Source organism: Microbispora cellulosiformans (assembly GCF_008728085.1).
GTDB classification, from domain to species: domain Bacteria; phylum Actinomycetota; class Actinomycetes; order Streptosporangiales; family Streptosporangiaceae; genus Microbispora; species Microbispora amethystogenes.
Genome location: NZ_VYTZ01000003.1, coordinates 165,878 through 395,704, shown reverse-complemented (window position 1 = coordinate 395,704; position 229,827 = coordinate 165,878). Strand labels below are relative to the sequence as shown.

214 protein-coding genes and 3 riboswitches (2 of these 217 only partly in view) are annotated in these 229,827 nt (G+C 72.5%); of the genes, 75 read left to right on the top strand and 139 right to left on the bottom strand.

The window, feature by feature from the left end; genetic code table 11:
• The 3 genes in view from F5972_RS09845 to F5972_RS09835 are tightly spaced (each overlapping or abutting the next) and all read right to left on the bottom strand, a layout consistent with a single transcriptional unit that may run on beyond the window.
• Positions 1-709 carry the 5' portion of an RluA family pseudouridine synthase gene (locus tag F5972_RS09845; protein WP_117410369.1) on the bottom strand. It extends 221 nt beyond the left edge of the window, so 709 of the gene's 930 nt are visible here — the first part of the coding sequence; its start codon is at positions 707-709; its stop codon lies off the left edge, out of view.
• Complete coding sequence (gene lspA / locus F5972_RS09840) at positions 702-1,451, bottom strand: signal peptidase II (protein ID WP_225311309.1); 750 nt, start codon at positions 1,449-1,451, stop codon at positions 702-704. The genes F5972_RS09845 and lspA overlap by 8 nt, the downstream gene beginning before the upstream one ends.
• Positions 1,424-1,819, bottom strand: coding sequence for a TraR/DksA family transcriptional regulator (locus F5972_RS09835; RefSeq protein ID WP_150933097.1), 396 nt, complete (start codon positions 1,817-1,819; stop codon positions 1,424-1,426). Before F5972_RS09835 ends, lspA begins: the two co-directional genes overlap by 28 nt.
• Before the next feature lie 535 nt (positions 1,820-2,354).
• On the opposite strand from F5972_RS09835, the gene ileS reads away from it, so the two are divergent.
• On the top strand, positions 2,355-5,528 hold the full coding sequence (ileS, locus tag F5972_RS09830; protein WP_150933096.1) for an isoleucine--tRNA ligase: 3,174 nt from the start codon (positions 2,355-2,357) through the stop codon (positions 5,526-5,528).
• Positions 5,529-5,857: 329 nt separating this feature from the next.
• On the opposite strand, the gene F5972_RS09825 is transcribed toward ileS, so the two are convergent.
• The 18 genes from F5972_RS09825 to mraZ all read right to left on the bottom strand — a co-directional run bounded on the left by F5972_RS09825 (position 5,858) and on the right by mraZ (position 28,109).
• Positions 5,858-8,020, bottom strand: coding sequence for a hypothetical protein (locus F5972_RS09825; RefSeq protein ID WP_150933095.1), 2,163 nt, complete (start codon positions 8,018-8,020; stop codon positions 5,858-5,860).
• 45 nt (positions 8,021-8,065) lie between these two features.
• Positions 8,066-8,929 (bottom strand): DivIVA domain-containing protein, encoded by an 864-nt coding sequence (locus F5972_RS09820; RefSeq protein WP_150933094.1) that lies wholly within the window; start codon positions 8,927-8,929, stop codon positions 8,066-8,068.
• Between the two features lie 49 nt (positions 8,930-8,978).
• Complete coding sequence (locus F5972_RS09815; protein ID WP_150933093.1) at positions 8,979-9,269, bottom strand: YggT family protein; 291 nt, start codon at positions 9,267-9,269, stop codon at positions 8,979-8,981.
• An 83-nt stretch (positions 9,270-9,352) separates the two neighbouring features.
• A complete protein-coding gene (locus tag F5972_RS09810; RefSeq protein WP_150933092.1) occupies positions 9,353-9,880 on the bottom strand; it encodes a cell division protein SepF in 528 nt (175 codons plus the stop codon).
• A gap of 136 nt (positions 9,881-10,016) precedes the next feature.
• A complete protein-coding gene (locus tag F5972_RS09805) occupies positions 10,017-10,715 on the bottom strand; it encodes a YggS family pyridoxal phosphate-dependent enzyme (RefSeq protein ID WP_150933091.1) in 699 nt (232 codons plus the stop codon).
• Between the two features lie 81 nt (positions 10,716-10,796).
• Entirely contained in the window at positions 10,797-12,275 is a 1,479-nt protein-coding gene (gene ftsZ / locus F5972_RS09800) for a cell division protein FtsZ (protein WP_150933090.1), read from the bottom strand.
• 252 nt (positions 12,276-12,527) lie between these two features.
• Positions 12,528-13,199 carry a cell division protein FtsQ/DivIB gene (locus tag F5972_RS09795; RefSeq protein ID WP_150933089.1) on the bottom strand — a complete coding sequence of 224 codons (672 nt, stop codon included), beginning with the start codon at positions 13,197-13,199 and terminating at the stop codon, positions 12,528-12,530.
• Entirely contained in the window at positions 13,196-14,620 is a 1,425-nt protein-coding gene (murC, locus tag F5972_RS09790) for a UDP-N-acetylmuramate--L-alanine ligase (RefSeq protein ID WP_150933088.1), read from the bottom strand. The genes F5972_RS09795 and murC overlap by 4 nt, the downstream gene beginning before the upstream one ends.
• Positions 14,617-15,696: an undecaprenyldiphospho-muramoylpentapeptide beta-N-acetylglucosaminyltransferase gene (gene murG, locus F5972_RS09785; protein ID WP_150933087.1), complete on the bottom strand. Its 1,080-nt coding sequence runs from the start codon at positions 15,694-15,696 to the stop codon at positions 14,617-14,619. The genes murC and murG overlap by 4 nt, the downstream gene beginning before the upstream one ends.
• A 1-nt stretch (position 15,697) precedes the next feature.
• Complete coding sequence (gene ftsW, locus F5972_RS09780; RefSeq protein WP_225311353.1) at positions 15,698-17,020, bottom strand: putative lipid II flippase FtsW; 1,323 nt, start codon at positions 17,018-17,020, stop codon at positions 15,698-15,700.
• A gap of 149 nt (positions 17,021-17,169) precedes the next feature.
• Positions 17,170-18,546, bottom strand: a complete 1,377-nt coding sequence (gene murD / locus F5972_RS09775; RefSeq protein ID WP_150933086.1) for a UDP-N-acetylmuramoyl-L-alanine--D-glutamate ligase — start codon at positions 18,544-18,546, stop codon at positions 17,170-17,172.
• Entirely contained in the window at positions 18,528-19,604 is a 1,077-nt protein-coding gene (gene mraY, locus F5972_RS09770; protein WP_150933085.1) for a phospho-N-acetylmuramoyl-pentapeptide-transferase, read from the bottom strand. Before mraY ends, murD begins: the two co-directional genes overlap by 19 nt.
• Positions 19,601-20,968: a UDP-N-acetylmuramoyl-tripeptide--D-alanyl-D-alanine ligase gene (locus F5972_RS09765; protein WP_150933084.1), complete on the bottom strand. Its 1,368-nt coding sequence runs from the start codon at positions 20,966-20,968 to the stop codon at positions 19,601-19,603. Before F5972_RS09765 ends, mraY begins: the two co-directional genes overlap by 4 nt.
• A gap of 153 nt (positions 20,969-21,121) precedes the next feature.
• Complete coding sequence (locus F5972_RS09760; protein ID WP_150933380.1) at positions 21,122-22,744, bottom strand: UDP-N-acetylmuramoyl-L-alanyl-D-glutamate--2,6-diaminopimelate ligase; 1,623 nt, start codon at positions 22,742-22,744, stop codon at positions 21,122-21,124.
• 113 nt (positions 22,745-22,857) lie between these two features.
• The gene (locus F5972_RS38785; protein ID WP_449843638.1) at positions 22,858-24,588 is read right to left on the bottom strand and encodes a peptidoglycan D,D-transpeptidase FtsI family protein; all 1,731 of its coding nucleotides are present in this window, start codon (positions 24,586-24,588) and stop codon (positions 22,858-22,860) included.
• A gap of 872 nt (positions 24,589-25,460) precedes the next feature.
• Entirely contained in the window at positions 25,461-26,468 is a 1,008-nt protein-coding gene (locus F5972_RS09750) for a hypothetical protein (protein ID WP_150933083.1), read from the bottom strand.
• Entirely contained in the window at positions 26,465-27,388 is a 924-nt protein-coding gene (gene rsmH / locus F5972_RS09745; RefSeq protein ID WP_150933082.1) for a 16S rRNA (cytosine(1402)-N(4))-methyltransferase RsmH, read from the bottom strand. Before rsmH ends, F5972_RS09750 begins: the two co-directional genes overlap by 4 nt.
• A gap of 289 nt (positions 27,389-27,677) precedes the next feature.
• Positions 27,678-28,109, bottom strand: coding sequence for a division/cell wall cluster transcriptional repressor MraZ (gene mraZ / locus F5972_RS09740; protein WP_117409747.1), 432 nt, complete (start codon positions 28,107-28,109; stop codon positions 27,678-27,680).
• A 494-nt stretch (positions 28,110-28,603) separates the two neighbouring features.
• On the opposite strand from mraZ, the gene F5972_RS09735 reads away from it, so the two are divergent.
• The 3 genes from F5972_RS09735 to F5972_RS09725 all read left to right on the top strand — a co-directional run bounded on the left by F5972_RS09735 (position 28,604) and on the right by F5972_RS09725 (position 33,411).
• On the top strand, positions 28,604-29,584 hold the full coding sequence (locus F5972_RS09735; RefSeq protein WP_150933081.1) for an AAA family ATPase: 981 nt from the start codon (positions 28,604-28,606) through the stop codon (positions 29,582-29,584).
• A gap of 73 nt (positions 29,585-29,657) precedes the next feature.
• Complete coding sequence (locus F5972_RS09730) at positions 29,658-30,884, top strand: DUF58 domain-containing protein (protein WP_150933080.1); 1,227 nt, start codon at positions 29,658-29,660, stop codon at positions 30,882-30,884.
• A 34-nt stretch (positions 30,885-30,918) separates the two neighbouring features.
• Positions 30,919-33,411 carry a DUF3488 and transglutaminase-like domain-containing protein gene (locus tag F5972_RS09725; RefSeq protein WP_150933079.1) on the top strand — a complete coding sequence of 831 codons (2,493 nt, stop codon included), beginning with the start codon at positions 30,919-30,921 and terminating at the stop codon, positions 33,409-33,411.
• 122 nt (positions 33,412-33,533) lie between these two features.
• On the opposite strand, the gene F5972_RS09720 is transcribed toward F5972_RS09725, so the two are convergent.
• The 12 genes from F5972_RS09720 to F5972_RS09665 all read right to left on the bottom strand — a co-directional run bounded on the left by F5972_RS09720 (position 33,534) and on the right by F5972_RS09665 (position 44,197).
• Positions 33,534-33,911, bottom strand: coding sequence for a DUF3040 domain-containing protein (locus F5972_RS09720; protein ID WP_117409750.1), 378 nt, complete (start codon positions 33,909-33,911; stop codon positions 33,534-33,536).
• 147 nt (positions 33,912-34,058) lie between these two features.
• The gene (locus F5972_RS09715; protein WP_150933078.1) at positions 34,059-35,303 is read right to left on the bottom strand and encodes a DNA polymerase IV; all 1,245 of its coding nucleotides are present in this window, start codon (positions 35,301-35,303) and stop codon (positions 34,059-34,061) included.
• 56 nt (positions 35,304-35,359) lie between these two features.
• Positions 35,360-36,112, bottom strand: a complete 753-nt coding sequence (locus tag F5972_RS09710; protein WP_150933077.1) for a methyltransferase domain-containing protein — start codon at positions 36,110-36,112, stop codon at positions 35,360-35,362.
• An 18-nt stretch (positions 36,113-36,130) separates the two neighbouring features.
• Positions 36,131-36,541, bottom strand: a complete 411-nt coding sequence (nusB, locus tag F5972_RS09705; protein ID WP_150933076.1) for a transcription antitermination factor NusB — start codon at positions 36,539-36,541, stop codon at positions 36,131-36,133.
• A gap of 1 nt (position 36,542) precedes the next feature.
• Positions 36,543-37,103: an elongation factor P gene (gene efp / locus F5972_RS09700; protein ID WP_150933075.1), complete on the bottom strand. Its 561-nt coding sequence runs from the start codon at positions 37,101-37,103 to the stop codon at positions 36,543-36,545.
• A gap of 24 nt (positions 37,104-37,127) precedes the next feature.
• Positions 37,128-38,276 carry a M24 family metallopeptidase gene (locus F5972_RS09695; protein WP_150933074.1) on the bottom strand — a complete coding sequence of 383 codons (1,149 nt, stop codon included), beginning with the start codon at positions 38,274-38,276 and terminating at the stop codon, positions 37,128-37,130.
• Between the two features lie 35 nt (positions 38,277-38,311).
• Positions 38,312-39,346: an LLM class F420-dependent oxidoreductase gene (locus F5972_RS09690; RefSeq protein ID WP_150933073.1), complete on the bottom strand. Its 1,035-nt coding sequence runs from the start codon at positions 39,344-39,346 to the stop codon at positions 38,312-38,314.
• Between the two features lie 149 nt (positions 39,347-39,495).
• Positions 39,496-40,296 (bottom strand): SAM-dependent methyltransferase, encoded by an 801-nt coding sequence (locus F5972_RS09685; protein WP_150933072.1) that lies wholly within the window; start codon positions 40,294-40,296, stop codon positions 39,496-39,498.
• A 35-nt stretch (positions 40,297-40,331) separates the two neighbouring features.
• Positions 40,332-40,958: a nucleotidyltransferase family protein gene (locus tag F5972_RS09680; RefSeq protein ID WP_225311308.1), complete on the bottom strand. Its 627-nt coding sequence runs from the start codon at positions 40,956-40,958 to the stop codon at positions 40,332-40,334.
• Between the two features lie 6 nt (positions 40,959-40,964).
• The gene (locus F5972_RS09675) at positions 40,965-42,062 is read right to left on the bottom strand and encodes an XdhC family protein (RefSeq protein ID WP_150933071.1); all 1,098 of its coding nucleotides are present in this window, start codon (positions 42,060-42,062) and stop codon (positions 40,965-40,967) included.
• Positions 42,055-43,302, bottom strand: coding sequence for a vWA domain-containing protein (locus F5972_RS09670; RefSeq protein WP_225311307.1), 1,248 nt, complete (start codon positions 43,300-43,302; stop codon positions 42,055-42,057). The genes F5972_RS09675 and F5972_RS09670 overlap by 8 nt, the downstream gene beginning before the upstream one ends.
• Positions 43,295-44,197 (bottom strand): AAA family ATPase, encoded by a 903-nt coding sequence (locus tag F5972_RS09665; RefSeq protein WP_150933070.1) that lies wholly within the window; start codon positions 44,195-44,197, stop codon positions 43,295-43,297. The genes F5972_RS09670 and F5972_RS09665 overlap by 8 nt, the downstream gene beginning before the upstream one ends.
• Before the next feature lie 121 nt (positions 44,198-44,318).
• Here F5972_RS09665 and F5972_RS09660 point away from each other — a divergent pair, with 121 nt between their 5' ends.
• Complete coding sequence (locus tag F5972_RS09660) at positions 44,319-44,933, top strand: HD domain-containing protein (RefSeq protein WP_150933069.1); 615 nt, start codon at positions 44,319-44,321, stop codon at positions 44,931-44,933.
• A gap of 11 nt (positions 44,934-44,944) precedes the next feature.
• On the opposite strand, the gene F5972_RS09655 is transcribed toward F5972_RS09660, so the two are convergent.
• A complete protein-coding gene (locus F5972_RS09655) occupies positions 44,945-45,223 on the bottom strand; it encodes a DUF4031 domain-containing protein (RefSeq protein ID WP_150933068.1) in 279 nt (92 codons plus the stop codon).
• A 129-nt stretch (positions 45,224-45,352) separates the two neighbouring features.
• Here F5972_RS09655 and F5972_RS09650 point away from each other — a divergent pair, with 129 nt between their 5' ends.
• The 3 genes from F5972_RS09650 (at position 45,353) to F5972_RS37940 (ending at position 48,992) form a co-directional block, all read left to right on the top strand.
• Complete coding sequence (locus tag F5972_RS09650; protein ID WP_076437939.1) at positions 45,353-45,622, top strand: metal-sensitive transcriptional regulator; 270 nt, start codon at positions 45,353-45,355, stop codon at positions 45,620-45,622.
• A 455-nt stretch (positions 45,623-46,077) separates the two neighbouring features.
• Positions 46,078-46,617, top strand: coding sequence for a rhodanese-like domain-containing protein (locus F5972_RS09645; RefSeq protein WP_150933376.1), 540 nt, complete (start codon positions 46,078-46,080; stop codon positions 46,615-46,617).
• Between the two features lie 17 nt (positions 46,618-46,634).
• Positions 46,635-48,992 carry a TSUP family transporter gene (locus F5972_RS37940; RefSeq protein ID WP_150933067.1) on the top strand — a complete coding sequence of 786 codons (2,358 nt, stop codon included), beginning with the start codon at positions 46,635-46,637 and terminating at the stop codon, positions 48,990-48,992.
• A 191-nt stretch (positions 48,993-49,183) separates the two neighbouring features.
• On the opposite strand, the gene F5972_RS09635 is transcribed toward F5972_RS37940, so the two are convergent.
• A complete protein-coding gene (locus tag F5972_RS09635; protein ID WP_150933066.1) occupies positions 49,184-49,423 on the bottom strand; it encodes a hypothetical protein in 240 nt (79 codons plus the stop codon).
• Positions 49,424-49,805: 382 nt separating this feature from the next.
• Here F5972_RS09635 and F5972_RS09630 point away from each other — a divergent pair, with 382 nt between their 5' ends.
• From F5972_RS09630 to F5972_RS09610, 5 genes are all read left to right on the top strand, one after another.
• Positions 49,806-50,396, top strand: a complete 591-nt coding sequence (locus F5972_RS09630) for a hypothetical protein (RefSeq protein ID WP_150933065.1) — start codon at positions 49,806-49,808, stop codon at positions 50,394-50,396.
• A gap of 108 nt (positions 50,397-50,504) precedes the next feature.
• Entirely contained in the window at positions 50,505-51,356 is an 852-nt protein-coding gene (locus F5972_RS09625; protein WP_150933064.1) for an ABC transporter permease, read from the top strand.
• Positions 51,329-52,084: an ABC transporter ATP-binding protein gene (locus F5972_RS09620; protein WP_150933063.1), complete on the top strand. Its 756-nt coding sequence runs from the start codon at positions 51,329-51,331 to the stop codon at positions 52,082-52,084. The genes F5972_RS09625 and F5972_RS09620 overlap by 28 nt, the downstream gene beginning before the upstream one ends.
• The gene (locus F5972_RS09615; RefSeq protein ID WP_150933062.1) at positions 52,081-53,064 is read left to right on the top strand and encodes an ABC transporter substrate-binding protein; all 984 of its coding nucleotides are present in this window, start codon (positions 52,081-52,083) and stop codon (positions 53,062-53,064) included. Before F5972_RS09620 ends, F5972_RS09615 begins: the two co-directional genes overlap by 4 nt.
• Positions 53,061-54,191, top strand: a complete 1,131-nt coding sequence (locus tag F5972_RS09610) for an LLM class flavin-dependent oxidoreductase (protein ID WP_150933061.1) — start codon at positions 53,061-53,063, stop codon at positions 54,189-54,191. Before F5972_RS09615 ends, F5972_RS09610 begins: the two co-directional genes overlap by 4 nt.
• An 11-nt stretch (positions 54,192-54,202) precedes the next feature.
• Here F5972_RS09610 and F5972_RS09605 read toward each other — a convergent pair whose 3' ends face one another.
• The 8 genes from F5972_RS09605 to ribD all read right to left on the bottom strand — a co-directional run bounded on the left by F5972_RS09605 (position 54,203) and on the right by ribD (position 60,210).
• Positions 54,203-54,847: a hypothetical protein gene (locus F5972_RS09605; protein WP_150933060.1), complete on the bottom strand. Its 645-nt coding sequence runs from the start codon at positions 54,845-54,847 to the stop codon at positions 54,203-54,205.
• A complete protein-coding gene (locus F5972_RS09600; protein WP_150933059.1) occupies positions 54,814-55,308 on the bottom strand; it encodes a helix-turn-helix domain-containing protein in 495 nt (164 codons plus the stop codon). The genes F5972_RS09605 and F5972_RS09600 overlap by 34 nt, the downstream gene beginning before the upstream one ends.
• Positions 55,309-55,398: 90 nt before the next feature.
• Positions 55,399-55,848: a PH domain-containing protein gene (locus F5972_RS09595; protein ID WP_150933058.1), complete on the bottom strand. Its 450-nt coding sequence runs from the start codon at positions 55,846-55,848 to the stop codon at positions 55,399-55,401.
• A gap of 108 nt (positions 55,849-55,956) precedes the next feature.
• Positions 55,957-56,427 (bottom strand): 6,7-dimethyl-8-ribityllumazine synthase, encoded by a 471-nt coding sequence (gene ribH, locus F5972_RS09590; RefSeq protein ID WP_150933057.1) that lies wholly within the window; start codon positions 56,425-56,427, stop codon positions 55,957-55,959.
• A gap of 76 nt (positions 56,428-56,503) precedes the next feature.
• On the bottom strand, positions 56,504-57,763 hold the full coding sequence (locus tag F5972_RS09585) for a bifunctional 3,4-dihydroxy-2-butanone-4-phosphate synthase/GTP cyclohydrolase II (RefSeq protein WP_150933056.1): 1,260 nt from the start codon (positions 57,761-57,763) through the stop codon (positions 56,504-56,506).
• Positions 57,760-58,392 carry a nicotinamide mononucleotide transporter family protein gene (locus tag F5972_RS09580; protein WP_150933055.1) on the bottom strand — a complete coding sequence of 211 codons (633 nt, stop codon included), beginning with the start codon at positions 58,390-58,392 and terminating at the stop codon, positions 57,760-57,762. Before F5972_RS09580 ends, F5972_RS09585 begins: the two co-directional genes overlap by 4 nt.
• Positions 58,389-58,997 carry a riboflavin synthase gene (locus F5972_RS09575; RefSeq protein WP_150933054.1) on the bottom strand — a complete coding sequence of 203 codons (609 nt, stop codon included), beginning with the start codon at positions 58,995-58,997 and terminating at the stop codon, positions 58,389-58,391. Before F5972_RS09575 ends, F5972_RS09580 begins: the two co-directional genes overlap by 4 nt.
• Position 58,998: 1 nt before the next feature.
• Entirely contained in the window at positions 58,999-60,210 is a 1,212-nt protein-coding gene (gene ribD, locus F5972_RS09570) for a bifunctional diaminohydroxyphosphoribosylaminopyrimidine deaminase/5-amino-6-(5-phosphoribosylamino)uracil reductase RibD (protein ID WP_225311306.1), read from the bottom strand.
• 131 nt (positions 60,211-60,341) lie between these two features.
• A riboswitch (FMN riboswitch) is annotated at positions 60,342-60,492 on the bottom strand.
• Positions 60,493-60,842: 350 nt separating this feature from the next.
• Here ribD and F5972_RS09565 point away from each other — a divergent pair.
• From F5972_RS09565 to F5972_RS09545, 5 genes are all read left to right on the top strand, one after another.
• Positions 60,843-61,862, top strand: a complete 1,020-nt coding sequence (locus F5972_RS09565; protein WP_150933053.1) for an ABC transporter permease — start codon at positions 60,843-60,845, stop codon at positions 61,860-61,862.
• A gap of 33 nt (positions 61,863-61,895) precedes the next feature.
• On the top strand, positions 61,896-63,689 hold the full coding sequence (locus tag F5972_RS09560) for an ABC transporter substrate-binding protein (protein WP_150933052.1): 1,794 nt from the start codon (positions 61,896-61,898) through the stop codon (positions 63,687-63,689).
• 84 nt (positions 63,690-63,773) lie between these two features.
• Positions 63,774-64,754, top strand: coding sequence for an ABC transporter permease (locus tag F5972_RS09555; RefSeq protein WP_150933051.1), 981 nt, complete (start codon positions 63,774-63,776; stop codon positions 64,752-64,754).
• Positions 64,755-64,803: 49 nt separating this feature from the next.
• Entirely contained in the window at positions 64,804-65,889 is a 1,086-nt protein-coding gene (locus F5972_RS09550; RefSeq protein WP_150933050.1) for an ABC transporter ATP-binding protein, read from the top strand.
• A complete protein-coding gene (locus F5972_RS09545; protein ID WP_150933049.1) occupies positions 65,886-66,917 on the top strand; it encodes an ABC transporter ATP-binding protein in 1,032 nt (343 codons plus the stop codon). Before F5972_RS09550 ends, F5972_RS09545 begins: the two co-directional genes overlap by 4 nt.
• Before the next feature lie 108 nt (positions 66,918-67,025).
• On the opposite strand, the gene rpe is transcribed toward F5972_RS09545, so the two are convergent.
• The 21 genes from rpe to pyrR all read right to left on the bottom strand — a co-directional run bounded on the left by rpe (position 67,026) and on the right by pyrR (position 91,392).
• A complete protein-coding gene (rpe, locus tag F5972_RS09540) occupies positions 67,026-67,697 on the bottom strand; it encodes a ribulose-phosphate 3-epimerase (protein WP_150933048.1) in 672 nt (223 codons plus the stop codon).
• 196 nt (positions 67,698-67,893) lie between these two features.
• Positions 67,894-69,177 (bottom strand): RsmB/NOP family class I SAM-dependent RNA methyltransferase, encoded by a 1,284-nt coding sequence (locus F5972_RS09535; RefSeq protein WP_404803048.1) that lies wholly within the window; start codon positions 69,175-69,177, stop codon positions 67,894-67,896.
• A gap of 432 nt (positions 69,178-69,609) precedes the next feature.
• Positions 69,610-70,539, bottom strand: a complete 930-nt coding sequence (gene fmt / locus F5972_RS09530; RefSeq protein ID WP_150933046.1) for a methionyl-tRNA formyltransferase — start codon at positions 70,537-70,539, stop codon at positions 69,610-69,612.
• Complete coding sequence (def, locus tag F5972_RS09525; RefSeq protein ID WP_150933045.1) at positions 70,539-71,087, bottom strand: peptide deformylase; 549 nt, start codon at positions 71,085-71,087, stop codon at positions 70,539-70,541. The genes fmt and def overlap by 1 nt, the downstream gene beginning before the upstream one ends.
• Before the next feature lie 112 nt (positions 71,088-71,199).
• Positions 71,200-72,441 carry a hypothetical protein gene (locus F5972_RS09520; RefSeq protein WP_150933044.1) on the bottom strand — a complete coding sequence of 414 codons (1,242 nt, stop codon included), beginning with the start codon at positions 72,439-72,441 and terminating at the stop codon, positions 71,200-71,202.
• Between the two features lie 23 nt (positions 72,442-72,464).
• Positions 72,465-74,129 carry a hypothetical protein gene (locus tag F5972_RS09515; protein ID WP_150933043.1) on the bottom strand — a complete coding sequence of 555 codons (1,665 nt, stop codon included), beginning with the start codon at positions 74,127-74,129 and terminating at the stop codon, positions 72,465-72,467.
• A gap of 40 nt (positions 74,130-74,169) precedes the next feature.
• On the bottom strand, positions 74,170-76,560 hold the full coding sequence (locus F5972_RS09510; RefSeq protein ID WP_150933042.1) for a primosomal protein N': 2,391 nt from the start codon (positions 76,558-76,560) through the stop codon (positions 74,170-74,172).
• Positions 76,561-76,755: 195 nt separating this feature from the next.
• Positions 76,756-77,943 carry a methionine adenosyltransferase gene (gene metK / locus F5972_RS09505; RefSeq protein ID WP_150933041.1) on the bottom strand — a complete coding sequence of 396 codons (1,188 nt, stop codon included), beginning with the start codon at positions 77,941-77,943 and terminating at the stop codon, positions 76,756-76,758.
• A 193-nt stretch (positions 77,944-78,136) separates the two neighbouring features.
• Positions 78,137-78,505, bottom strand: coding sequence for a hypothetical protein (locus F5972_RS09500; protein ID WP_117408574.1), 369 nt, complete (start codon positions 78,503-78,505; stop codon positions 78,137-78,139).
• Positions 78,506-78,598: 93 nt separating this feature from the next.
• Positions 78,599-79,798 (bottom strand): bifunctional phosphopantothenoylcysteine decarboxylase/phosphopantothenate--cysteine ligase CoaBC, encoded by a 1,200-nt coding sequence (gene coaBC / locus F5972_RS09495; protein ID WP_150933040.1) that lies wholly within the window; start codon positions 79,796-79,798, stop codon positions 78,599-78,601.
• 152 nt (positions 79,799-79,950) lie between these two features.
• Positions 79,951-80,214, bottom strand: coding sequence for a DNA-directed RNA polymerase subunit omega (gene rpoZ / locus F5972_RS09490; RefSeq protein ID WP_117408572.1), 264 nt, complete (start codon positions 80,212-80,214; stop codon positions 79,951-79,953).
• Positions 80,215-80,227: 13 nt separating this feature from the next.
• The gene (gmk, locus tag F5972_RS09485) at positions 80,228-80,773 is read right to left on the bottom strand and encodes a guanylate kinase (RefSeq protein ID WP_150933374.1); all 546 of its coding nucleotides are present in this window, start codon (positions 80,771-80,773) and stop codon (positions 80,228-80,230) included.
• A 136-nt stretch (positions 80,774-80,909) separates the two neighbouring features.
• Complete coding sequence (gene mihF / locus F5972_RS09480; protein ID WP_030450375.1) at positions 80,910-81,233, bottom strand: integration host factor, actinobacterial type; 324 nt, start codon at positions 81,231-81,233, stop codon at positions 80,910-80,912.
• 229 nt (positions 81,234-81,462) lie between these two features.
• Positions 81,463-82,173, bottom strand: a complete 711-nt coding sequence (gene pyrF, locus F5972_RS09475; protein WP_150933039.1) for an orotidine-5'-phosphate decarboxylase — start codon at positions 82,171-82,173, stop codon at positions 81,463-81,465.
• Positions 82,170-83,144 carry a dihydroorotate dehydrogenase gene (locus tag F5972_RS09470; protein WP_150933038.1) on the bottom strand — a complete coding sequence of 325 codons (975 nt, stop codon included), beginning with the start codon at positions 83,142-83,144 and terminating at the stop codon, positions 82,170-82,172. The genes pyrF and F5972_RS09470 overlap by 4 nt, the downstream gene beginning before the upstream one ends.
• 21 nt (positions 83,145-83,165) lie before the next feature.
• Positions 83,166-84,023: a dihydroorotate dehydrogenase electron transfer subunit gene (locus F5972_RS09465; protein ID WP_150933037.1), complete on the bottom strand. Its 858-nt coding sequence runs from the start codon at positions 84,021-84,023 to the stop codon at positions 83,166-83,168.
• Between the two features lie 165 nt (positions 84,024-84,188).
• Entirely contained in the window at positions 84,189-87,467 is a 3,279-nt protein-coding gene (gene carB / locus F5972_RS09460) for a carbamoyl-phosphate synthase large subunit (protein WP_150933036.1), read from the bottom strand.
• Complete coding sequence (gene carA, locus F5972_RS09455; RefSeq protein WP_150933035.1) at positions 87,460-88,578, bottom strand: glutamine-hydrolyzing carbamoyl-phosphate synthase small subunit; 1,119 nt, start codon at positions 88,576-88,578, stop codon at positions 87,460-87,462. Before carA ends, carB begins: the two co-directional genes overlap by 8 nt.
• Positions 88,575-89,876, bottom strand: a complete 1,302-nt coding sequence (locus F5972_RS09450) for a dihydroorotase (RefSeq protein WP_150933034.1) — start codon at positions 89,874-89,876, stop codon at positions 88,575-88,577. Before F5972_RS09450 ends, carA begins: the two co-directional genes overlap by 4 nt.
• 26 nt (positions 89,877-89,902) lie before the next feature.
• Positions 89,903-90,838 (bottom strand): aspartate carbamoyltransferase catalytic subunit, encoded by a 936-nt coding sequence (locus F5972_RS09445; RefSeq protein ID WP_150933033.1) that lies wholly within the window; start codon positions 90,836-90,838, stop codon positions 89,903-89,905.
• Positions 90,835-91,392: a bifunctional pyr operon transcriptional regulator/uracil phosphoribosyltransferase PyrR gene (gene pyrR, locus F5972_RS09440; protein ID WP_150933032.1), complete on the bottom strand. Its 558-nt coding sequence runs from the start codon at positions 91,390-91,392 to the stop codon at positions 90,835-90,837. Before pyrR ends, F5972_RS09445 begins: the two co-directional genes overlap by 4 nt.
• 415 nt (positions 91,393-91,807) lie before the next feature.
• Between pyrR and bldD the strand changes: the two genes are divergently transcribed.
• Both bldD and F5972_RS09430 read left to right on the top strand, forming a co-directional pair.
• Positions 91,808-92,302, top strand: coding sequence for a transcriptional regulator BldD (gene bldD, locus F5972_RS09435; protein WP_117408562.1), 495 nt, complete (start codon positions 91,808-91,810; stop codon positions 92,300-92,302).
• Between the two features lie 118 nt (positions 92,303-92,420).
• On the top strand, positions 92,421-93,665 hold the full coding sequence (locus F5972_RS09430; RefSeq protein ID WP_150933031.1) for an arginine deiminase: 1,245 nt from the start codon (positions 92,421-92,423) through the stop codon (positions 93,663-93,665).
• 4 nt (positions 93,666-93,669) lie between these two features.
• Here the strand turns inward: F5972_RS09430 and F5972_RS09425 are convergent, their stop codons facing one another.
• Both F5972_RS09425 and F5972_RS09420 read right to left on the bottom strand, forming a co-directional pair.
• Positions 93,670-94,107 (bottom strand): SAV_6107 family HEPN domain-containing protein, encoded by a 438-nt coding sequence (locus F5972_RS09425; RefSeq protein ID WP_150933030.1) that lies wholly within the window; start codon positions 94,105-94,107, stop codon positions 93,670-93,672.
• A gap of 390 nt (positions 94,108-94,497) precedes the next feature.
• Complete coding sequence (locus F5972_RS09420; protein WP_225311304.1) at positions 94,498-95,379, bottom strand: L,D-transpeptidase family protein; 882 nt, start codon at positions 95,377-95,379, stop codon at positions 94,498-94,500.
• A 124-nt stretch (positions 95,380-95,503) separates the two neighbouring features.
• Here F5972_RS09420 and F5972_RS09415 point away from each other — a divergent pair, with 124 nt between their 5' ends.
• Together F5972_RS09415 and F5972_RS09410 are read left to right on the top strand one after the other, a co-directional pair.
• Positions 95,504-95,980, top strand: coding sequence for a YbaK/EbsC family protein (locus F5972_RS09415; protein ID WP_150933029.1), 477 nt, complete (start codon positions 95,504-95,506; stop codon positions 95,978-95,980).
• Between the two features lie 42 nt (positions 95,981-96,022).
• Entirely contained in the window at positions 96,023-96,595 is a 573-nt protein-coding gene (locus F5972_RS09410) for a GNAT family N-acetyltransferase (RefSeq protein ID WP_150933028.1), read from the top strand.
• A 9-nt stretch (positions 96,596-96,604) separates the two neighbouring features.
• Here F5972_RS09410 and metF read toward each other — a convergent pair whose 3' ends face one another.
• Complete coding sequence (gene metF, locus F5972_RS09405; RefSeq protein WP_150933027.1) at positions 96,605-97,531, bottom strand: methylenetetrahydrofolate reductase [NAD(P)H]; 927 nt, start codon at positions 97,529-97,531, stop codon at positions 96,605-96,607.
• 166 nt (positions 97,532-97,697) lie between these two features.
• Here metF and F5972_RS09400 point away from each other — a divergent pair, with 166 nt between their 5' ends.
• On the top strand, positions 97,698-98,765 hold the full coding sequence (locus F5972_RS09400; RefSeq protein WP_150933026.1) for a polyprenyl synthetase family protein: 1,068 nt from the start codon (positions 97,698-97,700) through the stop codon (positions 98,763-98,765).
• 10 nt (positions 98,766-98,775) lie between these two features.
• Here the strand turns inward: F5972_RS09400 and thiE are convergent, their stop codons facing one another.
• Genes thiE through F5972_RS09385 form a run of 3 tightly spaced genes read right to left on the bottom strand, consistent with a single transcriptional unit; the run spans position 98,776 to position 101,054 of the window.
• Positions 98,776-99,426 carry a thiamine phosphate synthase gene (gene thiE / locus F5972_RS09395; RefSeq protein ID WP_150933025.1) on the bottom strand — a complete coding sequence of 217 codons (651 nt, stop codon included), beginning with the start codon at positions 99,424-99,426 and terminating at the stop codon, positions 98,776-98,778.
• A 28-nt stretch (positions 99,427-99,454) separates the two neighbouring features.
• Positions 99,455-99,832 carry an Rv2175c family DNA-binding protein gene (locus tag F5972_RS09390; protein ID WP_150933024.1) on the bottom strand — a complete coding sequence of 126 codons (378 nt, stop codon included), beginning with the start codon at positions 99,830-99,832 and terminating at the stop codon, positions 99,455-99,457.
• A gap of 43 nt (positions 99,833-99,875) precedes the next feature.
• Complete coding sequence (locus F5972_RS09385) at positions 99,876-101,054, bottom strand: NAD(P)/FAD-dependent oxidoreductase (protein ID WP_191910036.1); 1,179 nt, start codon at positions 101,052-101,054, stop codon at positions 99,876-99,878.
• A gap of 173 nt (positions 101,055-101,227) precedes the next feature.
• A riboswitch (TPP riboswitch) is annotated at positions 101,228-101,337 on the top strand.
• Here F5972_RS09385 and thiO point away from each other — a divergent pair.
• From thiO to pknB, 4 genes are all read left to right on the top strand, one after another.
• Positions 101,326-102,462, top strand: a complete 1,137-nt coding sequence (thiO, locus tag F5972_RS09380) for a glycine oxidase ThiO (protein WP_150933023.1) — start codon at positions 101,326-101,328, stop codon at positions 102,460-102,462. (Overlaps the previous riboswitch by 12 nt.)
• A complete protein-coding gene (thiS, locus tag F5972_RS09375) occupies positions 102,459-102,659 on the top strand; it encodes a sulfur carrier protein ThiS (protein WP_150933022.1) in 201 nt (66 codons plus the stop codon). Before thiO ends, thiS begins: the two co-directional genes overlap by 4 nt.
• Positions 102,660-102,666: 7 nt before the next feature.
• A complete protein-coding gene (locus F5972_RS09370) occupies positions 102,667-103,455 on the top strand; it encodes a thiazole synthase (protein ID WP_404803046.1) in 789 nt (262 codons plus the stop codon).
• Between the two features lie 145 nt (positions 103,456-103,600).
• Complete coding sequence (gene pknB / locus F5972_RS09365; RefSeq protein WP_150933020.1) at positions 103,601-105,613, top strand: Stk1 family PASTA domain-containing Ser/Thr kinase; 2,013 nt, start codon at positions 103,601-103,603, stop codon at positions 105,611-105,613.
• Positions 105,614-106,086: 473 nt separating this feature from the next.
• Here pknB and alc read toward each other — a convergent pair whose 3' ends face one another.
• The 9 genes from alc to uraD all read right to left on the bottom strand — a co-directional run bounded on the left by alc (position 106,087) and on the right by uraD (position 114,404).
• Positions 106,087-107,160, bottom strand: coding sequence for an allantoicase (gene alc / locus F5972_RS09360; RefSeq protein WP_150933019.1), 1,074 nt, complete (start codon positions 107,158-107,160; stop codon positions 106,087-106,089).
• Entirely contained in the window at positions 107,157-108,518 is a 1,362-nt protein-coding gene (gene allB / locus F5972_RS09355) for an allantoinase AllB (protein WP_404803045.1), read from the bottom strand. Before allB ends, alc begins: the two co-directional genes overlap by 4 nt.
• Positions 108,519-108,567: 49 nt before the next feature.
• A complete protein-coding gene (locus F5972_RS09350) occupies positions 108,568-109,725 on the bottom strand; it encodes a glycerate kinase (RefSeq protein ID WP_150933017.1) in 1,158 nt (385 codons plus the stop codon).
• Between the two features lie 81 nt (positions 109,726-109,806).
• Positions 109,807-111,174, bottom strand: coding sequence for an 8-oxoguanine deaminase (locus F5972_RS09345; RefSeq protein ID WP_225311303.1), 1,368 nt, complete (start codon positions 111,172-111,174; stop codon positions 109,807-109,809).
• Between the two features lie 99 nt (positions 111,175-111,273).
• Positions 111,274-111,798: a (2Fe-2S)-binding protein gene (locus tag F5972_RS09340; protein ID WP_150933016.1), complete on the bottom strand. Its 525-nt coding sequence runs from the start codon at positions 111,796-111,798 to the stop codon at positions 111,274-111,276.
• Positions 111,795-112,715, bottom strand: coding sequence for an FAD binding domain-containing protein (locus tag F5972_RS09335; RefSeq protein ID WP_150933015.1), 921 nt, complete (start codon positions 112,713-112,715; stop codon positions 111,795-111,797). Before F5972_RS09335 ends, F5972_RS09340 begins: the two co-directional genes overlap by 4 nt.
• Positions 112,716-112,717: 2 nt before the next feature.
• Positions 112,718-113,584 carry a factor-independent urate hydroxylase gene (gene pucL, locus F5972_RS09330; protein ID WP_150933014.1) on the bottom strand — a complete coding sequence of 289 codons (867 nt, stop codon included), beginning with the start codon at positions 113,582-113,584 and terminating at the stop codon, positions 112,718-112,720.
• Positions 113,585-113,586: 2 nt separating this feature from the next.
• Entirely contained in the window at positions 113,587-113,934 is a 348-nt protein-coding gene (gene uraH, locus F5972_RS09325) for a hydroxyisourate hydrolase (RefSeq protein ID WP_150933013.1), read from the bottom strand.
• The gene (uraD, locus tag F5972_RS09320) at positions 113,931-114,404 is read right to left on the bottom strand and encodes a 2-oxo-4-hydroxy-4-carboxy-5-ureidoimidazoline decarboxylase (RefSeq protein ID WP_150933012.1); all 474 of its coding nucleotides are present in this window, start codon (positions 114,402-114,404) and stop codon (positions 113,931-113,933) included. Before uraD ends, uraH begins: the two co-directional genes overlap by 4 nt.
• Positions 114,405-114,587: 183 nt before the next feature.
• Here uraD and F5972_RS09315 point away from each other — a divergent pair, with 183 nt between their 5' ends.
• Positions 114,588-115,427 (top strand): deoxyribonuclease IV, encoded by an 840-nt coding sequence (locus F5972_RS09315; protein ID WP_150933011.1) that lies wholly within the window; start codon positions 114,588-114,590, stop codon positions 115,425-115,427.
• A gap of 424 nt (positions 115,428-115,851) precedes the next feature.
• On the opposite strand, the gene F5972_RS09310 is transcribed toward F5972_RS09315, so the two are convergent.
• Together F5972_RS09310 and F5972_RS09305 are read right to left on the bottom strand one after the other, a co-directional pair.
• Positions 115,852-116,346 (bottom strand): hypothetical protein, encoded by a 495-nt coding sequence (locus F5972_RS09310; protein WP_150933010.1) that lies wholly within the window; start codon positions 116,344-116,346, stop codon positions 115,852-115,854.
• A 220-nt stretch (positions 116,347-116,566) separates the two neighbouring features.
• On the bottom strand, positions 116,567-117,295 hold the full coding sequence (locus tag F5972_RS09305) for a LytR/AlgR family response regulator transcription factor (RefSeq protein WP_150933009.1): 729 nt from the start codon (positions 117,293-117,295) through the stop codon (positions 116,567-116,569).
• Positions 117,296-117,517: 222 nt separating this feature from the next.
• Here F5972_RS09305 and F5972_RS09300 point away from each other — a divergent pair, with 222 nt between their 5' ends.
• Positions 117,518-118,927, top strand: coding sequence for a sensor histidine kinase (locus F5972_RS09300; protein WP_150933008.1), 1,410 nt, complete (start codon positions 117,518-117,520; stop codon positions 118,925-118,927).
• 19 nt (positions 118,928-118,946) lie between these two features.
• Here F5972_RS09300 and F5972_RS09295 read toward each other — a convergent pair whose 3' ends face one another.
• Together F5972_RS09295 and F5972_RS09290 are read right to left on the bottom strand one after the other, a co-directional pair.
• Positions 118,947-120,125, bottom strand: coding sequence for a sensor histidine kinase (locus F5972_RS09295; protein WP_225311302.1), 1,179 nt, complete (start codon positions 120,123-120,125; stop codon positions 118,947-118,949).
• A gap of 27 nt (positions 120,126-120,152) precedes the next feature.
• Positions 120,153-120,773 (bottom strand): sulfite oxidase-like oxidoreductase, encoded by a 621-nt coding sequence (locus F5972_RS09290; protein ID WP_150933006.1) that lies wholly within the window; start codon positions 120,771-120,773, stop codon positions 120,153-120,155.
• Positions 120,774-121,145: 372 nt separating this feature from the next.
• Between F5972_RS09290 and aroF the strand changes: the two genes are divergently transcribed.
• The gene (gene aroF, locus F5972_RS09285; RefSeq protein ID WP_150933005.1) at positions 121,146-122,213 is read left to right on the top strand and encodes a 3-deoxy-7-phosphoheptulonate synthase; all 1,068 of its coding nucleotides are present in this window, start codon (positions 121,146-121,148) and stop codon (positions 122,211-122,213) included.
• A 46-nt stretch (positions 122,214-122,259) separates the two neighbouring features.
• Here the strand turns inward: aroF and thiI are convergent, their stop codons facing one another.
• The 4 genes from thiI to F5972_RS09265 all read right to left on the bottom strand — a co-directional run bounded on the left by thiI (position 122,260) and on the right by F5972_RS09265 (position 126,832).
• Complete coding sequence (thiI, locus tag F5972_RS09280; protein WP_150933004.1) at positions 122,260-123,456, bottom strand: tRNA uracil 4-sulfurtransferase ThiI; 1,197 nt, start codon at positions 123,454-123,456, stop codon at positions 122,260-122,262.
• A 138-nt stretch (positions 123,457-123,594) separates the two neighbouring features.
• Entirely contained in the window at positions 123,595-124,245 is a 651-nt protein-coding gene (locus tag F5972_RS09275) for a response regulator (protein WP_150933370.1), read from the bottom strand.
• A 125-nt stretch (positions 124,246-124,370) separates the two neighbouring features.
• On the bottom strand, positions 124,371-125,606 hold the full coding sequence (gene macS / locus F5972_RS09270; protein ID WP_150933003.1) for a MacS family sensor histidine kinase: 1,236 nt from the start codon (positions 125,604-125,606) through the stop codon (positions 124,371-124,373).
• A gap of 200 nt (positions 125,607-125,806) precedes the next feature.
• Positions 125,807-126,832 carry a 6-phosphofructokinase gene (locus F5972_RS09265; protein ID WP_117409215.1) on the bottom strand — a complete coding sequence of 342 codons (1,026 nt, stop codon included), beginning with the start codon at positions 126,830-126,832 and terminating at the stop codon, positions 125,807-125,809.
• A gap of 259 nt (positions 126,833-127,091) precedes the next feature.
• Between F5972_RS09265 and F5972_RS09260 the strand changes: the two genes are divergently transcribed.
• Positions 127,092-128,006, top strand: a complete 915-nt coding sequence (locus F5972_RS09260) for a bifunctional helix-turn-helix transcriptional regulator/GNAT family N-acetyltransferase (RefSeq protein WP_150933002.1) — start codon at positions 127,092-127,094, stop codon at positions 128,004-128,006.
• A gap of 24 nt (positions 128,007-128,030) precedes the next feature.
• Here F5972_RS09260 and F5972_RS09255 read toward each other — a convergent pair whose 3' ends face one another.
• Positions 128,031-129,242, bottom strand: coding sequence for an alkaline phosphatase PhoX (locus F5972_RS09255; protein ID WP_225311301.1), 1,212 nt, complete (start codon positions 129,240-129,242; stop codon positions 128,031-128,033).
• Positions 129,243-129,645: 403 nt separating this feature from the next.
• Here F5972_RS09255 and F5972_RS37080 point away from each other — a divergent pair, with 403 nt between their 5' ends.
• The 3 genes from F5972_RS37080 (at position 129,646) to mmuM (ending at position 134,544) form a co-directional block, all read left to right on the top strand.
• Complete coding sequence (locus F5972_RS37080; RefSeq protein ID WP_191910035.1) at positions 129,646-130,500, top strand: helix-turn-helix domain-containing protein; 855 nt, start codon at positions 129,646-129,648, stop codon at positions 130,498-130,500.
• Entirely contained in the window at positions 130,497-133,151 is a 2,655-nt protein-coding gene (locus F5972_RS09245) for a VIT domain-containing protein (RefSeq protein ID WP_225311300.1), read from the top strand. Before F5972_RS37080 ends, F5972_RS09245 begins: the two co-directional genes overlap by 4 nt.
• A 538-nt stretch (positions 133,152-133,689) precedes the next feature.
• Entirely contained in the window at positions 133,690-134,544 is an 855-nt protein-coding gene (mmuM, locus tag F5972_RS09240) for a homocysteine S-methyltransferase (RefSeq protein ID WP_150933001.1), read from the top strand.
• Between the two features lie 70 nt (positions 134,545-134,614).
• Here mmuM and F5972_RS09235 read toward each other — a convergent pair whose 3' ends face one another.
• Entirely contained in the window at positions 134,615-136,159 is a 1,545-nt protein-coding gene (locus F5972_RS09235) for an MDR family MFS transporter (RefSeq protein ID WP_150933000.1), read from the bottom strand.
• A 136-nt stretch (positions 136,160-136,295) separates the two neighbouring features.
• Entirely contained in the window at positions 136,296-136,994 is a 699-nt protein-coding gene (locus tag F5972_RS09230) for a lysophospholipid acyltransferase family protein (protein WP_150932999.1), read from the bottom strand.
• A gap of 116 nt (positions 136,995-137,110) precedes the next feature.
• Between F5972_RS09230 and F5972_RS09225 the strand changes: the two genes are divergently transcribed.
• Both F5972_RS09225 and F5972_RS09220 read left to right on the top strand, forming a co-directional pair.
• Complete coding sequence (locus tag F5972_RS09225) at positions 137,111-137,875, top strand: alpha/beta hydrolase (protein WP_150932998.1); 765 nt, start codon at positions 137,111-137,113, stop codon at positions 137,873-137,875.
• Positions 137,876-137,887: 12 nt separating this feature from the next.
• The gene (locus F5972_RS09220; RefSeq protein WP_150932997.1) at positions 137,888-138,409 is read left to right on the top strand and encodes a hypothetical protein; all 522 of its coding nucleotides are present in this window, start codon (positions 137,888-137,890) and stop codon (positions 138,407-138,409) included.
• Between the two features lie 51 nt (positions 138,410-138,460).
• Here the strand turns inward: F5972_RS09220 and F5972_RS09215 are convergent, their stop codons facing one another.
• From F5972_RS09215 to F5972_RS09185, 7 genes are all read right to left on the bottom strand, one after another.
• On the bottom strand, positions 138,461-139,687 hold the full coding sequence (locus F5972_RS09215) for a hypothetical protein (RefSeq protein WP_150932996.1): 1,227 nt from the start codon (positions 139,685-139,687) through the stop codon (positions 138,461-138,463).
• Between the two features lie 59 nt (positions 139,688-139,746).
• Complete coding sequence (locus tag F5972_RS09210) at positions 139,747-140,589, bottom strand: endonuclease/exonuclease/phosphatase family protein (RefSeq protein WP_225311299.1); 843 nt, start codon at positions 140,587-140,589, stop codon at positions 139,747-139,749.
• On the bottom strand, positions 140,567-141,508 hold the full coding sequence (locus F5972_RS09205; protein ID WP_150932995.1) for an ROK family glucokinase: 942 nt from the start codon (positions 141,506-141,508) through the stop codon (positions 140,567-140,569). The genes F5972_RS09210 and F5972_RS09205 overlap by 23 nt, the downstream gene beginning before the upstream one ends.
• 97 nt (positions 141,509-141,605) lie before the next feature.
• Positions 141,606-142,097 carry a DUF5304 family protein gene (locus tag F5972_RS09200; RefSeq protein WP_150932994.1) on the bottom strand — a complete coding sequence of 164 codons (492 nt, stop codon included), beginning with the start codon at positions 142,095-142,097 and terminating at the stop codon, positions 141,606-141,608.
• Positions 142,094-143,254 carry an ArsA family ATPase gene (locus F5972_RS09195; RefSeq protein ID WP_150932993.1) on the bottom strand — a complete coding sequence of 387 codons (1,161 nt, stop codon included), beginning with the start codon at positions 143,252-143,254 and terminating at the stop codon, positions 142,094-142,096. The genes F5972_RS09200 and F5972_RS09195 overlap by 4 nt, the downstream gene beginning before the upstream one ends.
• Entirely contained in the window at positions 143,251-143,688 is a 438-nt protein-coding gene (locus F5972_RS09190; protein WP_150932992.1) for an SRPBCC family protein, read from the bottom strand. Before F5972_RS09190 ends, F5972_RS09195 begins: the two co-directional genes overlap by 4 nt.
• Positions 143,689-143,703: 15 nt before the next feature.
• Positions 143,704-144,471: a metallophosphoesterase family protein gene (locus F5972_RS09185; protein ID WP_150932991.1), complete on the bottom strand. Its 768-nt coding sequence runs from the start codon at positions 144,469-144,471 to the stop codon at positions 143,704-143,706.
• Between the two features lie 271 nt (positions 144,472-144,742).
• On the opposite strand from F5972_RS09185, the gene F5972_RS09180 reads away from it, so the two are divergent.
• The 3 genes from F5972_RS09180 (at position 144,743) to F5972_RS09170 (ending at position 149,131) form a co-directional block, all read left to right on the top strand.
• Complete coding sequence (locus F5972_RS09180) at positions 144,743-146,533, top strand: AMP-dependent synthetase/ligase (RefSeq protein ID WP_150932990.1); 1,791 nt, start codon at positions 144,743-144,745, stop codon at positions 146,531-146,533.
• 173 nt (positions 146,534-146,706) lie between these two features.
• Positions 146,707-147,606 carry a manganese catalase family protein gene (locus F5972_RS09175; protein WP_150932989.1) on the top strand — a complete coding sequence of 300 codons (900 nt, stop codon included), beginning with the start codon at positions 146,707-146,709 and terminating at the stop codon, positions 147,604-147,606.
• 124 nt (positions 147,607-147,730) lie between these two features.
• The gene (locus F5972_RS09170; RefSeq protein ID WP_225311298.1) at positions 147,731-149,131 is read left to right on the top strand and encodes an Nramp family divalent metal transporter; all 1,401 of its coding nucleotides are present in this window, start codon (positions 147,731-147,733) and stop codon (positions 149,129-149,131) included.
• A 117-nt stretch (positions 149,132-149,248) separates the two neighbouring features.
• On the opposite strand, the gene F5972_RS09165 is transcribed toward F5972_RS09170, so the two are convergent.
• The 5 genes from F5972_RS09165 to F5972_RS09145 form a co-directional block, all read right to left on the bottom strand.
• The gene (locus tag F5972_RS09165; RefSeq protein ID WP_150932987.1) at positions 149,249-150,358 is read right to left on the bottom strand and encodes a glycosyltransferase family 4 protein; all 1,110 of its coding nucleotides are present in this window, start codon (positions 150,356-150,358) and stop codon (positions 149,249-149,251) included.
• Between the two features lie 123 nt (positions 150,359-150,481).
• Entirely contained in the window at positions 150,482-151,360 is an 879-nt protein-coding gene (locus tag F5972_RS09160; protein ID WP_150932986.1) for a hypothetical protein, read from the bottom strand.
• Positions 151,361-151,698: 338 nt separating this feature from the next.
• Complete coding sequence (locus F5972_RS09155) at positions 151,699-152,250, bottom strand: C40 family peptidase (protein WP_225311297.1); 552 nt, start codon at positions 152,248-152,250, stop codon at positions 151,699-151,701.
• A gap of 70 nt (positions 152,251-152,320) precedes the next feature.
• A riboswitch (cyclic di-AMP (ydaO/yuaA leader) is annotated at positions 152,321-152,481 on the bottom strand.
• A 306-nt stretch (positions 152,482-152,787) separates the two neighbouring features.
• Positions 152,788-153,729 (bottom strand): C40 family peptidase, encoded by a 942-nt coding sequence (locus tag F5972_RS09150; protein ID WP_225311296.1) that lies wholly within the window; start codon positions 153,727-153,729, stop codon positions 152,788-152,790.
• 163 nt (positions 153,730-153,892) lie between these two features.
• Complete coding sequence (locus F5972_RS09145; RefSeq protein ID WP_150932984.1) at positions 153,893-155,209, bottom strand: NYN domain-containing protein; 1,317 nt, start codon at positions 155,207-155,209, stop codon at positions 153,893-153,895.
• 299 nt (positions 155,210-155,508) lie between these two features.
• Between F5972_RS09145 and F5972_RS09140 the strand changes: the two genes are divergently transcribed.
• The 5 genes from F5972_RS09140 to F5972_RS09125 all read left to right on the top strand — a co-directional run bounded on the left by F5972_RS09140 (position 155,509) and on the right by F5972_RS09125 (position 162,304).
• Positions 155,509-156,093: a GNAT family N-acetyltransferase gene (locus tag F5972_RS09140; RefSeq protein WP_150932983.1), complete on the top strand. Its 585-nt coding sequence runs from the start codon at positions 155,509-155,511 to the stop codon at positions 156,091-156,093.
• A 263-nt stretch (positions 156,094-156,356) separates the two neighbouring features.
• Positions 156,357-157,958, top strand: a complete 1,602-nt coding sequence (locus F5972_RS09135; RefSeq protein ID WP_150932982.1) for a cellulose-binding domain-containing protein — start codon at positions 156,357-156,359, stop codon at positions 157,956-157,958.
• A gap of 76 nt (positions 157,959-158,034) precedes the next feature.
• A complete protein-coding gene (locus F5972_RS09130) occupies positions 158,035-159,756 on the top strand; it encodes a DEDD exonuclease domain-containing protein (protein WP_150932981.1) in 1,722 nt (573 codons plus the stop codon).
• 267 nt (positions 159,757-160,023) lie between these two features.
• The gene (locus F5972_RS37075; RefSeq protein WP_191910034.1) at positions 160,024-160,383 is read left to right on the top strand and encodes an effector-associated constant component EACC1; all 360 of its coding nucleotides are present in this window, start codon (positions 160,024-160,026) and stop codon (positions 160,381-160,383) included.
• Positions 160,370-162,304, top strand: a complete 1,935-nt coding sequence (locus F5972_RS09125) for a caspase, EACC1-associated type (protein WP_449843637.1) — start codon at positions 160,370-160,372, stop codon at positions 162,302-162,304. The genes F5972_RS37075 and F5972_RS09125 overlap by 14 nt, the downstream gene beginning before the upstream one ends.
• A 67-nt stretch (positions 162,305-162,371) precedes the next feature.
• Here the strand turns inward: F5972_RS09125 and F5972_RS09120 are convergent, their stop codons facing one another.
• Positions 162,372-162,566: a helix-hairpin-helix domain-containing protein gene (locus F5972_RS09120; protein ID WP_150932979.1), complete on the bottom strand. Its 195-nt coding sequence runs from the start codon at positions 162,564-162,566 to the stop codon at positions 162,372-162,374.
• A gap of 134 nt (positions 162,567-162,700) precedes the next feature.
• On the opposite strand from F5972_RS09120, the gene F5972_RS09115 reads away from it, so the two are divergent.
• Complete coding sequence (locus F5972_RS09115) at positions 162,701-162,988, top strand: Lrp/AsnC family transcriptional regulator (RefSeq protein ID WP_150932978.1); 288 nt, start codon at positions 162,701-162,703, stop codon at positions 162,986-162,988.
• 23 nt (positions 162,989-163,011) lie between these two features.
• Here the strand turns inward: F5972_RS09115 and F5972_RS09110 are convergent, their stop codons facing one another.
• From F5972_RS09110 to F5972_RS09100, 3 genes are all read right to left on the bottom strand, one after another.
• Positions 163,012-163,644, bottom strand: a complete 633-nt coding sequence (locus F5972_RS09110) for a sensor histidine kinase (RefSeq protein ID WP_191910032.1) — start codon at positions 163,642-163,644, stop codon at positions 163,012-163,014.
• Positions 163,645-163,906: 262 nt separating this feature from the next.
• The gene (gene trpD / locus F5972_RS09105; protein ID WP_150932976.1) at positions 163,907-164,959 is read right to left on the bottom strand and encodes an anthranilate phosphoribosyltransferase; all 1,053 of its coding nucleotides are present in this window, start codon (positions 164,957-164,959) and stop codon (positions 163,907-163,909) included.
• A gap of 113 nt (positions 164,960-165,072) precedes the next feature.
• The gene (locus F5972_RS09100) at positions 165,073-165,468 is read right to left on the bottom strand and encodes a response regulator transcription factor (RefSeq protein ID WP_150932975.1); all 396 of its coding nucleotides are present in this window, start codon (positions 165,466-165,468) and stop codon (positions 165,073-165,075) included.
• A gap of 162 nt (positions 165,469-165,630) precedes the next feature.
• Here F5972_RS09100 and ctaE point away from each other — a divergent pair, with 162 nt between their 5' ends.
• Genes ctaE through qcrB form a run of 4 tightly spaced genes read left to right on the top strand, consistent with a single transcriptional unit; the run spans position 165,631 to position 169,782 of the window.
• Entirely contained in the window at positions 165,631-166,248 is a 618-nt protein-coding gene (ctaE, locus tag F5972_RS09095; RefSeq protein WP_150932974.1) for an aa3-type cytochrome oxidase subunit III, read from the top strand.
• 17 nt (positions 166,249-166,265) lie between these two features.
• Positions 166,266-167,078 (top strand): cytochrome bc1 complex diheme cytochrome c subunit, encoded by an 813-nt coding sequence (gene qcrC / locus F5972_RS09090; RefSeq protein ID WP_150932973.1) that lies wholly within the window; start codon positions 166,266-166,268, stop codon positions 167,076-167,078.
• Positions 167,075-168,151, top strand: coding sequence for a cytochrome bc1 complex Rieske iron-sulfur subunit (gene qcrA / locus F5972_RS09085; protein WP_150932972.1), 1,077 nt, complete (start codon positions 167,075-167,077; stop codon positions 168,149-168,151). Before qcrC ends, qcrA begins: the two co-directional genes overlap by 4 nt.
• The gene (gene qcrB / locus F5972_RS09080; protein ID WP_150932971.1) at positions 168,151-169,782 is read left to right on the top strand and encodes a cytochrome bc1 complex cytochrome b subunit; all 1,632 of its coding nucleotides are present in this window, start codon (positions 168,151-168,153) and stop codon (positions 169,780-169,782) included. Before qcrA ends, qcrB begins: the two co-directional genes overlap by 1 nt.
• 233 nt (positions 169,783-170,015) lie before the next feature.
• Here qcrB and F5972_RS09075 read toward each other — a convergent pair whose 3' ends face one another.
• From F5972_RS09075 to F5972_RS37930, 3 genes are read right to left on the bottom strand one after another with little or no spacing between them, the layout of a single operon-like run.
• Positions 170,016-170,693 carry a response regulator gene (locus tag F5972_RS09075; protein WP_150932970.1) on the bottom strand — a complete coding sequence of 226 codons (678 nt, stop codon included), beginning with the start codon at positions 170,691-170,693 and terminating at the stop codon, positions 170,016-170,018.
• Positions 170,690-171,472, bottom strand: coding sequence for a sensor histidine kinase (locus F5972_RS37935; RefSeq protein ID WP_225311294.1), 783 nt, complete (start codon positions 171,470-171,472; stop codon positions 170,690-170,692). The genes F5972_RS09075 and F5972_RS37935 overlap by 4 nt, the downstream gene beginning before the upstream one ends.
• Complete coding sequence (locus F5972_RS37930; RefSeq protein WP_225311293.1) at positions 171,414-171,932, bottom strand: hypothetical protein; 519 nt, start codon at positions 171,930-171,932, stop codon at positions 171,414-171,416. The genes F5972_RS37935 and F5972_RS37930 overlap by 59 nt, the downstream gene beginning before the upstream one ends.
• 435 nt (positions 171,933-172,367) lie before the next feature.
• Here F5972_RS37930 and F5972_RS09065 point away from each other — a divergent pair, with 435 nt between their 5' ends.
• Both F5972_RS09065 and F5972_RS09060 read left to right on the top strand, forming a co-directional pair.
• Complete coding sequence (locus F5972_RS09065) at positions 172,368-173,252, top strand: alpha/beta hydrolase (protein WP_225311292.1); 885 nt, start codon at positions 172,368-172,370, stop codon at positions 173,250-173,252.
• Positions 173,249-174,436, top strand: a complete 1,188-nt coding sequence (locus F5972_RS09060) for an acyltransferase family protein (protein ID WP_225311291.1) — start codon at positions 173,249-173,251, stop codon at positions 174,434-174,436. The genes F5972_RS09065 and F5972_RS09060 overlap by 4 nt, the downstream gene beginning before the upstream one ends.
• Before the next feature lie 55 nt (positions 174,437-174,491).
• On the opposite strand, the gene F5972_RS09055 is transcribed toward F5972_RS09060, so the two are convergent.
• The 4 genes from F5972_RS09055 to ctaC all read right to left on the bottom strand — a co-directional run bounded on the left by F5972_RS09055 (position 174,492) and on the right by ctaC (position 178,707).
• Positions 174,492-175,661 (bottom strand): L,D-transpeptidase, encoded by a 1,170-nt coding sequence (locus tag F5972_RS09055; protein ID WP_150932968.1) that lies wholly within the window; start codon positions 175,659-175,661, stop codon positions 174,492-174,494.
• Positions 175,662-175,823: 162 nt separating this feature from the next.
• Complete coding sequence (locus F5972_RS09050; RefSeq protein ID WP_117409181.1) at positions 175,824-176,219, bottom strand: cytochrome c oxidase subunit 4; 396 nt, start codon at positions 176,217-176,219, stop codon at positions 175,824-175,826.
• Positions 176,216-177,880, bottom strand: coding sequence for an aa3-type cytochrome oxidase subunit I (gene ctaD, locus F5972_RS09045; RefSeq protein ID WP_225311290.1), 1,665 nt, complete (start codon positions 177,878-177,880; stop codon positions 176,216-176,218). The genes F5972_RS09050 and ctaD overlap by 4 nt, the downstream gene beginning before the upstream one ends.
• Positions 177,877-178,707 (bottom strand): aa3-type cytochrome oxidase subunit II, encoded by an 831-nt coding sequence (ctaC, locus tag F5972_RS09040; RefSeq protein WP_150932966.1) that lies wholly within the window; start codon positions 178,705-178,707, stop codon positions 177,877-177,879. The genes ctaD and ctaC overlap by 4 nt, the downstream gene beginning before the upstream one ends.
• Positions 178,708-178,895: 188 nt before the next feature.
• Here ctaC and F5972_RS09035 point away from each other — a divergent pair, with 188 nt between their 5' ends.
• Together F5972_RS09035 and F5972_RS09030 are read left to right on the top strand one after the other, a co-directional pair.
• The gene (locus F5972_RS09035) at positions 178,896-180,029 is read left to right on the top strand and encodes a cysteine desulfurase family protein (RefSeq protein WP_150932965.1); all 1,134 of its coding nucleotides are present in this window, start codon (positions 178,896-178,898) and stop codon (positions 180,027-180,029) included.
• Positions 180,029-180,349, top strand: a complete 321-nt coding sequence (locus F5972_RS09030; RefSeq protein ID WP_150932964.1) for a sulfurtransferase TusA family protein — start codon at positions 180,029-180,031, stop codon at positions 180,347-180,349. The genes F5972_RS09035 and F5972_RS09030 overlap by 1 nt, the downstream gene beginning before the upstream one ends.
• 84 nt (positions 180,350-180,433) lie before the next feature.
• Here the strand turns inward: F5972_RS09030 and F5972_RS09025 are convergent, their stop codons facing one another.
• Both F5972_RS09025 and F5972_RS09020 read right to left on the bottom strand, forming a co-directional pair.
• Positions 180,434-181,420: a carbohydrate kinase family protein gene (locus F5972_RS09025; protein WP_150932963.1), complete on the bottom strand. Its 987-nt coding sequence runs from the start codon at positions 181,418-181,420 to the stop codon at positions 180,434-180,436.
• Positions 181,421-181,597: 177 nt separating this feature from the next.
• Positions 181,598-181,951, bottom strand: coding sequence for a HesB/IscA family protein (locus F5972_RS09020; RefSeq protein WP_150932962.1), 354 nt, complete (start codon positions 181,949-181,951; stop codon positions 181,598-181,600).
• Positions 181,952-182,147: 196 nt separating this feature from the next.
• Here F5972_RS09020 and nadA point away from each other — a divergent pair, with 196 nt between their 5' ends.
• A complete protein-coding gene (gene nadA, locus F5972_RS09015; RefSeq protein WP_150932961.1) occupies positions 182,148-183,302 on the top strand; it encodes a quinolinate synthase NadA in 1,155 nt (384 codons plus the stop codon).
• Between the two features lie 137 nt (positions 183,303-183,439).
• Here the strand turns inward: nadA and F5972_RS09010 are convergent, their stop codons facing one another.
• Genes F5972_RS09010 through F5972_RS08990 form a run of 5 tightly spaced genes read right to left on the bottom strand, consistent with a single transcriptional unit; the run spans position 183,440 to position 186,753 of the window.
• Complete coding sequence (locus F5972_RS09010; protein WP_150932960.1) at positions 183,440-184,186, bottom strand: maleylpyruvate isomerase family mycothiol-dependent enzyme; 747 nt, start codon at positions 184,184-184,186, stop codon at positions 183,440-183,442.
• A gap of 21 nt (positions 184,187-184,207) precedes the next feature.
• On the bottom strand, positions 184,208-184,756 hold the full coding sequence (gene pspAB / locus F5972_RS09005) for a PspA-associated protein PspAB (protein WP_150932959.1): 549 nt from the start codon (positions 184,754-184,756) through the stop codon (positions 184,208-184,210).
• Positions 184,757-184,787: 31 nt separating this feature from the next.
• The gene (gene htpX / locus F5972_RS09000) at positions 184,788-185,678 is read right to left on the bottom strand and encodes a zinc metalloprotease HtpX (RefSeq protein ID WP_150932958.1); all 891 of its coding nucleotides are present in this window, start codon (positions 185,676-185,678) and stop codon (positions 184,788-184,790) included.
• Positions 185,678-185,956: a PspA-associated protein PspAA gene (gene pspAA / locus F5972_RS08995; protein WP_117409171.1), complete on the bottom strand. Its 279-nt coding sequence runs from the start codon at positions 185,954-185,956 to the stop codon at positions 185,678-185,680. Before pspAA ends, htpX begins: the two co-directional genes overlap by 1 nt.
• Complete coding sequence (locus F5972_RS08990; RefSeq protein WP_150932957.1) at positions 185,953-186,753, bottom strand: PspA/IM30 family protein; 801 nt, start codon at positions 186,751-186,753, stop codon at positions 185,953-185,955. Before F5972_RS08990 ends, pspAA begins: the two co-directional genes overlap by 4 nt.
• 148 nt (positions 186,754-186,901) lie before the next feature.
• Here F5972_RS08990 and F5972_RS08985 point away from each other — a divergent pair, with 148 nt between their 5' ends.
• Positions 186,902-187,519, top strand: a complete 618-nt coding sequence (locus tag F5972_RS08985; protein WP_150932956.1) for a DUF3043 domain-containing protein — start codon at positions 186,902-186,904, stop codon at positions 187,517-187,519.
• 87 nt (positions 187,520-187,606) lie between these two features.
• Here F5972_RS08985 and F5972_RS08980 read toward each other — a convergent pair whose 3' ends face one another.
• Positions 187,607-188,779: an SMI1/KNR4 family protein gene (locus F5972_RS08980; RefSeq protein WP_150932955.1), complete on the bottom strand. Its 1,173-nt coding sequence runs from the start codon at positions 188,777-188,779 to the stop codon at positions 187,607-187,609.
• Between the two features lie 63 nt (positions 188,780-188,842).
• Here F5972_RS08980 and F5972_RS08975 point away from each other — a divergent pair, with 63 nt between their 5' ends.
• On the top strand, positions 188,843-189,841 hold the full coding sequence (locus F5972_RS08975) for an aldo/keto reductase family protein (protein WP_150932954.1): 999 nt from the start codon (positions 188,843-188,845) through the stop codon (positions 189,839-189,841).
• 74 nt (positions 189,842-189,915) lie between these two features.
• Here the strand turns inward: F5972_RS08975 and F5972_RS08970 are convergent, their stop codons facing one another.
• Positions 189,916-190,122 carry a hypothetical protein gene (locus F5972_RS08970; RefSeq protein WP_117409166.1) on the bottom strand — a complete coding sequence of 69 codons (207 nt, stop codon included), beginning with the start codon at positions 190,120-190,122 and terminating at the stop codon, positions 189,916-189,918.
• A gap of 167 nt (positions 190,123-190,289) precedes the next feature.
• Here F5972_RS08970 and F5972_RS08965 point away from each other — a divergent pair, with 167 nt between their 5' ends.
• Positions 190,290-191,648, top strand: coding sequence for a bifunctional adenosylcobinamide kinase/adenosylcobinamide-phosphate guanylyltransferase (locus F5972_RS08965; RefSeq protein ID WP_150932953.1), 1,359 nt, complete (start codon positions 190,290-190,292; stop codon positions 191,646-191,648).
• A gap of 124 nt (positions 191,649-191,772) precedes the next feature.
• The gene (locus F5972_RS08960) at positions 191,773-192,714 is read left to right on the top strand and encodes an adenosylcobinamide-GDP ribazoletransferase (protein WP_191910030.1); all 942 of its coding nucleotides are present in this window, start codon (positions 191,773-191,775) and stop codon (positions 192,712-192,714) included.
• Between the two features lie 22 nt (positions 192,715-192,736).
• On the opposite strand, the gene F5972_RS08955 is transcribed toward F5972_RS08960, so the two are convergent.
• From F5972_RS08955 to F5972_RS08945, 3 genes are all read right to left on the bottom strand, one after another.
• Positions 192,737-193,777: a CPBP family intramembrane glutamic endopeptidase gene (locus F5972_RS08955; protein WP_404803044.1), complete on the bottom strand. Its 1,041-nt coding sequence runs from the start codon at positions 193,775-193,777 to the stop codon at positions 192,737-192,739.
• Positions 193,778-193,857: 80 nt separating this feature from the next.
• Positions 193,858-194,859: a DUF1648 domain-containing protein gene (locus tag F5972_RS37925; RefSeq protein ID WP_150932951.1), complete on the bottom strand. Its 1,002-nt coding sequence runs from the start codon at positions 194,857-194,859 to the stop codon at positions 193,858-193,860.
• The gene (locus F5972_RS08945) at positions 194,856-195,215 is read right to left on the bottom strand and encodes a GntR family transcriptional regulator (protein ID WP_150932950.1); all 360 of its coding nucleotides are present in this window, start codon (positions 195,213-195,215) and stop codon (positions 194,856-194,858) included. The genes F5972_RS37925 and F5972_RS08945 overlap by 4 nt, the downstream gene beginning before the upstream one ends.
• 126 nt (positions 195,216-195,341) lie before the next feature.
• Here F5972_RS08945 and F5972_RS08940 point away from each other — a divergent pair, with 126 nt between their 5' ends.
• The 6 genes from F5972_RS08940 to lipB all read left to right on the top strand — a co-directional run bounded on the left by F5972_RS08940 (position 195,342) and on the right by lipB (position 202,393).
• Entirely contained in the window at positions 195,342-196,850 is a 1,509-nt protein-coding gene (locus F5972_RS08940; protein WP_150932949.1) for a leucyl aminopeptidase, read from the top strand.
• Between the two features lie 142 nt (positions 196,851-196,992).
• A complete protein-coding gene (gene lpdA / locus F5972_RS08935) occupies positions 196,993-198,372 on the top strand; it encodes a dihydrolipoyl dehydrogenase (protein WP_150932948.1) in 1,380 nt (459 codons plus the stop codon).
• A 31-nt stretch (positions 198,373-198,403) separates the two neighbouring features.
• Complete coding sequence (gene sucB, locus F5972_RS08930) at positions 198,404-199,906, top strand: 2-oxoglutarate dehydrogenase, E2 component, dihydrolipoamide succinyltransferase (RefSeq protein WP_150932947.1); 1,503 nt, start codon at positions 198,404-198,406, stop codon at positions 199,904-199,906.
• Between the two features lie 146 nt (positions 199,907-200,052).
• Complete coding sequence (locus F5972_RS08925; protein ID WP_150933363.1) at positions 200,053-200,946, top strand: TIGR01777 family oxidoreductase; 894 nt, start codon at positions 200,053-200,055, stop codon at positions 200,944-200,946.
• Between the two features lie 35 nt (positions 200,947-200,981).
• Positions 200,982-201,731, top strand: a complete 750-nt coding sequence (locus tag F5972_RS08920) for a Type 1 glutamine amidotransferase-like domain-containing protein (protein ID WP_150932946.1) — start codon at positions 200,982-200,984, stop codon at positions 201,729-201,731.
• Positions 201,728-202,393 carry a lipoyl(octanoyl) transferase LipB gene (lipB, locus tag F5972_RS08915; RefSeq protein ID WP_150932945.1) on the top strand — a complete coding sequence of 222 codons (666 nt, stop codon included), beginning with the start codon at positions 201,728-201,730 and terminating at the stop codon, positions 202,391-202,393. The genes F5972_RS08920 and lipB overlap by 4 nt, the downstream gene beginning before the upstream one ends.
• A gap of 3 nt (positions 202,394-202,396) precedes the next feature.
• Here the strand turns inward: lipB and F5972_RS08910 are convergent, their stop codons facing one another.
• Both F5972_RS08910 and F5972_RS08905 read right to left on the bottom strand, forming a co-directional pair.
• Positions 202,397-202,684 (bottom strand): DUF6204 family protein, encoded by a 288-nt coding sequence (locus F5972_RS08910; protein WP_263641807.1) that lies wholly within the window; start codon positions 202,682-202,684, stop codon positions 202,397-202,399.
• An 11-nt stretch (positions 202,685-202,695) separates the two neighbouring features.
• Positions 202,696-203,334 (bottom strand): TetR/AcrR family transcriptional regulator, encoded by a 639-nt coding sequence (locus F5972_RS08905; protein WP_150932944.1) that lies wholly within the window; start codon positions 203,332-203,334, stop codon positions 202,696-202,698.
• A 379-nt stretch (positions 203,335-203,713) separates the two neighbouring features.
• On the opposite strand from F5972_RS08905, the gene lipA reads away from it, so the two are divergent.
• Genes lipA through F5972_RS08890 form a run of 3 tightly spaced genes read left to right on the top strand, consistent with a single transcriptional unit; the run spans position 203,714 to position 206,169 of the window.
• On the top strand, positions 203,714-204,637 hold the full coding sequence (gene lipA / locus F5972_RS08900) for a lipoyl synthase (RefSeq protein ID WP_150932943.1): 924 nt from the start codon (positions 203,714-203,716) through the stop codon (positions 204,635-204,637).
• Between the two features lie 45 nt (positions 204,638-204,682).
• Positions 204,683-205,354 (top strand): DUF4191 domain-containing protein, encoded by a 672-nt coding sequence (locus F5972_RS08895; RefSeq protein WP_150932942.1) that lies wholly within the window; start codon positions 204,683-204,685, stop codon positions 205,352-205,354.
• 26 nt (positions 205,355-205,380) lie between these two features.
• Complete coding sequence (locus F5972_RS08890) at positions 205,381-206,169, top strand: class I SAM-dependent methyltransferase (RefSeq protein WP_150932941.1); 789 nt, start codon at positions 205,381-205,383, stop codon at positions 206,167-206,169.
• 10 nt (positions 206,170-206,179) lie between these two features.
• Here the strand turns inward: F5972_RS08890 and F5972_RS08885 are convergent, their stop codons facing one another.
• The 3 genes from F5972_RS08885 to F5972_RS08875 form a co-directional block, all read right to left on the bottom strand.
• Positions 206,180-207,466, bottom strand: coding sequence for an ArsB/NhaD family transporter (locus F5972_RS08885; RefSeq protein ID WP_150932940.1), 1,287 nt, complete (start codon positions 207,464-207,466; stop codon positions 206,180-206,182).
• A gap of 393 nt (positions 207,467-207,859) precedes the next feature.
• Positions 207,860-208,318: a CBS domain-containing protein gene (locus tag F5972_RS08880; RefSeq protein WP_150932939.1), complete on the bottom strand. Its 459-nt coding sequence runs from the start codon at positions 208,316-208,318 to the stop codon at positions 207,860-207,862.
• A 44-nt stretch (positions 208,319-208,362) separates the two neighbouring features.
• Positions 208,363-208,650, bottom strand: a complete 288-nt coding sequence (locus F5972_RS08875; RefSeq protein ID WP_150932938.1) for a hypothetical protein — start codon at positions 208,648-208,650, stop codon at positions 208,363-208,365.
• 171 nt (positions 208,651-208,821) lie between these two features.
• Between F5972_RS08875 and F5972_RS08870 the strand changes: the two genes are divergently transcribed.
• Positions 208,822-209,913 (top strand): HAMP domain-containing sensor histidine kinase, encoded by a 1,092-nt coding sequence (locus tag F5972_RS08870; RefSeq protein WP_225311287.1) that lies wholly within the window; start codon positions 208,822-208,824, stop codon positions 209,911-209,913.
• A 14-nt stretch (positions 209,914-209,927) separates the two neighbouring features.
• Complete coding sequence (locus F5972_RS08865; protein WP_150932936.1) at positions 209,928-210,584, top strand: response regulator; 657 nt, start codon at positions 209,928-209,930, stop codon at positions 210,582-210,584.
• 61 nt (positions 210,585-210,645) lie between these two features.
• Here the strand turns inward: F5972_RS08865 and F5972_RS08860 are convergent, their stop codons facing one another.
• Positions 210,646-211,107 carry an RDD family protein gene (locus F5972_RS08860; RefSeq protein ID WP_150932935.1) on the bottom strand — a complete coding sequence of 154 codons (462 nt, stop codon included), beginning with the start codon at positions 211,105-211,107 and terminating at the stop codon, positions 210,646-210,648.
• 130 nt (positions 211,108-211,237) lie between these two features.
• Between F5972_RS08860 and F5972_RS08855 the strand changes: the two genes are divergently transcribed.
• From F5972_RS08855 to F5972_RS08845, 3 genes are all read left to right on the top strand, one after another.
• The gene (locus F5972_RS08855; protein ID WP_150932934.1) at positions 211,238-212,269 is read left to right on the top strand and encodes a hypothetical protein; all 1,032 of its coding nucleotides are present in this window, start codon (positions 211,238-211,240) and stop codon (positions 212,267-212,269) included.
• A 172-nt stretch (positions 212,270-212,441) separates the two neighbouring features.
• The gene (glnA, locus tag F5972_RS08850) at positions 212,442-213,866 is read left to right on the top strand and encodes a type I glutamate--ammonia ligase (protein WP_150932933.1); all 1,425 of its coding nucleotides are present in this window, start codon (positions 212,442-212,444) and stop codon (positions 213,864-213,866) included.
• Between the two features lie 143 nt (positions 213,867-214,009).
• Positions 214,010-214,609: a VanZ family protein gene (locus tag F5972_RS08845; protein ID WP_150932932.1), complete on the top strand. Its 600-nt coding sequence runs from the start codon at positions 214,010-214,012 to the stop codon at positions 214,607-214,609.
• On the opposite strand, the gene F5972_RS08840 is transcribed toward F5972_RS08845, so the two are convergent.
• Positions 214,548-215,297 carry a class I SAM-dependent methyltransferase gene (locus F5972_RS08840; protein WP_150932931.1) on the bottom strand — a complete coding sequence of 250 codons (750 nt, stop codon included), beginning with the start codon at positions 215,295-215,297 and terminating at the stop codon, positions 214,548-214,550. The two genes, F5972_RS08845 and F5972_RS08840, sit on opposite strands and share 62 nt — an antisense overlap.
• Before the next feature lie 182 nt (positions 215,298-215,479).
• Between F5972_RS08840 and F5972_RS08835 the strand changes: the two genes are divergently transcribed.
• Positions 215,480-215,947, top strand: a complete 468-nt coding sequence (locus F5972_RS08835; RefSeq protein ID WP_150932930.1) for a hypothetical protein — start codon at positions 215,480-215,482, stop codon at positions 215,945-215,947.
• 19 nt (positions 215,948-215,966) lie between these two features.
• Here F5972_RS08835 and F5972_RS08830 read toward each other — a convergent pair whose 3' ends face one another.
• The 5 genes from F5972_RS08830 to F5972_RS08810 form a co-directional block, all read right to left on the bottom strand.
• Entirely contained in the window at positions 215,967-216,668 is a 702-nt protein-coding gene (locus tag F5972_RS08830) for an SDR family oxidoreductase (protein ID WP_150932929.1), read from the bottom strand.
• A gap of 171 nt (positions 216,669-216,839) precedes the next feature.
• Positions 216,840-218,345: a hypothetical protein gene (locus tag F5972_RS37070; protein ID WP_191910029.1), complete on the bottom strand. Its 1,506-nt coding sequence runs from the start codon at positions 218,343-218,345 to the stop codon at positions 216,840-216,842.
• A gap of 340 nt (positions 218,346-218,685) precedes the next feature.
• A complete protein-coding gene (locus F5972_RS08820) occupies positions 218,686-221,121 on the bottom strand; it encodes a cellulose-binding domain-containing protein (protein ID WP_225311285.1) in 2,436 nt (811 codons plus the stop codon).
• 611 nt (positions 221,122-221,732) lie between these two features.
• Positions 221,733-224,786 (bottom strand): bifunctional [glutamine synthetase] adenylyltransferase/[glutamine synthetase]-adenylyl-L-tyrosine phosphorylase, encoded by a 3,054-nt coding sequence (locus F5972_RS08815; protein WP_150932928.1) that lies wholly within the window; start codon positions 224,784-224,786, stop codon positions 221,733-221,735.
• Between the two features lie 255 nt (positions 224,787-225,041).
• A complete protein-coding gene (locus F5972_RS08810) occupies positions 225,042-225,779 on the bottom strand; it encodes a type 1 glutamine amidotransferase (protein ID WP_150932927.1) in 738 nt (245 codons plus the stop codon).
• Between the two features lie 68 nt (positions 225,780-225,847).
• Between F5972_RS08810 and F5972_RS08805 the strand changes: the two genes are divergently transcribed.
• The gene (locus tag F5972_RS08805; RefSeq protein WP_150932926.1) at positions 225,848-226,726 is read left to right on the top strand and encodes an alpha/beta hydrolase; all 879 of its coding nucleotides are present in this window, start codon (positions 225,848-225,850) and stop codon (positions 226,724-226,726) included.
• Positions 226,727-226,743: 17 nt separating this feature from the next.
• Here F5972_RS08805 and F5972_RS08800 read toward each other — a convergent pair whose 3' ends face one another.
• Positions 226,744-227,499: a hotdog fold domain-containing protein gene (locus tag F5972_RS08800; protein ID WP_150932925.1), complete on the bottom strand. Its 756-nt coding sequence runs from the start codon at positions 227,497-227,499 to the stop codon at positions 226,744-226,746.
• 162 nt (positions 227,500-227,661) lie between these two features.
• The gene (gene glnA, locus F5972_RS08795; protein ID WP_150933360.1) at positions 227,662-229,023 is read right to left on the bottom strand and encodes a type I glutamate--ammonia ligase; all 1,362 of its coding nucleotides are present in this window, start codon (positions 229,021-229,023) and stop codon (positions 227,662-227,664) included.
• A gap of 178 nt (positions 229,024-229,201) precedes the next feature.
• Here glnA (F5972_RS08795) and F5972_RS08790 point away from each other — a divergent pair, with 178 nt between their 5' ends.
• On the top strand, positions 229,202-229,827 hold the start of the coding sequence (locus F5972_RS08790; RefSeq protein WP_150932924.1) for a sensor histidine kinase. It continues 1,459 nt past the right edge of the window; the window shows 626 of its 2,085 coding nt (coding positions 1-626); it begins with the start codon at positions 229,202-229,204; its stop codon lies off the right edge, out of view.

Here is a 229,827-nt window from a genome sequence, read left to right as displayed (position 1 = left end):
GGTGGGTCCGGCCGGTCTCCAGCTTGATGTCGAGCAGCGACGCCGCCCGGAACGCCTCGATCGTGTCGTAGTGCGTCACCGAGTCCTTGCCCCCCGCCACCACCGCGAAGCGTCCGTCGCCTGAGGGGTGCCTGTCGATCGGGGCGTCCACCGTGCCCCGCAGCGGGTCCATGTGCCCCTGGACGAGCGCGTGGTAGCGCTTGTCGACCGTTCGTTCCTTGAAGGCCCGCTTGAGGTGCGTGTAGGCCCGCTCGCTCTTGGCGACGACCATGACGCCGGTGGTGTTGGCGTCGAGCCGGTGGACGATGCCCTGCCGCTCGGCCGCGCCGCTGGTGGAGACGCGATGGCCGCCGCCGAGCAGGCCGCCGATCACGGTGGGGCCGGTCCAGCCGACGGTGGGGTGCGCCGCCACCCCGATCGGCTTGCTCACCACGACGACGTCGTCGTCCTCGTACAGGATCGTCATGCCGGGCACGGGCTCGGCCACGGGCATCGGGGCGGCGGGGGGCGGCGGGATCGTGACGTCCAGCCAGGCCCCGGCGTGGACGCGGTCGGACTTCGCCGGGACCGCGCCGTCGACCAGCACCTCCCCGGCGGCGATCAACTCGGCCGCGCGGGTGCGGGAGAAGCCGAACAACCGGGCCAGGGCGGCGTCGAGGCGCTCGCCCTCCAGCCCGTCGGGCACCGGCAGACTGCGGCGGTCACCCATCGGCCCGCTCCCTCGACCGGTCCCCCGCCTGCTCCCGGGCCTGTTCGCGGGCCTGTTCGCGGGTGTCCGCGAGGACCTCGCCCCGGCTCTCGCCCTGGGTCGCCGCACGGACCTCTTCACGGCTCTCGTTCCCGGACGGCTCCGCGGCGGTGCGCTCCGCGGCCCCCTGCTCCGCGCCGCTCCCGGAGGTCTCCTCCTCGATCTGGCGGGTGCCGTCGATCTGGTAGCCGCGCCAGGCCAGGAACACCGCGAGGACGCCGCCGCAGACGATCGCCGAGTCCGCGACGTTGAACACGGGGAACCGGGTGACCGGGAACACCTGGATGAAGTCGACCACGTGCCCCTGGAACGGCGCCGGCGACCGGAAGATGCGGTCGGTCAGGTTGCCGACGGCCCCGCCGAGCAGCAGCCCGAGCGTGATCGCCCAGGGCAGGCTGCGCAACTGCCGGGCCGTACGGACGATCGCGACGACGACGGTAAGCGCGATCACCGTGAACACGATCGTCATGCCGGTGCCGATGCTGAAGGCGGCGCCGGCGTTGCGGATCACGGTCAGGACGAGCGCGCCGGGAACGACGGTCAGGGGCTCCTCGTGCTCCAGGAACTTCACCACGAGAAACTTGCTGACCTGGTCGAGCGTGTAGATCACCGTGGCCACGACGACGAGGAGGGCGATCCTCCGCGCCCGGTTGGGCCTCGCCGGGTCGGCGCCGCTCAGCGGCGCTCCTCCCGCTGCTTGCACGCTACGCACAGCGTCGCCCTCGGGAACGCCCGCAGGCGCTCCTTGCCGATCGGCTTGTGGCACGATTCGCACTCTCCGTATGTCCCTGCGTCGACGCGGGCGATCGCCCGCTCGTTCTGCGCGAGCAGGTCGCGCGCATTCAGGGTAAGGGCGATCTCGCGCTCACGCTCATAGGTCTTGGCCCCGGCGTCCGCCGGATCGTCTCCCGCGCCCTGGCTCACGTCCCCCGAGGCGAGCTGCTCCTCTGCCCTGGCGATGTCGGCGCGCAGCTCCTCGATCTCGTGCCGCAGCCGCTCCCGGACCCCGGCGAGCTCCTCGGCGGACCAGACGTCGTCACTGATGGCGGTTCTCGCCGTGCGGGTCGTCATTGCGGGCCTCCCCTTCGCACAGGAGCACTTCGACCAGGTTTGGGAAGCATAGGTCGCCGATAACGAATCGGCAACGGGCTCGCCGAGGCTTTTACCCCATCCGTACCCGAATGGCACGTTCGGCCAGTTCCTCCCGGTGTCCGCGTATGTTCCTCCGACGTATTCCCCCCACACGCCGGATCTCACCCGGCTCTCGCCCGCCGTCGCCGGCCTCCGCCCGTATATCGGGAAGCCCGCACGGCCGGTCCGCGTTATCCTCGTAGTCTGCAAGGCGTTGATGGGGACGAGTACCTCCGCATCCGCCCGCTCAGCGACCCGGGGACGGTGTGAGCCCGGGGCGGGCCGCGGTGGGAAGATCACCCCGGAGCCGCCGGAGGAAAGGCCATCGGCCGAGTAGAACCGGCAGCGGCAACGAAACGAGAGGGCGTCCGGCAGCGGGCGTCAAGAAGGGTGGTACCGCGGAGCCGTCCCCGGCTTCGTCCCTTCACGCGTGAACCAGCTCTGTCAGCCACCGCGTGGAGGGTCACACCCGACGATGTCTTCCCACTACTTCCGCTCACTTCCCGCGCAGGTCGACCTGCCGGCCCTCGAACGAGAGGTCCTCGAACGCTGGCGGGACGGGAAGATCTTCGAGCGATCCCTGGAACAGAACGCCGACGGCCCGTCCTGGGTGTTCTACGAGGGCCCGCCCACACTGAACGGCATGCCGGGCGTCCACCACGTCGAGGCCCGCGTCTTCAAGGACGTCTTCCCCCGCTACAAGTCGATGCGCGGCTACCACGTCCCCCGTAAGGCGGGCTGGGACTGCCATGGACTGCCCGTCGAGGTCTCGGTCGAAAAGGAGCTCGGCCTGTCGGGCAAGCCCCAGATCGAGTCGTACGGCATCGCCGACTTCAACCGGCGCTGCCGCGAGTCGGTGCTGCAGCACGTGGCCGCGTTCGAAGAGATGACCGAGCGAATGGGCTACTGGGTCGACATGTCCCAGGCCTACTTCACCATGGACCCCGAGTACGTCCAGGCGGTTTGGTGGTCGCTGAAGACGATCTGGGACAAGGGTCTGCTGTTCCGCGACCACCGGATCACGCCCTACTGCCCCCGGTGCGGCACCGGCCTGTCCGACCATGAGCTCGGCCAGCCCGGCGGCTACGAGACCGTCTCCAGCCCGTCGGTCTACGTCCGGATGCCCGTCGTCTCCGGCCCCCTGGCCGACCTGGGCGCCACTCTGCTGATCTGGACGACCACCCCCTGGACCCTGGTGTCCAACACCGCCGTCGCCGTGCACCCCGACGTGACGTACGTCGCGGCCCGGCGCGGTGACGAGGTGCTCGTGGTGGCCGAGCCGCTGCTGCGGCGGGTCCTCGGCGAGGACGCCGAGGTGCTGGCCACCTACCAGGGCGCGGAGCTGGAGCACACCGCCTACCGGCGCCCCTTCGACCTGGTGGACATCGAGAACGCCCACTACGTCGTGCTCGGCACGTACGTCACGGTCGAGGACGGCACCGGCCTGGTCCACCAGGCGCCCGCCTTCGGCGCCGACGACATGGCCGTCTGCAAGCAGTACGGCCTGCCGGTCGTCAACCCGATCGGCCCCGACGGGCGCTTCGCGCCGGATGTGCCGTTCGTGGGCGGGCTGTTCTTCAAGGACGCCGACGAGCCGCTGACGGAGAACCTGCGCGAGCGCGGCCTGCTGTTCCGCGGCGAGCACTTCGAGCACAGCTACCCGCACTGCTGGCGCTGCCACACCCCGCTGCTCTACTACGCGCTCCCCTCCTGGTACATCAGGACCACCGCGATCAAGGACCGGCTCCTCGCCGAGAACGAGCGCACGAACTGGTTCCCCGAGACGATCAAGCACGGCCGGTACGGCGAGTGGCTCCGCGGCAACGTCGACTGGGCGCTGTCGCGGTCCCGCTACTGGGGCACGCCGCTGCCGCTGTGGGTGTGCTCGCAGGACGAGGACCACGTCACCTGTGTCGGCTCGCTGAAGGAGCTGGGCGAGCTGGCGGGCCGCGACCTCACTGCCCTCGACCCGCACCGCCCGTTCGTCGACGACGTCACCTTCCCCTGCCCGGCGTGTCAGGCGGAGGCGCGCCGGGTGCCGGACGTGGTCGACGTCTGGTACGACTCGGGTGCCATGCCGTTCGCCCAGTGGGGCGCGCCGCTCGTCAACCAGGACGTCTTCGAGAAGTCCTACCCGGGTCAGTTCATCTGCGAGGCGATCGACCAGACCCGCGGCTGGTTCTACTCGATGATGGCCGTCGGCACGCTGGTCTTCGACCGCTCGTCGTACGAGAACGTGCTGTGCCTCGGACTGATCCTCGCCGAGGACGGCCGCAAGATGAGCAAGCACCTCGGCAACGTGCTGCGGCCGATGCCGCTGATGGACCAGCACGGCGCCGACTCCCTGCGCTGGTACATGGCCACCTCCGGCTCCCCCTGGGCGCCCCGGCGGATCGGCCACGCCGCGCTGGAGGAGATCGTCCGCAAGGTTCTGCTGACCTACTGGAACACCGCGTCGTTCTTCACCCTCTACGCCAACGCCGAGTCGTGGTCGCCCGCCCGGATGGCCGACGCGCCGGCGTACGCCGACCGGCCGCTGATCGACCGGTGGGCGCTGGCGGAGCTGCACCGCACGGTGACGGAGGTCACCGCCTCGCTGGAGGAGTTCGACACGGCCCGGGCCGGGCGACGGCTCGCCGAGTTCCTGGACGACCTGTCCAACTGGTACGTCCGCCGCTCGCGCCGCCGCTTCTGGACGGGCGAGGCCGCGGCCTTCGCGACGCTGTACGAGTGCCTGGAGACGGTCACCCGGCTCATGGCCCCGCTCGTGCCGTTCCTCACGGACTACCTGTGGGACGCGCTGCGCGGCCCGGACGCCCCGCCCTCGGTGCACCTGGCGTCCTGGCCGGAGGCGAACACGGCGCTGCTCGACCCCGAGCTGTCGGAGCGGATGGCGCTGGTGCGCCGGCTCGTGGAGCTGGGCCGGTCGGCCCGTGCCTCCTCCTCGGTCAAGACCCGCCAGCCCCTCGGGCGGGCCCTGGTCGGGGCTCCGGGCTGGGCCGCGCTCCCCGGCGAGCTGCGCGACCTGATCGCCGACGAGCTGAACGTCCAGCGGCTGGAGGACCTGTCCGGCTTCTCCGCCGACCTGGTGACGTTCACGGTCAAGCCGAACTTCCGCAGCCTCGGCAAGCGGTTCGGGTCGCAGACGAAGCTCGTGGCCTCCGCCGTGTCGGCCGCCGACCCGGCGGAGCTGGCCCGTGCGCTGCGCTCGGGCGGATCGGCCGTGGTCGAGGCCGGAGCGCTGGGCACGGTGGAGCTGGGCGCGGACGACGTGATCGTCACCGAGCAGCCGAAGTCGGGCTGGGCCGTGGAGACCGGGGCGGTCGACACCGGCACCGGCGAGACCGTGGCCCTCGACCTGGCGATCACCGACGAGCTGCGCCGGGCGGGCCTGGTGCGCGACGTGATCCGGCTCGTCCAGGAGGCCCGCAAGTCCACCGGCCTGTCCATCACCGACCGTATCGACCTGTGGTGGTCGGCGGACGGCGAGCTGGCCGGGGCGCTGCGCGAGAGCGGGGCGGCCGTCGCCGAGGAGGTCCTGGCGGCGAGCATGACCGAGATCACCGGCGGCGAGGGCGGCCCGGACGAGGACCTGCCGGTCCACGAGGACACCGACCTCGGCCTGTCCTTCCGGCTCCGCAAGGCCTGAACGAGCTGGGCGGTGTCCGGCGACCTGCCGGGCACCGCCCGCCTCTCCCCGCCCCCGATGGCCGGTCACCCGACCGGCCCCATCGCGCTTTCAGTCGGGATGTGGGAGCACGCCGCCCTCGCCGCGCCTCCGGGTGGAGGGAGAACGGCGCGGGACCGGTGGTCGACCCTCAGACGTCCACCGCACGCGTCATTCCCGTGCGACCAGACGTGCACGCACGCGCTCGACCGCCTGGACGAGGAGGACGGCGGAGGCCGGCCCACCATGGGTGGCAGCAGAGATGGGCGGGGGTGGCAGGAGCCGTCTCCGGCCCGATCGGGCCGCGAGGATCAGTCGTTCCGGCAGACCGAGCAGGGGGTGAGGCCGGACGCGTCGGCCTCGGCCCGCGTCATGGTCTCCACACCGCTGTCGTCGATTCCGCTGACCAGGGGGCATTCGGCGTTGTGGTAGCGCCGTGTGCCGATCATCACCCGCACCCGCGCGTCCCCGTCCCGGTCCGCCTCCCGGTCCTCGTCCGTGGACGGCCCGGCGGGCTGACCGGCGCCTTCGGCGTCGCCGACCTCATCGGCGTCGTTGGTGCTGTTGGCGTCAGCGGCACTATCGGCGCTGCCGACTCGCTCGGCCACCGCGCCGCTCTTCCCTGCGCCGCCGCTCTTACCCGCACCGCTCTTACCCGCACCGCCTGTACCGCCGTCGTCGTCCGCGGCTGACCCGACGCCCGCGTCGCCACCGGACATGGCGAGGGCGGGCTTTGAGGTGGTGGGGCCGGCGGATGCCTCGAACCCGGCGCGCCCGGATTCGGTGGTCTCCGCCGGCTCCACCGGCTTCTTGCCCGGTGCCTTGGTCTCGCCGGGCGTGGCGGAACGGGAGGAAGCGCTCTCCCCCGGGTCCTCGCCTCCAGCGGCGTTGGCCGGCGCCGGGTCCCAGGGCCGGACCTTGCCGGGCCTGAACCAGTCGTGTTCCGCCGTGTCGGTGATCGACTCGTCCGTCTCGTCGTCGGCCCGGCCGGCTTCGTCCCCGGTGCCGGACGGCGACCAGGACCGCACGGACCAGGACGACACAGAAGAGGCCGAGGACCCGGCCGCTCCGGACGATGTGGATGATGTGGATGATGCGGACGACCCTGACGGTTCCGACGACCCAGTCGACCGGGTACCGGACGCCGGGCTCCCGGCTCCGGACGGCTTCGACGCGCTCCGGCCGAACCAGTCCACCGGCGTGTGACCATCGCCCTCGTCATCGGTCCCGCCGGACGACTTCTCACGCTTTTCGTCCGTCGTGTCCGGCCCTGCCGACGAACCGGCCGCGGACGGCCCGGACGCGGGCGACGAGGTGGCCGGCGACCCAATGCCAGACGAGGCCGAACCGGACATGCCGGCGCCAGAAGACGCGATGCTGGAGGACGCGATGCCGGAGGTCTTGGTGGTGGACGTCCCAGCGCCGGAAGTCGTGCTGCCGGATGCCGTGATGCCGGAGGAGGCGGCGCCCGATGCCGCAGCCCCTGATGCCGCAGCCCCGGATGTCGCGGCCTTGAACGCCGAGGTGCCGGACGGGCGGGCGGGCCCGGACGGGCGTGATCCCTGCACGCCGGTCTCGGGAAGCCCGGCAACGGCCGGCTTGGGGTCGGCGGGCGCGGAACGGGACGGCTCCGGGTCGGTGGCCGCGGAGGCCCCTGCGGGGCGGGGGGTCGTCGTGGGTCCGGCTTCGGCGCCAGGAGCGTCGGCGCGGAGAGCGGCGTCACTCACCGCCTTGTCACCAGGGGTTGCGTCACCAGAGGCTGTGTCGCCGGGGGCCGCGTCGGCCCGGGCCTTGTCGTCGCCGGGGGCGCTGTCGCGGGGTGTGGGCTCCTCCGGCCCCGCCGTACGGGCGGAGATCTCGGGGAGGCAGGTGGTGCAGGGGGTGAAGCCCTCCTCGCGAGCCTCCTCGTAGGTGAGCTCCTCGGTCTCGCGCCCCGCGAGCTGGCGGCAGGTGGCCAGGTGGAAACGCCGGCGTCCGGGGATCACCAGGACGATCGCGTCGGGGGCGAGGCCGCGGCCGGAGGTGGCGGGCGGCCGGGAGACCGGCGCCGTCCGCTGGGATGGCTGCGGCGGGAAGGGCTGCGCGGGGAACGCCTGGGAGGGGAAGGGCTGTCCTGGGAAAGGCTGGGGCGGCACAGCCCCGTGATGCGTGACCGGTGGTGCCGCCACCATGGGCGTGGCCACCGGGTGCGCCGGTGCCCCGGCGAGGGTTCCGCCGTACGCCCCGCTCATGGCGCCCACGGGGGCGAGCTGGGACGCGGTCGAACCCTGGGGGGTGGGAGCGGTCCCCTGGGCGGCACGCCCGCCGGACGGGAACAGCTCGTGGCGCCTCAGCAGTGCCCCGATCAGCAGACAGACCGCCGACAGCACGCTGACGACGATCGACCACATCACTAGGGTGGGCGTCCCCAGCACGACGCCCGCGATGAGCAGGACGATGGCGGCGAGGACGAGTGCGGCACTGATGAGGATCACGGGGGTTCTCCGAGCTACCGGGTCCCTTCTGGGACCCGCCACTGCTTACCGGCGGTCGTTGTGGGGGCCGTCGGGACCGGGGAAGGCGCCGGAGTGCTGGGGAGGCTCCTGGGCGAACGGGTTGGGCGCGCCCGCGGCCTGCTGCGGTCCCGGCGCGGCGGCGTGGGCCATGGCCGGACCGCCACCGAGGATCGGGAAGGGCCCGCTGCCCTCGGCGGACACGTTCAGCTTGCTGAGCTGGTCCTCCAGGAACAGCTTGAGGCGGCTGCGGTACTCGCGCTCGATGATCCGCAGGTCCTCCACCTTGCGCTCGATCTCGTCGCGGGTCTGCACCAGCGTGCCCATGGCCTGGCGGTGCCGCTCCTGGGCGTCGCGCTCCAGCGTCTCGGCCCGGGCGCGGGCGTCGCCGATGATCTGCTCGGCCTGGCGGCGGGCCTTGCCGAGGATGTCGTCGGCCTCACGGCGGGCGCGGGTCACCGTCTCGTCCGCCTCGCGGCGGGCGTCGGCGATCGCCTGGTCGGCCGTCTGCTGCGCGAGGGCGAGCACACGGGCCGCGGTGTCCATGTTGTCCTCGGCGGGCGGCAGGCCCATGCCGACCGGCACCGGCTCGGGGCGCACCGGCTCCGGAGGCTTGATCGGCTCCGGCTGGGGGGCCATCATCTCGGGCTTGGGCTCGGCCACGGGAGCGGACGCCATCTGCATCTGGCCCGGCATGCCCATGCCGCCGGGGACCTTGCCCCTGAGGCACTCGGCCAGCTTCGCGCGGAGTTCCTCGTTCTCCTGGATGAGACGGTCAAGCTCGGCCTCGACCTCGTCGAGGAACGCGTCGACCTCCTCCTCGTCGTACCCCGGCCTCAGCCGGGTGGTACTGAACTGCTTGTTCCGCACATCAGCGGGCGTCAACGGCATTTGGGTCTCCTTGGCGCGCTTGGAGTCTGTCCGGTAGAGCGGTACCCGATCAACGTGGAAGCGCGTTCACGACTTGGATCAAGACCAAAACCACAATGAACAGCACTGTGAAGCTCAGGTCAAAGGCCACCGTACCCAACCTGAGGGGCGGAATGAAACGGCGGAGGAACTTGAGGGGTGGGTCGGTCGCCGTATAGGTGACCTCCGCCAGCACCAGGACGACCCCCGTGGGCCGCCAGGCGCGGGCGAACGCCTGCACCGTATCTATGATCATTCTGCCGATCAGCAGAACCAGGTAGAGGGTCAGGGCGATGACCAAGATCTCGCTAATGATCCCCACGGTCGAGCCCCGCCTCCCCTCGGTTCCGCCGCCTGCGGGCCGCACGGGCACCGCTCAGCTCTGCACTGTTCATGTATGGAACTCTAGCTCTGGTTGAAGAAGCCGCGTTCCGCGATTCTGGCCTTGTCCTCGGCGGTCACCTCAACGTTGGCGGGGGACAACAGGAACACCTTGTTGGTAACACGTTCGATGCTGCCGTGTAGGCCAAAGACGAGACCTGCCGCGAAATCGACAAGGCGCTTGGCGTCGCTGTCGACCATCTCTGTCAGATTCATGATGACCGGCGTGCCCTCGCGGAAGTGCTCGCCGATCGTGCGCGCCTCGTTGTACGTGCGCGGATGCAGGGTGGTGATCCGCGCCAGATCGGTCGTACGGCGCTCCAGCACGGCCGTGGGGGGACGCGGGGCCGGGACGGACGTCTCGGTGTCCTCATCGCGCTCCGGAGCCCCGGCGTGCGCACCGGAGGATGCGGCGAAGCCGCGCCGCGGCGACTCGTACTCCTCGTCGCCGTAGTCCTCGTCGGTGCCGTACTCCGCCGTGTACCTGTCTTCGTAGCGGTCGTCCTCCACGAGACCGAGGTAGACCGCCATCTTGCGCATCGCGCCGGCCATCGCTCGTCGTCCTCCGCGTTTCTGGGTGCCTACAAGGTCCCTGGGGAAGGCCAGGGCGGTAGCCGTACCCCCCTTGGAGCTCACCGCTGATCGACCTCTACCTGGAGCGCGGACACCATGGTCCACTTGGGGGACATTACCTGACGAAGGGCTTCCTGCGGCCGAGCAACGCCGTACCGACTCTCAGGTGTGTCGCGCCGTTCGCGATGGCTTGGGGGATGTCTCCGCTCATTCCGGCCGATATCACGTCCGCGTCGGGGTGGTCCTCGCGGAGACGCCCGGAGACGGCCCGCAGCCTGGCGAACGCCGGCGCCGGGTCCTCCCCCAGCGGTGCGACCGCCATGACCCCCCGCAGCCGCAGCCCCCCGGTCTTCGCGACGAGTTCCGCGAGGGCGGGCACCTCCTCCGGCCGCGCGCCGCCCCGCCCGGCCCCCTCGTCGAGGGAGACCTGGATGAGGCAGTCCACCTCGCGCCCGGCCCGTACGGCCTCGCGGCCGAGCGCCTCCACCAGGCGGGGACGGTCGACCGAGTGGACCATGTGCGCGTAGGCGACGACTGAGCGGACCTTGTTCGACTGCAGCTGGCCGATGAAGTGCCAGGTGAGGCCGAGGTCCGCGCAGGCGGCGGCCTTGCCCGCCGCCTCCTGGTCGCGGTTCTCACCGACGTGCGAGACGCCGAGACCGGCGAGCAGCCGGACGTCGGAGGCCGGGTAGGTCTTGGTCACCGCGATGAGGGTGAGCTCCTTCCGCGACCGGCCGGCCGCCCGGCACGCCTCCTCGACGCGCCTTTCGACCTCGGTTAAGGCGGCGGCCAGCTCCTCGCGCCGGTCACTCACGGACCACGCCCGCGGGCGTCCGCCCCGTCGCGCCCCTCACCCCGGCCACGCCGGGCGGGCCGGGCGGGCCGGGCGGGAACGTCACTTGAGGAAGTCCGGCACGTCGAGCTCCTCCTCCTGCTCCTCGAACACCACCGGACGCCGGGGGCCCGGCTGGGAGGTGCGGGAGGTGATCGGAGTCGGCGGCTCGGGTGTGGGCCTCGGGATCGACACCGGGCCGGTGACGCCCTGGTCACGCCCGCCGTCGGCCGCGTCCCGGGGGAACGGCGTGACTCCCTCGGCCTGCTGTGCCTGCGGCGCGGCCGCCTGCTGGGCGGGCTGGCCCACCGGCTGGGCCGGCGGCGGCACGGCGCTCGCCTGCGGCTGGGCCGCGGCGTTCATGGCGGCCTGTGCCGTGGCCGGCTGCACAGTGCTTGCCTGGATGGGGGCGGGCGGCGGCGTGGGCGCCGAGGTGGGCGGCGTCGCGGAGCCGACCGGCCGTACGGAGGGCTGGGCCGGCTCCGGGCGCGGCTCCGGCCTGACCGGCGCCGGGGTGGCGGGGCGCGCGGGCTGGGCCGGCGCCGGGCGGGCCTGCTGCGGTCGCGCCACCGGAGCGGCCACCGGCTTGACCGGGGCGGGCTCGTCGAACCCGGCCGCGATGACCGTCACCCGCACCTCGTCGCCGAGCGCGTCGTCGATGACCGTGCCGAAGATGATGTTGGCGTCGATCGCGGCGGCGTTGCTGACGAGCTGGGCCGCCTCGTTGATCTCGAAGAGGCCGAGGTCGGAGCCGCCGGCGATGGACAGGAGCACGCCGTGGGCGCCGTCGATGCTCGCCTCCAGCAGCGGGCTGGAGACGGCCATCTCGGCGGCGGCGACCGACCGGTCGTCGCCGCGCGCGTGGCCGATACCCATGAGGGCCGAACCCGCGCCGGACATGACCGACTTGACGTCGGCGAAGTCCAGGTTGATCAGACCGGGCGTGGTGATGAGGTCGGTGATGCCCTGCACACCGGACAGCAGCACCTGGTCGGCGGCCTTGAAGGCGTCGAGCACGCTCACCTGGCGGTCGGAGATCGAAAGCAGCCGGTCGTTCGGAATGACGATCAGCGTGTCGACCTCCTCGCGGAGAGTCTCGATGCCGGCCTCGGCCTGCATGGCCCGGCGCTTGCCCTCGAAGCTGAAGGGCCGGGTGACGACTCCTATGGTGAGCGCGCCGAGCGATCGGGCGATGCTGGCCACGACCGGCGCGCCGCCGGTTCCGGTGCCGCCGCCCTCGCCGGCGGTCACGAAGACCATGTCGGCCCCCTTGAGGACCTCCTCGATCTCCTCCCGGTGGTCCTCGGCCGCCTTGCGGCCCACCTCCGGGTTGGCGCCCGCGCCGAGGCCTCGCGTGAGCTCGCGCCCCACGTCGAGTTTCACGTCGGCGTCACTCATCAGCAGCGCCTGGGCGTCAGTGTTGATGGCGATGAACTCGACGCCCTTGAGTCCCTCCTCGATCATCCGGTTGACGGCGTTCACTCCGCCGCCGCCGATGCCGACGACCTTGATGACCGCGAGGTAGTTCTGCGGTGCTGCCACGACGAGGGGCCTTTCCGCTCGTTTGCGTTTCATGCGGGCAGGGCCCGCCGTCTCTTCTCTTGAACTCTCACCCTCAAGTTGAGATTTAGAGTTATGTCAACCTGAGGATTGATACGGACAGTAGGGTTGCGCCTCCCCCAGGGTCAACTAACCGCGCCGCAAGGCAGTCCGGCGTGTCGCGCGCTGTCCTATTCGCACGATGCCCCGTTCCAGGGCGGCTTCGGCCGGTCCGAGCACGGTCAGTGAGATTTGTCACCTGACCGTCACCACCCCGGGGGAGCTGACGTCGTAGCTCTTCCCCGGCTTGGCCAGGGCGGCGAGCAGCACCCGCCCCTTGCGGGCCGAGTCGCGCGCGTCTCCCCAGGTCACGGAGCGGCCGTCGGTGAGCTTGAGGGTGATCGACCGGGGCGAGGGGGCGCGCAGTTCCCGCAGCCGGTCGAGGAGGTCGCCCGGCAGCGCCCGGAGCACGGTGAGGCCCGCCCGGGTGGCAGGGTCGTCGGCGGCGGCCCGCTCGACGCGCAGCACCGGAAGCCGCGGCGGGGCGACCGTCACCTGCTGGAGGACGACGCCATACCGGTCGATCACCGCGGTCTCGGCGCCCAGGGGGACCGCCGCCGCGGGGACGCGCTCGACCACGCTGATCCGCAGCGTGCCCGGCCAGACGCGGCCGACCGTGGCCGACTCGACGGCGCGCAGCGCCCGCACCCGCGCCTCGACGCCGGCGAGGTCCACGGTGGCGAGCGGCGTGCCCGTCCGCACTCCCGCCGCCTGGCGCAGCTCCTCGGCCGGGACGCGGCCGTTGCCGGTGATCTCGACCTCCCGCACGCCGAGGACGGGCGAGAAGAACACGACCCAGGTGGCGACGCCCACGACCCCGCCGGTCAGCAGGGTGGCGAGCGCCGAGCGCCGGACGGCCCGCCTCACCGGGCGGACAGCTCCGCGACGATTCGCGGGCCGAGCTCGGTGACGTCCCCCGCGCCCATCGTGAGGACGATGTCCCCGGCGTGTGCCCGGCCGGCGACGAGGGAGGGCACGGCCGCGCGGTCGGGGGCGTAGACCACCCGCTCGGCCGGCAGCGGCACCTTCCCGGCGACGAGCGCCCCGGAGACCCCGGGCTCGGGGTCCTCCCGCGCGCCGTACACGTCGAGCACGACGACCTCGTCGGCCAGGCCGAGCGCGGCGCCGAACTCGTCGGCGAAGAACCGGGTGCGCGAGTAGAGATGCGGCTGGAAGACCGCGATGACCCGGCCGTCGCCGCCGACCACGTCGCGGGCGGCGCGCAGGTCGGCGGTCAGCTCGGTCGGGTGGTGGGCGTAGCTGTCGAAGACCGTCACGCCGCCGGCCTCGCCCTTGGACTCGAACCGCCGCTTGGCACCGGTGAAGGCGGCGAGGCCCTCCTTGACGTCGTCGAAGCGCAGGCCGAGGTGCAGCGCCACGGCGATCACCGCGGTGGCGTTGACCGCGTTGTGCCGGCCGGGCACGGCCAGGCGCACCTCTCCGCGTCCCGGCCCGCCGGGCGCCCCCGGGCCGAGCTCCACGCGGAACTCCACGCCGAGGCCGCGCGGGGCCACGTCGGTCGTGCGCAGGTCCACCCCGGCGCTCTCGCCGTACGTGACGACGGCGAGGCCCCGCTCACGGGCGATCGGCACGAGGGCGGCGGCCCCGGGGTCGTCGGCGCAGACGACCAGCAGCGACCCGACGTGCTCGACGAAGCGGGCGAAGCCGTCGTGCACGGCCTGGGGGTCTCCGTAGTTGTCGAGGTGGTCGGCCTCGACGTTGGTCACGACGGCGATCCGCGGCGCGAGCATGAGGAAGGAGCCGTCGCTCTCGTCGGCCTCCGCCACGAACACCTCGCCCGTGCCGTCGTCGGCGCCGAGACCGGTCGTGACGAGCTGACCTCCGACGCAGTACGACGGGTCCTCGCCGCACTTCTGCAGCGCCACGGTGAGCATCGAGGTGGTCGTGGTCTTGCCGTGGGTGCCGGCGACGGCGATGCCGGTGCGGCCGGACATCACCGAGGCCAGCGCCGCGGCGCGCGGGATCACCCGCAGGTTCTGGCGCAGCGCCTCGCCCAGCTCGGGGTTGGAGTCGCGGATCGCGGTGGAGACGACGACGGTGTCGACGTCCTTGATGTGGGAGGCGGCGTGGCCGACGTGGACGGTGGCCCCCAGCTCGCGCAGCTCGGTCAGCTGCGCGGACGGGCGCGCGTCGCTGCCCGACACCGGCACTCCCCGCTTGAGGAGGATCCGGGCGATGCCGGACATCCCGGAGCCGCCGATGCCGATGAAGTGCACCCGCCCCAGGTCGGCCGCCGGGACGGGATCCACGAGCTTGACGAGACTCATCGGTGAGCGATCTCCAGCACCTTGCGGGCGAGCGTCGTGTCGGCGTCCTTGCGGCCCATCCGGCTGGCCGCCTCGGACATCGCGACCACGCGCTCGGGGTCGTTCAGGATCGGCAGCAGCGTCTGGACGATCCAGGCCGCCGACAGGTCCGCGTCGTCGACCATCAGGCCGCCCCCGGCCCGGACGATCGGCTCGGCGTTGAGGCGCTGCTCGCCGTTGCCGTGCGGCAGCGGCACGAACGCCGCGGGCAGCCCCACGGCGGTCAGCTCGGCGCAGGTCATCGCGCCCGCGCGGGACAGGACGAGGTCGGCCGCGGCGTAGGCGAGGTCCATCCGGTCGACGTACGGGAGGATCACGTACTGCGGGTCGCCGGGCGGGGGCTCGATCTCGACGGTGTTCTTCGGCCCGACCACGTGCAGCACCTGGACGCCCGCGGCGCGCAGGTAGGGCGCGGCCTCCAGCGCCGCCTGGTTGACCGAGCGGGCGCCCTGCGACCCGCCGAACACCAGCAGCGTCACCCGGTCGGACTCCAGCCCGAAGTAGGACCGCGCCTTGTCCCCCATCGACAGGCGGTCCATCGTGCTGATCTCCCGGCGCAGCGGGATGCCGACGTACTCCGCGTTGGGGAGCACGGCGTCCGGGTGCCCGGTGAAGACGTGGTCGGTGAGGCGCGCGCCGAGCCGGTTGGCCAGGCCGGGCCGCGGGTTGGCCTCGTGGACCACGATCGGCACGCCGCGCCGCCGGGCGCCGAGGTAGGCGGGGGTGGCGACGTAGCCGCCGAAGCCGACCAGGATGTCCGCGCCGACCTTCTCCAGGATCCCGGCGGCGCTGCCGATGGCCCCGGCGAGCCGGCCGGGCACGGTGAGGAGCTTGGGGCTGAGCGAGCGGGGCAGCGGCACGGCGGGCACGAGCTCCAGCTCGTAGCCGCGCGCGGGCACCAGGCGGGTCTCGAGCCCGCGCTCGGTGCCGAGGCAGGTGATGCCGATCCTCGGGTCGAGCCGGCGAAGCGCGTCGGCCAGCGCGAGGGCCGGCTCGATGTGGCCGGCCGTCCCGCCGCCGGCGAGGACCACCCTCATGTCACTCCCTGCTCTCTCGCGGATGTTCCCGCGGACGTTCTCGCGACTGCTCCCGCGGCTGCTCCCGCGTCGTTCTCACTCGTGCCGGACGCGGCCGTGCCGTCCGCCGGACGGCCTCGCGCGGGGACGCGGGCCGGCGCCAGGCTCGGGCGTTCAGGCCAAGCCAGCTTAGAGCCCGCGCGGCCGGTCCGGGGCCACGGGCCGCCAGCGCCTCGGCCGCGCCCGGCTCCCGCTTGGCGAACGACAGCAGCATGCCCAGCGCCGCGAGCGTCGGCAGCAGCGCCGATCCGCCGTACGACACGAGCGGCAGCGGGATCCCGGTGACCGGGAGGACCCCGATGACCGCGCCGATGTTGACGACGGCCTGCCCGGCGATCCAGGCGGTGGCGGCGGCGGACGCCAGCCGGACGAAGGGGTCCCTGGTCCGCATCGCGATGCGCAGGCCCGCGTAGCCGAGCAGTCCGAACAGCGCGACCACCACGAGGGTCCCCAGCAGCCCGAGCTCCTCTCCGATGATGGAGAAGATGAAGTCGCTCTCGGCGTGGGGCAGATAGTTCCACTTCTGCCGGCTCGCGCCCAGCCCGATGCCGAACCAGCCGCCCGACCCCATCGCCATCAGCCCCTGCACGGTTTGGAACCCCTCGTGCTGCGCGGTTTCCCACGGATGCAGGTAGCCGGTGAGGCGGTCGAACCGGTAGGGCTCGGCGATGATCATAGTGGCGGTCGCCAGCGCGAGCAGCCCGAGGATGCCGCCGAAGAGCCGCACGGGCGCGCCGACCACCCACAGCAGCGCCAGGAAGATCATCATGAGCACGAACGTCGTGCCGAGGTCGCGCCCGATCATGACCAGTACGGCCAGCAGGGCCACGCCCGGCATCAGCGGGATCAGCAGCTGACGCCACTCGATGCGGCCGCCGCGCGCCCGCGTCGCGAGCAGGTCGGCCCCCCACAGCACCAGGGCGAGCTTCGCCGGCTCCGACGGCTGCACCGAGAACGGGCCGATGACGATCCACCGCTGGGCGCCCAGCAGTTCCTGGCCGAGGAAGATGACCATCAGCAGGCCGAGGATCGCCAGGCCCATCAGCGGATAGCCGGTCAGGCGGAAGAACCGCTGCGGGAGCCGGGAGCAGACCCACATGAGGGGCAGCCCGATCGCCACCGACGTGACCTGCTTGAGGAACCAGTAGAACGGGTTCCCGGTGCGCTGCAGCGCCTCGATGCTCGACGCCGACAGCACCATCATCAGCCCGAGGGCGAGCAGCAGCGCGCTGCAGCCCAGCACGAGGTGGTAGGACGTCAGCGGGCGGCCGAGCAGCTCGCGCAGCGCCGCGACCTGGGCCCCGGCCCAGCCGCCCGGCGTCTGTTCACCCGGTGCCCGCTCACTCTCCGCCCGCTCACCCTGGGCCCGGGTCGCCCGGGTGCCGGCCGGGTCGGCGGCCTGGCTCGGCGTCCGGCCGCTCACCGTCCGGCCGCTCACCGTGCCGCCAGGCGGTGCACGGCTCGGGCGAAGGCCTCCCCACGCGCTCCGTAGCCGGCGTACATGTCCAGTGACGCCCCGGCGGGGGCGAGCAGCACGGTGTCCCCCGGAGAGGCGAGCCGGGCGGCTTCGGCGACGACACGGTCCATGACCCCAGTGTCTTGCCCCGGCACGTCCACGACGGGGACATTCGCGGCGTGTCGCGCCAATGCCTGGCGGATCAGCTCGCGGTCGGCCCCCAGCAGCACCGCGCCGCGCAGCCGGGGCGCGGCCTGCCGTACGAGGTCGTTCACGTCGGCGCCCTTGAGCTGACCGCCCGCGATCCACACGATCGAGGGGTAGGCGGCCAGCGACGCGGCGGCCGCGTGCGGGTTGGTCGCCTTGGAGTCGTCCACGTAGTCGATCTCCCCCACCGTCGCGACGTGCGCGATGCGGTGCGGGTCGGGCGTGAACTCCCGCAGGCCCCGCCGTACGGCCTCGGGCGGCACGCCGTGGGCGCGGGCCAGGGCCGCGGCGGCGAGCGCGTTGGCGACGTTGTGCGGCGCGAAGGGACGCACGTCCTCCAGCGAGGCCAGCTCCTCCGCCGAACGCGCCGGGTCGGCCACGAAGGCCCGGTCGACCAGCAGGTCCTCCACGATCCCGAGCTGCCCGGGCCGCGGCACGGCGAGCGTGAAGCCCACCCGGGAGGCGTACGGCTCGGCCAGGCGCGACGACCACGCGTCGTCGGCGTTGAACACGACCGTCCCGGCGGCGGCGAAGACCCGCGCCTTGGCCGCGGCGTACTCCTCCATCGAGCCGTGCCAGTCGATGTGGTCGGGCGCCACGTTGAGCACGGCCCCCGCGAGCGGCGCGAGGCTCGACGACCAGTGGAGCTGGAAGCTCGACAGCTCGACGGCCAGCACGTCGTAGGGGCCGTCGACGGCCTCCACGATCGGCATGCCGACGTTGCCCACGGCGAGGGCCCGGTGCCCTGCGGCCGTCAGGATCGAGGCGAGCATGCGGACGGCGGTGGTCTTGCCGTTGGTCCCGGTCAGCGCCAGCCAGGGGGCGGCGTGCTCCCCGCGCAGCCGCCAGGCCAGCTCGACCTCCCCGATCACCTCGGCGCCGGCCTTCTCCGCCGCGACGAGGAGCGGATGACCGGGCCGCCAGCCGGGCGAGGTGACCACGAGCGAGGCGTCCTCGGGCAGGGCGGGCTCGCCGAACCGCACCTCCACCCCGAGGGCGTCGAGATCGGCGGCGGCGGCGCGCTGCCGCTCGCCGTCCACCGCCTCCAGCACGATCACCCGCTCGCCGCGGCGGGCCAGGGCCCGGGCCGCGGCCGCGCCCGACACGCCGAGACCGGCGACGACCACGCTCACTGCTTCGGCATCCATTCGAGGTAGAACAGGCCGAGGCCGGCGGCCACACACAGCGCGGCGATCAGCCAGAAGCGGACCACGATCGTGGTCTCGGCCCAGCCGGACAGCTCGAAGTGGTGCTGGAGCGGAGCCATCCGGAAGACCCGTTTGCGGGTCATCTTGAAGAACCCGACCTGGATGATCACCGACATCGTGATGAGCGCGAACAGGCCGCCCAGGATGACCAGCAGGAGCTGGGTCCGGGTGGTGAAGGCGAGGCCGGCGATCACGCCGCCGAGGGCCAGCGAGCCGGTGTCGCCCATGAAGATCTTGGCGGGCGGGGCGTTCCACCACAGGAAGCCCAGGCAGGCCCCCAGCACCGCCGCCGCGACCACCGCCAGGTCGAGCGGGTCCCGCACCCAGTAGCAGTTGGGGCCGAAGCCGACCGTCGTGCAGCTGTTGCGCAGCTGCCAGTTGCCGATCAGCACGTACGCCGCGAGCACCAGGCAGGTGGCGCCGGAGGCCAGGCCGTCGAGCCCGTCGGTCAGGTTCACCGCGTTGGAGAAGCCCACGATGAAGAACAGGACCCAGACGACGAAGCCGATCAGCCCGATGGACGGCCCGATGTCCCGCAGGAACGACACGTGGGTGTCGGCCGGGGTGACGGCGTAGGCGTTGGGGAAGCGCAGCACCAGCACCGCGAAGACCGCGCCGATCACGAGCTGCCCGGCGGCCTTCGCGCCGCTGCGCAGGCCCAGGCTGCGCTGCTTGTAGATCTTGATGAAGTCGTCGAGGAAGCCGACCGCGCCGAGGCCGGTCATCAGGAACAGCACCAGCAGGCCGGAGGCCGTCGGGGGGTCGCTGACCGCCGAGAAGACGGTCACCCCGTGGGCCGTGAAATAGCCGATCAGCGCGGCGATGACGATCACCGTGCCGCCCATCGTGGGAGTGCCCTTCTTGTCGTAGTGACCCGACGGGCCCTCCTCCCGGATGTTCTGGCCGTAGCCTCGCCGGGCGAACAGCCGGATGGCCAGCGGCGTGCCGACCATGGACAGCAGCAGCGAGATCGCCCCCGCGATGAGGATGTTCCTCACCGGGCGTCACCTCCGAGGATCGCCTCGGCGACCCGTTCCAGCCCGGCCGCGCGCGGCCCCTTCACCAGCACCGCGTCCCCGGGCGCGAGCCGGTCCGACAGTTCCCGCGCCGCCGCGGCGGCGTCGGGCACGTGGATCGCGCCGGGGGCGCCCTTGAGCACCGGCTCGGCGTCCTCCCCCACGACGACCACCGCTTCCAGCCCCGCGCCGGCGGCCAGCCGCCCGAGGTCCTCGTTCAGCGCCGGGCCGTCCTCGCCCAGCTCGCGCAGCGCGGCGATCACGGCGAACCGCCGCCGCCCCGCGCCGATGACCCCGAGGCTGCCGAAGGCGGCCCGCATGGAGTCGGGGTTGGCGTTGTACGCGTCGTTGATCACGGTCACCCCGTCGGGCCGGTCGGTGACCTCCATCCGCCAGCGGCTGCGCGGCTCGGCCGCCGACAGCTCCGCGGCGATGGCCGCCACCGGCATGCCCAGCTCGTAGGCGGCGGCCGCGGCGGCCAGTGCGTTCTCGACGGCGTGCGCGCCGTACAGGCGCAGCCGCACGGGAGCGGAGCCGGACGGCGTGCGCAGCGTGAACGAGGCGCGTCCGGCCTCGTCGAGCGTCTCGTCCTCCGCGCGCACGTGCGCGCGGGCCGAGCGGCCGAACCAGGTCACCCGAGCCTTCGTACGGCCGGCCATCTCGCTGACCAGAGGATCGTCGGCGTTGAGCACCGCGGTCCCGTCGGCGGGCAGCGCCTCGACGAGCTCGCCCTTGGCCCGGGCGATCGCCTCCTTGCCGCCGAACACGCCGAGATGGGCGGTGCCGACGTTCAGCACCACGCCGATGCGCGGCGGGGCGATCTCCGCCAGGTAGGCGATGTGGCCGATGTTGCGCGCGCTCAGTTCGAGCACGAGGAACCGGGTGCCCTCGTCGGCCTTGAGCACGGTCAGCGGGTGGCCGATCTCGTTGTTGTACGAGCCGACCGGCGCGACCGTCGGGCCCATCCGGGCGGCGAGACCGGCCAGCAGGTCCTTGGTGGTGGTCTTGCCCGCGGAGCCGGTCACGCCCACCACGGTGGCGCCGGGAAGCTCCGTCACCACGGCGTGCGCCAGGGCGGCCAGGGCGGCCTGGGGGTCCCCCACGATCACGGCCGGCGCGTCGACCGGCCGGGTGGCGAGGACCGCGACGGCGCCCGCCTCGTGGGCCTGCCGGGCGAAGTCGTGCCCGTCGGCCCGCTCCCCCTTGATCGCCACGAAGAGCGAGCCGGGCACGACCGCCCGCGAGTCGATCACGACCGGTCCTCGGACCACGGCCGCGGGGTCGGCCAGGCCGTTCAGGGCTCCGGACGTGATCTCGGCGACCCGGGCCAGCGGCAACGGGATCATGTGTCTGTCCTGCTCTCTTTCGCGTCGCTTGTCGGGCCCCCATGAACCGGAGCGCCATACACCGGAGCACCGTGAACCGGAGCGCCGTGGCTCGGAACACCGTGCATCGGAGCGCTGTGAACCGGGACGCCTGGGGCGCCCTGTAACACCGCCTCACGCACCGGCGGTCTCCCCTGCGGCCCGCCGTGCCCGGTTCCGCTCCGCGATGGCCGCGGCGGCCACCTCACGGTCGTCGAAGGGGATGACCTCGCCCCCGACATACTGCCCCAGCTCGTGCCCCTTGCCCGCCACAACTACCACATCTCCGGGCGAAGCACCGCCGACGGCCAGACGGATGGCGGCCGCCCGGTCCGGCTCCACGACGACGTGCGCCCTCTCCTGCTGGGGTACCCGCAGAGCGCCCTCCAGCATCGCGGCGAGGATCGCGAGCGGGTCCTCCGTACGAGGATTGTCACTAGTCAGGATCGCCACGTCGGCGAGGCGGGCGGCGGCCTCGCCCATCATCGGGCGCTTGCCGCGGTCGCGGTCGCCGCCGCAGCCCAGCACGACGACCAGGCGCCCGCCGGGCCCTCCGCCCGCCGTGTTGTCCGGCCCCTTGCCCGGACCGTCGTCCAGCACCGCCCGCAGCGAGTTGAGCACCGACTCCACCGCGCCCGGCTTGTGCGCGTAGTCGACGATCACCTGCACGTCCCCCGGCACGTCGCCGTCGCCCGGCACGCGCTCCATCCGGCCGGGGACGCCGGTGAACTCGCCGACGCCGGTCACCGCGGCCTGCAGCGGGACGCCCGTCTCCACCAGCGCGACCAGCGCGCCGAGCGTGTTGGCCACGTTAAACGGCCCGGGCAGCCCCACCGCCACGTCGGCCTCCACGCCTCCGGGTCCGACGAGACGGAACCGGCTGCCGGTGGAGCCGAGGCGGACGTCCTCGGCGCGCCAGTCCGCCTCCGGCGCTCCCGAGGCGGAGAACGTGGTGATCGGGATCTTGGCCGTGCCGGCCAGCTCGCGGCCGTGGGCGTCGTCGGCGTTCACCACCCCGAGGCGGCTGAGCTCGGGGGTGAACAGACGCGCCTTGGCCGCGAAGTAGTCGTCCAGGTCCCGGTGGAAGTCCAGGTGGTCCTGCGACAGGTTCGTGAAGATCGACACGTCGTAGAAGAGGCCGTCCACCCGGCCGAGGGCCAGGGCGTGGCTGGAGACCTCCATGGCCGCGGCGCTCACGCCCTGCTCGCGCATCAGCGCGAACAGGCCCTGCAGGTCGGTCGCCTCGGGAGTGGTCAGGTCGGGGGTGAACCGCACGTCCCCGGCGCGGATCTCCACGCCGCCGACGAGGCCGGTGCGGTGGCCCGCCGCCCGCAGTCCCGCCTCCAGCAGGAAGGTGGAGGTGGACTTGCCGCTGGTGCCGGTCACGCCGATGAGAGTGATGCCGGCCGCGGGCTTGCCGTACACCCAGGAGGCGACCTGCCCGAGCACCGCCCGCGGGTCGGGCACGACGAGCACCGGCAGGCCGGTGGCCACGGCCGCGTCACGGCCCTCGGGGTCGGTGAGAATCGCCGCCGCGCCCGCCGCGAGGGCGGCGCCGGCGAACTCCGCGCCGTGCCGGGAGGCCCCGGCCACTGCCACGTACAGGTCGCCGCGCCGCACCCGGCGCGAGTCGAGGGTGACGCCGGTGACGGCGCCGCGGACCACCCGCGCTCCGGGGGAGGGTACGGCCGACGACGACGGGCCGAGCAGGGACGCGAGCGCGGACAGCGGGCGGGCCTGGACGGCCTCTGGACGCATGGACGACGCGGAACGCACGGCGAGAGCGTACTCCCCTCCGCCGTCCGGCTCCGCCACGCCGCCCTCCGCCGCCGGGGCCCGCGTGCTTCCCACCCCGGCCGGTACGGTCCCGGTCACCCCGCGGGGCGAAGGACCATCGCGGGCGCCTTCGTGCCGGTCGGGGGGATCTTCCTGTTCTTCAACGCGAAAGTCATGACGTCCTTGAACACCGGGGCGGCGACGGCGCCGCCGTAGTGGTCCTTCTTGGGATCCTGGATGACGGCCAGGGCCATCAGCCGGGGCTGGTCCGCGGGGGCGAAGCCCACGAACGTGGCGGTGTATCCGCAGTATCCCGCGCACTTCTCGTCGTACCGCATGGCGGTGCCGGTCTTGCCCGCGACACGGTAGCCCTCGATCGAGGCCTCCTCTCCCGTGCCCTCGTGGCCGACCGCGGCCTCCAGCATGAGTGCGATGCTCCGGGCGGTCGTCTCGCTGATCACCCGGGTGCCCTTGGCGGCCGGAGCGGGGACGAACGCGCCGTGCGCGTCTGTGGTGCCCGCCACGATCGAGGGGGTCACCCGCACTCCTCCGTTGGCGATCGTCTGGTAGACGCTGGCCATCTGCAGTGCGGTGACCGAGATTCCCTGGCCGTAGGCGATCGTACAGCGCTGGCTGCCCGACCACGTCTCCCACCGCGGCAGCAGGCCGTCCTGCTCGCCGGGGACGCGCGACCCGCTGCTCGCGCCGAACCCGAAGGACCGGAACATGTCGTACAGCCGCTGGCTGGAGATCTTCTCCGCAGCCATGATGGTGCCCACGTTGCTCGACTCCGCGAGGACGCCGGTGAACGTCATCGACTCGGGCGCGTGCGGATGGGCGTCCTTGAGCTGCCGGTCGGCGCACTGGATGTGGTCGGGCACCCGGAAGACGGTGTCCGGCGTGACCACCCCCGCCTCCATCGCCGCGGCGGCCGTGATGACCTTGTTGGTGCTGCCCGGCTCGAAGATCTCCGACACGGCGCGGTTGGCGCGGTCCTCCGCCGGGGCGGACTGCCAGTCGTTGAGGTCGGCCTGGGGCGCGTTGGCCATCGCGAGGATCCGGCCGGTGAGCACGTCCATCACGATCACGCTGCCGCTGCGCGCCCCGGTGTCGTTCACCCGCCGGGCCAGCGTCTGCTCGGCGGCCCATTGCAGGTCCCGGTTTATGGTCAGCCGGACGTCCCGCCCGGGCACCGGCGCCTCGCGCTGGCTCCGCGTCATCGGGATGCGCTGGCGGTTCGCGCCGAGCTCGATGCTCTGCTTGCCGTCCCGGCCCGCGAGGACGTCGTTGTACGCGCTCTCCAGGCCCTCCAGGCCCCGGCCGTCCACGCCGGTGAAGCCGAGCAGGCCGCCCGCCAGCGACTTGCCGGGGTAGAGACGGCGGTAGGTCTCCTTGGTGCCCACGCCCCTGAGCTTGAAGCCCATGATGCGCTTGGCCCGCAGCGGCTCGACGTCGCGGGCCAGCGGAATGTAGCGCTGGGTGACCTTGGCCAGTGCGGCGTCGATGTCCTGTTTGGGCTTGTTCAGCTCGCGCGCCAGCGTGGTGGCGACCAGGTCGCGCTTCGCCGGGTCGACGTCCTTGGGGTCGACGTAGACCTCTCGGGCCTCGACCGTCACCGCGAGCTCGTGGCCCTCCGCGTCGGTGATCGCGCCGCGCCGCGCCGGCAGGATCTCGGGCTGCACCCGCTGCTGGACGGCCTTCGCCTGGAGCACCTTCGAGTCGAGCCCCTGCAACTGCACCAGCCGTCCGGCGAACAGCGACAGCACGATCGCCATCACCAGCATCGCCGCCCGCAGCCGCCGTACGGGGTTGCCCAGCCGCAGCACGGCCGGCGGGCGCGGAGGCGGCGGCGGGCCCGGCGCACGAGGCGGACGCGGCGGTGTGCGCCCTGCCGCGCCCCCCGGTGCGCGGGATGGCGTACGTGGCGCCGTACGCGGCGGCGTGCCCGGTGGGGTGCGCGCCGGTGTACGCGGCGGCGTGCCGCCCGTCCGGGCCCGGCCCTGGCCCGCGCCCGCCGACGGTCCCTTGGCCGAGGAGCCTCCGCCCGACGAACTCCCGGAGGACGCGCCTCTGGCCGCCCCTCCCCCGCCCGAGGCCGCTCCGGCCGGCGGACGGGCCCCGCCGGTGCCGCGGGACGGCGCGTCGCCCCCTGCGGCCGTGCGGGACCGGGCCGGTGTCTGACCGCCGCTTCCGGCGCCGTGGGCCCGCCCTGCGACTCCCCCACGGCCCCGGTCCGAGCCGCCGCTCTCGGCCCGCGACGCGCGGTCGCCCGGCACACGCTGATCGGCGGCACGCTCGCCTCCCGCGCGGCCGCTCGCCGCGCGGTTGCCCTCCGCGCGACTGCCAAGGGCGCGGTCGCCGTCCGTACGGTCACGGGCCGCGCGGTTGCCGGTGCGGCCGGTCGCCGCGCGGGCGGAGCGGTTGGGGGTCGCGGCGTCGCGGTCCGCGGAGCCGCGCGGGCGGCCGGCGTCGTGGCCTCGCCCGGCTCCGCCGTCGGCGCCCGGGCGTGCCGGGCGGCCGGACGCGTCGCCGGGCCCGGGATCGGACGGGCGGCCGGGACGGCCGGGCTTCGGCGGCCCGTCCTGGCGGGCGGACCGCCCCGGGGACCCCGGGTTACGCCTGCCGCCGCCCGGGCCCTGGCCGCCGCCACGCCCGGTGGGACCCCCGCGGCCGGGACCCGGGTTCCGGCCGCTGTCACTCACCGGTCCGTGCCCTCCTCCGTGCCCGCCTCACTGCCCTGCTGCCCGGCCGTGCCCTCGCCCGCCCTGATGAACCGGGGGGCGGAGCGGTCCGGCTGCACGTCACCCGTCCCGCGGCCCGCCTCGTCCACCGCGCCGGGCTGGCTCCACGTGCGGAGCAGGTTCTCCTGCTCGTCGGCCTGCTGGTGCAGATCGTCGATGCTCGACCGCAGATCGCTCAGCTTGAACGAGTCCTGCGCGAGGACCGTGTTGAGCAGCAGGAGGGTCACCAGACCCCCGCACATGAGACCCACGACGAGCAGCACGAACGGCGCACGCGGCGGCCGCCGGAACGCTCGCCGCGCCATTCTGGCACGCGGGGACGTCGCCGGGGATGCAGCGGCGCCCGCGCCACGCCGGGCACGTCCCGGCGCCGGCGCGGCCTCGGCCGTGTCCCGGCCCCCCCGCTCGGGACTCTCCCGGAACGGCGTCTCACGCTCCGGCGTCTGCCTGCCCGGCCTCACGCGGAGCGGCCTCTCGCTGGGCGGCCTCTCAGCGGGCGGCGCGGTACGGCCCGCCGCGGACGTCCGTGCGGCGTCGCGCCTGGGGGCCGCGGCGGGCCCGGCGGCGGTCCTCGCCGCGGCCCTGCCCTTCCGGGGAGCCGCGGGCGCCTCCTTCCGGGCCCTCGCCTCGGCGGGCGTCGCAGGGGTCGCCGCACGGCCGCGTGCGGCGGCACCGGCGCGGGCGGAAGCGTCCTGGCGGGTCCTCGTCTCGGCGGGCGTGGCGGGGGCCGCCGCACGGCCGCGGGGAGCCGGGACGGCCTCGCGCGGGAGCGCGTCGCCCGCGGCGGACCGGGCCCGGCGCGGCTGGTCGTCCTCACGCCGGCGGCGCGCGCCGCCGAGGGGCCTGTCGGGAGTCGCGACGGTCTCGCCCGCCGATCCGGCGGCCTGGCCCGGCACGCGACCGGGCACGCGGGACGGCGCGGCCACGCGTCCGGCCGCCCTCCTGCTCTCCTGCTCTGTCCTCATCCCTCGCGGATCCTCTCTGCCGCCCGCAAGCGGGCCGAGGCCGCCCGCGGGTTGCGGGCCACCTCTTCGTCGTCCGGGAGCTCCGCTCCCCTCGTCAGAAGGCGGAACCGAGGCTGGTGCGCCTCGAGCGGGACCGGCAGCCCCGGAGGGCTCGTGTCCTTGGTTCGCGCCGCGAGGACCCGCTTGGTGAGCCGGTCCTCCAGGGAGTGGTAGGCGAGCACGACAACGCGCCCGCCCAGTGCGAGCGCGCCGAGCGCGGCCGGGAGCGCGCGCTCCAGCGCGGTCAGCTCTCCGTTCACCTCGATGCGCAGCGCCTGGAACGTTCTCTTGGCCGGGTTGCCCCCGGTCCGCCTCGTCGCGGCGGGTATCGCCGCGCGTACGAGGTCGGCGAGCCGTTTGGTGCTGGTGATGGGGTCCTTGGCACGCTCCTTGACGATGAGGTTCGCCACGCGTGCCGCGAAGCGCTCCTCGCCGTAGTCGCGCAGGATGCGGATCAGGTCCGCGGCCGGGTAGGTGTTCACCACGAGTTCGGCGGTGAGCTCCTGGTCGCGGTCCATCCGCATGTCGAGGGGGGCGTCGTAGGAGTAGGCGAAACCGCGCTCGGCCTCGTCGAGCTGAGGGGAGGACACGCCGAGGTCGAACAGCGCGGCGTCGATGCGGGGCCGTCCGGCGTCATGGAGCACGTCGGCCAGTTCGTCGGAGACGGCGCGCACCAGGGTGATCCGGTCCGCGTACGGCGCGAGCCGTGCGGTGGAGCGCGCGATGGCGGTGGGGTCGCGGTCGATTCCGACGAGATGGAGGGAGGGGTGGGCGGCGAGCAGCGCCTCGGCGTGCCCGCCGAGACCGAGGTTGGCGTCCACGGCCACCGGCTCCGGTCCGGTGAGCGCCGGAGCGAGCAACTCCAGCACGCGATCGAGCATGACCGGAACGTGACCACCCGGCTGACCGGGCTCGTGCGACAACGCTTCCAACCCCCATTACGCCGCTGTACTCGCGGATTCGCGGCTGTGCCGCCGGTGACTACCCAACGGATCCCCACCCATGCCGGTTCCCCCGGGGAACCGACCCGCCCGGCCAGGTCCCCATCCGCGTCGCCTTGCGTGGCGTCTGACACCGGGGAAGGTGCATCAGCTGCCCTTTGGGAGCGGGTGGAGACCTCGCCGAACGTCACCGACGGGTCTTCTGATCGAACGAGAAAGGGAAATCGAGCTACAGGATCCCGGGCAGCACCTCCTCCGACAGATCGGAGAATGCCTGCTCCTGGGCATCCAGGTAGGTGTCCCACGCCTGGGCGTCCCAGATCTCCAGACGCGTGTTGGCGCCGATGACGACGCAGTCGCGTTCCAGCCCGGCGTACCGCCTGAGCGTCTGGGGAATCGTGATGCGCCCCTGCTTGTCCGGCATCTCGTCGGACGCGCTGGCGAAGAAGACACGGCTGTAGTCGCGGACCGCCTTGGCCGTCACCGGTGCGGTGCGCAGGGCCTCGGTGATGCGCTGGAACTCCTCTACGGGGAAGACGTAGAGGCAGCGCTCCTGGCCTTTGGTGATCACCAGACCCTCCGCCAGCTCCTCGCGATACTTCGCCGGCAGGAACAGCCGTCCTTTGTCGTCGAGGCGCGGGTGGTGGGTGCCGAGAAACACCGGACCCACCTCCTGTGCCTTGCGGAGCGCTCAGCTCTGTAGCCTCTGCCCTCCACTGCGCACCACCATACTCCACTTCTCCCCACCGTCAACTGATTCCGGCCGTGTCCGCATTCAAAATCGGCGGCGTTTTCGCAGGTGAAACGGGGTGGTGCGGAGTGGGGCGCCGCGCCGCCCCCACCCGCGCACGGGCGTGTCGGCCCACGGCGCGAGCCCCGGCGCGTACGGAGGTTCCGGCCGGGCGCGCGGCCGGGTGGGGACCGGTGGGGGAAGGCGGCCCGGAACGGGTGGGGGGAAGTGGAGCGGCCGGGGTCGCCTCCCGGGATTCGGCTGGTCGCGGTACGTGACCGCGAAAGGTCCGGACTCTACGCGCAGTTCACTCTGTTTTCCGGACAAAGTCGCCCGCGAACCAGAGGGGACATAAGGTCAGTACACAGAATGGAAAAGGAACGTTTAACGCCCCATTCTCGGGGACGCACCCTCATGGAGGCCTGGTGGCTGTAACACCCGACGTCACCGACGCGACAGCCCCGCTTGAGGATCTGGTCGACACCGCGCACCGGATCCGCAACGCGATCGAATCAGTGATCGAGGGCAAGAGCGACGTCGTCCGCCTGACTCTCACCGTGCTCCTGGCGGAGGGCCACCTGCTGATCGAGGACGTGCCCGGCGTCGGCAAGACGATGCTCGCCAAGGCCCTGGCCCGCTCCATCGACTGCCCGGTCAAGCGCGTGCAGTTCACGCCCGACCTGCTGCCGAGCGACATCACCGGGGTCAGCGCGTACAACCAGCAGACGCGGGAGTTCGAGTTCAAGCCGGGCCCGGTGTTCGCGAACATCGTCGTCGGCGACGAGATCAACCGCGCCTCCCCCAAGACGCAGTCGGCGCTGCTGGAGTGCATGGAGGAGCACCAGGTGACGGTCGACGGCGTCACCTACGCGCTTGAGTCGCCGTTCATGGTCATCGCGACGCAGAACCCGATCGAGATGGAGGGCACCTATCCCCTCCCCGAGGCGCAGCGCGACCGGTTCACCGCCAAGATCGCGATGGGCTATCCCGAGCCCGCCGCCGAGCTGGAGATGCTCGACGTCCACGGCGCCTCCCAGCCGCTGGACAAGATGGAGCCGGTGGCGACCACGGCCGAGGTGGCCGCGCTGATCCGGGCCGTCCGCGCCGTCTACGTCTCCCAGCCGGTCAAGCGTTACGCCGTCGACATGGTCGCGGCCACCCGGAGCTCCACCGACCTGCGGCTGGGCGCCTCCCCACGGGCCACCCTCCATCTGGTGCGCAGCGCGCGGGCCCACGCGGCGCTGTCGGGGCGCGACTACGTGATCCCCGACGACCTGCAGGACCTGGCCGTTCCGGTGCTGGCGCACCGCCTGCTGCCCAGCCTCGAGGCACAGGGGCAGCGCCGCCAGCCGGAGCAGTTCGTCGCCGAGCTGCTGCGGCGCGTCCCCGTCCCGGACGCGCACTGATTCCCAGACGCGCACCGACTCCCGGACACGTACTGTCCCGGACGCGCACGAACGAGAAAGCGACGGAGGGCCCATGCCCGGGCTGAAGGCTCTGACCCCGCGGGGACGGTCGTTCCTCGCCTCCGGCGTGGCGGCCCTGGTGTGCGCCATGGTCCTGGGCGAGCAGGACCTGCTGCGCGTGGCCGTACTGATCATCGCGATGCCGCTGATCGCGTCGCTGGTCGTGACGCGGACCCGCTACCGCCTGTCCTGCACCCGCCGGCTCGGCCCGGCGCGGGTGCAGGCCGGCGAGGAGAGCACGGTCACCCTGCGGCTGGAGAACGTCACCCGGCTGCCCACCGGGCTGCTGCTGGTGGAAGACACCCTGCAGTACGCGCTGGGCACCCGGCCGAGGTTCGTCCTGGACCGGATGGAGCCGCGCGGCGTCCGGGAGATCGACTACAAGGTCGGCTCGGACCTGCGCGGGCGTTTCCCGATCGGGCCGCTGTCCGTGCGGATCGCCGACCCGTTCGGGCTGGTGGAGCTGGCCCGCTCGTTCACCATCACCGACACGCTCGTGGTCACCCCCGAGGTGGTGCCGCTGCCGCCGGTGCGCCTGTCGGGCGACTACACCGGCGGGGGCGACAGCCGTACGCGGTCGGTCGCGGCGGCGGGCGACGACGACGTGGCGCCGCGCGAGTACCGCCAGGGGGACGACCTGCGGCGGGTCCACTGGCGCTCGACGGCGCGGCGCGGCGAGCTGATGGTCCGGCGCGAGGAGCAGGAGTGGCAGAGCCGCGGCGCGCTGCTGCTCGACACCCGCAGGTACGCCCACCGGGGCGAGGGGCCGCGCTCGTCGTTCGAGGTGGCGGTCTCCGCCGCCGCGTCCATCGGGGTCCATCTGTCCGCGGAGGGGCTCGCCCTGCGCCTGGTCACCGACCAGGGCGCGCGGCAGACGGTGGACACCGGCCAGTCGTGGTCGCTGCTCGACACGCTCGCGGTCGTCAAGCAGAGCTCGTCGCGGTCGCTGGAGCACGGCATCGGCGTGCTGCGCCAGGGCGGCGGGGAAGGCCTGATCATCGCGGTCCTCGGCGCGGTCGACCCCGAGGAGGCCCTCGCCCTCGCGCGGCTCCGGCACCCGGGCGTGACCGCCGTGGCGGTGCTGCTCGACCTCGCCGGATGGGACGGCTCCGGCGCAGAGCACGCGCAGGCCTCCCGGTCGGTGCTGACCGGGGCCGGCTGGCGGGTGCTCGACCTGCCCGTCGGCGCGTCGCTCGCGACCGTGTGGCCCGAGGCCGGAAACAGCAGGAGCGCGGCCTGAGCCGGCCGGGCTGCCCGGAGAAGAGGTGGACCCCTTGAAACTGCCGATCACGGCGGGACTCGCCACGGCGGCGGTCACGATCACGCTCTATCCGCTCTTCGAGGGCGGCGCCTGGTTCTGGTCCTGCATGGGGGTCATCCTGGTCGTCGCCGCCACCGGGGCGGTGGCCTCCCGCCTGGGCGCCCGTCCCTGGGTGGCGCCCGCGGTCGCGCCCGTCGCGGTGCTCGTCTATCTGACGGCGGCCTTCACCGCGCAGGAGGCGTTCCTCCGGGTGATCCCCACCCTCGACTCGCTCGCCGGGCTCGCCGCGCTCGTCGGGGAGGGTTTCGACGACATCCAGCAGTACGCCGCCCCGGTGCCGGCCAACCCCGGCATCACCCTGCTCACCACGACGGGCGTGGCGCTGATCGCCCTGCTGGTGGACCTGTTCGCGGTACGGCTGCGCCGCGCCGCGCTGGCCGGGCTGCCGATGCTCGCCCTGTTCACCGTGCCGGCCGCCGTGCTCCCCGAGCCGATCGGATGGCCGGCGTTCGTCGTCGCGGCGTTCGGATACATCGGCCTGCTCGTCGCCGACGGCCGGGAGCGGCTGAAGGGCTGGGGCCGGGCCGTGGTGGTCCGCCGCTCCGGCGGCCCGGCGTCCGGGGTCACGCCGGACACCGAGCGGCTGGCCCTGTCGGGCAAGCGCGTCGGCGTGACGGCGATCGTGCTCGCGGTGCTGGTGCCGGCGATCCTGCCGGCGTTGTCCCCCGACCCGCTGTTCGGCTTCGGCGTGGGCAACGGCCTGGGCGGGAGCGGCGGCAACATCGGCATCCCCGACGCCATCGCCAAGCTCGGCGGCCAGCTCAGGCAGGACAGCAACGCCACCGTCCTCACCTACAGCAGCAGCGACGACAAGCCGCACTATCTGCGGATCTACGCGCTCGACGTGTTCGACGGCGCCAAGTGGACCTTCAGCCCGCTGCGGGGACGCCCGGAGGACCGCGTGTCGGAGGGGCCGCTGCCGCCCGTGCCCGGCCTCGGCCCCGGGGTGCCGGTGAAGCGGGCCACGATGCGGGTCACGATCAGCGAGGACCTCGACCGGCTCCACTTCCTGCCCCTGCCGTACCCCGCCCGGCAGGTCGACGCCGACGGCGACTGGCGGGCCGACCGCGGGTCGCTCATGGTCTTCTCCACCCGCGACGAGGTGGCGGGCCTGGACTACCAGGTGGTCACCGACGAGCCCGATCCCGGCCTCGGGGCGCTGCGCTCGGCGGTGGCGCGGCCCGACAGCGAGCCCTTCCTGCGGCTTCCGGACGGGCTCGACCCGCGGGTGAACGCGCTCGCCCGCCGGGTCACCGCCGGGGCCGACACGCCGTACGAGAAGGCGGTCAGGCTCCAGGAGTGGTTCACCCGGAAGGGCGGCTTCACCTACAGTCTCCGCGCGTCGGGGTCGGGGGCCGAGGCGCTGTCGCGCTTCGTGTTGCGCGACCGGACCGGCTACTGCGAGCAGTTCGCCGGGGCGATGGCCGCGATGGCCCGGATGGCCGGCATCCCGGCCCGGGTGTCGATCGGCTACACGGGCGGCAGCAAGATCGACGGTAAGTGGACGGTCCGCACCCACGACGCCCACGCCTGGCCGGAGCTGTACTTCGACGGCGTCGGCTGGCTGCGGTTCGAGCCCACTCCGGCCGGCGTCGGCGGGCAGGGCAGCGCCCAGGTGCCGGAGTACACCCGGCCCGTCGCGCCGGAGGCCGAGCCCTCGGCCGGCCCCTCGGCGGGACAGTCGGACGACGACGAGGAGACGACCGGCGCCGGCGGTCCGTCCCGGCCGAACCCGCGCCAGCTCGACCGCGAGTCGCAGGGCACGGCCGTCGCCACCGACCCGGGCGCGCCCACGAGCGTCAAGGCCGGTTTCGGGGTCGCGGGCGCGCTGGTGCTGCTGTTGCTGCCCGCCGCGGCACGCCTGCTGGTGCGGCGCGGCCGCATCCGCCGGCTGGCCCGTCCGTCCGGCGGGCCGCACGCGGCGTGGGCGGAGCTGCGCGACACGCTGACCGACTTCGGCATGGCCGGGGAACCGGGCGAGACGCCGCGGGCGCTCGGCCGCCGCGTCGCTGAGAGGTACGCGCTGGACCCGCGGGCCGCCGAGTCGCTCGCCCGCGTCGTCACGGCCGAGGAGCGGCTGCGGTACGCGCCGGCTCCCCCGGCGTCCGGGCCGGTCGCCGCGGACCTGCGCCGGATCAGGCGCGGGCTGGCCGCGCACCTGTCGCGGTGGCGGAGGCTGGGGGCCGCGCTGGCTCCGGCGTCGACGCTGCTGCGGGTGCGGGCGTTCGGCGAGGGCGCGCTCGACGTGTTCGACCGGATGGAGAACCTGACGCCCCGGCTCAGCAGGGCACGGTTGAGCAGGACGCCACTGGGCGGGACACGGCGGAGCGGAGCCCGGGAGGGCGGGACGCGCCCGGGCGGCCCGGACGGGCCGTTCCGCCGGGCGGCGGCCGGGGACGACGCCGGGGCGGCGCGGGAGCGAACCCTCACCGGCACCCGCCGCTGAGCGGTGGGGCCGGCTCCGGCCGCGCGGACAAGCCCGGCCGGATGAGCCCGCGCACACGAATCGGTGGGCCCGCTGTGCGGGCCCACCGGGGGTGGTTCAGGACGTGTGTGCGAGCACGGGGATCAGTGCTCGTCGTGGCGGCGGCGCCAGCGTTCCTCCATGCGCTCCATGAAGCTGCGGCGCTGGGGTCGGCGGCCCCGGGTGCGGGACGACGGGGAGTCACCGAACCCGTTCATGCGTTTCCAGCTCGACAGGCCCCACAGGCAGGTGGCCAGCATGACCACGAAGCCGGCGGCACCGAGCCAGATCAATGCCGCGACGACGCCGACCATCAGCAGGACCACGCCGAGTGCGAAGCCTATGGAGGCCTTCACCAGGCGGCGCTTGTAGTGGCTGCGCGGATCACTGATCCGTACGGTGTTCGCCCACTTCGGGTCCTCGGCGTAGAGGGCCTGCTCGATCTGGTCGAGCAAGCGCTGCTCGTGCTCAGACAGCGGCACGGCGCCTCCCAAGGACGGCCCCATTCAGGGGAAGACGGCAACGGACGACACGGGGTGTCCGAACCTCGCGGTCGGTTATCCCCAGAATACGAGGCCTCAGACGTAGGCGAAAGAAAACGACCAACGCGGTCCAAACCGGAGGCGACGTCATGGACCTATTGGACCAAACGGACGACGAACAAGCGATGCCGGCTTCACCGCGTCCGGGCCGAAGCGGCGGGCGGCCCGGTCCATGGCCTGTTCGGCCTCCCGCCAGCCCGTCTCCCGTTCGCCCAGGCCGAGCTGACGGGTCGCCGCGGCGGCCGGGCCGAGGTTCTCCACGCGCACCCCGACCAGCCGCAGCCGCACCCGTTCCAGCCCTGCCGCCTCGTAGAGCTCGCATGATGTGTCGTAGATCTCCTTCGCGACGTCCGTGGCCTCGCGCAGCGTACGCGACCGGGTGATGGTGGTGAAGTCGGAGCGGCGGAGTTTGACGCTGACGGTGCGGCCGACGTGCCCAGCGGCGCGCAGCCGCGCGGCGACCCGCTCCGACAGCCGGAGCAGCTCACGCCTGATCGTCTCGGGGTCGTCGACGTCGTGCGGGAACGTCTCCTCGTTGCCGATGCTCTTGTCGGGCGCGTGCGGCACCACCCGGCGTTCGTCGCGCCCCCAGGCGAGGGCCGCCAGATGCGCGCCGGCGACGCCGAGCTCACGCCGGAGCGTCGTCACCGGCACCTGGGCCAGGTCGCCCACGGTCCGGATGCCGAGCCGTACGAGGGCCTGCTCGGTGCGCTCTCCCACTCCCCACAGGGCGGCCACCGGCAGCGGGTGCAGGAACTCCACCACCTCGCCGGCCGGGACCACGAGCAGGCCGTCCGGCTTGCACTGCCGTGAGGCGAGCTTGGCCACGAACTTCGTGCTCGCCACGCCCACCGAGCAGGTGATGCCGTACTGCTCCGCGACCTGGGCGCGGATCATCCGGGCGATGGCGGCGGGGCTGCCGAGCCTGCGCCTGGCCCCGCCCACGTCGAGGAACGCCTCGTCGGAGGCGATCGGCTCGACCTCGGGGGTGATCGCCTTGAAGATCTCCATGACGCCTCGGGACACCTCGGCGTACTTGCCGTGGCTGGGCGGGATCACGGTCGCCTGCGGGCAGACGCGCCGGGCACGGGTCATCGGCATCGCGGAGTGGACCCCGAACCGGCGGGCCTCGTAGGTCGCGCTCAGGACGACCCCGCGCGCGCCCGCCGCGCCCACGATCACCGGGGTGCCCCGGAGCTCGGGGTGGTCGAGCAGCTCGACGCTGGCGAAGAAGGCGTCCATGTCCACGTGCAGGATCGGGCAGCCGCTGTCGTCGACGGGCCCCTCCGGCGGCGGCGACGGATCCCGGGGCAGCAGCTGGTTCCGGGACATGACGTCACCCTACCCGACCGCCGCCCCGCCAACCTCACCCCACCCGAACGTCTTTTCTATTCCCGTTCGCCCGCGCCCGTCCGCGTCTGTTCGCGGTACGCGATGACGTGGATCTGGGTGGCGACGTCCCGCAGCACGGGGTGGGTGGCCGCCGCCCGCTCCAGCGCGACCAGGCCGTCGGGGTCGCTCTCGGCCAGCATGCCCGGCACGAGGTCGGCGAAGATGCGCACCCCGTGCACCTCGCCGACGGCGAACCCCGCCGTGCCCAGCAGCGCGGCCAGCGTCTCCCGGGAGAAGCGGCGCGGCGTCGGGTCGCGGTCGCCCCAGCGGCCCGACGGGTCCGACAGCACCCGGCGGGCCTCGTCGAAGTGCCCGGCCAGGGAGCGGTGGACGGCCGCGGCGACCGAGTTGGCGGCGAGCACGCTCACCACGCCGCCCGGCCGCAGGATGCCGGCGACGGCGCGCAGGGCGCCCTCCGGGTCCTCGACGTACTCCAGCACGCTGTGGCACACGACCAGGTCGGCGCTGCCGGGCTCCAGCAGGTCGCCGAGGTCGGCGGCGTCGCCCTGCAGGCCCTTGACCCCGACGCCCGTCTCGGCGGCGCGGCGCTCCAGGGCGGCCAGCGAGTCGGGGGTCGGGTCGACCACGGTCACGACGTGGCCGAGCGAGGCCAGCGGCACGGCGAAGCCGCCGGTGCCGCCGCCCGCGTCCACGATGTCGAGGGTCTCGCGCCCGAGGGCGGCCGTCCGCTCGGCGAGGACCGCGCGCAGCGCCTCCCAGACGACGGCACGGCGTGTGGCGTCACGCACTTGCGGCCTCCTCCCGGCTCAGAGCGACAGCGAGGGCTTGAGCTGCTTGAAACGGGCCAGCAGGCCGTTGACGAACTGCGGCGACTCGTCGGTCGACAGCTCCCCCACCAGGTGCACCCACTCGCTGATCACCACGCCCTCGGGGACCTCCTCCGACCACAGCATCTCGTACGTCCCGCCGCGCAGGACGTTGCGGTCCACGGCGGGCATGCGCTCCAGGGTCCAGCCCTCGGCGTACGTCGAGATCAGCTCGTCGATGCGGTCGAGGTGCCGGACCACGCCCTCGACGAGGAAGGAGGTGTACTCGTTGACCGGCGGGTCCGCCCGCTCCACCCGCTCGGCGAGCACGTCGAGCGGGCTCACCTGCCGGGCCTCGGCTTCGAAGAGGACGTCCAGCGCGCGGCGGCGGGCCTTCCCCCGAGCCGACACGTCAGGCCCGACCGAGGTACTCGCCGGTGCGAGTGTCGACCTTGACCTTCTCGCCGGTGGTGATGAAGAGGGGGACCTTGATCTCGGCGCCGGTCTCCAGCGTGGCGGGCTTGGTGCCGCCGGTCGAGCGGTCGCCCTGCAGGCCGGGGTCGGTGTGGGCGATCGTCAGCTCGGCGGCCGCCGGGAGGTCGACGTACAGCGGGTTGCCCTCGTTGAAGGCAATGGTCGCGGTGGTGTTCTCCAGCATGTAGTTGGCGGCCGTGCCCACGACGGAACGCGCGATGTTGACCATGTCGTAGGTCTCGGTGTCCATGAACACGAAGTCGTCGCCGTCGAGGTAGGAGTACTGCATCTCCCGCTTGTCGACGTTCGCCACGTCGACCTTCACGCCGGCGTTGAAGGTCTTGTCGACGACCTTCCCGGACATGATGTTCTTCAGCTTGGTACGGACGAACGCGCCGCCCTTACCCGGCTTTACGTGCTGGAACTCGACAACGGTCCACAACTCTCCGCCGTCGAGCTTGAGCACGAGTCCGTTCTTCAGGTCGTTCGTCGTCGCCACGTGCGTCTCCCGCGTGCGGCTGCCCTAGAGGACGAGCAGCTCCTTGGTCGTCAGTGTGAGAAGCTCCGGCCCGTCAGCACGCGTGACCAGCGTGTCCTCGATGCGCACACCGCCCGCGCCCGGAAGATAGACCCCCGGCTCGACGGTGATCGGAACTCGATCCTCTAGTCTACCGGTCCTGCCAGGGCCCAGGAACGGCAGCTCGTGGATCTCCAGGCCGACTCCGTGCCCCAGCCCGTGGCCGAACCGCTCGGCATGGCCCGCCTCGGCGATCACCTCGCGCGCCGCCGCGTCCACCTCGCCGGCCGTCGCCCCCGGCCGTACGGCGTGTCGGCCCGCGCGCTGCGCCCGCCGTACGAGGTCGTAGAGGTCGCGCTGCCAGGCGGCGGGCGTGCCCACCGCGACCGTGCGGGTCATGTCGGCGTGGTAGCCGCCGTACCGCGCGCCGAAGTCCATCGTCACGAGGTCGCCGCGCTCGACTCGCCGCTCGGAGGGCGAGTGGTGCGGGATCGAGCCGTTCGGCCCGCTCGCCACGATGGAGTCGAAGGCGGGCCGGTCCGCGCCGAGCTCGACCATGGCGGCCTCCAGCCACCGGGCGATCTCCCGCTCCGTGACGCCGGCCGTGACGCGCTCCACAACGAGGGAGAACGCCTCGTCGGTGAGCGCGCACGCGCGCCGCAGCGCCTCGATCTCCGCCTCGTCCTTGACGGCGCGCAGGGTCTCCACCAGGCCGCCGGCCGGGGTGAGTGCGGGGCGGCGCCCGGGGGGACGGCCGGACAGCCGCTCGGAGAGCCGCTGGAACAGCCCGACCGGCATGTGGTCGCCCTCCACCAGGACCCGATCCGCGCCGGCGCACCGGTCGAGCAGCACACCCGTCACGACGCGGTCCTCGATCACCTCGACTCCCGCGCACACCGCCTCGGCCGTCTCCCGGTAGCGCGAGTCGGTGGCGAGCGCGGCCTCCCCCGCCGCGGTGACCAGCACGGCGGCGTTGGAGCTGGTCAGCCCGGTCAGGTAACGCACGTTGACCGGCCAGGTGACGAGGGCCGCCCCGGCCTCGTGCTCCCCCAGTGCCTCGGCCAGCCCCGCGCGCCGCGCGGCGTGGGTCTCCTCGGCGGTCCTTCCGGCAGTCCTGTCGGCGGTCTTGTCGGCGGTCTTGTCGACATCGGTCACAAACGGACTTTACCGCCGTCCTCCGGACGCCCCCGTCAGGACGCCAGGTCTTTGATCTTCTCGATGAGGGCGACCCGCTCCTCGTGGGTGTGCGCGAACGGGGCGACGTTGAGCGTGGTGACCCCGGCCTCGCGCAGCGCCGCGATCCGCTCCCTGACGTGGCCCTCGGGCCCGGCCAGCGAGACGCGTTCCAGCAGCTCCCGCGGCACCAGCGCCTCGGCCTCCTTCTTCCTGCCCTCCAGGTAGAGGTTCTGGATCTGCTCGGCCTCCTTCTCGTAGCCGTAGCGGCGGGCGAGGTCGTTGTAGAAGTTCCTGCCCTTGGCGCCCATGCCGCCGATGTAGAGGGCGGCCATCGAGCGGCCCAGGTCCAGCACGTCCTCGACGTCGTCGCCGATCGCCAGCACGGCCTGCGCGATCACGTCCAGCTCGCCGAGTGCGGGGTCGCGGCGCTCCCGCCCGGCGGCCAGCGACGCGCCCCACACCTCTCCGGCCTTCTCCGGCATGTAGAAGATCGGCTCCCAGCCCTCGGCGAGCTCGGCGGCCAGCTCGACGTTCTTCGGCCCGATCGCCGCGACGACGATCGGGATGCGCTCGCGCACCAGGTGGTTGATCAGCTTGAGCGGCTTGCCGAGGCCGGTGCCGCCCTCCAGTGGAAGGGTGTAGTGGCGTCCCTCGTACTCCAGCCGCTCACGCCGCCAGACCTTGCGGCAGATCTCGATGATCTCGCGGGTGCGGCCGAGCGGCGCGTCGTACGGCACGCCGTGGAAGCCCTCGATCACCTGCGGGCCGGAGGCGCCGAGGCCGAGGGTGAAACGCCCGTCGGAGACGTAGTCGAGGCCCGCCGCGGTCATGGCCAGCAGGGCCGGCGTCCGGGAGTAGATCGGCAGGATGCCCGAGGCGATCTGCAACCGCTCGGTCCGCGCCGCGATGTAGCCGAGCTGGCTGACCGCGTCGAAGCTGTACGCCTCGGCGACGAACACGACGTCGAGCCCGGCCCGCTCGTAGTCGGCCAGCTCCGCGACCGTCTCCTTGAAGCCCCCGGAGTAGTTGAGGGCCATCCCGATCCGCATCCGCCTCGTCCTTCCGCGCGTACACCGGTGAGTAACCGAATGATGTTCCGTCGGCGTGACCAAGGCTAACGACACCGACCGGCCGCGGCCACTCCGCTCAAGAGCGGCACAGGGGTGGTGAAGGGGTCCGGTGGCGGCTCGGTGGCGGCTCAGGCGCGGCGGGCGACTCCGCCGAGCACCGGCAGGACCGGCCCGCTCAGCGGCAGCGCGTCGGGCTCGGGCCGCCACCGGTGCAACTCGACGACGCCGGGTTCCACCAGGTCGTACCCGTCGAAGAATCCGGCGATCTGGGCGGCGGGCCGGGCCTCGAACGGCGCGTTGGCCCTGCTGTACACACCGCTCATCGCGGCCATCTCGTCCGGAAGGGGGTCGGAGCTGACGTGCGAGATCACGACGTGACTGCCGGAGGGGAGCAACTCGCGGTAGGCCGCCATGAGCCCCTCCGGGTCCTCCTCGTCGCGCACGAAGTGGAGGCACGACACCAGCAGCAGCGCCACGGGCCGGTCGAGGGCGAGGCCGTTCTCCTCCGCCGCGGCGACGACCTCCTCCGGCCGCCGCAGGTCGGCCTGCGCGAAACGCACCCGGGGATCGCCTTCGAGCAGCGCCCGCGCGTGCGCCGCCACCACCGGGTCGTTGTCCACATACGTCACCCGCACGTCGGGCGAGACGTCGAGGGCGATCTCGTGGACGTTGCCCTGCGTCGGCAGCCCGGCGCCGAGGTCGAGGAACGCGCGGACGCCGCGCTCGCGGGCCAGGAAGCGCACGGCCCGGCCGAGGAACGCGCGGTTCTCCCGTACGGCCTCCCGCACATGGCCCCGGGACAGTTCGACGACCCGCTCGGCCGCCGCCCGGTCGGCGGGGAAGTGGTTCTTGCCGCCCAGGTAGTAGTCGTACATTCGGGCGACGTTGGGCTGCGTGACGTCGAACCCACCGGGTGTCTGGTCCGCCATGACACGCTCCCGCTCGGCCGGATGATTCCTCATGATCATAAGGCCGGGCGGCCTCCGCGCAGTAGCCGTAGGTCGTCCGGGGTGTCCACGTCGGCGGGATCGCCCGCGTCGTCGCAGGCCACGGCCGTGACGAGCTCGGGATGCGCGCGCAGGAAGGGACGGGCCCCCACGTCGCCCACGGCCTGCGCCGCGACCTCCACGAGATGCTCGCGGGCGATCAGCACGGGGTTGCGCGGCACGCCTCCGTACGCGGCGACGGCGACCCGGGCTCCGCCCCGGAACGCCGCGATCAGCCGGCGCACCGCCTCGGGCCGTACGAGGGGCTGGTCGGCGAGCGCGATCACCACCGCGACGGCGGACGGCGGGAGCGCCTCCAGCCCGGCCCGCAGCGACGAGCCCATGCCCGTCTCCCACAGCGCGTTGCGCACGACGACCACGTCCCCGGCCGTGTTCTCGGTCATGGCCTTGAGCTCCGCCTCGACCGCGGCCTGGGCGGCTCCGACGACGACCAGCACGGGCCGGCACCCGCCCTCGGCGAGCAGCCGGACGCCGCGGCCGGCGAGGCGCTCCCCCTCGAACTCCACCAGTGCCTTGGGCCCGCCGAACCTGCTGCCGCCCCCGGCGGCCAGCAGCAGCCCGGCGACGATCCCCTCGTCCGCCACGCCGCGTCACCGCTCGCCGTGGATGCGGCCGGAGGTCTCGGTCAGCGGCCTGCCGCTGCCGCCCCAGCGGAGCCGGATCAGCTCCGCCGCGATCGACACGGCGGTCTCCTCGGGCGTGCGCGCCCCGAGATCGAGCCCGATCGGCGAGCGCAGCCGGGACAGCTCCTCCTCCGACAGCCCGGCCTCGCGCAGCCGGGCCAGCCGGTCCTCGTGCGTGCGCCGCGATCCCATCGCCCCCACGTACGCCGCCGGGGTGCGCAGCGCCGCCTCCAGCAGCGGCACATCGAACTTCGGGTCGTGGGTGAGCACGCAGATCACGGTGCGCCCGTCGACCTCGGTGGTGGTCAGGTAGTCGTGCGGCCAGGCCACCACGACCTCGTCGGCCTCGGGGAACCGCTTGGCCGTCGCGAAGACCGGCCGGGCGTCGCACACCACCACGTGATAGCCGAGGAAGCGGCCGATCCGCGCGACGGCCGCGGCGAAGTCGATCGCGCCGAAGACCAGCATGCGCGGCGGCGGCGCGAAGGAGAGCACGAACACCGACAGGTCGTCCAGCCGCCGCTCGCCGTCCGGGCCGTACCGCCGCACGCCCGTCGAGCCCTGCGCGAGCATGCCGCGCGCGTCGTCGTCCACCGCGTCGTCGAGCCGGGCGGAGCCGAGCGAGCCCGACGCCCGGTCCGGCCACACCACGCGGCGGGCGCCCAAGCGGCCGGGACCGTCGATGATCGTGGCCACCGCGACCGGCCGCCGCGTCGCCACGGCCGCGGCGATCTCCCCCAGCTCCGGGTAGTCGCGGCGCGACACCGGCTCCACGAACACGTCGATGATCCCGCCGCAGGTCAGCCCGACCGCGAACGCGTCGTCGTCACTGACGCCGTAGCGCTCCAGGACCGGCGTCCCGTCCCCGGCGACCCGGGTGGCGAGCTCGTACACCGCCCCCTCGACGCAGCCGCCCGACACGCTGCCGACCGCCTCGCCGTCCAGCACGGCCATCGCCGCCCCCGGCGGGCGCGGCGCGCTGCGGAACGTGCCGACGACGGTGGCGAGCCCGAACCGCCGCCCCGACTCCCACCACTCCAGCACCTCGTCGAGCATGTCACGCATCGGCCCCTCCCCTCCGTACGGCCCCGCGTGGATCCGCCCGCCGGCCGGCCAGCAGCGCGGCCAGGTCCTCGCACGCGCCCAGGCTGTGCCCGGCCACGAAATCCGTGACGTACGGCAGCGCCGCGCGGATCCCCGCGGTGAGCGGGCGGTAGGCGGGGTCGCCCTTGTGCGGGTTGACCCACACGACCCGGCGGGCGAGCCGCGAGAGCCGGGCCATCTGCGCGCCCAGGAGGTCGGCCGGTCCCCTCTCCCAGCCGTCGGAGGCGATCACGACGATCGCGCCCCGGGGGTCGGGCAGCCGCAGCAGGGCCCGCACCTCCTCGCCCAGGCGGGTGCCGCCGCTCCAGTCCGGGATGGCGGCCGAGCACTCATCCATGGCGAGATCGGGATCGTGGTGGCGCAGCGCGCCGGTGATCCTCGTCAGCCGCGTCCCCGCGCTGAACACCTCGGTCGCCCGGGGCTCGGCCCGCACCAGCGCGTGTGCGAACCGCAGCAGGGTGTCGGCGTAGGCGGCCATCGAACCGCTGACGTCGACGACCAGGACGACCCGGTGCGGCCGCTGCCGGCGGGCGCGGCGGCGCGGCCGGGCCGGCTCCCCGCCGTCGCGCAGGATCTCCCTGATCGTGCGCCGCCGGTCGTAGGCCGGACCGTGGGGCGACGGGCGGTAGCGCCGCGACCTGCGCGCCTGTCTCGTGCCGCGCAGCAGCGCGAGCAGGCGGTGGACCTCCCGCCGCTCCGCCTCGCTCATCCGCGCCACGTCCCGGTGCCGGAGCACCTCGATCTCGCTCGCCGTGGCCGGCGGCGCGCCCGGCTCGCCGGTGGTCTCCGGGCCGCCCGTGCCGTACGGCGCCGCCACCGGGCGGGTCACGGACACCGTCGTTCCGCGGACGCGGCGTGCCGTGCGCAGGGAGGCGGAGAAGTAGGCGGCGAAGCAGCGGTCGTACCGGGGCAGGTCGCCCGGCCCGGCGCACAGCGTGAGGCGGCCCGCCCAGTAGACGTCCCGCGCGACGGCGGCGTCGAGGTGAGCGAGGGCCGCCAGGAAGTTCCGCGTGCGCTGGTGGTCGGCCGGCACCCCGGCCGCCCGCAGCATCCGGGTGAAGCCGACCAGCCCGCCCGTGATCCGCTCCGCGTCGTCCGCCCGGCCTGGCCCGACCCCCTGCGCTCCGTATCCCCGCGCTTCGGGCCCCTGCGCTTCTGGCGCGCGGCGCTCGGTGGGGCGGCGGTCGCCCGGGTCAGTCACGTCCGCCGTCCGCGTGGAGCAGCCCTCCCGCGCGCACCGTCTCCTGGTCCTCCCGGTGCTTGAGCAGGGCGCCGAGCGTGGCGGCGGCCAGGGCCGGGTCGAGCTCCGCCGCGCCGAGCGTGAGCAGGGCCTCGGCCCAGTCGAGCGTCTCCGCGACGCCCGGCGGCTTGATCAGGCCGGCCGCGCGCATCCGCCCGGCGGCCCGCGCCACGTCCGCCGCGAGCCGTTCGGCGCATCCGGGCAGGCGCCGCCGCACGATGGCCACCTCCCGGTCGAGATCCGGGTGCTCCAGCCAGTGGTAGAGGCAGCGCCGTTTGAGCGCGTCGTGCACCTCACGGGTCCGGTTGGAGGTCAGGACGACGACGGGCGGCGTGGGGGCGCTGATCGTCCCGATCTCCGGCACCGAGATCGTGAAGTCCGACAGCACCTCCAGCAGGAACGCCTCGAACTCGTCGTCCGCCCGGTCGATCTCGTCCACCAGCAGCACGCTGGGCTGCGTCTCCAGGGCCCGCAGCAGCGGCCGGGCGATCAGGAACCGCCGGTCGTAGATCTCGCCCTCCAGCGCGGCCACGTCGGCGGCCCCCGCCGCCTCGGCCGCCTTGAGGTGGAGAAGCTGGCGGGGGAAGTCCCAGTCGTACATGGCCTGCGCGGCGTCGAGGCCCTCGTGGCACTGGAGCCGGATGAGCGGCGCGCCCAGGATCGCCGCCAGGGTCTTGGCCAGCTCGGTCTTGCCGACGCCCGCCTCGCCCTCCAGGAACAGCGGCCGCCCCATCTTGAGCGCGAGATAGGCCGCGGTCGTGAGCCCCTCGTCGGCGAGGTAGTCGTGGTGGTCGAGCAGCTCCGCCAGCCCCGCCGGCGAGTCGATCTCGGAGATGGTGGTGGTCCGCCGCAGCACACGGACAGGCTACGCGCAGGCCGTCGCGCGCCGCTCTGGCCGAATCCGCCAAAGCCGCCCGCGCCTGGGACACCGCCTTGGCACGATCCCACAGCGGGCGGTCACTGCTTAGGGTCGGAGCATGTCCGACGACCGGAGCCTGCCCCGGCCCGCCTGCCTCACCGGCTCCCCCGCCGGTCGGGCGCTCGCCGCCGAACTCACCGCCCGATGGGCGGAGCCGCACCGCCGCTACCACACGACGGCCCACCTGCGGGCGGTCCTGGCCGCGATCGAGCCGCTGGCCGCCCAGGCCGCGGACGCCGGCGCCGTACGGCTGGCCGCGTGGTTCCACGACGCCGTCTACGACGGGCGGCCCGGGCGGGACGAGGAACGCAGCGCCCAGCTCGCCCAGGCACGGCTGCCCGCCTGCGGTCTGTCCCCGGAACGGGTCGCCGAGGTCGCCCGGCTGGTGCGGCTCACGGCCGGGCACACGTACGAGCCCGGCGACGCGAACGCGGCCGTCCTGTGCGACGCCGACCTCGCGATCCTCGGGGCGCCGCCCGAGACGTACGACGCGTACACGCGGGCCGTACGGGAGGAGTATCGGCACGTGCCCGGCGACGCCTTCCGGGCCGGCCGCGCCGCCGTGCTGCGTGCCCTGCTCGGCAAACCCCGCCTGTACGGCACTCCCGTTGGCCGGGACCTGTGGGAGGACCGGGCGCGCGAGAACATGACCCGGGAGCTGACCGCTCTCTGAAGCGTGCGCCTTTACAATGTAGATCTATTGCGGGTCTTCGGGAGACGCAGGCCGGACGCGCGCAGCCGCCGCACCAGCTCCTGGCTGCCGACCGGCTCGGCGCCGAGCAGGACGGCCCGGTCGTAGACCGTCTCCGGCACGTCGTAGTGGTCCCGGTCGAAGGCGCGTTCCGGCACGCCGAGCAGGCGGGCGAACTCGTGCAGTTCCCGCAGTGACGAGTCGCTGACCAGGTGGGACCAGAGCAGCCCCCGGGGACCCGGCCAGTTCGGCCGGTCGATCAGCACCGCCATGCGCCCTCCCGTCGTCGCCGATCAGCATAGGCCGATGGCACGGGCATGGATCGCGGCCCAAGCCGAGGCCGGTTTCGCCGGCGCTCCCCAGATTTGCCCGGTAGGTACCCCTGGGGGTATAAGGGAGGCATGCAGATGAACGAGGCGATGGTCGGCGACGCGGTGACGCGACTGCGGAGGGCACATGGCCAGCTCGCCGGGGTGATCGCGATGATCGAGGCCGGCGAGGACTGCACCAAGGTGCTGACCCAGCTGGCGGCGGCTTCCAAGGCGATCGACCGGGCCGGGTTCAAGCTGGTGGCCAGCGGCCTGCGGCACTGCCAGGCGGCGCAGGAGCGGGGCGAGGAGGCTCCGATGAGTGTGGCCGAGCTGGAGAAGCTGTTCCTGGCCCTCGCTTAGGCGGCCCTGCCGGAAAGGTTCGCTTTTCCATATCCCGACGATACCCCCCGGGGTATATGCGATCTGGAGGTCGCAGTGACTTTGGACGTCGATCCGACCCGCTTCGGGCAGGTGTACGGCGAGGGTGTCCCGGTGGCCGAAGTCCGGGAAGCCGGGCTGGAGGTGCTCGGGCGGCCGGGCGACGCGCGACGCGGGCGGCTCACCGGCAGTCCCTTTTTTTGCTCGTCACATACCCCCGGGGGTACCAGGAGAGAAGTTTTCCCCTCGGTGCCGATCGAGGGCGAGCCGGTCGCGGTGTTCTCCCGCGGCAGCCTCCTGGTCGCCTCCTCGCACGCGACCCCGGCCCGGCCACGCGGCCTGGCCACCCCACCTGAGAAACCGAGAAGGAAACCGTGAACACCGAATTCCCGAACACCGGATCCCCTGACATCGACACCGCCGCCGCCCGTGCGCTGATGGCCGCCAACCCCGACGTGCTCGTCGTGGACGTGCGGACCCCCGCCGAGTTCGAGACCGCGCACATCGGCGGCGCGATCAACCTGCCGCTCGACCAGGTCGACGCCCACCTGCGGCGGATCGTCGCCGACGCCGGGGGGCGGATGCTGCTCGTCTGCCAGTCCGGCGGCCGCGCCACCCAGGCGCACAAGAGGCTCTGCGAGGCGGGACTGCCCGACACGGTCGTGCTCGCCGGAGGGATGAACGCCTGGATCGCCTCCGGCGCTCCGGTGGTGCGCGGAAGGCAACGGTGGAGCCTGGAGCGCCAGGTTCGCCTGGTCGCGGGCGGCCTCGTGCTCGCCTCGATCGTGGCCGACCTGTGGCTGCCGGGGGCGCGCTTCGCAGGCGCCCTCGTCGGCGCGGGCCTGATGTTCGCCGGTCTTACCGACACCTGCGCGATGGGCATGCTGCTCGCCCGCCTGCCCCGCAACCGGGGCGCGGGCACCGACGTGGACGCCGCCCTCGCCTGTATCCGCCGCCCCGGCCGCGGCGCGGCCTGACGGATCAGGGAAACACCATGACCGCTCTCACCCTCGCCGGCGCCGTCGTCGTCGGTCTGGCCCTGGGCCTGTTCGGCGGCGGAGGCTCGATCCTGACCGTCCCCCTGCTCGTCTACGTCGCCGGCGTCCCGGCCAAGGCGGCGATCGCCATGTCCCTGTTCGTCGTCGGAGCGACCAGCGTGGTCGGCGCCGTCGGTCACGCCCGCGCCGGCCGCATCCGGTGGAGGACCGGGCTGCTTTTCGGCCTCGCCGGAATGGCCGGTGCGTACGGCGGCGGCCTGCTCGGGCCGCACCTGCCCGCGACGGCGCTGCTGGCGGGGTTCGCGCTGATGATGACGGCCACCGCCGCCGCCATGATCCGGGGACGCGGGCCGGCCGGGCCCGCGACGGCCCGCAAGGACCTGCCGATCCTTCACGTCGTCGCCGAAGGCGTCGTCGTCGGCCTGGTCACCGGAGTGGTCGGGGCCGGCGGCGGGTTCCTCGTCGTCCCCGCGCTGGTGCTGCTCGGCGGCATGCCGATGGGCCCGGCCGTCGCCACCTCCCTGGTGGTGATCGCGATGAAGTCCTTCGCCGGACTGGCCGGCTACCTGCGGGCCGTCCCGGTCGACTGGTCGATCGCCCTGCCCGTCACCGCGGCGGCGGTCGCCGGCGGTCTGGCCGGGGGGTGGCTCGCCGGGCGCATCCAGGCCGATCGCCTGCGCAAGGGGTTCGGCTGGTTCGTGCTCGTGATGGGCGGCTTCGTGCTCATCCAGCAGGCCCCGCCCGCGCTGTTCCCCACCGCGTGGGGCGTCGCCGCGCTGCTGACCGGCGCCTCCGCCGCGGCAGCAGGGATCGTCTATTCACTCCTGCGCAAGGGACGCCACCGTGACCACCTGGGCCCCGCGCACAGGGGAACGCAGCCGCACCTCACCGAACATTACCGATCGGTACCCCTGGGGTATCAAGCGAACAGGAGGAAAACGATGTTCTTCACGCAGTACTACCTGGACTGCCTGTCGCAGGCCTCGTACATGATCGGAGACACGTCGACGGGCCGGGCGGTGGTGGTGGACCCACGGCGCGACGTGTCCGAATACCTCGCCGACGCCGAGGCGCACGGGCTGCGGATCGAAGGAGTGATCAACACTCACTTCCACGCCGACTTCCTCGCCGGCCACCTGGAGCTGGCCGCGCGCACCGGCGCCTGGATCGGCTACGGTCGCGCCGCCGAGACCGAGTACGCGATCCGCACGCTGTCCGACGGCGAACGGATCGAACTCGGCGACGTCGTGCTGGAGATCCTGGAGACGCCCGGGCACACGCCGGAGTCGATCAGCGTCCTGGTCCGCGAGCACGCCGCCGACCCGGTCCCGTACGGCGTGCTGACCGGAGACGCGCTGTTCATCGGCGACGTGGGGCGGCCCGACCTGCTCGCCTCGCTCGGCATGACCTCCGACCAGCTCGGGCGCATGCTCTACGACAGCGTCCAGCACAAGCTGATGGGCCTGCCCGACGAGGTGCGGATCTTCCCCGCCCACGGCGCCGGCTCGGCCTGCGGCAAGAACCTGTCCACCGAGCGGACCTCGACGATCGGCACGCAGCGGCTGACCAACTACGCCTGCCGGCCGATGAGCGAGCAGGAGTTCCTGTCCATCGTCACCGAGGGACAGCCGCCCGCGCCCGGCTACTTCGTCTTCGACGCCGTGCTCAACCGCAAGAATCACGACCTGCTGGACGTCGCCGCGCACGCCCGGCCGCTGACGGCCGAGGAGTTCCTCGCCCGGCGGGCCGCCGGCGCGGTGGTGCTCGACGCCCGCGACGCGCAGGAGTTCGCCCTGGCCCACCTGCGCGGCTCGCTCAGCGTCCCGGCGGACGGCCGGTTCGCCGAACGGGCCGGCACGGTCATCGAACCGGGCAGCGAGATCGTCGTCGTCGCCCCGCAGGACCGCGAGGTGGAGGTCGTCACCCGGCTGGCCCGCATCGGCTTCGACACGGTGACCGGCTACCTGCGCGAACCGGAGGCCGCCTTCCTCGCCGGGTCCGGCGAGATCGCCCACTCCACCCGCCTGACCGCCGCCGAGCTGCGCGAGGCGCTCCGAGCCGAGCGGCCTCCGTTCCTGCTCGACGTCCGCAACGCGAGCGAGGTCGCGGACGGCGGTGTCGAGGGAGCGGTCAACATCCCGCTCGCCCAGCTCCCGGGGCGGCTGGCCGAGGTTCCGGACGACCGTCCCGTCGTCGTCTACTGCGCCGGCGGCGCCCGTTCCGCCATCGCGGTCAGCCTGCTGGAGCACAGCGGACGCGCCCAGGTGAGCGACCTCATCGGCGGATACGGCGCCTGGCTGAGCGCCTTCACCCCCTCGTCCGCCGGTTCCCGATCCTCAGGCGACCTCCGCTGATCCCGCGCCGGTGCGGGAGCCGGCGGGATTCCGCGCGTCCCGCTTCCGGAGTCGCGGGCGGGCGGATGTGACCGGCGGACGTCGTGCCGGTCACATCCGCGAGGGGCGACCGCGAGCAAATTCGGAACGGCTCTGTGGAAAGGCCGCCCGCTACGCCGTCGGCCGCCTCCGCGTTCCGTTTCGATCGGCGGCTAACATTTGCCCGGCACGCGTTTGCACTTCGGACAGCACTTGAACTTGCGGTGGTTCGTGCAGCGGTTGGTGCACTTGGGCGGCTTCGGTTTCGCGACGGACGCGCCGGGAGCCGTCTGCGCGACGACCGCGCCACCGGAGATCGCGGACACCTGCGCCGGGGATCCCGCCACCGGCCAGAGCGCGACCGTGGTGAGCAGCGCCGAGCCGATGGTCATGCCGAGTCGCCTACCTCGCATGGCCGTTCTCCTCTCCGATCACGTCACACGTGGATTCGGGTGTTCCTCTCCCATAGTCCGGATCGGCTCCGGAACGCGTCCAGACCGACGGCCGACACCCGCAATAATCCGGGGCGAATTCATCATGAGTCTCTATATCCCCATCGACGTGGATCGGCCGAGGGCCCTGGTGAATCGATCGGTGATGACCCGGTTCCTGCATTCTCCTGGCCCGATATCTACGCTCTCCCGGAACCGCCTCTGTCAAGCGCCCGGCCGACCATTGCGATGGACTCCCCCGCATACGGCAAAAGCCCGAATATTTGGCATCCGTACGGCAACCTCGTCCAGAACGTGCCCGCGGAACCACAGCCGCGGAACCACAGGGTCTCAGGGGGAAACGATGGCCGCACGACATGCCCGATCCCTTACCGCGCTCACGGCCGCGGTCACACTGACGCTGGCGCTGCTCACCGGCTGCGCAGGCACGACCACCCACGTGGCGTCCGGAGACGCGGCCGCCGCCGGCCCGGCCGTGGTCGCCACGCCGTCCGCGACGGAGAGCGAGTACAACTCGCCGTGCCCGCAGGGCGGCAACGCCAGGCGGTTCGCCAAGACGCGCTTCGCGCTGCACGCGGGCCTCGCCCTCGGGGCCTTCCACCGCTACATCTACAAACCGCTGCGCAGCGGCGGCTTCAAGCAGGGAGCGGAGAAGCGCAAGCGGACGTTCGCGAAGGCGGCGGTGGCGGGAGTCTTCGCCCTGCACGAACTGAAGGTCGCCAAGGGGTTCGCGGTGGCCAACCCGACTCTCTGCAAGGCCGTCGAGGGCGTCGACGGCAAGGTCAGGGCCCTCACCGGCAAACTCAGGAGCGGCACCGCCTCGGAGGCCGACCTCGACGCCGGGGAGTACTCGATGAACGGGCTGCAGAGCGACGCCGCGAAGACCGGTTACCGGTTCAAGGAGCGGAACGTCACCGTCCCCGGGGCCTCGTGACCCGGGCTGCCCGGCATCCATCGGGGGTCAGAGATAAACCTATTGACTTGGTAGGAAATATGGACAACCCTTGAGGGGAATCTTCCGTCGTCCCTGCGAGGTGTGTCCATGTCCGTCGCCGGAATCGAAACCGGCACCGCCCCACGCGCCGGCGGCGCCCCTGCCGTCCGCGTCACCGCCGCGGGCGCCGCGCTCCGGGCCGCCGGGAGGCGGTCGTACCGGTGGGTGAGCCCCGTGGCCGTCGTGCTGGTGTGGCAGGCCGCGAGCGGCAGCGGGCTGCTGCCCGCCCGGCTGCTCGCCGCGCCGTCGGAGATCGCGGCGACCGCGCTCGACCTGGTGCGGTCCGGGACGCTGCCGACGGCGATCGCCGTGTCCCTCGAACGGGTCCTGCTGGGCTTCGCGGCGGGAGCGGCGGCCGGCGTCGTCCTGGCGCTGGTGGCCGGGCTGAGCCGGGCCGGTGAGAACGCGGTCGACCCGATCATGCAGATGCTCCGGGCACTGCCGTTCTTCGGGCTGATCCCGCTGTTCATCCTCTGGTTCGGGATCGGTGAGGCGCCCAAGGTGCTGCTGGTCGCGCTCGCCGTGTCCTTCCCCCTCTACCTCAACACGTTCTCCGGCATCCGGGGCGTGGACGGCAAGCTCGCCGAGCTCGCCCGCACGCTCCGGCTCGGCCGGGCCGCGCTGGTGCGGCACATCGTGCTGCCCGGCGCGCTCCCCCAGACCCTCGTCGGGCTGCGCCAGAGTCTCGGCGTGGCCTGGCTGGCGCTGATCGTCGCCGAGCAGGTCAACGCCGACGCCGGGCTCGGCTACATGATCAACGACGCGCGGGAGTTCCTCCGTACCGACGTGATCGTGGTCGGCCTGCTGGTCTACAGCGCGCTCGGCCTGCTCACCGACGCCCTGGTCCGGCTGCTCGAAAGGAGGGCGCTCGGATGGCGGCGCGAGTTCCTGTCCCGCTGAGCGACGTGGCCCCCGCCGGCGGGCCGTCGGCGGCCTCCGTACGCGGGCTCACCCGGCGCTTCGGCGACCGCGCCGTGCTGGACGGCCTCGACCTGACGATCGCGCCCGGCGAGTTCGTCGCGCTGCTCGGCCGCAGCGGCTCGGGCAAGTCCACCCTGCTACGCGCGCTCGCCGGGCTCGACGAGGAGGTCGAGGGGGACATCGAGGTCGACGGCTCGGTGGCCGTGGCCTTCCAGGAGCCCCGGCTCGTGCCGTGGAAGCGGGTGCGCGACAACCTCACGCTCGGCCTGGACGTGCCCGGTCCCGCCGCGAGGGCGGACGCCGCGCTGGCCGAGGTCGGCCTGACCGAACGCGCCGGGGCCTGGCCGCTCACACTCTCCGGCGGCGAGGCGCAGCGGGCGAGCCTCGCCCGGGCCCTCGTCCGCGAGCCCCGCCTGCTGCTGCTCGACGAGCCGTTCAGCGCGCTCGACGCGCTCACCCGGATCACCGTGCACCGCCTCGTGCTCGACCTGTGGGCGGCGCACGGCCCGGCCGTGCTGCTGGTGACCCACGACGTGGACGAGGCCCTGACCCTCGCCGACCGGATCCTGGTGCTCGACGGCGGGCGGGTCGCCCACTCCTGGACCGTCACCGCGCCGCGCCCCAGGCACCGCGACCACCACGACCTCCTCGCCCTGCGCGCGGCCCTGCTGGCCGCCCTGGGCGTGCCCCCGGAAGGAACGCGATGACCAGGAGACTTCTCGCCGCGCTGCTGCTCGCCCTGACGGCCGGCACGGCCTGCGCCGGGCAGGACGCCGCCGGGAAGCCGGGCGAGGCCCAGGGCCGCGTCACGCTGCGGGTCGGCGACCAGAAAGCCGGTTCGCAGGCCATCCTCAAGGCCGCCGGGCTGCTCGGCGGCACCTCCTACACGATCACGTGGTCGCAGTTCACCTCCGGCCCGCCGCTGCTGGAGGCCGTGAACGCCGGCGCGGTCGACATCGGCGGCGTGGGCAACACCCCGCCCGTCTTCGCCGCCGCCTCCGGATCGAAGATCAAGGTGGTCTCGGCCTACCGGCAGAGCGCCAAGGGGTCGGCGATCCTCGTGCCCGGCGGGTCCTCGATCACCTCTCCGGAGCAGCTCAAGGGCAGGAAGGTCGCGGTGGCCAAGGGCAGCTCGGCCCACTACCACCTGCTCGCCGTGCTGAAGAAGGCCGGGCTGTCCTTCGCGGACATCCAGCCGCAGTATCTCCAGCCGGCCGACGCCCTGGCGGCGTTCTCCTCCGGCACGGTCGACGCCTGGGCCATCTGGGACCCCTTCACCTCCCAGGCGAAGATCCAGCACGGGGCGCGGCTGCTGGTCGACGGCACGGGCGTCGTGAACGGCCTGGGTTTCCAGGTCGCCGCCCCGGCCGCGATCGAGGACACCGGCAAGCGGGCCGCGATCGCCGACTTCCTCACCCGCCTGGCCAGGGCCCGGGTCTGGGCCGCCGCCCACCTGGACGAGTGGGCGAAGGTCTGGGCGCAGGAGACCGGCCTGCCCGCCGAGGTGGCGAACGCCGCCGTCGCCAATGCCGTGGCCACCCCGGTCGAGATCGACGACTCGGTCGTCTCCTCGGAACAGGAGATCGCCGACGCGTTCGGCGCCGAGGGCCTGATCCCCGGCACGGTCACCTTCTCCCAGTTCGTTGACGACCGGTTCAACGAGGTCGTCGGAAAGGCCGCGCGATGAGATTCCACTGGTTCCTGCCCACGTCCGGCGACGGCCGGGCGATCGTCGGCGGCGGGCACGGCCTGACGCGGAGCCACGGCCTGTCCGCGGCGGCCACGCGCCGCCCGCCCACGATCGACTATCTCGCCCAGGTGGCCCGCGCGGCCGAGCAGGCGGGGTTCGAGGCCGTGCTCACCCCGACGGGGACCTACTGCGAGGACGCGTGGCTGGTCACCGCCGCGCTGACCCAGGTCACGACGCGGCTGAAGTTCCTGGTCGCGTTCCGGCCCGGCGCGCTGTCGCCCACGCTGGCGGCCCAGATGGCCGCCACCTACCAGCGGATCTCCGGCGGGCGGCTGCTGCTCAACGTGGTCACCGGGGGTGAGACGGCCGAGCAGCGGCGCTTCGGCGATCACCTGGCCAAGGACGAGCGGTACGCCCGGACCGCGGAGTTCCTGACGATCGTCCGCGGCGCCTGGGACGGGCCGTTCGACTTCACCGGCCACTACTACGACGTCGAGGGCGCGACGGTCGCCGAGCGGCCCGACCCCGTGCCCGAGCTCTACTTCGGCGGCTCGTCGGCCGCCGCCGGCCCGGTCGCGGCCCGGCACGTCGACGTCTACCTCACCTGGGGCGAGCCGCCGTCGCAGGTCGCGGCCAAGCTCGACCGGATGCGCGAACTGGCCGCCGCCGAGGGCCGTACGCTGCGCTTCGGCATCCGGCTGCACGTGATCACGAGGGACACGTCCAAGGAGGCGTGGGCGGAGGCGAAGCGGCTGCTCGACCAGATCTCCCCCGAGGACATCGACGCGGCGCGGGCGGTCCTCCGCCGCAGCGAGTCGGTCGGGCAGCAGCGGATGCTCGCGCTCCACGAGGGCTTCCGCGGCGGCAGGGTCAGAGACCTGGAGATCCACCCCGGTCTGTGGGCGGGGGTCGGCCTGGTGCGCGGCGGCGCCGGCACGGCGCTCGTCGGCAGCCACGCGGAGGTCGCCGACCTCGTCGAGGAGTACTCCGCACTCGGGGTGGAGGAGTTCGTCCTGTCCGGCTACCCCCACCTGGAGGAGGCCTACTGGTTCGGGGAGGGCGTGCTGCCCGAACTGCGCCGCCGCGGCCTGCTCGGCGCCGCGCCCGTACGGCTGACCGCCTGACGGCTCCGCGTTCACGTGCGGGGAGGCTGGACCGGTGGGATGGGCTCTCCGCGCTTCACGGCCTTGAGCGTGCGCATCGCGAGGTCGATCCCCTCCAGCGCCGGGCCGAGGTTCGACTCGGGCCGGGACGGCAGGCCGGACGCGAGCGCGCACGCTTCGAGCACCCGATCGACCGCTTCGTCGTCGAGCAGGTCCTCGTACACGAGCACCAGCGATCGGGTCTCCCTCGCACCGGTCGTGAGGTCGCGCAGGAGGTCGCCCGCCGTCCCGGCGGTGTCCTCGTGCGCCGACGCCCGCTGCTCGGCCAGCGAGAAGGCCCGCGCGAACATGCTCGACAACGCGTGCAGGATGGCGGTCGCCGCGCTCCGGATCTCGTCCTCTCTCCTGAGCCGGCGATCGAACTCGTGCTGGGCGACGGCCTGCCGCATGACCGCGCCGTAGGTGGCACGAGCCTGGCCGCCGACCCGCGCCCAGGTGACGGCCAGGTCCTGGTAGGGCGCGGCGGCGGCCGGGGCGCCGGCGCTCTGGTGGAGCCAACCGGCGAAGTCGGCCCACTGGGCGCCGGTCATGAGCAGGTCCCGGCCGAGAGCGCCGTGGGCCCTCTCCCGCAGCAGGCGCCGGATCAGCGACAGGTAGCCGGCGGCCGAGGCGAGCAACTCGGCCGGGCCGAAGGCACGCTCGCGCGCGCCACCAGAGCGAGCCGGGCCGCGTCCAGATCGTCGATCATCTCCCGGCCGAGCCTCGGCCGCAGGGCCGCGCCGGCGAAGTCTCCGCGGCTCGCCGCGTAGTAGACCATGGCGCTCAGCGAGCCGGTGAAGGCCCTCCTGCTTATCCGCCCCTCGGGGCCGGGTCCGGGCGGCGTCCTCGACGGTGGATCGAGATGCAGATCCAGCACCGTTTCCACCCGATCGGCGAGACCGCCCGCGGGCCGGGCCGGGAGCATTTCCAGCCAGACGACGAACGCCGGATCGCAACCCGCCCGCCTGGCCAGCTCCTTGGTGGTGAGATCGCAGGCCAGCCGCCGCGCCTGCAGTGTTCTCCCCCACGGAATGGCAGATCTCGCAATGTCGCCCGAATCGGGATTATCGCCCATTTGCGACTCCCGCCTGGAGACCACGTCCAGAGTCTAGGGGAGGCGAGCACCATTCGGGCCATGTCAATTATTTCAGGACTGCCGATATTTGCTGATTCCGGCGGCCTTTCCGGACTAGAGGTGTTCGGGGGCCTCGCCGCGTTCCCGGATGAGGGCGGTGAGCTGGGCCACCGCCCGGCGCGAGCGCTCCCTCTCGGTGCTCTGGATGCCCATCGCGCCCAGGCTGAGCCCGTTCGCGAGGTCGAGCTTGGGCCAGGGGTCGCCCTCCACCATCGTGACGTCGAGCACCTCGGCCCACTCGAAGTGGTGGACCCGCAGGGGGTTCACCACCGTGATCCCCTGCTCGTCCGCCCGCACCCGCAGGCGGCCGAGCAGGTGCAGCACGAACGCCACGAGCAGCCCGAAGCCGACCATGCCCAGCCGGTCGGCCAGCTTGAACTGCTCCGGCAGGCCGACCGCCAGCACGATCGCGCCCACCACCATCACCGCCGCCAGGCCGTACGCGATGATCGTCGTGCTCCGGGGCCGCCAGGTGACGGGCAACGACGGCACGCCCTCAGGCATGACGATCCCCCTCAAGGCTGCGTACGGCGTGACCGGCGGACGGACGGAACGTGATCACCAGTGACATCTTCCCGGCTCGGCGCTGCGGATGCGAGGATCGCGCGGGTGTCAGCCGGCGAGGCCGCGCAGAAGGACCGCGGTCTCCAGGGCGGCGATCGTCGCCTCGTACCCCTTGTCCTCCTTGCTGCCCGGCACGCCGGACCGCTCGACCGCTTGATCAAGGGTGTCACAGGTCAGCACCCCGTTGCCCACGGGGGTGGACTCGTCGAGGCTGACCCTGGTCAGCCCCGCGGTCACCGAATCGCAGACGTAGTCGAAGTGGGCCGTGTCGCCCCGGATCACCGCGCCGAGCGCGACGACGGCGTCACAGCGCCGCGCCAGGGCCTGCGCGACCACCGGGATCTCCAGCGACCCGGCCACCCGGGCCGTGACCACGGCCGCGCCGCTGTCCTCGGCCGCCCGGACGGCCCGGGCCAGGAGCTGGTCGGTGATCTTCTCGTGCCACCGGGCCGCGACGATGCCGACGGTGAGCCCGCCCGCGTCCACCGCCGCCGCGTCCGGCCGTCCCGCACCGCTCATGCGCCCTCCTCGCCTGACGGCTCGGAGCCGCACGCGCGGATCGCGCTGTGCCCGCTTATTCGCTCGCTTCGCTCACTCATGACGCCTCCCTGCCGAAGTGCTCACCGTGGATGTCGCGGGGTACGCCGCCGGAGATCTCGTGGCCGAGCCGGTCGCGCTTGGCCGTGAGATACCGCTCGTTGTAGGGGTTCATCGCCACCGGCATGGGTTCACGGCCGAGGACCTTGACGCCGTACCCGTCCATGCCCCGCGTCTTGGCGGGGTTGTTGGTCAGCAGCCGCACCGACCTCACGCCGAGGTCGGCGAGCATCTGCCCGGCGTTGGAGAACTCCCTCGCGTCCACCGGCAGCCCCAGCTCCAGGTTGGCGTCGACGGTGTCGCTGCCGTTGTCCTGCAGGCCGTAGGCCCGCAGCTTGGCCAGCAGGCCGATGCCCCGCCCCTCGTGCCCGCGCAGATAGACGATCACGCCGCGGCCGCACTCGGCGATCATCCGCATCGCGGTGTCGAGCTGCACCCCGCAGTCGCAGCGCAGGGAGCCGAGCACGTCGCCGGTGAGGCACTCGGAGTGCGCCCGGACGAGCACGTTCTCGCCGTCGCCGAGGTCGCCGTACACCAGCGCGAGGTGCTCGCCGCCGTCGAGCGCGCTGGCGTAGCCGTACGCGCGCCACATGCCGTACCGGTTCGGGATGCCGGTCTCGGCGACCCGGGTGACCATCCGCTCCGACCGGCGGCGGTGCTCGACGAGCTGCTCGATCGAGACGAGCGCGAGGTCGTGCTCGTCGGCGAACTCGCGCAGCCGCGGCAGGCGCGCCATCGTGCCGTCGTCGTTGACGATCTCGGCGAGCGCGCCGGCCGGGGACAGCCCGGCCAGCCGGGCGAGGTCCACCGACGCCTCGGTGTGGCCGCGTCGTGCCAGCACGCCGCCCTCGCGGTAGCGCAGCGGGAAGATGTGCCCCGGCCGCACCAGCTCGTACGGCTCGGTCGCCGAGTCGCACAGGGTCCTGATGGTCCTGGCCCGGTCGGCGGCGGAGATGCCGGTCGTCACGCCGTCCCTGGCGTCCACGCTGATCGTGTACGCCGTGCGCAGCCGCTCGCGGTTGTCCTGCACCATCAGCGGCAGGCCGAGCCGGTCGAGCGTGGCGCCCTCCATACCCACGCAGATCACGCCGCTGGTGTGGCGGATCATGAAGGCGACCAGCTCGGGCGTCGCCTTGGACGCGGCGAAGATGAGGTCGCCCTCGTTCTCGCGGTTCTCGTCGTCGACCACGACGACGGGCCGGCCGTCCCGGATGTCGGCGACGGCCCGCTCGATCGGGTCCAGCCTGATCCCGCTCACGCGATCACCGCCCGCAGCGCGCGCGACTGGCGCAGCCAGTCACGGAAGCCGATCATCACCATCAGGAAGAACAGCCCGTAGACCACCCCGGAGACGACCAGCCCGGAGCCGAACGCCAGCGGGACGCCCACGAGGTCGACGGCCACCCAGATGATCCAGAAGTCGACCAGGGCCCTGCCCTGCGCCCACGTCGCCGCCGCGCTGCCCACGAAGATGTACGCGTCGGGCCACGGGTTCCAGGAGATGTTCCAGCCCCGGGAGTTGAGGAAGGTGAAGGTGAGCGCGACCGCGACCGTCCCGGCGGCCAGCAGGCCGACGAGCGCCGCCCGCTCCCCCGGCCGCGCCGACCGGATCGGCAGCTGCGCGCCGCCGCGGGTGCCGCGCGACCACTTCACCCAGCCGTAGACCGCGAGGACGCCGAACAGCGCCTGCTTGAGCGCGTTGCCCGTGATGTGCGCGCCGACCGACGCCACGAACAGCAGGACCGACCCGAGCAGCTGCACCGGCCAGGTCCAGATCGTCTTCTTGATCGCGAGCCAGACCGTGCCCAGCGCGCACACGTTGCCCACCAGGTCGGTCCACAGGACGTGCTGGCCGTACACGTCGAATCCCGCCTCGGTCCAGCTCACGCCACGACCTCCTTGGCGGTCGCCGCGGTCAGCTTCTCGACGTACTTGGCGATGACGTCCACCTCGAGGTTGACCGGCTCGCCCGGCTGCTTGCGGCCGAGCGTGGTGAGCTCCAGGGTGGTGGGGATCAGGCTGACGGCGAAGGAGTCGCCGGTCACCGCGGCCACGGTCAGGCTGACCCCGTCCACGGCGATCGAGCCCTTCTCCACGACGTAGCGGGCGAGACCGGCGGGCAGCGAGATCCGCACGACCTCCCAGTGCTCCCCGGGCTCGCGCGACAGCACCTCCCCGGTCCCGTCCACGTGGCCCTGCACGATGTGCCCGCCGAGCCGCTGGTCGGCCCGTACGGCGCGCTCCAGGTTGACCCGCGAGCCGGGGCGCAGCGCGCCGAGCGCGGACCTGACGAGGGTCTCCTTCATGACGTCGGCGGTGAAGGAGTCGCCCTCCGCGCCCGCCACGGTGAGGCACACGCCGTTGACGGCGATCGAGTCGCCGTGCCGGGCGTCGCCGGTGACGACCGGGCCGCGCACCGTGAGGCGCGCGGAGTCGCCCAGGGACTCCAGAGCCACGACCTCGCCGAGCTCCTCGACGATTCCGGTGAACATCTCAGCTCTCCTTAGGGGACTGTACGACCTGGGGATCTGTGACCAGGGGATCGGTGACCAGGGAAGATGCGGGAAGGGAGGACTGGTGCGCGGGGGCCTTGGGCCGCAGGACCACCCTGAGGTCCGGCCCGACAGGGGTCACCGAGGCGAACTCCAGCCGGTGGATCTCGGTGATCGTCGAGACGCCCGCCGGGCCGAGGGCCGCCGCGCCCGCGCCCAGCAGCGCCGGGGCGAGGTAGCCGACGACCCGGTCGACCAGGCCCTCCCGCAGGAACGCGCCCGCGAGCGTGGGACCTCCCTCGACCAGCACGCTCACGATCTGCCTCCCGTGCAGCTCAGCCAGGAGAGCGTGGAGGTCTATTCCCCCCTGGACACGGGGGATTCGTACGACCTGGGACAGGTGGGCGGGGACGGCGGCGTCCTCGGCCACCGCGATTAGCGTCGGCGCCTCGCCGTCCAGCACGCGGGCGCCGGCGGGAGTACGGGCGCCGGGGTCGGCGACGACGCGCAGCACGGGCGCGGCGCGCGGCGGCCCGTCGGCCGCCGCGCCGGGGTCGGCAGCCGGGCCGGCGGGTCGGACGGGCGGGCGGACGGTCAGCCGGGGGTCGTCGGCGAGCACGGTGCCGATGCCGGCGACGACGGCGTCGCTCTCGGCCCGCAGGCGGTGCACGTCGGCGCGCGCCTCCGGCGAGGTGATCCACTGGCTGGTGCCGTCGGAGGCCGCCGAGCGGCCGTCCATCGTCGCGGCGAACTTCCAGGTCACATAGGGCCTGCGGGCCCGTACGAAGGTCAGCCAGGCGGCGTTGCCCTCCTCGGCCTCCGCCGTCAGCACGCCCTCGTCCACCCGCACGCCGTGCCGCCGCAGGACCTCCGCGCCGCCCGCGGCCACGGGGTTGGGGTCGGGGACGGCGACGACGACCCGCGCCACCCCGGCCTCCAGGAGGGCGGTGGCGCAGGGCCCGGTCCTGCCGGTGTGGGCGCACGGCTCCAGCGTCACGTAGGCCGTGCCGCCCCGGGCCCGTCCGCCCGCCTCGCGGAGCGCCGCGACCTCGGCGTGCGGGCCGCCGGCGTAGGCGTGGAAGCCCTCCCCGGCGACCTCGCCCGACGGGTCGAGGACGACGCAGCCGACGACGGGGTTGGGGCTGGTGCCGCCCAGTCCGCGGGCGGCGAGCGCGATCGCGCGCCGCATGTGAAGGATGTCCCGCGAGGTCACCCGGTCTTCCTCTCGCCGTTGCCGTAACGGCGGGCCCCGGGGAACGATCGGGATGCGGCCTCGCACCATCTGCTCGGGCAGCCCGCTGCCGGGCGGCCCGTGGGGACGCCCGGCGGCACACGGCCGCCCGTTCGCGCGCTTCCTCCCATCCGGACTTTCACCGTCGGTCCTGGAGTCTCACCAGGTCCACCGGCCGATGGCTTCGGCCGGGTCGCGGACTTCACCCCTGGGGGCAGGGATGTCACCGCCGGTTCGGAATTACACCGACCCCGGAGCACGCTGCTCTGCTACCACCAGTGTAGCCATGCCCGGCTCGACGGCCATAGCGTGGGATTGCGGTGATCGGAGTGGTGATCGAACAAGGATTCTTACCGGTGCGCTTCTTCTCGGGTATGTGTGGGTTATGTCACAAAGTTGTGACATAAGTGCATTCATGTAATATGCAGTGTCCCGCGGTGCGTCCACCAAGGTCAACGCGGCAGCAGGACACAAGGTGATTTACATTGCACAACGAAGCAAGAACGCGGCGAACTGCCCGCGCGAAGTGATTGACCCCTGCCAAATCAGTTGCCAGGGTTCCCTATAGTCGGATCTCTTCCGATCGTTAATGGTCCACCCGGGAGCACCGAACCATGACGTTCCCCCCCTCGACCGCGACCGACGCCGCCGCGGAGCCCGCGGACACCGCGGACCCGGCCGCGTCCGGTTCCGCCGTCGTCGGCCGCTCGCCCGGACGGCTCATGTGGCGCCGCTTCCGGCGCGACAGGACAGGCGTCGCCTCGGCGATCGTCGTGCTCGCCTTCTTCCTGATCGCGCTCCTGGCTCCCGTGATCGCCGGGTTGTACGGCAAGGACCCGTACACCACGTACGGGCAGAACCAGCCCGGCCTGCTCAACCAGTTCGGCTATCCCGTCGCGCCGAACGGCGGCATGAGCGGGGACTTCTGGTTCGGCCTGGAGCCCGGCCTGGGCCGCGACGTCTTCACGCAACTGGTGTACGGCATCCGCACCTCGCTGAGCATCGCCGTCATCGTGACCGTCCTCACCACGATCATCGGGGTCGTGATGGGCATCACGTCGGGTTACATCGGCGGCCGCACCGACTACGTGATCGGGCGGGTCATCGACACCCTGCTCGCGTTCCCCTCGCAGCTCTTCCTGATCGTCTTCCTCCCGGTCGTCGAGGCGGCTCTCGTGCTGCCCGAGGAGGAGACGCCGGTCTGGCTGCGGTACGTGTCGATCTGCGTCGTCCTCACCGTCCTCGGCTGGGCCACGATCGCCCGCCTGCTGCGCGCCCAGGTGCTGTCGCTGCGGGCGCGCGAGTTCGTGGAGGCCGCCCGCGTCACCGGCGCGTCGCCGGCCCGGGTCATCTTCAAGGAACTGCTGCCCAACCTCTGGACGCCGATCATCATCCAGGCCACGCTCGCGCTCCCGCTCTACGTCGGCGCGGAGGCGGGACTCGGCTTCCTCGGCGTGGGCATGACCGAGCCCACCCCGGACTGGGGCCGCATGTTCCAGGTGGGCGTGAACGTCTACCACTCCGACGTCACCTACCTGCTGTTCCCCGGCGTCTCGATGCTGATCTTCGTTGTGGCCTTCAACCTGCTCGGAGACTCCATCCGCGACGCCTTCGACCCACGCACCAAGCGCTGACCCATGAGCGCGCACCTCCATAGGAAGGACCACATGAGATCGCACAGCAGGCGATTCGTCTCCATGACGGCCGTGCTCGCGGCGGGCGCGCTGGCGCTGGCCGGCTGCGCCAAGGGCGGTGGCGGCGGGGCCCCCGAGGGCGCCGCGGGCAGCTCCCAGAAGCCGCTGGAGAACAAGGCCGTCAGCGCGATATCGGTCGGCACCGCCGGCGACTCCACGGGCCCCGCCCCCGAGGTCCCGGGCGCGAAGCCGGGCGGCACGGTCTACATGATCGACCGTGACGACTTCAGCCACCTCGACCCCGGCCGCGTCTACGTCAACTACAACGCCTCGGTCTCGGCCCTGTTCACCCGGACGCTGACCAACTACAAGCAGGACGACGCGGGCAACATCAAGCTCGTCGGCGACCTCGCGACCGACACGGGCACCACCACCGACGGCGGCAAGACCTGGAAGTTCACCCTCAAGGACGGCCTGAAGTGGCAGGACGGCGCGCCGATCACCTCCGGTGACATCAAGTACAGCTTCGAGCGCCTGTTCGCCGACTTCATCACCGAGGGCCCCGACTACGCCGAGTCGTGGCTGGCCCCGGACCCGAACAAGCCGTTCCGCGACCAGTACAAGGGCCCGTACGACGGCAAGGAACTCGACACGATCGAGACGCCGGACGACAAGACGGTGGTCTTCCACCTGAACGCGGCGCACCCCGACTTCAACTTCACCGTCGCCATGACCGGCTACGGCGCCGTGCCGAAGGCGCACGACACCAAGCAGAAGTACGACAAGCAGCCCTGGTCGTCGGGTCCGTACAAGATCGTCAGCCACGTGACGGACAAGTCGCTCGACCTCGAGCGCAACGAGAACTGGGACAAGAACACCGACCCGATCCGGCACGCGTACCCGGACAAGTTCCACATGGAGTTCGGCCTGCAGAGCCAGCAGACCACCGAGCGCTTCATGGCCGACACGGGCAACGACAAGCAGGCGTTCACCTTCCACAACCCGGTCGCCCCGGAGCGGGTCCAGGAGGTGCTCGGCAACGCCGACCTGATGAAGCGGTCGCTGCAGGGCCTGACGCCGTTCACGACCTTCTACAACATCAACACCAAGCGCATCACGGACGTCAACGTCCGCAAGGCGATCCAGCTGGCCTGGCCGTCCAAGCAGATCCAGCAGCTCCAGGGCGGCGAGATCTCGGCGGGTAAGATCGCCACCACCGTGATGAGCCCGACCGTGCTGGGCTACGAGGCGTTCGACCTGTACGAGAAGTCGAGCAAGCCCGAGGGCGACCCCGAGGCCGCGAAGGCGCTGCTGGCGAAGGCCGGGAACGCCACCCCGACCATCGTCTACGCCTACAACCAGACGCCGACGCAGGAGAAGGTCACCATCGCCATCAAGGAGGCGCTGGGCAAGGCCGGGATCAAGGTCGTGGCCAAGCCGCTGAACGCGGGCACCTACTACGACGCCATCGGCCCGGTGGACAACAAGTACGACGTCTACTGGGGCGGCTGGGCGGCCGACTGGCCGACCGGCTCCACCGCGATCCAGCCGCAGTTCGACGGCCGTCAGATCTCCGACAACGCGCCGAACTACAGCCACCTGAACGTGCCGGAGATCAACTCGGCCATCGACAAGGCCAACGCGGCCACCGACCCGGCCGAGGCCGGCAAGGCGTGGGCCGCGATCGACCGGCAGATCATGGACCAGGCCGCGATCATCCCCGAGTTCTACCAGACCTACTTCGGCCTGTACGGCTCGGGCCTCGGCGGGGTGCGGTTCGACCCGATCCAGGGCGAGCAGTCCGCGCTGAACGTCTACGTGAAGTAGCACCACCCGGGTCCGCCGCCTCCGCCCCCGCGGGCGGGGCGGCGGGCCCCCGCCCGTTCCGACCGCTGGAGCACGTACGAGACCATGACCAGCTTCCTGGTACGCCGGATCCTCGGCGCCCTCATGATCCTGCTGATCATCAGCGCGGTCACGTTCTACCTCTTCTACGCCGTCCCCCGCGACCCCGCCCGGGCGTTCTGCGGCAAGATCTGCCCGCCGGAGACGCTCCAGCTGGTCCGGCACAACCTGGGCATGGACGAGCCGCTGTTCGTGCAGTACTGGCACTGGCTGGCGGGCATCTTCGCCGGCCGGGAGCTCGTGCAGTTCGGCGACTGCCCCGCCCCCTGCCTCGGCTACTCCTTCGCCACGCAGGAGCCGGTGTTCGGCGCCATCGTGGACCGCTTCCCGGTGACGCTGTCCCTGACCTTCGGTGCGTCGATCGTCATCCTCGCGTTCGGCATCGTCACCGGCATGATCGCGGCCTGGAAGGTCGGGCAGCCGCTCGACAAGATCGCCAGTGCCTCGTCCGTCATCGGGGCCTCGCTGCAGATCTACTTCGTCGGCCCGCTGCTGGCCTTCTACCTCGTCGACACCATGCAGCTGATCCCGCGCCCGTCCTACGTGCCGATCACCGACGACCCTGTGGGCTGGTTCACCCACCTGCTCCTCCCGTGGGTGGTGCTGTCGATCATCTTCACCGCGAACTACACCCGCATGACCCGCTCCCAGATGGTGGAGCAGCTCGCCGAGGACTACGTCCGCACGGCGCGGGCCAAGGGCATGTCGAACCGCACGGTGTTCTTCCGGTTCGCCTGGCGCGGCGCGATGATCCCCATCGTCACGATCTTCGGTGTCGACCTCGCCACCCTGCTGGGCGGCGCCATCATCACCGAGCAGACGTTCACCCTGCACGGCATCGGCGAGCTCGCCGTGCGGGCGGTGCAGAACAACGACCTCCCGATGCTGCTCGGAGTGACCATCGTGGGCGCCGCGATGATCGTCCTCCTCAACATCGTCGTGGACGTGCTCTACGCGTTCATCGACCCGCGGGTCCGCCTGACCTGAGCCGCGCCGCATCGAGCCGAACGCCCGAAACCTGGAACTGGAGCAGCAAGTGACCACCGTGTCGTGGAGCGGCGAGCCGGGGACCTCTCGCGGCCCCGGGCCGTTCCTTTCCGTCCGTGACCTGAGCGTCGAGTTCAGCACCGAGGACGGCGTCGTGCACGCCGTCGACGGCCTGTCCTTCGATCTGGAGAAGGGCACCACGCTCGGCATCGTCGGCGAGTCGGGGTCGGGCAAGTCCGTCACCAACCTCGCCATCCTGGGCCTGCACAACCCGGCGTACACGCAAATCGGCGGGGAGATCTGGCTGGAGGACCGTGAGCTGATCTCCGCCGACCGCGCGACGATGGAGAAGCTCCGCGGCGACCGGGTCGCGATGATCTTCCAGGACCCGCTGACCGCGCTGTCGCCGTTCCACACGATCGGCCGGCAGATCGGGGAGGTCTACCGCAAGCACCGGGGCGCGAGCAAGAAGGAGGCCCGGGACCGGGCCGTCGAGATGCTCCGGCGGGTGGGCATCCCGCAGCCGGAGGTGCGGGTGGACCACTACCCGCACGAGTTCTCCGGCGGCATGCGGCAGCGCGCCATGATCGCCATGGCGCTGGTCTGCGACCCCGACCTGCTCATCGCCGACGAGCCGACCACCGCGCTCGACGTGACCGTCCAGGCGCAGATCCTCGACCTGCTCAAGGACCTGCAGCAGCAGTTCGGCACCTCGATCATCCTGATCACCCACGACCTCGGGGTCGTGGCCAACACCGCCGACAACGTCCTCGTCATGTACGCCGGGCGGGCGGCCGAGCGCGGCACGGTCCGCGAGGTGCTGCGCGAGCCGCGCCACCCCTATACGTGGGGCCTGCTGTCGTCGATGCCGCGGCTGAACTCCAGCGTGGACGTCCCGCTGCAGCCGGTGCGCGGCACTCCCCCGAGCCTGCTCAACCCGCCGTCCGGCTGCCCGTTCCACCCGCGCTGCGACTATCCGCGGCTCGCGGGGCCCGAACTGTGCTTCGGGCAGCGGCCGGACATCTCCCCCGAGACGGGTCACGGGGACGCCTGTTATCTCACTCTCGCCCAGAAGAACGAACTTCGCACCGCCCAGACCGAGCAGACCGAGGACCGGACCAAGGACCGCGCATGAACGAGACGCTGCTGGAGCTCAAGGGGCTGGTCAAGCACTTCCCCGTACGGGGCGGCGCGCTGATCAAGCGCCAGGTCGGGGCCGTCCACGCGGTGGACGGCATCGACCTCGCCGTCGGCGAGGGCGAGACCGTGGGCCTGGTGGGCGAGTCGGGCTGCGGCAAGTCCACCACCGGCCGCCTCGCGGCCCGCCTGCTCGAACCCACCTCGGGCGAGATCCTCTATCGCGGGCGGGACATCGCCCACAGCTCGCGCCGGGATCTCAAGCCGATCAGGCCCGAGATCCAGATGATCTTCCAGGACCCGTACAGCTCGCTCAACCCGCGCCAGACCGTCGGCACGATCATCCGCGGGCCGATGGAGGTCAACGACATCGACCCGCCCGGCGGGCGCAGGCAGCGGGTGCAGGAACTGCTGGAGATCGTCGGCCTCAACCCCGAGCACTACAACCGCTTCCCGCACGAGTTCTCCGGCGGCCAGCGGCAGCGCATCGGGATCGCCCGGGCCCTGGCGCTCGACCCCAAGCTGATCATCGCCGACGAGCCGGTGTCGGCGCTGGACGTCTCGATCCAGGCGCAGGTGGTCAACCTGCTGCAGGAGCTGCAGCGCGACCTCGGCATCGCGTTCCTGTTCATCGCGCACGACCTCGCGATCGTCCGGCACTTCTCGCAGCGGGTCGCGGTCATGTACCTCGGCAAGATCGTCGAGATCGGCGACCGCGCATCGATCTACGAGCGACCCCGGCACCCGTACACGCACGCCCTGCTGTCGGCGGTGCCCGAGCCCGACATGTCGAGTGAGCCGCGTGAGCGCATCCGCCTCGCGGGCGACGTGCCCTCGCCGATCAACCCGCCGTCCGGCTGCCGGTTCCGCACGCGCTGCTGGAAGGCGCAGGACAAGTGCGCCGAGGAGGTGCCGCCCCTGGTCCGGCTCAGCGGCAACCGCGAGGGCCACCTGACCGCGTGCCACTTCCCCGAGGCGCCCACCACCCAGGGCGAGGACGTGGTCCTCGACCCCGCGCTGGCCTGATCCCGCCCGGCCCCGCCTCTGTCTGGGCGCCGGCCGTGCGGGCCCGCCGCCGCGTACCCGGGCCGCGCCCGGCCCGGCCCGGCTGGGAAGGCCGGTGGGATGAGCCGGTCAGGCGGGCGGGGTGGCCCGCTCGGCGAGGTTCCTGAGCTCCTCGACGGCGCGGGCGGGGTCGTCGGCGCCGTAGACGGCGTTGCCGGCCACGAAGACGTCGGCTCCGGCCTCGGCGCAGCGCTCGATGGTCTCCGTGGACACGCCGCCGTCGACCTGGAGCCACACCTCGCCGCCGTACTTGTCGATCAGGGTGCGGGCCCGCGACACCTTCGGCAGCACGATGTCGAGGAACCGCTGCCCGCCGAAGCCCGGCTCCACGGTCATGACGAGCAGCATGTCGATCTCGGGCAGCAGGTCCTCGTAGCCCTCCACGGCGGTCGCCGGGTTCAGCGCCAGACCGGCCCTGGCCCCGGCCGCGCGGATCGCCCGCAGCGTGCGCACGGCCGCCTTGGCGGCCTCGGCGTGGATCGTGACGCTGCCCGCGCCGGCCTCGGCGTAGTCGGGCGCCCACCGGTCCGGTTCCTCGATCATGAGGTGGCAGTCGACCGGCGTCGAGGTCGTCTTGAGCAGCGACTCGACGACCGGCAGGCCGAGCGTGAGGTTGGGCACGAACCGGTAGTCCATCACGTCGACATGAAGCCAGTCGGCGACGTTCTCGACCCGCGCGGCCTCGTCGGCGAGGCGGGCGAAGTCGGCGGACAGGATGCTGGGCGAGATCTGAACGGCCATAGTCCCTGCAGTCTATTCAGCCCTGGCGCGAAGTCCCCGCCCCTGCCCCGCGGCGACGGCGGGGCTGCCCGGGCCGGACGCGGCCGTTCGGCCCGGGCAGCAACGCCGCATTCGTGCCGCGAGTCACCGCCCCTGCCCCCTGCCTGCCCTGTGCCTGCCCCTGTGCCGCCCCGGGAGGCGGTGGCGACGACGCTTCTCAGGGACGGCGCAGCAGGGCCAGGAACATCGCGTCGGTGCCGTGCCGATGCGGCCAGAACTGCGCGTACGGCCCGTCGCCGAGCCCCGGGACCTCCGGCAGGAACGCCCGCGCGTCCAGCACCTCGGCCCGGTCGCGCACGTCCTCCACCACCGCGCGGGTCTCGGCCAGGTGCGGCGAGCAGGTCACGTACGCCACGACGCCGCCCGGCCTGACGGCCTCCAGCGCCGAGTCGAGCAGCCGCCGCTGCAACGCGGTGAGCTCGGGGATGCTCCGGGGGTCGCGCCGCCAGCGGGCTTCCGGCCGCCTGCGCAGCGCGCCGAGCCCGGTGCAGGGGGCGTCGAGCATCACCCGGTCGAACGCGCCGGGCCGCCAGGCGGGCCGGGTGCCGTCCGCCGTGATCACCTTCGCCTCGCGGGTGGTGCCCCAGACCAGACGGGCGCGGTGATACTGCAGGTCGGCGCCGAGCAGCCGGGCGCCCCGCTCCGTGGCCACCGCGTCGAGCAGCCCGGCCTTCCCGCCGGGGCCCGCGCACATGTCCAGCCAGGTCGTGTCGTGGTCGAGCGGCACGCGGGTCAGCGCGAGCGCGACAAGCTGGCTGGCCTCGTCCTGGACCGCCGCCCGCGCCTCCCCCACCGCCGCGAGCGAGCCGGGGTCGCCTTCCGGCAGATACGCGGCGTACGGCGAGTAGGCGGCGGGCTCCGCCCCCGCGTCGACCAGTTCCGCCACCGTGGCCCGCCCGGGCCGCGCCACCAGCGCCACCCGGGGCCGCTCGTTGTCGGCCTCCAGCAGCGCGGCCGTCTCGTCCAGGTCGCCGCCGACCGCGTCGCGCAGCGCGGTGACGATCCAGCGCGGATGGCTGTAGGTGACGGCGAGGTTGCCGGTCGGGTCCTCCTCGCGGGGCGGCGCCACGATCTCCAGCCACTGCTCCAGCGTGCGGCCCGCGACCTTCCGCAGCACGGCGTTGGCGTACTTGGACGGGCCCGGCCCGACGCGCAGCCGTACGAGGTCGATGGTGGCGCTGACGGCGGCGTGGGGCGGGATCCGCGTGCTCAGCAGCTGGTGCACGCCGAGACGCACCGCGTCGAGCAGCGGCGGGTCGACCTTCTCCGGCGGGCGGTCGCTGCACGCGGCGATCACCTCGTCGTAGGTGCCGAGGCCACGCAGCGTCCCGTAGGCCAGCTCGGTGGCGAGGGCGGCGTCCCGGCCGCCGATCCGGCGCTGCCGCAGCAGCGTGGGCATGAGCAGGTTGGCGTACGCGTCACGCTCGTCGACGGCCCGCATCAGGTCGTAGGCGGCGTTACGCGCCTCGTCGCGCGGCGGGCGGCCACGGCCCTGCCTCGGCTGCCCGGGCTTAGCCGTGTGCTCCGCCTGCGCGCCGCGTCCCTGCTGCGCGCCGCGTCCCGGGCGGGCCCGGCCGGAACCGCCGCGCTGTCCTCCGCCGCTCTGGCCCCCGCCCTGGCCGCCCTGGCTTCCCGCCTGGCCGCCCCGCTGTCCGCGCCGCGCGCCGCCCCCGGCCTCGCCGCCCTGACCTCTGCCCTGCTTCACCCTGCCACCGACCCTGCCACCATTCGACCCTGCCATCCGCGAACCAGCGGGCAACCCTAGCGCCTTCTTCGGCCACTCGCCGCCGGGCGTACGGGCCGCCCGCGCCAGCACCACGCCGCGACGCGACGCCGTCCGGGCACACCGCTGGTGACAGTGGCGCCAGGTCCCTCAGACCAGCGTCTCACCGTCGTCGAAGCGGACACCACGGCCCCACTCGGCGGCGGTCATCTGCCGCTTGCCCTGCGGCTGCACCTCGCCGAGCTCGACGGGGTGGCTCGCGGTGCCGACGAGCACGGTCTTCCTGGTGGCCGCGATCTCGCCCGGGGCGAGCTTGTCCGCGTCGGGGGCGAGCCGCACCGGGCCGATCTTGACCCGCTGGCCGCGGAACTCCGTCCACGCGCCGGGAGCGGGCGTGCAGGCCCGGACGAGCCGGTCCACCCGCATCGCGGGCGCGGTCCAGTCGACGCGCGCGTCGTCGACCTCGATCTTGGGGGCGAGGCTGACGCCGTCCGCGGGCTGCGGGCGCGCCTCCAGCGCGCCGTCCTCGACGCCGTCCAAAGTGGCCAGCAGCAGGCCCGCGCCCGCCTCGGCGAGCCGGGCCAGCAGCGTGCCGCTGGTGTCGTCGTCGCGGATCGGCTCGGTCAGCACACCGAAGACCGGCCCGGCGTCCAGTTCCTTCACGATGCGGAAGGTCGAGGCGCCGGTCACGTCGTCGCCGTGCAGTACGGCGTGCTGGACGGGGGCCGCGCCCCGCCACGCCGGCAGCACGGAGAAGTGCAGGTTGATCCAGCCGCGGGGTGGGATGTCGAGGGCCGTCTGCGGGAGCAGCGCGCCGTAGGCGACCACCGGGCAGCAGTCCGGGCCGATCGCCCGCAGCCGATCCAGGAAGTCCGGGTCGCCGGCCTTCGCCGGTTTGAGCACCTCGATGCCCGACTCCTCCGCGAGCTGGGCCACCGGGCTGGGGTGCACCCTCCGCCCCCGGCCCGACTGCGCGTCCGGCCGGGTGACGACGGCGGCCACCTCGTGCCGGGGCGAGTCGAGCAGGGCGCGCAGCGACGGCAGCGCGGTATCGGGGGTGCCGGCGAAGACCAGGCGCACTACAGGGCCCGTCCCTGCGTGGCGTGCGGCGAGATCTTCACCACCGGGGCCGACAGGCCGCTCCACTCGGCCTCGCGGATCGCCTTCATGGCGATCTTGCGCTGCTTGACGTCCATCCTGTCGATGAACAGCACGCCGTCCAGGTGGTCGGTCTCGTGCTGGAAGCAGCGCGCCATGATGTCGGTGCCCTCGATCGTCACCGGCTCGCCGTGCATGTTGAAGCCCTTGGCGACCGCCCGGATCGCCCGCGGCGTGGGGAAGGACAGGCCGGGGAAGGACAGGCAGCCCTCCTCGCCCTCCTCGTCCAGCTCGTCGCCGAGGTCGAGATCGGGGTTGATGACGTGCCCGAGCTGGTCGTCCACGTAGTAGGTGAACACGCGCAGCCCAACGCCGATCTGCGGCGCGGCGAGCCCGGCGCCCGGCGCGTCCATCATCGTGTCGGTCAGGTCCTTCACGAGCCTGCGCAGCTCCTTGTCGAAGTCGACCACCGGCTCGGCCGGCGTGCGCAGCACGGGATCGCCGAACAGGCGGATCGGCTGAATGGCCAAGGGTGGGCTCCGTTCACGTCACGCACACGAGGAGGATCACCACAGTCTACCGAACTGTGAGCCGGTGCTCCGGCGCTCACGCCGGGGGTGAAGGCCCACGCGGGAATGCCCGCTACGGGCGCGAGCGCACCTTCATCGCCGTCTTCCTGGCCGTCTTCGCGATCAGCGGATCGGGGTGGTGCCGGCCGAGCATCTCCAGCACGGCGAGGGCGTCGGGGTGATCGGCCCGGCCCATCTCGGGCACCAGCGCGAGCAGGTCCTCGCCGAGCAGGTCGAAGTGGGCCACCGAGTCGACCGGGGCGCCGATGTAGAGCAGGGCGGCGAGGGTGTCCACCGCCACCCAGGCGCCGTCGCCCTCGCCGAGCGCGGGCGCCTCCAGGTCCCGCACGCCCAGCCAGGCCGCGGCGTAGCGCCACATCATCGGCTCGTCCAGAGCCTCCCGTACGGCCTGGGCGGCCTCGGGGCCGAGCTCCTCCAGCACGGTCCCCGCGGTGCCGCGCTGGGCCGCGTCACCCGATGCGGCGATCTTGATGAGCTCCCGCGCGGCGTCCTCCGGGACCCGGCGCTCCAGCCACAGGGTGGCGGCGCTGGCGGACGCCCGGCCGTGCAGCATCGCGTCGATGAGGTCGGCCGCCCCCAGCTCGGCCAGCGCGGCCACCTCGCCCAGGGACGGCGCGTCGTGGCCCTCCCGCAGCAGGTCGCGGCGCACCGCCCACACGCCGGGCTGGGTGAGACGGACCAGCTCGCCGGTCATCTCGATCAGCCCGCAGTACTCCAGCAGCGCCATCGCCGCCGACAGCTCGCCCGGCAGGCTCATCCGCAGCCGCCGCAGGTCCGCCGCCCGCGCCTCGCAGCCCACCTCGTGCGCCTGGAGGATGCCTCCGGCGAGCGCCGCGAGCGGCATGCCCTCGCGCACCGAGTAGATCGTGGCGAGGATCTCGGTGAGATGCTCGTCGACCACGGCCGAGCCGGTGAGGCCCTCCTCGGTCCGGTCGAGCACGTCCATGACCACGCCGTCCCAGAACTCCATGGGGTCGGGCACGCCCGGCCCGGGGCGGGCGCCCTGGCGGGTGACCTCCACGAGACGGCCGTTCACCGCGACCACCCACAGCAGCCGGAGCCGGGCGGCCGCCAGGTCCAGCGCGGCGACGACCGCCTCCGCCTCGGCCGGGTGCGGCAGCCCCTGCTCGGTCACCTCGCAGACGCCCCGGGGGGACGCCGCGCAACGGCCCCCGACCCACTCGGCGAGGCGGCGGGCGTCGCGTACGAGGGGGACCTCCCGGACCGCGTGGACGAGCTCCTCGTCGGGGGCGATGTCGACCGGCGGGAAGGTGAGCACGTCGCTGTCGGCCATTCCAGCAACTTACTGCACAGCAGTCACCTGATGCCCCGCGAACGTGCCTTGAAGGCCGCTTTCCGGGCGGCCTTCGCGGCCGCCTGGTCCCGCAGCGTGTTGCCGAGCAGCTCCAGGACCTCGACGACGTCGGGGTGCTCCACCCGCCACATGTCCTCGATCAGATGCGGGGGCGGGCCGGAGGCCGCGATGTTCTCCGCGAAGCCCTCGGGGTCGGCCTCGGCGGCGGGCAGTGCCAGCGCCAGCATGTCGACGCTCATCCACAGCACCTCGTCCGGCGTGAGCGCGGGGGCCTCCAGGCCGCGCGAGGACAGCCAGTGGATGGCGTGCGGGCGGAGCTCGGCGTCGTCCAGGTAGGTCCGCACGACGGGGGCCGCCTCCCGGCCCAGCCGGTCGACGATGGTCACCGCGACCCCGCGCACCTCCGCCGGGGCGCCCGCGACGGCGGCCAGCAGCTCCGCCGCGGCCTGCTCGGGCGTACGGCGGGACAGCCACTCGGCGATGTCCCGTTCGGCCGCCTCGTCCGCCGGGCCGTCGCCGATGAGGCCCGCGATGAGGCCGCTCGCGTCGCCCTCGGCCAGGTCGGGGGCGAGCGGCGCGTCCATGCCCATGCCCGCGTACACCTCGCGCAGGCCCCACAGTGCGTGCGCGGTGAGGGCCAGGCCGTCCTCCGTACGCTGGACCGTTCCCGCGTACACCAGGCCGTTCAGCGCCTCGTCCAGCCGTCCCACCGGCCGCCCGTCGGCCAGCTCACGCAGGTAGTCGGCGAGCGCGTCCACCGGCACGGGCGACTGCAGCCGGTAGAGCAGGTCGTGGATCTGGGCCATCCCGTCGTCGACCACCCGCTCGCCGGTCAGCGGCACCAGGCCCTCGATCAGCAGCTCCAGCGCCCCCGTCCAGAGGTCGAGCACCTCCTCGTCGCCGCGCCCGGCCAGGTCGCGGAAGCCCTCGGCCGCCTCGACGGCCGGAGGGCCGGAGTGCGCCAGCCCCAGTTCGAGCGCCAGCCGCCAGGCGGCCTCGGGACGTCGCACGCCGAGGCCGTCCCTGATCGCGCGGGCGTCCGCGGCGCGCAGCGAGCGGCGCAGGGTGAGGGTGCGGCGGCCCTCCGCCAGCCACGTCACCACGCGGTGGGCGTCGGCGAGCAGCGGCACCTCGCGCGCCGCGCGCGCCACCTCCTCGGGCGGCGCGAGCCGTACGGGCGGCAGCGGCGCGCAGCCGGGGCAGTCGCAGTCGGGGCCGTCCGTCTCCCCCTCGGCCCGGCCGCCCGCGGCGTCGAGCTCCAGCGAGTCGGGGCCGATGGCGCTGAACAGGCTCTTGGCCATGCCGAACTTGGACGTGTCGGCGAGCGCCCGGGGCATCTCGGGCTCGATCTCGTCGATCGTCGCCCGCATCCGGGCGGCGGTCTTGCCGCCGATCTCGCCTGTGTCCAGGAGGAACTCGACCAGCGTGCGCGCCGCGGCGACCGTCTCCGGCGCGCTCTCGGGCGGCGCGATGACCTTGCGCGGGTAGATCTCCAGCAGGAGCTCCTCGAAGGTGCCCGGCCGGAAATCGCCCAGCTCGTTGACCTCCAGATAGTCGCTGGCGTAGTCGCACAGCAGCCGTACCTCGTCGACGTCGACCTCGACGTTCCTCTCCCGCCCCCAGGCGCGGAGGCCGTCGACGGCCCGGTTCACCCATTCGATCGACACACACGCACGCTAACGGCTCGCTTTGTGCGAGGCGAATCGGTCAGATGAGATCGAGCGGATCAATGTTCACTCGGACCACGTCCGGTGCCTTGCGTGCCGAGCGCACTCCGGAGGCTCCTTTGAGCGCTCGGGCGAGCGCCGACCCGAGGTGGCGCGGCACCCGGACCATGGCACGCTCCTGCCCGCCGTCCACCGGCACCGGCCCCAGCACCTGGGCCCCCGGGGGCAGACCGGCGTCCGCGAGCGTCTCCCTGACGGCGGCCGCCGGGCCGGTCAGCGTCGCCATCCGCACGGCCGGCGGGAAGCCCAGCTCGGCCCGGTCGTCGAGCTCCCGCTCGGCGAAGGTGACGGGGTCCCAGCGCAGCAGGGCCTGCACGGCCGGGACCGCCGCGTCGGCCATGACGACCAGCTCACCCGCCGGCCGCAGCAGCGCGGCGGCGTTCGCCCAGCGCCGCAGGGTCTCCTCGGCCGCGCGCAGGTCGGGACGGCCGAGCAGGGCCCATCCGTCGAGCAGCACGGCGGCCGCGTAGCCGCCGTCGGGCACCGGTTCGGCCCCGGGAGTCGCCACGACCAGCGCCGGGGCCCCGCTCACCCTGGCCAGGACCCCGTCGCGCCCACTCGTGCGCACGGCGACGGACGGGAAGGCCCGGCCCAGCTCCTCCGCCGTGCGCCGGGCGCCGACGATGACGGCCCGCACGCCGTTCCCCCCGCAGGAGGGGCAGCGCCAGTCGCCCGCGATCCGGCCGCACCAGCGGCAGTACGGCATGGCGTGCCCGCCCCGCAGGGCCAGGGGACCCGAGCAGACCGGCCCCGTGTACGACTGCTCCCCGTCTGACGGCTCCGCGTACGGCTGCCCTGTGTGCGACGACCCTGTGTTCGGCTGCCCCGCGTACGACCGCCCTGTGTTCGGCGGCCCTGTGTGTGACGGCCCTGTGTGCGACGGTTCCGTGGTGAGGCGCACCGGCGGCGCGCCCGAGCAGCGGGCGGGGGCGCGGCAGTGGCGGCATGCGAGCGCGGGCAGGTAGCCCCTGCGCGGCACCTGCACGAGAACCGGCCCGTGCTCCAGGCCCTCGCGCAGCGCCCGCCAGGCGACGCTGGGCAGGCGGGCGGCCCTGGCCGCCTGGTCGCGGGCCAGTTCGGCGTCGTCGCCCGCCGGGCGGACCCTCGGGGCCCGCGCCCGCACCGCTGCGCGGTCGGGCACGAGCGGGCCGGCCCAGCCCGTCTCGACGAGCGCCGTCGCCTCGGCGGTGCGGGTGTAGCCCCCGACGAGCAGGCCCGCACCCGCCTGGTGGGCGCGCAGGCCGAGGACCTCCCGCGCGTGGGGATAGGGGGCGTGGCGCTCGGCGTGCAGGTCGTCGCCGTCGTCCCAGATGACCGCGAGGCCCAGCCGGGCCACCGGGGCGAAGGCCGCGGGGCGGTTGCCCACCGCGATGCCGGCCTCCCCGCGCAGCGCCTTGAGCCAGCGCCGGTATCGCTCGGCGGGCCCGAGGTCCGCGGTGATCGCGACGTGCGGGGTGTCGCCCAGAGCCTCGGCCACCAGCGCCACGTCCTTGCCGTCGGGAACCACCACGACGACGCCCCGGCCACCGTCCAGCGTCGCCCGCGCGGCGGCGGCGATCGCGTGGGGCCACGCCGGTCCGCCGGCGTCCGTGCCGGGCAGGGCGGTCCACACCGCCCGCGGCGCCCTGCCCTCCGCCAGCGCCTCCAGGAACGAGACCCCCGACGGATACGCCTCCCACGGACCCGCGTACGCGCTCACCGGGGTCGCGTCCGCCGTCCCGGCGGCTGTGTCTTCCTCCCGTACGGATGCCGGGCCCGTCGTCACCCGGCCCGCCTCGTCGCCCTCCGCCGGGGCGGCGGCGCCGGTGTCGGCGGGGAGATCGGCAGGCAGATCGGCGCGGCGGACGGGGGCGCGCGCCTCGGCCTCGACCCGGGCGTGTCGTGGCGGGATCGCCAGCCGCAGGACGTCGGGCAGGGTCCCGGCGTAGCGGTCGGCCACCGCGCGGGCCAGGCGGGCGATCTCGGGGGTGAGAACGGGCTCCGGGGAGACCACCCGCTCCAGGAAGGACAACCGTCCCTCGTGCTCGCTCTCGGCCAGCCGTTCGAGCAGGTAGCCGTCGGCGAGCTGGCCGGCGAAGCGGACCCGCACGCGGCAGCCGGGCACGGCCTCGGCGTCCATCGCGGCGGGGACGAGGTAGTCGAACGGCCGGTCCAGGTGCGGTAACGGCGTGTCCACGACGATCCGGGCGACCGGAAGGCTCGCCGCGGCCTCACGCGCCCCCTTGCGCGCACCCGCCCGCTCGGTGCCGCCACCGGTCCGCTCACCGCCGCCACGCGTCCGCTCGGTGAGCCGGGTGTACCGCTTCCCGGCGGCGGGAGGCACCGGGAGGAGCGCCTCCTGCGGATGAGGGGCACGGGTCGGCTCGGTCACGTGTACGTCCTACCAGACCCGGCGGGCCGCAATCGCCTCCAGGCCCGCAGGCTGTGGGCGATGCCGCCCGAGGATCCGGCCGGCGTGCCTCAGCCGGGCCTGCTTGTCCGGCGCCGCCGCGAGGGGCGGCGCCGGACGACGGCTGCGGTGTCCGGCCGGCGCCGGAGTCCGGTGCCGGGGTCCTTCAGGGACGGGTCACAGGCCCGCGGCGGTGCGCAGGGCGTCGGCCCGGTCGGTGGACTCCCAGGAGACGCCCTCACGGCCGAAGTGGCCGTACGCGGCGGTCTCGGAGTAGATCGGGCGCAGCAGGTCGAGGTCGCGGATGATCGCGGCCGGGCGCAGGTCGAAGACCTGGAGCACCGCGTCCTGGATCGCGTTGACCGGCACCTTCTCGGTGCCGAACGTCTCGACGAACAGGCCGACCGGCTGCGCCTTGCCGATCGCGTACGCCACCTGGACCTCGCAGCGGTCGGCCAGACCGGCCGCGACGACGTTCTTGGCGACCCAGCGCATCGCGTAGGCGGCCGAACGGTCCACCTTGGACGGGTCCTTGCCCGAGAAGGCGCCGCCGCCGTGGCGGGCCATGCCGCCGTACGTGTCGATGATGATCTTGCGGCCGGTGAGCCCGGCGTCGCCCATCGGGCCGCCGATCTCGAAACGGCCGGTCGGGTTCACCAGCAGGCGGTAGCCCTCGGTCTCGATCTCCAGGTCGGCCAGCACCGGCTCCACGACGTGCTCGCGGATGTCGGGGGCCAGCATCTCCCGCAGGTCGATCTCCGGGGCGTGCTGGGTGGAGACCACCACGGTGTCGAGGCGGACCGGCCGGTCGCCGTCGTACTCGATCGTGACCTGGGTCTTGCCGTCCGGGCGGAGGTAGGGAACGGTCCCGTTCTTGCGGACCTCCGACAGGCGCCGGGCCATCCGGTGCGCGAGCGTGATCGGCAGCGGCATCAGCTCGGGGGTCTCGCGGCAGGCGTAGCCGAACATCAGGCCCTGGTCGCCCGCGCCCTGGCGGTCGAAGTCGTCGGCGCCCTCGCCCGCACGGTGCTCGTAGGCGTCGTCCACGCCCTGGGCGATGTCCGGCGACTGGGCGCCGATGGACACCGACACGCCGCAGGAGGCGCCGTCGAAGCCCTTGTGGGAGGCGTCGTACCCGATCTCGAGGATCTTCTCCCGGATCAGGGCGGGGATGTCGACGTAGGTCTCCGTCGTCACCTCGCCGGCGACGTGGACCTGGCCAGTGGTGATCAGCGTCTCGACGGCGACCCGGCTCTTCGGGTCGTCCTTGAGCATCGCGTCGAGAATCGCGTCACTGATCTGGTCAGCGATCTTGTCCGGGTGGCCCTCGGTGACCGACTCGGAGGTGAACAGGCGACGGGACAACTCTGGGCTCCTCATGCAGCGGCTGCTGACGTCTGTGAACGACCGGCGGTAGGGCCTACCGGCGGCCGTTCGATGCTCACGCGAGTCTAGCCTCAGGCGATGCGGCGCGGGACAGCCATACCGGTACCGGCTCCGTCACCCGTCCCCCGATCTGCGGCGGGAAGGACGTGCCCGCGGCGGCGCCGGACGCCCGTCAGAGGTCGGGGAGAGGATCTCTGGGCAGGTCACCCGGGGAGAAGGCCTCGGCGTCCGCGGCCGCGACCACCGCCGCGTACTCGTCGTCGACCTCCAGGGTCATGCCGTCGATCTCGATCCTCGGCCCCGACCCGAACTCGACCGGCCCGAGGCGGGTGCGGCGCGGGTAGCGGGCCCACACCCGTGACGGCTCGTCCCGCGTGAGCATCTTGGTGGACAGCAGCGTGACCGAGCGGTTCGTCACGACGACGAGAAAACTGATCATGGCGGGAGGAGGCAGCGCCACCGCGGGAAAGACGTAGCGGATGTCCTCGCCGGGGCCGAGCATGGCCCGGCAGCGCTCTCGGATCGTGGCGGACACCGGCATGGCGATCGCTCCCTCGACGCACCCTGCGGAGGCGGGCACGGACGCCCGCACCGGCACCACGCGAGGTCCACGAGGGTCGAGGTCCACGAGGGGTCAGGGGAGACGCCGTACCACCAGGTTCCACACTACGTCGGCGAGATCCTCTTTGGGACCCCTCGGAATCTCCACCGAGTCGCCCTCAGCGGTGAGGACGACGGCGGCGTTGTCGGGCGTGCCGAACGCCAGGTTCTCCCCCACCTGGTTGACCACAAGCAGGTCGCAGCCCTTGCGTTCCAGCTTGGCGCGCCCGTTGGCGAGCACGTCGTCCGTCTCCGCCGCGAAACCGACGATCACTCGGGGGTACGTCCCGCTCCCGGCCCGGCGGGTCTCCCCCAGCTCAGCCAGGATGTCCGGATTTTTCGTGAGATGGATTGGATCGGGCTCGGCAGCGGACTTCTTGATCTTCGTGCCGCTCTGCCGTACGGGCCGGAAGTCCGCGACGGCGGCGGCCATGACGACGGCGTCGGCGTGCTCCGCCGCGCCCAGGACCGCCTCGCGGAGCTGGGTCGCCGACTCGACCCGCACGACCTTCGCGCCCGCCGGGTCGGGCAGCGCCACGTTGGCCGACACCAGCGTGACCTCCGCGCCCCTGGCGACGGCCGTACGGGCGAGGGCGTAGCCCTGCAGCCCGGACGAGCGGTTGCCGATGAAGCGGACGGGGTCGATCGCCTCACGGGTGCCGCCGGCGGAGACGACGACGTGCCGCCCCGCCAGATCGCCGCCGCGGCCCGCGAGCACGCGCCGGCAGACCTCGAAGATCTCGGCGGGGTCCGGCAGCCGCCCGGGGCCCGTGTCGGCGCCGGTGAGCCTGCCGGTCGCGGGTTCGATCACCACCGCGCCCCGCTCCCGCAGCGTCGCCACGTTGGCGCGCGTGGCGGGGTGCTCCCACATCTCGGTGTGCATCGCGGGCGCGAACACCACCGGGCAGCGCGCCGTGAGCAGGGTGTTGGTGAGCAGGTCGTTCGCCATGCCGTGGGCGGCCCGGGCCAGCACGTCCGCCGTCGCCGGGGCGACGACCACCAGGTCGGCGGACTGCCCGATGCGCACGTGCGGCACCTCGTGCACCGACTCCCACACCTCGGTGGTCACCGGATTGCCCGACAGCGCGGCCCAGGTCGGCTCGCCGACGAAACGCAGGGCGTCCCTGGTCGGCACGACGCGCACGTCGTGTCCCGACTCCGTGAAGAGACGCAACAGCTCGCAGGACTTGTAGACCGCGATGCCCGCGCTCACACCCAGCACGATGGATGTCACGTGTTTCCCGCTTCACTCATCGGGACGCTCACTTCCGGTCTCTTCCCTCGTCGCGCTCTGGTCGCTTCGCTCCCGCGCGCTCCTCAGTCCAGAAACCGGCGCGCCCCTCCGGCTCGCTCGGGGCTTCCCGCTTGGCCGTCGGCGGGCGGGGGTCAGCCCTCGATGGGCTCGGAGGTCAGCAGGCCCTCGGCGACCTCGCGCAGGGCGATGGACAGCGGCTTCTCCTGGGCGTGGGTCTCCACGAGGGGGCCCACGTACTCCAGCAGTCCCTCGCCGAGCTGGGAGTAGTAGGCGTTGATCTGGCGCGCCCGCTTCGCACCCATGATCACAAGGCTGTACTTGCTGTCGACGATGTCGAGGAGCGAGTCGATCGACGGGTTGGTGATGCCTTCCGCGTAGGCGGCGCTGCTTGCCACGTCAGTGATTCCCCTAGCTAGGTGAGTGTCCCAGCAAGGTTATCAGCCGGTGGCACACGTCATTGACCGACGTGTTGACGAGGGTGAGGTCGAACTCCTTCTCCGCCGCCATCTCGACGCGCCCCGCCTCAAGACGGCGGGCGATCACGTCGGGAGGCTCGGTGCCGCGGCCGCGCAGCCGCCGCTCCAGCTCCTCCCAGGTCGGCGGGGCCAGGAACACCAGCAGGGCCTCGGGCATGGTCCTGCGCACCTGCCTGGCGCCCTGCAGGTCGATCTCCAGCAGAGTGGGGACGCCCGCCGCCAGCTTCTCCAGCACCGCACGCCTGGGCGTGCCGTACCGGTTGCCGGCGAACTCGGCCCACTCGAGAAGCTCGCCGGAGGCGACGAGCCGGTCGAACTCGTCGTTGCCGGCGAAGAAGTACTCCACGCCGTGCGTCTCCCCCGGACGGGGCTTCCGGGTTGTCACCGAGACCGACAGCCACACCTCCGGGTGGGACCGCCGGAGCTCGGCGACGACCGTGGACTTGCCCACACCCGACGGACCGGAAAGGACCGTCAGGCGCGGGCGGGGCGTGGAGTCACCTCCGCGTGCCCGGGACCCGCTGCAGGTGGCCGCCTCATGGGCCCGATCTCCAGCGGACCAGGACGTGTCGGTCACTCCGTACCCCCGTGAACTCGTTCGTACGTCGCCGAGATCAGCTCTCGGCGCCGCCGAACTCGCGCTCCAGGGAGGCGCGCTGGTTGGCGCCGAGACCCCGCACACGGCGGGATTCGGCGATACCAAGGCGCTCCATGAGCTGCTTGGCGCGGACCTTGCCGACGCCAGGGAGCGACTCCAGCAGAGCCGAGACCTTCATCTTGCCGATGACGTCGTCGGTCTGCCCATCCTTCAGCACCTCAGCCAGAGAAACAGCGCCGTGCTTGAGCCGGTTCTTGACCTCGGCACGCTCCTTGCGTGCTTTGGCGGCCTTCTCAAGAGCTGCGGCGCGCTGCTCGGGGGTCAAGGGAGGAAGAGCCACGCCGGGTCACCTCGAATTTCATGTCGATGTACTCGGACGATGGGGGAAACTAGCTGGTCTTGGCCGTATCGGCAACGTCAAGAGACGGTTCTCGGACCATAAAATTGATTTTACTACTTCCGGTATTGGAAAAGTTACTCTGTGTAGATCAAAACCGCCTCAGCAGGCCCGGAACCGGATGACGCTTGGTGACGGGCCCGATGAGACGTTCAGGGACTTTCGGGGGTGCTCACGGAGTGCCCACGGGGCGCACGCGGCGGAGCGCGGCGGCGATCGCGGCGGCGGCGGCGCCGGGGTCGGGCGCCCCGGTGATGGGCCGCCCGATCACGAGGAGGTCGGCCCCCTGGGCGAGGGCGTGCTCGGGGGTGGCCACCCTCGCCTGGTCCTGCGTCTCGGCGCCCGCTGGCCGTACGCCGGGGGTGATGAGCGTGATCTCCGGACCGACCTCCGCCCGCACGTCGGCGACCTCACGGGGCGAGCAGACGAGGGCCTGCGCCCCCGCTCCGACGGCCACGGCGGCCATACGGCGCGCGGCGTCGACCGGGGGTCCCTGGATGCCCACCTCGCGGAGATCGGCCTCGGAGAGCGACGTCAGGAGCGTCACGGCCGCGATGCGCGTGCCGGGGGACGCCTCGACGGCCGCCCTGACCATGGCGGGACCCCCGGCGGCGTGCACGGTCAGGTAGGTGGGCTTGAGCCGGGCGACGGCCCGGGCGGCGGCGCCCACCGTGTTCGGGATGTCGTGCAGCTTCAGGTCCAGGAAGACCTGCACGCCGCTCGCGCCGCGCACCGAGGCGATCACGTCGGGCCCGTACCGCAGGTAAAGTTCCAGTCCCACCTTCACCGTGGAGACGTGCGGAGTGACCAGGCCGGCCCAGCGGGCCGCGGTCTCCAGGTCGGGCGCGTCCAGGGCGACGGCGATGGGGGCGGGCGTGCTCAAAGCGAACTCTCCTCGAGATCCGTGCGTGTGCGTGGTTGCGCGCCCGCCGGGCGGTGGGCCAGGCCCACGGCGTCGGCGAGGCGGTCGAACCCGCGCGCCTGCAGAAGCTCCTCAAGCTCCCTGAGGACGCGCGGGCAGGCGTAGGGGTCGTGGAACAGGGCCGTGCCCACCGCGACGGCGCAGGCGCCCGCCAGGACGAGCTCGAGGGCGTCCCTGCCGGTCGTCACGCCGCCCATGCCCACGATCGGCACCCCGGGCAGCGCCGCGTGCACCTGCCACACGCAGCGCACCGCCAGGGGCCGTACGGCGGGGCCGGACAGGCCCCCGGTGCCGGCCGCGAGCGCGGGTCGCATCGTGTCCACGTCGATGCTCATCCCGACCGGCGTGTTGATCATCGCGAGGGCGTCGGCGCCGCCGTCCACGCACGCACGCGCGACCGCGACGATGTCGGCCACGTCCGGCGACAGCTTGGCGATCACCGGCACGTCGTACGGCGTGGCCGCGCGCACCGAGGCCACGACCTCCGCGGCGGCCGAGCCCTCTCGGGCGAACACCCTGCCGCGGTCCTCGACGTTCGGGCACGACAGGTTGACCTCGACGGCGGTGACGCCGGAGACCTCGGCCAGGCGCCGCGCCAGCGCGGTGTACTCGGTCACGGTGCCGCCGCCGATCGACACGACCGTGCGGGCGCCCCGCTCGGCCAGCCAGGGCAGCTCGCGCTCCAGGAACGCCTCGACGCCGGGACCTTGGAGGCCCACGGCGTTCAGCAGCCCGGAGGGGGTCTCGGCCATCCGCGGCGTCGGCCGTCCCGCGCGCGGGGCCATGGTGATCGACCGGGTGACGAACGCGCCCAGCCGGTGGACGTCGGAGAACTGGGCCAGCTCACGGCCGGTCCCGCCGCAGCCGGAGGCGGTCAGGATCGGGTTGGGCAGTTCCACGTGCGCCAGATAGGTCCGGAGGTCGGCCGTCACCGCCGGCGCCCCCGCCCCGGCTCAGGCATGCCGTCCGCCTGGCGCGCCGAGCGCGTCGAACGGGATCGTTCCGACGTCGTCGAACCGCACGCGCTCGCCGCGGAACACCGGCCCGTCGGCGCACGCGCGGAGCATCCGGGTCACGCCGTCGTCGCCGATGACCGGCACCACGCACGTCATGCAGACGCCGATGCCGCACGCCATCCGCTCCTCCACGGCGACCTGCACCGGGATGCCGAACTCGGCCGCGACCGCGGTGACGCCGCGCAGCGTCTCCATCGGGCCGCAGGCGTAGACGACGTCGGCCCGCGCGTCGGCGATCACCCCGGGCAGCACGTCGGTCACCCTGCCGCGCATGCCGAGCGAGCCGTCCTCGGTGGTCAGCGTGGTCGTCTCGCCCATCCGGCGGGCCCGCAGCGCCCCGAAGACCCGGTCGGCCGACGGCGCCCCGAGCACGAAGTCGGCCCGGCAGCCCCGCTGCTGCAGCGCGTCGCCCAGCGCGAACAGCGCCGCCGAGCCGTGCTCGTCGCCCACCAGCACGCAGGTGCAGGGGTCACGTGGCAGCGGGAAGGGCCGGCCCAGCGGGCCGACCAGGTCGAGCGTGTCGCGCACCCTGAGGTCGGCGAGCCAGGCCGTCCCCGCGCCGCGCACGCCGAAGACGAGCTCCACCGTGCCACCGTAGTCCGGCTTCACGTCGTGGACGGTGAAGGCCCGCCGGGTGAGCATCGAGGTGTTCCGGCCCCCCACGGCGACCGTGACGAAGTGGCCGGGCCGGAACCGGTCGGCGATGCCCGGGGCGACGACGGTGAGCGCATGGTAGGCGTCCACTCGGCGCGTCGTCAGCACCGTGCCCGTGACCTGAACCGGACTCCCGGCCACTGATCCTCCCTGCTCATGGCGCTCGCTCCGCTCGCGCGGCTCCGGGCGCCTAAGCTGGCGTCTTCCCTCGTCGCTCCGGGTCGCTCGTGCCTCGCTCCCCTCGCTCCTCAGTCCAGATCGCCAGCGCGCCCTCCGCGCTCATGGCACCCTCAGATAGATGTCGGGCTAGTCTCGCAGCCTCCTGGCGTGTTCCTGGAGGGAACACACGTCGATGTCGCCCCGGACGATGTGCTGGATGCCCTGGACCGCGGCGGCGAGGCCCTGGACGGTGGTGATGCAGGCGATGCCGCGGTTGACCGCGGCGGTGCGGATCTCGTAGCCGTCCAGGCGCGGCCCGGACTGGCCGGGGCTGCCGAACGGGGTGTTCACGATGAGATCCACCTCCCCGTCGAGGATGCGCCGCACGATCGTCGGCTCGCCGCCGGGGCCCGTCCCCTCGCTCTGCTTGCGCACGATCCTGGCACGGACGCCGTTGCGGCGCAGCACCTCCGCGGTGCCCTCCGTGGCGAGGATCTCGAACCCGAGGTCCGCCAGCGCCTTGACGGGGAAGATCGCGGCCCGCTTGTCCTTGTTCGCCACGGAGACGAAGGCCCGGCCCTTGGTGGGCAGCGCGCCGTACGCGGCCGACTGCGACTTGGCGTAGGCCGTGCCGAAGAACTCGTCGATGCCCATGACCTCGCCGGTCGAGCGCATCTCCGGCCCGAGGACGGTGTCGACGCCGCGGAACCGGTTGAACGGCAGCACCGCCTCCTTGACCGCCACCGGCGCGTCCAGCGGCAGGGTGCCGCCGTCGTAGCCGTCCGGCAGCATGCCCTCGGCGCGCAGTTCGGCGATCGTCGCGCCCATCGTCAGCCGCGCCGCGGCCTTGGCCAGCGGCACCGCCGTGGCCTTGGACACGAACGGCACCGTACGGCTGGCCCTGGGGTTGGCCTCCAGGACGTAGAGCACGTTCGCGGCCAGCGCGTACTGGACGTTGAGCAGTCCGCGCACGCCGACGCCGCGGGCGATGGCCTCGGTGGCGGCGCGGATCCGCTTGATGTCGTAGCCGCCCAGCGTGATCGGGGGCAGCGCGCACGCCGAGTCGCCGGAGTGGATGCCGGCCTCCTCGATGTGCTCCATGACGCCGCCGAGGTAGAGCTCCTCGCCGTCGAACAACGCGTCGACGTCGATCTCGATGGCGTCGTCGAGGAACCGGTCGATCAGCACCGGGTGCTCCGAGGCCGCCCTGGCCATGTAGGTCGCGAGCGTGTCCTCGTCGTACACGATGGCCATGCCGGCGCCGCCGAGGACGTACGACGGCCGTACGAGCACGGGGTAGCCGATCTCCTCGGCGACCGCCCTGGCCTCGTCCACGGTCGTCGCGGTGCCGTGCTTGGGCGCGGTCAGCCCGGCCTCGGCGAGGACCCGGCCGAACGCGCCGCGGTCCTCGGCGAGGTGGATCGCCTCGGGCGAGGTGCCGACCACCGGCACCCCGGCGTCCTTGAGCGCCTGGGCGAGCCCGAGCGGCGTCTGGCCGCCGAGCTGGACGACCACTCCCGCGACCGGCCCGGTCTCCTGCTCGGCGTGCACGACCTCCAGCACGTCCTCCAGCGTCAGCGGCTCGAAGTAGAGCCGGTCGGAGGTGTCGTAGTCGGTCGAGACGGTCTCGGGGTTGCAGTTGACCATCACGGTCTCGTAGCCGGCCTTGGCCAGCTCGAACGACGCGTGGACGCAGGCGTAGTCGAACTCGATGCCCTGGCCGATGCGGTTGGGCCCGCTGCCGAGGATGATCACCTTGGGCCGGTCCCCCACCGGCACCTCGGTCTCCTCGTCGTACGTGGAGTAGAGGTAGGGCGTGCGCGCGGCGAACTCGGCGGCGCAGGTGTCCACGGTGTTGTAGACGGGCCGCAGGCCCAGCTCGTACCGGGCCGAGCGCACCTCGGCCTCCGCCACGCCGAGGATCTCGGCGATCTGCGCGTCGCTGAAGCCGTGCCGCTTGGCCGTCTCCAGGGTGGGCCGGTCGAGCGTGGTGATCGACCGGGCGACCTCGTCGATCGCGAAGAGCTGGTCGACGAACCACGGGTCGACCGAGGTGGCCTCGTGGACCTGCTCGGGGGTGGCGCCGGCCCTGATGGCCTGCTGCATCGTGCGCAGCCGCCCGTCGTGGGGCCTGCGGCAGGCCTCCAGGAGCGCGTCCAGGTCGCCGGTCTCGCCCGCCCAGGTGAACGACGACCCCTTCTTTTCCAGCGACCGCAGCGCCTTCTGCAGCGCCTCGGGGAACGAACGGCCGATCGCCATCGCCTCGCCGACCGACTTCATGTGGGTCGTCAGCGTCTCGTCGGCCCCGGCGAACTTCTCGAACGCGAACCTCGGCACCTTGACCACGATGTAGTCGAGCGACGGCTCGAACGACGCCGGGGTCTCCTTGGTGATGTCGTTGGGGATCTCGTCGAGCGTGTAGCCGATCGCGAGCTTGGCGGCGATCTTGGCGATCGGGAAGCCGGTGGCCTTCGACGCGAGCGCCGACGACCGCGACACGCGCGGATTCATCTCGATGACGATCATCCGGCCGGTCGCCGGGTCGACCGCGAACTGGATGTTGCAGCCGCCGGTGTCGACGCCGACCTCGCGGATGACCGCGATCGCGACGTCGCGCATGTTCTGGTACTCGCGGTCGGTCAGCGTCAGCGCGGGCGCCACGGTCACGCTGTCGCCGGTGTGGACGCCCATCGGGTCGATGTTCTCGATGGAGCACACGATGACCACGTTGTCGGCCCGGTCGCGCATGACCTCCAGCTCGTACTCCTTCCAGCCGAGGATCGACTCCTCCAGGAGCACCTCGGTGGTCGGGGACGCGTCGAGGCCGGCGCCCGCGATGCGGCGCAGCTCCTCCTCGTCGTGGGCGAAGCCGGACCCGGCGCCGCCCATCGTGAAGCTCGGGCGGACGACGACCGGGTAGCCCAGCTCGCCGGCCGCGCGCAGGCAGTCGTCCATCGTGTGGCAGATCGCGCTGCGCGCCGACTCGGCGTTGAGGCCGTGCTCGGCGGCCACCTTCGCGACGATCTCCTTGAACCGCTCGCGGTTCTCCCCCGCCTGGATGGCGTCGATGTCCGCGCCGATCAGCTCGACGCCGTACTTGGTCAGGACACCCGCCTCGTGCAGCGCCACCGCCGTGTTCAGCGCCGTCTGGCCGCCCAGCGTGGGCAGCAGCGCGTCGGGCCGCTCCTTAGCGATGATCTTCTCGACGATGTCCGGAGTGATCGGCTCGACGTAGGTGGCGTCGGCGAACTCGGGGTCCGTCATGATCGTGGCCGGGTTGCTGTTGACCAGGACGACCCGGAAGCCCTCGCTGCGCAGGACCCGGCAGGCCTGGGTGCCGGAGTAGTCGAACTCGCACGCCTGTCCGATGACGATCGGGCCGGAGCCGATCACCATGACGGACCTGATGTCCGTACGCTTAGGCACCCTTGGCCCCCTTCTTCTTGTCCATCAGCTCGCAGAACTCGTCGAACAAATAGGCCGCGTCGTGCGGGCCGGCCGCCGCCTCGGGGTGGTACTGGACGCTGAACGCCGGACGGTCCAGCAGGCGCAGCCCCTCCACGCAGTCGTCGTTGAGGTTGACGTGGCTGACCTCCGCCGCGCCGTACGGTGTCTCGAAGGGCCCGTCGAGCGGCGCCTGTACGGCGAAGCCGTGGTTGTGCGCGGAGATCTCGACCTTGCCGGTCCTGCGGTCCTGCACGGGCTGGTTCACGCCGCGGTGGCCGTACCGCAGCTTGTAGGTGCCGAGGCCGAGCGCCCGGCCGAGGATCTGGTTGCCGAAGCAGATGCCGAAGAACGGCACGCTCGCGTCCAGCACCTCGCGCAGCGACTCGACCGCGTACCCGGCCGCGGCGGGGTCGCCGGGGCCGTTGGAGAAGAAGACGCCGTCGGGGCCGAGGGCGAGGATGTCGGCGGCGCCGGCGGTGGCGGGCAGCACATGCACCTCGCAGCCCCGCTCGGCCATCCGCTCGGGGGTCATCGCCTTGATGCCGAGGTCGACCGCGGCGACGGTGAAGCGCTTGCGCCCGCGCGCCGGCACGACGTACGGCTCGGGCGTGCTGACCTCGCGGGCGAGGTCGGCGCCCTCCATGCCGGGCGAGCGCCGCACGCGCTCGACCAGTTCGTCCACGTCGCCGCCCTCGCTGAAGACGCCGGCGCGCATCGCGCCGCGCTCGCGCAGGTGGCGGGTGAGGGCCCGGGTGCCGGACATGGCGATGCCGACGACGCCCTGCTCGCGCAGGTAGTCGTCGAGCGTCCGGCGGGAGCGCCAGTTGGACGGGATCCGCGACGGCTCGCGCACCACGTAGCCCGCGACCCAGACGCGGCGGGACTCGGGGTCCTCGTCGTTCACGCCGGTGTTGCCGATGTGGGGGGCGGTCATCGCCACGATCTGGCGGTGGTAGGAGGGGTCGGTGAGGGTCTCCTGGTAGCCGGTCATGCCGGTGTTGAAGACCATCTCGCCGAACGTCTCACCCACGGCGCCGTACGGCGTTCCCTCGAAGACGCGTCCGTCCTCGAGAACCAGCAGGGCTGTCATACGAGCTTCCCTTCGAGAACGGTGGGGCGGCCGCGCAGGAACGTGGCGACCACGCGGCCGGGCAGGGTCATCCCCTCGTACGGGGTGTTCCGGCTCTTCGACGCCATCGCGGTGGGGTCCACGGGACGCCGGACGGACGGGTCGTACAGGGTGACGTTGGCGGGCGCGCCGGGCTCGATGGGCCGGCCGTGCCCGGCCAGGCGGCCGATCCTGGCCGGCCGCGCGGACATGCGGTCGGCGACGCCGGCCCAGTCGAGCAGCCCGGTCTCGACCATGGCCTCCTGGACCACCGGCAGGGCGGTCTCCAGGCCGATCATGCCCATCGCCGCCGCGGCCCACTCGGTCTCCTTGTCCTCGACCGGGTGGGGGGCGTGGTCGGTGGCAACGCAGTCGATCGTGCCGTCGGCGAGGGCCTCGCGCAGCGCCCGCACGTCCTCGGCGGTGCGCAGCGGCGGGTTCACCTTGTAGATCGGGTTGTACGGCCCGAGCGGCGAGGTCTCCGCGCGGGAGTCGGTCAGCAGCAGGTGGTGCGGGGTGACCTCGGCGGTCACGTCCCAGCCCTTCGACTTGGCCCATCGGATGATCTCGACGGAGCCCGCGGTGGAGACGTGGCAGACGTGCAGCCGGGAGCCGACGTGCGCGGCCAGCAGGCAGTCGCGCGCGATGATCGCCTCCTCCGCGACGGCCGGCCAGCCGGTGAGGCCGAGCCGGGCAGACACCTCGCCCTCGTTGAGCTGGGCGCCCTCGGTCAGCCTGGGCTCCTGGGCGTGCTGGGCGACCACGCCGTCGAACGCCTTGACGTACTCCAGCGCCCGGCGCATCAGCACCGCGTCCGACACACACCTGCCGTCGTCGGAGAAGACCCGCACGCGGGCCGCGGAGTCGGCCATCGCGCCGAGTTCGGCGAGCTGGCGGCCCTCCAGGCCGGAGGTCACCGCGCCGACGGGCTGGACGTCGCAGTGGCCGGACTCCTGGCCGAGCCGCCAGACCTGCTCGACCACCCCGGCGGTGTCGGCCACCGGGGAGGTGTTGGCCATCGCGTGGACGGCGGTGTAACCGCCGCGCGCCGCGGCCTGGGTGCCGGTCTCGACGGTCTCGGCGTCCTCCCGGCCGGGCTCGCGCAGATGGGTGTGCAGGTCGACCAGGCCGGGCAGGGCGACCAGCCCGGTGGCGTCGACCGTCTGGTCCGCTCCGGCGCCCGCGAGGTCGCCGATCTCGGCCACGAGGCCGTCGCGCAGCAGGATGTCGCGCGGGGCGCCGCCCAGGATGCGGGCGCCCCTGATGAGGATGGTGGTCACAGCTCCCTCGTGAAGGTCGTACGCGCTCATTCGGCGCCTCCGATGGCGGGCTCGGAACCGCCGAGCAGCAGATAGAGGACGGCCATCCGGACCGTCACGCCGTTGCCGACCTGCTCGACGATCGTCGATCGGGGCGAGTCGGCGACCTCCGCGGAGATCTCCATGCCGCGGTTCATCGGTCCGGGGTGCATGACGATCGCGTCGTCGTGCAGGCGGGCGAAGCGGTCGCGGTCGAGGCCGTAGCGGCGGCTGTACTCCCGCGCCGAGGGGAAGTAGGCCGCGTTCATCCGTTCGAGCTGGACCCGCAGCATCATCACGACGTCCGACTTCGGCAGCACCGCGTCGAGGTCGTACGAGACCTGGCAGGGCCAGCTCTCGACCGCCACCGGCAGCAGGGTCGGCGGCGCGACCAGCGTGACCTCGGCGCCGAGCGTGTGCAGCAGCAGCACGTTCGACCGGGCGACCCGGCTGTGCAGCACGTCGCCGACGATCGAGATCTTCAGTCCGTCGAGCCGGCCGAGCCTGCGGCGGATGCTGAAGGCGTCGAGCAGCGCCTGCGTCGGGTGCTCGTGGGTGCCGTCGCCGGCGTTCACCACGCTGCCGCGCACCCAGTTGGCCAGGCGGTGCGGCGCGCCCGAGGCGCTGTGCCGGATCACCACGGCGTCGGCGCCCATGGCCTCCAGGGTGAGCGCGGTGTCCTTCAGCGACTCGCCCTTGGACACGCTCGACCCCTTGGCCGAGAAGTTGATCACATCGGCCGACAGGCGCTTGGCCGCGGCCTCGAAGGAGATGCGGGTCCGGGTGGAGTCCTCGAAGAAGAGGTTCACCACCGTCCGGCCGCGCAGCGTCGGCAGCTTCTTGATCGACCGCTGCGAGACCCGGGCCAGCTCCTCCGCCGTGTCGAGGATGAGGAGGGCGTCGTCGCGGCTGAGGTCGCCGGTCGAGAGCAGGTGCGACTTCATCGGTCGTCCCCCTTGATGAGCACGACCGCGTCGCGCCCGTCCGTCTCCTGCAGGAAGACCTTGACCTTCTCGCTCTTGGAGGTCGGCAGGTTCTTGCCGACGTAGTCGGCGCGGATCGGCAGCTCCCGGTGGCCGCGGTCCACCAGCGTCGCGAGCTGGACCGCCCGGGGCCTGCCGACGTCGTTCAGCGCGTCGAGCGCGGCGCGCACCGTGCGCCCGGAGAAGAGGACGTCGTCCACGAGGACGACGGTCCTGCCGTCCACGCCGTCCGGGGGAAGCTCGGTGCGGCCGAGCGGGCGCGCCGGGCGCAGCCGCAGGTCGTCGCGGTACATCGTGATGTCGATCGCGCCGACGGGGACCTTGATCCCCTCGAACTGCGCGATCCGGCCGGCGATCCGGTGGGCCAGGGTGGCGCCGCGGGTGGGGATGCCGAGCAGGACGACGCTCTCGGCGCCTCTCGTCCGCTCCAGGATCTCGTGCGCGATCCGCGTGAGCGCCCGGTGGATGTCGGGCCCCTCCAGGACGGCACGGGCCTGATTTTGGGCATCGGACATGAAAAAGTCACCACCTTTCCCGCCTCACGGGACGGGTCTTAAAAGGGTGTCAGGTCTGCATAGAGTATCAGGGCCCTCCGTCATCCCCCCTCCCGCCAGGGGTGATGCGCCGGGAGGGCGGCACCCGCACCCGGCCCTCGACGGATCGGAAGCCGCATCACATCGGGTGTCGGGGATTTCGGTGAGAGCACTGTTTGGCGCTCTTTTTTCCAATCAGCTTGACCTTTGGGAGTGTCGGCTTTACCGTCACTGTCCGTAACCACAACACGCGACCTTCCTGGGTAAAACCCGACGCAGCGGTCACCGAAGGTGCCGGGCCCAGTGCCAGTCCCGGTGCCAGCCCCGGTGTTCGGAACGCTTAGGACAAGGACGCACAATCAAGTGAGAAGAGACATAGAAAGCCGGGGGCCACACGATGCCGTCTGACTACGCCAAGTCGCTGGGCGCGCGCCTGCGCGCCATCCGGACCCAGCAGGGGTTGTCCCTGCACGGTGTCGAAGAGAAGTCCCGCGGCCGGTGGAAGGCCGTCGTCGTGGGCTCCTATGAGCGGGGCGACCGTGCGGTGACCGTGCAGAAGCTCGCCGAACTCGCGGACTTCTACGGGGTGCCGGTCTCCGAGTTGCTGCCCGGCGGGGCCGCGCCCAGCCCGCTCGCGCCGGCTCCCAAGCTGGTCATCGACCTGGAGCGGCTGTCGCAGCTGCCGAAGGACAAGGCCGGTCCGCTGGCCCGCTACGCGGCCACGATCCAGAGCCAGCGGGGTGACTACAACGGCAAGGTGCTGTCCATCCGGCAGGAGGACCTGCGCTCGCTGGCGGTCATCTACGACAAGTCACCCGTCGAGCTGACCGAGGAGTTCATCAACTGGGGCGTGCTCGACGCCGAGGCCCGCCGCGCCGTCGAGTCCTTCTGACCACTCCTTCCGACCGCTCCTTCCGGCCGCCGGGCCGCCGCGGCGGCCCCCGTCGGTCCCCTGCGCGCCGGGGAGCCACCTCACGAGTGATTCCTGTCATGCGGGGATAGGACGGGACATGACTTTCTTCGTGGGCTCGGAGGTGGGCAGGCTCCGCCAGGTCCTGGTCGACATCCCCGAACTGGCGCTCAAGCGGCTCACCCCCGGCAACAAGGACGGCCTGCTCTTCGACGACGTGCTCTGGGTGCAGCGCGCGCTGGAGGAGCACCGTGAGTGGTGCGAGGTGCTCACCGCGCGCGGCGTCACGGTGCACCACCTCGGCGATCTCCTGCGGGAGGTGATCGAGGTCCCCGACGCGCGCAAGCACATCCTCGACGGCAGCGTCGACGAGCACTGGTTCGGCCCGCTGGCCGCCGACGCGATCCGCAACACGCTGGACGCCCTCGACGGCGCCGCGCTCGCGCCGTACCTGACCGGCGGGATCACCAAGCGCGAGATCAGGGAGCTGGGCTGCGACCCGGGGTCGGTCGTCTTCCACGCCCTCGGCCTGGACGACTTCGTCCTCCCGCCGCTGCCGAACCACCTGTTCGCCCGCGACACCTCCTGCTGGGTGTACGGCGGGGTGTCCATCAACGCCATGCGCAAGAAGGCGCGCAGGCGCGAGACCCTCAACTACGAGGCGGTCTACCGGTGGCACCCGATGTTCGCCCCGGGCTACGGCGACCCGTCCGGCGGGGGGTTCGACGTCTGGTACGACGGCACCCGCATGGCCCCGGCCACCATCGAGGGCGGCGACGTGCTGGTGCTCGGCGACGGTGTCGTGCTCGTCGGGATGAGCGAGCGCACCCAGCCGCAGGCGGTCGAGATGCTGGCGACGAACCTCTTCCGCGCGGGCGCGGCGACCCGCATCGTGGCGCTCGACCTCCCCAAGACCCGCGCCTTCATGCACCTCGACACCGTGATGACCAACGTCGACGTGGGGGTGTTCACGAAGTACGCCGGGCTCGGCATGCTGCCGTCGTACACGGTGGAGCCGGGCGACACCGACAAGGAGCTGAAGGTCGTCGACCATCCGCCCGAGGACATGCACCGGGCGATCGCACGGGCCCTCGGCCTGGACGACATCAAGGTCCTCACGCCGACGCAGGACGTGCACGCGGCCGAGCGCGAGCAGTGGGACGACGGCTGCAACGTGCTGGCCCTGGAGCCGGGAGTGGTCGTCGCCTACGAGCGCAACACCACGACCAACAACCACCTGCGCAGGCACGGCATCGAGGTCATCCCGATCCGCGGCAGCGAACTCGGCCGGGGACGGGGCGGGCCCCGCTGCATGAGCTGCCCTCTGGAGCGCGATCCGGCCTGACGCGTCAGCCGGCCATCGGGAGGGTGGGGCGGCCGGGCAGGCCGAGGATCGACTCGACCTCGCCGACGAACCTGTCCGCTTCCGCTATGATCTCGTCTGCGTCGTTCTGAGTGACGGCCCGGACCATTCCGGCCTCGACCGCCGCTCGCTTGGTCGCGCTCATCGCGAAGTAGGCCGCCCAGTCCGCGAGCTTCGGCTCGGCCTCGGGAAGCAGCTCCCAGGCGCTGCGCAGCCGCCGCCTGCGTCCGTCCATCGGGCGGGGGCGCGCGGCGAGGATCCCCGCGGCCGCGCGCAGCGCCGCGAGATGGGCCGACACGTAGCGGTCCGCGGGCGTGGTCCCGACGGTGGCGTCCGCGAGGCACGCCCTGGCGTCCGCGAGACGCGCCAGGACCGCCTGCGGAAGCCGGGGCCCGGTCCGCTGATCACCGTTCTCTTCAGTCATGCCCGCCTCCTTGAGTCGTGGCATCCGGCGAATTCCACCGGTGACTTCACAGTCGCAGACAGCACCGACAATTTCGCTCGGCCGCGTAATCCCGGGCACCACCGGGACCACACGCCTTCTCACGCTCCCGTGGGCGGCCGGACGAGGAGCTTCCCCTCTCCCCGTCCGGCCCACGCCGCGGGCCGTGCCGTATCCGTCTCCGCCGACGACGTAGGCACGGATCCGACGGTGTGGGCGCAGGCCGCGAGTCCCGCGCCCACTCCATCGAACATAGATTCGATCATGGCCGCTGTCAAGGCTGTCAACGAACAAGGGTTCGAGGACTGACGGGGGCACGTACGACGAAGGGCCCCGCGCGATCGCGTCGCGCGGGGCCCTCCCATCAGCGGGCTATCGCCGGAAGGCGCCTCTGACGTGCACGGGAACACCCTTGCCGAGCATGCCCGGCAGGATCTCGGCGACGTTCATCGGCAGCCGGACGCAGCCGTGCGACGCCGGGTAGAGCGGCACCGACAGTGCGCCGTGGAGGGCGATGCCGCCGTTGAAGAAGATCGGGTTGTAGAGCTGCCCCAGGTAGGACCGGTGCCAGCCCCTGGCCCGCCACGTGGTCTTGTAGTCGCCGGTCGGCGTGCGGGCGCTGCCGGAGAACACCTGCCTCTTGCCGTTCCACACGGCGTACTCGGTGTAGGGAACGCCGCTGCCGCTGGAGATGTGACTGATCAGCACCGGGACGCCGGAACGATACAGAACCATCACCTGTTTGGTCAGGTCCACCTCGACCCGGCCGGCCTTTCCGCGGGGCACGAGGACCCGGGGCGCGCGGGGGTTCTCCAGCGCCCTCCAGGTGCGGGCGGCGACCGTGCTGGTCGGCGTGATTCCCTGCACCTTCTGGAACGCCCAGAGCGCCGTCAGGGTGGCCCCGCCGTAGCGGCCGTCGGCGCTCCCGGGCACGTAGCCGAGCTCCTTGAGCCGCACTTGCAGCGCCTTCACCGCGCCGCCCTTGGCGCCGAGCTTGAGCGTCTTCCCCGGCGCCTCGAACGGCGGGTACCCGGCCCGTCCGGGCAGCGCTCCCCGCGTCCCGGCCGCCGGCGCCGTGAGCGTTCGCGCCGCACCCGCCGGCGCCACACCGGTGAGACCGGCCGTCGCGTACGTCACGGCTCCCGCCGGAACCGCGGCGGCCCGCGCCGGGCCGGCGACCCCTGCCGTCGCGAAGGTCACCGCCCCCACGGCGGCGAGCATGGCCACGGCCGGCCGCCGTCGACCTCTCATCATGACCAACCCCTCATAAGCCTGATTCCGAACAAAGGACTCACCTTACGGTCCGATTGCGAGCCGTGTGATCACAAGTGGCGATAATCGGCCGAGTCTGTCCTGGCAATCCGTTTAGAGTGGCCGGGTGCCGGAAAAGTTGCATCCCAACGTCGTCCGAGTCGAGCAGGCCCTGCGGGACCGGCAGGTGACCGGTGAGGTCGTCGTGCTGGACGACGCCGCGCCGACGGCCGCCACGGCGGCGGCCCAGCTCGGCTGCGAGATCGGCGCGATCGCCAACAGCCTGATCTTCGACGCGGACGGCGCGCCGCTGCTGGTGCTGACCAGCGGGGCCCATCGCGTGAACACCGACCTGATCGCGCGGCTCGTCGGAGCCGCGAAGGTGCGCAGGGCCACGCCGGAGTTCGTCCGCGAGCACACCGGGCAGCCCATCGGCGGCGTGGCCCCGGTCGGGCACCCCGCGCCCGTGCGGACGCTGGTGGACACCTGGCTGGGCAAGCACGAGGTCGTGTGGGCCGCCGCCGGGCATCCCCACTCGGTCTTCCCCACGTCCTTCGACGAGCTCGTACGGATCACCGGGGGCACGCCCGCCGAGGTCGGGTGACGTCCGCGACCGGCCTCGGGCCGCTTTGCTAGTGTGCGACGGGTGATCCGACTGCGCCGGGTGGGGCCCGACACGTTCAGGGCGGTGCTGGACACCGTGCTGGAGATCTACACGGACGCCATGCGGCCGCCGTCGGACCAGCTCGCGGGCCGCATGGCGATAATGCGCAACCACGCCGCCTATCCCGACTTCGCCTGCGTCCTCGCCGAGGACCCGCAGGGCCCGGGCATCGCCGGCTTCGCGTACGGCTTCCACGGCGGCCCCGGCCAGTGGTGGCACGACGTCGTCCGCGGGGGCCTGCAGGACCGGGCGGGCCCGGTGGTGGCCGACGAGTGGTTCGGCGACGCCCTGGAGATCGCCGAGATCCACGTGCGCCCCGAGTATCAGGGCAAGGGCGTCGGGCGGCGCATGATCCACGCGCTGTGCGAGGGCCGCCCGGAGCGCACCGCCGTGCTGTCCACGCACGACGCCCCCACGGCCGCCCGCCATCTCTATCGCGACGTGGGCTTCGCCGATCTGATGACCCGGTTCGTCTTCCCCGGCGGCTACGAGGAGTACGTCATCGCCGGGGTGCGGCTGCCGTTGCCCGGCCCCGCGCCGTTCCCGAAAGACTGAGCGGGCGGGTCACCCCGCGACGGCGGGCACGCCGTGCAGCGCCTTGAACACCTCGCGGGTCGCGCTCGACCGGTTGAAGGTGATGAAGTGGATGCCGGGGGCGCCCTCGTCCAGGAGCGTCTGGCACATCTCGGCGGCGTGCTCGATCCCCAGGCGGCGGACCGCCACCGGATCGTCGGCGACGGCCGCGAACCGCTCGGCCACCTCCGGCGGGAACGGCGCGCCCGACAGCTGCTCGGACCGGGCGATCGTGCTCATCTGCGTCACGGGCATGACGCCGGGGATGATCGGCGTGTCGCACCCCTGGGCCGCCACGCGGTCGCGCAGCCGCAGGTAGTCCTCCGCGCGGAAGAACATCTGGGTGATCGCGTAGTCGGCGCCGGCCCGGCACTTCTGCACGAAGTAGTTCGTGTCCGACTCGATCGTGGCCGACCTCGGGTGCTTGTACGGGAAGGCCGCCACCCCCACGCAGAAGTCGCCCGCCTGGCGGATCAGCCGCACCAGGTCCTCGGCGTACAGGACGCCCTCGGGGTGCCTGACCCACTCGTCCAGCGGGTTGCCGCCACGCGGGTCGCCGCGCACGGCGAGGATGTTGCGCACCCCGGCGTCGGCGAACCGGCCGACGAGGTGGCGCAGCTCACGGATGGAATGGTCGACGGCGGTGAAGTGGGCCACGGGCGTCAGCGTCGTCTCGTGGGCCAGCCGCTCGACGATGTCCACGGTGCGGTCGCGGGTCGAGCCGCCGGCGCCGTAGGTGACGGAGACGAACGTCGGCCGCAGCGCCTCCAGCTCGCGGATCGCGCGCCACAGCTGGCGCTCCCCCTCGTCGGTCTTCGGCGGGAAGAACTCGAACGAGAACGAGCGCTCTCCCGCGGCCAGCAGTTCGCGGACCGTCGGGACACGATCGGGGAGCCGCGAGGGCAGACCGAGAGCCATACGGGAAAGATTACCGCGCGGGCCGCTCCCCGGCCTCGCGGTCTTGCCATGTGGACCGGCCGGCTGAACGGACCATACGGACGTTTTGCCCTAACAGCGCGAGCTGACCAATTTAGAGGGGATCTGCGCTGTGATGTCGGGATCTGCCCCGGTTACTCTCTGATGCATGACCACTTCCGCCGCCTCGCTCGACCACATCCGTACGGAGGTGGACCGCGTTCTCCGGGAGTTCCTCGACCGGCAGCGCCCACACTTCGAGGACCCGCACCTGGCCGTCCTGCTCTCCGCCGCGGAGGACTTCCTCGCCGGGGGCAAGCGACTGCGTCCCGCCTTCTGCCACTGGGGCTGGCGCGCCGCCGGGGGCGGAGACGAGCCGGGCCTGCACTTCGCCGCCGCGTCGCTCGAGCTCCTCCAGGCCAGTGCGCTGATCCACGACGATGTCATGGACGCGAGCGACGTACGCCGCGGCATGCCCTCGGCGCACCGGCGCTTCGAGCGCATGCACGCGGACGCGGGCTGGCACGGGTCGGCGCGGCAGTTCGGCGAGGGCTCGGCCGTGTTGCTGGGCAACCTGCTGCTGGTGTGGTCCGGCGAGATGTGGCGCGGCAGCGGCCTCGACCCCCGGGCGATCGCCGCGGCCCAGCCCCTGCACGACTACATGCTCACCGAGCTGATGTGCGGGCAGTATCTCGATCTGCTGGAGCAGGCGCAGGGTGAGAGCACCTTCGACAGCGCCCTGCGGGTGGCCCTTTACAAGAGCGGTAAATATTCCGTCGAGCAGCCGCTGCGGCTCGGGCTCGTGCTCGCCGCCCGGGCCCGGCACCCCTGGATCGACCGCCTCTGCGTGCAGTACGGCCAGCGGGTCGGCATCGCCTTCCAGCTCCGCGACGACATCCTCGGCGTGTTCGGCGACCCGGCCGAGACCGGCAAGCCCGCCGGGGACGACCTGCGCGAGGGCAAGCGGACCGTGCTCATCGCGCGGGCGCTCGCCGGGGCCACCCCCGCCCAGCAGGACGTCGTACGGACCCTGCTGGGCGACCCCGGGCTCGACGCCGACGGGGTCGCGTCGCTGCGCACGCTGATCGAGGAGACCGGCGCGCTGACGGACTGCGAGGACATGATCAAGCGCTATCTGGACGAGGCGATGCACGCCCTCGAACAGGCGCCGATCGAGGAGGACGCCCGCGCCGCGCTGGCCGCCCTGGCCGTCGCCGCCACCTCGCGCCGCACCTGACCGGCCCGGCTCACAGCGGGACGGCCGACAGGCGCGCCTTGAGAGCCGCGGCCGCGGCTCCGGGGTCCTCGGCCTCGGTGACGGCCCTGACGACCACCGCCCGGCGCACGCCGTGCGCCATCACCTCGTCGAGGTTGTCCGGGCCGATGCCGCCGATGCCGAACCACGGCCGGTCGGTGCCCAGGCTCGCGGCGTGCTCCAGCAGCGCGGGGCCGGGCGCCGGACGGCCCGGCTTGGTCGGCGTGGGCCACACCGGCCCGCAGCAGAAGTAGTCCACGCCCGGCTCCACCGCGGCGGCCGATGCCTCGGCCGCCGAGTGGGTCGACCTGCCGACGAGCACGCCGGAGCCCAGGATCTCCCGGGCCACGGGGACCGGGAGGTCGTCCTGACCGAGGTGCAGGATGTCCGGCCGGGCGGCGTACGCGACGTCCGCCCGGTCGTTTACCGCCAGCAGCGCGCCGTGCCGGTCGCATGCCGCGCGGAACACCTCCAGCAGGCCCAGCTCCTCGCGGGCCTCCAGGCCCTTCTCCCGCAGCTGGACGATGTCCACGCCGCCGGCCAGGACCGCGTCGAGGAAGTCCTCGAGGTCGCCGCGGTCCCTCCTGCCGTCGGTGCAGAGGTAGAGCCTGGCCTGCGCGAGCCGTCGCCGGGTGTCGTTCACCCGACCAACAATGCCATGCGGCGGGCGGTCAGAAGCCCAGCGCCTGGGCCCTGCGCTTGACCTCGGTGTGCCGGCCCTTGACGATCGCGTCGATCGGTGACCCCGGCAACGAGTCGTCGGGGGTGAACAACCAGCGGATCGACTCCACCTCGTCGTACCCGGCGTCGGCCAGGACGGTGAGCGTGCCGGGCAGGCCCTTGAGCACGTCGCCGTGGGCGACGAACACCGACGGGATCTGCGGCTGGCCGCCTCCACTCCGCCGGGCGCCGACGAGCTTCTTGTCCTTCAGTAGCTGCTTGGTGCGGCCGATGCTGAGCCCCAGCTTCTCGGCGGCCTGCGGAAGTGGGAGCCACTCCCCTACGAGCTGGTCGGTCTCCCGGTCGATCTGCGCAACAGTAAGCGTCACGGAACCACCATTACCACATGCGAGCCGCCGGGAAACACCTCGATTACGCCATAATGCAGTCGCGGAGCGGCACGGCGGCATCGGCCACCCGCCGGGGGTCGAGCCTCCGGCCGCCCTCCACCAGGCGGCGGCCCTGCACCACGTCGCGCGGCCGGTCCACGGTGAACACCGCGGCCAGCCGGTCCTCCGGGGTCAGCCAGCACACCGCCCACTTCCCGTCCGCCCGCGGGTCGCCGCGCAGCAGCATCCGGTCGTCCGGGGTCGGGTGGCCGGCGAACTGCAGCATGTGGTCGAACTGCTCCGACCAGAAGTACGGCACCGGATCGTAGACCGCCTCCTCGCCCAGCAGCGTGGCGGCGGCCGTGTCGGGGGCCTGGAGCGCGGTGTCCCAGTGTTCGACCCGCAGCCGGGTGCCGAACCTGCGCGACCACCAGTTGGCGCAGTCGCCCACCGCGACCACGTTCGGCAGCGACGTGCGCAGGTGCTCGTCGACGAGCACGCCGTTGTCGAGCCGTACGGCCGAGCCCTTGAGCCAGTGGACGGAGGGGCGCACCCCGACGCCGGAGACCACCACGTCGGCGGGCACCCGCGCGCCGGACATGAGCGTGAGCCCGTCGGCGTCCACCGTCCCGACCATCGCGCCCAGGCGCAGCTCGACGCCGGCCCGGGCGTACCAGCCGATCGTGTGACAGCCGACCGCCGGGCCGATCGCGGCGGCGAGCGGGCTCTCCCCCGCCTCCACCACCGTCACCGCGCACCCCGCCTTGGCCGCCGCCGTCGCGACCTCGGCACCGATCCAGCCGGCGCCGACGACGGCCACGCGGGCGCCGGGCACCAGCCGCTCGCGCAGCGCGAGCGCGTCGTCGATCGTGCGCAGCACGTGCTGGTGACCCTCGCCCCGCAGCCGGACCGGGGTGGCGCCGGTGGCGATGACCAGGCCGTCGTACTCCAGCTCGCCCTCGGTCGTCTCCAGCACGCCGTCCCGCAGGCCCTTGGCGGCCGTGCCGAGGCACAGCCGCACGTCCATGGCGTCGAGGTCGGAGTCGACCACGGTGGAGTCGGCGTCGCCGAGCAGCACCGCCTTCGACAGCGGCGGGCGGTCATAGGGGCGATGGTGTTCCTCGCCGATGAGCGTGATGCGCCCGGTGAACCCCCGGGACCTCAGCGCCTCGATGCTTCGCACGCCGGCCAGGCCGGCACCCACCACCACGACGTGATCCACGCCTTGACCATAGATTGTCAACAGGGGACCTGGCCAACGGGCTCCCCATAACGAGTTGGGCAAGGAGCGCGCACATCCCGGGCAGCCCCGATTGTGAGCCAGGTCACGCCCGTGCCCGCGAGTGGCGAACCGGGCGATCCGCCGGTATCCGCCACGTACTACGCTGTGGGGCGTAAGACGCGCGGGAGCCCGGCGGACCGGGCTGAGAGGAGAGCGTTCGGCTCTCGACCGCCCACCACCTGATCCGGGTAATGCCGGCGAAGGGAGCGCGGTGTCCTCCACACGGCCCTCCGGGAGCGAGCCCGGCCACGACGTCGTGATCGTGGGAGGCGGCGTGGCGGGCCTCGCCGCCGCCTGGCGTACGGCGCGGCGCGGCCTTTCCGTTGCCGTGGTGGACCCCGCGCCGGGAAGCGGCGCCACCCACGCCGCCGCCGGGATGCTCGCGCCGGTCAGCGAGGTGACCTACACGGAGGAGCCGCTGCTGCGGCTCGGGCTGGCGTCGCTGGCCACCTGGCCGGCGTTCCGGGCGGAGCTGGAGGACGAGTCCGGCGCCGAGCTCGACTACCGCACCGAGGGCACGCTGGAGGTCGCCCGCGGCACGGACGACATGGCCGTCCTCGACGACCTCGCGGCCTTCGAGCGCACGCTCGGCCTGCGGGTCGAACGGCTGACCGGGCGCGAGTGCCGCTCCTTCGAGCCGATGCTGTCCCCCTCGGTGCGCGGCGGGCTGCTGGCCCGCGACGACGCCTGGGTCGACCCCCGCAGGCTCGTGCGCGCGCTGCTGACCGCGTTCGAGAAGGCGGGCGGCACGCTGGTGGCCGAGCGCGCCGCCGGGATCGTCCTCCCCGGGCGGGGCTCCCCGTCGGTGCGGCTGACGTCCGGCGGGACCGTCCCGGCCGGCCGGATCGTGGTGGCCGCCGGATCGTGGTCGGCCGCCCTGCTCCCCGGCCTGCCCGTACGGCCGGTGAAGGGGCAGATCCTCCGGCTGCGGGGCCCTCGGGGGTTCCTCACCCGGTGCGTACGGGGGCTGGTGCACGGCTCCCCCGCCTACCTGGTCCCCCGGGGCGACGGCGAGATCGTCCTGGGCGCCACCTCCGAGGAGCTGGGATACGACGCGCGGGTCACCGCCGGCGGGGTGTACGAGCTGCTGCGCGACGCCCGCGAACTGGTGCCCGGCCTCACCGAGCTCGAACTGGCCGAGACGGCCGTCGGCTTCCGCCCGGGGACCCCGGACAACCTTCCGCTCATCGGCCCCACCGGGCCCCCCGGCGTCCTCGCGGCGACCGGGCACGGCCGGAACGGCGTGCTGCTGGCCCCGGTCACCGCCGAGGCCGTCGCCGCGCTCCTCACCGGCGGCGCGGTGCCGGAGGCCGCCCTGTCCTGCGACCCAGGGAGATTCCACTCATGAAGGTCACGATCAACGGAGGCCCGGCCGAGCTGCCGGAGGGGGCGACGGTGGGCGACGCCGTACGGACCCTCACGGCGCTCACGTCGGGCGTCGCGGTGGCGGTCAACGGCGAGGTGGTGAGCCGCGGCGCCTGGGACTCCACACGGGTGGAGGACGGCGACGGCGTCGAGGTGCTCACCGCGGTGCAGGGTGGTTGAAGGGAGGATGACGGGAATGACGGAACAGGACGCCTCCGGCGACGTCTTCGTGCTCGGCGGGGAGAAGTTCGCCTCGCGGCTGATCATGGGGACCGGCGGCGCGCCGTCGCTGGAGGTGCTCGACCAGGCGCTGGAGGCCTCCGGCACCGAGCTGACCACCGTCGCGATGCGCAGGCTGGACCCGGCCGCCCGCGGCTCGGTGCTCGACCTGCTGCGGTCGAGGGACATCAAGGTGCTGCCGAACACGGCCGGCTGCTTCACGGCCGGCGAGGCCGTGCTGACCGCCCGGCTGGCCCGCGAGGCGCTGGAGACCAACTGGGTCAAGCTGGAGGTCATCGCCGACGAGCGGACCCTGCTGCCCGATCCGATCGAGACCTTCGACGCGGCGGAACGGCTGGTGGCCGACGGCTTCGTCGTGCTGCCGTACATCGGCGACGACCCCGCGCTGGCGCGCCGGCTGGAGGACGCCGGGTGCGCGGCGGTGATGCCGCTCGGCGCCCCGATCGGCTCGGGCCTCGGCATCCGCAACCCGCACAGCATCGAGTTGATCGCCGAGGCGGCCACGGTGCCGGTCATTCTGGACGCGGGGATCGGCACGGCCAGCGACGCGGCGCTCGCGATGGAGCTGGGCTGCGACGCCGTGCTGCTCGCCAGCGCCGTGACGCGGGCGCACCGGCCCGGCCTCATGGCCGCCGCCATGCGGCAGGCGGTCACGGCCGGACGGCTCGCCCGCCTGGCCGGGCGCATCCCCCGCCGCCGCTACGCCAAGGCGTCCTCCCCCGTCCGCTCCTCCTGACCGGCGCCTTTCTCGATCCGGCGCCGGGTAAGGCCGGTTTTCGGACGAGGGACGGCTTTCCGGGTCGCGCGAAAGGGAGCCGGCCAGGTCTCGGTTTGGGGTTCGGGAACACGCCCGACGGCAAATGACCCGTAAACTCGGGCGGGTGGACACGACGCTAACCGATCCGCTCGTGGGGCAGCTGCTCGACGGGCGCTACCGCGTCGAGTCCCGGATCGCCCGGGGCGGCATGGCCTCCGTCTACCTGGCTCTGGACGTCCGGCTCGACCGCACGGTCGCCGTCAAGGTGATGCACCGTTCGCTGGCCGAGGACCCGCAGTTCGTCCAGCGGTTCATCGGCGAGGCCAAGTCGGTGGCGAGTCTCTCGCACCCGAACATCGTGCAGGTCTTCGACCAGGGCACCGACGGGGCGAACGTCTACCTGTCGATGGAGTACGTCCCCGGCAGGACGCTGCGCGACATCCTGCGCCAGCGTGGCCGCCTCCCGGCTCGCGAGGCCCTGGAGATGGTCATCCCGGTGCTCGCCGCCCTCGGCGCGGCCCACCAGGCGGGGCTGATCCACCGGGACGTCAAGCCCGAGAACGTGCTGCTCGCCGACGACGGCCGGGTGAAGGTCGTGGACTTCGGCCTGGCCCGGGCGATCGAGGCCACCAACCAGACCAAGACCGGCATGATGATCGGCACGATCGGCTACATGTCGCCCGAGCAGGTCACGACCGGCCTCGCCGACGCGCGCAGCGACGTGTACGCCGCCGGGATCATGCTGTTCGAGCTGCTCACCGGGCAGCCGCCGTACGCCGGTGAGACGCCGATGTCGATCGCCTACCGGCACGTGCACGAGACCGTGCCCGCGCCGTCCTCGGTCGTGCCCGGCATCCCGCCGCAGATCGACGCGCTCGTCACGGCCGCCACCGACAAGGACCCCGCCCGGCGCCCGGCGGACGCGACCGCCATGCTGGTCGCCGCCGTCGAGATCCACCGCACGCTGCCGAGGACCGGGCACACCGGCGGGCACACCCGCCCGGGCTCCGCGGGCGACTCCATGGCGGGCTCTCCCACGGGCGCGCACAGCGGCGCCGGCACGGGGGCGCACCGCGCGGCCGTGGCCCCGGCGGGCGCGACCCCCGCGTCCGGCACGGCCGGGCACGCGCAGCTCGGCCAGACGATGATCCAGCCGCGTACGGACCTGCTGACCGGCGTCATGCCCGGCCCTGCGGGGGCGGGAGGGCGCCGCGGGACCCGCAGGGCACGGCCACGACCGGTCTGGTTTCTCGCCGTGCTGGCCCTCGTGATGCTCGCGGGTGTCGCCTTCACGGGCTGGTGGTTCTCCGAGGGCCGCTACACGAAGGTGCCCGACCTGGTGAACAAGCCCCTCACGGTCGCGCGGCAGGAGGCGCAGAGCCGTGGTTTCGAGGTGCAGGTCCTCAAGCCGGTGTTCGACGACAAGGTCCCCAAGGACGTCGTCCTGAACACCGAGCCGGGGCCGGGGGCGGAGGCGGTCAAGGGAGCGGTGCTCAAGCTGATCCCGTCGGCCGGCCCGGAGACCATCCCGGTGCCGAAGGTCGAGGGCCTCAGCCTGGCGGACGCCCGGGCGAAGATCGCCGAGGCCGGGCTGACCCCCGGCCGGGTCAGCCGGAGCGCGAGCGAGACGATCCCGCGTGACCAGGTCATCCGTACGAACCCGCTCGTGGGCAAGCGCGTCAGGAAGGGCGGCGCGGTCAACTTCGTGGTCAGCGCCGGGCTGCTCATGCCGGACGTCACGCAGATGATGCGCGACCAGGCGGAGAAGTTCCTGCGCGACAAGGGCTTCAACGTCCAGATCGACGAGACGGCCGACGACGCCCCGCCGGGCACCGTGATCGCGCAGGACCCCTCGGGCGGCGCGGAGACGGTGGCTGGGGCGACCGTGCACCTGACCGTGTCACGCGGCCCTGACCAGGGCTTCCACTGGCCGTGGGAGACCGATCCCTCGCAGGCGGCGCCCGACTTCGTGAACGTGCCCGACGTGCGGTTCAAGGCGGTGCGGGACGCGGTGTCCGAACTGAAGGCGGCCGGCTTCAAGGTCAAGGTCCGTGAGCTGGTCGGCACCCAGCGCGTCGTCGGCGAGAACCCCCTCGGCCAGCAACCCCAGGGCGCCACCATCACGATCTGGCACTGACCCCCACCTCACCGCCGCTGCGAATCTCCGCGCGCCGCCTCTCCTCAGATGCGGTCAGTCCAGTCCTCAGTGACCGCTGCCCAATCGTCCTTGTTCAGGAAGTGGCAGTAGGGAAGATTGGTGCCTTTGATCCGGAGAGGCTTGAACCCCGACCAGCACTGCGGTCGTGTGTCCACCGCGCCGCCTGAGCATCGTTGGCTGCTGCCGGTAACGGCTGATAGTTGGGGTCAGGACGGCCCCGGTAGACCCGCACCGCCGTCACCTCGCTCGTGCGTGATCTCCGCTGACCGATCAGGTCGGCGATCCTGGCAGGATCCCCACATAAAAAAGCCCCGCCAGTCCCGGAGGACGGCGGGGAGTAATGGTCCCAGTGCAGCAGAACGAACCGTGCTCGTTTCGCTACCCTCCGAAATCGTCTTGTCACCCTACTTCGTGTGGTCCTCGGTTCGCAGCGATTCCACCGGTTCAGGTGCTCAGGGGATGAGGGTGCCGGGGAGGCGGAGGCGGGCGAGCCCGCCGTCGGGGAAGATGTCGAGGCGGACGTGGGTGACGCGGCGGTCGTCGTCGAGGCGGAAGCGGTGGCGGGTGTCGGGTTGGAGCCGGGTCTTCGGCAGCAGCGGGAACCAGGCGGCGTCGTCCGGCAGGGGCGCCCGACCGGCGTCGTCCTCCGGCGGGAGCGCTCGGCCGTCGTCCAGGGGCGCTTGGCTGGTGTCCAGGGGCGCCTGGCTGGTGTCCAGGCCCGGCGGCGTCCGTGCGGCGTGGCCGGTGTCGATGCCCATGAGGGAGGCCCAGCCGGGGGCGTTGAACTTCAGGTTGGTGGTGTCGATCTCGGCCACGGCGATCCGGCCGGGCCCGGCGAGGGCGACGACGAGCCAGTCGTTGCCTCCGTCGCGCCGCCGGGCCGTCTCCCAGCCCTCGGCCTGGTTGCGGGCGAGCCCGGGCGCGAGGACGTTGTTCGGCGAGGAGTAGAACTCGTCGGAGCAGGCGGTGACGAGCCCGCCGTTCTCCAGTGCGGCGAGGTCGACGGTCAGCCCGCGCAGGAACGCCGGGTCGGGCACGACCCGGCCGTGCACCCGCAGCCGCGCGACGCCGCCGTCGGGGAAGATGTTCAGCCGGACGTGCGTGAACCGGCGGGGATCGGTCACCGCGAACTCGTGGGCCGCGTCGCCCCCGAGCGGGCTCTTCGGCACGATCTCCACCCAGCCGTCCAGCTCCTCCGGCGCCGGATGGCCCTCCGCCGCGCACGCCTCCACCGAGGCGTACGGCGGGTAGTTGCCGCGGAACCACGCGGTGTCGACGACGACGCCCCGGATGACTCCCGGCATGCCGAGGCGGACGATCGCCCAGTCGTGGCCCGCCTCGCGCCGCCGGCGCGTCTCCCAGCCGTCGTAGACCTGGCCCTTCGCGCCGAAGGTGTGCGGCCGGAACTCGGCGGGTCCGGGCCTGATCAGGGCCTCCCGCTCGGCGAACGACTCGTCGTTGGCCGCCACGACCGACCCGCCGTACGTGCGGAGGGCGAGGTCGGGCAGGCGGGTGAAGGCGTTCACCGCGCTCCCCGGGTCAGAAGGCGACCGGCCGGAGCGGCGAGGTCGACGGGGGCGCCGCGCAGCCAGGTGGTGCGGACGACGCCGGAGAGGCGCCGCCCGTGGTAGGGCGACACGGGGTTGCGGTGGTGCAGCGCCGCCACGTCGACCGTGAACTCGGCGTCGGGGTCGAAGGCCACCAGGTCGGCGTCGTTGCCCGGTCTGATCGCCCCCTTGTACGGCAGGCCCGCGAGGCGGGCGGGACCCTCGGCCATCCAGCGGACGACGTCGGTCAGGCCGTACCCGCGGGCGCGGGCGGCGGTCCACACGGCGGGCAGGCCGACCTGGAGGGAGGAGATCCCGCCCCACGCTTCGGCGAAGTCGGGGACCTTGAGGTCGGGCGTCGACGGGGAGTGGTCGGAGACGATCCCCATCAGCACCCCCTCGGCGAGCGCCTCCCACAGCGCGTCGCGGTTGGCCGCCTCCCGGATCGGCGGGCAGCACTTGTACGCCGGGCCGGTGACCTGCTCGGCCGCCAGGGTCAGGTAGTGGGGGCAGGTCTCGGCGCTGACGCGCACCCCGGCCGCCCGCGCCTCGCGGAGCGGCCCGAGGCAGGCGGCGGCCGACACGTGCACGATGTGCGCCCTGGCGCCCGTCTCGGCGGCCAGCGCGATCACCCGCTCCACGGCCCGCCGCTCGGCCTCCTGCGGGCGCGACCTGAGGAAGTCGTCGTACGCCGGGCCGCCGGGCTCGGTCAGCAGCGCCGGGTCCTCGGCGTGGGCGATCAGCAGGCCGCCGAAGCCCGCCACCTCCGCGAGCGCGGCCCGAAGCCCGTCGTGGTCGAGCTCGGGGAACTCCTCGACCCCGGACGGCGACAGGAAGCACTTGACGCCCATGACCCCGGCCTCGTGCAGGGGGCGCAGGTCGGGCAGGTTTCCCGGGACCGCGCCGCCCCAGAAGCCGACGTCCACGTGACACCGACCCTCGGCGGCCTTCCGCTTGACCTCCAGCGAGGCGACGTCCAGGGTCGGCGGCAGCGAGTTCAGCGGCATGTCCACGATGGTGGTGACGCCCCCGGCCGCCGCCGCGGCGGTGGCGGTCGCGAAGCCCTCCCAGTGGGTGCGGCCGGGCTCGTTGACGTGCACGTGCGAGTCGACCAGCCCGGGCAGCAGCGGCAGGTCGCCGAGGTCGACGTCCTCGGCGGCGCCGGACGGGTCGTCGTAGGGCAGCAGGGCCTCGATCAGGCCCCCGCGCACGGCGACGGCGAGCGCCCGCTCCCCCTTCGGGGTCACGACCCGCCGCGACCGCACCACCAGGTCGCACCGCCGGCCGCCGCCGGGTGAGACCTCCTCTTCCCCCGCGTGATCGTGCAAAGAACCCACCGCTCCTCTCGCGATCCGGGCGTCAGCCGGCATGGTCCCGCGCCGGCGTCTACCTCCTGGTGAGGTGCTCGGCCGCGATCCGGCGGGCCAGCCGTTCGAGCAGCGGCCCGGCCTCGGCCACGCACCTCGCGACGTCGGGCTCGATGTCGGTCAGCGCGTACGCCGCCTCGATCCCCGCCTTCTTCAGTTCGTCGTCGCCCACCGTGCGGCGGCCGCAGACGGCCACGACCGGCACGCCGTGACCGGCCGCCGCCGCGGCCACGCCCACGGGCGCCTTGCCGCGCAGGGTCTGCTCGTCGATCGCGCCCTCACCCGTGATCACCAGCCGGGCGCCCGCCACGTGCCGGTCGAAGTCCACCAGGTCGAGCAGGTAGCCGATGCCCGGCCGGATCTCGGCGCCGAGGAAGACCAGCGCGCCGAAGCCGACCCCGCCGGCCGCGCCCGCCCCCTCCCGCCCGGCCACGCCCATCGCTCCGACGGGGCCGTCGTGCTCGGCCGCGCCCGGCAGGCCGTGGGTGTGCGCGGCGACGGCCGCCAGCCGGGCCAGCCCGGCCTCCAGCACGGCGACGTCACCCGGGCTCGCGCCCTTCTGCGGGCCGTACACCGCCGCCGCGCCGTACGGGCCGAGCAGCGGATTGTCCACGTCGCTCGCGACCACGACCTCGAACCCGCGCAGCCGGTCGGAGGCGTCGATCGTGTGCAGGTCGCGCAGCGCCGCCCCGCCCGGCGGAAGCTCGTTCCCCCCGGCGTCGAGCAGCCGTACGCCGAGGGCCTGGGCCATGCCCGCGCCGCCGTCGGTGCAGGCGCTGCCGCCGAGGCCGAGCACGATCCGCGCCGCGCCGTGCCGTACGGCGTGGGCGATCAGCTCACCGGTGCCGCGGCTGGTGGCGGTGAGGGGTGCGCGGCCTCGCTGGAGCCGCCGCAGGCCGGACGCCTCGGCCAGTTCGATCACCGCGACCCGGCCGCCCGGCTCGTCCCGCACGGCGTAGGCCGCCGGGACCGGCGTACCGTCCGGGCCGGTCACCTCCGTCTCGACCCGGGTGAACCCGCTCGCCACGACCGCGTCGACCGTGCCGTCCCCTCCGTCGGCGACCGGCAGCGGCACGACGGGGACGTCGCCCAGCCCGGCGGCCACGTGCGCGGCCACCTCCGGAGAGGTGAGCGACCCCCGGAACTTGTCCGGCGCGATGACGACGTGCCCTGTCATGCCGTGTGCCCTGCCGTGCGCTCTGCCGTGTGCCCTGTCATGCCTGGCCCTTCGATAGACCTTCGTCCGTCCCGAAACGTTTCAGACATGATCCCCGGTGCGCAAGCGGCGGTGCGCGTCGGCCCCCGCCCGTGCGGCGGCATCGCCCGGCACGGTGCGCAGCTCGCCGCTGTCCACCACGGTCCGGCCGCCGACCAGCAGCCGGGCGAGCGGCGGGGTGGCGCCGTAGGCGAACGCGACGACGGGGTCGTCGATCGCGGCGTGGAAGCCGCCGAGCCGCCACAGCGCGACGTCGGCGAGCTTGCCGGGCTCCAGCGAGCCGATCTCGGCCTCCCGGCCGAGGCAGCGGGCGCCCCCCAGGGTGGCCGTCTCCAGGGCCTGGCGGGCGGTGAGCGCGCGCGGGCCGTACCTCGCCCGCTGCATGAGCATGGCCATGCGGATCTCCCCGGCCAGCGGGGTCATCTCGCTGGACGCGGCGCCGTCGACACCGAGCCCGACCGGCGCGCCCGCCGCCAGCAGGTCGCTGATCCGCGCGATGCCGGCGCCGAGACGGCCGTTGGAGGACGGGCAGTGCGCGACCCCGGTGCCGGTCTCGGCGAAGCGCCGCACGTCCTTGTCGGTGAGGTGCACGCAGTGGGCCAGCCACACGTCGGGGCCGAGCCAGCCGAGCCGGTCGAGGTAGTCGACCGGAAGCACGCCGAACTGCTCCACGCAGTGCTCGTCCTCGTCCGCCGTCTCCGCGCCGTGCGTGTGCAGCCGTACGCCGAGGGAGCGGGCGAGCTCCGCCGAGCGGATCATGAGCTCGCCGCTGACCGAGAACGGCGAGCAGGGGGCGACGGCGACGCGCAGCATCGACCCGAAGGACGGGTCATGATATTTCCGGACCGCTTCCTCGGTCGCCCCGAGGATCTCGTCGATGTCCTCCACGACCTCGTCCGGCGGCAGCCCGCCGCGCGAGGCGCCCCGGTCCATGGACCCCCGGCAGGGGTGGAAGCGCAACCCGACCGCGCGTGCGGCCTCGATCTCCGCCTCGAACAGGTCGCCCCGGCCCTTGGGGAAGATGTAGTGATGGTCGGACGAGGTCGTGCAGCCCGACAGGGCGAGCCAGGCCAGCCCGGCCGTCGCGGCGCCCGACACCACCTCGGCGTCCATCCGCGCCCACAGCCGGTAGCTCGCGACCAGCCATTCGAACAGGGTGCCGTCGGGCGTCACGCCCTGGGCCGCCCACTGGTAGAGGTGATGGTGGGTGTTGACCAGGCCCGGGGTGGCCAGGCAGCCGGACCCGTCGATCCGCTCGGCCTCCCCCGGCGCGTACGGCGCGGGGCCGGGGCCGACCGCGGCGATCCGGTCGCCCTCGATCACGAGGTGGCCGGAGGGGATCTCCTCTCCCCTGACGGGCACGATGTGGGCGTTCTCGACGACCACTCGCCGTGGTGCGGGATCACGCAACGAAGACTCCCTGGTCGGGCGGGCGGCTTGCTGGACGATCACTGGGCCGGCCGGTCCGTGTGCGGCCGACGGCCTGTCCGGGTGCGGCCGGCGGCGCGGTCACGACGGCGGGCCGAGGCGGGTCGCGGCGAGCCGGACCGCGTCGAGGATCTTCTCGTACCCGGTGCAGCGGCACAGGTTGCCGGCCAGCGCCTCCCGGATGTCGGCGTCAGACGGCACGCCGTCCGCCTCGGCCAGCAGCGCGTGGGCCTGGACGACGAGACCGGGCGTGCAGAAGCCGCACTGCACCGCCCCAGCGTCGAGGAACGCCCGCTGGACCTCGTGCAGCCCCTCCCCCGAAGCGTCGCCGTGCGCGGGGCCGGCGTCGGCGAGCGGGGCGTCGCGGCGGGACAGGCCCTCGACCGTGACGACCTCGCGGCCCTCCGCCTGGCCGGCGGCGACCAGGCACGCGCAGACCGGCGTGCCGTCGAGGTAGACCGTGCAGGAACCGCACTCCCCCTGCTCGCAGGCGTTCTTGGCCCCCGGGAGGCCGAGCCGCTCACGGAGGACGTACAGCAGGCTCTCGCCCTCCCACACGTCGTCGGCCGCCGTCGCGCGGCCGTTCACGGTGAGGTTCACCCTCATGCGCTCCCCCTGTCGTCACCGGCACCGGACCCGGCGCTGGAATCGGCGCTGGAATCGGCGTCGGTGCCGGCCCTGAAGTCGGCCCAGGCCCAGCCGAGCGCGCGGCGGGCCAGCACGGCCAGCGCGTGCGTGCGGTAGGCGGCGCGGCCGCGTACGTCGTCGATCGGGGCCGCGGCGCCGGCGACGAGTTCGCCGAAGCGGCCGGCCACATCGGGGTCGAGCGGCGAGCGCCCCTGCCAGTCGAGCCGCGCGGCCGCGAACTCCTCGGCGGCGACGGCCCGGCGGGGCGTCGGGGCGGCCGAGCCGACGCCGGTGCCCACCCGCCGTTCCGCCGCGTGCAGGGCGATCGAGAACGAGCACACCGCGATCACCATGGCGTTCCTGGTGCCGATCTTGGAGAAGTACTGCGGCCCGCGTGCCACCGGGACGCGCACGGCGCGGATCAGTTCGTCGGGCGCCAGCGCGTTGCGCTTGACCCCGGTGTAGAACTCACCGATCGGGATCAGCCGGGCGCCGCGCACCGACTCGGCCTCCACGACCGCGTCGCAGGCCAGCAGCGGCGGATGGCTGTCGCCCGCGGGCGAGGCCGCGCCCAGGTTGCCCGCGACCGTGCCCCGGTTGCGGATCTGCGGCGACCCGACCGTGCGGGACGCCTGGGCCAGGCCGGGCAGGCGCGCCCCCAGTTCCCCGATCAGCCGGGAGTAGGTCACCCCGGCGCCGAGGCGGATCACGTCCCCCTCCCGCGACCACTCCGTCAGTTCGGGGATCGGGGTGAGGTCGAGCAGGGCGGCGGGGCGGCCCTTGTCGAGGTTGATCTCCACCATGACGTCGGTGCCGCCCTGGATCGGGGTGGCCTCGGGGCGTGCGGCCTTGAGGTCCAGGGCCTCGGCCCAGGTGCGCGGGCGCAGGAAGTCCATGGCTACTCCCACGCCGGGCCGGCGTCGGGCGCGTCCTCGCGCAGCACGGTCCCCTCGATCAGCCCGTACGGCCGGTCGGCGGCGAAGAAGACCTCCCCGTCGTTGGGCAGCCCGAAGGGCGCGAGGTCGACCAGGAAGTGGTGCCTGTTCGGCAGCGACAGCCGCACCTCGCAGACCCCCGGGCACTCGGCCAGCACGCGTGTGCCCATGGCGTACAACGTCTGCTGCAGGGACAGGCTGTAGGTGTCGGCGAAGGCCGCGAGCAGGGCCGCCCGGGCCTTCTCGTAGCTCTTGTCCCAGTCCTGAGGGGATTCCGCGTCCGCGTGCCGCCATGACACGTCGACGGCGGTGGCGAGGACGCGGTCGCGAGTCTCCGGCAGCGTCGTGTACTCGTCCTTCGCGAACCCCCAGAACTCGGAGTTGGTCGTGTTGAGCACGACGAGGTCGCGCAGCCCGGAGACCACCCACGACCGGGTCCCGTCGTGCTGCGCCACGCAGGTGCGCACCTCCCGCCCGGAGCGGACGAACGAGTGCCCGAAAGCGCCGTTGCGCTCCCAGGCGTGCTCCTCGACGGCGACCCTGGCGTGGCGGATCGCGGGCTGGGAGTCCACGAAGTGCCGCGCCAGCAGCAGCGCGAAGTCCTCGACCGCCCCGACGCCGTGTTTCTTGGCGAACGCGAAGACGGTGTTCTTCTGCGAGTCGGTGGGCAGGACGGCGGAGTTGTCCCCGCTCAGGTGCACCTCGGCCATGTCGCCCGACAACGCCGTGCTCACCGTGAGGTCCTTGATCCGATGGGCGTCGCCGTGCCGGGTCACCCGTACGACCCTCGTCTCGGCCTTGCCATACCTGTTGGGTCCCAGAACGGCCACGGCTAGCTCCCCCGGTAGGTCGAGTAGGCGAAGGGGCTCAGCAGCAGCGGCACGTGGTAGTGCCCGCCGGGCTCCCGGACGGCGAACACCACGCTGACCTCGGGGAAGAACGCGTCCTCCCCCAGATAGGCGGCGGTGTCGAAGACGAGCCGGTAGGTGCCGGGACGCGGGTCGAGCGCCGGGTCCCACTCCCGGCCCAGTGGGGTCCACTCCCGGATGCGGCCGTCCCCGTCGGTGCGGCCCTCCGCGACCGGCACGAAGCCGTGCGCGGCGCGCCGCGACAGCCGTACGGGCACGTCCTCGGCGGGCGTCCCGGCGGCGGTGTCGAGCACGTGCGTCGAGAGGCTCACGGGCCCTCCCAGAGCTTGGCCAGCCGCAGCGAGACGATCTTCGACAGCTCCGCCCTGACGATCCCGCGCTCGGTCTCCTCGTCGTTGCCGAGCCGCCCGCGCAGCAGCGCCAGCAGGTCGTCGGCGTCCCGGCCGCTCGCGCAGACCAGGTAGACGTGGCCGAACCGGCTCTCGTAGGCGGCGTTGCCCTCGCGGAGCGCGTCGAGCACGTCCCGGCCGGCGTCCGCGGCTCCGGACTGCTCCGACCGCGACCACGCCGCCTCGCGTCCGGCGCCACCGGGCCGCTCGCCGATGCGGGGGTGCGCCGCCAGCGCCTCCAGCACGTCGTCCCAGGCCAGGGCGGCGAGCACCGGCCCGCTCGCGCGGCGCAGCCCGTCGAGGTCGCGGTACGGCCCGCGCGCGGCCACCTCCTCCACCCATCGGGCGGAGGCGCAGCAGGACCGCAGGTCCTCCCGGCTCAGTTCGCGCATGCCCGTCAGTCAACCGCCGGGCCCGCGGCGGGGTCCAGCGGCGCGAGGTCCGAACCGCGTGCCCTGCTCCGGGGGCCGCTTTGTACGTTGTGACAAAGGGGGCGGCACACGGGGCGGCACGGGGCGGCCATCCGAGCGGCCGTGGGAGTGACCACCTGGGCCACGACTAACCTGGAGGTCATCATGACTCCTAGCAATCTCATCGGCGGCCACGTCTTCGTCGCGGGCGGCCTGGCCAAGGGCGGGCTGAAGTACGCGTCGGAGATCGGCGCGGAGATGATCCAGGTCTTCGTCACGAATCCACGCGGCTGGGCGCTCAGCGCGGGCGACCCCGCCGAGGACGCGAAACTGCGCGAGTCGGGCGTGCCGGTCTTCCTGCACGCCGCCTATCTCGTGAACTGCGGGTCGCCGACGCCGGCGACCCTGGAGAACTCGATCGCGGTGATCCGCCACACGCTGCGCCGGGGCGCCGAGACCGGCGCGCGAGGGGTGGTCGTGCACACCGGCTCCGCCGTCAGCCAGTCGCGCGAGGACGCGATGCGCCAGATCCACGAGCACCTGCTGCCGGTGCTGGACGAACTGCCCGGAGACGGTCCCGACCTGCTGCTCGAACCGATGGCGGGGCAGGGCCGGATGCTGTGCGCCACGGTCCAGGACCTCGGGCCCTACCTGGAGGCGCTCGACCACCATCCGAAGGCGGGCGTGTGCCTGGACACCTGCCATGCCTTCGCGGCGGGGCACGACCTGGCCGCGCCGGGCGGCGTGAAGGAGATGATGGACGCCCTGCACGAGGTCGCCCCGGGCCGGCTGAGGCTGATCCACGCCAACGACTCCAAGGACCCGTGCGGGTCCAAGAGGGACCGGCACGAGAACATCGGGGCCGGGCACATCGGCGCGCAGGCCTTCGCCGATCTCATGCGGCACCCGGCGGCCGCCGGCGTGCCGTTCTGCATCGAGACCCCCGGCAAGGTGGAAAAGCACCGCGAGGACATCGACCTGCTGAAGAAGCTCCGGAGCGCCTGAGCAGCACCTGGTCCACGGAGGCTCGCGGCCGCCGGCGCCGCGTGTCGTTGCCGGTCAGGGGCGTTCGCGGCGATCCGGCGCCCCCGTATGGCCGGATCGCCGCGTCCCCCCGGTAACGCGCGGGCGGGGCCCTTCCCCCCCGAGTAGGGCCCCGCTTGGTAACCACCTGGTGACAATCGGCTCACTTTGCGATTACCCCGCGTGTCTTGCGACGAGCGAAACACTACGAGGTGTAGTCGGGCCGCCGGATGGCCCTTCGGACGAGCGGTCCCTAGTTAGCGCCATGCGGCCCGTCCTCACACGACGAGCGGACCCCCGTGAGCGACAAACGGTCGCTCCGGACCCCGTCGCGGCGGCCCTGGCCTCGGACGACCCGTCACGCCTTCACCGGACCGGGCCCTCCTCTCCCGAGGCGCCGAGCAGGTCAGTAGCCCCAGTCGTCGTTCTTCTCGTGGCGCTCCTTCTCGCGGACCGGGCGCTCCTTCACGACGGTGTCCCTGACGACTTCCGGCACGACCAGGGTCGTGGGCCGCTCGTTCACCGGAGCGCGGTTCACGTGATTGAAGTTCCGGTCGTTGTTGTCGCGGTTGTTGAAGAACTGGTTGTTGGCCCACCAGCTGTTGTTGAACCAGGCGTTGTCGCGGTTCGTCTTGTCCTGGAATCCGAGGGCGACGCCCTTGGCGACGATTCCGAAGCCGGAGTGGTCGTTGACGCTGTCCTTCCACAGGCCCTGGTTCCAGAAGTTCTGGTTGTTCCACCAGTTGTTGTTCTCGTTGTTCCACCGGTTGTCGTTGATGTGCTCGTTTCCGTCGGCGAGCGGGACGGTCGTGGCACCCGCGGCGGCGGCGAGAGCGAACGAGCCGCCGGTGAGAGCGGTTCCCAGGGCCAGCCCGGCAAGAATCCTCGTGAAAGCAGGCATTGCGCGTCCTCCTCGACAGGATTTTCATTGCGCCAGATCGGCGAGCCAATCACCCCGAAGTATTCACGGCCGCTTCGGGGCCACCTTCTCGCGGTTTCTTGATTGCCTGCGACGTCGCACCACAAACGAGGAGTTGATGCGCTTTATCTAGCCTTATCTGAATATGACACGCATCAGACCATCAATACCACTTATGTTGTGGTATGTCCGATTTGAGAGGTCAGGGGCGGAACTGCCGGACGAGTTGCTCTCGCACCTGCCGGGTCAGCCTCCGGCTCACCGGCAGCGCCTCCCCGCCCACCTGAAGGACCACCCGCCCGGCGTCGAAGCGCAACTCGCTCACGTGCCTGGCGTTGACGAGCGTGCTGCGATGGGCCCTGACGAACCCCGACCCCGCCCAGCGCCGCTCCAGCGCCGCGAGGGACATCCGTACGAGGTAGACGGCCTCGGCGGTGTGCAGGCGGACGTAGTCGCCGTGCGCCTCGGCGTAGCACACGTCCTGCCTGGCGACGAACTTCGTGCGGCCGGCCAGCTCGACGGGGATCGTCTCCAGGTCCTCGTCCGCGCCGGGGGGCGCCACGGCGGCCGACAGGCGGCGCACGGCCTCCGCCAGGCGTTCGGGGCGCACGGGCTTGAGCAGGTAGTCGACGGCCTCCAGCTCAAACGCCTGGACGGCGCAGTCGTGGGCGCTGACGAAGACCAGCTTCGGCGGCGTGGGGAACCCGCCGATGAGCCGGGCCAGGTCGAGGCCGTCGAGCCCCGGCATGCGCACGTCGAGGAACACCCCGTCGAGACGCTCGCCGTCGGCGATCATCTGGACCATGTCGCGGAGGGCGGCCCCGCTGTCGGTGGCCGTGCTCACCTGCTCCACCCGGGCGTCCTGGCGCAACAGGAAGGCGAGCTCGGACAGGGCGGGGACCTCGTCGTCCACCGCGAGGACACGCAGCATGGCGTCCACCGTGCCGTGCGCCCGCCTTCCCGCGCAAGGGGTGACCGGACGGTAGGTGACGACCCCGATACGCTGAGGCGTCACCACCGCCCGCCCGGAAAGCCCAGGTCAAGCCCAGGAATGCGTTAGGGGGCATCTATTCCCTTTTGCCCTTTTATCGGCCTATCCGTCCTACACGGCTGCCTACGATGGCGAAGGAAGTCAGGCGAGCAAGGAAGGTCGATGGGCATCAGGCGGGGCGCCCTCCCTCTTCCCCGTTCCGGCTCCATCCGGGCGCGGGTGACGCTGGCGGTGGCGGCGTTGTCCGTCCTCATCGTCGGCGTGATCGCGGCCGGTCTGTGCCTGCTGATCCGTGCCCGGGTCGAGACCGAGATCTTCAACGAGACGCGCCGCGTCGCGAGCGAATGGATCGGCTCGATGCGGCGCGGCCACCTACCGCCGCCGACTCCGACGGCGCGCGTCCCCCTCGTCCAGCTCACCGACTCGCGCGGCCGGGTGGTGCTGGCCGACCCCGTGGCCGGCGAGCGGCCGCTGAGCGCCGTCCGGCCCACCAGCGACGACCGCTTCCAGGACGTGACCGAGTGCTCCGGCGACCGGTGCGTCATGCTCACCGCCGCACGGGTCCCGTCGTTGCAGGCGATGGAGCTGTGGCGGGGCGAGCCCCACTACGTGTACGCCGGAACTGATCAGCCGCCCGCCATCCGCGGGCACCGGCTGGAGCTCCTCGTCGGTGCCAGCGGGGCGCTGCTGGCCGGGTTGTGGACGTGGACGACCTGGCGGGCGGCGGGCCGCGTCCTGCGGCCGATCACGGTGATCCGGCAGCGGATGTCGGAGATCACCGCCCACGACCTGGCCCTGCGGGTGCCGCAGCCTCCGGGCCGGGACGAGATCGCCCGGCTCGCGCGCACCGCGAACCAGACGCTCGACCGGCTCGAATCGGCGGTCGCGCAGCAGCGGCACTTCGCCGCCGTGGTCTCGCACGAGCTGAAGTCGCCGCTCACCGGGCTCCGCACCGGACTGGAGGAGGCGCTGCTCTACCCGGAGATCGACGCGCGCGAGGCGATCGCCAGGTCCCTGCCGGTCGCCGAGCGCCTGCAGCAGATCATCGACGAACTGCTCGCCTTCGCCCGGCTCCGCAACACCCCCTGCGTGTCCGAGCCGGTCGACCTTGGGGCTCTCGTACGCGCGGAGGTGGCGGCGCGCGGCGGAGAGGTCCCGGTGCACGCCAGGATCGAGCCCGGCCTTCGGGTCCTCGGCAGCCGCGTCCAGCTCGCCTGCGTCATCACGAATCTGCTGGTGAACGCGCAGCGGCACGCGATCTCCAAGGTGGACGTGACCGCGGAGCCCGTCGGCGGCCAGGCGCTGGTCACGGTGCTGGACGACGGCGACGGCGTCGCCGAGGAGGACCGCGAGCGGGTGTTCGAGCCCTTCGTCCGCCTCGACGCGGCGCGACGCCTCGACCCCGGTGGCAGCGGACTCGGCCTGGCCCTCTGCCGGGCGATCGCGGTCGCCCACAAGGGCAGCCTCCGCATCGAGGAGTCCCCGCGCGGCGCGCGGTTCGTCCTGACGGTGCCGCTCCTCCCCGCCGTCTCCCCCGGCCGGGAAGCGGCGCCGGACAGCACGGTCGCGTGACAACGACGACGGCGGCCGGTCAGGGACGGGCCGGGCTCGCACCGGGACGGGTGCGGGGGCGGGTTTTGGGGATCCGCAGCCGGATGCGGGTCCCCTTGCCCGGCGCGGTCTCGACGACCAGGCCGTAACCCGGGCCGTAGATGTGCCGCATGCGCACGTCGACGTTGCTCAGCCCGATGCCGGTCCGCTGCTCCCGCAGCGCGGCGTGCAACTGCTCGGGATTCATCCCGACGCCGTCGTCCTCGACCCAGATGTGCGCCTCCGACCCGGCGTCCCTGATCACGACCCGCACCTCTCCCGGCATACCGTGCTTGATCGCGTTCTCGACCAGGGGCTGCAGGCACAGGAACGGCACGTCGACCCGCAGCACCTCGGGAGCGACCTGGACGGTGAACCGCAGCCGGTCGCCAAACCTCGCCTGCTCCAGCAGCAGGTAACGGTCCACGCAGGTCAGCTCGTCGGCGAGGGTGGTGAAGTCGGCCGCCCGGCGCAGCGCGTACCGGATGAAGTCGGCGAAGTCGAGCAGCAGTTCGCGGGCGCGCTCCGGATCGGTCCGGACGAACGAGGCGATCGTGGTCAGCGAGTTGTAGACGAAATGGGGGGATATCTGGGCCCGCAGGGCGCGCGCCTCCGCCTCCAGCGTGCGCCTGCGCGACGCGTCGAGCTCGGCGAGTTCGAGCTGGCCCGACAGCCAGCGGCCCACCTCGGTCGCGGTGCGCACGAGCGCCGTGCTCACCCGCGCGTCGTAGGCCGCCAGGGCCCCGACCACCCGGCCCTCCACGGCCAGGGGGACGACCACCCCGCGCCGGCCGCCGCCGCGGAACGCCGGGACGACGCGCGGCCTGCCCCCGGCCGTCGCCGCCCGCACCTCGGCGAGGACCGCCTCGTCGCCCGGCACGTCCGCGCCGTCCCTGGCCAGCACCCGGTCGGGCGCCGCGACGACCAGCCCGGAGGTGCCCAGGAGCGTCCGCAGGTGCCGTACGGCGTGGCGGGCGGAGGCCCGGGTGAGCCCGGCGGCGCGCAGCGAGCGCGCGGCCAGACCGGCGGCGCGCAGGGCGCGGAACGCCGCCTCACCCGGCCCTTCGTCCCGCTCCCGACCCTCTCCCGGCGGCGGCTCGCTACGCGGCAGGGCGCGGCCGAGGACGCCGCCGCAGACTCCGCAGAGCGCGCACAGCGTGACCCACACGGCTGTCGACACGCCGGACACCGTAGCCCTTCGGCGGCCTCACGGCGGGCCCTCGCCCGGCTCCTCCTGGTATGAGTAGCGCTGCTCTTTCCAGGGGTCGGCCACGTTGTGGTAGCCGCGCTCCTCCCAGAAACCACGCCGGTCCTCGGTCAGGTATTCGATGGCGCGCACCCACTTCACGCTCTTCCACGCGTAGAGGTGCGGCACGACGAGCCGGACGGGGAAGCCGCGCTCGGCCGACAGCGGCTTCTCGTCGAGGTGTGTGGCGAACAGCGTCGTCGGGCGGTCGAAGTCGGTCAGGCGGAGGTTCGCGCTGTAGCCGTACTCCGCCCAGATCATCACGTGCCGTACGCCCGGCCCCGGCGGGACGCGGGCGAGCAGGGCCGAGGCGGGAAAGCCGCCCCACTCGTTCCCCATGATCGAGAACTTGGTGACGCAGTGGAAGTCGGACACCATGGTCGTGTGGGGCAGCGAGGAGAACTCCTCCCACGAGAACTCGTGGATCTGACCGGTGGCCGTCTCGCCGAACACCTGGAAACGCCACGTCTCCGGGCGGAACGCCGGCACCCTGCCGTAGTGGACGACGGGCCGTCCGCGTGGGACGTACTGGCCCGGGGGCAGTCGCTTCTCCTCCTCAGGTGTCTCCGGCACGCAGGCCATCCTGCCACCCGCCGGAAAGACGGCCCGCACCGGATCCCGGGCGCGCGACCCTCCCCCGGTCATGCTCGCTGGCGAGCCCGCCGGGAGCCGTACGGAACACGCCCGGAATGGGAGGGGTCGACGCGAGCGTCGAGATGTGCGCTATATTGCGTCACATGCGTACCGCTTGGTCGTTTTGGTATGGCGACGGACCCGTGAGGACCGATCGCCTCCAAGCGCTGCGCTGACAGCCAAGGAGAACGAAGGCCCCGGGTCCCACGGACCCGGGGCCTTCGTCGTTTTCCGGACCCGCACCATCCAGCCGCACCGATCCAGCCGCACCATCCATTCGCACCGTCCGTCCGGACCACATCGAGAGCACGAGGAGACACCATGGTCATCGTCATGACCCCCGAGGCCACCCAGGACGACATCGAGGCGATCACCGACCTCGTCGCCGCCGCGGGAGGGGAGGCGTTCGCGAGCCGCGGCGTGAACCGCACGATCATCGGCCTCATCGGCGACGTCGAGCAGTTCGCCACGCTCAACCTGCGCGCCATGCCGGGTGTCGCGGACGTCGTGCGGGTCTCCACGCCGTACAAGCTGGTGAGCCGGGAGAACCATCCCGACCGCTCCACGGTGACCGTGCGCGGCGTGCCCATCGGGCCCGACACCGTGACGCTGATCGCGGGCCCGTGCGCGGTGGAGACAACACAGCAGACGCTGGAGGCCGCGCTGATGGCCAAGGCGGCGGGCGCGACACTGCTGCGCGGCGGGGCCTTCAAGCCGCGCACCTCGCCGTACGCCTTCCAGGGGCTGGGCGAGGCGGGCCTGCGCATCCTGGCCGACGTGCGCGAGCGGACCGGGCTGCCGATCGTCACCGAGGTCGTGGACGCCCACGACGTGGCGCTCGTGGCGTCGTACGCCGACATGCTCCAGGTCGGCACCCGCAACGCGCAGAACTTCGCGCTGCTGCAGGCCGTGGGCGCCGCCGGGAAGCCGGTCATGCTCAAGCGCGGCATGACCGCGACCATCGAGGAGTGGCTGATGGCGGCCGAGTACGTCGCCCAGCGGGGCAACCTCGACATCGTGCTGTGCGAGCGGGGAATCCGAACTTACGAGCCCGCCACCCGCAACACCCTGGACATCTCCGCGGTCCCGGTCGTCCAGCGGCTGTCGCACCTGCCGGTGATCGTCGACCCGTCGCACTCCGGCGGCCGGCGCGACCTCGTCCTCCCGCTGACCCGGGCGGCCGTCGCGGTGGGGGCCGACGGCGTGATCATCGACGTGCACCCGCACCCCGAGCAGGCGCTCTGCGACGGCCCGCAGGCCCTGGTCGACGGCGACCTGGACCGGCTCGCGGCGATCATGCGCGACTTCCCCCCGCTGGTCGGCCGTACCGCCACCACCGGAGCCACCGCCGTCGGGGGAGCCGCGGCCGCCGCTCCCGCTCTGGCCTGACCCCGCCGGGTCCGGTACGGCCCGCCGCACGCGGGCCGTACCGGGCTCAGACCTCCAGCTTGTACGGCTGGATGGAGTCGGCGAGCTGGGAGGCGAGGTCCTCGGCGTCCAGGCGCCGCTCGATCAGCTTGAGGTCCTCGATCTTCGCGCGGGTCTCGGCCTGCCGGGACGACAGGAGCGTGCAGCAGTCCTCGTCGGGCAGTTCGGAGATCTGCAGCGTGCCGATCCTGCGCGCCTCGGCCATGATCTCGGTCTTGTCCAGGCCGATCAGCGGACGCATGATCGGCATGTCCACGGCGTGGTCCTGCGCGGTGATGTTCGTGAGGGTCTGCGAGGACACCTGCCCGAGGCTGTCACCGGTGACCAGCGCCTCGGCGTGGATGCGGTGGGCGACCTCCTCGGCCGTCTTGAGCATCAGCCGCCGCTGGGCGATCACCGCGAGCCGGTCCTGCCCCGAGTTCCTGATCGACTGCTGCGCCTTGCCGAACGGCACCACCCACAGCCGCGACTTTCCCTGGAACCTGTCCAGGTTGCGCACCAGCGCGTACGCCTTGTAGATCGACTCGGAGGTGGTGAACGGGATGCCCGAGAAGTGCAGGAAGTCGACCCGCAGGCCGCGCCGCATCATCCGGTAGGCCGCGACCGGCGAGTCGATGCCGCCGGACAGCAGCACGAGCCCCCGCCCGCTGGAGCCGACCGGCAGCCCGCCCTGGCCCGGCCGTCCGTCGGTGAACAGGAACGCCTCGTCCCTGTCCACCTCGATGTGCACGGTGAGCTCCGGGCGGCTCAGGTCCACCGGCAGGCCGAAGGTGTCGTTGATCGCACCGCCGACCAGGCGGTCGAGCTCGTTGGAGCGCAACGGGAACCGCTTGTCGCGGCGGCGCGAACGCACCGCGAACCGCGCCAGGCGGGCGACCTCGTCGCTGTCCCTGATCAGCTCGATGCCGGCCTTGGTGATCGCGTCCGGGTCCTTCGGGACCCGCCAGGCGAGGTGGACCAGCACGATGCCGGGCACGTCGGACACGCGGGCCGCCACCGCCTCGGCCACCTCGACCTCGGTGCCGGCCGGCAGGAACAGGGCGATCACGCCGTGCCGCTGCCGGATGTCGACGCGGTGGTCCTTGAGCGCGTGCTTGATGTTGGCCCGCAGGCGCATCTCGAAGATCTCGCGGTTCCGGCCTTTCAGGACCACCTCGCCTAACTTGAGCAGCACACAGGGCTCTCCCAGGGCGGTCATGGTCATGGGTGGAAACCTCCGGGACGGACAGGGACGGCCGCGGCGCCGGGGTGAGGCGCGGCCGGGGAAGGGTTCGCTGGAAGACAACGCGTCGCCCACGTGCGGGCTTCCCACTGTAACGCCGCCGCCGAGCGGCGCACTCCCTCAGTCGAGGTCGGCCAGGCCCTTCTCGATGGCGTAGCGGACCAGCTCGACCCGGTTGTGAAGCTGGAGCTTGCTCAGCGTGTTCTGCACGTGGTTCTGCACCGTGCGGTGCGACAGCACCAGGCGCTCGGCGATCTGCCGGTACGACAGGCCCTTGGCGACCATCCGCAGCACCTCGGTCTCCCGCTCGGTCAGCCGGGGGCCGTCCTCCTGCTCCTCCTCCTGGGCGCCGGGCTGCCGGTGCGCGAGCCTGCGGTACTCCCCGAGGACGAGCCCGGCCAGGCCGGGGGTGAACACCGCGTCGCCCTCGGCGGTCCGCCGGACCGCGTCGAGGAACTCCTCCCGGCCGGCCGACTTCACCAGATATCCGGAGGCGCCCGCCTTGACCGCCTCCAGCACGTCGGCCTCCTCCGCGCTGGCCGACAGGACGAGCACGCGCGGCGGCGCCGCCGACGCGCCCAGCCCGCGGGCCACCTCCACGCCCGGCAGGTCGGGCAGGCGCAGGTCGAGCACCACCACCTCCGGCCGGACCGCCGCCGCCACCCGCAGCGCCTGCCGGCCTTCGCCCGTCTCGGCGACCACCTCGTATCCGGCCTCGGTCAGGTCGCGGGCGACCGCCTCCCGCCACATCGGGTGATCGTCGACCACCATGACCCGCACCGGGGGCCGCCAGGCCCCCTCGCCTCCGGCCACACTCACGCCCTCCTCCACGGCTTTCCTCCGCCCTCACCAGGTCCAGGCCCGTCCCGGCCGCACGTCCCGCCTCCGTGCGGCGGTCACGCCCGCTCCCCCGCCGGGACGGACAGCTCGATCTCCGTCCCCGACGGCGAGGAGGTGATGGCCGCCGTGCCGCCGAGGTCGGTCACGCGCCCCCGGATCGAGCGGGCGACGCCCATGCGTCCCTCGCGGGCCGCCTGCTCCAGCCGTCCGTCGGGGATGCCCGGCCCGTCGTCGCGGATGGTGACGACCACCGCGTCGTCGTCCTCCTCCGCGAGTATCCACGCCCGGGTGCCCTCCGGGCAGTGCCGTACGACGTTGTCGAGGGCCGCGCCGACGGCCGCCGCCACCTCCCGGGCGGTCGCGGCGGGCAGCATCAGCGGCGTCGCGGGCGCGGACACGGTCACCCGGGCCGTGCCGTACGGCCGCAGCAGGTCGCGCAGGTCGGCGTACGGCTCGGCCCCGGCCCCGGACTCCGCGCCCGGGCGGCTGGGCAGGCTGGGGCGGCGCTCCGCACGCGTCCCGCGCGCCGCGAACGCCGGTCGCAGGCGTCCGCGCAGGCCGGTGGGGGCGAGATCCGGCGCCCGCGTGATGGGCGGGGCCTGCACCAGCGCCCGCAGCGCCGCCTCCTGCTCCCCCGCGAGCCTGCCCAGTTCGGCCGCCTCGCCGCCGATCTCCGCGCCCCGGCGCTGCACGAGGGCGAGCACCTGGAGCACCGAATCGTGGATCCCGCGCGCCAGGCGCTCCCGCTCCCGGCCCGCGGCCTCCATCAGCACGGCGCGCCGCATGCGCTCCTCCGCCTCCCGCGCGAGCCGGGCGACGTGCCCGACGACCACTCCGGCCAGGAACAGCAGCACCGCGCCGTTCACCTGCAGCGAGGCGAGCTCGACCCCGCTCCCGCTGCGCAGCCACAGGTCGGCCGCCGACACGACCGCGGCGGCGGCCGCGCCCGCGCGGCGTCCTCCGGCCACGCCGTACGCGAGGACGGGCCCGGCCACCCAGGTCGCCGTCAGCGGCATCACCCCGGCCGCCGCGTCGGCGGGGCCCTGCGCGTACGGCGTGGCCAGCAGGCAGGCGACCGTGACGAGGAGGTCGGCGGCCAGCAGCGGCGCGCGCCGGGCGGCGGGATACAGGGCGAGCGTGGCGGCCGTCCAGACGGCCATCACCCCGATGACCGACCAGGACACGACCGGACGCGCGTACCCTCCCGCCCCCAGCACGAACAGCACCGCGTACGCGAGCGACGCGACGCGGTAGACCGCGATCGCCCGCCAGAACGGTCCCTCGATGCCCATCGCGCGGCGCCCTCTCGTGACTGAGCCGGGAGGACCGGCCCCTCCGCTCACATACTGGGCGATCCCGGCCGGCGATCCGGCGGGTTCCGGCCTCTCATGCGTACGGCTCCCGCGCAGCGACGCGGGAGCCGTACGGACGGACGGTGGACGGCCCGCCGGAGCGGGCCGTCACGGATCGGCGGGCCGGCCGATCGGCGGGATCAGCCGAAGAAGACCTCGGCCTCCGAGTAGCGGGAGGCGGGGACCGTCTTGAGCTCGGAGGTCGCCTCGTCGAGCCCGGCACGGACGATGTCGGTGCCGCGCAGCGCGACCATCTTGCCGAAGTCGCCGTCGTGCACGGCGTCGATCGCACCGAGGCCGAAGCGGGTCGCGAGCACCCGGTCGTAGGCGGTCGGAGTGCCGCCGCGCTGGATGTGGCCGAGGACCGTGGTGCGGGCCTCCTTGCCGGTGCGCTTCTCGATCTCCTTGGCCAGGAGCTCGCCGATGCCGCCGAGACGCACGTGGCCGAACGCGTCGAGCTCGCCGGCCTGGAGCGCCATCTGGCCCTCCATGGGGTGGGCGCCCTCGGCGACGACGATGATCGGCGAGTAGCGGGTCTTGAACCGCGACTCGACGTAGGAGCAGACCTTGTCGATGTCGAACGGCTTCTCCGGGATGAGGATCACGTTGGCGCCGGCGGCCATGCCCGCGTGCAGCGCGATCCAGCCCGCGTGGCGGCCCATGACCTCGCAGATCAGCGCGCGGTGGTGGGACTCGGCGGTGGTGTGGAGCCGGTCGATGGCCTCCATCGCGATGTTCACCGCGGTGTCGAAGCCGAAGGTGTAGTCGGTCGCGTTGAGGTCGTTGTCGATCGTCTTGGGCACGCCGACGACCTTGACGTCACGGTCGAACAGCTGCTTGGCGACGCCGAGGGTGTCCTCGCCGCCGATCGCGATGAGCGCGTCGACGCCCTGCGCGGCCAGGTTCTCCTTGATCCGCTCGACACCGCCCTCGATCTTGATCGGGTTGGTGCGGGAGGACCCGAGGATCGTGCCGCCACGCGGCAGGATCCCGCGGACGGCCTGGATGTCGAGCGGCATGGTGTCGCCCTCAAGGGGCCCACGCCAGCCGTCGCGGAATCCGACGAACTCGTGCCCGTACACGCCGATCCCCTTGCGGACGACGGCGCGGATCACCGCGTTCAGACCGGGGCAGTCGCCGCCGCCGGTCAGGACTCCAATACGCATGACGGGTATTCCTCCATCTTGGATACGCGGAATGGCGCGGCCGGGCCCGACGCAGACCCCGGTGCTCACCGCACCGCATTCTGCCCAAGCCTCGCGACAATGGTCTAGACCAACAAGAGAGGCTACGCCACCCGGCCGACCACGACCAAAACAGTCTCGCACGGCGAGACCGCACCCGCCGGGAGACCCGTCTTCCCAACCGTACGCGGCGGCTCTATCTTTGACTGGGTCAAGCATTTCCTTGAGACGGGCAACTAAAATGGACATAGTGCCGCAAGTCCGTGCGTTCAACCGCTTCTACACCTCCGTCATCGGGGTGCTCGGCGCCGGGATGCACGACACCCCCTACTCGCTGACGGAGGCGCGGGTGCTGTTCGAGCTGGGCACCCGGGAGCGGGCGGCCGACGCGGCGGACATCAGGGGCATGCTCGGCCTCGACGCCGGTTATCTCAGCCGGATCCTGTCCAGGTTCGAGACCGACGGGCTCGTCTCCCGCGAGAAGTCGCCGGAGGACGCCCGCCGCCAGGTCGTACGGCTCACCCCGAAGGGCCGGGAGACCTTCGCCATGATCGACCGGCGCTCCGCCGTCGAGATCGAGGCCCTGGTCGAGAAGCTCGCCGACCCCGAACGCCGCCGGCTCGTCTCCGCGATGGACACGGTCAGGCGCCTGCTGGAGCCGCCGGCCGCGCCGCGCGAGCCGTACGTGATCCGGCCGCCGCGGCCGGGCGACCTCGGCTGGGTCGTGCAGCGGCACGGGGCCCTCTACAGCGAGGAGTACGGCTGGGGCGCGTCGTTCGAGGCGTACGTCGTCAGGATCCTCGCCGCCTACGTGGACGATCACGATCCCCGGCGGGAGGCGGGCTGGATCGCCGAGGTCGCGGGCGAGCCCGCGGGGTGCGTCTTCTGCGCGCGCGAGGACGAGACCACGGCGCGGCTGCGCCTGCTGCTCGTCGAGCCGTCCGCCCGGGGCATGGGGATCGGCGGACGGCTGGTCGAGGAGTGCCTGCGCTTCGCCGCCGCGGCCGGATACCAAAGGATCAACCTTCTGACCCGGGACGTGCTGGTCAGCGCCCGCCGGATCTACCAGGCGGCCGGGTTCACCCTGGCCGACAGCTATCCCGGCGAGGAGTCGGGCATCCCCATCATCGAGGAGATCTGGACCCGCGACCTCTGAGTGAGCCGCTGGTGCCCGGCCGGCTCAGGCGCGTACGAGGTCCTCGAACGGCCCGGTGATCTCGACGGTCACCGGCACCGCGCCGGACCCCTCGGCGGGCGGGCGGCAGGAGAAGTAGAGCCTGTCGCCCGCCGGGGACATGGACGGACCCGTGACCGTCCAGCCGTCCGGCATCCGCAGGAACGGCACCACCCGGCCCTCCGCGACGAGGACGACCTCCTCGTCGTCGCCGCCCCCGGCTGTCGTGGAGCCCCCGCGTGGCTGGGTGGGGGTGCCGAGAGCGCCGGGGGCGTTCCCGGTCCCGAGGGCGCCGAGGTGGGCAGGAACGCCTGGGATCTCGGCGAGGCCAGGGGCGGCGGGGCCGCCAGGGGTGCTGGGGGCGTGGAGAACATGAAGGCGCTCGGACCTGGCGTCGTAGGCCCATATGCGGCCGTCGTCCTCGCCGACGAACCGCAACACGCCGTCGTGGTAGTGGCAGGCGCCGCCGCCCGCGAACCGCCGGGCCTCCTTCACCTGGTCACGTACGGGCGCGCGGGACGCGGCCGGGGAGGGCACCGGCTCCCACTCCACGGCCTCACCGGGAGCGCCGGTCATCACGTCGAGGACGCCGGTGGTGAGGTCGCCCCAGTCGTCGGGGCGGAACCGGTACAGGCACCCGTCCGGCTCCTGCTCGGTGAGGTAGACGAACCCCCGGCCGGGGTCGCAGACCATGCCCCCATGGGTGAACAGGCCCATCGCGAGCCGGGGCATCGGAGCGCGCAGGCCGTACGGGTCGCATTCGAAGACCGTGCCGTGCGGCGTCCGCTCGCCCGACAGCCAGGTGTCCCACGGGGTCGCGGCGCCGGCCCCGTTCCGGTCCGCGCCGGACAGCACCCGGTAGCCGCTGCGCAGGCTCCCGTCCGGCGCGAAGCGCAGTGCGGTCACACCGCCGAGCAGCGGCAGCGCGCAGTTGGACACGTAGATCCAGCCGTCGCCGTCCGGGAAACATCCGCCCCCGTCGGGCGCGGCGTGCCACACCACCCCGCCGGCACGCTCCCCCGACGACGCCACGATCCGGCCGATGAACCCCGGCGGCAGGCCACGCGACATGTGCCGCGCCAACAGGCCGGCCGCGTCGCTCCGCTCGGGAGGCTCGCTCTCACCGGCCCCGTACGGGTCGCCTCCGTGAGGGAACGCCGTACGCCAGAGCGATCCCGGCAACGCCGACACGGCCGCCGACAAGGAAGTACCCCGCACCGCTGACCCGCCTTCCCGACCTGCCCCTGGTCATGCCTTCGGTCATGCATCCGGTCTACTTCGGCCCGCCCTGACGGGCGGTGTCGCCTCACCTGCGGGCCGCCGGGACGGAACGCACGCCTTCTCACGCCGCCCCGCCCGGGCACCGCCTGGGGGCCCTGAGCGGCTCGTGACCGTGCCGCCTGACGCCGCCCGCTTTCCCTACCCCGCCTGGATCGCGTCTGACCGGGTCTTTCTCTCCCGGGCGGCGGGTCGCACACGCGGACGCCCAGTGGATCGGCAACGCGTGAACGACGAGGGAATGGACATCTCCCATCGAGGCGAACGCTCCGAGAACCCTCTCTACCACCCGAAGCAGGATGCGACATTGACAGTGTCATCGTGACAGTGTCATCGTAGAGGCATGAGCGGGACCTGGACGATCGTTGAGCTGGCGGAGCGGGCGGCGGACCTGCTCGGATCCGAGCCGCGCGTCAACGGAAGGGTCCGCGAGGTGCCCAACGAACGGCTCATCCGCTGGTATACGACGATCGGCCTGATCGATCCGCCCGCCGCCCGGCGCGGCAGGCTCGCCCTCTACGACCGCCGCCACCTGCTCCAGCTCGTGGCCGTCAAGCGCCGCCAGGCGGAAGGGCTGTCCATCGCCGCCATCCAGGCCGAACTGGCGGGCGCGACCGACGCCATGCTCCAGCGGATCGCCGGGCTCACCGAGGTGCCCCGACCGCAGGCCGGCCCTGATCACACCCTCGCCGAACCGTCCGAACCGGGAACGACCCAACCGGGAGCGGCGGAGCCGGAGCGGTCTTCGGCCACCACGGTCCCCGACGTGGCACGGCCGACGGACCGGAAGCGGTTCTGGGCCCGGCCGGCCGGCTCCACCCACTTCGATCCGGCGGGCGCCGGTCCCACGGACGCCGGACGCGGTGATCCCGTCCCGGCGCCGCGTCCCGGCACCGCGCCCGGCTGGTCCGGCACGCCGGACCTCCACACCGTCATGACGACCGTCACCGGCGAACCGGCGGGGGGCCTTCCGGGAGACGTCCTGTTCGGCGTCCGGCTCGCGCCCGGGGTGACGGTCCTGCTCGAATCGGCCCACCGGATGCCGGGCGGCGACGAGACGGCCACGCTGCGCCGGGCCGCCGCCCCGCTCCTCGCGGCGCTCGGCGCGCTCGGCCTGGCCGGGCCCTTCGAGGACGCCGAGACCACGACGACCTGGAATTCACCGGATTCCGACACACGCAAGGGGATGACTCCATGACCGTTCCCATCACACCTCTGCGGCCGGAGGAGTGCCGGCCGGTGCCGCATGCCGGGCTCGGCGCGCTCGAGACCGAGAAGGGCAACCTCCCTCTGGAGAGCGTGGACGTCACCGCCCGTCTCACCGGGCTGGTGGCCGGTGTCGAGGTCGTCCAGACCTTCCGCAACCCGTTCGACGTGTCGCTTGAGGCGACGTACGTCTTTCCGCTGCCGCCGCGAGCGGCGGTCACCGCCTTCCGCATGGAGGCGGACGACCGGGTGATCGACGGTGTGCTCAAGGAGCGCGGCCAGGCGCGGGCCGACTACGACCGCGCGCTCGCCGAGGGAAAGCGCGCGGCGATCGCCGAGGAGGACCGGCCCGACGTGTTCACGATCCGGGTCGGCAACATCGTCCCCCGGGAGCGCGTGGTCGTCCGGCTCACGATGAGCCAGCCGCTCCCGTACGAGGACGGCGCGGCCGAGTTCCGCTTCCCGCTGGTCGTGGCGCCGCGCTACATCCCGGGGGTTCCCCTGCCGGAGCCCACCGCGGGCGACGGCGTGGCGCCCGACACCGACGCGGTGCCCGACGCCTCCCGCATCTCGCCGCCGGTCCTGCTGCCCGGGTTCCCGTCCCCGGTACGGCTGTCGCTCACGACGACCATCGACTCCGCCGGGCTCGGCCTGCGGGAGGTCCGCTCCAGCCTGCACGAGGTCGAGCGGGAGGGCGACACGATCACACTGCGGCCCGGCGAACGGCTCGACCGCGACTTCATCCTGCGCCTGGCGTTCGACGCCTCCTCGTCCCTCGCCCTCGTCCCGGACGCCCTGGCGGACGACGCACCGAGCGATGTGCCCGGCGAGCTGAGGGGCGGCGTACCGGAGCGCGCCCCCGGCGGACCCTCCCGCCAGGGGGCGCGGGCAGGCGAAGCGGTGCGCGAGGCAGCGGCGGCCGGAGGGGAAGCGGGCGGTGCCCCGGGAACCTCGGAGGGGACCTTCGCGCTCACCCTCCTTCCTCCGCCGGAGGGATCGGCACGATCCGCGCCCCGGGACGTCGTCCTGCTGCTCGACCGTTCGGGCAGCATGACCGGATGGAAGATGGTGGCGGCGCGCCGCGCCGCGGCCCGCATCGTCGACACGCTGACCCGGCACGACCGGTTCGCCGTGCTCTCGTTCGACTCCGTGGTCGAGCGCGCGTTCCCGGGTGGCCTGGTGGAGGCGGTCGACCGCAACCGGTACCGCGCCGTCGAGCATCTCGCCGGGCTCGGCGCCCGTGGCGGCACGGAGTTGCTCGCCCCTCTTGAGGAGGCTCTGCGCCTGCTGGACGGGCGCGACGACGACCTCTCCGGCGAGCCCGCGCGTGATCGCGTGCTCGTGCTGGTCACCGACGGCCAGGTGGGCAACGAGGACGAGATCCTCGAACGCGTCGGCTCCCGGCTGGGCGGCACCCGCGTCCACACCGTGGGCATCGACAGGGCGGTGAACGCGGGCTTCCTCGGGCGGCTGGCCCTGCTCGGCTCCGGCCGCTGCGAACTGGTCGAGTCGGAGGACCGGCTCGACGAGGCGATGGAGCACATCCACCGGCGGATCGGCTCGCCACTGGTGACCGACGTCTCCGTGCGGGCCGACGGCGTCGATCTGGTGGCCGGCACCGTCACGCACGCCGGTTCCCTGTACGCGGGGGTCCCGCTGGTCGTGACCGGGCGTTACCGGGGCCGGCCGGCGGGGGCTCTCACCGTGCACGGCCGCACGACCGACGGACGTCCCTGGGAGGAGCGTGTCGAGGGCCGTCCCGCGCGGGACGGCGCGGCGCGGGCCGTGTGGGCGCGGGCGCATCTGCGCACCCTGGAGGATCGGTACGCGGTGGGAGACCGCTCCCTGGAGCAGCAGATCGTCGACATCTCGCTCCGCTTCGGTGTGCTGTGCCGGTTCACGGCGTTCGTGGCCGTCGACACCCATGTGACCGCTGAGGGCGCTCCGGAGCACCGCGTCCTCCAGCCGGTCGAGCTGCCGAGCGGGTGGGAGATGCCGGCCGCGATGCCGATGATGGTGGCCGGTGCGCCGATGATGGCCAAGATGGCCGCCGTCACGAGCAGCACGGCGGACGCGCCCATCGGGGCGGCTCCTGGCGCCCCCGGCGCTCCCCCGCCGAGCGCGCCCTTCGCCGCCGCGCCGCCCCCACCCCTGTCCCCCGCCCCGCCTCCGGTGGGGGGCGAACGGGGCGGGATGGGCGGCAAGGCGCGGCTGCCCCGGGGGCTGTCCGCCGGAGGCTTCCTGTCGCGCCGCGGCCCAGCACCTGCGGCGATGACGAACCTCGACGGCGTACGGCCCCTGCTGACCGAGGAGCTCGCGCGACTGGGCCAGGCGGAGTCGCTGCCGGAGCAGGAGCGCCGGCGCTACCTGGCGGATCTCGCCAGCCGCCTGCGGGTCGTCGCCCAGATGGTGGGAGATCACCCTGATCTCCTCGCGCTGGCAGCCGACCTCGACAAGGCCGAGTGGGCCGACAGCTCGCTCGACGACCTCTGGCGGCGGACCGCCGATCTGCTGACCGCCCTGGTCGGCGGCCCCGGCGAGGGTGGGCACGGCAAGGGTGAGCACGGCACCGGTCACGGCGAGGGTAAGCACGGCGCCGCAGCGGAGAAGGAGGGCAGGCGCCCCTTCTGGAAGCGGTCCTGACGCCCTCTGAGTTCCCGGGGCGCGCCACCACCGGTGACCCCGGGGCCCGCCATCACCGGTGACCCCGTGCGCGTCCCATCGGTGATCCCAGCGCGCCACCACCGGCGGCCCCGGGTGCGTCCCATCGGTGATCCCGGGGCGCGCCATCACCGGCGATCTCGGAGCACGCCGCCACCGGTGAGCCCGGGACGGACGGCCCCAGGACGGACGACTGTGGCCGGGACACCGGCGGAAGCGCCGGGCCCGGCCACAGGGTTCGCTGTGAGCGAAGTCCTACGAAGGTTCGGGTAGACGGATGACGTCGGACGGCGGGGTGGGCACGGGACGCCGGGGCTCCCTCACCCCGCCCGTGTCGGGCCGATCGTCCCGTCCACCTGCGGGGACGCGAGACCGGCGGCGCAGCAACCGATTGACGAGCTCTTTAAGCCCCATACCTGGCGAACGTAGTAGATCCACGAGCGGTTCCGACAGAGAACCGGCGTCCGCTTCGGGCGAACCTCCTGACGGCTCGCGAATATGAAGCGCGTAGTGTGCCGACATGCATCCGATGGTCCTCGACGGCGGTCTCGCGACGCACCTGGAGTCCCTCGGCTGTGACCTGAGCGACGACCTGTGGTCGGCCCGGCTCCTGGCCGACGATCCCGGCGTCATCCGCCACGCGCATCTGGACTACTTCCACGCCGGCGCCGACGTCGCCACGACGGCGAGCTACCAGGCCAGCGTCCCCGGCTTCGTACGGCACGGCCTGTCTCCGCGGGAGGCCCGCGACCTCATCCGGCTGTCGGTGACGCTGGCCCTGCAGGCAAGGGACGAGGCCGGGCACGGGCTGGTCGCGGCGAGCGTGGGCCCCTACGGCGCCTACCTCGCCAACGGCGCCGAATACACGGGCGACTACGACCTGGACGAGGACGGTTTGGCCGAGTGGCATCGCGAACGCTTCGGCCTCCTCGCCGGCGCCGGGGCCGACCTGCTGGCCTGCGAGACGATTCCCTCGCGGGCCGAGGCCCGGGCGCTGGCGCGGCTCCTGCGCGAGACGCCGTCCGTGCGTGCCTGGATCTCCTTCTCCTGCCGGGACGGCGAGCACATCAGCGACGGGACGCCCTTCGAGGAGTGCCTCGCGATCTTCGCCGGGCTCCCCCAGGTGGTCGCCGTCGGCGTGAACTGCACGGCCCCCCGCTTCGTGCCCGACCTGGTCAGGCGCGGGGCCACCGTCGTCTATCCGAACTCGGGTGAGAGGTGGGACCCAGTGAACCGCCGCTGGCTCGGCCTCGCCGACCCCGTGGAGTTCGGCGAGGCGGCGGCCGGGTGGGTCTCGCTCGGCGCCAGATTTGTGGGCGGCTGCTGCCGCACCACTCCCGCCCACATCCGCGAGATCCGGGCCCGCCTCACCTGACGAGCCGCCGACGGACGATTCGCCCCGTCCGACTCCTGGTCGGCCCGGGCGAGAGCCCGGGCCGGCACTGTCAGGCCGCTCCGGCCTGGGTCTGGCCCTCGCCGCCCCGGGACGCCAGCGGGATCTCCTTGAGGAACAGGGCCACGACCAGCGCGGCGACGACGAAGGGCAGGCTGGTGAGGAACACGTCGTCGATCGCGTTCGTGAACGCGACCAGCACGTGGTCCTTGACCGGCTGCGGCAGATGCTGGATCGCCTGCACGTTGTCGGCGTTCACGTTCCCGGGAGGCATCCTGCCGCCGAACTCCGCGGCCAGGTGGTGGGCGAGCCGGCTGGTCAGGACCGCACCCATGATCGCCGTGCCGATGGCGGCGCCCATCATCCGGAAGAACGTCGCCGAACTGGTCGCCACGCCCATGTCGGCCCGCTCCACCGCGTTCTGGATCGCGGTGACGACCGTCTGCATGGTGAACCCGAGCCCGGCGCCGAAGAAGTAGGCGTAGATCGCCACCTGCCAGTACGGCGTGTCCACCCGGATCGTGGACAGCAGCCACAGGGCCACCAGGAGGACCGCCGCGCCGAGGATCGGGAAGATCTTGTAGCGGCCGGTGCGGCTCATCAGCTGGCCCGAGGTGATCGACGTGGAGAAGATGCCGACCACCGCGGGCAGCAGGGCCAGGCCCGACACGGTCGGCGACATGCCCTGCACCGCCTGCAGGTAGACCGGCAGGAAGATCATGCCGCCGAACATCGCGAGCCCCGCGAGGAAGTTGAAGCCGTTGCCCACGCTGAAGATCCCGTTGCGGAACAGGCGCATCGGCAGGATCGGCTCGGGCGCCCGCAGCTCCACCAGCACGAACAGGGCCGTGAACGCCACGAACGCGGCGAGCAGGGCCAGCGCGCCGGGGGCCGTCCAGCCGAGCTTGTTGCCCGCCCAGTCGAGGTAGAGCAGGAAGCACGACACGGCGGCCACGATCAGCGTCGCGCCGAGGTAGTCGATTCGGTGGCTGCGGCGCACGGTGGGCATCTTCAGCGCCACCGAGGTCACGATGAGCGAGATCACCCCGATCGGCAGGTTGATCCAGAAGATCCACCGCCAGCCCGGGCCGTCGGTGAAGAACCCGCCGAGCAGCGGCCCGGCCACGCTGGAGGTGCCCCAGACGGCGCCGAAGTATCCCTGGTAGCGCCCGCGCTCACGCGGCGGGATCACGTCGCCGATGATGCTGAACGCCAGCGACATCAGCCCGCCGCCGCCGAGGCCCTGCAACGCGCGGAACGCGATGAGCTGGCCGATGTCCTGGCTCAGCCCGGCCAGGACCGAGCCGAGCAGGAAGATGCCGATCGCGGTCTGGAAGATCACCCGCCTGCCGTACAGGTCGGAGATCTTGCCCCACAGCGGGGTCGCCGCGGTCGAGGTGAGCAGGTAGGCCGTGACCACCCAGGAGAGCTTGTCGAGGCCGCCGAGCTCGCTGACGATGCGCGGCAGGGCCGTGCCGACGATGCTCTGGTCGAGCGCGGCCAGCAGCATCCCGGCGGCGACCCCGGAAAGGACGATCAGGATCTGGCGGTGGGGCAGGTATCCCGGCGCGGCCTGCTGCTCCTCGCGGACGCTCATGCCGCGCGCCCCCGTGACACGGCGGGCGACGTCGACGTGCGGCACCTGTGTGCTGGCTCGGGCATGCGCCTTCCGATCTGAACGTGGATCACGTGCGCGGCGGACATCGCCACGTTACCCGTCCAGTCCGGAAGTATTAGGAATTCTCGCGGGCCGCCCGGGTCATTTCCGTCTTGGCCGCCGCCGCGTACTTGTCGACGTACTCCTGGCCCGACAGCTCCATCAGCGCGTACATGATCTCGTCGGTGACGGCGCGGAGCACCAGGCGGTCGTTCTCCATGCCGTAGTAGCGGGAGAAGTCGAGCGGCTTGCCGTACCGGACGCCGGGACGGATGCCGAACCTGGGCACGGGCCGGCCGGGGGGCATCATCTCGAACGTGTTGACCATGGCCCACGGGATCACCGGCGCCCGGGACTCCAGCGCGAGCCGCGCCACGCCCGTCTTCCCCTTGTAGAGGCGGCCGTCGGGCGACCGGGTGCCCTCGGGGTAGATGCCGAGGACCTTGCCCTCCTTGAGGATGCGCAGTCCGGTGCGCAGCGCCGCCTCGCTCGCCTTGCCGCCCGAGCGGTCGATCGGCACGGTGCCGACGGCCGAGAAGAAGGCGCGGCTGACGAGGCCCTTGATCCCGCTGCCGGTGAAGTACTCCGCCTTGCCGAGGGAGATGACCTTGCGGGGCAGGAACCCGGCGCCGAAGAAGTGGTCGGCGAACGACAGGTGGTTGCCGGCCAGGATGACCGGGCCCTCCTTCGGGACGTTCTCCACGCCCTCCGCCCAGGGGCGGAACACGAAGTGGAGGAGCGGCCAGAGGATGGCCTTCACCACCCAGTACAACACGCGGACTCCCTCGGCTCAGATGTGAAGTCATCTTCGCACGCCCAGCCCTCTCGCACTAACGCTGACCAACGTGCGAGTATCGGGCGGAACACGCCGCCGTCCGACGGAGGTCTCCCATGCCAGTACTGCCCGGTGCGGAGCCGTACCACCACGACGGCGGCGAGATCGGCGTCCTGCTCTGCCACGGGTTCACCGGCTCGCCGCAGTCCCTCCGGCCGTGGGGTGAGCACCTGGCCCAGGCCGGGCTGACCGTCTCGCTGCCGCGCCTGCCCGGCCACGGCACGAGCTGGCAGGAGATGAGCCGCACGCGCTGGGAGGACTGGTACGCCGAGCTGGGCAAGGCGTTCGCCGACCTGCGCGGCCGGTGCTCGGAGGTGTTCGTGGCGGGGCTGTCCCTCGGCGGCTGCATGGCCCTGCGCCTGGCCGAGGTCCACGGCGACGCCGTACGCGGGGTCGTGGTGGTCAACCCCTCCGTGGTCGGCGACGCGCCGCTGCTGCGCTTCGCCCCGGCGCTGAAGTACGTGGTGCCCTCGGTCCCCGGCGTGGCGGGCGACATCAAGAAGGAGGGCATGACGGAGCTCGGCTACGCGCGCACCCCGGTGCGTGCCGCGGCCACGCTCCCCCAGCTGTGGAAGCTGGTCCAGCGGGACATCGGCGAGGTGACGCAGCCGCTGCTGGTGTTCCACAGCAGGGACGACCACGTGGTGAAGCCGGCGAGCGTGGCGTTCCTCCGGGCGAGGCTGGGGGACAATCTGGAGGTCAGGGAGCTGACGGACAGCTATCACGTCGCCACTCTGGACAACGACGCGCCCGCGATCTTCGAGGGGAGCCTGGAGTTCATCCGCTCCCACGCCTCGGTACCCTTGACGAAGGACCTGTGACCAGGGATCGACGTGACACCGCAAAGTGACGAGGACGAGGTCTGGCGCCAGATCGTCGCCTCGTTCAACGAAAAAGCCGAGGACGCCTCGGCCGATCAGCCATGGCCTGATCGCGAGAACGTGACCGAGGAGCCCCGCTCCGGCGCGGCCAACGGCTCCGCCGGCGCCCATGACGGCGCCGACGACGACCGCGACGGCGCCCGGGACACCGCCCGGGACGACGACGCCGGCGAGGGCACGGACGAGGCGGACGGCCGGACGGCCCCCGTCGCGGTGAGCGAGGACGACGACCACTACGTCCCGCCGCCCCCGCCGCCGCTCCCCCAGGCCGACGCGATCACGCGGGCGTCGTGGCTCGCGCTGTTCGGCGGCCCCGCCTATCTGCTGCTGGCCGCCCTGCTCGACTGGCCCAGGGACGGCTGGATCGTGTTCGCCGCCGTGGCGGCCTTCATCGCCGGGTTCGTGGTCCTCGTCGTGCGGATGGGCGACGGCCCGCCCACCGACTCAGGCTGGGACGACGGCGCGGTCGTCTGACCCCTGCCCCTTCCCCCTGCGCCTGCCGCGTCGCGCCCTACCGGGCTGCTACTACCGGGCGGCGAGGGCGTGCGGCGGGCCGAACCGCTCGACGAGGTCGGTGTAGCGCTCCTTGCCGTCCCTGCCGTCCAGCATGTGGCCGACGGCCATGGTCAGCTCGCCGACGTGGGTGACCGCCTGCAACCGCACCTTGCGGTCCGCGCCGGACGTCTGGCCGCGCGGCCTGGTCCAGCGATCCCCGTCGTAGCGGAGCAGGAACCCCTCCGCCGGGCGGGCGGGGTCGTAGCCGGAGATCCAGAACACGCCCTCGCCGTCGCCGGTCACGCCGTACAGCTCGGCGTGCCGCTCCGGCGGCTTCGCCCGCTTCCAGCGCCTGCCGTCCCAGTCGAGGACCAGCGGGGAGATCTTCCCGTCCCGGTAGACGCCGCCGATCGCGACCGCCCGCTTGCGGCTCTCCGCGTAGACGTCCCGCAGGAAGCCGCCCTTGATCCGCGGCAGGTCGGCCCGCTTCCATCCGCCGCCGGCCAGGCGCATGGCCAGGGGGCCGTCGCCCGAGTCGCCCACCGCCCAGCCGTCCGATTTGCCCGCCAGGGCCACGCCGTACAGGGCTCCGCCGGGCCCCTGACCGGTCTTCCAGACGGTCCCCTTGCCGGCGCCGCCGCTGCTCAGCAGGAACACCCGGCCGTCGCGGCTGCCTACGGCGGCCACCCGGCCGTTGGACGCGGCGATCCCGCCGAGCCAGTCACCCGTGCGCAGCCGCGGCACGCTGACCCGGTCGAAGCCGTCGATCGACCCCTTCGCGAGGTACGGCAGGCCGTCGTGCCCGTCGCCCACCGCCCAGACCTCCCCCGGGGATGCGGCGGCGACCGATCGCAGATGCCCGGCACCCGTGGCGTCGCCCCTGATCGGCACCTCACCCCAGGAGGAGCCGTTCCAGTGGGTGATGACTCCCCGGTTGCGCCAGAAGTCCCAGGCCTCCTGCTGGCCCACCGCCCAGACGTCCTTGTCGGAGAGGCCGGCGACGTCGGACAGCGAGGCGTCGGTCCTGAGATGCCCCGTGGGGAGCCCGGGGCCCTGGGCGACCTCGTCTCCCGACGGGCCTCGCTCCGGCCGGGCGGGGCCGGTCCCTGTCTGTGCGTGCCCTGTCTGTTCGGGGCCTGTCTGTTCGGGGCCTGTCTGCGCGTGCGCGACCGATGTGGCGCACGGGAGGAGGCCGGCCAGCAGACCGGCGGACAGCACACACAACGGCACCGCACGCCGGATGCGGCGTCGGATCATGGCAACGATCGTACGGGGAACGGGGCCCTCTCCGTCGCGAAGGTCGCGATTCCCGGCCCTCAGCGACGCCCCATGTGACGCCCGGACGCGATCTCGGCGACGACCGGCCGGTGGTCGCTGGCGGCGGTCAGGTCGCCGGGGGTCACGTCCGCCCCTCCGCACGAGAGGACGGTCAGGCCCGGCCCCGCGAAGATCGCGTCGATGCGCACCCGGGGGTCGCGGGCCGGAAACGTCGACCCGCCCTCGCCGCACCCGCCGCCCTCTGCCGCGCCGTCAGCCGTACGGGAACCCCCGGCGTCGGGCGCGGCGGCGAAGCAGTCGGCGTACCGGGCCCCGAGGAGGCGCCAGACCGGGGCGCCGGGGGGCTCGTTGAGGTCGCCCGCCAGCACGGGCGCGGCCCCGAACTCCCGGGCGGCGCCCTCCAGGATCGGCACGATCTCGGCGGCGTGGCTCAGCCGCGCCCCGGCCAGGAGGTCGAGGTGGGCCGAGCACACGGCGTACCTGTCCCGGCCCTTCTCCACGACCGCCACGGCGACCGCGCGCCGTTCGAGACCGGTGAACCACCGCAGGCGCCGCCCCTCACCCCGCAGCAGCCGTACGGCCGGGGAGATGAGGACGGCGGTCCCGTTCAGCCGGCCTCCGGCGGCCACCGACAGCCCGGCGGCGCGGGCGAGGGCGGTCAGGGAGACGGGGACGGCGCGGCTGAACACGGGCCGCCCGTGCCGCCGCACCGGCAGGCGCGGCACCTCCTGCAGGCACAGCACGTCCGGCCGGAGGGCTCTGATCACCCGGGCCAGCGCCCTCCGGTCGTCCTTCAGCCCGCGGACGTTGTAGGTCGCGACCCGCAGCACGTTCCCGGCCGCGTCCTCCGGCGCGTCCTCAGCGGAGCCTGGCGAGGTCACCGGCCCCCACCAGGCCGGCGGACGGGCCCATCTCGGCCACCCGGATGTCGGCGAGCGGACGGTGGCCCCGGCCGGTCAGCCGCGCGGCGAACTCGTCGCGGACCCGGCCGGCGAACAGGTCGGCGGCGCCGGAGACGCCCCCGCCGAGGATGAAGCACCCGGGGTCGAGGATCGCGGCCAGGTCCGCGAGGCCCTGCGCGAGCCAGTCGGCGAGCGACTCGAACGCGTCCAGCGCCGCGCGGTCGCCCAGTCGTGCCGCCTCGGTCACGTGCTCGCCCCGGATGCCCTCGACCGAGCCGCCGAGCCGCAGCAGGTGGGTGGCGGCGGCGGGGTCGGCCTCCGCGTTCGCCTTGGCGTCCGCCAGCAGCGAGCTGCCGCTGGCGTACCGCTCCCAGCATCCGTCGTTGCCGCAGCCGCAGGGGCGCCCGCCGGGCACCGTCTGCATGTGGCCGAGCTCGGCGCCCATCCCCCACCGGCCGCGGTAGAGGTCGCCGCCGAGCACGATGCCCCCGCCGATGCCCGTGCCCACGGTCACGCACACGACGTGGCTCTCGCCCCGGCCCGCGCCGAAGCGGTACTCGCCCCAGGCCATGGCGTTCGCGTCGTTCTCCACGACGACCGGCAGGCCGACCAGCTCGCCGACCTTCTTGCGCAGCGGCTCCTCCCGCCAGGCCAGGTTGGGGGCGAACCGGATCACCGACCGGGTCTCGTCGACGAACCCCGCCGCGCCGATGCCCACCGCCTCGACCTCGTGCCGCGCCGCGAGCTCGTTCACCACATCGGCGATCGTGAGCGCCATCTTCTCGGGGTCGCCCGCGGGGCTGTGCCGCAGGCCGCGTTCCAGGATGCCGCCGTTCTCGTCCACGACCCCGAACGCGATCTTGGTGCCGCCGACGTCCACGCCGATGGTCAGCGCCATGCTGTCGTCCTTCCGCCCGATCCGCTACGCCGCGCTGATTGAAGCCGATCGCGCAGGGTTGTGGCAATTCCGCCGACGCGTCCCGTTAACAGCCCTGTCACGCCAGATCGATGTGCTCCACCGCGGACTCGCCGGACCGCCGCTCCCCGTCAGGCCGTGACTGGGACGACGACTGCGGTGACGACTGGGGACGCTGCAGGGCGTCGACCGCCTCCCGGAACGCCGCGAAAAGTTCACCGCCGGCCGCGATCAGGTGGCCGGTGACGTCCCCGCCGGCCTCCCGGCGCGCGGCGATCACCCGGCACACCGGGCAGGCACGGCAGACGTACTCGTCGTGGTCCTCCGACACGGCCTCGCTCCACACGTCGCCGGACCGGCCCGCCCCGCCGCTCGCGCCGCCGAAGGCGGACCCGATGCCGCTCGCGCCGCCGAACGCGGACCCGATGCCGCTCACGCCGCCCTTCACCAGGCCCTTGCCGAACTCGCGGCCCATCCGCCGCTGCACGGCGTCGAGCAGCTTCATGGCCTCTTCCGCCGCGGACCCGACCGGGTCCTGACGGCGGGCGGTGCTGTCGTTCGAATCCGTCATCTCGCCCCTCCTGCCTCGAACCGTACCCGGAGCCGGCCGTCCCGGAGCGCGGCCGAGGAGATCTCCCGTCTGGCCAGGGCCGCGGGCAGGGCGATGACGCGCCGGTGCGAACCGGCGGTGACGATGAGCTCGTCGCCCTTGCGGGCGAGGTCGAGGTCGTCGCGGTCGGCGAGCGGCAGGCGGAGCGACAGCTCGTCGCCGGAGATCCGCAGCGGGGGCTCCACGTCCGGGCGCGCGAACGGGTCGCGGTCCCGGTAGAGCTCCTCGCCGACCCGCGCGAGCGCGTCGGTGCCGACGGGCTCGCCCGGAAGATAGGGAACGGTCAGGACGGGCAGCGGCGCGAACGACTCGTGCACGCCGGCGAGCTGCCTGGCCTGAGCCTCCACCCATCGGCGCCGCCACTCGTCGGCGCCCTCGGCCGGGAAGACCCGGTTGGCGATCACCGCGTCGACGCGGTAGCCGTACAGGCTGAGGGAGGTGAGCGTGCGGCGGGCCTCGGCGACGACCACGGCCTCGGGCGTGAGGACGAGCCGCACGGACGCGTCGTCGCCGGCGAGCAGCGCCCGCACCTCCAGCAGGCCCCGGTGCAGCCGCTCGCCCGCCGAGATGACCTCGCCCTGGGGCACGCTCACCTTCGCGACGTGCCGGATGACCGGCGACAGCGCCCCGAGCAGCCGCCGGCCCGCCGGGAGCAGCCGGTTGACGTGCCAGTCGAGCGCCTCGGGCAGGGCGAGCAGGCGCAGCGTCTCGGCCGTCGGCGCGCAGTCGACGACGATCACGTCCCACCGGCCGGAGCGGGCCTGCTCGCGCAGTTCGAGCAGCGCGATGACCTCCTCGGCGCCGGGCAGGACCGTGATCTCCTCGGAGGTGACCGCGTCGAGGCCGAGCTCCGCCAGCACCTCGCGGGCGTAGTCGCGTAACTCGCCCCAGTGCCGCTCCAGCGACCTCTGGGTGTCCACCTGCTGCAGGTGCAGGCCGGGCGCGGCCTCGACCGGGGCGTCCGAGGGCGGCACGCCCAGCGCGTCGGCGAGCGAGTGCGCGGTGTCGGTGGAGACCACCAGCGTCTTCAGCCCGCGACCGGCGGCGAGCGTGGCGGTCGCGGCGGCCACAGTGGTCTTGCCGACCCCGCCCTTCCCCGTGAAGAGGAGGACCCTCATCGGCCCTCGACGCGCCGCTTGAGCCCTTTCAGCGCGGTGTCGACGATGACCTTCTCGGCCTTGCGCTTGATCATGCCGATCATGGGGACCTTCAGGTCCACGGCGAGGTCGTAGGTGACCTCGGTGCCGCCGCCGTTCCCGGTCAGGCGGTAGCTGCCGGTCAGGCCCGAGACCATCCGGCCGGCGTCGACGATCCGCCAGCTCACGCCCGCGTCGTCGTCCCAGTCGTAGCCGAGGACGTACTCGTCGCTGATCACACCCGCGTCGAGGACGAAACGGACCCGGGTGGCACGGCCGTCCTCGTCCGTCTCCAGCACCTCCGCCGCCTTCACCTGGCCCGCCCACTGCGGGTACGCGGGGAAGTCGGCGATGACGGCCATGATTGTCGACCGGCCGGCGCCGATCGTGATGCTCGACGAAGTGCGATCAGCCATGTGGCCAACCGTACTTCACCATTCCAGGGCGAACGGCGTGCCACGGCCGCGGAAGTGGCCGACGTTGACGCACTCCGTACGGCCGACCCGGGCGCGCCCGGCGAGCGGCTGGTGCACGTGGCCGAACAGCGCGAACCGCGGCTGCGTCCTCCTGATCGCCTCCAGCGTGGCCTCGCTCCCCCGTTCGAACCGCCGGGCGACCACGTCGTAGAGCAGTTCGGGGATGGCCGGCGGGATGTGGCAGCACAGCACGTCCACCTCGCCGACGGCCTCGACCTTGCGCGCGAACTCCTCGTCGTCGATCTCGTTCGGCGTGCGGTACCGCGTGCGCAGCCCGCCGCCGACGAACCCGAACCGCAGCCCGCCGATCTCCACGACCTCCCCGTCGAGGACCCGCTGCCCCGGGCGCAGGTGGTCGGTCCCCAGGCGCGGCAGGTCCACGTTGCCGTACGTGAGGTAGGCCGGCGTCGGCATGGCCGAGAAGATCCGCTCGTACTGGCGGCGGGCCGCCGTCTCGATGTGCTCGCGCGGGTCGCCGCCGAGGGCCGCCCACAACCCGGCCGACATCGCCCGCGCCTCGTCGAAGCGCCCCGCCGTGCGCAGCCCGACGTACTCGGTCGCCTTCTCCGCGCCGAACAGCTCGGGGAAGATGCCCTGGGAGTGGTCGGCGTAGTCCACGAAGAGGAGCAGGTCGCCGAGGCAGACGAGCGCGTCGGCGCCGTCGCCCGCGCGGGCGAGCGCGTCGGCCCGGCCGTGGACGTCGCTGACGACGTGGATTCGCATGACGAGATGATAACGGCGGCTTTACCGGACACCGATGGAGTCACGGAAAGGTGTCCGGCCCGCCGCGCCGGGAAAGGTGTCAGGGACCCTGATAGCGTCGTTTTCGATCCGGACGACGCTCCGGACGATGCCCCGGATAACGCCTGGGTGACGGATCTACCCCTGCGTAACTTCGGACGGTAGCGTCCAGTGAGACCCAAAGAGTGATGGTCCACACGCGGTCCCGGCGCTGTCCGGCGGAGGCCGCGGGGCCGTGCGCGAAGGAGTGACCGTGCGCGAGTTCAGCGTTCCCGTGCTGGTGGACGTGCCTCCGTCCGCGAACTGCGCCGACGTGGTGTTCCAGCGCGGCGTGGACGAGCCGGACGCCGTCGTGGTCCGCCGCAAGGACGAGGGGGCGGCGGCGGGCGCGCCGTGGACGCCGGTGACCGCCGCGGAGTTCAGGAACCAGGTCGCGGCCGTCGCGAAGGGCCTGATCGCCGCCGGGATCGAGCCCGGCGACCGCGTCGCGCTGATGTCGCGCACCCGCTACGAGTGGACGGTCGCCGACTACGCGATCTGGGCGGCCGGCGCGGTCGGGGTGCCCGTCTACGAGACCTCCTCCGCCGACCAGGTGAAGTGGATCCTGACCGACAGCGGGGCGAAGGCCGCCATCGTGGAGACGGCCGCGCACGAGGAGACCGTACGCGAGGCCGTGCCCGGGCTGCCGTCGCTGTGGCGGATCGACGGCGGCGGGTTCGCCGAGCTGGAGCGGCTCGGGGCCGAGGTGGGCGACGACACGCTGGCCGAGCGCAGGGCGAGCCGGGGCGGCCGCGACCTCGCCACGATCATCTACACCTCCGGCACGACCGGCATGCCCAAGGGCTGCCGCCTCACCCACGACAACCTGCTCTTCACCGCGCGCAACGTCTCGCAGGGGCCGCTGGAGGCGTTGTTCGAGGTGCGGGGACGGGCGGCCCTGCTGTTCCTGCCGCTGGCGCACAGCTTCGCCCGGCTGATCCAGATCGTCCTGATCGAGACCCACACCGTGCTCGCGCACAGCCCGAACATGAAGAACGTCGCCCCCGACCTGCGGGAGTTCAAGCCGACGTTCCTGCTCGGCGTGCCCCGGGTGTTCGAGAAGGTCTACAACGCCGCCGAGCAGAAGGCCACCGACGAGGGCAAGGGCAAGATCTTCCACGCCGCCGTACGGGCCGCCGTGGAGTGGAGCAGGGCGGAGAGCTCCGGCGGGGCCGGCCTCGGCGTGCGGCTGAAGCACGCGGTCTTCGACCGGCTCGTGTACGGCAAGTTGCGGGCGGCGACGGGCGGCGCGCTGACGGCGGCGGTCTCCGGCGGTTCGGCCCTCGGCGAGCGGCTCGGCCACTTCTTCCGCGGCGTGGGCATCGAGGTGTTCGAGGGCTGGGGGCTCACCGAGACCAGCGCGCCCTCGACGGTCAACATCCCGGGCGCCAACAAGATCGGCACGGTCGGCAAGCCGTTCCCCGGGGTGAGCATCCGCATCGCCGACGACGGCGAGGTCCTGGTGAAGGGCCGCCACGTCTTCGACGGCTACTGGAACAACGAGCGGGCCACGAAGGAGGCCGTCGACCCCGAGGGCTGGTTCCACACCGGGGACATCGGCAGCCTCGACGACGACGGCTACCTGCGCATCACCGGGCGCAAGAAGGAGATCCTGGTCACGGCGGGCGGCAAGAACGTGGCGCCCGCGCCGCTGGAGGACGCCATCCGGGCGCACCGCCTCGTCAGCCAGGTCATGGTGGTCGGCGACGACAAGCCGTTCATCGGGGCGCTGGTGACGCTCGACCCCGAGGCGCTGGAGCAGTGGAAGCAGGCCAACGGGAAGAGCGAGGTCGGGGCGACGGACCCGGAGATCCTCGCCGAGGTGCAGCAGGCCGTGGACGGCGCCAACCGGCTGGTCTCCAAGGCCGAGCAGATCAAGAAGTTCGTGATCCTCGAAACCGACCTCACCGAGGAGAGCGGCCACCTGACCCCCTCGCTGAAGGTCAAGCGCAACCTCGTCATGCGCGACTTCGCCAAGCAGATCGACGAGCTCTACACCCACTGAGCCCAACCATTGGTCCTTCGTTAGGTGTCGCTCCTGCTGCCTTGTCGCGGCCCGTGTTGGGATTCATGCGTGACCCCCCGGCCCACCGCCCAACACCGACCGCACCGGCGGGGTCGCGCCCTTAACCCGTACAAGGCCTGCGGCTCCCTGCGGTTTCCGACGCGAGGAGTCCTATGTTCCGGCACACCCGGCACCTCCAGTTCGAGGCCAAGCCCGAAAAGCCCGACCCGGTGTACGCGCGCAAGCTCCAGGAACTGATCGGGGGCGCGTTCGGCGAGATGACGGTCACGATGCAGTACCTGTTCCAGGGCTGGAACTGCCGGATGCCCGGCAAGTACAAGGACCTGATCATGGACATCGCGACCGAGGAGATCGGGCACGTCGAGATGCTCGCCACGATGGTCGCGCGGCTGCTGGAGGGCGCGCCCGCGACGGCGGTCACGAAGATGGCCACCACCGACCCGGTGGTCGGCGCGGTGCTGGGCGGGATGGACCCCCAGCAGGCCATCGTGGCCGGCGGCGGCCCGCTGCCCGCCGACAGCAACGGATACCCCTGGAACGGCCGCTACATCGTGGCGAGCGGCAACCTGCTGGCCGACTTCCGGGCCAATGTCGCGGCCGAGGCGCACGGCCGGCTGCAGACCGCCCGGCTTTACCACATGACCGACGACCCCGGCGTCAAGGACATGCTGAAGTTCAACCTCGCCCGCGACACCCTGCACCAGAACCTGTGGCTGAAGGCCATCGAGGAACTCCAGTCGGACGGCCTGGAGGACGTCGTCGTGCCCGACGACCTGTTCGACGAGGAGCACGCCGAGCACGCGGAGACGATCTGGGACCTCTCCGACGGCATCGAGGCGCAGGCGGGCGGCTGGGCGAGCGGGCCGCAGCCCGACGGCCGCCACCAGTTCGCCTATCTCCTCAACCCCGAACCGCTCGGCGGTCTCGCGCAGGCCCCGCCGCCCGACCCGAAGCTGTACGACACCTACGACGGCAGCATGGGCGAGCCGCAGAGCCCCGCCCTCGGCACCGAGGTCGGCCCCATGGGCAAGCTCAAGGACAAGCTCACCTGACGCCGGGACCGCTCCCGCCCGGCCTCCCGGCGGACCCGCCCGTCCCGCCTGCGCCCGTTCCGGCACGACGCCGGGACGGGCGAGGCGCCGCCTCCGTCCCGACCTCTCCTCAGCGAGGCTTCCCTTGCCCGACCACCGCCGTAGCACGCCCATGCCCGCTCCCGGGTCCGAGCCCGAGCCCCGGTCCCGGTCCGGGTCCGGGTCCGTACAGACCGTCGAGGCCGTCACCGCCGCGGGACGGCCGCCGTCGCCCGGGCGCCTCGCGCGGCTGGCCGGCCTGTGCGGTCCCGCGTTCGTCGTCGCCGTGGCGTACGTCGATCCCGGGAACTTCGCGACCAACATGTCCGGCGGGGCGCGCTACGGGACGATGCTGCTGTGGGTGATCGCGGCCGCGAACGTGCTGGCCATGTTCGTGCAGGCGCTGTCGGCCAAGCTCGGCATCGCCACCGGCCGCAACCTGCCCGAACTGTGCCGCGACCACCTGCCGCGGCCGGTGAGCCTGCTGCTGTGGGCGCAAGCCGAGATGGTCGCCGTCGCCACCGACCTGGCCGAGTTCATCGGCGGGGCCGTCGCGCTGAACCTGCTGTTCGGCGTGCCGCTGCTGCCCGCCGCCGCGATCACCGCGCTGGTCTCCTCGCTGCTGCTCATGCTTGCGCCGCGCGGTCGCCGCCGGTTCGAGCTGACCGTGGCGGCGATGCTCGCCGTGGTGCTGGCCGGCTTCGCCTACCAGGTGATGCTGTCGGGATCCCTCGCGGGCGTGGCGGGCGGCTTCGTGCCCCGCCTCGCCGGGCCGGACAGCCTGCTGCTGGCGACCGGGATCGTCGGAGCGACCGTCATGCCGCATGTCGTCTACCTGCACAGTGCTCTGACGCAGCACCAGGGGGCTCTCCTGCGGCAACCCGGGGCCGTCCCTCAGCACCATGGGGCTCTCACCCGGCAGCCCCGAGCCCTCACCCGGAGCGGCGGCGCCTGGGACCCGCGCCGGGCGGCCCTCCAGGCCAGCCGCGTGGACATCGCCGTCGCGCTCGGCGCGGCGGGGCTGGTGAACATGGCGATGCTCACCGTCGCCGCCGCGACCTTCGACGGGAGCGACATCGGCGGCCTGGAGGCCGTCCACGCCGGTCTGGGCGAGGTGCTCGGCCCCGGGGCGGCGGTCGCGTTCGCGCTCGCCCTGCTCGCCTCCGGCCTGGCCTCCTCCAGCGTCGGCACGTACGCCGGGCAGGTGATCATGGCGGGCTTCCTGCGCCGCCGCGTGCCGCTCCTGGCGCGCCGCCTGGTCACGATCCTTCCGGCCATGGCGATCCTGGCCGTGGGGACGGACCCCACCCGGGCGCTCGTCCTGAGCCAGGTCGCGCTGTCGTTCGGCATCCCGTTCGCCCTGGTCCCGCTCGTCGTGTTCACCGCCCGCCGCGCCCTGATGGGCGACCTGGTCAACCACCGGGCGACCACCGCCGCCGGCGTCGCCGTCGCCGCCGTGATCAGCGCGCTGAACGCGTTCCTGCTGGTGGAGGTCTTCACCGGCTGAGGATCCCCAAGGACCCCCGAGGACGCACAGAATCACCCACCACGCTCAGCGGCCACGGCGCCCACCGACCAGCCCACGGGCCATGTCACCGGCCGCAGGCGGCCCTCTGAGCGGCCGTCACAGCAGTGCCGCGAACCGGGCCGCGACGCGTTCCCAGCCCCACTCCTCCTCGATCCAGGCCCGGCCCCGCTCGCCCATCGCGCGGGCGCGGGCCGGGTCGGCCAGCAGGTCGCACAGCGCGCCGGCCACCGCCGTGTGCGACCTTCCGTCGACCACCAGGCCGGTCTCGCCGTGCCGTACGGCGTCGGGGGCGCCTCCCGAGGAGCCGGCGACCACCGGCAGGCCGGTCGCCGACGCCTCCAGATAGACGATGCCGAGCCCTTCGACGTCGAGCCCCCCGAATCTGCTGCGGCACGGCATGGCGAACACGTCTCCGGCGTCGTAGTGGGCCGGGAGATCCGCCCACGGGACCGACCCGGTGATCACCACCGACCCGCGCGGCCCGGCTCCGGCGACGGCCCGTTCCAGTGACCGCCGTGAAGGGCCGCCGCCGACCAGCAGCAGCACCGCTCCCGGCACCCGCCGCAGGACGAGCGGCCAGGCCCGCAGCAACACGTCCTGGCCCTTGCGGGGCACCAGCCGGGAGACGCAGACGACCACCGGCCGGTCGCCCAGGCCGAGCGCCGCCCGGACCCGCTCGCCGCCCGCGCCGGGGCGGAAGGCGCCGGTGTCCACGCCCGGAGCGAGCCGTACGAGCCGGGGCGCGGGGATCACCGGGGTGAGCAGGCGGCGCGTGTACTCACCGAGGTAGGTCACGACGTCGGCGCCCGCCCCGATCCGGCGCAGCACGCCGCGGGCGCCGGGCAGCCGCGCCCAGGACGCCTCGTGCCCGTGCGTCAGCATGACGATCCGCGCCGCGCCGGCGGCGCGCAGGGCGGGGGCGAGCAGGCCCAGCGGCGCGGCGGCGCCGAAGACGACGGTGGCGCCGTCCTCGACCAGCGCCGCCGCCCTGCCCGCCACCGCGCGCGTCGGCAGCATGAGCGTGGAGGGATGGCGGACCACCTCGTACGGCTGGCGGGCGTCGAACTCCTCACACCCCTTCCACCGCGGCGCGTACACGACGACCGAGCCGGGCGGCCTGCGGGCGGCGAGGCCGTGCACGAACGCCTGGATGCCTCCCGGTCTGGGCGGGAAGTCGTTCGTGACGATCAACGTCCTGTTCGCCATCCTCACCCCCGGTATCGGCGCGGCGGACGGCCCACGGCCACGCGGCCCGCCCGGGAACGCATTCTCGCAGGCCCGTCCCGCCTCCCGCCTGCCCCAGGATCAGGACCGGGATCAGGGCCGCGATCAGGACCGGGCCAGCTCGGCCCGTACGGAGGACCGCCAGAGGCGGGTCAGCTCGGCGGTGGTCAGCCCGAGGACGTTCCGCAGCGCGGTGTCGGCGTCCTCGCTCAGCGCGGCGCGGTAGAGGGCGACCAGCCGCCGCTCGCCGAACCGGGCGGCGATGTAGCGGCAGGCCAGCCAGGCCTCCTCGTACGCCTGGGCGGGCCTGGCGGCGAAGTCCGCGGGCTCCGGCAGCCGGGCCAGCGGCGCGCCGGCCACTGTGTCAGCCGCTGTGTCAGCCGCTGTGCCGGCCTCCCTGTCGGCTTCCGCTCCGGCTCCACCGCCGGCTCGCAGGTCCGCGGCGAGTTCGGCGGCGACCGTGTGAACGGGCAGGCCGCTGTCGAGGTAGCCCACGTAGTCGGCGAAGCCCTCCAGGAGCCACATCGGCACCGCGCGCGGCCCGGAGGCCGCGACGTGCGTCAGCTCGTGGGTCACGACGACCTGGCGGCCGACCGCGGACAGGCGGGCGAACGCGGCGGGCTGCACGATCACCCGGTCGCCGGTCGCGACGGCCGCGAGGCCGCCGACCACCGCCGGAGCGGCCAGGAGGGCCGCCTGCTCCTCGGTGCGGGGCACGAGGACCACCGCGCCGCCGTGGGCTCCCCAGACCCGCGTGACCGTACGGTCGGCGCGGCCGGCCAGCCGGGCGATCTCGGCGACCAGCCGCCGCGGCGCGCCGACGACGACGGTGTGCTCACCGCGGGCGACGGAGGCGCCCGTCCACATGCCGGGCTGCTCGCGCACGGCTGCGCGGGCCCGGGACAGCAGGGGCGAGAGGGGGTCGGGCGGCGCCGCGGCGGCCGAACCGGCCAGCAGCGCGGCCAGCACCAGGGCCACGGACACGGACCGGCGGGGGCCGAAGCCGCGAGCGTGTGCGCTTCGGCGTGGACGCCGGAGATCCGGCCTGTGCCGCGCGCACGGCGCTTCCGCGGCTTCCTGCTTCGCCGGCCTGTGCCACATAGGGGTCTTACCGGGTCTCCACCGGCGTTCGAGCCGTCCAGCGACGTCCCGCCCGCGGGACCTGACGCGAGCACGCTACCAGGCGCCGGCGAGCCGTCGGCCGATCCGTCGGCCGATCCGTCGGCGGAGAAACGCCACGGCTCCGCCCACCCGTGCGGGAGGACGGAGCCGTGGAAGTGATGCCGGCGACAACGGGCTCGGCACCGGGCGAGGGGGACGGATCAGCCGCCGGGGCGTACGGCGCCCACGAAGGTCGCCCTGCGGTAGGAGTCGAGCTTGTCGATCCTGACCCGCGTGCCGCTGTGCGGGGCGTGGATCATCCTGCCGTGCCCGACGTACATGCCGACGTGGCCGCCGCCGCTGGTGAAGATGAGGTCGCCGGGCTTGAAGTGGCCCCAGGACACCTTCTTCCGTACGGCGCTGCGGATGGACCACGTCGTGCGCGGCAGCCGTACGCCGGCCTTGCGCCAGGCGTAGGTGACCAGGCCCGAGCAGTCGAACGCGCCCGGTCCGCTGGCGCCGTAGCGGTAGGGATCGCCGATGTGCTTCCTCGCGGTCGTGACCGCTCGCTGCGCCTTGGCCAGCTGGAGCGTGGCCTTGCTGAGCTTCTTCCGCTTGACGGCGGCCTTCTTGGTCGCCTTCCTCGCGGCTTTCTTGGCCGCCCCGGTGGCGGCGGACCTCGTGTTCGTCTCCGTGGTCACCTTCGTGACCGTGACCGTCACCGAGTCGGCCGCCGCCGGCTGCGCGCCGGCGATCCCTACGGATGCCGTCAAAGCGGCACCACCAAGGGCAATTCGGGCAAGACGGGACAGGCTAGCGGGGGTGGTAGACAGGATCTCTCCTTGGATCTTCCGCGTACGCCTACCGGGTTAGCTGACGGGTTCGGGCGGGGAAGTCGCCCTACGGCGCGTGGACGCGCCGATTCACCCCGGACCTTCGCGAAGAAGGTCGATGGTTCCCCGGCTCCGTGCCTCCTGACTGCACGGACTCGGCAGGTCCCCGGCGCCCGGAAATCCCCTGAGGGGAGTGAATAGACGGACGGCGCCGGCGACGGTGGATGACGCGGGCCCGGCCGGCCGGACCGGGCTCGCCGCGGCGAGGCGTGCTCGCCGCGGCCCAGAAGCTACCGAGATCCGGCGGCTCTCGGCAAAGCCGCCCCGGCGCATAAAGATCGGATAACGAAGGCGGCGCGGGAGAAACCGCAGCGTACCCACGCCGCATAAGGCTAAGTGTGACTCTGCTCACAGCAGGCACCACAGCGCCCAAATTGGGCACTTAGCTCCCAACCGGAACAAAGATCACGCCGACTGTCAAGGACGGACGGCACCGATCGCGTGATACTCCGCGAGTGTGACAATCTTCACAACATCGCCGGTCTGCGGCGCGTGGACGACCTTGCCGTCTCCCGCGTACAGGCCCACGTGGCCGTAGCCCGCATGGAAGAGCAGATCGCCCGGCTGGAGCGCGTCGAGGGACACGCGGCGGCTCGCGCCCCAGGCCCACTGCTCGTAGCTCGTCCGCGGCAGGCCGACCCCGCCCGCCGCCCAGGAGGCCTGGACGAGGCCGGAGCAGTCCCAGGAGTCCGGCCCGCTGCCCCCGTAGCGGTACGGCTTGCCGACCTGTTTGTAGGCGAACTGGAGAGCCGACAGGGCGTTGCCCGAAGCGGAGCCCTTGTAGGCGACGCCCGCGCTGTTGGGATTGCCGGGGTTGTAGGTGCCGAGCGAGCGCAGCAGCTTCATCTGCTCGTTGACGAGCTTGTCGACCTTCTTCTTCTCGTCGGCGAGCTCGCTCCTGACCTTGGCGGCCTCGGCGTAGACCGCCTTCGTCTCGTCGCGCCGGTCCTTCAGGCCCTGGATCGCGCCCTCGTACTGCTGGAGCCGTCCGATGCGCTCGGCGGAGATGTGGTTGTACGTGGCGAGACCGCTGAGCATGGTGTCGGGGTCGGGGTTGTAGAAGACGCCCCAGGTGCCGATGCCGCCCACCTGGTAGCTGCTGACCGCCATCGTCACCAGCCCCGAGCGCAGCGCCTCGACCCGCGCGTTCTGCTTCTTGTAGTCGTCGTTGAGCGCCAGATACTTCTTCTTGGCCGACTTCCACTTCTCACCGGCCGCGTTGTAGCGGTCCACGAGCTTGTCCGCCTGCGCGTTCAGCCGGTTCAGCTTCGCCTTGGCCTGGGCAAGGGTGGGTTTCGGATCGGCCTGCGCGCCCGTCAGCGGCGTCAGCAGGACCACGGCGGCCAACCCAGCGGCCACCGGCACACGCCCTCGCACTCGGGCCCCCTTCGGGATCAACGAACCTGCGGCGCGACTCTATCTAGGCGATCTTGACGCTTCAACCTATTCGCAGCTATTCGCGGCAGTCATCACTCACCGAAGCGGCCTCCGCACGGAGCGTGCCGTACTGGATCGGCCGGAATCAGCCGCGGCCGAGACGGCGCAGCAGCAGGAGCGAGGGCACCGGCCGGGCGCCCATGCGGCGGACGGAGTCGGCCACCTCACGGTCGGAGGAGACGACCGCGATGCCGCGCCCCGGCGGCTCTGCGCGCACGAGCGTGCGGATGAGGTCGTCGGCGATCTCGCCGGGCGCGCTGAACATCACCCGCACCCCGCGCGGCGCGGAGACCTGCACGGGCCCGTTCAGCTCGGCGCCGTCGAAGACGCACGTCACCTCCACGCGCGCCTGCACGGCGAGGCCGCCCAGCCCGGTGAGCAGGCGGGCGCGCTGGTCGGCGAGGGTCAGCGTCGGATAGCCGGTCTTGGTCACGTTGTAGCCGTCGACGATCAGGTGCAGGTTGGGCAGGGCGAGGAGCTGGTCGAGGAGCTGGGGGTCGTCGTTCGCCAGCGCCCGCGCGGGCACCGCCGTCACGCCGGGCTCGCCCGGCACGACCGCGTTCACGTAGTCGGCCGGCCTGCTGATGGTGGTCGGCAGGCCGAGCTCCTTGCGCAGCCCCGCGGCGGCGTCCTGCAGGGCGTCCAGCAGCACCCGTACGCGGGCGTCCTCCATGCTGCGGCCCTCGCGGGCGGCGCGGCGGTTGGCCTCCAGCTGCCGCTCGGTGTCCGCCAGGCGCTCCTTGAGCCTGCGCAGCTCGGTCTCCGCGGCGCCGTTGGCGCTCGCCACCCTGGCTCGCGCCTCGGCCGTCTCGGCCTCCAGCTCGGCCGCCCGGGCCTCGGCCGCTTTGACCCGCTCACGCGCGTCGTGCAGTTTGCGCCTCAGGTCGGAGTTCTCGGCGCGGGCCGCCTTGAGCTGCTCGCGAACCCGGTCGATCTCCTCCTTGGCGGACGCGCGCTGCGCCGCGAGCTGCTCGCGCAGCCGCGTCTCCGCCTGCTCCCGCTGCGTGCCCGCCGCGGCGGCCTGCTCAAGGTCGGTCCGCGCCTGCTCGACCAGGTCAGGCCAGCCGGGCGGACGGGTCAGGTAGGCCGCCGCCGCGACCAGCACCGGCTCCGCCGCCGGCGGCACCGTCCCCTCGGCGAGGCTCGCCACCAGCTCGGGCCAGGCCGCCTCCAGTGCCTCGGCGACCTGCTCGCGGAACTCCTTGTCGTTCTCCAGCTGAGCCGCGATCGGCGCGCTGCCCAGGCGCGCACGCTTGCGCGGGTCGAACCTGGCGATGCCGCGCAGCGGCGGCGGCACGGACGCGGCGGGCATCGTGCCCAGCACCTGCGCCGCGACCTCGACCACGTGTAAGCGGACCTGCTCCGGCAACGGACGAGACAGGCCTTCACCGGCTGAACTCATCTCGTCGCTCCTCGGCCGTGTCCTGCAGACCTGCCGCCTGCCGGGATCGCCCGGCGGCGCCTCGCGGAGCTGTCGCCCCCGGGTGTGGGGGCCCAGGAGCGGGCTCCCACGAGGCCGGGCCTCGTGGCGCGCCCACCCGGCGCCCCTCACACGGCAAGATCTGCGAGACAGTCCTCTGTTCTTGTCCTTCTTCAAGGGTACGGCCGTCGCACCGTGTCCATGTCCTGTTCATGATCTGTCACCGGGCCGGGCGGCCGTCCGCTGGCGCCCGGGGCGGTCCGGTCCGTACGCTCGGCGGCGTGTTCACCCCGCCGTACCCGATCATCACCCCCCGGCTGGTCCTGCGTCCCTTCACCGAGGCGGACCTCGACGACCTGCACGCCTTCCAATCGCTTCCCGAGGTCACGCGGTATCTCTACTGGGACGCCCGTACGCGGGAGGAGACGAAGGCGGCACTCGACCGCAAGATCGCCGGTGTGAGCCTCGCCGCGGACGGCGACGCGCTCAGCGTGGCCGCCGCGCTGACCGGCGGAGGGCCGGTGATCGGGGACCTCACGTTGTTCCTGCGCAGCCGGGAGCACCGCCAGGGCGAGATCGGCTTCGTCTTCAACCCCGCCTACCAGGGCCTGGGCCTCGCGACGGAGGCGGCCCGTGAGGTTCTCCGCATCGGGTTCGAGGGCGTCGGGCTGCACCGGATCCACGGCAACTGCGACGCGCGCAACATCCCGTCGGCCCGGCTGATGGAGCGGCTCGGCATGCGCCTTGAGGCCCGTCTGGTCGAGAACGAGTTCTTCGCCGGCGCGTGGAGCGACGAACTGGTCTACGCGATGCTGGCGCGCGAGTGGCGGGCCTCCCCCGCCGCCTCCGCCGGGCACCGAGCCTGACGCCTGCCCGTCCGTTTCCGGCCGTACGGCGCCGCGCGGAGCCGTGCGGAATGAAAGAACGGGCCGTTCGTTTCACGCGTCGCCGCAGCGTACGGCGGCGAATAAGTTTGACGCGTTGACTAACTCCTCGGTGGATTTTACGGTACGGGCACTTCGGACGCGGACCCGCGGCGACGGGGAGCCGCACGCGGCCGTCACCGTCGCAGGCCGGTGCGGGCGCTCCCGGGCCTCGACACGGCGTCACCCGTCACTCAGGAGATTCGATGCGCCTCACCATCCCCCGGGCCCGCGCGGCTCGCCTGGCCGCCGGGGCGGCGGCGGTCGCCCTCGCCGCGTCGGCGCTGGCGGCCACGGCCCCCGCCCAAGCCGCGGCCGGTTGCGCCGTGACCTACACCTACAGCGAGTGGTGGGGCGGGTTCAGCGCGAGCATCACGATCCAGAACCTGGGCAGCGCGATCAACGGCTGGACCTTGGGGTTCGCCTTCCCCGACCCCGCCCAGAAGGTCGACGTCGGCTGGTCGGCCACCTACAGCCAGAGCGGGCAGAACGTCACCGCCAGGAACATGGACTACAACGCCGCCATCGCCACCGGCGCCTCGGTGATGATCGGCTTCAACGGCACCTGGTCGGGTTCCAACCCCAAGCCGACCGCGTTCACCCTGAACGGTGAGACCTGCACCACCATCAACGTCAGCCCGAGCGCGACCCCCACCCGCACTCCCCAGGCAACCCCCACGGTCACCCCCACATCGACGCCGACGTCGACGCCCACCTCCACGCCCACGTCGACCCCGACGTCCACACCGACGGGACCGTCCGGCTCCGCGCTGTACGTGTCGCCGGGCGGCGCCGCCGGGGCGTCCGGGACGATCTCGGACCCGACGACGCTCGCCTCGGCGATCACCCGCGTCGCCGCAGGCGGGACGATCTACCTGCGCGGCGGGACGTACAACCTCTCGCAGACGGTCACCATCGCGGCGGGGAACAACGGCACGTCGAGCGCCCGCAAGAAGCTGTCCGCCTACCCCGGCGAGACCCCGGTGCTGAACTTCTCCGCCCAGAGCCAGTCCTCCTCGAACCGGGGGCTCGCGCTGTACGGGTCGTACTGGCACGTCTACGGCGTCGTCGTCCAGCGCGCCGGAGACAACGGGATCTACGTCGGCGGCAGCAACAACATCATCGAGCGCGCGGTGACGCGGTTCAACCGGGACACCGGGCTGCAGCTCGGCAGGATCGCCTCCGACACCCCCCGCGCCCAGTGGCCGTCCAACAACCTCGTCGTGAGCTCGGAGTCGCACGACAACGCCGACGGCTTCGCCGCGAAGCTGACCGTGGGCAACGGCAACGTCTTCCGCTACGACGTCTCCCACAACAACATCGACGACGGCTGGGACCTCTACACCAAGACGGACACCGGAGCCATCGGCCCGGTCACCATCGAAGACTCCCTGGCCTACAACAACGGCACCCTCACCGACGGCAGCCAGGCCGGCAACGGCGACCGCAACGGCTACAAGCTCGGCGGCGAGGACATCGGGGTCAACCACGTCATCCGCCGCAACATCGCCTATCACAACGGCCACCACGGGTTCACCTACAACCGCAACCCCGGCACGATGACGATCTCGGACAACGTCAGTGTCGACAACGCCGAGCGCAACTACTCCTTCGACGCGGGCACCTCGGTGTTCCGCAACAACACCTCGTGCCGCAGCGGCAGCGGATCGAACGACAAGATCGTCGGCAACTCCGACGGCTCGAACCAGTTCTGGTCCGGCTCGAACGGGTCCCGCTGCTCCTCCTACCGGGGCACGCCGCGCTGGTCCTTCGCCTCCGACGGCCGCCTCGTCGTGACCTTCGGCTAGTTCCCGCCCGGGGCGGTCCGGCCAGGCCGGGCCGCCCCGGAAGGCAATTGTCGGTCGGAATCTCTATGGTCTTGGCGTGGACGCGGTACAGGGCACGCTGGACGAGCTCGGCACTCCCCTGCAGGAGGTGACGTTCGTCGTCTTCGACCTGGAGACCACCGGCGGATCGGCCGCGGAGCACGCCATCACGGAGATCGGGGCGGTGAAGGTCCGCGGCGGCGAGGTGATCGGCGAGTTCGCCACGCTGGTCGACCCCGGCGGCCCGATCCCGCCGTTCATCTCCGTGCTCACCGGCATCACCGACGCGATGGTCATGGCCGCCCCGAAGTTCCCCGAGGTGCTGCCGAGCTTCCTGGAGTTCATCGCGGGGGCGGCGCTGGTGGCGCACAACGCGCCGTTCGACATGTCGTTCCTCAAGGCGGCCTGCCAGGCGGGCGGCTACCCGCCCCCGGCCAACCCCGTGGTGGACACGGCCGACCTCGCGCGCCGGGTGCTCACCCGCGACGAGACCCCCAACTGCAAGCTCGCCACCCTCGCGCGGGTCTTCCGCAGCTCCACCGAGCCCTGCCACCGGGCGCTGGCCGACGCCAAGGCCACGGTCGACGTGCTGCACGGCCTCATCTCCCGGGTCGGCTCGCTCGGCGTGCACACGCTGGAGGATCTGCGCGGCTTCGTGCGCGCCCCCACGCGCGAGCAGCAGCGAAAACGCCACCTCACCGACGGCGTGCCCGGCGCGCCGGGCGTGTACGTCTTCGAGGACGCCAGGGGCGAGGCGCTGTACATCGGCAAGAGCTCCAACCTGCGCAATCGCGTGCGCAGCTACTTCACCGCGAGCGAGACGCGTTCGCGCATCCGCGAGATGGTCGGCATCGCCGAGCGGGTCAGGACCATCGTGTGCGCCACCGCGCTGGAGGCGGAGATCCGCGAACTGCGGATGATCGGGGCGACCAAGCCCCGCTACAACAGGAGGTCCCGCTTCCCCGAGCGGGTGGTCTGGCTGAAGCTGACGAATGAGCCGTTCCCGCGGCTCAGCGTCGTCCGGGAGGTGCGCGACGACGGAGCGGCCTATCTCGGGCCGTTCGGCAGCAGCCGTACGGCCGACGACGCGCGCACGGCGATGCACGAGGCGCTGCCGCTGCGCCAGTGCACCGAACGGCTGTCGGCCCGGGTGCGCCGGCCGGCCTGCGCGCTCGCGGAGATCGGCCGCTGCGGCGCGCCCTGCGAGGGCCGGGAGAGCGAGGAGGCCTATTCCCGGCACGCCGGCCGCGCCCGGCACGCGATGGAGCACGACGCCGAGGCCGTCTTCTCCGCGATGGAGGCGCGCATGCGGCGCCTGGCCGACGAGCAGCGGTACGAGGAGGCGGCGGTCGACCGCGACCGGCTCGCGGCCTACGTCCGGACCGCGGCGCGCATGCAGCGCCTGCGGTCGCTGACCGGCATCCCCCAGATGGTCGCGGCCAGCCCTGCCTTCGGCGGCGGTTGGGACATCCACGTCATCCGGTACGGCAGGCTCGCCGCGGCGGGCGTCATGCCGCGGGGCGCCCACCCCACGCCGTACGTGGACGCCCTCGTCGCCACCGCGGAGACCGTGACGCCGGGCCCCGGCCCGACCCCCGCCGCCAGCGCCGAGGAGACCGAGTGCGTGCTGCGGTGGCTCGACTCTCCCGGCGTGCGCCTGGTCCAGGTCGACGGCGTCTGGAGCCTCCCGGCGTACGGCGCGGGGCGGCTGGTCGGCCGGATCGAACGCGCCTACCTGCACCTGCGCGGCGACCGCCGCGAGGGCCGCCCCCTGCGCTGAGCTTCCGCCCCGGGTTAGGGATCACGCCCCGGGTCACCGCGATCGACGATGACGCGAGAAGTTCAACGGCGGCGGATTTCCGGAGAAAGGCTACGGGGATTCCGCCGGGCGCCGACGCCCTCTTTTCCGTCCGGTCCGGACTTCGTCGGCCATATGGCCCGTGCCGCGCGTCGTCGAGGCCGCTTCGAGGCATGGTCAAGTCTTGATACATTTCATTTCTTGAAGCCGTGTGAGCGGAGCGTGAAACGAAAAAGGGGGTCGTCGGCTATGACGAATGTGCTTATTCGGGTCGAAGCCGACACCGGCGCGGAGACCAGGGCCCTCTATCGAGCGCTCAGACGCGATCCCGACCTGGGCCGGCTGGCGAAGCTGTCGGCCTGCGACGGCGATCCCCCGGCGGCCGACGAGCTCGGCCCCGATCTCGACGCGATCCTGGCCGTCGTCGACAGCGCCGGCGCGCTCGGCGCGCTACTCGTCTCGATCGCCGCCTGGAGAGACGGCCGGTCCACGAAATGGACGGTCTCCGTGGAGAAAAACGGGGTGCGCGTCGAACTGCGGGGCGGTTCGAGGGAAGAGCTGGAACGGGTCGTACGCACGCTCGAGGGGCCCCGGGGTGGCGATTCCTGATCCCGCGCGGTCCCGTCTGATTCTTATTGGATTCTCCTCATTTGTGGACTTCGCACGAGTTCCCGCCGCACCCACCAATCTCCGCCGATTGAAGACCCTTTTCTGCGATGAGACGATTTGGGGTATCCCCGGCCGCAATGTCGCGATCCTGGACGGAACGCGCGGGCTGGGCCGCAACGCCATACTGAGCCGGATCCACGAGGTGGCGAGCCAGGCCACCGACACCCTCGTCGTCTACTACGTCGGACACGGCTTTCTGGACGAGGACGACGACGACAGCCTCCTGCTCGCCCTACCGGGGACCAAGAGGCGGGAACACTTCACGGCGCTCCCGTACGAGGAGATCCGCCGTGCGGTGCGCGGCGCCGGCTCGCGGCGCAAGGTCGTCATCCTGGACTGCTGCTATTCCGGCCGCGCGCACTCGGACGCCTTCCTCGACGGTTCGGAGGAGGACCGGGAGCTCGCGCATCAGGCGCCCATTGAAGGCGCCTGCGTGCTCACGGCGACCTCCGACTACGCCCGGGCCCGCGCGAATCCCGGCGACCGCCACACGGCGTTCAGCGGAGCCCTCATCTCGGCTCTGGAGAACGGGATCCCCGGAGCGGGGCCGTACCTCGACGTCCGTTCCGTCTTCGCCGCCCTGCGGCGGGAGATGCTCGGCCGCGGTCTGCCGCGGCCGCACCTCAGCACCCGGGACGACGGCGGCGCACTCGTTCTGGGACGGAATCGCGCGTACCGGGGTCCCGCGGAGGCGCCGCCGAAGGGTTCGGAGGTCCCTCCGCCGAGGACCGAACCGGTCCCCCGTCGATTCCGCCCGCGCCTCACGCGACGGGCGGCCGTCGCCATCACGGCTCTCGTCGTCGTCCTTACCGTCGTCCTTACCGTCGCCCTCCTCCCGAGGGTGACGGCCCGCTTCTCGGCCACCGGCGTGTGCCCGGCCGCTGAACCGGGAGGATCCGAACTCTCACGTGCCGACCGGCCGGGCAGGGCCACCCGGTTCCCCGAGTCCCGCATCAGCCTGCTCCGCGACCTCACCGGGCCGACGACGGTCATCGGGTTCGAACCTCCGCGAGGGGACCGCCCGAATCCGAAGACGTATCTGTGGCAACCCGATCGCCGCTGCTTCGCGACTCCCCTGGGCTTCGGGAGCGACTACCTGGACGTCGCGGTCTCCCCCGACGGCAGGTGGATCGCAGGTGTCGACATGCGCGCGGTGCCCGGTGCCGACGTGGTCGTCATGGACCGGGCAGGGACCAAGCGGAAGGTCATCGACGTGCCGGGCACCGTGTTCGCCACCAACCCGCAATGGAACAGGACGAGCACGACACTGCTCTTCACGGAGGCACCGGTCGACGCGAAAGGCAAGTACAGCTATCCGCGCGGGGCGAGCGCCGTGACGGCCGGCTTGCCCGACATGAAGCCGACGGTTCTCGCTCTGGGTGCCACCGCCCCCTACCAGTGGGGACCGGACGGCAGCGTGGCCGGGAACTTCGGGCAGGAAGATCCGCTCGACGTGCGGTTCTTCAGCGTCAGGGGCCGGAGGGAACGGACGTTCCAACGGGTCGGGCTGCTCGGGCAGTACGGGATGGGGGCCTTCTCCCCGTCGGAAGAGCGAATGGTGACCCACTGTCCCCGAGGCCGTCACGACGACCAGGTCTGCGTCTGGGACGCACGGCGGGGAGCTCTGCTCGGCGCATACCCCGCGAACCGCCTCTACGCCGACCGGCCGTATGGCAACGTCGGCTGGTACGACGAGAGGTCCCTGCTCACGACCGCCTGGGACGCGAAGACGAACTGGTGGGCGGCGGCCACCATGGACATCGCCGGCCCGGACCCGGGCACCGTCGCCGGCCGCACGACCCTGCTCGGCCGGGTACCCGACGAGCAAGGCCATATCATCTTCGGATTCGCCCCGGCCTGAGCCCCCCAGGCCGATCACAAGGAAAGGTGGCAGGAGGCTCCGGCGGGACGCGGTGGTCGTCGATCGGCTAACCCAGGCTGAGGTTGTGCTGCTCCAGAGCGCTTTGAAGGATCTCAAGCGCTTTTGGCCCCATGCCGTGCAGCTTGGCCAGCTCGGCGCGCGGCACCCCTGCGAGGTCACGCAGGGCCGGGTAACCGGCGTTGGCCAAGGCCCGCGTCGCCGGTGCACCGATCTTCGGCAGGGTGTCGAGAGAGGTGTCCACGCCCTTCATGATGCCGTGTCCGGCCCGCGCCACAGCCAGGCGACATCGGACTACCGGCCCGAAATAGAGCGCGCCGACGAGGGCACTAGGGTCGGGTGGGACAGCGAAGCCGCGACACAGCAGGAGAGGCCCGAATGGTCACCGCGATCGTCCACATCAAGGCGGATGTCGACCGGATTCCCGAGGTCGCCGAGGCCATCGCCGAGGTCGACGGCGTCAGCGAGGTGTATTCGATCACCGGCGAGTTCGACCTGCTGGCGATGGTCAGGGTCGCCAGGTACGACGAGGTGGCCGAGGTCGTGCCGGGCCGCATCAACAAGGTGACCGGCGTGCGGCACACCGAGACCCACATCGCCTTCCGGACCTACTCCCGCCACGACCTGGAGGCGGCCTTCTCGATCGGCCTCAGCGACGCCGACTGACCCTCCCCGGGCCGCCGTCGCGGTCAGGCGGGGCGCAGGAGGCGGACGCGGACCTCGAAGCCGCCCGGCAGCGGATGCTCGGCCACCGAGCCGCCGAACAGCGCCGCGCGCTCCCAGGTGCCGACGAGGCTGTCGCGGGGCAGCCCGTCGTCGTGGACGGCGACCTCCAGGATGGCGGGCAGCCACCGCAGGGTGACCGTCGCCGTGCGGGCCATGCCGTACCACAGGGCGCTGCCCAGCGCCTCCTCCACGATGCGGTACGCCGACAGCTCCAGCGTCGGCCCGCCGCTCCGCGTGCCGGTCTCGGTGAGGGAGACGGCGAGCCCGCTCGCCCGGAAGTCGTCCAGCAGGTCCGGCAGCTCGCCCAGCCCCGGCTGCGGTCCTCGGGACAGCCCGTCCATGCGGAGCAGGCCGATCATGCGCCGCAGATCGGACAGGACCCGGCGGCCCGACTCCTCGGCGTCGCGGAACGTCTGCCGCGCCCGCTCCGGGTCCTTGTCCATGATCACCCGGCCCGCGCCCACCCCGAGGGTCATCACGCTCAGGTCGTGCGCCACCAGATCGTGCAGCTCCGACGCGATGCGCAGCCGCTCCCAGGCCGCGGCGTCATCCGGGCAGAGGTCGCTTTCCCGCGCGACGGACGCCGCGCCCTCCACGCCCGTCTCCCGTCCCCGTCTCCCGGCCGTCCCACTGCCGGGACCCACACCACCGGGCCGGAGGCCGGCAAAGCGTACGGGCACGAGAGAGGCCATCCTGCCATGGGTGAGGACGGCCCAGCGGCGGAGGGCTCGGGCAATGAACAGGCGCATCATGCCCGAAAGGTACGGCTCAGGCGGAACCCGGCACGTCCCCACACAGGCGGACGCGTCATCCCTCCAGCGATGGAGACGGCCGGAAACGGTCAGCCGGGCAGCCGGGTCAGGCGCCAGAGGAGCCGAGCGTGCGGCTCAGATCCACCCACCGCTCCAGGGTCTGCGCCGCCCTGCCCGAGTCGACCGCCTCCACCGCCCGGGCGTACGCCGCCCGCAGGTCGGCGACGAGGTCGTCGCCGGGGCCGTCGTAGGCGACCAGGCCGGCCGCCGCGTTGAGCAGCACGGCGTCCCGTACGGGCCCGGTCTTGCCGCGCAGCAGGTCGTGCACCGCCGCGGCGTTGAAGTCCACGTCGCCGCCGCGCAGGTCGCCCGGCTCGGAACGGGAGATGCCGAGGTCGGCCGGGTCGAAGACGGTCTGGGTCGCGGTGCCCTCCCGGACGACGAAGACCGTCGACGGCGCGGCCGTCGACAGTTCGTCGAGGCCGTCGTCGCCCCGGAACACGAGCGCCGACACACCGCGCTCGGCGAACACGCCGGCCATCACCGGCAGCATCCGGGCGTCGAACACGCCGATCGCCTGGGCGGCCGGACGCGCCGGGTTCGCCAGCGGCCCCACGAAGTTGAAGACCGTCGGCACGCCGATCTCCTTGCGCGGCGGGCCGGTGAACCGCAGCGCGGAGTGGTAGAGGGGCGCGAAGCAGAAGGCGATGCCCGCCTCCACCGCCACCCTGGCGGTGATCTGCGGCGCCAGGTCGAGCGCGACGCCCAGGCGTTCCAGCACGTCGGCCGCCCCGCACAGCGAGGAGGCGGCGCGGTTGCCGTGCTTGACGACCCTCGCTCCGGCGGCGGCCGCGACGATCGCCGCCATCGTCGAGACGTTCACCGTGTGCGCCCGGTCGCCGCCGGTGCCGACGATGTCGAGCACCGGCCCCTCGACCGTGAGCGGGGTGGCCAGCTCGAACATGGTGCGGACGAGGCCGGTCACCTCGGCGACCGTCTCGCCCTTGGCCCGCAGCGCGACGGCGAAGGCGGCGATCTGCGCCGGGGTCGCCGCCCCCGACATGATCTCCCCCATGACCCAGGCCGTCTCGTCGGCCGTCAGGTTCTCACCCGCGAGCAGGGCGTTCAGCGTCGAGGGCCAGGTGGTGCGCGTGTCCATCGTGGGCTCCGCGATATGTCGAGGTCAGGTCGGAGATGTCAGGCCGGAGAGGGCGCCGGGTACGAACCGGGTAAAACTTGCGGCAAAACCCGGCTGGAACGCCGGAAGAGAGGTCAGTGCGCCCGGGTGACGCTCAGGCGGCGCCGCATGAGATCGGCGACGGCCTCCGCGAGCACGACGGGGTCGAGCGGGTGCGCGACCACCGCGTCGGCGCGGGACCAGTTGGCCAGCCAGCGGTCGTCCCTGCGGGCGATGAGCAGCAGGATCGGCGGGCAGTCGTGCACCTCGTCCTTGGCCTGCCGGCTCACTCCCATGCCGCCGGCCGGCACCGCCTCGCCGTCGAGCACGGCCACGTCGATCTCGCCGGAGTCGAGCTGCCTGAGCACGGCCGGCTGGGTCGCGCACTCGACGATCTCGACGAGGGGCACGTCAGCGGCGGGGCGCCGCCCGATGGCCAGCCGCACCTTCTCCCGGGTGCCTGCGTCGTCGCTGTAGACGAGAACCCTCATTACACGCTCACTGTCGAATCGCGGGGTATGGTCATCGTGATGCTACCGGCGCGGCTGCCAGGCTCGCAGCCCCGGGGCTCTTGCCATGGCATGCCCGCTCCGCGGGCGCGGACGGACCCTAGCGGGGGGTCGTGGGGCGACCCGACCTGGAGAGCCGCAATAATGCTGGGCGTGGCGACAGCATCCGCAATTACTACGACGACGAGACCGCACGGGTCCAGCCGGCCGAACCTGGTTCAGGTGGGCACCATCGTGTGGTTGTCCTCTGAGCTCATGTTCTTCGCGGCGCTGTTCGCGATGTACTTCACCATCCGGTCGGTCAGCCTCGGCCAGGGCACGCACTGGCCCGAGGCGCACCTCGAAGTCCCGTTCGCGACCTTCAACACGACCGTTCTGGTCCTGTCGAGTGTCACGTGCCAGCTGGGCGTGTGGGCTGTGGAAAGAGGCCAGGTCAAGAAGCTGCGATTCTGGTATGTCGTAAGCTTCCTGATGGGCGCCTTCTTCGTGGGCGGTCAGCTTTACGAGTACGGGAACCTGGCGCGCGAGGGCCACGTCCTCTCGCACACCCCGTACGACTCGGTGTTCTTCCTGACCACGGGCTTCCACGGTCTGCACGTGACGGGTGGTCTGATCGCGTTCCTGTTCATCCTGGGACGCACGTACGCCGCGAAGCGCTTGACGTATGAGCAGCAGACCAGCGCGATCGTCGTGTCCTACTACTGGCACTTCGTCGACGTGGTCTGGATCGGCCTTTTCGCGACCATCTACATCATCAAATGATCGGAACGGGGATTTCGGTGAACTCCATCACCGCCCGACGGCGCCATCCCCTCGCGCGAGTCGCCGTCGTGGCGCTCGCGCTGGGCCTGCTCGGCGGCGGGTACGCGCTCGCCGCGCCGAACGGCAGCACCGCCGACGCCGCGATCGCGTCCGGCAAGGCCGACGACGCGGCGGAGGGCAAGAGCCTCTTCGTCGCGCACTGCGCGAGCTGCCACGGCATGAACGCCGAGGGCACCAACAAGGCCCCGACGCTCATCGGCGTCGGCGCGGCCGCCGTGGACTTCCAGGTGAGCAGCGGCCGCATGCCGGCCGCCGACGCGGGCCCCCAGGCTCCGCGCAAGCCCAGGCCCGACTGGGCCACCGACCAGGCGATCGACCAGCTCTCGGCGTACGTCCAGTCGCTGGGCGGCGGCCCGACGCGGCCGACCGAGGAGCAGGTGAACCCCGCGCTGGGCGACCCCGCCAAGGGCGGTGAGCTGTTCCGGGCCAACTGCATCCAGTGCCACAACTTCGTGGGCGCGGGCGGCGCGCTGACCTACGGCAAGTACGCGCCGCCGCTGAACCCGGCGACGCCGACGCAGATCTACGAGGCGATGGTCACCGGCCCGCAGGCCATGCCGGTGTTCAACGACTCCACGATCACGCCGGAGCAGAAGCGTGACATGATCGCCTACATCACCCACGTCAGGTCGCAGGTCGACCCGGGCGGCTCGGGCCTGGGCCGCATCGGCCCCGTCACCGAGGGCCTCGTGGCGTGGGTCGTGGGTCTCAGCCTCCTGATCCTGGCCTCCATCTGGATCACCGCGAAGAAGCGACGGGCGCAGGCATGACAGAGCAGAACGAGTATCCCGAGAGCGGCCGGGTGCCGACGCGCGTGATCGGCACGCCGCCCGCCGACGCGCCCATCGAGGAGCACGACCCGATCCACGTGCCCGCGGGCGTCGAGGGCGTGATCCCCCAGGACCCGGTCAAGGTCCGCAAGGCGGAGCGCATGGTCGCGTTCCTCTTCCTGATCACCTTCCTGGCCGGCGCGGCCTTCATCGCCGCGTACGTGATCTTCCAGGTCGGCACGATCGACAAGACGGCCGCGTCGAACTACGCGCTCGGCGGCACCCTGGCCCTGGCCCTGCTCTCGCTGGGCGCGGGCGTCACGGTGTGGGTGCGGCAGATCATGCCGAAGTACAACCTGGTCCAGGAGCGCCACCTGATGGCCTCCGACGCGGACACGCGCGGGTACGTCAAGGAGACCTTCCTCCAGGGCGCGGACGAGAGCGGCTTCGTCAAGCACAGACTGCTGCGCCGCACGCTGCTGCTGGCCGCGGCGCCGCTCGGCCTCGCCCCGCTGGTGCTGCTGAAGGACCTCGGCCCGCTGCCGGGGACCTCGCTGCGGCACACCGTCTGGGGAGAGCCCATGAAGGGCGGCAAGCCGCGGCGGCTCGTCGTCGAGGGCACCGGCCAGCCGATCCGCGCCGCCGACTTCAACTCGCCCGGCGGCATCCTCTCCGTGGTCCCCGAGGGCTACGAGGAGGACCTGAACGCGCTGGCCAAGGCGACGCTGATCCTGCTCAAGTTCCGCCCGGAGGAGATCAAGTCCGGCACGAACAAGAACTGGACCGTCGACGGCATCGTCGCCTACTCCAAGATCTGCACCCACGTGGGCTGCCCCGCCGCGCTGTACGAGCAGACGACGCACCACATCCTCTGCCCGTGCCACCAGTCGACCTTCGACGCGGCCGACGGCGCGAAGGTCATCTTCGGCCCCGCGGCCCGGCCGCTGCCGCAGCTGCCGCTTGGCATCGACGAGGAGGGGTACCTCGTCGCGAAGTCCGACTTCAAGGTCCCCGTCGGCCCCAGCTTCTGGGAGCGCGGCGACGCCGAAGCTGAAGTAAGAGAGAAGGCGTGATGAACGCTCCTCCGAAGGCCATCACGGGCCCGTCGACGTTCCTCGACGACCGGCTGGGAGCGGGGAACTTCCTCAAGCGCAACCTGCGCAAGGTCTTCCCCGACCACTGGTCGTTCCTTCTGGGGGAGATCGCGCTCTACTCGTTCGTCATCCTGCTGCTGACCGGCACGTTCCTGACGTTCTGGTTCAAGCCGAGCATGGGCGAGGTCAACTACCTGGGGAACTACGCCCCGCTGTACGACGTCCGCATGTCGGAGGCGTACGCCTCGTCCCTGCACATCAGCTTCGACATCCGCGGCGGCCTGCTCGTCCGGCAGATGCACCACTGGGCGGCGCTGCTGTTCGTGGCCGGCATGACGGCGCACGCGCTGCGCATCTTCTTCACCGGCGCCTACCGCAAGCCGCGTGAGCTCAACTGGCTCATCGGCGTCGGCCTGCTCACGCTGGCGCTGCTGGAGGGCCTCACCGGTTACTCCCTCCCCGACGACCTGCTCTCCGGCGCGGGCCTTCGGATCACCCAGGGCGTCGCGCAGTCGATCCCGATCGTCGGCACCTACATCTCGTTCTTCCTGTTCGGCGGGGAGTACCCGGGCCACGACGTCATCCCGCGGTTCTACACGATCCACATCCTGCTGATCCCGGGCATCCTGCTCGCGCTGATCTCGGCCCACATGATCCTTATGTGGGTGCAGAAGCACACGCAGATGCCGGGCAAGGCGCGGACCGAGAAGAACGTCGTGGGCGCGCCGTTCTACCCGGCCTTCATGGCCAAGTCGGGCGCGTTCTTCCTGTTCACGTTCGGGGTCATCGCCCTCCTCGGCACGTTCGCCCAGATCAACCCGATTTGGCTGTTCGGGCCGTACAACCCGGCGAACATCTCGGCCGGCTCCCAGCCCGACTGGTACATGGGCTTCCTGGAGGGCGCGCTCCGTCTCATGCCGGCGTGGGAGATCAACTTCCTCGGCCACACCGTGACGTTCAGCGTGCTGATCCCGGCGCTGGTGCCGATGGGCATCATCATGACGGGCCTGGCGCTGTATCCGTTCCTGGAGCAGTGGGTCACGGGCGACCGGCGCGAGCACCACGTGTGCGACCGGCCGCGCAACAACCCGCACCGCACCTCGATCGGCATCTCGGCGATCACGTTCTACGGCATCCTGTGGCTGCTCGGCGCCAACGACGAGATCTCGGCGAACTTCCACATCGACCTGTACACGACCACCTGGTTCGGGCGGTTCGCCGTCTTCATCGGCCCGGCGATCGCGTACTGGATCACCTACCGGACCTGCATCGGCCTCCAGCGCAAGGACGCCGAGGTGCTGTCGCACGGCGTGGAGTCCGGCGTCATCAAGCGGATGCCGAACGGCCAGTACATCGAGGTCCACACGCCGCCGGCGGAGGACATCGCCGAGCACATCCGCGGCAAGAAGGAGATCCCGATGCTGGTCGGCTCGGCGGACGGCGACGGCATCCCGCCCAAGGGCGCCCGCAGCGCGATCGGCCGGCTCCGGACCAAGATGAGCGAGGCGTACGGCACCGACCACGTCCCGCTGACCGACGGCCACCACAACGGCCACCATGAGGAGGAGCACGCCGCCGTCGGCGCCGGCGAGCGCAAGGAACTCCACTGACGCACGACCCGACCGGTACGACCTGACCGGCACGCAGCGGCCCGGCAGGGGGAACCACTCCCCCGCCGGGCCGCTGCGTTTCCCGCTTCGCTCATCGGGGCGCTCACGCCCGATAGGTCGTGCCGGAGGCGCGCCATGAACGCCGCCCTCGTCGCGCTCTGGTCGCTTCGCTCCCGCGCACTCCTCAGTCCAGACACCGGCGCGCCTCTCCGGCTCGCTCGGTGTTTCCCGCCTCACTCGTCGGGGCGATCTCGTGCTCCCGGGCGGGGGGACACGAGGCCCGTCTCGTAGGCGATGATGACGAGCCGCACGCGGTCGCGGGCGTCGAGCTTGGCCAACAGCCGCGTCACGTACGTCTTGACGGTCGCGGGGCTGATGAACAGCTCGGCGGCGATCTCGGCGTTGGACAGTCCGCGTCCGACGAGGGTCAGCACCTCGGTCTCCCGCTCGGTGAGCCCCGCGACGCGGCGGGGCCGCGGGCCGGGCGCGGGCCGCTCGGCGAACTCCTCGATCAACCGGCGGGTCACGCGCGGGGCGATCAGGGCGTCGCCCGCCGCGACGACCCGGATCGCGGCGAGGATGTCGTCCAGGGCCATGTCCTTGACCAGGAACCCGGACGCCCCCGCACGAAGCGCCCCGTAGACGTGTTCGTCGTCGTCGAACGTCGTCAGGACGAGGACATGGGCCCCGCCGCCCGCGGTGATCAGGCGGGTGGCCTCGATGCCGTCCATCTCCGGCATGCGGATGTCCATCACCACGACGTCGGGACCTACCTCCCGCGCCATCCGCACCGCCTCCGCGCCGGTGCCCGCCTCTCCGGCGAGGTCGAGACCGGGTGCGTCGGAGATGACCATCTGCAGGGCGGCGCGGATCAGCGGCTGGTCGTCGGCGAGCAGCACGCGGACGGTCACGGGACCGCCGCGGAAACCGGCAGGCGGGCCTCGACCCGGAAGCCTCCCCCGGGACGTGGTCCCGCGGAGAAGGACCCACGCAGCAGCCCGACCCGCTCGCGCATCCCGACGAGGCCATAGCCGGCCCCCACGCTGCCGCCGCCCCGCCCGTCGTCGAGAACCTCGACGCGCACCTCGTCGTCCCGGTAGTCGATCGACACCCGGCAGGACGTCGTGCCGGCGTGACGCACCACGTTGGTGACGGCCTCCTGGACGACGCGGTAGGCCGACCTGTCGATCTCCGGCGGCAGCGGACGCCGCTCGCCGCGCCAGTGCACGTCGACGCGTACCCCGGCGTCCGTCGTCCTCGCGGCCAGCCGCTCGACGTCGGCCAGGCACAGCCCCGCATCCGGGATCGGCTCCAGGAACGGTTCCAGGGACGCCGGATCCGGCCCCGGTTCCCGGAGTGCCGGCCGCGGTGAACGTCCCGGCTCGGGGCTCCGCAGCGCGCCGAGCATCCGGCGCAGCCCGGACAGGGTCTGTCTGCCCGCCGTCTCGATCTCCCCGAGCGCGTCCCGTGCCCGCTCCGGCTGGGTGTCGATGACCCGCCGCGCGGCGCCGGCCTGCAGCGCGATGACGCCGATGGTGTGGGCGACCATGTCGTGCAGCTCACGGGCGATCCTGAGCCGCTCGTCGGTGACCGCCTGGGCCGCGGCGCGGGCGCGCAGTTCCTCTGCGTGCTCACGGGACTCGCCCACCGAGTTGCCGAGCAGCCAGGCGATCACGGTCGTCAGGGCCACGGCGGTCTCGGACGACGCCGCGATCGGCCACCCGCACCGCCAGATACCCGCCAAGCACGGCGAGGGCCGTGAGAACGGCGGCGACGCCGGTCGCGCGCGGCCGTCCGATGGCGATGAAGAACACCGCGATCTCCGCCGCGAGGAACTGGGGCAGCGGGATTTCCGCCACGCCCAGGGGTGTCGTGCCGGCGACGGACGCGGCGAGCAGCAGGGCCAGAGCCGGCAGTGGGCGGCGGCGCAGCAGAGCGCCCCCGGCCAGCGCGAGTGCGGTGGCCACCGCCATGCCGGCCAGGCCATCCGGCCGGAAGAACTGCGCCGCCGGGCGTGCGGCGGGGTACCACTCGCCGGGCAGCCGCAGCCGCATCAGGAACGTGATCGCCAGACCGGCGCCCCAGGCCAGGACCACCCAGCCACCGGGCGACAGCCGCCTCAGCAGCGGGCTGGGGAAGGTGACCTGCATGATCAGAGCGTAACCGCCGGCCCTCGGCCCGGCATCCGACCAGGGGTCTACATCCGCGGTCGACCGGTGCCGAGGCGAATGTCCCTGACGGTCCGATGTGGTGCGTGCGCGCCGCACGACACCGTGAACCGGGTGATCGACACCCCACGACCGCCGGCCCCTGACCGGTTACCGCCGTCACCCGCCCTCCCGCCCGGCGGCAGGGGCTTAGGACGCGTCTCCCTCGCCTTCCTCCGTCACGGCCCGGCCCGGGGTCCCCTGGGCCAAAGCCCGCTGGCCCAAAGCCACCCTCGCCCGGCCTGGAGCGCCCTGGCCCGGAGCCCCATCGGCCGGCGCCGTCTGGGCCGACGTCGTCTGGGCCGGAGCCGCCCAGGTCCGGCCCGGGGACGTCGGAGGCTGCTGGCCGCGCTGGTCACCGCCTCGCTGGCCGTCCCCGTGATCGGCGCGGCGCGTCCCGAGGCGGTCCCCGCGCCCGTACCCCCGCCCCTGCCCCCGCTGCGGGCCGCGACCCCCACCGCTCTGGCGGACCGGTACGCCGCCACCCGGGGCGCCGTCGAGGCGGCCATGCGGGCCGCGGCGGCGCGGGGCCACCGGTGGCGGGCCGCCATGCTGCGGGCCATGGCCGATCCCGCGCGGCACTTCCTGTCCTTCGACAGCCGGGACGGCGGACGGGCCGCCGAGATGTTCGGCGACCTGGCCAGGGCCGACCGGATCGCGGTGATCGTCCCCGGATCCGGCACCGGCCTCGACACGTACGGGCTGCTGCGGGGCGGCTCTATGCGGCTGCAGCGGGCGCTCGGGAACCGGGGGACCGTCGTCGCCTGGCTCGGTTACCGGACCCCGAGCACGGTGAGCCTCGCGGCGGCGACCCCCGGCCTCGCCGACGAGGCCGCCCCCGCCCTGCGCGCCTTCGTACGGGACCTGGCCGGGCTCAAGCCCGCCGCCCGCGTCAGCCTGCTGTGTCACTCGTACGGCGCCGTGGTGTGCGGCCGGGCCGTGCACGGCCTGGACGTCGCGGACGTCGTCCTCTACGGCAGCCCCGGCGCCGGGGTGGACGACACCGCGGCGATGGGCACCCGGGCCGCCGTCTGGGCCGCCCGAGGCACCGGGGACTGGGTCGGCCGCCTGCCGCACGCGGCGGTGCGCCTGCCCTTCGGCACGGTCGGGCTCGGCGCGGACCCCGTGGATCCCCGGTTCGGCGCACGGATCTTCGCCGCCGGGGACGGCGGCCACAGCGACTACCTGAACGACGGCTCCCCCGCGCTGGCCGCCGTCGCCCGCATCGTCTCCGGCCAGACGACCGCCGAGGCGGGGTCGTGATCGGTGACCTCGTCCGGCGGGTCGATGAGGCGACCCCCGCCGGGCGCGACCGCGCCGTCGACGCGCTGCGTGCCCTCGCCATCCTCGGGGTGGTGCTCGGCCACTGGCTGGTGACCGCGCCGGTCGCCGACAGCGGCGCTCTGCGCGTGACCAGCCCGTTGAAGTACATGCCGTGGCTCGCGCCCGCCTCCTGGCTGATGCAGACCATGGCGGTGTTCTTCTTCGTGGGCGGGCGGGTGGCCGTGGAGAGCCACGGCCGGGCCCGGGAGCGGGGCACCGGCCACCTGCGCTGGGCCGCCGCCCGGACGGCCCGCCTGTTCCGCCCGGTCGTGCCCGTGCTGGGAGTGTGGAGCGCCGTGGCGGTCGCGACGCTCGCCGCGGGCGCCGACCCCGGGACCGCGTACGCGCTGGTCAAGCTGGTGTGGTCGCCGATGTGGTTCCTGGTGGTCTTCGCGGCGCTGACGGCGGCGACCCCGCTGATCGCCCGATCACGCCCCGTCCAGCTACACCCCGTCTGGCTGCATCCCGTGTGGCCGCTCGCCGCCGTCGCGGCCGTCGACCTCGTTCGGTTCGGCCTCGGCGGGCCCTCCTGGCTCGGCTGGATCAACGTGGGGACCGGCTGGCTGGTGCCGTACTGCCTCGGCGCCCTGTGGGCGCGCGGGCGCCTGGGCGGCCGGATGACCGGATGGGCACTGCTGCTCGGCGGGGCCGCCGCCACCGGAGGCCTCGTCCTGTGGGCCGGTTATCCGGCGTCCATGGTCGGGGTGCCGGGCGCGCCGGTCTCCAACCAGGCTCCGCCCACGCTGGCGGCCGTCACCTTCGGGCTGGCCCAGTGCGGGGCGGCCCTGGTGCTGTCCGGCCCGCTGCGACGGGTGCTGCGCCGCCCCGCCGCCTGGGCGCTCGTGGCCGCGGCCAACCTCTCCGCGATGACGATCTTCCTCTGGCACCAGACCGCGATGATCGCGGTCACGGCGGCGGCCCTGCGGCTCGCCGGCCGGGCGCTGCCCGGCCTGCACACCGTCCCCGGCGACCCCGGCTGGGTGGCCGCCCGCGTGGCGTGGCTGCCGGCCTTCGCGGCGGCCCTGGCCGTCTGCTGGGCCGCCTTCCACGGCTCCGAGAGGCGGCGTGAACGGCCCCCCGGACAGGCTCCGGCCCCGTCCAAGGCCGTTCGGGAAAGCCGGTGAGAGAGCGGGCCGGTCACAGAGGGCCGGTCACAGAGGGCCGGTCACAGAGGGCCGGTCACAGAGGGTCGGAGAGGGCGGCGCGCAGGCGGCTGCGCTTGAGCCACGCCGGCCAGTCGTCCTGCCAGTAGCTCCACCCGTTGTCCGCGTCCAGCCTGCGCGGGGTCCCGGTCACGATGATCGGGTCGCCGATGAGGGTGTTGTTCTTGAACCACTTGGCGTTCTCCGGGCTGACGTTCACGCAGCCGTGGCTGACGTTGGAGTTGCCCTGGTCGCCGACGGACCAGGGGGCGCCGTGGACGTACTCGCCGGTGTTCGAGATCCGGACGCTGTTGTAAACGGTCGTCTCGTAGTAGCCCGCCTGGCCGGGACCGGCGTCCGGGGAGGTCATGACCGTGACGTCCTCCCTGGACATCGCCACGTGGATGCCGCTGGTGGTGTGGTGGCGGAAGACGTCGCCGCTCCCGGCACTGATCGGCATGTCCTTGATCTGCCGACCGTCCAGCTCGATCTTCATGTGGTGCGTCCGGGTGTCGGCCACGCTGATCTGCGACCGGCCGACCTTGAAGTCGCGGACGTAGTCCTTCTTGCCGTACATGCCGTCGCCGCCCCTGATCCCGGCGAGACGGGCGGTCACCCGGACCTTCGTGTACGGCGGCCAGTAGTGCCGGGGCCGGAAGACGACGTTCTTGGCGTCGAGCCAGTGCCACGCGCCGTCGACGGGCTTGGACGCCTGCACGAAGAGGTTGCGCTCCACCGACACCCGGTCGGTCACGGGCTTGTCGAAGGTCAGGATGATCGGCATCCCGACGCCCACCGTGAGGCCGGTGTCCTCCTTGTTCGGCACCAGGGTCGCGACGGCGAAGGTCTTGGCGGCCGGCCGGGTGGAGAAGCGGGCGGTCCGGCTCGCCGGGCCGTCCGGGCCGGTGGCCGTCGCCTCGACGCTGTAGGACGTGCCAGGCGTCATGGGACGGGCGCTGCGCCACTGGGACCGGTCGGCGCTGAACACGCCCTCCACGGGCTGTCCAGCGGCCTTCACGGCCACGTGGGTCAGGGTGCCGCCGGCGGCGCCGACGAGGATGGGCAGCTCCGGCGGCAGTTCCCCGGCCCCGTCCAGCGGGGTGATGCTGATGGGCGTTCCCGACCGGCGTTCCTCGCCCCCTCGGTCAGAGAGGGAACACCCGGCCACCACCACGAGAAGGGCCAGCGCCCCCGCACGAGCACGCACGTCCGTCTCCCTCAGGTCGCTTTCCGGGAAGTATTCCCGGGGCACGTCCCGAGCGAGCAGACGCCGTACCGAAGGTCGGCAAAGAACCTCGGCACCGCGGGCCGGGGGGAACGCGAACGACCGGCCGGCGGGATCGCCGGCCGGCCGTCGCCGGGTCAGGGGTCAGTGCGAGAAGTTGCCCCGGTAGTACTGGAAGACGAACCCGATCATGCTCATGAGCGTGCAGAACACGCCGAGGAAGAACAGCCACATTCCGACGGCGAAGCCGAAGAACGTGAGCGCGGCCGACAGGCAGACGAACAGCGGCCACCAGCTGTGCGGACTGTAGAAGCCGATCTCGCCCGCGCCGTCGCTGATCTCGGCCTCCTTGTTGTCCTCCGGCTGGTCGCCGATGCGCCGCGCGGTGAACAGCAGGTAGTAGCCGATCATCAGGGCCAGGCCGACGGAGATCGCCATGGCGGTCGTGCCGGTCGGCTCCTTGGACCAGAACCAGTAGACCACGTCGGCCGCGGCGAAGAAGACGCCGCAGAGCAGGAACATCCAGCCCTGGATCTTCATCGGGCCTCCTCCACGAGCTCGGGCTTGGCCGTGATGTGCGGATACTTGAGGTCGAACGCCGGGCGCTCGGACCTGATCCGCGGCAGCGACAGGAAGTTGTGCCGCGGCGGCGGGCAGGAGGTCGCCCATTCGAGCGAGCCGCAGAAGCCCCAGGGGTCGTCCACGGTGACCTTGGGCGCGAAGCGCCAGGTCCGCCACACGTTGTAGAAGAACGGCAGCGTGGACGCGCCCAGCAGGAGCGCTCCGGCCGAGGAGATCATGTTCAGGTCGGTGAAGCCGTCCACCGGCGAGTAGTCGGCGTACCGCCGCGGGAAGCCGATGACGCCCAGCCAGTGCTGCACCAGGAAGGTCAGGTGGAAGCCGAAGAACAGCATCCAGAAGTGGACCTTGCCGAGCTTGTCGTTGAGCATCTTCCCGGTGAACTTGGGCCACCAGAAGTAGAAGCCCGCGAACATCGCGAACACCACGGTGCCGAAGACCACGTAGTGGAAGTGGGCGACGACGAAGTAGGTGTCGCTGATGTGGAAGTCGAGCGGCGGCGAGGCCAGGATGACGCCGGTCAGGCCGCCGAACAGGAAGGTCACCAGGAAGCCGACGGCGAACAGCATCGGCGACTCGAACGACAGGTGTCCCCGCCACATCGTGCCGATCCAGTTGAAGAACTTCACCCCGGTCGGTACGGCGATGAGGAACGTCATGAACGAGAAGAACGGCAGCAGCACCTGGCCGGTCACGAACATGTGGTGCGCCCACACCGTGACCGACAGGCCCGCGATGGCGATGGTCGCGCCCACCAGGCCGATGTACCCGAAGATCGGCTTACGGCTGAAGACCGGCAGGATCTCGGTGATGATGCCGAAGAACGGCAGCGCGATGATGTAGACCTCGGGATGGCCGAAGAACCAGAACAGGTGCTGCCACAGCATCGCGCCGCCGGTGGGCGAGTCGAAGATGTGCGCGCCGAGCTTGCGGTCGGCCTCCAGGGCGAGCAGCGCCGCCGCCAGCACCGGGAAGGCCAGCAGCACCAGGATGCTGGTCAGCAGGATGTTCCAGGTGAAGATCGGCATCCGGAACATCGTCATGCCGGGGGCCCGCATGGTGAGGATCGTGGTGATGAAGTTCACCGCGCCGAGGATGGTGCCGAGGCCGGACATCGCCAGGCCCATCACCCACAGGTCACTGCCGAGGCCCGGCGAGGTCACTGCGTTCGACAGCGGCGCGTACGCCGTCCAGCCGAAGGAGGCGGACCCGCCCGGGGTGAAGAAGCCGAGGACGGCGATGGTGCTGCCGAACAGGTAGAGCCAGTAGCTCACCATGTTGAGCCGCGGGAACGCCACGTCGGGGGCGCCGATCTGCAGCGGCATCAGCTCGTTGGCGAAGCCCGCGAACAGCGGCGTCGCGAACATCAGCAGCATGATCGTGCCGTGCATCGTGAACAGCTGGTTGAACTGCTCCGACGACACGAACTGCAGCCCGGGCTGGGCGAGCTCGGCCCGCATCACCAGCGCCATGACGCCGCCGATGAGGAAGAACACGAACGACGTGATCAGGTAGAGGTGCCCGATCACCTTGTGGTCGGTCGAGGACAGCCACTTGGCGATGACCGTGCCCTTGGTGTACGGCCGCGCGGCGACGCCGGCCGGTTCCTGGATGGCGGTCACTGCGCACTCCCCGCCTGGCTCTTGATGTACTGGTCGAACTCGGCCTGGGGGACGAGCTTCACGGAGAACAGCATCTTGCTGTGGTCGGTGCCGCAGAGCTCGGCGCATCGGCCGACGAAGACGCCCGGCTTGTCGAGCGTCGTGATCTGGAAGTGGTTCTGCACGTTGCCCGGGAAGACGTCCTGCTTGAACAGGAACGCCGGCACCCAGAACGAGTGGATGACGTCGGGCGAGTGCAGGTCGAACTGCACCTGGGTGTTGACCGGCAGCACGAGCTGCGGACCCTGGGGGTTCTCGACGCTCTGCTTGCTCAGGTCGACCGGCACGCCCGCGACCACGGCCTTCTGGCCCTGGTAGTCGGTCGTGAAGCGCCAGCTCCACTGGTAGCCCTCGACGGCCACCTTGACCGGGGCGGCCTTGGTGATCCGCGTGATCTCGGTCTCGTCCCGGGCCGTGAAGTAGAAGAAGACCGCCACCATGATGACCGGGACCACCGTGTAGAGGATCTCGATCGGCAGGTTGTAACGCACCTGCGGAGGCAGCTCGTCAGGGCTGTTCTTCTTCTTGCGGTGGAACACGCACGCCCACAGGATCAGGCCCCAGACGACCACGCCGGTGGCGAGAGCCGCGATCCAGCTCCCGTTCCAGAGCGTCTGGACGATGCCGGCCTGCTTGGTGGCGCCTTCCGGCATGCCCCCACGAGACCACTGATCGATCGCCTGGCTGCTACACGCCGTCCCGGACGCCACCAGCAGCGCCAGGGCGGCGGCTCCGGGCAACCGGCGGCGTGCCCACGGTCGCCGTGTCGTACGGCGGGTCGGACTCACGGATCGCCTACCCCACAGATGAAGCCCAAGAGTTCCTCCCTTGGGCGGGTTTTCCAATTTGACCCAAAGGTGCGACCGGCTGCGGTGTTTCCGCCGGTCTGCCCTTTACTTGGTTGAGTTCACGCTGGGGGACACATTAGCGCGGACCGGCGCCGCCCCTCTGAGCAGCCCCCGTTAATGTCCTAACTGTGGCCTACCTCGACGCGGCGTCGACCGAACCTCTCCATCCCGCGGCGCGTGACGCCCTGCTGACGGCGATCGACGCCGGATGGGCCGATCCCGCCCGCCTGTACGGCACGGCGCGCCGCGCCCAGATGTTACTGGAGCGCGCGCGGGCAGAGGTAGCCGAACTGATCGGCGCCCGCGCCGACGAGGTGTCGTTCACCTCCTCCGGGACGCAGGCCGTCCACCTCGGGGTCCTCGGCACGCTGGCGGGCCGCCGCCGGGTCGGGCGCCTCCTGGTGGCGAGCGCGGTCGAGCACTCCAGCGTCCTGCACGCCGGGCAGGTCCACGAGCGCGACGGCGGCGAGGTGGAGATCGTGGGCGTCGGCCGTACGGGGCGGGTGGACGCGGAGGCGTTCGCCGCGGCCGTCGCGCGCCCCGGAGCGGCCCTCGCGTGCCTGCAGACGGCCAACCACGAGGTCGGGACCATCCAGCCGGTCGAGGACGCGGCGCGGGCGTGCCGGGAGGCCGGAGTGCCGCTGCTGGTCGACGCCGCCCAGTCGGCGGGCCGCCTGCCGGTCCCCGGGGGCTGGTCGGTGCTCACCGCGAGCGCCCACAAGTGGGGCGGCCCGGCGGGGGTGGGCGTGCTGGCGGTCCGCAAGGGCGTCCGCTGGCGTTCGCCGCTGCCGGAGGACGAACGGGAACGGCGGCGCGTGCCGGGGTTCGAGAACGTGCCCGCGATCGTGGCCGCCGCCGCGGCGCTGCGCGCGAGGTCGGCGGAGGCGGAGGCCGAGGGGCGGCGGCTGTCGGCCCTCACCGCCCGGATCCGCGCCGAGGTGCCCCGGCTGGTGCCCGACGTCGAGGTCGTCGGCGACCAGGACCTGCGCCTGCCGCACATCGTGACCTTCTCCTGCCTGTACGTCGAGGGCGAGGCGCTGCTGACCGAGCTCGACAAGGCCGGTTTCGCCGTCTCGTCCGGAAGTTCCTGCACGGCGAGTACGCTTCGTCCATCGCACGTCCTCGAAGCAATGGGCGTGCTTACGCATGGGAATGTCCGGGTATCGCTGCCCCGTGGCGTGTCCGAGGACGACGTCGATCGTTTCCTCGCGGTGCTGCCGGGGATCGTACGGCGGATCCGGTCGAGCTTGGGGGTGCGGTGATGTGGCGCAGACGGCCGGACGGCCGGGACACCCGGACGGATCGGCATCGGGAGGCCGAGGAACCGGAGGCGCCACCCCAGCCCGCGGAGCCCCCCGCGCTGACGATCGACGCGCTGGGGCGTAAATGCCCGATCCCGATCATCATGCTCGCCGAGCGGATCAACCAGGTGCCCGTGCGCGGGGTGGTGGCCGTGCTGGCCGACGACCCCGCCGCCTTCACCGACGTCCCCGCCTGGTGCCGGCTGAAGTCGCACGAGCACGTGGCCAGCTACGAGCTCCCCCAGGGCGGCTGGTCCATCCACGTCCGCCGCAACTACTAGGTCCGCCGCGATCACCGGCGACCTCGTGATCCGCCGCGGTCTCCGGGGCGGACCACGAGTCAGGGCAGCAGGGGGAGCCGAGCGTCAGGCGTAGTGGCAGCGGGCGTGGGCGGCCACCTCGTCCGCGGCCTCCTGGCCGTACGCCGAGGCGAAGCGCTCGACGAACACGCTCTGGCGCAGCTCGTACTCCTGGCCGCCGACCCGCTCCAGCACGTGGGTGGCGATGAGGTTGCCGATCTGGCCGCAGCGTTCGAGCGACAGCCCCCAGGCGAGGCCCGCGAGGAACCCGGCCCGGAAGGCGTCGCCCACCCCGGTCGGGTCGGCCTTGCCGAGCTCGGGAGCCGGCGGGACGTGGATCGAGGGCTCGCCCTTGCGGTCGATCCTGGCGCCCTTGGGGCCGAGGGTGGTCACCCGTACGCCGACCCGGTCGAGGATCTCCTCGTCCGACCACTCGGTCTTCTGCGCGATGAGCCCGAGCTCGTAGTCGTTGCTGAACAGGTAGGCCGCGCCGTCGACGAGCCTGCGGATCTCCTCGCCGGGCATCCGGGCGAGCTGCTGCGACACGTCGGCGGCGAACGGGATGCCGCGGGTGCGCGCCTCGTCGGTGTGCCGCAGCATCGCGTCGGGGTCGTTGGGGCTGATCAGGACCAGGTCGAGCCCGCCCACCCGCTCGGCGATCGGGGCCAGCTCGATCTCCCGGGCCTCCGCCATGGCGCCGGTGTAGAACGACGCGATCTGGTTGTGGTCCTCGTCCGTGGTGCACAGGAAGCGCGCGGTGTGGCGCAGCTCGGAGACGTGGAGGGAGCCGCAGTCCACGCCGTGCCGCTCCAGCCAGGAGCGGTAGTCGGCGAAGTCGGTGCCGACCGCGCCGACGAGGATCGGGGTGAGCCCCAGGCAGCCCATCCCGAAGGCGATGTTGCCCGCGCAGCCGCCGCGGCGGATCTGCAGGTCGTCGACGAGGAACGACAGGGACACCCGGTCGAGCTGCTCGGCGATCAGCTGGTCGCCGAAGCGGCCGGGGAACGTCATCAGGTTGTCGGTGGCGATGGAGCCGGTGACGGCGATGCGCACGGGGTCATTCTCCTCGTTGTCAGCATCAGGGAGACAGTCAGGAAGACAGGGGCGGGGACAGTGGTCCCGCCATCCCGCCGAACCTGTCGAGCGTACCGTCTCGGGCACGACGACGCCCCGCACGGACGGTGTCCGTACGGGGCGCTCGGATCCTGGCCGCCGGGCGCGGCGGCGCCGTCAGTTGAACGAGTCGCCGCAGGCGCACGAGCCCGTCGCGTTGGGGTTGTCGATCGTGAAGCCCTGCTTCTCGATCGTGTCCACGAAGTCGACCGTGGCGCCGACGAGGTACGGCGCGCTCATCCGGTCGGTGACGACGTTCACGCCGCCGAAGGTGGAGACCACGTCGCCGTCCATGGAACGGTCGTCGAAGAAGAGCTGGTAGCGCAGACCGGAACAGCCACCCGGCTGGACGGCCACCCGGAGCTGCAGCCCTTCCTCGCCCTGCTGCTCGAGCAGGCTCTTGACCTTCGCGGAGGCCGCGTCAGTCAGGATCAGGCCCTGCTGCGTGGTCTCGCTGCTCTCAACCGTCATGTGCTGACTCCCGCGTCTGCGCCAACCGCCCACCCGGAGCGGTCGAATGGTTCTGACGTCCTACCTAGACGCTACCAACACCCGCCGCTCCCTACACATTCCACGACCGTCCCCGCAACCCTGCGGACGAACAGGGCGAAACGATGTGTAATGATTAGTCGTCAGTTAGACGATAAGTCCCCGAGGGGGTGTGGTCGTGACGATCACCGAGACCGGCCTTCCGCTCTTCATCCTCGGCCAGGGCACCGACGCGCACAGTGAGCGCGGCGTCGACTGCCCGGGCGAGCTGCCTCCCGCGTCCGACCCGGCGCTGGTGGAGCGAGCCCGCGCGGCCAAGGAGCGGCTGGGCGACCGGCTGTTCGTGCTCGGTCACCACTACCAGCGTGACGAGGTCATCCAGTTCGCCGACGTGACGGGCGACTCGTTCAAGCTCGCCCGTGAGGCCGCGGCCCGGCCGGAGGCCGAGTACGTCGTCTTCTGCGGCGTCCACTTCATGGCCGAGTCCGCCGACATCCTGACCGGCGACACGCAGAAGGTCGTCCTCCCCGACCTGGCCGCCGGCTGCTCGATGGCCGACATGGCCACCTTCTCCCAGGTCGAGGACTGCTGGGACGCGCTGGAGGACGCCGGGATCGCCGACCGCGTCGTGCCGATCACGTACATGAACTCCAGCGCGGACATCAAGGCGTTCTGCGGGCGCAACGGCGGCGCCGTGTGCACCTCCTCCAACGCCCGGCGCGCCCTCGACTGGGCCTTCGAACAGGGTGAGAAGGTGCTGTTCCTGCCCGACCAGCACCTCGGGCGCAACACGGCCGTGCTGGAGATGGGGCTGTCGCTCGACGACTGCGTGGTCTACAACCCGCACCGCCCGAACGGCGGCCTCACCCAGGAACAGCTTGAGAACGCGAAGATGATCCTGTGGAAGGGCCACTGCTCGGTCCACGGCCGCTTCTCCGAGGCGTGCGTGGACGAGGTGCGGGCCCGCATCCCGGGCGTGAACGTGCTCGTCCACCCCGAGTGCCGCCACGAGGTCGTCACCAAGGCGGACTTCGTCGGCTCGACCGAGTACATCATCAAGAAGCTGGAAGAGGCTCCCGCCGGGTCCTCCTGGGCCGTCGGCACGGAGCTGAACCTGGTGCGCCGCCTGGCGAACCGGTTCCCCGACAAGACCATCACGTTCCTCGACAAGACCGTGTGCTACTGCTCGACGATGAACCGCATCGACCTGCCGCACCTGGTCTGGGCGCTGGAGTCGCTGGCCGCGGGCCAGGTCGTCAACCAGATCACGGTCGACGCCGACACCACCCACTGGGCCAAGGTCGCCCTCGACCGCATGCTCGCCCTGCCGTAACCACGAGTAGTGAGAGGCGCCCCCGAAGTGGCTTCGGGGGCGCCTCTCCGTTGAGGGCCCTCGGCGTCTCCGCTCGGCCTCCAACCGTTCTCGCGGCGCGTACTCCGGCGTCCCGGCCCGTGCCGGGACGTCTGCGCTCAGATCTGGGCGCGTTCGCGCCACCATCGCAGCAGGGCGGCGTCGCCCTGGACCGCGGCGGGCTCGCGCCGCCCCCACAGGGTCAGCATCAGGTCCCCGGTCGTCCGCGCGCGCACGGTCACGTCGCCGGGCGCGTCCGACCTCTCGTACGCGAAACCGGCGGGCGTGAGTCGCACGAGCCAGGCCCCGCCGGTCTCCGCCCGCCAGGAGATCGTCTCCCCGTCGCCCTTCAGCTCCGCGAGCAGGGGTCGCCACCGGGCGTACGGAAGCACGTCGAAGAACTCCTCCACCCCGTCCGCCGCGACGTCCTCGCCGATCAGAGGCGCGACGCCGAGGGCGATCTCCGCGTCGGCGCGGTGGACGACGGTCTCGTGCAACTGCCGCCGCGACCAGAACGCCGCGCTCCGGTCCCCTGCCCAGCCCCACACCTCCGTCTCCGGGTCGCGGCTCTTCAGGGCCTCGGTCAGCAGCACGGCTCCGGCCCTGAGCCACTCGGCGAAGCCGGAGAAATCGGCGGGATACCCGTGGTCCATCTCCTCGCGGGGATAGCGGTACGCGGCGGCGTCACGGACCATCGCGGCCGCCCACCGGTGGACCGCCCCGGTGTGCTCGGCCAGCGCCCGCAGGTCCCATCCCGGGCAGGTCGGGACCAGCGTGCCGCCGTCCCGGTCCCGTAGGACGTCGGCCATCAGGCCGATCTCCCGGGCCGTCGCCTCGGTGTGCCTCAGGTGGGTCCAGTCACTCATGTCGCCTCCGGCATCGGGGTCCTACAGGCCCGGCGCGCCCCAGACGGGGAACCAGCTCGCGAGATCGGGCTCGATCTTGAGTTCCTGGTCCAGGACCCCTCGCACCTGCAGTTCCAGGGCGTTGTCGCGGCGCGGCTCCCCGGCGGGAGCGAAGGGGTAGAACGTGCCGCGCTTGTAGAGATAGACGATCGCGAGCTTCCGCTGCGCGGAGTCGGCGAACGTCACCAGCGTGCACAGCAACGAGGGCCCGAACCCGGCCGACTCCAGCGACGAGTTCGCGGCGTGCAGGTCGGTCACGAGCCCGGCCACGTCGGGGTTGCGCACCGACAGCCAGGTGTAGCCGTACGCGTCCTGCGACACCCGCGTCTCGCCCATCAGGGCCTCGATCTCCTGCTGGAGCCGGGCGAACGCGCCTCCCTCGGCCGCCCGGAAGCAGACCGACCCGGTGCCCGCCGGGGCGAACCCGGTGGCGGCCCGCAGGGTGACGGCGGCGGACGGCAGGGCGAACAACGCGTCCAGGTCCGGTTTCGCGGCCTTGGACCGGCCGAGCAGGGCGTCGAACCAGCCCATCAGCGCTCCCAACCCGTCGACCGGCAGGTCATCAGCGGCCCAGGGCCGCGGAGATCTTGGCGAGCTGCTCCAGCCGGCGCTCCAGCGGCGGATGGGTCGACAGCAGCGCGGCGACGCTCTGGCCCGACAGGGCGGGCGCGAAGTAGAAGGCGTTGAACGGCTGCGCCTCGCGCAGGTCCCGGGTCGGGATCCGGGCGATGTCCCCGCTGATCTTGGTGAGGGCGCTGGCCAGGGCGCTCGGCCGCTGCGTGAGCAGCGCGCCCGCGCGGTCGGCGGCGAGCTCCCGGTACCGCGAGAGCGCCCGCGTCAGCAGGAAGCTGACGGCGTAGACCAGGCCGGAGACCGCGAAGATGATCAGCCCGATCGGCGGGCCGTTGTCGTTCCTGCGGTTGCCCAGCCCGGCGTACAGCGAGAAACGGGTCATCAGCCCGGCGACGATCCCGAGGAAGGAGGCGATCGTCATCACGGCGACGTCCCGGTGGGCGACGTGCGACAGCTCGTGCGCCAGCACCCCTTCGAGCTCCTGCGCGTCGAGCCGGCGGAGGATGCCGGTGGTCACGCAGACCACCGCGTGCTTCTGGTCGCGCCCGGTGGCGAACGCGTTCGGCATGTCGGAGTCGGCGATCGCCACCCGCGGCTTGGGCATCCCCGCCATCGCGCTCAGCCGGTCGATGATCCCGTGCAGCTCGGGAGCCTCCTGCGGGGAGACCTCCCGTCCGTTCATCGCGAACAGCGCGATCTTGTCGGACAGGAAGTACTGCACCAGCAGGAGGCCCGCGGCGATCACGAGGACCATGACCGCCCGGACGCCCACCGCGACCAGGACGGCCATGAACGCCACGTAGAGCAGCCCGAGCAGGAACATCGTCACGGTCATCCGCACGCTGAGGCCGCGATCAGGGGCGAACCGCGTGGAGGCCATCAGCCGGGGATGAGCCCGGTGTCCCCGAGCATCTCCCGCACCTCCTCGATCGAGGCGTCGGCCGGCGGCAGGATCAGCTCGGACGGCTCCAGGGAGTCGTCCGCCAGCGGCCTGCCCACGTCGCGGACCTTGTCGAGCAGCGCGTGCAGCTTGGCACGGAACTGCGTCTCGTCGTCCGTCTCGATGGCGGCCTCAAGCTCGCCGTCGAGCTCGTTCAGCACGTCGATGTCGGCGGGGGCGATCTCCACCTGCCCCTCGCCCATGATCCGGACTATCACAACCCCTCCCCCGGCTTACGGAGCTGCTGCGTGTGCTGCTGGGCAGCCGGGGCCGCCTGGCCCTGCTGCCCCGCCTCGATAGCGCTCTGCGGCGCCGGGCCCTGACCGAGCTCGGCCTTCATCCTGGCCAGTTCGAGCTCCACGTCTGTGCCGCCGCCCATCCGGTCGAGCTCCGCCTGGATGTCGTCGCGCTGCCCGGTGAAGTCGTCCAGCGCGCCGCTGGCCAGCAGCTCGTCGATCGCACCGGCACGGGCCTGCATCTGCGCGGTCTTGTCCTCGGCCCGCTGGATGGCCAGGCCGACGTCGCCCATCTCCTCGGAGATGCCCGAGAACGCCTCGTTGATGCGCGTCTGGGCCTCGGCCGCCGTGTAGGTGGCCTTGATGGTCTCCTTCTTCGTACGGAAGGAGTCGACCTTGGCCTGCAGCCGCTGGCTGGCGAGGGTGAGCTTCTCCTCCTCGCCCTGGAGGTTGCTGTACTGGAGCCGCAGGTCGGCGATCTGCGCGTTCAGTCCGTTGCGGCGGGTCAGCGCCTCGCGAGCGAGGTCCTCGCGCCCGGCCGACAGCGCCTGCCTGCTCTGGTTCTCCAGCTTCGCGGTCTGGCTCTCGAGCTGGTTGATCTGCAGCTCCACCCGCTTGCGACTGGTGGCCACGTCGGCCACGCCACGGCGGACCTTCTGCAGCAGCTCAAGCTGACGCTGATAGGAATAGTCCAGCGTCTCCCGCGGATCCTCCATCTTGTCCAAGGCCTTGTTGGCCTTGGACTTGAAGATCATGGAAAGTCTCTTCATCACGCTCATGCGCGTCGGCCGTCCCCTTCTCCAAGGTCCTGCGTGGGTGACCCCAGCCGTCTAAAGCCCCTTGCCCAGGCGGCGGAACCGCCTGGGTTCACCCTACGCATAACGCGCGAGGGCGTCACTAAGTTGCACTCCCGGTAGGCTGGGCGACGTGTTCCGACGTCGCACCCAGACCTCTGCGGAGGACTCCCCCGTCCCTGTAGAGGATCCTAAGCCCCACGGCACCCCGGGCAAGGGCCGTCCCACTCCCAAACGGAGCGAGGCGCAGGGCCGCCGCCGCTCCCCGGTGACCGCGCCCTCGAACCGCAAAGAGGCCTACCGCCTGGCCCGCGAGCGCGACAAGGCGCTGCGGAGCCGGCAGCGTGAGGCCATGCTGCGCGGTGACGACCGGGCGCTCCCCGTACGCGACCGCGGCCCGGTCCGCAAGTTCGCCCGTGACTGGGTCGACTCGCGGCGCCTGCCGGGGCAGTACTTCCTTCCCGTCGTCTTCGTCATCATGCTGCTGTCGATGGTGCCGTTCCCGATCCAGATCCGCTCGGCGGTCCTGCTGGTCTACACGCTCTCCCTGCCTGTCGTGATGGTGCTGGTGCTGGCCGGCTCGTTCTACGTCGCCGGGCGCGTGAAGAAGGAGGCGGCGGAGAAGTTCCCGGGTGAGAACCTCAAGGGCATCGGCTTCTACGCGGCGATGCGCTCGTCGCAGATGCGGCGCCTGCGCTTCCCCAAGCCCACCGTCCTGCCCGGCGGCATCCCGGTCGAACTCAAGAAGTGACGCCCGTACGGTGATCGCCGCATGGTGATCCCCGTACGGTGACGCCGGCGCGGTGCCGCCCGCTCGCCGGATCAGCTCAGCCGTGGATCAGGCGGACGTCCAGTCCAGCACCCCTCCATGCACCACCGGCCGGAAACCGTCGGCCGTGGCGCCACGGGTGAGCGCGTCGGCCGTGGCCTTCAGCAGCGCGTAGTAGGACGAACAGTCGGCCTGGTAGTACGACTGCTCCGGCGACGCCTCGCCGACCCCGCCGGTGGCGGCGTCGGTCACCAGGTAGTCGCCGAAGTCGTCGGCGTAGGCGACGGGAACGCCGCCGCCCATTCCGCACGCCTCGGGCCAGGCGGCGACCGTCTCGCGCGTGCCCATCATCAGGAAGTACGGCGGGAGCCGGAAGCTCGCGCCGCCATGTGAGCCGTCGTGGCGCAGCAGCGACGCCCGCAGGGAGTCGGGCAGCCGGGTCCCGATCCGTGCCTCCGCCCTGGCCACCAGCCGCGGGGCCGCCGGGCCGTTGAGCGAGGCGTACGTCCGCGGCGCGTGCGCCTTGAGCCATCGCTCGATGCGCCGCCACTGCCGGTTCACCCCGGAGGTCACGCGGCGGGAGACCGGCCGGACGGCCGGCGTTCCCCGGCGCGCCGGATGGAGCACGCAACGGGGGTCGGGCGACGTCTCCGGCTCCGCCGTCATGGGGTCCCCGCCGTCCGCTGTCACGGGCTCCCCGTCCTCGGCGTACACCGCACCCGGCGCCTCGCACCCGGCCGCCGGGCAGGCTCCGTCATCGACGAATCCGGCGGAGAGGAACGCGTCGCCCTGCCCCGGCTCGCAGGCGTCCGCCGGGCACGGTTCGTAGGACGTCCAGGCGTCCGGACCGAACACGGCGTTCTCCAGCACCTGTCCGCCGAGGGCCAGCAGGCCGAGCGACACGACCGCCGCCGCCGTCCAGCGGCGCGCCCTCGTCCCGCGCGGCGGCACGAGCCCCCTGACCGGCGGGAGGCCCCCCAGGAGGCGGAAGACGGGAGCGCCGCCCTCCGGCCGCCGGTACCGCTCCAGGTCCTCCTCGGCGGCCCACCCCAGCACCGGCTCCGGGCCGCGCCGGTCCTCCGCGTCCCCGCTCCCCCCTTCGGGCTCGGCGGCTCCGGACGGCCGTACGGGAGCTGCGGCCCGGCGTCGCCGCGCGGCCAGGACCAGCCCGGCGGCGGCCCCGGCGACCAGCGCGGCCAGCAGTGCCAGCCGTACGGGACGAGAAGAGATCAACCGGCGCACGCCGGGCACCTTACCGCGATCCGATCACCGGGGTGCCGTGACTCATGACCTAATGTCAAGCACATGGAATACCGTCATCTTGGCCGCAGCGGCCTCATGGTCAGTGAGATCAGCTACGGAAACTGGATCACCCACGGTTCCCAGGTGGAGGAGGACGCCGCCGTCGAGTGCGTCCGCGCGGCCCTCGACGAGGGGATCACCACCTTCGACACCGCCGACGTCTACGCCGGGACCCGGGCGGAGGAGGTGCTCGGCCGCGCGCTGAAGGGCGTGCGCCGCGAGTCGCTGGAGATCTTCACGAAGGTCTACTGGCCGACGGGTGAGGGCAGGAACGACCGGGGCCTGTCCCGCAAGCACATCACCGAGTCGATCAACGGCTCGCTCCGCCGCCTGCAGACCGACTACGTCGACCTCTACCAGGCGCACCGCTACGACGTCGAGACGCCGCTGGAGGAGACCCTGCGCGCGGTCGACGACCTCGTACGGCAGGGCAAGGTCCTCTACGTCGGCGTCAGCGAGTGGACGGCCGACCAGATCGCGCGGGCGCTGAAGATCGCCGACGAGATGGGGTTCGACCGGCTCGTGTCGAACCAGCCGCAGTACTCGATGCTGTGGCGGGTCATCGAGTCCGAGGTCGTGCCGCTGTGCGAGAAGGAGGGCCTCGGCCAGATCGTCTGGTCGCCCATCGCGCAGGGCGTGCTGACCGGCAAGTACCTGCCCGGCCAGCCGCCGCCGGCCGGGTCGCGCGCCACCGACTCCACCGGCTCGGGCTTCATCAACCGGCTGATGCGCGACGACGTGCTGCGGCGGGTACAGGACCTCAAGCCGATCGCGGCCGACCTCGGCCTGTCGATGGCCCAGCTCGCCGTGGCGTGGGTGCTGCAGAACCCCAACGTGTCGTCGGCCATCGTCGGGGCGACCAAGCCGGAGCAGGTGCGCGACAACGTCAAGGCCGCCGGTGTGAAGCTCGACGCCGAGGTGCTCAAGAAGATCGACGATGTGCTGGAGCCGGTCGTCGAGCGTGACCCGGCGAAGACGGTCAGCCCGTCCAGCCGTCCCTGACGTCTCACCCGCTCAGGTAGGCGCGCCGCCCGGCTCCCGCGCTCACGGGGCCCGGGCGGCGAGCGCCGCGCGTCTCACTCGGCGCGCAGGGACATCCCCGAGTATTCGACCCGCTCGTCCTCCAGCAGCGACACCTGCTCGACACCGGCCTCCAGCAGCTCGCGCCAGCTCTCCCCCAGCCACGACTCCGCGTCCGACTGGCTGGAGAAGATCTCCCGGGGCAGCGGGCGGTCCGTGACCTCGCCGCCGTTCGCGTCCTCGTAACGCCACCGCCAAATCATCCGCACCCGCTCCTTCGCTTCCTCGCCGTCCCCGCGCCCGGGACTCACGCCGGGCCGCCGCGACGCGACGCCCGTGCAGCCGGACCCTATCCTCTCTCTCCCCGGCGTCCACTCCCCCGCCGGTACGGGAACCATCCGGCGGCAAGGACGCGGAAAGGCGGCGGCGCATGGAGATTCTCCTGGAGGGAACCGGCGGCCCGGAGGGCTGGCCCGTCCCCGGCTGTCCCTGCGCGTCCTGCGGACGGCTCGCCCCCGGCCACCGTCGTCTGGCCTCCATCGTGCTCGACGGCCGCGTACGGCTCGCTCTCCTCGAATCACGCCAGGCCCCGGAGGCGGCCGCCCCGGCCCTGCCGGACACCACGACCCTGCCAGGCACCACGACCGGGCCGGATACGGCGACGGGACCGGACACCGTCGGCGGACCCGGTGCGGCGGCCAAGGGGCGCCTGCCCGAGGGATACCGGCTGCTCCACACCTCGGACGGCCGCGAGGTCACCGCGCCTGACGGCGGCCGGCTGCTGTACGCCGTGGGCCCGTCGTCCGGCCTCGGCGAGCCGGACGACGGATCGCCTCTCGACGCACCCTTCGACGTGGTGCTCATCGACCTGCCGGACCGGCCGGAACGGCTGGGCGACCTACGCCGGAGGGGGCGCGTGACGCCGAAGACCCGGATCGTCGCGGTGAACCTCTGCCACCGCGTCCCTTCGGAGGACGAGCTCGCCCGCAGGCTCGGCTTCTGGGGAGCGGAGGCCGTCCCCGACGGAACCGTCATCGGCACGGCGAGCGCACCGCTCACAGATGGTCCTCCCGAGGTCACCGGCGTCCAGCGCACCGCGAACGGACCTTGTCCCACCCCGGCTGGTTCCGCCGCCGTCACCGGCGACCAGCCCCGCGCGGGTGGCCTCGGGACCATGTGTTCGGCCCCGGACGTCACGGTCACGATCGGCGTCCGCGGGCGGGGACGCGGCGGGCAGCCCCGCCGCACGCTGCTGCTCGGCGGGTCACGGTCGGGCAAGTCCGAGGAGGCCGAGCTGCGCCTCGCCGCCGAGCCCGAGGTGACCTATGTCGCGACCGGGCCCTCCGGGGGCGACGACCCGGACTGGCTGGCCCGCGTACGGACTCACCGGGAACGACGCCCCGCGCACTGGCGGACCGTGGAGACCACCGATCTCGCGGCGGTGCTGTCCGGCGGTCAGGGGACGTTCCTCGTCGACGGGATCGGCACCTGGCTCGCCGCCGTGTTCGACGAGTCCGGCGCCTGGCCCGACGACACTCGCCCGGACGGGCCCCGCCGCCTCGCCCTTGACCGGGTGGAAGCGCGGTGTGAGGCGCTGGTGGACGCCTGGCGAGGCACACACGCCCGCGTGGTGGCGGTGAGCGACGAAACCGGCTTGGGGGTGATCCCGGCCACCGCCGCCGGCAGGCTGTTCCGCGACGCGCTCGGCCGCCTCAACCAGGCACTCGCCCGGGAGTCCGAGGAGGTCGCCCTCGTGGTCGCCGGCCGGGTCGTCCCCCTGCCGATCTGATCGCGACCGCCCCCGACGCCCCTCACCGCCGGCGAGCCGCGAGCCAGGAGGTCCGTGAGCCACGAGCTGGAAGTCGTAAGCCGGGGGGCCGCTACTATCGGCCCTCGTGCCCGATGACCCCCGCGTGAGTCGTCCGAGCCCCGGCGCGGCCTGGTGGTTCGCCGTGGGAACCCTCACGATCTTTCCGGTGCCGCCCGTGCCGGTCGACCGTTCGGTGGCGGGGCGTGCCATGTCCCTGGCGCCGTTCGTCGGGGTGGCCCTCGGCCTGGTGGGCTCCGCCGTGTTGGTGGTCGCCCACGCGGCGTCCGGCTCGCCGTTGATCGGCGCCGTCCTCGCGGTCGGGATGCTCGCCTGGCTGACCCGGGCCCTGCATCTCGACGGCCTCGCGGACCTGGCCGACGGGCTCGGCAGCGGAAAGCCGGCCCAGGGCGCGCTCGACGTGATGAAGCGCTCCGACATCGGGCCGTTCGGGGTCGTCACCCTCCTGATCACGCTGTTCCTCCAGGTCGCGACGCTCCAGCGGGCCGGCCCGTTCGCCTGGGCCGTGCTGGTGACGGCCACCGCGACCGGCAGGCTGGCCGTCACCTGGGCCTGCCGCTCGGGGGTGCCCGCCGCCCGGCCGGGCGGCCTCGGCGCTCTGGTCGCGGGCACCGTACGGCGGAGCGCGGCGGTCGCGGCGACCGTCGTCACCGCTGCCGTCGTGGCTCTTGCCGCCTTGATCGCGGCGGACGGCGGGCCGCACCTGGACGGGCTGTGGGCCCTGATCGGCCTCGGTCAGGGTCCGCCCGGCGACTACTCCGACGTGTCCGACGTCGCCGGGAGCGTCGCGGTGGCGGTCGCCGACGCGGGCGTGCAGCCCGCCGGTCTGCTGTACCGCCTCTCGGGTGATCCGTATTTCAGCATCCCGACCGGCCTGCTCCTGGCGATGGCCGCCGGGCTGGTGTCCGCCGCCCTGCTGCGCCGCCGGGCCGTACGGCGGCTGGGCGGCATCACGGGCGACGTGCTCGGCGCCCTGGTGGAGACGGCCACGACGACGGCGCTGCTGGCCGCCGCCGTACTCGTCTGACGCCTGACGCCGGCTGGGCGGTTCAGCGTGGCGCGCTGACCGGACGCAGACGGAAGGCGACGAAGACGACGACCGCGAGCAGCACCCAGCCGACGATCCCGGTGATCCCGGCGAGCGCCGGGTTCGGCGGGGCGGCCGCGTCGCCGAGCAGCAGCGCCAGGCCCGCCACCGCGTTCAGCGAGGCGTGCGCGATGACCGCGGGCCACACGCTGCGCGAGCGCAGCCGCATCCAGCCCAGGAGCGCCCCGAAGATGACGCAGAAGCCGACGAACAGCACCGCCGCCCAGGCGCCGAGTGCCGGGTAGTTGTATCCCTTCAGCGTGAGGGGAGCGTGCCAGAGGCCCCAGATCACCCCGGACAGCACCAGTGCGGGCCACACCCGGCGCCCGCGCCGCTCCCCCGCGGCCGCCTCTCCCCCAGCCTCATCCCCGGCCCCCGCGGCCTGGGCCTCGTCCCCGGCCCCCGCGACCCCGGTGTTCACGCCCCCGGCGCCGACGTTCCCAGGGGCAGGCGGGGGCGTGACGGCGGGGTCGCCGAGCAGGCGCGGCAGCAGCCAGCCCCGCCAGCCCCACTCCTCCCCCAGCGCGGGAATCGCGTTCAGGAACGGGGCGATCAGTACGGCCTGCACGACCTGCACGACGTACAGGATCCGCGGGTCCATGGGAACCTGCCCCAGGGCCGCCCCGAGTTGCGCGCGGAAGAGGCCGAGCCCGGCGAGATCGAGGCGCATCGTGCCCACGGCCGCGCTCGCCGCCACGGCGACCGCGCCGAGGAACGGAATGCCGAGCAGGGCCGTCGCCAGGAGCGCGGCGGTCCTGCTCCGGTCCGGGCCGAGAGTCAGGCCGGTCGCCCTCGCCCACTGCCTGAACGGCGTGTCCCGGCGCCGGGTGAGCCACACGGCGAGCACGCCCAGGGAAGGCGTCGCCATGATCAGGATGCCGAGGATCACGAACGCCGGTGTGCCCAGAGACACCGCGCCCGTCCAGACCGGCAGAGCGATCAGCCACGACGCCCCGAAAGCGACGAGGAGGAAGAGCCAGACATCGGCGTTGCGGCGAATCAAGGTCGTCGCCTTTCGAACGAGGACGGACGTGGACTGAGGCCGGTTTCCCTGCGGACCGCCCGAGACGGTGGGGCGACGTCTCAGGCGGCCTTGCGGGCGGCAAGGGTGTTGAGCAGGGCGGCACCGGTCTCGGCGTCGTCCACGCTGATGGCGAGCTGCCCGCCGGAGGTGTAGCGCACGACCAGGCACTCCCCTCCGCGGATCATGACGGTGGCTCTGCCGGGCAGGCCACGGATACCCCATCCGCCCACCTGCACAGGCGATCTCCAGTCCACCCAGGCCCGCTCGACCCGCTCCAGCCGTACGGTGCGCGAGGGCCACCGCAGCGGGCCGAACGCCATGGTCAGCCCTTCGGATGCGATCCGTACGGAGACCGACGACACCGCCAGGCCGATCACGCCGACCAGGGCGAGCGGGAGGGCGGTGGCCCAGCCCGCGGGGGCGAGGCCCCACAACGCGGCGGCCGCGAACGACAGCGCCACCGCGAACGCCACGACCCCCAGCGCCACCGCCCAGGGCGCCGTGGCGGTGGACACCCAGACCGGCCGCTTCCGGGGATCGAGGTCGATCAGCGGACCCGGCCGCTCCCGCTCCGGTGGCGCGTCGTCCGGGCCGAGCCGCCCGGCGAGCCGGCCCAGCGCCCCGAGCGCGAACGCGACGCCGACGACCACCGCAATCTCCCAGTTCAGCGACGCCGCCTGGGTCCAGTCGTCCCGGCCGAGGTTGGCGGCGACCGTGACGGCCTGGATGCCGATCAGGAAGCCGCCGATCCAGCCCAGCCCGGCGGCGTACCAGGCGCGCGTCTCCCTGCGGATCTCCCCTCGCGCCCGCGCCAGCCCGGCGAGACCCGTCCCCGCGATGACTGCCCACACCAGGGCGAAGAGCGTCAGCGCGGCCGACGGCATGGACCGGTCGGGCTGCCCGGACGGCCCCCAGTGGCTCGCGACGGGATCGGGGAGCCGGCCGGCGAACGCCAGCGGTACCGCCACGAGCACGGCGGCGACCAGGACGGTCCAGGCCGCGGCGGCCAGGAGGAAGCGGGCGCGCACGCCCGGGTCCGAGGTCCGGTGCGGGTGGGTCATGGCGATTCCTCCATGAGTTCCTTCACGATGGCGAGGACGTCTTCGGGACCGACCCCGTACTGGGCGGCCTCGTCGAGCAGGTCGCGCACACGGGTCCGGAGCGCCGCACGCCCGTCGGGCCGCCGGAGCACGGACACGCCGCGCCCCCGGCGGAACTCCAGCAGGCCCTCGTCCCGCAGTTCGCGCAGCGACCGCAGGACCGTGTTGGCGTTGACCCCCAGTGCGGCGGCCAGGTCCCGGGCCGGCGGCAGCCGGTCACCGGGTGTGACGTCCCCGGTGGTGATCGCGCGCTTGATGGCCGCGCTCACCTGCTCGTGCAGGGGACGTGGGTCGTTGAGATCGAGCGTGAGCAACATGGTACTAGCCACATTAGCATTAACTGCCGGTTGGTGCTGTTTCCATCAGCACCATCCATCGAGCCAATAGATGGGATGACCCCTCGTTTATGCGTAGCCGAGTAAGCCCAGCTAGCATCGGCTCACGTGACCACAGTGCGTATCAACGCGTCTGACGCGGTCTCCACCGAGACCGGCGCCCTCATAGTCGGCATCCACACGACCCCGGACGGCCCACGCACGGCCCCGGGCGGCGAAGGCCTCGACCAGGCCCTGGACGGCCGGCTGGCCGAGATCCTCACGACGATGGGGTTCACGGGCAAGGCCGAGGAGGTCGTGAAGATTCCGACCTTCGGCGCGCTGCCCGCTCCCGTCGCCGTCGCCGTCGGTCTGGGTGAGGCGCCCGAGGGCGACTACGACCAGGAAACCCTGCGCCGGGCGGCCGGAGCGGCCGTACGGTCGCTCGCCGGCACGCCGTCCGCGGCGCTGGCCCTGCCCGCCCGTACGGCCGCGGAGGCGGCGGCCGTGGCGCTGGGCGGCCTGCTGGGGGCCTACGACTTCACGCGATACCGCACCGGCGGCGACCGCAGGGCGCCCGTCGGCGAGATCGTCGTCCTGTCCGGCGCGGCCGGGGCCGAGGAGGCCGCCGCGCGCTCGGCGACGGTCGCCGAGTCGGTCACCCTCGTCCGCGATCTGGTGAACACGCCGCCGTCCGACCTGTGGCCGGCGCGCTTCGCCGAGATCGCGCAGGAGAAGGGCGGCGAGGCCGGCCTCTCGGTGGAGGTCTGGGACGAGGTGCGGCTCAAGGAAGAGGGGTTCGGCGGCATCGTCGGCGTCGGCCAGGGGTCGGTCAACCCGCCCCGCCTGGTCCGTCTCGCCTACAGCCACCCCGAGGCCACCCGCAAGGTGGCCTTCGTCGGCAAGGGCATCACGTTCGACTCCGGCGGCCTGTCCCTCAAGCCCAGCGCCGCGATGGACTGGATGAAGTCCGACATGGGCGGCGCGGGCGCCGTGTTCGGCGCGCTTCTCGCAATCGCCCGGCTGGGCCTGCCCGTCAACGCGGTCGGCTACCTCTGCCTGGCCGAGAACATGCCCTCCGGCAGCGCCCAGCGCCCCTCCGACGTGCTGCACACCTACAGCGGCAAGACCGTCGAGGTGCTCGACACCGACGCCGAGGGCCGCCTGGTGCTGATCGACGGCATCGCCCGCGCCACCGAGGACGCGCCCGACGTGATCATCGACGTCGCCACCCTCACCGGCGCCCAGATCGTCGCGCTGGGCTGGCGTACGGCCGGGGTGATGGCCAACGACGACGCGTTGCGCGAGGAGGTCGTCCGCATCGCCGGCGAGCAGGGCGAGGGCGCCTGGGGCATGCCGTTGCCCGCCGAGCTGCGCAAGGGGCTCGACTCCGCGGTCGCCGACATCGCCAACCTCCAGCCCGAGCGCTGGGGCAGCATGCTCGCCGCGGGCATCTTCCTGCGGGAGTTCGTGCCCCAGGGCGTCCGGTGGGCGCACGTGGACATGGCCGGGCCCGCGTTCAACAAGGGCGAGCCGCACGGCTACACGCCCAAGGGCGGCACCGGCGCGCTGACCCGCACACTCGTCGCGATCGCGGAGCGGTACGCCGGGAACGGCACGTCCGCGCGGGCTGTTTAACAGGAAGACGGCTTGACACCAGGCCGGATCGACAGGAAGACGGCGTGTGGCGGCGTGCCCGCGGGCCGGGGCCATGATCGTCCGGGACAAGTGAGAAGATGCCGCCTTATCCGGCGGAGTCAATACGATCAAGGAGCATTCAGTGGCTGATGGCAGCGGCCCCTACGACATCGTCGTCCTAGGTGGCGGTAGCGGTGGATACGCCTGTGCCCTGCGGGCGGCCGAGCTCGGCATGAACGTCGTCCTCATCGAGAAGGACAAGGTCGGGGGCACCTGCCTGCACCGCGGCTGCATTCCCACGAAGGCGCTGCTGCACGCGGCCGAGCTGGCCGACCAGGCCCGCGAGGGCGAGTCGTTCGGCGTGCGCACCCGGCTGGAGGGCATCGACGTCCCCGGCGTCCACGCGTACAAGGACAAGGTGATCGGGGGCCTCTACAAGGGCCTCGCCGGGCTCATCAAGAGCAAGAAGATCACCGTGGTCGAGGGCGAGGGCCGCCTGGCCGGCCCGGGCCGTGTGGCGGTCGGCGACCAGGTGTACGAGGGCCGCAACGTCGTGCTGGCGACCGGCTCGGTGCCGAAGTCGCTGCCCGGCCTCGACATCGACGGCGAGAAGGTGATCAGCAGCGACCACGCGCTGGTCCTGGACCGGGTGCCGTCCTCGGTGGTCATCCTGGGCGGCGGCGTCATCGGCGTCGAGTTCGCCAGCGTGTGGCGCTCGTTCGGGGCCGAGGTCACGATCGTCGAGGCGCTGCCGCACCTGCTGCCGCTGGAGGACGAGTCGAGCTCCAAGCTGCTGGAGCGGGCCTTCCGCCGCCGGGGCATCAAGTACGAGCTGGGCGCCCGGTTCGAGAGCGTCAAGACCACCGGCACCGGGGTCGTCGTCTCCCTGGAGAACGGCAAGACCCTCGACGCCGAGATCATGCTCGTCGCGGTCGGCCGCGGCCCGGTCTCGGCCGGCCTCGGCTACGAGGAGAACGGCGTCTCGATGGAGCGCGGCTACGTGCTCGTCAACGAGTTCTGCCAGACCAGCGTGCCGGGCGTGTACGCCGTGGGCGACCTGATCCCCACGCTGCAGCTCGCCCACGTCGGCTTCGCCGAGGGCATCCTGGTCGCCGAGCACATCGCCGGGCTGGGCCCGGTCCCGATCGACTACGACGGCGTCCCGCGCATCACCTACTCCGAGCCCGAGGTCGCGTCGGTCGGCATCGGCACGTCGGTCGCCCGTGAGCGCGGCCACGACGTCGTCGAGCTGAGCTACAACCTCGCGGGGAACGGCCGGAGCAAGATCCTGCAGACCCAGGGCGAGGTCAAGGTCGTCGCCGAGCGCGACGGCCGGGTGCTCGGCGTCCACATGGTCGGCAGCCGGGTGGGCGAGCTGATCGCGGAAGCCCAGCTGATCTTCAACTGGGAGGCCACGGCCACCGACGTCGCCCAGCTGATCCACCCGCACCCGACCCAGTCCGAGGCCCTCGGCGAGGCGATGCTGGCCCTGGCCGGCAAGCCGCTGCACGTCCACAACTGAAGCCCTCCTAGCGAACGCGAGAGAAGAAACCATGCCGGTCTCCGTAACCATGCCCCAGCTCGGCGAGAGCGTTACCGAGGGCACCGTCACCCGCTGGCTGAAGAAGGAAGGCGAGCGCGTCGAGGCCGACGAGCCGCTGCTCGAGGTGTCGACGGACAAGGTCGACACCGAGATCCCTTCGCCGTCCGCCGGTTACCTGACCAAGATCATCGTGGCCGAGGACGAAACAGTCGAGGTCGGCGCCGAGCTCGCGCTGATCGACTCGGAGGCGGGCGCCGCTCCGGCCGCCGCCGAGGCCGCGCCGGCCGCGCCCGAGCCGGCTCCGCAGCCGGAGCCCGAGCCCGAGCCCGCGCCCGCGCCGCAGGCCGCCGCGCCCGAGCCCGAGCCCGCTCCCGCGCCGATCTCCTCGATCCCGCAGCCCGCGCCCGCCGTGGTCACGCCGCAGCCGGCCCCGCAGGCCCAGCCCGCCCCGCAGCCGCAGGCCCAGCCGGCTCCGCAGCCGCAGGCCCAGCCGGCGCAGCCCGCTCCGGCGGCCGAGCCGACCCCGCTGCCGTCGTCCGGTGAGAGCCCGTACGTCACGCCGCTGGTCCGCAAGCTCGCCGCCGAGCACGGCGTCGACCTCGACGCGCTGACCGGCACCGGCGTCGGCGGCCGGATCCGCAAGCAGGACGTGATCGAGGCCGCCCGCGTCCAGCGCGAGCAGGCCGCCGCCCCGGCGGCCCCCGCCGCCCCGCAGGCGGCGCCCGCCGAGGCCCCTGCCGCTCCGGCCGCCGCGGCTCCCGCCGCGTCGGAGGTGCGGGTGGACACCACGCTGCGCGGCCGCACCGAGAAGATGTCGCGCCTGCGGCAGACCATCGCCAAGCGCATGGTGGAGTCGCTGCAGGTCTCGGCCCAGCTCACCACCGTGGTCGAGGTCGACGTCACCCGCATCGCCCGCCTGCGCGACCAGGCCAAGGGCGAGTTCCTGCGGCGCGAGGGCGTCAAGCTGTCGTTCATGCCGTTCTTCGCGATCGCCGCGATCGAGGCGCTCAAGCAGCACCCGAAGCTGAACGCCACGATCAACAGCGAGACCAACGAGGTCACCTACTTCGACGTCGAGCACCTCGGCTTCGCGACCGACACCGAGCGCGGCCTGCTCGTCCCGGTGATCAAGAACGCCGGCGACCTCAACATCGCCGGGCTCGCCCGTAAGATCGCCGACCTCGCCGAGCGCACCCGCACCAACAAGGTGAGCCCGGACGAGATCACCGGCGGCACGTTCACGCTGACCAACACCGGCAGCCGGGGCGCGCTGTTCGACACGCCGATCCTCAACCAGCCGCAGGTCGGCATGCTGGGCACCGGCGCGGTCGTCAAGCGCCCGGTCGTCGTGGACACCCCGGAGGGCGAGGTCATCGCGGTCCGCTCGATGGTGTACCTCGCGCTGAGCTACGACCACCGCCTGGTGGACGGCGCCGACGCCGCCCGCTTCCTCACGACGATCAAGCGTCGTCTGGAGGAGGGCCGCTTCGAGGCCCAGCTCGGCCTGGCCTAGTCCGAAAGCCAGGCCCGGGACTGTCGCCGGGCGCGGAGCCGGCGCGTAGCCGCACCGCGCCGGGCCGTACCGATCCTGGCGTGACACCGTGAAGCCGTCCCGCATCCCGCGGGGCGGCTTCCGGCGTATAAGGGGCTGTGGAGATGATGACGACTGTGGTGACCGGTGCGTCCGGTCTGCTCGGCTCGGCCCTGGTGAGCTCGCTGCGGGACGACGGGCACGAGGTGCGCCGCCTGGTACGGCGCGAGCCCGCGGCGCCCGACGAGCGCTTCTGGGACCCGGCGGGCGGGGTGCTCGACCCGGCCGCCCTGGAGGGCGCCGACACCGTCGTCCACCTCGCCGGGGCCGGGATCGGCGACCGCCGGTGGTCGGACGCGTACAAGCGGGAGCTGGTGGAGAGCCGGGTCTCCGGCACGCGGACGCTCGCCGAGGCGCTGGCCCGCGCGGACGGCGGGCCGCGTGTCCTGCTGTCCTCCTCGGCGATCGGCTTCTACGGCGACACGGGCGACCGGGCGGTGGACGAGTCCGCCCCGCCGGGGAAGGGCTTCCTGGCCGACCTGGTGCGTGCCTGGGAGGACGCCACGGTCCCCGCCGCGGAGGCGGGCCTCCGGGTGGCGCGGATGCGCACCGGCGTGGTGCTCAGCGGCCGGGGCGGCGCGCTCGCCCGGATGCTGCCGATCTTCAAGATGGGCGCGGGGGCCGTCCTCGGCAACGGCAGGCAGTACGTGTCGTGGATCTCGCTGCCCGACTGGGTGGAGGCGGTCCGCTTCCTGCTCTCCCGCGAGGACCTGTCCGGGCCGGTCAACCTCACGGCGCCCGAACCGGTGACGAACGCCGACTACACCGCCGCCCTCGCGAAGGCGCTGAAGCGCCCGGTGATGCCGGTCCCGGCCCCGCGCCTCGCGCTGCGCCTGGCGCTCGGCGAGTTCGCCGACGAGGCCCTGCTCGCGGGCCAGCGGGTGCTCCCCCGGCGGCTCCTCGACGCAGGTCACCGGTTCGCCCATCCCGCCATCGGCGACGCCCTGGCCGCCGTACTCTGAAGAGCCAGTCGATCCGCACACGGAAGTGGTGGGGCATGAGCCGCATCGGGCAGTCGCACATCGTCGCCATCGGGGGCGGCTCGTTCCGGCAGTCGGAGCGGTACGGGTTCATCGAGCCGACCGCGCTGCTGCGCTACGTCCTCGACCTGACCGGGCAGGACCGGCCCAAGCTCGGGCTGCTCGCCACCGCCACGGGCGACGACGCCGACTGGCTGCTGAAGATGTACGGCGCGTTCGCCCGCTGGGACGTCGAGGTCAGCCACCTGACGGTGTTCCCGATGCCGAACGTCGCCGACCCCCGCGAGTGGATCCTGGAGCAGGACGCGATCTACGTGAGCGGCGGCAGCGTCGCCAACCTCGCCGCGCTGTGGCGGTTGCACGGCCTCGACGAGGCATTCGCCGAGGCCTGGCGGGCGGGCGTGGTGCTGTCCGGGCAGAGCGCCGGGGCGCTGTGCTGGCACGTCGGGGGCAACACCGACTCGTTCGGGCCGAGGCTGCGGCCCTGGTCCGAGGGCCTGGCCCTGCTGCCGTACTCCTGCGGCGTCCACTACAACTCCGACCCGCAGCGCCGGGCGCTGCTGCACGAGTCGGTCGCCTCGGGCGAGCTGCCGGAGGGGTACGCCGCCGACGAGGGCGTGGCGCTGCACTATGTCGGCACCGAGTTCATCCAGGCCGTGACCACCGATCCCCGGGGGTACGCCTACCGGATCGAGCGCGACGGGCCCGCCGTCAAAGAGCTGCGGGTCGAGCCCCGGCTGCTGACCTCCACTACCCTGTCCTCGTGAAGGGCTTGGCCATCGTCCGCCTGGGAGTGGACGTTCCGTACGAGCAGGTCTGGGCCCTGCAGCGGCGGTTGCACGCGCGCCGCGCGGCCGGCGAGATCTCCGACCTGTGCCTGATGCTGGAGCACGCCCCCGTCTACACCGCGGGCAAGCGGACCCTGCCGCACGAGCGGCCGGCCGACGGCACCCCCGTCATCGACGTGGACCGGGGCGGGAAGCTCGCCTGGCACGGCCCGGGCCAGCTCGTCTGCTATCCGATCATCCGGATCACCGACGTCGTCTCCTACCTGCGGCTGCTGGAGGAGGTCCTGATGCAGGTCTGCGCCGACTTCGGGCTGGCCGCGCGGCGGGTCGAGGGGCGCGGCGGGTTGTGGGTGCCCGGCGACCCGTCCCACGGGCTGCCCGACCGCAGGCTCGGCACGATCGGGATCCGGGTCGCCGGCGGGGTGACCATGCACGGCTTCGCGCTCAACTGCGTCAACGACCTGAGCTGGTACAACCGCATCACCGGTGACCTCACCGGCGACGACGCGGGGGTCACCTCGCTGTCGGCGGAGACCGGCAGGCGCATCACGGTCGACGAGGTCATCCCCTTCGCCGGCAAGCGCCTCGCCGAGGCGCTCGGCGAGGAGCCGTACGACCTGTACGAGGAGGACCTCGCCTGACGGCTACCCGCCGCGGCCCCTCCGGCGGATCTTGATCTGGCGCATGTCGGTCACCGCGACGTGCAGGATCTCGTACGGGTGCCCGTGCGCGTCCAGCGCGGCCATCGCTCCCAGCGCGGCCTCGTCCTCGCCGTCGTCCGGCCCCGCGGGCACCTGGCAGCGGAAGGTGAAGGCGGACACGCTCACGTCGTGGGTGAACGTGCCGTCCCCGGTGTAGGCCGCCCCGCCCGCGGCCGTCACGGCGGCCCGGCCGGCGTCGTCGAGGCCCTTGAACTTCCCTCTGATCGTCACTCTGAACACGGTCATCCCTCTCGTACGGCATAGGTGCGGACGCGCTCACCCAGGAGGCTCTCGGCGACGTCGAGCAACTCCAGTACGGCGGCCGCGACGGCGTCCGGACTCTCCCCCTCCGTCGTACGCCGCCCGATCTCGGCGTACACCAGCGAGTGGAGGCAGCCGATGTGCCAGGCGACCACGCGCGGCAGCGGATCTCCGGCGTCCGCGCCGGTCTCCTTGGCCAGCGCGACCGCCAGCGCGTCGGTCATCTGGCGGCCGAGGTCCTCCAGCCGGGCGGTCAGTGTGGGGGCGGCCCGCATCATCTCCAGCACGCGCCCGAATCCCGCGCTCAGCCCGACCGTGCGTTCCCGCCCGTGTATCTCCCGGCGCAGGCGCTCCAGCACCGCGACGGCCGCCGACCGGCCCGGCGGCCGCTCCCGCACGATGTCGGCCAATCTCCGGGGCGACGCCTCCTCGGGAGGAAGGACCAGGTCCTCCTTGGCCTGGAAGTAGTTGTAGACGGTGTTCACCGACACTTCCGCGGCCGCCGCCACCTCGGCCATCGTGACGTTGTCGAAGCCGCGCTCCACGAACAGCCCGACCGCCACCTCGGCGATGCGCTGCCGGGTCTGCCGCTTCTTGCGCTCCCGCAGCCCCTCCACCATTTCTGCACTCTACTGCAAAGTTGCAATCGATTACACTTTCGGGACCTCGTCGAGAGGGTCGGCCTCGGACATGCTCGAGGCATGAACCTCTCCTCACCCCCGCCGGGTTCCGTGCCGATCCGCTCCCCCGCGACGCCAGGAGGCGGTTCCCGCGGCTGCTCTCCAGGGACGCCGGCCCCGGCCTGGTGGACGCGCGCCGGGTCACCTCGCACGGACGGTCCGGGAGCTGTCCCGGTTCACCTGAAGGCAGGTAATAAGCTGGGTTCGTGAACGAGCGTTCCGACCGACACGCAGGTCCGCGTACGGCGCCGGGCCCCGTGCTCCCGCTCGGACCCCGGGCCCGCGGACCGCTGCCGCGGAGTGCTGTGAAGGAAGTCGCATGACCGTCGCTCCGGAAGGTCGAAAGCTCCTCCGCCTGGAGGTGCGCAACAGTCAGGTCCCCATCGAGAAGAAGCCGCCGTGGATCAAGACGCGGCTGCGCAACGGCCCGAACTTCACCGAGATCAAATCGCTGGTGAAGGGCGCGGGGCTGCACACCGTGTGCCAGGAGGCGGGCTGCCCCAACATCTCCGAGTGCTGGGAGGACCGCGAGGCCACCTTCCTCATCGGGGGTGACCAGTGCACCCGGCGCTGTGACTTCTGCCAGATCGACACCGGCAAGCCCGCGGAGTACGACAGGGACGAGCCGCGCCGCGTCGCCGAGTCGGTCCTCCAGATGGGCCTGCGCTACGCCACGGTGACCGGCGTCGCCCGCGACGACCTGCCCGACGGCGGCTCCTGGCTGTACGCCGAGACCGCCCGGCAGATCCACGAGATGGTCCCCGGCTGCGGCGTCGAACTGCTCGCGCCCGACTTCAACGGCGACCGCGGCCAGCTGGAGGAGGTCTTCTCCGCCCGGCCCGAGGTCTTCGCGCACAACATCGAGACCGTGCCGCGGATCTTCAAGCGGATCCGCCCGGCGTTCCGCTACGAGCGGTCGCTCGCGGTGATCACCATGGCCCGCGAGGCGGGGCTGGTCACCAAGTCGAACCTCATCCTCGGCATGGGAGAGGAGCGCGAGGAGATCGTCCAGGCGCTGCGCGACCTCCACGAGGCCGGATGCGACCTGGTGACGATCACGCAGTACCTGCGGCCCACCCCGCGCCACCACCCCGTGGACCGCTGGGTCAAGCCCGAGGAGTTCGTCGAGCTGCAGCACGTGGCCGAGGAGATCGGTTTCGCCGGCGTCATGTCCGGCCCGCTGGTCCGCTCGTCCTACCGGGCCGGGCGGCTCTACCAGCAGGCGATCGCCGCCCGTGCGTGAGTCTCGTTTTCATTAAGTCAGCTCGGCGTTTGTATCCTTCAGGACATGGCCAAAGACGCAGCGGCTCCGGGACGCCTCAAGCAGATCCGGATGGTCGCACAGATCATTCAACAGGCGAATCCGAAGGGCATGCCGATCGTCTACGCGTCGGCTGCCGGGACACTCGCCCTGTTCGTCGTCATCGGCGTGATCTTCGGCTGGACGTGGATCGTCTTCGGCGTCTTCGCCGCCATCCTCGTGGGCATGTTCGTCTTCAGCCGTTTCGCGCAGAAGTCGCAGTACTCCATGCTGCACGGCCAGCCGGGCGCGTCGTACGCGATCCTGCAGAGCCTGCGCGGCACGTGGTACGTCGAGGAGAAGCCGGTCGCGGTCAACCGCGACCAGGACATGGTCTTCCGGGTGGTCGGCTTCCCGGGGGTCATCCTGGTCTCCGAGGGCCCGCCGAACCGGGTCCAGCGGATGCTCGTCGCGGAGAAGAAGCGCGTGCAGCGGGTCGCGATCGACGTGCCGGTCTACGACATCCAGTGCGGTGACGCCGACGGCCAGGTCCCCCTCGCCAAGCTTCAGCGGCACATGATGAAGCTGCCCCGCAACCTCAAGAAGGGCGCGGTGTCCGAGGTCAACAACCGGATGCGCGCGCTCACCCCCGCCGTGCCGATGCCCAAGGGGCCGATCCCCAAGGGCATGCGCATGCCGCGCGGCCCGAAGATGCGCTGACGAGACCGTCCGGAAGACGACGACACGTGGACGTCGGACGGCGGCCGGTCTCCCGGTCGCAGACCTCCCGGGCCAACCGGGGCTGGTGGGACGGCGCGGCCGACGACTACCAGGCCGAGCACGGCGGGTTCCTGCGCGACGACGGCTTCGTCTGGTGCCCCGAGGGGCTCGACGAGGCCGGCGCTCGCCTGCTGGGCGAGGTCGCCGGCCGCCGGATCCTGGAGATCGGGTGCGGGGCCGGGCAGTGCGGCCGGTGGCTGCTCGGGCAGGGCGCGACGGTCGTCGGCGCCGACCTGTCCCACCGGCAGTTGCAGCACTCCCGGCGCATCGACATGGCGGCCGGGGTGCGGCTGCCCGTCGTGCAGGCCGACGCCGAGACGCTGCCGTTCGCGGACCGCTCGTTCGACCTCGCGTGCTCCGCCTACGGCGCTCTGCCGTTCGTCGCGGACGCCGCGGCGGTGCTGGCCGAGGTGCGCCGGGTGCTGCGTCCCGGCGGCCGGTTCGTGTTCTCCGTCAGCCACCCCGTCCGGTGGGCGTTTCCCGACGATCCCGGGCCGCGCGGCCTGACCGCCGACCGCCCCTACTTCGACCGGTCGCCGTACGTCGAGTACTCCGACGAGGGCGAGCCGTCGTACGTGGAGCACCACCGGACGCTGGGCGACTGGGTCGGCCTGATCACCGGCGCCGGCCTGACGCTGACCGGCCTGACCGAGCCGGAGTGGCCGCCCGGCCACGACCGCGCCTGGGGCGGCTGGAGCCCACTGCGCGGACGCCTGCTGCCCGGCACGGCGATCTTCCACTGCACCGCCCCATGAGCGCGACTGGTCAGAGGAAGTAACGCAGCCAGACGTAGGCCCAGGCCATCGTGATGCTCAGCAGGGTGACCAGGATGCCGTACCTGGTGAACTGCCAGAAGCCGATGCGGTGGCCGGTCCGGGCGGCGATGCCGACGGCCACGACGTTGGCGCTCGCCGCCACCGCGGTGCCGTTGCCGCTGAAGTCGGCCCCCAGGGCGAAGGACCACCACAGCGCCTGGCCCGTCTGCCCGTCCGGCGCCTGGGCGACCATCTCCTCCACGACCGGCACCATCGTGGCGACGTAGGGGATGTTGTCGAAGAACGCGCCCAGCACCCCGGAGCCGAACAGCAGCGCCGTGGCCGCGAGGAAGTAGTCGTCGCCGAGCGCGCCGACCGCCCAGCCGCCGATCGTCGCGATGACGCCGGTGTGCACGAGCCCGGCGACCATGACGAACAGGCCCATGAAGAAGACCAGCGTGGTCCACTCGACCTCGCGCAGGACCTCCGGCACGTCGGCGCGGGACACCAGCAGCATCACCCCGGCGCCCACCAGGGCGACGATCGACGGCTCCACGTGCGCCACGGCGTGCAGGCAGAACCCGGCGACGACCCCGGCGAGCACGATCAGGCACCGTACGAGCAGGCGGGGGTCGGTGATGGCCCGCCGTTCCTGCAGCGCCATCACCGCGGCCACCCGCTCGGGGTCGTAGTGGAACGACCTGCGGAAGAGCACGCGGGTGAGCAGCACGAACACCACGAAGACGACGACCACGATCGGCGCCATGTGGGCGAGGAAGTCGTTGAAGGTCAGCCCGGCGCGGCTGCCGATGATGATGTTGGGGGGATCGCCGATGAGCGTCGCCGCGCCACCGATGTTGGACGCCAGGACCTCGGCGATCAGGTACGGCTGGGCCGGGATGCGGAGCCGGTCGCAGACGACCACGGTGACCGGCGCGACGAGCATGATCGTGGTGACGTTGTCCAGGAACGGCGAGGCGACGGCAGTGATGATCATCAGCATGACCATCAGCCGGTAGGGCCTGCCCTGAGATCTTTTCGCCGCCCAGATGGCGAGGTAGTCGAAGACGCCCGTCTGCTTGACGACACCGACGATGATCATCATGCCGAGCAGCAGGAAGATGACGTTCCAGTCGATGCCGGCGGTCTCGGAGAAGAACACGTCGTCGCCGGGGATCAGCCCCAGGACGGCCATCGCGCCGGCGGCGACGAGGACCACCTTGACCTTGTGCACCTTCTCCGACGCGATGAGGGCGAACGCCGCCAGGAAGATCGAGAAAGAGGCGACGGCGCTCACGTACGGCGCCCCGGGGGTCCGGCGAGGCGGGCGCGGCGTGCGTGGTCGGCGGAGGTCCGGCACGGTGTCCCGGCGGGAGGGCGCGGCGAGGACGGCGACGTCAGGGCGAAGCGGTGGATGGCGGAACCTCCGGAGCAGGGACGTGCCGCACGACGCGACGCGACAGCGGAAGCGACGTGACGGCAGGAAGCAAGGTGACGGGAAAGCGCCGCGGAAGGCGCGACGGCGACGCGGCGGGCGACGTGACAGCCGGGAAAGGCGGGGGCGGCCCCCGCGGCCCGGGGGCACCGGCGGCCGCGGGGGCCTGGGGGCGCCGGCTGACCGGGGCTCCGGCGGACCGGAGACTCCGGCGGACCGGAGACTCCGGCGGTCGCGGCGGCCCGCTCGTGGCGGTCAGTCGCCCGGCGGGACGAGGGCCAGGCTGGTGAGCAGCCGCTCCAGCGTGATCGCCCCGTCCAGGGCGCCGTCGCGCTCGACGACCGCGACGATGGGGCTGCGCAGCCGGGTCATGAGGGCGGCCACTTCGAGCAGGGTCGCGTCGAGGGGCACCGTCACCGGCCTGGGCGGCTGGGGCGGCAGGCAGTCTCCCACCGTGATGCCGGCCAGTTCGTGCCAGAAGCGGTCGGCGTGGGCCTCGTCGATCGCCCGGGCGAGCGCCGCGTCCTCCTGGTAGGCCCCGGGCACCGTGAGACGCAGCACCTGCGTGCCGGGCAGCACCCAGCTCGGCCGTCTCCGGTCGTCCACCACGATCAGGCCCGGCATCCGGTTCAGCACCATGATCCGTACGGCCCGGGAGACGGGGTCGTGGACGGTCACCGTCGGCAGGTTCACGACGACTTCGCGCGCTTGCATCAGGTCATCACATCGATCGGGGAGACGGAGGTTCCTTGCCATGGTCATCGGGCCGCCTTGGTGCACGCCGTCTGGGTGAACTCGGTGAATCGACGTTCGAGATGGGCGAGCCGGTCGAGGACGGGCCTGCTGTGCAGGATGTCCGCGAGCTGGTCGGCCTCGCACTGCTCCAGGCTGATCGCCTGCAGCACCGTGTCGGGCTCCGCGGGGTCGTAGACGAGGAGTCGCCGGCGGCCGGACTTCTCGACGAGCACCCCGAAGCGCCGGCCGTCGCGGGTGACGCACTGGTGCACGGTGGCGACGCCGGGCAGGGTGGCGCTGGTCACGTCCATCTCGGATACCTCCCGTCCGTCGTTCCTGCTGTTCCAGTCTTCGCACTGGCCCGGCCGGGGACCATCGGGTCCGGCACCCATATCGGGAGAGGTATGACATGTAGGGACCCCCACGAGATGGGGAGCACCCCGCATGGACACCCGCGTACGACGACGAGCAGGCTGGGAGACGTGAACGAGCGCACCGACCGGCACGACGACCGGCGAACCGGCCGTCCGCCGGCGGCGCCGCGGCCGCGGCGCCCGGCCCGGGCCCTGTTCTGGCGGCTGTTCGTGATCAACGGACTGGTCTTCACCGCCGGGACGCTGGTGCTCGCGCTCTCCCCCGCCACGGTGTCCTCACCGGTCCTGCTCACCGAGATACCGGTCCTGACCGTGGGGCTGGCCCTGATCATCACGGCCAACGCGTTGCTGATCCGCAGGAGCCTCGCCCCGCTCGACGCGCTCACCACCCTCATGCGGCGGGTCGACCTGCTGCGGGCGGGCGACCGGCTGACCGACAGCGGAAACGGCGACCTCGCCCAGCTCATCGGCACGTTCAACGAGATGCTCGAACGGCTCGAAGCCGAGCGCAGCGCGAGCAGCGCGCACGCGCTGGCCGCGCAGGAGGGTGAACGGCGGCGGATCGCGCGGGAGCTGCACGACGAGATCGGCCAGAGCCTCACCGTGGCGCTTCTGGAGCTCAAGCGCGTCGTGGACCGCGCGCCCGAGGAGCTCCGGGGAGAGCTGTGCTCCGCGCAGGAGACGGTGCGGGCCAGCCTGGACGAGGTGCGGCAGGTCGCCAGGCGGCTGCGGCCGGGTGTCCTCGACGACCTCGGCCTGCACAGCGCGCTGAGCGCGCTCGGCAGCGACTTCTCCCAGGCGAGCGGGATCCGGATCACCCGCGACGTCGACCCGCGGCTGCCCGCGCTCAGCGAGGAGGTCGAACTCGTCCTCTACCGGATCGCGCAGGAAGGGCTGACGAACGTGGCCAGGCACTCCCGCGCCCGGCAGGTGGAGCTGTCTCTCACCGAGGAGGACGGGCGGCTCATCCTGCGCATCGCCGACGACGGGTGCGGGGGCGCCCAGACCGAGGGCGCCGGCATCCGCGGGATGCGCGAGCGGGCCTTGCTCATCGGCGCCCGGCTGACCGTCGACTCCCCGCCCGGCGGCGGCACGGACGTGCGTCTCGTCGTCCCCCCGGGCTCGACGTCCCCTCCCGTCTCGACGTCCCCTCCCGTCTCGTCGTCCCGTCCGGTGTCGTCGTCCCCCCACACGTGGTGAAGGAGAACTGAGCGGTGGAGAGCACCAGGACCCGCATCCTGCTGGCGGACGACCACGCGCTGGTCCGGCGCGGACTGCGGCTGATCCTCGACGCCGAGCCCGACCTCACGGTGGTCGCGGAGGCCTCCGACGGCGCCGAGGCGGTCGAGGCAGCCCGCTCCGAGGCGGTCGACCTCGCCATCCTGGACATCGCGATGCCCCGCATGACCGGGATCCAGGCCGCACGCGAGATCTCCCGGCGCACCCCCGGCATCCGCATCCTGATCCTGTCAATGTACGACAACGAGCAGTACTTCTTCGAGGCGCTCAAGGCCGGCGCGTCGGGCTACGTGCTCAAGTCGGTCGCCGACCAGGACCTGCTGGAGGCCTGCCGGGCGGCGATGCGCGGAGAGCCCTTCCTCTATCCCGGCGCGGTCACCGCCCTCATCCGCGACTACCTCCAGCGCGCCCGGCAGGGCGAGCGGGTGCCGGACAGCATCCTGACGCCCCGCGAGGAGGAGATCGTCAAGCTCATCGCGGAGGGCAACTCCGCCAAGGAGATCGCGGAGACGCTCTTCATCAGCGCGAAGACCGTCGACCGGCACCGCGCGAACATCCTGCAGAAGCTCGGCATGCGCGACCGGCTCGACCTGACCCGCTACGCCATCCGGGCCGGCCTCGTCGAACCGTGACCGCGGGCCGGGCCGTTCCCGCACAGACCGTTCCCGCACAGACCGGTCCCGTACCGGGCAGTCAGAGGTTGACGACGACCGTGCCGGACGCGCGGTCGTGCAGGCCGCGCCGGTCGCGGTCCCAGATCAGGGCGGGTACGGCGAGGCACAGCAGGAACGTGCGGATCAGTACGCCGAGGAAGCGCGGCCGCCCGCCGTCGAGCCCGGCCACCCGGATGCCGAACAGCCGCATCCCCAGGGTCATCCCGATCGTGCCGACCAGCAGGACGTACTCCGCGGCGAACACGCCGAGGCCGACCGCGCCGACGTCGGCGCCGCGGGCACGCAGCAGACCACCGGCGATGGCCCACGTGCACAGGAGCCAGTCGACGACGACCGCGCCGAGCCTGCGCCCCCAGCCCGCGACCGCGCCGGGGCCGTGCTCGGGCAGGCCGAGCCGCTCGCCGGGGTAGCCGAGGTCGATCCCGGCGGCGCGGGTGCCGCCGAGCCAGGTCTGCGTCCAACGCGGCTGCCGGTCACTCATGGTTCACCAGCGTATCGGGGAGGGTCACCGCCCTGGCGTGCGGCCGCGAAGCCGTCCATGATGGGCAGGTCGAACCCATCAAATGCCCTGTATGGTGGGCCATTTACGACTTAGGCGTTTGGAGGGAACCGTGCGGCCGGCGGACCCCGATGACATCGACGCGCGTTTCGAGGCGCTGGTCGCGCAGTTCGACGAGGACGAGATCCGCAGCATGATCACGGCGGCGGAGCGGGACCCGCTCACCCGCCGGACGAGGCGGCGCCGCCTGCCGGCCGTGCTGGTGGCGATCGCCGCCGCCGTCCTGGTCGTGGGGCTCGTCGTCACCGTACGGCCCGACGCCCTGGAGCGGCTGGGCGTCGGCGGCACGGCGCCCGGCGACGACGACCGGTTCGTCACCGGCGCGGTGGTCGCCCGGCCCGGCCCGGTGCTGACGCCGATCCCCGACGGCGAGGAGGGCCTCGCCGACCTCGACCCGGCGCCCGCCGGCCCGTTCACGGGCACCCCGGCCGCCGGGTTCGCCGACGGCGAGGAGGGGCTGGTCATGCCGCCGGCCCGAAAGCTGGGCGGGCTCACGGAGGACGAGGTCGGCCGCGCACTGCTGCGGGTGCGGCGGCTGCTGTCGGCCGCGCACCTCGACCCCGCGACGGTCCGCGGCGGCCGGCCGGATCGGTTCGCCGGCCTGCTGCACCCCCGGCAGCGCGAGACGTTCCTGAGCGGCCTGGACGAGAGCGGCCCGTCCGGCACCCGCTCGTGGGTGTTCAGCCTCGCGCCCGGCGCCGCCGAGCCGGCCGGGAACGTCGTGAAGGTCTCCGGGGCGACGACAGTCGGCGCGCGGACCGGTGGGGGCGTCAGGATCGAGGCCGACTACCTGTTCGTCCATCCGGTCACCCGGCCTGGTGACTCCCTGACCGTGACGAGGGTCGTCGAGCACCACAGGAGCGAGTTCGCCGCCTACCGGGAGGGCGGGAAGCTGGTCGTCTGGCTGGACGGCGACCGGTCGGCGCTGTTCGGCGCGAGCTGCGACACGGGCGACGGGTTCGTCCATCCGTACTTCCCCGGCGACCCGCGCGAGGCGCGGCCCTCCGGCGAGCCCGTCAACCCGTACGACCGCGCCTCCGCGGTCGCGCGGCGACCGGCATGTCCGGCCGCGTATGCCACCTGACCTGCGAGAAGGCCGTACGATGGAGGCCGGGGACGAGCGAGGCCGGTGTTAACGCGGCGGCCGCCCGGGTAGCGCTTTCCCTTAACACGCGCGAAACAATCGAGACATGGGGCGGAAACGGCATCGGCCTATTTTCGGGTTGCGCTAGCCCATGCCCCTGGGAGGTTCGAGAGTGTTCAACTCCGCCGATGACGTCCTCAATTACATTCGGGACGAGGGTGTGCAGTTCGTTGACGTCAGGTTCACGGACCTGCCGGGGACGACGCACCACTTCACCTTCCCGTCCGAGAACTTCGGTTCCAATGTCTTCACCGACGGCCTGATGTTCGACGGATCGTCGATCCGTGGTTTCCAGGCCATCCACGAGTCGGACATGCTGCTGCTGCCCGACCCCACGACGGCCGTGATCGACCCGTTCCGTCAGCACAAGACGCTGAACATCAACTTCTTCGTGCACGACCCGCTGACCGGCGAGGCCTACAGCCGCGACCCGCGCAACGTCGCGCGCAAGGCCGAGGAGTACCTCAAGGGCACGGGCATCGCGGACACCGTCTACTTCGGCCCCGAGGCCGAGTTCTACATCTTCGACGACGTCCGCTTCGAGACGCGCCAGAACGCCGGTTACTACTACATCGACTCCATCGAGGGCGCCTGGAACACCGGCAAGGCTTCCGAGGGCGGCAACCTGGGTTACAAGCCCCGCTACAAGGGCGGCTACTTCCCGGTCCCGCCGATGGACCACTTCACCGACCTGCGCTCGGAGATGGTCCGCAACCTCATCGAGGCCGGCATCGAGACCGAGATGCAGCACCACGAGGTGGGCACGGCCGGCCAGGCCGAGATCGACTTCCGGTTCGGCACGCTGCTCCAGACGGCCGACAAGCTGATGCTGTACAAGTACATCATCAAGAGCACGGCCATCCAGGCGGGCCGCACGGTCACGTTCATGCCCAAGCCGATCTTCGGTGACAACGGCTCCGGCATGCACTGCCACCAGTCGCTGTGGAAGGACGGCGAGCCGCTGTTCTACGACGAGGTCGGCTATGCCGGTCTGTCGGACACCGCGCGCTACTACATCGGCGGCCTGCTCAAGCACGCCCCGTCGCTGCTGGCCTTCACCAACCCGACGGTGAACTCCTACCACCGCCTGGTGCCCGGCTACGAGGCCCCGGTCAACCTGGTCTATTCCCAGCGCAACCGCTCGGCCTGCGTCCGCATCCCGATCACCGGGTCGAACCCGAAGGCCAAGCGCATCGAGTTCCGCGTGCCGGACCCGTCCTGCAACCCGTACTTCGCCTTCGCCGCCATGCTGATGGCCGGCATCGACGGCATCCGCAACAAGATCGAGCCGCCGGAGCCGGTCGACAAGGACCTGTACGAGCTTCCGCCCGAGGAGGCCCGCAACATCCCGCAGGTGCCGGGCTCGCTGGAGAAGGTGCTCGACGCGCTCGAGGCCGACCACGACTACCTGCTTGAGGGCGGCGTGTTCACGCCGGACCTCATCGAGACCTGGATCTCCTACAAGCGCGAGAACGAGGTCGACCCGATCCGCCTCCGCCCGCACCCGCACGAGTTCGAGCTCTACTACGACGTGTGATCCGCTGAGCCGCCGACCCGGGCAGGGAATCCGCCAGGGTCACGACCGGCGCACTTCGCGTCCGCAGAAAGGCCATCGGCCGGCGCCCCACCACGGCGCCGGCCGATGGCCTTTCGCGTGCCCGTCGATGTCATCATGATCGAGTGGATCAGGCGTGGAACGTGTGGGGGCACGTCGTCGGGGCGGCTGTCGTGGCCCTGCCTGTCGCGGCTCTGCTCGCGTTCGTGCTCGCGCGCCATCGGGGCCGGAGGGGGCACCCCTTCCCCCGTCGTACGGCCGTCGCCGATGTCGCCATGGTCGCCGGAACCGCTCCGTGGATCTGGATGATCCTCACGCCCGGGACGGGGCAGGGCGTGCAGCTCATCCCCCTGCTCGATCTGGCGAACCAGATCACGCGAATGCCGCCGGGGGCGGCGTTCGTACAGATCGGGGGAAATCTCCTGGTGTTCGCGGCACTCGGTGCGATGCTCCCGGTTCGCTCGGCGCGCTTCGCGTCGCTCAGGGCGGTCGCCGCCGTCGCGGCCACCGCCTCGCTCACCGTCGAAATCCTTCAGTACGTCCTGCGGCTCGGGCGGGTGAGCTCCGTGGACGACGTCATCCTGAACACTGCCGGGGCGGTGCTCGCGGCCCTCGCCACTCGCCGATGGCGGATGCCGAAGCGCACAGCGGACGAAAGAGCGGTTACGCCGTCCGGTCCGGCGGGAGGCGGTAGACGGAGACGTGCGAGGGCGACTCGGCGGTGAACTCGGTGCCGGCCCAGTCCGCGTGCCTCGACTCCAGCTCGAAGCCGGCCAACTGGCCCATGAGGTCGAGCTCGGACGGCCAGATGTAGCGGTGGGGGCTGCGGAACAGGGTGGCCTGCCTGCTCTCGTCGAACGTGAAATGGTGCGACACGAGGTGCTGGCGCAGCAGATCGTAGGTGTCCAGGCCGATGTAGCCGGGCTCCGAGTGCCACACCACGGCCTCCCGTCCCGGTGGGAGCGCCCGCAGCTCGGGCACCCCGAGCTCGATCACGAACCGGCCGCCGGGCGCGAGGTGACGCGCGGCGTTGCGGAAGCAGGCGACCTGCTCGGCCTGGGTGAGCAGGTTCGAGATGGTGTTGTAGACGAGGTAGACGAGCGAGTACTCCCCCGGCGCGACGGCCGTCGCCATGTCACCGACGATCACGGGAGTGGTCGCCTCGTCCGCCTTCGTCCGCAGTTGTTCGATCATCGGAGGGGACAGTTCGATGCCGGTGACGGGCACTCCCCGCTCAGCGAGCGGGACGGCCACGCGCCCGGTCCCGATCGCGAACTCAAGGGCCCGTCCGTCCCCCGCGAGCTCGGCGAGACGATCCACCATCGGCCCCAGGACCTCGGGCGCGAACATGCCCCGGCCCGGCGTGTCATAGCGTCCGGCGGCCTCGGCATCCCAGATCTCCTCTTGGCGCATGCACACCACCATTGCCCTGAGATATTCGTACCGTCCAGTGGTTTTCTGGTCCTCGAAAAAGGAACAATGTGCGGGCGACGGCGCGGCAGGAGACACAACCGGACAGCGGCCGTACGCGCTGGAGCCGTTGGCGACTCGCGGCGCTCACCATTCCGGTGATCACGACCGCGATTGTGACCCTGATGGCCGTGATGCCCCCCGGCGGCTACTTTCCGCTGGTCCTGGCCGCGATACCCGCCTGGTTGCTGTCCGGGCTGGTATGGCTCGGGGCTCTCCTGTTCCGTGACTACCGGCGGAGCCTTTGGGTCCTGGCTCCGCCCCTCGCCGCGCTTGTGACCTTCGCGCTGGCGGCCTTGGACGTGCCGATGAAGGCGGCTTTCCTGGTCTCCGAACCCGCCCTCACGAAATACGTCGAGTCCGTGCCCGGTGAGAAGCGCTGGGAGAGCACGAGCGATCACGTAGGGCTGTTCACGGTGGGCCAGGTTTTCCGGCAGGACGGCATGACCGAGCTGGTGATGGCCGATTCCGGCGGCTTTCTGGAGGAATGCGGGTTCGCCTACAGCCCGCACGGAGGCGCCGGGCTTCTCGACTTCTCCAGCGTCGACCGCCTGACCGACAGGTGGTACGCCGTGTGCCTCGACTACGACTGAACCGGCGCCGCCGTGCCCGTCAGGTGGGCTGACCGATGGGCCGGACGACGACGGTGTTGACGTCGACTCCGGCCGGTTGCCCGACGGCCCAGACGATGGCGTCGGCGATCTGGTCGGCGGTGAGGAGGTTCCCCTCGGGCAGAGCCCCCAGCCCGTCCCAGAACGGGGTCTCCACGCGTCCGGGAGCGATCAGGGTGACACCCACGCCGTCGGCGGTCACCATGCGCCGGGTGTTCTCGGCCAGGCCCGTCACCGCCCACTTGGTCGCGCCGTAGATGTTGCCCGGGGTGTTGACGAACCCGGCGACGCTGCCGACGAGGACGATCCGGCCCTTCGACCGCTTCAGCGCGGGCAGCGCCGCCCTGATCAGCAGGGCGGGCCCGAGCACGTTGGTCAGCACCATCTCCCGCCACCCGGCCGGGTCTCCGTCGGCCAGGGTGTCGTGGGTGGCGAAGCCCGCGTTGGCGACGGCGGTGTCCAGCCGCCCGAACTCCTTCACCGTCGTCTCGACGGCCGACAGGACGGCGTCGTAGTCGGACGCGTCGGCCGGAATCGTCAGCAGGCGGCCGGGGTCGGCGATCGACTCGGCGAAACGCCTCAGGCGGCCCTTGTCACGACCGGTGACGCTCACGTGGTGCCCCCGGTCGAGCAGGCGCCGGGCGGTCGCCGCCCCGATGCCGCTGCCGCCCCCGGTGATCAATGCGACAGGAGAGTCCGTCATCCGTGCCCCCGTGGTGATCGATGCGTCGCGGGCGCGATCACGCCCGGTCGGGCATTCCATCATCTGGAGTGTGCTCCAGGTCAACTCCTTGTGACACGGCGCCCGTGTCGCGGGAGGGCCGTCCTCCACGCGGACGAGCCGGCGGCCCTCGTCACTACCGGGTCGGGAAGGTCAGCCGGACGAGCCCTGGGATCGGCTGCGCATGCCGCTGACGCGGCGCAGGATGTCCCACCAGAACGGCGCGCCGAACAGCACGGCGACCAGGGTGAGCAGCAGTCCCGGCCAGTGGCCCGGGGTCGTGAGACGCCGCCACCAGTCCTCGGCGTGCCACTCCCAGACCGGGCCGCCGGCGTCCATGCTGACGCTGACGGGGGCGTGCGTGAAGATCTTGACGAACGCCGGGGTGCTCAGCACGTCGGTCACGCACGCGTACGTGTCCTGTGCGGGCGCGCACCGCTCGCGCAGCGGCTCCAGCGCCTGGGGGCCCGACTGGGCGAAGGCGGTCACCTCGCTGCGGTAGGCGTTGTCCTGCAGCAGCGTCTTGCCGTACTCCAGGGAGTCCAGGCCGAACACGAGCGTGACGACGAGGCCGAGCGCGGCGATGACCCAGCGCACGTAACGGCGGTAGAGCAGGGTGAGCCGCTCCATCTCCCCGTCGAACCAGTCCTCCACCCCGCGCCGGAACGCCTCCAGGTCGTGGCTGGCCCTGTTCCACACCGCCTTGAGCGGCCGGGAGAGCGGGCTGTTGAGCGCGTCGAGGTCGCGCATCAGGGCCTCGACGCCGCCGTGCTCGGTGGCGATCTCCAGGACGGCGACGGCGAAGCGCGCCGGAGGGATGTCGGCGATGCTCGTCCGGCCGCGCTTGGAGTGGTCGATCTCCTGCAGGCGCTCGTGGAGCAGTTCGGCCATCGACTTGCCCTCGCCGGGCAACGCCACCCCGCCCACCGCCGCGCCGTCCACCGCCGCGCCGTCCACCGCAGCATCGACCGCCACCGCATCGGCCACCCCGCCGACGGCGGTCGCGTCCGCCACGCGCGCGTCCGTCCCGCCCGCGTCACGGGTGCTCGCGTCCAGGGTGAGTACGGTCTGCTCCAGGGGGTCGGCCTGATCGGCGGAGTGCGCGGGGTCCACCGACGCACCCGCCGAGCCGCCTACAGAACCGCCCACCGGGCCGGACACTGAGCCGGCCGCCGGGCCGCCGTCCGGCGACCCGGTGGCGTCCTGCCGTACGACCGCCTGGTCGGCGGTCGCCTGCTCGGCGGCCATCATCTGCTCGGCCGCGACCGTCCCGGTGGCGGGCGCGAGCGGTGGGCTCTGCGCGGGCGGCGGCTCCTGGCTGAAGGCGGGCCGCGGGTCCCGGCCGAACGGCAGCCGCGCGAACACCCCCAGCACGGTCGCCGGCAGGCGCGAGCGCCCCTCCCCCGGCGACGGCGCCGCCGTGAGCGGCGTGCTGATCCGGCGTACGAGCCTCTTCAGCACGTCCACGATCCGGTCGAGCCGCGAGGTGCCGTCGGCCGTCTCCGCGCCGTCGAGCGTGTCACGGAGATAGGCCCACAGGAACTTGCTGCGGATGCCGAGCAGCCTGACGATGCCCTCGTTGATGCCGCTGACGAGAAGCGACAGCAGCAGGAAGGCCAGGATCAGCCCGATGGCGAGATCGGCGTAATACGAGATCAAAGAGATCACCCGTCCCCGTTGATACACCGTCACGGGCTGCGATGGCAACGCTCCGATCCGCACACATATGGGTCATAACGCCGCAAGCATCGCCGGAGGGCGGTAATCCCCTACCGCACGCTCGTAGCCGTCGAGGTGCCCCGTAGCCGTGGCGGTACCCGCACCCCCTGTGGCGCCCGCGGACCGCGATGCCCGCCGCCATCCAGGTCGGACCGCACACACCCGCCGTGATCCATCCTCAGGACACACGCCTGCGGCCGTGCGCCCAGATGCGCGCCCCCGGAAACGGGCCGCGCCGGCGCCGGGGCGGATCGCCCAGGCGCCGGCGCGGATCATGAAATCAGGAGGCGGTGCAGGTCAGGGATGCCGGAGCACCGTTGCTCCCGCTGGAGGAGCCGGTGAAGCCGAACGTGGTCGATGCTCCGGCCCCGAGGGCGCCGTTGTAGGAGACGTTGCTCACCGAGACCGCGGACCCGCTCTGGGACAGGGTGCCGTTCCAGACCTGGGTGATGGTCTGGCCGCTGGGGAACGTCCAGCTCACCGACCACGAGGTGGTGGCGGTGGCGCCGGTGTTCCGCACCGTCACCTCGCCCTGGAAGCCGCCGGGCCACTCGTTGACGACCCGGTAGGCGGCGGCGCACCCCCCGCCGCCCGGCGACTGGCTCGGGGACTGACTCGGGGACTGACTCGGAGACTGGCTCGGAGACTGGCTCGGAGACTGGCTCGGAGACTGGCTTGGCGAGGACGAGGGAGAGGCCGACGGCGACGGCGACGGAACGGTCTCGTTCTTGATGTCCTGGTAGGCCGCCTCAAGCCCGGCGGCGGACATGACGGACCGCGCGCCGGTCGGCCAGTTGCCGTTGGTGACCGTGGTGTTGCCGTAGACGGTGTTGCCGTGGTCGCCGTTCGTCACGTCGGTGGAGCTGCTGGACGCCCAGTTGTTGGTGACCGTCAGGGCTCCGGTGTTGTTGCCGCCCTGGTAGTTGCCGTGGGCGAACATCCACCAGCTGCCGTCGAAGACGTTGTTCGTCGCCGTGATGGAGCGGGACCCCTCGTCGAAGTACAGGCCGAACTGGCCCGTGCCCGCCCTCAGGCAGTAGTTGCCGCTGATCTGCCCGCCGGGGTTGGCCGACAGAGTGTAGACGCACGCCCCGTCGTTCATCTGCTGCATGACGTCGTGCACGTAGTTCTGCGTGATCTTGTTGTTCGACGCGGTGGTCGCCGTCGAGTACCGCGGCTGGTAGTTGTACAGGCCCCGGTTCGTGTAGTCGGGGCTGCCGCCCGCATCGTTGGAGCCCCATCCGTACCCGAAGGCGACCCCCAGGTACGGCATGTTGTAGATCTCGTTGTGCGAGATCGTGGCGTTGGTGACATAGGTGGGCAGGAACGAGGTGATGCCCCGGTAGTCCACGCCGATGTCGTGCACCAGGTTGTCGGTGAAGGTGAGGTCGCGGTTGACCATCCGGGAGTCGCTCGGATGGTGCGCGTCGGCCTGCACTCCGCCCGCGACCACCGCGCCCGCCGCGCTGTACGCGAACACGTTGCCCGTCACCGTGATCGAGCTTGCCCCCAGCCCCACGCCGGATGCGTGGGCGTTGGCGTCGTTGCCGATGCCCAGCGCCGTCTGGCCCAGGTTCAGGAACCGGTCGCGGACGAAGCTGATCGTGTTGGCCGCCGACACCTGGACGGCCGCGGGCATCTGGTTCCAGTGCGGACGCACCGACTCGAACTGCGTGCACCCGTACTGGCAGGACGACAGCGCGTTGCTCGGCCAGTTCCAGTCGCCCGAGATGTACGCCCCCGTCTGCTGGTCGGCGTACCCCTGGTTGCTGCTGGGCCCCAGCCAGCTCGTCCCGGTGAACGTGATGCCGGAGAAGGTGATGTGGTGCGCGGGCGCGGCATAGGTGCCGCCGAGCTGCACCAGTGACTGCAGGAGGGGAAGCTCCACGTCCGCGGTGCTCATGTTCTTCCCGGACGGCGGGATGTAGTACAGCACCCCCGTGCCGGTGTTGAGGTACCACTCGCCGGGCGAGTCCAGGAACTCGTACGCGTTCTCCAGGTACATCGGTCCCTTGCGGTAGGGGTTGACGATGGTGTCGTACCCGAAGGTGTTGTTGTTCCAGGCCGGCTGCTTCATCGTGATGAAGTTGCCGGAGATGCTCTGCACGGGCACGTACCGGTCGGTGAACGAGCCGATGCCCTCCAGCTCGATCCGGCTCTGGCCGGCCAGGTTGTTCAAATAGCTCAGCGCGCTGTTGCTGAACCGCAGGCCGGTGCCGGTGGCGGTGAAGTCGGCCCGGTTCACCGTGGTACGGGCCCGGGTGGCCATGCGGCCGTCGACGTACAGCTGCCGGGTGTCGATCCCGGTGCCGACGCTCGCCTTCCAGATGTTCTTCCCGGAGTCGGCGACGGTCCATCCGGTGACCTGCCTGGCACCGCTGATGACCGGGCGCGCCCCCGGCGCCGCCTGCCAGACGACCCGGTAGCCGTCGCTTCCGGAGTCGGCGGCGGTGAACCTGAGCGGCGAGGTGCGCCGGTACACGCCGTCGGCGAGCTGCACGACGATGTCGCCGGACATGGAGCCGTTCTGCGACCGGACCGCCGTCTGCGCCGCGTCCAGGGAGCACGGCTCCGCGGAGGAGCAGGCGCCTCCGGTTCCGGAGGGCGACACGTACAGGGTCGTCGTGGCGGCGAGAGCCGGGATCGCAGGGGCGGCGGCGACCGCCGTCGCCGCCGTCACGGCCGCGGCGATCCCGGTCACAAGCGGTCTCAGCACCGCCGCCCGAGGGAAAAGGCCGTGCCGGCGCGGCTTGTCACGATGGTTCACGTGTTCTCCAGGGAGTGCGCGACGCGTCTCGTGGTGGGCCGAGGACGCCGGACAGGCCGGCCAGGCGAGTGCCCGCGGAGCTACCAACCGCGGTCGCCGTCCTGGCCGGGTCACCGGGGGCCCAGTGGCTTGAGTACTAATTACGAGGTGATCAGCGAAGTCAGTCAAGGCGCTTGTGCATGCCTATTTCCGGCTCCGCACGTCGGGGAGCGTGGCCCGGAAGCTCTCTACCTCACCAGATATCACGATCTACCTCAGCATTCGTCTCCCTCAGTCCGCCACTGGCAGGCGATGAGTCGTACTCAATGAGGCTCCCAGCCGGGGGTTGCGGGATGAATGAAACCTGAAACAAAGCCGCGGTCGCGCGGCGCCAGGCATGCCGGACCGTCGAAGCCAGGCCGCGCGTGCCGGCCCGTCGGGAGACAGCGGGCCGAGAAGGACCCGGAGAGTCGCGAGGGATCTGGACAAGGGGGACGGCGGCCGCGCCCGGCGGGTCCCGGAGACGGGGGACCCGCCGGGCGGCGGGGGTCAGCCAGGGTGGGGGGCAGCCAGGGTGGGGGTCAGCCCTCGTAGAAGACGCGCTCCACGACGGTCCTGGCCCGCCGCGTGGCGCGCCGGTAGTCCTCCACGAAGTCCTCGGTTCCCTCGGGCGGGTAGCCGAGGGCCCGGGCGAGCAGCAGCCGCTCCTTGACCAGCGTGGGGATGCTGTCGGCGGCCCGGCCGCGCACCAGCATCAGGGCGTCGCGGATGCGTGAGGCGAACAGCCACGCCTCCGCGAGCACCGCCTCGTCGGCCGCGTCGAGCAGGTCCTCCGCCGCCGCCGCGCGCAGCGCGTCCAGCGTGCGCGTGGTGCGCAGCGCCGGTACCGCTCCCGCGTGCCGCAGCTGGATGAGCTGGGCCACCCACTCCACGTCGGTCAGCCCGCCCCTGCCGAGCTTGGTGTGCAGGGCCGGATCGGCGCCGCGCGGCAGCCGTTCGGCCTCCATCCTGGCCTTGAGCTTGCGGATCTCCCGTACGGCGTCGACCGATATGCCGCCCTCCGGGTAGCGCAGCGGATCGACGAGGGCCGTGAACTCCCGGCCGAGGTCGGCGTCGCCCGCGCAGAACCGGGCGCGCAACAGCGCCTGCGCCTCCCAGTGCGAGGCCCAGCGGTCGTAGTAGGCCTTGTAGGAGGCGATCGTGCGGACGAGCGGCCCCTGCCGTCCCTCCGGCCGCAGCCCGGCGTCGATCTGCAGCGGCGGGTCGGGGGCGGGCCGCGCGAGCAGCCTGCGCGTCTCCTCGGCCACCGCGTGGGCCGCGTCGGTCGCGTCCCGCTCGGCCACGCCGGGCAGCGGCGCGTGCACGAACATCACGTCGGCGTCGCTGGCGTAGGAGCTCTCCAGGCCGCCGAGGCGGCCCATGGCGATCACGGCGATGCGGGTCGGGAACGACTCCCGCCGCTCCAGCGTGACCTTGTTGATCGCCGCGCCCAGCGCCGCCTGGATGGTCACGTCGTTGAGCGACGAGAGCGCCTGGCCGACCTCTTCGATGTCGATCAGGCCGGACAGGTCGGCGCAGGCCGTACGGAGCAGTTCCCGGCGGCGCAGCGCGCGGGCGGCGGCAACGGCGGTCTCGGCGTCCTCCGCGTAGCGGCTCACTGCTGCGGCGGCCTCGCCCGCCAGCGTCGCGGCCGGCCGTACGGCGAGCTCGGCGGGCGAGCCCAGCATGCCGACCGCGTCCGGGGCGTGCAGCAGCAGGCCGGTGACGTACTTGCTGGTGCCGAGCAGGTGGGCGAGGCGCTCGGCCACGGCGGTCTCGTCGCGCAGCAGGCGCAGGTACCACGGCGTGCTGCCGAGCTTGTCGCTCACCTGGCGGAACCCGAGCAGCCCGGCGTCCGGGTCGGGGGCGTCGGCGAACCAGCCGAGCATGACCGGCAGCAGCGTGCGCTGGATGGCCGCGCGGCGGGAGACGCCGCTGGTGAGCGCGGCGATGTGCCGTAAAGCGCCCTCGGGGTCGGCGTACCCGAGCGCCTGGAGGCGCGCGGTGGCGGCGGCCGTGGACAGGCGGGCCTCGGACTCCGGCAGGCGGGCGACCGCCTGCAGCAGCGGCCGGTAGAACAGCTTCTCGTGCAGCCGCCGCACCTCCAGCGCGTGCCGCTTCCAGGTGGTGGTGAACTCGCCCACCGGGTCGGTCGTCATGCCGAGCCCGCGGCCGATGCGCCGCAGGTCGGCGGTGTCCGACGGCACCACGTGCGTGCGGCGCAGCCGGTGCAGCTGGAGCATGTGCTCGACCTGCCGCAGGAAGGTGTACGCCTCGGCGAGGGCCTTGGCGTCGTCACGCCCGACGTAGCCGCCCCGCGACAGGGCGGCGAGGGCCGACAGCGTCGCCCTGCGGCGCAGCAGCGGGTCGGAGCGGCCGTGCACGAGTTGCAGGAGCTGGACGGCGAACTCGATGTCCCGCAGCCCGCCGGGGCCCAGCTTGATCTGCCGGTCGGCCTCGCCCACCGGCACGTGCGCCTCCACCCGGCGGCGCATGGACTGCACGTCCTCGACGAAGTTGGGCCGCGCCGCGGCCTGCCACACCAGGTCGTTGACCGCGGCCACGTACTGCTGGCCGAGCTCCAGGTCGCCGGCGACGGGCCGGGCCTTCAGCAGAGCCTGGAACTCCCAGGTCTTGGCCCAGCGGCGATAGTAGGCCAGGTGGCTTTCCATGCTGCGGACGAGCGGGCCCATCTTGCCCTCGGGACGCAGGTTGGCGTCCACCTCCCACAGCGCGCCCTCACGGGTGCTCGACGAGCAGGCCCGCATCATGCCCTGCGCGAGCCGCGTCGCGATCTGCAGCGCCTTGGTCTCGTCGACGCCCTCCCTGGGCTCGGCCACGAAGACGACGTCGACGTCGGAGATGTAGTTCAGCTCGCGCGCCCCGCACTTGCCCATGCCGATGACGGCCAGCCGCACGTCACCGGCGCCGGCCACCTCCGCCCTGGCGATGGCGAGGGCGGCGTCGAGCGACGCGGCGGCCAGGTCGGCCAGCGCGGCCGCGGTCTCCGCGAGCGTGCACTCGCCGGTCACGTCCCGGGCGGCCAGGTCGAGCAGCCTGGTCCGGTGGGCGACGCGCAGCGCGTCCATCGCCTGGGCCGTCGCCCCCGGCTCGGCCGCGCCCACTGCGGCCCCGCCGGCCACCGGCTCGGCGTCGTCCGGGTCCGCGCCGACCGCCAGCAGCATCTCCTCACACAGCTCACGGGCGACCGGCCACTGCGGCGACCCGGCCACCGCCAGGCACTCCGGGTGCCGTACGACGTGCTCGCCGAGCGCCGCGCTGATCCCGAACACGCCGAGCAGCCTGTGGCGCAGGGCGGGATCGTCGCGGAACGTTCCGAGCACGCTCGGGTCCCGCTCGACCAGGCGGCTCAGCGTGGTGAGCGCGAGATCGGGGTCGGCCGCCCTGACCAGGTCGTCGAGCAGCGCGAAATCGCCGACCGCCTCGGGGCCGAGGTCGTCGAGCAACCGTTCGGCCCGCGCGCCGTCGGCGAATCCCAGTGCGGCCAGGCGCCCGGCCGTCGTCTGTATCCGCGGCGCCGCGTTCACCGTTCCTTCCTCCACCCCGACGTCGATCACGTCGGTCCCCCGAGACATGCCTTCCCAGTAACCGTACACAGGGATGGACGCCTCCTCGCAGAGATCGGTCCCCCCTCGGGACCCGATTCTCGACCGGACGCCTCCCGGCGTCCATGGATGTCGCAGCTCGGCACGTGCCGGGCTCGCGCACACGGTAACCCGGTGGGTTGTGCGGCGTCCTTAGCGGTTTCTCTGCGTAATCGGCGCATCACGCGGTTTGCCCGCGCCCCTTAGCCCCTGTCCGGCGCGGCGGGACGGCAGGTCAGAGCCGCGTCACAGCCCCGTCATCTGGGCCGCGAACGCCTCGGCCAGCGGCCGCCAGGTCTGTTCGAGCTCCCGTCCGGCCGCCGTGACCTGCGCGTTCAGCTCTGCCGCCGCCTCCGGCGGAAGATCGCCGCTCTCGGCCCAGGAGGTGAAGATCGCGGGCGTGGCCTCGGGGTGGAACTGCACCGCCCAGGCGCGGTCGCCGAGCCGGTAGGCCTGGTTGGCGTACCGCGCCCCGGTCGCGAGCCGCACCGCGCCGGGCGGCAGCGTGGTCATCGCGTCGTGGTGGTACTGCACCGCCCGCAGCGGCGCCGTCCGGGAAGGCACCGGCTCAGGGAGCGCCGTCACGCCGGGCGGCGCGGACAGGAGCGGGTCGTCCGCCGCCTCGGGCAGCCGCTCGACCTCGCACAGGCCGATCTCCGGGCCCGCGTCGCCGCGCTCGACGGTCCCGCCGCAGGCCATGGTCATGAGCTGGGCGCCGAGGCAGATGCCGAGGACCGGCACGCCGCCGTCCACCGCGCGGGCGAGCAGGTCCCTGGTCGCGGGCAGCCACGGATATCCCTCGTCGTCCCACGCCGCCGCGGCGCCGCCGAGGACGAGCAGCCCGCCGCCGGCGGTCGCGGGCACCGCCTCTCCCTTGTACGGCCGGACGACCTCGACGCCGACGCCGGCGGCCTCCAGCCAGCCGGCGAAGTAGCCCAGGCCCGCCTCGGCCTCGTGCTCGATGACGAGCAGACGTTCACCCATAGCGGGCAGCTTAAAGACACATAACAGGACAGGCGATACCTGAGCAGGTCGTACCGTACAGTCCGCTCATGAAGTTCGACGAAGTCGCCGTCCCCGGCGGGCGGCTGAGGATCGCCCGGTTCGGCGACGGCCCCCGCCTGATCATCGCGGCGCACGGCATCAGCGCCTCCCTCATGTCCTGGCGCGCGGTGGGCGACGCGCTGCCGCCCGGCTGGTCGCTGATCGCCGCCGACCTGCGCGGCCGCGGCCACAGCGCCGGCCTGCCCGGCCCGTACGGCCTGGACCGGCACGCCGACGACCTGGAACTGGTGGCCGAGCACGTGGGCGCGGACGGCACCAGCGTGCTCACCGGGCACTCGATGGGCGCCTACGTCGCCGCCCTGCACGGCGCCGCTCGAACAGGGGCCGGGGGGTGGCGCTACGCCCGGGTCGTGCTGGTGGACGGCGGCCTCCCGCTCCCGCTGCCACCGGGCGCGGACCCCGACGCGGTGATGGCGGCGACGCTCGGCCCCGCCATCGCCCGGCTCTCCCAGACCTTCCCGGACGTGGAGGCGTATCTCGACCTGTTCCGCGCCCATCCCGCGCTGGCGGAGAACTGGTCTCCGGCGGTCGAGGAGTACGTCCGCTACGACGCCACCGGACCGGACGGCGCCGTGCGGTCACGCGTCCGCGAGGAGGCCGTCCGGCAGGACGGCCGCTGGCCGCTGACGAGACACGCGGAGATCGGCGCGGCGCTGAAGGCGATCGAGCCCGCGCCGCTCCTGCTCCGCGCGCCGAGGGGGTTGCTGAACCAGGACGTCGGGCTGCTGCCCGACGACCTCACCGCGCGGTGGAAGGCGGAACTGCCGGGGCTGCGCGACGAGGTCGTGCCGGACTGCAACCACTACACGATCCTGTTCGATCCCCGCTGCGCCGCGCTCGTGGCCGCCCGCCTCACCGCCGACTGATCACTTGGGTCACTTGGTCACTTGGGGGTGATCCAGGTCGCCTGGGCGGCGGCCACCAGCGTGCCGTCCACCTCGTAGACCGCGCTCGTGCCGAAGATCTTGCGGCCCTCGCGGCCGGTCGCGCGGGCGACGACGGAATACCTGCCCATCGGGTAGACCCGGCGGAACACCTGCCCGGTGAGCCGCCCGAGGAGCGGCGGCCGGGCGGGTTCCGCGCCGGTGAACGCGCGGTGGTGCGCCCACCCGGTGGCGCAGTCGAGCGCCGCCCAGACGATCGAGCCGGGGACCACGCCCTGCTCGTCGGTGACGTTGAACGGCACCCGCCATCCGGCGGCCACCAGGTCGGTGCCGTCCACCGGACCGGGGAAGATCCGCAGGCCGTCGCCCGGCTCGCGCAGCCCGCAGGCGAAGCAGCCCGCGATGGCGTGGCCGTCCCGCCCGGGGAAGCCCGCCTCCGCCCGCGCCGCGTCGGTGAACGACACGAACGGCGGCGGCGTCAGCGGCTCCGCGACGGGGATGGCCTCGGCGAGATGGCTCTCACCGCCACTCTCCCCCCCGCTCAGGACGACGGCGTTGCCGACCTGTTCGAGTGTCAGCCCGGTTTCGAGCGGGACCGGTCTGCGGAGGGTGACCTCCACCGGAGATTCATGACCGGCCCCCGTCAGCGTGCCGGCGAGGGTGCCCGCGATCCATCCGCCGTTGGCGGTGCCCTCGGGTCCCCGGAAGCGCTTCGGTACGGTCAGAACGGTCTGCAGCCCCGCAGCCGCCGTCATATGGCCACGCCCTCCCTGAGTCACGTCGATACGGCTCACCCGTAAGGGTCGCAACAAGTGTGCCGATTTTACTGTTCCGGCATAGGAAACAGTTAAACAGACGGGAGTGTCAGGAAGATTTGCAACCTGTAACGTCGCCGTGACGCCCGGCCGGGCGGCGGATCAGAGCACCGGCAGGTAGCGGCCGAGCTCGTACTCGGTCACCTGGCGGCGGTACTCCTGCCACTCCGAGCGCTTGTTGCGCAGGAAGTAGTCGAAGACGTGCTCCCCGAGCGTCTCGGCGACGAGCTCGCTGTGCTCCATCGCCGCGATGGCCTCGTCGAGCGACTGGGGCAGCGGCTGGATGCCGAGTGCCCGCCGCTCCGCGCTGGTCAGCGCCCAGACGTCGTCCTCGGCCCCCGGCGGCATCTCGTACCCCTCCTCGATCCCCTTGAGCCCGGCCGCCAGGATGACGGCGAAGGCGAGGTAGGGGTTGCAGGAGGAGTCGAGCGACCGGAACTCGATGCGGGTGGATCCGCCCTTGTGCGGCTTGTACATCGGCACCCGCACGAGCGCGGAGCGGTTGTTGTGGCCCCAGCAGATGTACGCGGGGGCCTCGCCGCCGGCTCCGGCGATCGCCTCGGCGCCGCCCCACAGCCGCTTGTAGGAGTTCACCCACTGGTTGCACACGGCGGTGATCTCCGCGGCGTGCTTCAGCAGCCCGCCGATGAACGACCGGCCGATCTTGGAGAGCTGGTAGTCGGAGCCGGGCTCGTAGAAGGCGTTGCGGTCGCCCTCGAACAGCGACATGTGCGTGTGCATGCCGGAGCCGGGGTAGTCGGTGAACGGCTTGGGCATGAACGAGGCCCACACGCCCTGCTCCAGCGCCACCTCCTTCATGACCAGCCGGAACGTCATGATGTTGTCGGCGGTGGTGAGCGCGTCGGCGTACCGCAGGTCGATCTCCTGCTGGCCCGGGGCGCCCTCGTGGTGGCTGAACTCCACCGAGATGCCCATCGACTCCAGCATCATGATCGCGTTGCGGCGGAAGTCGTGGCCCGCGCTGTGCGGGGTGTGGTCGAAGTAGCCGCCCTCGTCGATCGGCTCGGGCCTGCTGCCCTTCTCCGGCCGGTTGCGCAGCAGGAAGAACTCGACCTCGGGGTGGGTGTAGAAGGTGAAGCCCATGTCGGCCGCCTTGGCCAGCGTCCGCTTGAGAACGAAACGCGGGTCGGCGTGCGACGGCGAGCCGTCCGGCATCAGGATGTCGCAGAACATGCGGGCGGCGCCCGGCGTCTCGCTGCGCCACGGCAGGATCTGGAACGTCGAGGGGTCGGGCTTGGCCAGCATGTCCGACTCGTAGACCCGCGAGAAGCCCTCGATCGCCGAGCCGTCGAACCCGATGCCCTCGGCGAAGGCGCCCTCCAGTTCGGCCGGGGCGATCGCCACCGACTTCAGGAAACCGAGCACGTCGGTGAACCACAGCCGGATGAACCGGATGTCTCGCTCTTCGAGCGTGCGGAGGACGAATTCCTGCTGGCGGTCCAAGGCGTACCTCTCGGAGTTCACAGAACGGCGTGTCTACCAGTCTGCCTCGTCCGTGTTTCACAGGGGTTACGAGGGGGTGTGAGAGCGAACCAACCGGGCCCGCGCGTCGTCGATGCCATTGATCCGGTGTTGATCCGGCGTCCAGTGAGCATCGACCCGCGCGTTCTACGGTCCCCGCATGCCGGTGCACGACCAGAAGGAGTTCCCACCCGTGGCACGACCGCCGCTCGACACTCGCGCCCTCGACTGGCCCGGCCGGGTGCGGGCGTACGGCCCGGCCGTCGCGGTGGCCATCGCGTGCGCGGCGATCGCCCTGGAGATCGGCGACATCTGGGTGACCGCGCAACTGCCGCCGTCCCCCTACAACCCGCTGCCGTTCGCCCCGGAGGACGTGGCCGGCACCACGTTCCCGATCTTCGGGGCACTGCTGGTGATCTCCCGGCCCCGGCTGCTGCTCGGCTGGCTGCTGTGCCTGGGCGGCCTGGGCTCGGCCGCCAACATCCTCGCGGCCAACACGGCGGCCCTGCTCGTCCTGAACGGAGGGCATCCGCTGGTCCACCCGCTGTGGGTCTTCGCCGACGGGGTGTGGAACCTCACGACGTACGCCCTCGGCGTGCTGCTGCCGTTGCTGTATCCCACCGGGCGGATCCTCTCCAAGCGGTGGTGCGTGCCCGGGGCGATCACCGCGACGGCCCTCGGCCTCGACTGGCTGTGCTCGTGGATCGCCCCGTCGAGCGTCCGCACGGGCGGCAACGCGCTGGAGGTGGCGGCCTTCGCGCCCTACTACGACCACACCCGGCAGGG

Coding starts and splice junctions, on each gene's coding strand:
- F5972_RS08945 (WP_150932950.1), bottom strand. CDS start 195,215: ATGTTGCTCACGCTCGATCTCAACGACCCACGTCCCCTGCACGAGCAG.
- thiI (WP_150933004.1), bottom strand. CDS start 123,456: ATGACCATGACCGCCCTGGGAGAGCCCTGTGTGCTGCTCAAGTTAGGC.
- F5972_RS09715 (WP_150933078.1), bottom strand. CDS start 35,303: ATGTCCCGGAACCAGCTGCTGCCCCGGGATCCGTCGCCGCCGCCGGAG.
- F5972_RS09535 (WP_404803048.1), bottom strand. CDS start 69,177: ATGCGGGCCGTCGACGAGCGTGACGCGTACGCCAACCTGCTCATGCCC.
- htpX (WP_150932958.1), bottom strand. CDS start 185,678: ATGGCCTCCACGCGGTTCGCCCCTGATCGCGGCCTCAGCGTGCGGATG.
- F5972_RS08975 (WP_150932954.1), top strand. CDS start 188,843: ATGGAATACCGTCATCTTGGCCGCAGCGGCCTCATGGTCAGTGAGATC.
- F5972_RS08860 (WP_150932935.1), bottom strand. CDS start 211,107: ATGAGTGACCGGCAGCCGCGTTGGACGCAGACCTGGCTCGGCGGCACC.
- F5972_RS09195 (WP_150932993.1), bottom strand. CDS start 143,254: ATGAGGGTCCTCCTCTTCACGGGGAAGGGCGGGGTCGGCAAGACCACT.
- F5972_RS08920 (WP_150932946.1), top strand. CDS start 200,982: ATGAGCCGCATCGGGCAGTCGCACATCGTCGCCATCGGGGGCGGCTCG.
- F5972_RS09555 (WP_150933051.1), top strand. CDS start 63,774: ATGACCAGCTTCCTGGTACGCCGGATCCTCGGCGCCCTCATGATCCTG.
- F5972_RS09650 (WP_076437939.1), top strand. CDS start 45,353: ATGCAGATGAACGAGGCGATGGTCGGCGACGCGGTGACGCGACTGCGG.
- F5972_RS08880 (WP_150932939.1), bottom strand. CDS start 208,318: ATGCAAGCGCGCGAAGTCGTCGTGAACCTGCCGACGGTGACCGTCCAC.
- aroF (WP_150933005.1), top strand. CDS start 121,146: ATGGTCATCGTCATGACCCCCGAGGCCACCCAGGACGACATCGAGGCG.
- F5972_RS09165 (WP_150932987.1), bottom strand. CDS start 150,358: ATGGCGAACAGGACGTTGATCGTCACGAACGACTTCCCGCCCAGACCG.
- F5972_RS08895 (WP_150932942.1), top strand. CDS start 204,683: ATGGCCAAAGACGCAGCGGCTCCGGGACGCCTCAAGCAGATCCGGATG.
- F5972_RS09010 (WP_150932960.1), bottom strand. CDS start 184,186: ATGAGTGACTGGACCCACCTGAGGCACACCGAGGCGACGGCCCGGGAG.
- F5972_RS09245 (WP_225311300.1), top strand. CDS start 130,497: ATGACCGTTCCCATCACACCTCTGCGGCCGGAGGAGTGCCGGCCGGTG.
- ileS (WP_150933096.1), top strand. CDS start 2,355: ATGTCTTCCCACTACTTCCGCTCACTTCCCGCGCAGGTCGACCTGCCG.
- ribH (WP_150933057.1), bottom strand. CDS start 56,427: ATGAGCGGTGCGGGACGGCCGGACGCGGCGGCGGTGGACGCGGGCGGG.
- murD (WP_150933086.1), bottom strand. CDS start 18,546: ATGGATGCCGAAGCAGTGAGCGTGGTCGTCGCCGGTCTCGGCGTGTCG.
- F5972_RS09275 (WP_150933370.1), bottom strand. CDS start 124,245: ATGGTGGTCGACGATCACCCGATGTGGCGGGAGGCGGTCGCCCGCGAC.
- F5972_RS09820 (WP_150933094.1), bottom strand. CDS start 8,929: ATGCCGTTGACGCCCGCTGATGTGCGGAACAAGCAGTTCAGTACCACC.
- F5972_RS37075 (WP_191910034.1), top strand. CDS start 160,024: ATGACGAATGTGCTTATTCGGGTCGAAGCCGACACCGGCGCGGAGACC.
- rpe (WP_150933048.1), bottom strand. CDS start 67,697: ATGGCCGTTCAGATCTCGCCCAGCATCCTGTCCGCCGACTTCGCCCGC.
- F5972_RS37930 (WP_225311293.1), bottom strand. CDS start 171,932: ATGCAGGTCACCTTCCCCAGCCCGCTGCTGAGGCGGCTGTCGCCCGGT.
- F5972_RS09595 (WP_150933058.1), bottom strand. CDS start 55,848: ATGCCTGAGGGCGTGCCGTCGTTGCCCGTCACCTGGCGGCCCCGGAGC.
- F5972_RS08925 (WP_150933363.1), top strand. CDS start 200,053: ATGACGACTGTGGTGACCGGTGCGTCCGGTCTGCTCGGCTCGGCCCTG.
- F5972_RS09560 (WP_150933052.1), top strand. CDS start 61,896: ATGAGATCGCACAGCAGGCGATTCGTCTCCATGACGGCCGTGCTCGCG.
- bldD (WP_117408562.1), top strand. CDS start 91,808: ATGCCGTCTGACTACGCCAAGTCGCTGGGCGCGCGCCTGCGCGCCATC.
- F5972_RS09425 (WP_150933030.1), bottom strand. CDS start 94,107: ATGACTGAAGAGAACGGTGATCAGCGGACCGGGCCCCGGCTTCCGCAG.
- murC (WP_150933088.1), bottom strand. CDS start 14,620: ATGAGTCTCGTCAAGCTCGTGGATCCCGTCCCGGCGGCCGACCTGGGG.
- F5972_RS37925 (WP_150932951.1), bottom strand. CDS start 194,859: ATGACCCACCCGCACCGGACCTCGGACCCGGGCGTGCGCGCCCGCTTC.
- pspAB (WP_150932959.1), bottom strand. CDS start 184,756: ATGGGCTGGTTCGACGCCCTGCTCGGCCGGTCCAAGGCCGCGAAACCG.
- ctaE (WP_150932974.1), top strand. CDS start 165,631: ATGCTGGGCGTGGCGACAGCATCCGCAATTACTACGACGACGAGACCG.
- F5972_RS37080 (WP_191910035.1), top strand. CDS start 129,646: ATGAGCGGGACCTGGACGATCGTTGAGCTGGCGGAGCGGGCGGCGGAC.
- F5972_RS08805 (WP_150932926.1), top strand. CDS start 225,848: ATGAAGTTCGACGAAGTCGCCGTCCCCGGCGGGCGGCTGAGGATCGCC.
- F5972_RS09810 (WP_150933092.1), bottom strand. CDS start 9,880: ATGGCCGGCGCGATGCGCAAGATGGCGGTCTACCTCGGTCTCGTGGAG.
- F5972_RS09750 (WP_150933083.1), bottom strand. CDS start 26,468: ATGAGGACAGAGCAGGAGAGCAGGAGGGCGGCCGGACGCGTGGCCGCG.
- sucB (WP_150932947.1), top strand. CDS start 198,404: ATGCCGGTCTCCGTAACCATGCCCCAGCTCGGCGAGAGCGTTACCGAG.
- qcrB (WP_150932971.1), top strand. CDS start 168,151: ATGAACGCTCCTCCGAAGGCCATCACGGGCCCGTCGACGTTCCTCGAC.
- F5972_RS09430 (WP_150933031.1), top strand. CDS start 92,421: ATGACTTTCTTCGTGGGCTCGGAGGTGGGCAGGCTCCGCCAGGTCCTG.
- uraD (WP_150933012.1), bottom strand. CDS start 114,404: ATGCGCGAACTGAGCCGGGAGGACCTGCGGTCCTGCTGCGCCTCCGCC.
- F5972_RS09300 (WP_150933008.1), top strand. CDS start 117,518: ATGGGCATCAGGCGGGGCGCCCTCCCTCTTCCCCGTTCCGGCTCCATC.
- F5972_RS09615 (WP_150933062.1), top strand. CDS start 52,081: ATGACCAGGAGACTTCTCGCCGCGCTGCTGCTCGCCCTGACGGCCGGC.
- F5972_RS08965 (WP_150932953.1), top strand. CDS start 190,290: ATGGAGATTCTCCTGGAGGGAACCGGCGGCCCGGAGGGCTGGCCCGTC.
- F5972_RS09290 (WP_150933006.1), bottom strand. CDS start 120,773: ATGGCCTGCGTGCCGGAGACACCTGAGGAGGAGAAGCGACTGCCCCCG.
- F5972_RS09765 (WP_150933084.1), bottom strand. CDS start 20,968: ATGATCCCGTTGCCGCTGGCCCGGGTCGCCGAGATCACGTCCGGAGCC.
- F5972_RS09420 (WP_225311304.1), bottom strand. CDS start 95,379: ATGATGAGAGGTCGACGGCGGCCGGCCGTGGCCATGCTCGCCGCCGTG.
- carA (WP_150933035.1), bottom strand. CDS start 88,578: ATGACAGCCCTGCTGGTTCTCGAGGACGGACGCGTCTTCGAGGGAACG.
- F5972_RS09175 (WP_150932989.1), top strand. CDS start 146,707: ATGTTCCGGCACACCCGGCACCTCCAGTTCGAGGCCAAGCCCGAAAAG.
- mmuM (WP_150933001.1), top strand. CDS start 133,690: ATGCATCCGATGGTCCTCGACGGCGGTCTCGCGACGCACCTGGAGTCC.
- pyrR (WP_150933032.1), bottom strand. CDS start 91,392: ATGTCCGATGCCCAAAATCAGGCCCGTGCCGTCCTGGAGGGGCCCGAC.
- F5972_RS09545 (WP_150933049.1), top strand. CDS start 65,886: ATGAACGAGACGCTGCTGGAGCTCAAGGGGCTGGTCAAGCACTTCCCC.
- F5972_RS08875 (WP_150932938.1), bottom strand. CDS start 208,650: ATGGACGTGACCAGCGCCACCCTGCCCGGCGTCGCCACCGTGCACCAG.
- rsmH (WP_150933082.1), bottom strand. CDS start 27,388: ATGCTCGATCGCGTGCTGGAGTTGCTCGCTCCGGCGCTCACCGGACCG.
- murG (WP_150933087.1), bottom strand. CDS start 15,696: ATGAGGGTGGTCCTCGCCGGCGGCGGGACGGCCGGCCACATCGAGCCG.
- F5972_RS09400 (WP_150933026.1), top strand. CDS start 97,698: ATGACCACTTCCGCCGCCTCGCTCGACCACATCCGTACGGAGGTGGAC.
- F5972_RS09660 (WP_150933069.1), top strand. CDS start 44,319: ATGTCCGACGACCGGAGCCTGCCCCGGCCCGCCTGCCTCACCGGCTCC.
- F5972_RS09205 (WP_150932995.1), bottom strand. CDS start 141,508: ATGGCGCTGACCATCGGCGTGGACGTCGGCGGCACCAAGATCGCGTTC.
- F5972_RS09760 (WP_150933380.1), bottom strand. CDS start 22,744: ATGCGTCCAGAGGCCGTCCAGGCCCGCCCGCTGTCCGCGCTCGCGTCC.
- F5972_RS09020 (WP_150932962.1), bottom strand. CDS start 181,951: ATGACGGTTGAGAGCAGCGAGACCACGCAGCAGGGCCTGATCCTGACT.
- F5972_RS09730 (WP_150933080.1), top strand. CDS start 29,658: ATGCCCGGGCTGAAGGCTCTGACCCCGCGGGGACGGTCGTTCCTCGCC.
- F5972_RS09310 (WP_150933010.1), bottom strand. CDS start 116,346: ATGCCTGCTTTCACGAGGATTCTTGCCGGGCTGGCCCTGGGAACCGCT.
- F5972_RS08830 (WP_150932929.1), bottom strand. CDS start 216,668: ATGACGGACTCTCCTGTCGCATTGATCACCGGGGGCGGCAGCGGCATC.
- F5972_RS09645 (WP_150933376.1), top strand. CDS start 46,078: ATGGCCGCCAACCCCGACGTGCTCGTCGTGGACGTGCGGACCCCCGCC.
- F5972_RS37940 (WP_150933067.1), top strand. CDS start 46,635: ATGACCGCTCTCACCCTCGCCGGCGCCGTCGTCGTCGGTCTGGCCCTG.
- F5972_RS09225 (WP_150932998.1), top strand. CDS start 137,111: ATGCCAGTACTGCCCGGTGCGGAGCCGTACCACCACGACGGCGGCGAG.
- F5972_RS09655 (WP_150933068.1), bottom strand. CDS start 45,223: ATGGCGGTGCTGATCGACCGGCCGAACTGGCCGGGTCCCCGGGGGCTG.
- F5972_RS09190 (WP_150932992.1), bottom strand. CDS start 143,688: ATGGCTGATCGCACTTCGTCGAGCATCACGATCGGCGCCGGCCGGTCG.
- F5972_RS09215 (WP_150932996.1), bottom strand. CDS start 139,687: ATGATCCGACGCCGCATCCGGCGTGCGGTGCCGTTGTGTGTGCTGTCC.
- F5972_RS09260 (WP_150933002.1), top strand. CDS start 127,092: ATGGACATAGTGCCGCAAGTCCGTGCGTTCAACCGCTTCTACACCTCC.
- metF (WP_150933027.1), bottom strand. CDS start 97,531: ATGGCTCTCGGTCTGCCCTCGCGGCTCCCCGATCGTGTCCCGACGGTC.
- F5972_RS09335 (WP_150933015.1), bottom strand. CDS start 112,715: ATGGACTTCCTGCGCCCGCGCACCTGGGCCGAGGCCCTGGACCTCAAG.
- trpD (WP_150932976.1), bottom strand. CDS start 164,959: ATGGACACGCGCACCACCTGGCCCTCGACGCTGAACGCCCTGCTCGCG.
- F5972_RS09350 (WP_150933017.1), bottom strand. CDS start 109,725: ATGACAGGGCACGTCGTCATCGCGCCGGACAAGTTCCGGGGGTCGCTC.
- F5972_RS08835 (WP_150932930.1), top strand. CDS start 215,480: ATGGCCGTGATGCCCCCCGGCGGCTACTTTCCGCTGGTCCTGGCCGCG.
- F5972_RS09340 (WP_150933016.1), bottom strand. CDS start 111,798: ATGAGGGTGAACCTCACCGTGAACGGCCGCGCGACGGCGGCCGACGAC.
- F5972_RS09500 (WP_117408574.1), bottom strand. CDS start 78,505: ATGCCGGTGTCCGCCACGATCCGAGAGCGCTGCCGGGCCATGCTCGGC.
- F5972_RS09235 (WP_150933000.1), bottom strand. CDS start 136,159: ATGAGCGTCCGCGAGGAGCAGCAGGCCGCGCCGGGATACCTGCCCCAC.
- F5972_RS09370 (WP_404803046.1), top strand. CDS start 102,667: ATGACGGGAATGACGGAACAGGACGCCTCCGGCGACGTCTTCGTGCTC.
- F5972_RS08810 (WP_150932927.1), bottom strand. CDS start 225,779: ATGGGTGAACGTCTGCTCGTCATCGAGCACGAGGCCGAGGCGGGCCTG.
- F5972_RS08905 (WP_150932944.1), bottom strand. CDS start 203,334: ATGGTGGAGGGGCTGCGGGAGCGCAAGAAGCGGCAGACCCGGCAGCGC.
- F5972_RS09685 (WP_150933072.1), bottom strand. CDS start 40,296: ATGGCGGACCAGACACCCGGTGGGTTCGACGTCACGCAGCCCAACGTC.
- F5972_RS08990 (WP_150932957.1), bottom strand. CDS start 186,753: ATGAGCGTGATGAAGAGACTTTCCATGATCTTCAAGTCCAAGGCCAAC.
- F5972_RS09200 (WP_150932994.1), bottom strand. CDS start 142,097: ATGACGGATTCGAACGACAGCACCGCCCGCCGTCAGGACCCGGTCGGG.
- F5972_RS09625 (WP_150933064.1), top strand. CDS start 50,505: ATGTCCGTCGCCGGAATCGAAACCGGCACCGCCCCACGCGCCGGCGGC.
- F5972_RS09575 (WP_150933054.1), bottom strand. CDS start 58,997: ATGTTCACCGGAATCGTCGAGGAGCTCGGCGAGGTCGTGGCTCTGGAG.
- F5972_RS08800 (WP_150932925.1), bottom strand. CDS start 227,499: ATGACGGCGGCTGCGGGGCTGCAGACCGTTCTGACCGTACCGAAGCGC.
- F5972_RS08840 (WP_150932931.1), bottom strand. CDS start 215,297: ATGCGCCAAGAGGAGATCTGGGATGCCGAGGCCGCCGGACGCTATGAC.
- F5972_RS09100 (WP_150932975.1), bottom strand. CDS start 165,468: ATGAGGGTTCTCGTCTACAGCGACGACGCAGGCACCCGGGAGAAGGTG.
- F5972_RS09305 (WP_150933009.1), bottom strand. CDS start 117,295: ATGCTGCGTGTCCTCGCGGTGGACGACGAGGTCCCCGCCCTGTCCGAG.
- F5972_RS09565 (WP_150933053.1), top strand. CDS start 60,843: ATGACGTTCCCCCCCTCGACCGCGACCGACGCCGCCGCGGAGCCCGCG.
- F5972_RS08970 (WP_117409166.1), bottom strand. CDS start 190,122: ATGATTTGGCGGTGGCGTTACGAGGACGCGAACGGCGGCGAGGTCACG.
- F5972_RS09445 (WP_150933033.1), bottom strand. CDS start 90,838: ATGAAGTCGCACCTGCTCTCGACCGGCGACCTCAGCCGCGACGACGCC.
- lipA (WP_150932943.1), top strand. CDS start 203,714: ATGACCGTCGCTCCGGAAGGTCGAAAGCTCCTCCGCCTGGAGGTGCGC.
- F5972_RS09050 (WP_117409181.1), bottom strand. CDS start 176,219: ATGAAGATCCAGGGCTGGATGTTCCTGCTCTGCGGCGTCTTCTTCGCC.
- macS (WP_150933003.1), bottom strand. CDS start 125,606: ATGGGCATCGAGGGACCGTTCTGGCGGGCGATCGCGGTCTACCGCGTC.
- F5972_RS09135 (WP_150932982.1), top strand. CDS start 156,357: ATGCGCCTCACCATCCCCCGGGCCCGCGCGGCTCGCCTGGCCGCCGGG.
- F5972_RS09675 (WP_150933071.1), bottom strand. CDS start 42,062: ATGCGTGACATGCTCGACGAGGTGCTGGAGTGGTGGGAGTCGGGGCGG.
- F5972_RS09620 (WP_150933063.1), top strand. CDS start 51,329: ATGGCGGCGCGAGTTCCTGTCCCGCTGAGCGACGTGGCCCCCGCCGGC.
- qcrA (WP_150932972.1), top strand. CDS start 167,075: ATGACAGAGCAGAACGAGTATCCCGAGAGCGGCCGGGTGCCGACGCGC.
- F5972_RS09030 (WP_150932964.1), top strand. CDS start 180,029: ATGTGGCGCAGACGGCCGGACGGCCGGGACACCCGGACGGATCGGCAT.
- F5972_RS09145 (WP_150932984.1), bottom strand. CDS start 155,209: ATGAGTTCAGCCGGTGAAGGCCTGTCTCGTCCGTTGCCGGAGCAGGTC.
- F5972_RS09265 (WP_117409215.1), bottom strand. CDS start 126,832: ATGCGTATTGGAGTCCTGACCGGCGGCGGCGACTGCCCCGGTCTGAAC.
- F5972_RS09630 (WP_150933065.1), top strand. CDS start 49,806: ATGGCCGCACGACATGCCCGATCCCTTACCGCGCTCACGGCCGCGGTC.
- F5972_RS09185 (WP_150932991.1), bottom strand. CDS start 144,471: ATGCGAATCCACGTCGTCAGCGACGTCCACGGCCGGGCCGACGCGCTC.
- F5972_RS09610 (WP_150933061.1), top strand. CDS start 53,061: ATGAGATTCCACTGGTTCCTGCCCACGTCCGGCGACGGCCGGGCGATC.
- F5972_RS09835 (WP_150933097.1), bottom strand. CDS start 1,819: ATGACGACCCGCACGGCGAGAACCGCCATCAGTGACGACGTCTGGTCC.
- thiS (WP_150933022.1), top strand. CDS start 102,459: ATGAAGGTCACGATCAACGGAGGCCCGGCCGAGCTGCCGGAGGGGGCG.
- F5972_RS09690 (WP_150933073.1), bottom strand. CDS start 39,346: ATGCGGATCGGGATGGCCCTCAACTACTCCGGGGGCTTCAAGGAGACG.
- F5972_RS09520 (WP_150933044.1), bottom strand. CDS start 72,441: ATGGCCGACAGCGACGTGCTCACCTTCCCGCCGGTCGACATCGCCCCC.
- F5972_RS09115 (WP_150932978.1), top strand. CDS start 162,701: ATGGTCACCGCGATCGTCCACATCAAGGCGGATGTCGACCGGATTCCC.
- F5972_RS08815 (WP_150932928.1), bottom strand. CDS start 224,786: ATGTCTCGGGGGACCGACGTGATCGACGTCGGGGTGGAGGAAGGAACG.
- F5972_RS09315 (WP_150933011.1), top strand. CDS start 114,588: ATGACTCCTAGCAATCTCATCGGCGGCCACGTCTTCGTCGCGGGCGGC.
- F5972_RS09635 (WP_150933066.1), bottom strand. CDS start 49,423: ATGCGAGGTAGGCGACTCGGCATGACCATCGGCTCGGCGCTGCTCACC.